Origin of the sequence: Streptomyces sp. V3I8 (genome assembly GCF_030817535.1) — a bacterium.
In the GTDB taxonomy this organism is placed as follows: Bacteria; Actinomycetota; Actinomycetes; order Streptomycetales; family Streptomycetaceae; genus Streptomyces.
This window is the reverse complement of record NZ_JAUSZL010000002.1, coordinates 2,111,645-2,342,330: the sequence shown is the minus strand read 5'-3', so window position 1 is coordinate 2,342,330 and position 230,686 is coordinate 2,111,645. Positions and strand designations below refer to the sequence as shown.

General features: G+C 72.1%; 194 protein-coding genes and 2 pseudogenes (2 of these 196 cut by a window edge). 98 read left to right on the top strand and 98 right to left on the bottom strand.

From position 1 onward, the window contains the following. Positions 1-23: the final stretch of a hypothetical protein gene (locus tag QFZ75_RS10280; protein ID WP_307535777.1), read on the top strand. It extends 148 nt beyond the left edge of the window; the window shows 23 of its 171 coding nt (coding positions 149-171); the start codon falls outside the window, past its left edge; its stop codon occupies positions 21-23. Between the two features lie 963 nt (positions 24-986). On the opposite strand, the gene QFZ75_RS10275 is transcribed toward QFZ75_RS10280, so the two are convergent. Then, positions 987-1,871 (bottom strand): aldo/keto reductase, encoded by an 885-nt coding sequence (locus QFZ75_RS10275; protein WP_307535775.1) that lies wholly within the window; start codon positions 1,869-1,871, stop codon positions 987-989. 339 nt (positions 1,872-2,210) lie between these two features. Here QFZ75_RS10275 and QFZ75_RS10270 point away from each other — a divergent pair, with 339 nt between their 5' ends. From QFZ75_RS10270 to QFZ75_RS10255, 4 genes are all read left to right on the top strand, one after another. Continuing rightward, entirely contained in the window at positions 2,211-3,128 is a 918-nt protein-coding gene (locus tag QFZ75_RS10270; RefSeq protein WP_307535773.1) for a helix-turn-helix transcriptional regulator, read from the top strand. A gap of 28 nt (positions 3,129-3,156) precedes the next feature. After that, positions 3,157-4,176 carry an aldo/keto reductase gene (locus QFZ75_RS10265; RefSeq protein ID WP_307535771.1) on the top strand — a complete coding sequence of 340 codons (1,020 nt, stop codon included), beginning with the start codon at positions 3,157-3,159 and terminating at the stop codon, positions 4,174-4,176. Positions 4,177-4,514: 338 nt separating this feature from the next. Further along, positions 4,515-4,742 (top strand): DUF2945 domain-containing protein, encoded by a 228-nt coding sequence (locus tag QFZ75_RS10260; RefSeq protein ID WP_307535768.1) that lies wholly within the window; start codon positions 4,515-4,517, stop codon positions 4,740-4,742. After that, positions 4,739-5,077 (top strand): DUF3140 domain-containing protein, encoded by a 339-nt coding sequence (locus tag QFZ75_RS10255; protein ID WP_307535767.1) that lies wholly within the window; start codon positions 4,739-4,741, stop codon positions 5,075-5,077. The genes QFZ75_RS10260 and QFZ75_RS10255 overlap by 4 nt, the downstream gene beginning before the upstream one ends. On the opposite strand, the gene QFZ75_RS10250 is transcribed toward QFZ75_RS10255, so the two are convergent. The 4 genes from QFZ75_RS10250 to QFZ75_RS10235 all read right to left on the bottom strand — a co-directional run bounded on the left by QFZ75_RS10250 (position 5,046) and on the right by QFZ75_RS10235 (position 10,068). Next, complete coding sequence (locus QFZ75_RS10250; protein WP_373465836.1) at positions 5,046-6,416, bottom strand: APC family permease; 1,371 nt, start codon at positions 6,414-6,416, stop codon at positions 5,046-5,048. The two genes, QFZ75_RS10255 and QFZ75_RS10250, sit on opposite strands and share 32 nt — an antisense overlap. Before the next feature lie 70 nt (positions 6,417-6,486). Continuing rightward, on the bottom strand, positions 6,487-6,972 hold the full coding sequence (locus QFZ75_RS10245; protein ID WP_307535765.1) for a hypothetical protein: 486 nt from the start codon (positions 6,970-6,972) through the stop codon (positions 6,487-6,489). Further along, the gene (locus QFZ75_RS10240) at positions 6,969-9,560 is read right to left on the bottom strand and encodes a molybdopterin oxidoreductase family protein (RefSeq protein WP_307535763.1); all 2,592 of its coding nucleotides are present in this window, start codon (positions 9,558-9,560) and stop codon (positions 6,969-6,971) included. Before QFZ75_RS10240 ends, QFZ75_RS10245 begins: the two co-directional genes overlap by 4 nt. Before the next feature lie 367 nt (positions 9,561-9,927). Then, on the bottom strand, positions 9,928-10,068 hold the full coding sequence (locus QFZ75_RS10235) for a hypothetical protein (protein ID WP_307535761.1): 141 nt from the start codon (positions 10,066-10,068) through the stop codon (positions 9,928-9,930). On the opposite strand from QFZ75_RS10235, the gene QFZ75_RS10230 reads away from it, so the two are divergent. The 6 genes from QFZ75_RS10230 (at position 10,067) to QFZ75_RS10205 (ending at position 16,723) form a co-directional block, all read left to right on the top strand. Beyond that, a complete protein-coding gene (locus QFZ75_RS10230; protein ID WP_307535759.1) occupies positions 10,067-11,194 on the top strand; it encodes a glycosyltransferase in 1,128 nt (375 codons plus the stop codon). The two genes, QFZ75_RS10235 and QFZ75_RS10230, sit on opposite strands and share 2 nt — an antisense overlap. A gap of 41 nt (positions 11,195-11,235) precedes the next feature. Further along, entirely contained in the window at positions 11,236-12,303 is a 1,068-nt protein-coding gene (locus QFZ75_RS10225) for a glycosyltransferase family 4 protein (protein ID WP_307535757.1), read from the top strand. Continuing rightward, positions 12,300-13,496: a glycosyltransferase gene (locus tag QFZ75_RS10220; protein WP_307535755.1), complete on the top strand. Its 1,197-nt coding sequence runs from the start codon at positions 12,300-12,302 to the stop codon at positions 13,494-13,496. Before QFZ75_RS10225 ends, QFZ75_RS10220 begins: the two co-directional genes overlap by 4 nt. Further along, entirely contained in the window at positions 13,496-14,386 is an 891-nt protein-coding gene (locus QFZ75_RS10215; protein WP_307535753.1) for a glycosyltransferase family 2 protein, read from the top strand. Before QFZ75_RS10220 ends, QFZ75_RS10215 begins: the two co-directional genes overlap by 1 nt. A gap of 27 nt (positions 14,387-14,413) precedes the next feature. Continuing rightward, complete coding sequence (locus tag QFZ75_RS10210; protein ID WP_307535752.1) at positions 14,414-15,604, top strand: spore photoproduct lyase family protein; 1,191 nt, start codon at positions 14,414-14,416, stop codon at positions 15,602-15,604. Between the two features lie 105 nt (positions 15,605-15,709). Next, positions 15,710-16,723 (top strand): DNA topoisomerase IB, encoded by a 1,014-nt coding sequence (locus tag QFZ75_RS10205; protein ID WP_307535750.1) that lies wholly within the window; start codon positions 15,710-15,712, stop codon positions 16,721-16,723. 96 nt (positions 16,724-16,819) lie between these two features. On the opposite strand, the gene katG is transcribed toward QFZ75_RS10205, so the two are convergent. Beyond that, on the bottom strand, positions 16,820-19,051 hold the full coding sequence (gene katG, locus QFZ75_RS10200) for a catalase/peroxidase HPI (protein ID WP_307535748.1): 2,232 nt from the start codon (positions 19,049-19,051) through the stop codon (positions 16,820-16,822). A 72-nt stretch (positions 19,052-19,123) separates the two neighbouring features. Further along, positions 19,124-19,579 carry a Fur family transcriptional regulator gene (locus tag QFZ75_RS10195; RefSeq protein WP_307535745.1) on the bottom strand — a complete coding sequence of 152 codons (456 nt, stop codon included), beginning with the start codon at positions 19,577-19,579 and terminating at the stop codon, positions 19,124-19,126. Positions 19,580-19,801: 222 nt separating this feature from the next. On the opposite strand from QFZ75_RS10195, the gene QFZ75_RS10190 reads away from it, so the two are divergent. The 7 genes from QFZ75_RS10190 (at position 19,802) to QFZ75_RS10160 (ending at position 28,000) form a co-directional block, all read left to right on the top strand. Then, complete coding sequence (locus tag QFZ75_RS10190; RefSeq protein ID WP_307535743.1) at positions 19,802-20,236, top strand: cell division protein SepF; 435 nt, start codon at positions 19,802-19,804, stop codon at positions 20,234-20,236. A gap of 152 nt (positions 20,237-20,388) precedes the next feature. Further along, complete coding sequence (locus QFZ75_RS10185; RefSeq protein WP_307535741.1) at positions 20,389-21,558, top strand: ATP-binding protein; 1,170 nt, start codon at positions 20,389-20,391, stop codon at positions 21,556-21,558. Beyond that, the gene (locus tag QFZ75_RS10180) at positions 21,555-21,908 is read left to right on the top strand and encodes a nucleotide pyrophosphohydrolase (RefSeq protein ID WP_307535739.1); all 354 of its coding nucleotides are present in this window, start codon (positions 21,555-21,557) and stop codon (positions 21,906-21,908) included. The genes QFZ75_RS10185 and QFZ75_RS10180 overlap by 4 nt, the downstream gene beginning before the upstream one ends. A 190-nt stretch (positions 21,909-22,098) precedes the next feature. Then, positions 22,099-22,554, top strand: a complete 456-nt coding sequence (locus QFZ75_RS10175) for a DUF6099 family protein (protein WP_307535738.1) — start codon at positions 22,099-22,101, stop codon at positions 22,552-22,554. A gap of 87 nt (positions 22,555-22,641) precedes the next feature. Then, complete coding sequence (locus tag QFZ75_RS10170; protein ID WP_307535736.1) at positions 22,642-23,562, top strand: LLM class F420-dependent oxidoreductase; 921 nt, start codon at positions 22,642-22,644, stop codon at positions 23,560-23,562. Positions 23,563-23,861: 299 nt separating this feature from the next. Next, complete coding sequence (locus QFZ75_RS10165) at positions 23,862-25,418, top strand: 3' terminal RNA ribose 2'-O-methyltransferase Hen1 (RefSeq protein WP_307535734.1); 1,557 nt, start codon at positions 23,862-23,864, stop codon at positions 25,416-25,418. Then, complete coding sequence (locus QFZ75_RS10160) at positions 25,415-28,000, top strand: polynucleotide kinase-phosphatase (RefSeq protein ID WP_307535733.1); 2,586 nt, start codon at positions 25,415-25,417, stop codon at positions 27,998-28,000. Before QFZ75_RS10165 ends, QFZ75_RS10160 begins: the two co-directional genes overlap by 4 nt. A gap of 17 nt (positions 28,001-28,017) precedes the next feature. Here QFZ75_RS10160 and QFZ75_RS10155 read toward each other — a convergent pair whose 3' ends face one another. Together QFZ75_RS10155 and QFZ75_RS10150 are read right to left on the bottom strand one after the other, a co-directional pair. Then, positions 28,018-28,926: a hypothetical protein gene (locus tag QFZ75_RS10155; protein ID WP_307535731.1), complete on the bottom strand. Its 909-nt coding sequence runs from the start codon at positions 28,924-28,926 to the stop codon at positions 28,018-28,020. Continuing rightward, the gene (locus QFZ75_RS10150; protein ID WP_307535729.1) at positions 28,923-29,960 is read right to left on the bottom strand and encodes an SPFH domain-containing protein; all 1,038 of its coding nucleotides are present in this window, start codon (positions 29,958-29,960) and stop codon (positions 28,923-28,925) included. The genes QFZ75_RS10155 and QFZ75_RS10150 overlap by 4 nt, the downstream gene beginning before the upstream one ends. 173 nt (positions 29,961-30,133) lie before the next feature. On the opposite strand from QFZ75_RS10150, the gene QFZ75_RS10145 reads away from it, so the two are divergent. Beyond that, positions 30,134-31,360 carry an arginine deiminase gene (locus tag QFZ75_RS10145; RefSeq protein ID WP_307535728.1) on the top strand — a complete coding sequence of 409 codons (1,227 nt, stop codon included), beginning with the start codon at positions 30,134-30,136 and terminating at the stop codon, positions 31,358-31,360. A 125-nt stretch (positions 31,361-31,485) separates the two neighbouring features. After that, a complete protein-coding gene (gene argF, locus QFZ75_RS10140; RefSeq protein WP_307535725.1) occupies positions 31,486-32,493 on the top strand; it encodes an ornithine carbamoyltransferase in 1,008 nt (335 codons plus the stop codon). A 66-nt stretch (positions 32,494-32,559) separates the two neighbouring features. Here argF and QFZ75_RS10135 read toward each other — a convergent pair whose 3' ends face one another. From QFZ75_RS10135 to QFZ75_RS10125, 3 genes and pseudogenes are all read right to left on the bottom strand, one after another. Beyond that, entirely contained in the window at positions 32,560-33,012 is a 453-nt protein-coding gene (locus QFZ75_RS10135; RefSeq protein WP_307535722.1) for an ATP-binding protein, read from the bottom strand. Between the two features lie 353 nt (positions 33,013-33,365). Further along, positions 33,366-33,931 (bottom strand): annotated as a pseudogene (locus QFZ75_RS10130) (hypothetical protein); the annotation flags it as partial. 55 nt (positions 33,932-33,986) lie between these two features. Next, complete coding sequence (locus QFZ75_RS10125) at positions 33,987-34,940, bottom strand: AraC family transcriptional regulator (protein ID WP_307535720.1); 954 nt, start codon at positions 34,938-34,940, stop codon at positions 33,987-33,989. Positions 34,941-35,062: 122 nt separating this feature from the next. Here QFZ75_RS10125 and QFZ75_RS10120 point away from each other — a divergent pair, with 122 nt between their 5' ends. Further along, entirely contained in the window at positions 35,063-35,815 is a 753-nt protein-coding gene (locus QFZ75_RS10120) for an SDR family NAD(P)-dependent oxidoreductase (RefSeq protein ID WP_307535718.1), read from the top strand. Between the two features lie 190 nt (positions 35,816-36,005). Here the strand turns inward: QFZ75_RS10120 and QFZ75_RS10115 are convergent, their stop codons facing one another. The 3 genes and pseudogenes from QFZ75_RS10115 to QFZ75_RS10110 all read right to left on the bottom strand — a co-directional run bounded on the left by QFZ75_RS10115 (position 36,006) and on the right by QFZ75_RS10110 (position 37,640). Continuing rightward, a complete protein-coding gene (locus QFZ75_RS10115; protein ID WP_307535716.1) occupies positions 36,006-36,278 on the bottom strand; it encodes a Tn3 family transposase in 273 nt (90 codons plus the stop codon). 58 nt (positions 36,279-36,336) lie between these two features. Further along, positions 36,337-36,456, bottom strand: a pseudogene (locus QFZ75_RS41100) (Tn3 family transposase); the annotation flags it as partial. 353 nt (positions 36,457-36,809) lie between these two features. Then, complete coding sequence (locus QFZ75_RS10110; RefSeq protein WP_307535714.1) at positions 36,810-37,640, bottom strand: PaaX family transcriptional regulator C-terminal domain-containing protein; 831 nt, start codon at positions 37,638-37,640, stop codon at positions 36,810-36,812. Between the two features lie 307 nt (positions 37,641-37,947). Between QFZ75_RS10110 and QFZ75_RS10105 the strand changes: the two genes are divergently transcribed. Then, positions 37,948-38,388: a DUF6299 family protein gene (locus QFZ75_RS10105; RefSeq protein WP_307535712.1), complete on the top strand. Its 441-nt coding sequence runs from the start codon at positions 37,948-37,950 to the stop codon at positions 38,386-38,388. A gap of 634 nt (positions 38,389-39,022) precedes the next feature. Here QFZ75_RS10105 and QFZ75_RS10100 read toward each other — a convergent pair. Next, a complete protein-coding gene (locus QFZ75_RS10100; RefSeq protein ID WP_307535710.1) occupies positions 39,023-39,262 on the bottom strand; it encodes a DUF5999 family protein in 240 nt (79 codons plus the stop codon). Between the two features lie 387 nt (positions 39,263-39,649). Here QFZ75_RS10100 and QFZ75_RS10095 point away from each other — a divergent pair, with 387 nt between their 5' ends. Next, the gene (locus tag QFZ75_RS10095; protein WP_307535709.1) at positions 39,650-42,436 is read left to right on the top strand and encodes a hypothetical protein; all 2,787 of its coding nucleotides are present in this window, start codon (positions 39,650-39,652) and stop codon (positions 42,434-42,436) included. 298 nt (positions 42,437-42,734) lie between these two features. Further along, positions 42,735-43,184, top strand: coding sequence for a hypothetical protein (locus QFZ75_RS10085; RefSeq protein WP_307535708.1), 450 nt, complete (start codon positions 42,735-42,737; stop codon positions 43,182-43,184). Between the two features lie 156 nt (positions 43,185-43,340). On the opposite strand, the gene QFZ75_RS10080 is transcribed toward QFZ75_RS10085, so the two are convergent. Further along, positions 43,341-44,294, bottom strand: a complete 954-nt coding sequence (locus QFZ75_RS10080; RefSeq protein WP_307535706.1) for an AraC family transcriptional regulator — start codon at positions 44,292-44,294, stop codon at positions 43,341-43,343. A gap of 108 nt (positions 44,295-44,402) precedes the next feature. Here QFZ75_RS10080 and QFZ75_RS10075 point away from each other — a divergent pair, with 108 nt between their 5' ends. Beyond that, positions 44,403-45,083, top strand: a complete 681-nt coding sequence (locus tag QFZ75_RS10075) for an NAD(P)H oxidoreductase (RefSeq protein WP_307535704.1) — start codon at positions 44,403-44,405, stop codon at positions 45,081-45,083. Positions 45,084-45,312: 229 nt separating this feature from the next. Here the strand turns inward: QFZ75_RS10075 and QFZ75_RS10070 are convergent, their stop codons facing one another. Both QFZ75_RS10070 and QFZ75_RS10065 read right to left on the bottom strand, forming a co-directional pair. Next, a complete protein-coding gene (locus tag QFZ75_RS10070; protein WP_307535702.1) occupies positions 45,313-46,842 on the bottom strand; it encodes a UDP-N-acetylglucosamine 1-carboxyvinyltransferase in 1,530 nt (509 codons plus the stop codon). A gap of 87 nt (positions 46,843-46,929) precedes the next feature. Continuing rightward, on the bottom strand, positions 46,930-47,127 hold the full coding sequence (locus QFZ75_RS10065; protein ID WP_307535700.1) for a DUF4236 domain-containing protein: 198 nt from the start codon (positions 47,125-47,127) through the stop codon (positions 46,930-46,932). A 175-nt stretch (positions 47,128-47,302) separates the two neighbouring features. On the opposite strand from QFZ75_RS10065, the gene QFZ75_RS10060 reads away from it, so the two are divergent. The 7 genes from QFZ75_RS10060 to QFZ75_RS10030 all read left to right on the top strand — a co-directional run bounded on the left by QFZ75_RS10060 (position 47,303) and on the right by QFZ75_RS10030 (position 56,934). Beyond that, positions 47,303-47,539, top strand: coding sequence for a hypothetical protein (locus QFZ75_RS10060; protein ID WP_307535697.1), 237 nt, complete (start codon positions 47,303-47,305; stop codon positions 47,537-47,539). Between the two features lie 183 nt (positions 47,540-47,722). Next, entirely contained in the window at positions 47,723-50,557 is a 2,835-nt protein-coding gene (locus QFZ75_RS10055; RefSeq protein ID WP_307535695.1) for an aconitate hydratase, read from the top strand. 144 nt (positions 50,558-50,701) lie between these two features. Further along, entirely contained in the window at positions 50,702-51,427 is a 726-nt protein-coding gene (locus tag QFZ75_RS10050; RefSeq protein WP_307535694.1) for a response regulator transcription factor, read from the top strand. After that, positions 51,424-53,040, top strand: a complete 1,617-nt coding sequence (locus QFZ75_RS10045; protein WP_307535693.1) for a cell wall metabolism sensor histidine kinase WalK — start codon at positions 51,424-51,426, stop codon at positions 53,038-53,040. Before QFZ75_RS10050 ends, QFZ75_RS10045 begins: the two co-directional genes overlap by 4 nt. 641 nt (positions 53,041-53,681) lie before the next feature. Beyond that, on the top strand, positions 53,682-55,040 hold the full coding sequence (locus QFZ75_RS10040) for a DUF3500 domain-containing protein (protein WP_307535692.1): 1,359 nt from the start codon (positions 53,682-53,684) through the stop codon (positions 55,038-55,040). 232 nt (positions 55,041-55,272) lie between these two features. Further along, positions 55,273-56,379: a lytic polysaccharide monooxygenase gene (locus tag QFZ75_RS10035; protein ID WP_307535690.1), complete on the top strand. Its 1,107-nt coding sequence runs from the start codon at positions 55,273-55,275 to the stop codon at positions 56,377-56,379. Between the two features lie 384 nt (positions 56,380-56,763). Beyond that, positions 56,764-56,934 carry a hypothetical protein gene (locus tag QFZ75_RS10030; RefSeq protein WP_307535688.1) on the top strand — a complete coding sequence of 57 codons (171 nt, stop codon included), beginning with the start codon at positions 56,764-56,766 and terminating at the stop codon, positions 56,932-56,934. Between the two features lie 54 nt (positions 56,935-56,988). On the opposite strand, the gene QFZ75_RS10025 is transcribed toward QFZ75_RS10030, so the two are convergent. Beyond that, the gene (locus QFZ75_RS10025; RefSeq protein WP_307544360.1) at positions 56,989-60,729 is read right to left on the bottom strand and encodes a GH92 family glycosyl hydrolase; all 3,741 of its coding nucleotides are present in this window, start codon (positions 60,727-60,729) and stop codon (positions 56,989-56,991) included. 696 nt (positions 60,730-61,425) lie between these two features. Here QFZ75_RS10025 and ngcE point away from each other — a divergent pair. From ngcE to QFZ75_RS09980, 9 genes are all read left to right on the top strand, one after another. Next, positions 61,426-62,874 (top strand): N-acetylglucosamine/diacetylchitobiose ABC transporter substrate-binding protein, encoded by a 1,449-nt coding sequence (ngcE, locus tag QFZ75_RS10020; RefSeq protein ID WP_307535686.1) that lies wholly within the window; start codon positions 61,426-61,428, stop codon positions 62,872-62,874. Between the two features lie 90 nt (positions 62,875-62,964). After that, positions 62,965-63,888: a carbohydrate ABC transporter permease gene (locus QFZ75_RS10015; protein ID WP_307535684.1), complete on the top strand. Its 924-nt coding sequence runs from the start codon at positions 62,965-62,967 to the stop codon at positions 63,886-63,888. Between the two features lie 37 nt (positions 63,889-63,925). Next, entirely contained in the window at positions 63,926-64,843 is a 918-nt protein-coding gene (locus tag QFZ75_RS10010) for a carbohydrate ABC transporter permease (RefSeq protein WP_307535682.1), read from the top strand. Positions 64,844-65,039: 196 nt separating this feature from the next. Beyond that, complete coding sequence (locus QFZ75_RS10005; protein WP_307535681.1) at positions 65,040-66,239, top strand: ROK family transcriptional regulator; 1,200 nt, start codon at positions 65,040-65,042, stop codon at positions 66,237-66,239. Between the two features lie 120 nt (positions 66,240-66,359). After that, positions 66,360-67,478, top strand: coding sequence for a sugar ABC transporter substrate-binding protein (locus QFZ75_RS10000; RefSeq protein ID WP_307535679.1), 1,119 nt, complete (start codon positions 66,360-66,362; stop codon positions 67,476-67,478). 210 nt (positions 67,479-67,688) lie between these two features. Further along, complete coding sequence (locus QFZ75_RS09995) at positions 67,689-68,477, top strand: ATP-binding cassette domain-containing protein (protein WP_307535677.1); 789 nt, start codon at positions 67,689-67,691, stop codon at positions 68,475-68,477. Further along, positions 68,474-69,766 (top strand): sugar ABC transporter permease, encoded by a 1,293-nt coding sequence (locus tag QFZ75_RS09990; RefSeq protein ID WP_307535675.1) that lies wholly within the window; start codon positions 68,474-68,476, stop codon positions 69,764-69,766. Before QFZ75_RS09995 ends, QFZ75_RS09990 begins: the two co-directional genes overlap by 4 nt. 301 nt (positions 69,767-70,067) lie before the next feature. Continuing rightward, positions 70,068-71,990 carry a 1-deoxy-D-xylulose-5-phosphate synthase gene (gene dxs, locus QFZ75_RS09985; RefSeq protein ID WP_307535674.1) on the top strand — a complete coding sequence of 641 codons (1,923 nt, stop codon included), beginning with the start codon at positions 70,068-70,070 and terminating at the stop codon, positions 71,988-71,990. Positions 71,991-72,145: 155 nt separating this feature from the next. After that, positions 72,146-73,645, top strand: coding sequence for an amino acid permease (locus QFZ75_RS09980; protein ID WP_307535673.1), 1,500 nt, complete (start codon positions 72,146-72,148; stop codon positions 73,643-73,645). 37 nt (positions 73,646-73,682) lie between these two features. On the opposite strand, the gene QFZ75_RS09975 is transcribed toward QFZ75_RS09980, so the two are convergent. Next, positions 73,683-74,057 (bottom strand): NTP pyrophosphohydrolase, encoded by a 375-nt coding sequence (locus QFZ75_RS09975; protein WP_307535671.1) that lies wholly within the window; start codon positions 74,055-74,057, stop codon positions 73,683-73,685. A 57-nt stretch (positions 74,058-74,114) separates the two neighbouring features. Here QFZ75_RS09975 and QFZ75_RS09970 point away from each other — a divergent pair, with 57 nt between their 5' ends. Further along, positions 74,115-75,146 (top strand): hypothetical protein, encoded by a 1,032-nt coding sequence (locus tag QFZ75_RS09970; RefSeq protein ID WP_307535669.1) that lies wholly within the window; start codon positions 74,115-74,117, stop codon positions 75,144-75,146. Between the two features lie 149 nt (positions 75,147-75,295). On the opposite strand, the gene QFZ75_RS09965 is transcribed toward QFZ75_RS09970, so the two are convergent. The 4 genes from QFZ75_RS09965 to QFZ75_RS09950 form a co-directional block, all read right to left on the bottom strand. Further along, positions 75,296-77,422, bottom strand: a complete 2,127-nt coding sequence (locus tag QFZ75_RS09965) for a 3-hydroxyacyl-CoA dehydrogenase NAD-binding domain-containing protein (RefSeq protein WP_307535667.1) — start codon at positions 77,420-77,422, stop codon at positions 75,296-75,298. After that, positions 77,419-78,645, bottom strand: coding sequence for an acetyl-CoA C-acyltransferase (locus tag QFZ75_RS09960; protein ID WP_307535665.1), 1,227 nt, complete (start codon positions 78,643-78,645; stop codon positions 77,419-77,421). The genes QFZ75_RS09965 and QFZ75_RS09960 overlap by 4 nt, the downstream gene beginning before the upstream one ends. Positions 78,646-78,996: 351 nt before the next feature. Further along, the gene (locus QFZ75_RS09955) at positions 78,997-80,025 is read right to left on the bottom strand and encodes a LacI family DNA-binding transcriptional regulator (RefSeq protein WP_307535663.1); all 1,029 of its coding nucleotides are present in this window, start codon (positions 80,023-80,025) and stop codon (positions 78,997-78,999) included. After that, positions 80,022-82,442, bottom strand: a complete 2,421-nt coding sequence (locus QFZ75_RS09950) for a glycoside hydrolase family 2 protein (protein ID WP_307535661.1) — start codon at positions 82,440-82,442, stop codon at positions 80,022-80,024. Before QFZ75_RS09950 ends, QFZ75_RS09955 begins: the two co-directional genes overlap by 4 nt. A 159-nt stretch (positions 82,443-82,601) precedes the next feature. Between QFZ75_RS09950 and QFZ75_RS09945 the strand changes: the two genes are divergently transcribed. From QFZ75_RS09945 to QFZ75_RS09935, 3 genes are read left to right on the top strand one after another with little or no spacing between them, the layout of a single operon-like run. After that, on the top strand, positions 82,602-83,918 hold the full coding sequence (locus QFZ75_RS09945) for an ABC transporter substrate-binding protein (protein WP_307535659.1): 1,317 nt from the start codon (positions 82,602-82,604) through the stop codon (positions 83,916-83,918). Beyond that, positions 83,918-84,871 carry a carbohydrate ABC transporter permease gene (locus QFZ75_RS09940; protein WP_307535657.1) on the top strand — a complete coding sequence of 318 codons (954 nt, stop codon included), beginning with the start codon at positions 83,918-83,920 and terminating at the stop codon, positions 84,869-84,871. The genes QFZ75_RS09945 and QFZ75_RS09940 overlap by 1 nt, the downstream gene beginning before the upstream one ends. Continuing rightward, complete coding sequence (locus QFZ75_RS09935) at positions 84,868-85,707, top strand: carbohydrate ABC transporter permease (protein ID WP_307535656.1); 840 nt, start codon at positions 84,868-84,870, stop codon at positions 85,705-85,707. The genes QFZ75_RS09940 and QFZ75_RS09935 overlap by 4 nt, the downstream gene beginning before the upstream one ends. Positions 85,708-85,818: 111 nt before the next feature. Here the strand turns inward: QFZ75_RS09935 and QFZ75_RS09930 are convergent, their stop codons facing one another. The 3 genes from QFZ75_RS09930 to QFZ75_RS09920 all read right to left on the bottom strand — a co-directional run bounded on the left by QFZ75_RS09930 (position 85,819) and on the right by QFZ75_RS09920 (position 89,074). Continuing rightward, positions 85,819-87,105 carry a ribonuclease D gene (locus QFZ75_RS09930; protein ID WP_307535654.1) on the bottom strand — a complete coding sequence of 429 codons (1,287 nt, stop codon included), beginning with the start codon at positions 87,103-87,105 and terminating at the stop codon, positions 85,819-85,821. 145 nt (positions 87,106-87,250) lie between these two features. Then, positions 87,251-87,913 (bottom strand): response regulator transcription factor, encoded by a 663-nt coding sequence (locus QFZ75_RS09925; RefSeq protein ID WP_055514175.1) that lies wholly within the window; start codon positions 87,911-87,913, stop codon positions 87,251-87,253. A 534-nt stretch (positions 87,914-88,447) separates the two neighbouring features. After that, positions 88,448-89,074: a DUF3000 domain-containing protein gene (locus tag QFZ75_RS09920; RefSeq protein ID WP_373465835.1), complete on the bottom strand. Its 627-nt coding sequence runs from the start codon at positions 89,072-89,074 to the stop codon at positions 88,448-88,450. 223 nt (positions 89,075-89,297) lie between these two features. Here QFZ75_RS09920 and hemE point away from each other — a divergent pair, with 223 nt between their 5' ends. Next, complete coding sequence (gene hemE / locus QFZ75_RS09915) at positions 89,298-90,365, top strand: uroporphyrinogen decarboxylase (protein WP_307535650.1); 1,068 nt, start codon at positions 89,298-89,300, stop codon at positions 90,363-90,365. Between the two features lie 80 nt (positions 90,366-90,445). Here hemE and QFZ75_RS09910 read toward each other — a convergent pair whose 3' ends face one another. After that, the gene (locus QFZ75_RS09910; RefSeq protein WP_307535648.1) at positions 90,446-91,255 is read right to left on the bottom strand and encodes a rhomboid family intramembrane serine protease; all 810 of its coding nucleotides are present in this window, start codon (positions 91,253-91,255) and stop codon (positions 90,446-90,448) included. A 103-nt stretch (positions 91,256-91,358) separates the two neighbouring features. Here QFZ75_RS09910 and QFZ75_RS09905 point away from each other — a divergent pair, with 103 nt between their 5' ends. Next, entirely contained in the window at positions 91,359-91,715 is a 357-nt protein-coding gene (locus tag QFZ75_RS09905) for a hypothetical protein (protein WP_307535647.1), read from the top strand. Positions 91,716-91,802: 87 nt separating this feature from the next. On the opposite strand, the gene QFZ75_RS09900 is transcribed toward QFZ75_RS09905, so the two are convergent. Further along, a complete protein-coding gene (locus QFZ75_RS09900) occupies positions 91,803-93,203 on the bottom strand; it encodes an FAD-dependent oxidoreductase (RefSeq protein ID WP_307535645.1) in 1,401 nt (466 codons plus the stop codon). 27 nt (positions 93,204-93,230) lie between these two features. Further along, positions 93,231-94,184, bottom strand: coding sequence for a DUF4349 domain-containing protein (locus tag QFZ75_RS09895; protein WP_307535643.1), 954 nt, complete (start codon positions 94,182-94,184; stop codon positions 93,231-93,233). A gap of 151 nt (positions 94,185-94,335) precedes the next feature. Here QFZ75_RS09895 and hemG point away from each other — a divergent pair, with 151 nt between their 5' ends. After that, complete coding sequence (gene hemG, locus QFZ75_RS09890; RefSeq protein ID WP_307535641.1) at positions 94,336-95,841, top strand: protoporphyrinogen oxidase; 1,506 nt, start codon at positions 94,336-94,338, stop codon at positions 95,839-95,841. Positions 95,842-95,845: 4 nt separating this feature from the next. Further along, on the top strand, positions 95,846-96,577 hold the full coding sequence (gene hemQ, locus QFZ75_RS09885; protein WP_307535639.1) for a hydrogen peroxide-dependent heme synthase: 732 nt from the start codon (positions 95,846-95,848) through the stop codon (positions 96,575-96,577). Positions 96,578-96,654: 77 nt separating this feature from the next. Here hemQ and QFZ75_RS09880 read toward each other — a convergent pair whose 3' ends face one another. The 14 genes from QFZ75_RS09880 to zapE all read right to left on the bottom strand — a co-directional run bounded on the left by QFZ75_RS09880 (position 96,655) and on the right by zapE (position 111,825). Continuing rightward, entirely contained in the window at positions 96,655-98,223 is a 1,569-nt protein-coding gene (locus tag QFZ75_RS09880; protein WP_307535638.1) for an alpha/beta hydrolase, read from the bottom strand. 151 nt (positions 98,224-98,374) lie between these two features. After that, on the bottom strand, positions 98,375-99,145 hold the full coding sequence (locus QFZ75_RS09875; protein ID WP_307535636.1) for a TIGR04222 domain-containing membrane protein: 771 nt from the start codon (positions 99,143-99,145) through the stop codon (positions 98,375-98,377). 122 nt (positions 99,146-99,267) lie between these two features. After that, positions 99,268-100,041: a DUF4142 domain-containing protein gene (locus tag QFZ75_RS09870; protein WP_307535634.1), complete on the bottom strand. Its 774-nt coding sequence runs from the start codon at positions 100,039-100,041 to the stop codon at positions 99,268-99,270. A gap of 116 nt (positions 100,042-100,157) precedes the next feature. Next, positions 100,158-101,492, bottom strand: coding sequence for a DUF692 domain-containing protein (locus QFZ75_RS09865; protein WP_307535632.1), 1,335 nt, complete (start codon positions 101,490-101,492; stop codon positions 100,158-100,160). 149 nt (positions 101,493-101,641) lie between these two features. Continuing rightward, entirely contained in the window at positions 101,642-102,436 is a 795-nt protein-coding gene (locus QFZ75_RS09860; RefSeq protein WP_307535630.1) for a DUF4142 domain-containing protein, read from the bottom strand. A 143-nt stretch (positions 102,437-102,579) separates the two neighbouring features. Continuing rightward, complete coding sequence (locus QFZ75_RS09855; RefSeq protein ID WP_307535628.1) at positions 102,580-103,335, bottom strand: peptidyl-tRNA hydrolase; 756 nt, start codon at positions 103,333-103,335, stop codon at positions 102,580-102,582. Between the two features lie 116 nt (positions 103,336-103,451). Further along, a complete protein-coding gene (locus QFZ75_RS09850) occupies positions 103,452-104,312 on the bottom strand; it encodes an aldo/keto reductase (RefSeq protein WP_307535626.1) in 861 nt (286 codons plus the stop codon). A 129-nt stretch (positions 104,313-104,441) separates the two neighbouring features. Continuing rightward, a complete protein-coding gene (locus QFZ75_RS09845; RefSeq protein WP_307535623.1) occupies positions 104,442-105,263 on the bottom strand; it encodes a polysaccharide deacetylase family protein in 822 nt (273 codons plus the stop codon). A 100-nt stretch (positions 105,264-105,363) separates the two neighbouring features. Then, entirely contained in the window at positions 105,364-106,284 is a 921-nt protein-coding gene (locus tag QFZ75_RS09840; RefSeq protein ID WP_373465834.1) for a PPK2 family polyphosphate kinase, read from the bottom strand. Between the two features lie 87 nt (positions 106,285-106,371). Next, positions 106,372-107,733, bottom strand: a complete 1,362-nt coding sequence (locus tag QFZ75_RS09835; protein WP_307535621.1) for a PhoX family protein — start codon at positions 107,731-107,733, stop codon at positions 106,372-106,374. Between the two features lie 190 nt (positions 107,734-107,923). Beyond that, positions 107,924-109,432 carry a SulP family inorganic anion transporter gene (locus tag QFZ75_RS09830; RefSeq protein WP_307535619.1) on the bottom strand — a complete coding sequence of 503 codons (1,509 nt, stop codon included), beginning with the start codon at positions 109,430-109,432 and terminating at the stop codon, positions 107,924-107,926. Beyond that, positions 109,429-110,019 (bottom strand): carbonic anhydrase, encoded by a 591-nt coding sequence (locus QFZ75_RS09825; RefSeq protein WP_307535617.1) that lies wholly within the window; start codon positions 110,017-110,019, stop codon positions 109,429-109,431. The genes QFZ75_RS09830 and QFZ75_RS09825 overlap by 4 nt, the downstream gene beginning before the upstream one ends. Positions 110,020-110,173: 154 nt before the next feature. After that, a complete protein-coding gene (locus tag QFZ75_RS09820; RefSeq protein WP_307535615.1) occupies positions 110,174-110,560 on the bottom strand; it encodes a hypothetical protein in 387 nt (128 codons plus the stop codon). Positions 110,561-110,724: 164 nt separating this feature from the next. Continuing rightward, on the bottom strand, positions 110,725-111,825 hold the full coding sequence (zapE, locus tag QFZ75_RS09815; protein WP_307535614.1) for a cell division protein ZapE: 1,101 nt from the start codon (positions 111,823-111,825) through the stop codon (positions 110,725-110,727). A gap of 37 nt (positions 111,826-111,862) precedes the next feature. Between zapE and QFZ75_RS09810 the strand changes: the two genes are divergently transcribed. The 5 genes from QFZ75_RS09810 (at position 111,863) to QFZ75_RS09790 (ending at position 116,344) form a co-directional block, all read left to right on the top strand. Next, on the top strand, positions 111,863-112,702 hold the full coding sequence (locus QFZ75_RS09810) for a pyrimidine reductase family protein (protein ID WP_307535612.1): 840 nt from the start codon (positions 111,863-111,865) through the stop codon (positions 112,700-112,702). 134 nt (positions 112,703-112,836) lie between these two features. After that, positions 112,837-113,310, top strand: a complete 474-nt coding sequence (locus tag QFZ75_RS09805; RefSeq protein ID WP_307535610.1) for an indole-3-glycerol phosphate synthase — start codon at positions 112,837-112,839, stop codon at positions 113,308-113,310. Positions 113,311-113,464: 154 nt separating this feature from the next. Beyond that, positions 113,465-114,853: a UDP-N-acetylmuramate--L-alanine ligase gene (gene murC / locus QFZ75_RS09800; RefSeq protein WP_307535608.1), complete on the top strand. Its 1,389-nt coding sequence runs from the start codon at positions 113,465-113,467 to the stop codon at positions 114,851-114,853. A gap of 28 nt (positions 114,854-114,881) precedes the next feature. Further along, positions 114,882-115,289: a peptide-methionine (R)-S-oxide reductase MsrB gene (msrB, locus tag QFZ75_RS09795; RefSeq protein ID WP_307535606.1), complete on the top strand. Its 408-nt coding sequence runs from the start codon at positions 114,882-114,884 to the stop codon at positions 115,287-115,289. A gap of 302 nt (positions 115,290-115,591) precedes the next feature. Beyond that, entirely contained in the window at positions 115,592-116,344 is a 753-nt protein-coding gene (locus QFZ75_RS09790; RefSeq protein WP_307544356.1) for an RNA polymerase sigma factor SigF, read from the top strand. 24 nt (positions 116,345-116,368) lie between these two features. On the opposite strand, the gene QFZ75_RS09785 is transcribed toward QFZ75_RS09790, so the two are convergent. Beyond that, positions 116,369-116,824, bottom strand: coding sequence for an ATP-binding protein (locus QFZ75_RS09785; RefSeq protein ID WP_307535604.1), 456 nt, complete (start codon positions 116,822-116,824; stop codon positions 116,369-116,371). Positions 116,825-117,093: 269 nt separating this feature from the next. Here QFZ75_RS09785 and QFZ75_RS09780 point away from each other — a divergent pair, with 269 nt between their 5' ends. Genes QFZ75_RS09780 through QFZ75_RS09755 form a run of 6 tightly spaced genes read left to right on the top strand, consistent with a single transcriptional unit; the run spans position 117,094 to position 122,858 of the window. After that, entirely contained in the window at positions 117,094-117,945 is an 852-nt protein-coding gene (locus QFZ75_RS09780; RefSeq protein WP_307535603.1) for an STAS domain-containing protein, read from the top strand. Then, a complete protein-coding gene (locus QFZ75_RS09775; protein ID WP_307535602.1) occupies positions 117,942-118,313 on the top strand; it encodes an STAS domain-containing protein in 372 nt (123 codons plus the stop codon). Before QFZ75_RS09780 ends, QFZ75_RS09775 begins: the two co-directional genes overlap by 4 nt. After that, entirely contained in the window at positions 118,310-118,732 is a 423-nt protein-coding gene (locus QFZ75_RS09770) for an ATP-binding protein (protein WP_307535600.1), read from the top strand. The genes QFZ75_RS09775 and QFZ75_RS09770 overlap by 4 nt, the downstream gene beginning before the upstream one ends. After that, positions 118,720-119,787, top strand: a complete 1,068-nt coding sequence (locus QFZ75_RS09765; RefSeq protein ID WP_307535597.1) for an ATP-binding SpoIIE family protein phosphatase — start codon at positions 118,720-118,722, stop codon at positions 119,785-119,787. Before QFZ75_RS09770 ends, QFZ75_RS09765 begins: the two co-directional genes overlap by 13 nt. A gap of 15 nt (positions 119,788-119,802) precedes the next feature. Then, the gene (locus tag QFZ75_RS09760; RefSeq protein ID WP_307535595.1) at positions 119,803-121,257 is read left to right on the top strand and encodes a HAMP domain-containing sensor histidine kinase; all 1,455 of its coding nucleotides are present in this window, start codon (positions 119,803-119,805) and stop codon (positions 121,255-121,257) included. Further along, the gene (locus tag QFZ75_RS09755) at positions 121,254-122,858 is read left to right on the top strand and encodes a fused response regulator/phosphatase (protein ID WP_307535594.1); all 1,605 of its coding nucleotides are present in this window, start codon (positions 121,254-121,256) and stop codon (positions 122,856-122,858) included. Before QFZ75_RS09760 ends, QFZ75_RS09755 begins: the two co-directional genes overlap by 4 nt. 27 nt (positions 122,859-122,885) lie before the next feature. Here the strand turns inward: QFZ75_RS09755 and QFZ75_RS09750 are convergent, their stop codons facing one another. Continuing rightward, the gene (locus tag QFZ75_RS09750) at positions 122,886-123,248 is read right to left on the bottom strand and encodes a DoxX family protein (protein WP_307535592.1); all 363 of its coding nucleotides are present in this window, start codon (positions 123,246-123,248) and stop codon (positions 122,886-122,888) included. Between the two features lie 80 nt (positions 123,249-123,328). Here QFZ75_RS09750 and QFZ75_RS09745 point away from each other — a divergent pair, with 80 nt between their 5' ends. Together QFZ75_RS09745 and QFZ75_RS09740 are read left to right on the top strand one after the other, a co-directional pair. Next, positions 123,329-124,216, top strand: coding sequence for a LysR substrate-binding domain-containing protein (locus QFZ75_RS09745; RefSeq protein WP_307535590.1), 888 nt, complete (start codon positions 123,329-123,331; stop codon positions 124,214-124,216). Positions 124,217-124,225: 9 nt separating this feature from the next. Next, on the top strand, positions 124,226-124,687 hold the full coding sequence (locus QFZ75_RS09740; protein WP_307535588.1) for an RpiB/LacA/LacB family sugar-phosphate isomerase: 462 nt from the start codon (positions 124,226-124,228) through the stop codon (positions 124,685-124,687). 25 nt (positions 124,688-124,712) lie between these two features. Here QFZ75_RS09740 and QFZ75_RS09735 read toward each other — a convergent pair whose 3' ends face one another. From QFZ75_RS09735 to QFZ75_RS09700, 8 genes are all read right to left on the bottom strand, one after another. Continuing rightward, entirely contained in the window at positions 124,713-125,336 is a 624-nt protein-coding gene (locus QFZ75_RS09735; RefSeq protein WP_307535586.1) for an ATP/GTP-binding protein, read from the bottom strand. After that, positions 125,323-125,679, bottom strand: a complete 357-nt coding sequence (locus QFZ75_RS09730) for a DUF742 domain-containing protein (RefSeq protein ID WP_307535584.1) — start codon at positions 125,677-125,679, stop codon at positions 125,323-125,325. Before QFZ75_RS09730 ends, QFZ75_RS09735 begins: the two co-directional genes overlap by 14 nt. A 1-nt stretch (position 125,680) precedes the next feature. Continuing rightward, positions 125,681-126,106 carry a roadblock/LC7 domain-containing protein gene (locus QFZ75_RS09725; protein WP_107021990.1) on the bottom strand — a complete coding sequence of 142 codons (426 nt, stop codon included), beginning with the start codon at positions 126,104-126,106 and terminating at the stop codon, positions 125,681-125,683. Positions 126,107-126,117: 11 nt separating this feature from the next. Continuing rightward, positions 126,118-128,535, bottom strand: a complete 2,418-nt coding sequence (locus QFZ75_RS09720; protein ID WP_307535581.1) for a nitrate- and nitrite sensing domain-containing protein — start codon at positions 128,533-128,535, stop codon at positions 126,118-126,120. Between the two features lie 215 nt (positions 128,536-128,750). Further along, positions 128,751-129,764: a substrate-binding domain-containing protein gene (locus QFZ75_RS09715; protein WP_307535578.1), complete on the bottom strand. Its 1,014-nt coding sequence runs from the start codon at positions 129,762-129,764 to the stop codon at positions 128,751-128,753. A 240-nt stretch (positions 129,765-130,004) separates the two neighbouring features. Beyond that, positions 130,005-130,823, bottom strand: coding sequence for an SAM-dependent methyltransferase (locus QFZ75_RS09710; protein ID WP_307535576.1), 819 nt, complete (start codon positions 130,821-130,823; stop codon positions 130,005-130,007). Positions 130,824-130,909: 86 nt separating this feature from the next. Continuing rightward, positions 130,910-131,122, bottom strand: a complete 213-nt coding sequence (locus QFZ75_RS09705) for a DUF397 domain-containing protein (protein WP_307544354.1) — start codon at positions 131,120-131,122, stop codon at positions 130,910-130,912. A gap of 25 nt (positions 131,123-131,147) precedes the next feature. Beyond that, positions 131,148-132,023 (bottom strand): helix-turn-helix transcriptional regulator, encoded by an 876-nt coding sequence (locus tag QFZ75_RS09700; RefSeq protein ID WP_307535574.1) that lies wholly within the window; start codon positions 132,021-132,023, stop codon positions 131,148-131,150. Positions 132,024-132,329: 306 nt separating this feature from the next. Between QFZ75_RS09700 and QFZ75_RS09695 the strand changes: the two genes are divergently transcribed. From QFZ75_RS09695 to QFZ75_RS09665, 7 genes are all read left to right on the top strand, one after another. Next, entirely contained in the window at positions 132,330-132,929 is a 600-nt protein-coding gene (locus QFZ75_RS09695) for an ATP-binding protein (protein WP_307535572.1), read from the top strand. Continuing rightward, positions 132,907-133,365 (top strand): hypothetical protein, encoded by a 459-nt coding sequence (locus tag QFZ75_RS09690; protein WP_307535570.1) that lies wholly within the window; start codon positions 132,907-132,909, stop codon positions 133,363-133,365. Before QFZ75_RS09695 ends, QFZ75_RS09690 begins: the two co-directional genes overlap by 23 nt. A 201-nt stretch (positions 133,366-133,566) precedes the next feature. Continuing rightward, positions 133,567-135,399 (top strand): ABC transporter ATP-binding protein, encoded by a 1,833-nt coding sequence (locus tag QFZ75_RS09685; RefSeq protein WP_307535567.1) that lies wholly within the window; start codon positions 133,567-133,569, stop codon positions 135,397-135,399. A gap of 295 nt (positions 135,400-135,694) precedes the next feature. After that, the gene (locus tag QFZ75_RS09680; protein ID WP_307535566.1) at positions 135,695-136,372 is read left to right on the top strand and encodes an AIM24 family protein; all 678 of its coding nucleotides are present in this window, start codon (positions 135,695-135,697) and stop codon (positions 136,370-136,372) included. Positions 136,373-136,623: 251 nt separating this feature from the next. Continuing rightward, the gene (gene cyc2, locus QFZ75_RS09675) at positions 136,624-138,813 is read left to right on the top strand and encodes a germacradienol/geosmin synthase Cyc2 (protein WP_307535565.1); all 2,190 of its coding nucleotides are present in this window, start codon (positions 136,624-136,626) and stop codon (positions 138,811-138,813) included. A gap of 220 nt (positions 138,814-139,033) precedes the next feature. Beyond that, positions 139,034-140,158: an aminopeptidase P family protein gene (locus tag QFZ75_RS09670; protein ID WP_307535563.1), complete on the top strand. Its 1,125-nt coding sequence runs from the start codon at positions 139,034-139,036 to the stop codon at positions 140,156-140,158. Between the two features lie 52 nt (positions 140,159-140,210). Further along, entirely contained in the window at positions 140,211-141,140 is a 930-nt protein-coding gene (locus QFZ75_RS09665) for a phosphotransferase family protein (RefSeq protein ID WP_307535561.1), read from the top strand. A gap of 128 nt (positions 141,141-141,268) precedes the next feature. Here the strand turns inward: QFZ75_RS09665 and treZ are convergent, their stop codons facing one another. Then, the gene (gene treZ / locus QFZ75_RS09660; protein ID WP_307535557.1) at positions 141,269-143,014 is read right to left on the bottom strand and encodes a malto-oligosyltrehalose trehalohydrolase; all 1,746 of its coding nucleotides are present in this window, start codon (positions 143,012-143,014) and stop codon (positions 141,269-141,271) included. A gap of 180 nt (positions 143,015-143,194) precedes the next feature. On the opposite strand from treZ, the gene QFZ75_RS09655 reads away from it, so the two are divergent. The 3 genes from QFZ75_RS09655 to QFZ75_RS09645 all read left to right on the top strand — a co-directional run bounded on the left by QFZ75_RS09655 (position 143,195) and on the right by QFZ75_RS09645 (position 145,806). After that, positions 143,195-143,752 carry a DUF1707 and FHA domain-containing protein gene (locus QFZ75_RS09655; protein ID WP_307535555.1) on the top strand — a complete coding sequence of 186 codons (558 nt, stop codon included), beginning with the start codon at positions 143,195-143,197 and terminating at the stop codon, positions 143,750-143,752. Between the two features lie 228 nt (positions 143,753-143,980). After that, complete coding sequence (locus QFZ75_RS09650) at positions 143,981-145,330, top strand: M14 family zinc carboxypeptidase (protein ID WP_307535553.1); 1,350 nt, start codon at positions 143,981-143,983, stop codon at positions 145,328-145,330. A gap of 41 nt (positions 145,331-145,371) precedes the next feature. After that, the gene (locus QFZ75_RS09645; RefSeq protein ID WP_373465833.1) at positions 145,372-145,806 is read left to right on the top strand and encodes an SSI family serine proteinase inhibitor; all 435 of its coding nucleotides are present in this window, start codon (positions 145,372-145,374) and stop codon (positions 145,804-145,806) included. Between the two features lie 51 nt (positions 145,807-145,857). On the opposite strand, the gene QFZ75_RS09640 is transcribed toward QFZ75_RS09645, so the two are convergent. The 3 genes from QFZ75_RS09640 to glgX all read right to left on the bottom strand — a co-directional run bounded on the left by QFZ75_RS09640 (position 145,858) and on the right by glgX (position 151,951). Beyond that, positions 145,858-147,108: a M14 family zinc carboxypeptidase gene (locus tag QFZ75_RS09640; protein ID WP_307544350.1), complete on the bottom strand. Its 1,251-nt coding sequence runs from the start codon at positions 147,106-147,108 to the stop codon at positions 145,858-145,860. Between the two features lie 183 nt (positions 147,109-147,291). Further along, the gene (treY, locus tag QFZ75_RS09635) at positions 147,292-149,676 is read right to left on the bottom strand and encodes a malto-oligosyltrehalose synthase (protein ID WP_307535552.1); all 2,385 of its coding nucleotides are present in this window, start codon (positions 149,674-149,676) and stop codon (positions 147,292-147,294) included. A gap of 166 nt (positions 149,677-149,842) precedes the next feature. Next, positions 149,843-151,951 carry a glycogen debranching protein GlgX gene (glgX, locus tag QFZ75_RS09630; RefSeq protein WP_307535549.1) on the bottom strand — a complete coding sequence of 703 codons (2,109 nt, stop codon included), beginning with the start codon at positions 151,949-151,951 and terminating at the stop codon, positions 149,843-149,845. A gap of 179 nt (positions 151,952-152,130) precedes the next feature. On the opposite strand from glgX, the gene QFZ75_RS09625 reads away from it, so the two are divergent. The 4 genes from QFZ75_RS09625 to QFZ75_RS09610 all read left to right on the top strand — a co-directional run bounded on the left by QFZ75_RS09625 (position 152,131) and on the right by QFZ75_RS09610 (position 156,543). Beyond that, the gene (locus tag QFZ75_RS09625) at positions 152,131-152,952 is read left to right on the top strand and encodes a Tat pathway signal sequence domain protein (RefSeq protein ID WP_307535547.1); all 822 of its coding nucleotides are present in this window, start codon (positions 152,131-152,133) and stop codon (positions 152,950-152,952) included. A 92-nt stretch (positions 152,953-153,044) separates the two neighbouring features. Next, a complete protein-coding gene (locus QFZ75_RS09620; RefSeq protein WP_307535545.1) occupies positions 153,045-154,364 on the top strand; it encodes a copper amine oxidase in 1,320 nt (439 codons plus the stop codon). A 102-nt stretch (positions 154,365-154,466) separates the two neighbouring features. After that, positions 154,467-155,699 carry an SAV2148 family HEPN domain-containing protein gene (locus tag QFZ75_RS09615; protein ID WP_307535543.1) on the top strand — a complete coding sequence of 411 codons (1,233 nt, stop codon included), beginning with the start codon at positions 154,467-154,469 and terminating at the stop codon, positions 155,697-155,699. A gap of 121 nt (positions 155,700-155,820) precedes the next feature. After that, positions 155,821-156,543 (top strand): 3'-5' exonuclease, encoded by a 723-nt coding sequence (locus tag QFZ75_RS09610; protein ID WP_307535541.1) that lies wholly within the window; start codon positions 155,821-155,823, stop codon positions 156,541-156,543. 69 nt (positions 156,544-156,612) lie between these two features. Here the strand turns inward: QFZ75_RS09610 and QFZ75_RS09605 are convergent, their stop codons facing one another. Further along, positions 156,613-157,119 carry a YbaK/EbsC family protein gene (locus QFZ75_RS09605; RefSeq protein WP_307535539.1) on the bottom strand — a complete coding sequence of 169 codons (507 nt, stop codon included), beginning with the start codon at positions 157,117-157,119 and terminating at the stop codon, positions 156,613-156,615. Continuing rightward, positions 157,080-158,093: a DMT family transporter gene (locus QFZ75_RS09600; protein ID WP_307535537.1), complete on the bottom strand. Its 1,014-nt coding sequence runs from the start codon at positions 158,091-158,093 to the stop codon at positions 157,080-157,082. The genes QFZ75_RS09605 and QFZ75_RS09600 overlap by 40 nt, the downstream gene beginning before the upstream one ends. 91 nt (positions 158,094-158,184) lie before the next feature. On the opposite strand from QFZ75_RS09600, the gene QFZ75_RS09595 reads away from it, so the two are divergent. Beyond that, complete coding sequence (locus QFZ75_RS09595) at positions 158,185-159,081, top strand: LysR family transcriptional regulator (RefSeq protein WP_307535535.1); 897 nt, start codon at positions 158,185-158,187, stop codon at positions 159,079-159,081. Between the two features lie 87 nt (positions 159,082-159,168). Here the strand turns inward: QFZ75_RS09595 and QFZ75_RS09590 are convergent, their stop codons facing one another. Continuing rightward, on the bottom strand, positions 159,169-160,029 hold the full coding sequence (locus QFZ75_RS09590) for a phosphotransferase enzyme family protein (RefSeq protein ID WP_307535534.1): 861 nt from the start codon (positions 160,027-160,029) through the stop codon (positions 159,169-159,171). Positions 160,030-160,268: 239 nt separating this feature from the next. Here QFZ75_RS09590 and QFZ75_RS09585 point away from each other — a divergent pair, with 239 nt between their 5' ends. The 5 genes from QFZ75_RS09585 to QFZ75_RS09565 all read left to right on the top strand — a co-directional run bounded on the left by QFZ75_RS09585 (position 160,269) and on the right by QFZ75_RS09565 (position 166,126). Further along, positions 160,269-161,204, top strand: a complete 936-nt coding sequence (locus QFZ75_RS09585) for a carbohydrate ABC transporter permease (RefSeq protein ID WP_307535532.1) — start codon at positions 160,269-160,271, stop codon at positions 161,202-161,204. Next, positions 161,201-162,034 carry a carbohydrate ABC transporter permease gene (locus tag QFZ75_RS09580; protein WP_307535530.1) on the top strand — a complete coding sequence of 278 codons (834 nt, stop codon included), beginning with the start codon at positions 161,201-161,203 and terminating at the stop codon, positions 162,032-162,034. Before QFZ75_RS09585 ends, QFZ75_RS09580 begins: the two co-directional genes overlap by 4 nt. 17 nt (positions 162,035-162,051) lie before the next feature. Beyond that, positions 162,052-163,371, top strand: a complete 1,320-nt coding sequence (locus QFZ75_RS09575; RefSeq protein ID WP_307535528.1) for an ABC transporter substrate-binding protein — start codon at positions 162,052-162,054, stop codon at positions 163,369-163,371. Positions 163,372-163,575: 204 nt separating this feature from the next. Then, positions 163,576-164,796, top strand: coding sequence for a macrolide-inactivating glycosyltransferase (mgt, locus tag QFZ75_RS09570; protein WP_307535527.1), 1,221 nt, complete (start codon positions 163,576-163,578; stop codon positions 164,794-164,796). A 286-nt stretch (positions 164,797-165,082) separates the two neighbouring features. Further along, positions 165,083-166,126 (top strand): CDP-alcohol phosphatidyltransferase family protein, encoded by a 1,044-nt coding sequence (locus QFZ75_RS09565; RefSeq protein ID WP_307535525.1) that lies wholly within the window; start codon positions 165,083-165,085, stop codon positions 166,124-166,126. Positions 166,127-166,250: 124 nt separating this feature from the next. On the opposite strand, the gene QFZ75_RS09560 is transcribed toward QFZ75_RS09565, so the two are convergent. Continuing rightward, a complete protein-coding gene (locus QFZ75_RS09560; protein WP_307535523.1) occupies positions 166,251-168,521 on the bottom strand; it encodes an MMPL family transporter in 2,271 nt (756 codons plus the stop codon). 317 nt (positions 168,522-168,838) lie between these two features. Between QFZ75_RS09560 and QFZ75_RS09555 the strand changes: the two genes are divergently transcribed. The 4 genes from QFZ75_RS09555 (at position 168,839) to QFZ75_RS09540 (ending at position 172,414) form a co-directional block, all read left to right on the top strand. Continuing rightward, entirely contained in the window at positions 168,839-169,399 is a 561-nt protein-coding gene (locus QFZ75_RS09555) for a DUF1697 domain-containing protein (protein WP_307535522.1), read from the top strand. Positions 169,400-169,448: 49 nt separating this feature from the next. Next, positions 169,449-170,495, top strand: a complete 1,047-nt coding sequence (locus QFZ75_RS09550) for a ketopantoate reductase family protein (protein ID WP_307535520.1) — start codon at positions 169,449-169,451, stop codon at positions 170,493-170,495. Positions 170,496-170,532: 37 nt separating this feature from the next. Next, positions 170,533-172,017, top strand: coding sequence for a hypothetical protein (locus QFZ75_RS09545; protein ID WP_307535518.1), 1,485 nt, complete (start codon positions 170,533-170,535; stop codon positions 172,015-172,017). 73 nt (positions 172,018-172,090) lie between these two features. After that, positions 172,091-172,414 carry a hypothetical protein gene (locus QFZ75_RS09540; RefSeq protein WP_307535515.1) on the top strand — a complete coding sequence of 108 codons (324 nt, stop codon included), beginning with the start codon at positions 172,091-172,093 and terminating at the stop codon, positions 172,412-172,414. Positions 172,415-172,477: 63 nt separating this feature from the next. On the opposite strand, the gene QFZ75_RS09535 is transcribed toward QFZ75_RS09540, so the two are convergent. The 27 genes from QFZ75_RS09535 to QFZ75_RS09410 form a co-directional block, all read right to left on the bottom strand. Beyond that, positions 172,478-173,821: a serine/threonine-protein kinase gene (locus QFZ75_RS09535; protein ID WP_307535512.1), complete on the bottom strand. Its 1,344-nt coding sequence runs from the start codon at positions 173,819-173,821 to the stop codon at positions 172,478-172,480. Further along, positions 173,822-174,715, bottom strand: coding sequence for a protein phosphatase 2C domain-containing protein (locus tag QFZ75_RS09530; protein WP_307535510.1), 894 nt, complete (start codon positions 174,713-174,715; stop codon positions 173,822-173,824). It abuts the gene before it with no gap. Further along, on the bottom strand, positions 174,712-175,374 hold the full coding sequence (locus tag QFZ75_RS09525; protein WP_307544348.1) for a tellurium resistance protein: 663 nt from the start codon (positions 175,372-175,374) through the stop codon (positions 174,712-174,714). Before QFZ75_RS09525 ends, QFZ75_RS09530 begins: the two co-directional genes overlap by 4 nt. 66 nt (positions 175,375-175,440) lie before the next feature. Continuing rightward, a complete protein-coding gene (locus tag QFZ75_RS09520) occupies positions 175,441-175,563 on the bottom strand; it encodes a hypothetical protein (RefSeq protein WP_307535509.1) in 123 nt (40 codons plus the stop codon). Then, positions 175,560-177,395 (bottom strand): hypothetical protein, encoded by a 1,836-nt coding sequence (locus QFZ75_RS09515; RefSeq protein ID WP_307535507.1) that lies wholly within the window; start codon positions 177,393-177,395, stop codon positions 175,560-175,562. The genes QFZ75_RS09520 and QFZ75_RS09515 overlap by 4 nt, the downstream gene beginning before the upstream one ends. Further along, entirely contained in the window at positions 177,392-180,217 is a 2,826-nt protein-coding gene (locus QFZ75_RS09510; protein WP_307535505.1) for a GTPase-associated protein 1-related protein, read from the bottom strand. Before QFZ75_RS09510 ends, QFZ75_RS09515 begins: the two co-directional genes overlap by 4 nt. Next, complete coding sequence (locus QFZ75_RS09505) at positions 180,214-181,461, bottom strand: hypothetical protein (RefSeq protein ID WP_307535503.1); 1,248 nt, start codon at positions 181,459-181,461, stop codon at positions 180,214-180,216. Before QFZ75_RS09505 ends, QFZ75_RS09510 begins: the two co-directional genes overlap by 4 nt. Positions 181,462-181,465: 4 nt before the next feature. Then, positions 181,466-183,739, bottom strand: a complete 2,274-nt coding sequence (locus tag QFZ75_RS09500) for a hypothetical protein (RefSeq protein WP_307535501.1) — start codon at positions 183,737-183,739, stop codon at positions 181,466-181,468. Between the two features lie 147 nt (positions 183,740-183,886). After that, positions 183,887-184,630, bottom strand: coding sequence for a sirohydrochlorin chelatase (locus tag QFZ75_RS09495; protein WP_307535500.1), 744 nt, complete (start codon positions 184,628-184,630; stop codon positions 183,887-183,889). A gap of 29 nt (positions 184,631-184,659) precedes the next feature. Further along, complete coding sequence (locus QFZ75_RS09490) at positions 184,660-185,565, bottom strand: ABC transporter permease (RefSeq protein WP_307535499.1); 906 nt, start codon at positions 185,563-185,565, stop codon at positions 184,660-184,662. Then, positions 185,552-186,340, bottom strand: a complete 789-nt coding sequence (locus tag QFZ75_RS09485) for an ABC transporter ATP-binding protein (protein WP_307535497.1) — start codon at positions 186,338-186,340, stop codon at positions 185,552-185,554. Before QFZ75_RS09485 ends, QFZ75_RS09490 begins: the two co-directional genes overlap by 14 nt. A 36-nt stretch (positions 186,341-186,376) precedes the next feature. After that, a complete protein-coding gene (locus tag QFZ75_RS09480; RefSeq protein WP_307535496.1) occupies positions 186,377-187,483 on the bottom strand; it encodes an aliphatic sulfonate ABC transporter substrate-binding protein in 1,107 nt (368 codons plus the stop codon). A 231-nt stretch (positions 187,484-187,714) separates the two neighbouring features. Continuing rightward, the gene (locus tag QFZ75_RS09475) at positions 187,715-189,079 is read right to left on the bottom strand and encodes a sulfate adenylyltransferase subunit 1 (RefSeq protein WP_307535494.1); all 1,365 of its coding nucleotides are present in this window, start codon (positions 189,077-189,079) and stop codon (positions 187,715-187,717) included. A gap of 2 nt (positions 189,080-189,081) precedes the next feature. After that, positions 189,082-190,023: a sulfate adenylyltransferase subunit CysD gene (cysD, locus tag QFZ75_RS09470; RefSeq protein ID WP_307535493.1), complete on the bottom strand. Its 942-nt coding sequence runs from the start codon at positions 190,021-190,023 to the stop codon at positions 189,082-189,084. Continuing rightward, on the bottom strand, positions 190,020-190,571 hold the full coding sequence (gene cysC / locus QFZ75_RS09465; RefSeq protein ID WP_307544346.1) for an adenylyl-sulfate kinase: 552 nt from the start codon (positions 190,569-190,571) through the stop codon (positions 190,020-190,022). Before cysC ends, cysD begins: the two co-directional genes overlap by 4 nt. A gap of 56 nt (positions 190,572-190,627) precedes the next feature. Further along, on the bottom strand, positions 190,628-191,359 hold the full coding sequence (locus QFZ75_RS09460; RefSeq protein ID WP_307535492.1) for a phosphoadenylyl-sulfate reductase: 732 nt from the start codon (positions 191,357-191,359) through the stop codon (positions 190,628-190,630). Continuing rightward, a complete protein-coding gene (locus tag QFZ75_RS09455) occupies positions 191,356-191,535 on the bottom strand; it encodes a hypothetical protein (RefSeq protein ID WP_307535490.1) in 180 nt (59 codons plus the stop codon). Before QFZ75_RS09455 ends, QFZ75_RS09460 begins: the two co-directional genes overlap by 4 nt. Further along, positions 191,532-193,229: a nitrite/sulfite reductase gene (locus QFZ75_RS09450; protein WP_307535489.1), complete on the bottom strand. Its 1,698-nt coding sequence runs from the start codon at positions 193,227-193,229 to the stop codon at positions 191,532-191,534. Before QFZ75_RS09450 ends, QFZ75_RS09455 begins: the two co-directional genes overlap by 4 nt. Before the next feature lie 156 nt (positions 193,230-193,385). After that, the gene (locus tag QFZ75_RS41095) at positions 193,386-193,469 is read right to left on the bottom strand and encodes a putative leader peptide (protein WP_310591794.1); all 84 of its coding nucleotides are present in this window, start codon (positions 193,467-193,469) and stop codon (positions 193,386-193,388) included. Positions 193,470-193,596: 127 nt separating this feature from the next. Beyond that, complete coding sequence (locus QFZ75_RS09445) at positions 193,597-194,166, bottom strand: GNAT family N-acetyltransferase (protein WP_307535488.1); 570 nt, start codon at positions 194,164-194,166, stop codon at positions 193,597-193,599. 81 nt (positions 194,167-194,247) lie between these two features. After that, positions 194,248-195,654: a hypothetical protein gene (locus QFZ75_RS09440; RefSeq protein ID WP_307535487.1), complete on the bottom strand. Its 1,407-nt coding sequence runs from the start codon at positions 195,652-195,654 to the stop codon at positions 194,248-194,250. Between the two features lie 217 nt (positions 195,655-195,871). Continuing rightward, the gene (locus tag QFZ75_RS09435) at positions 195,872-197,521 is read right to left on the bottom strand and encodes an acyl-CoA dehydrogenase family protein (RefSeq protein ID WP_307535486.1); all 1,650 of its coding nucleotides are present in this window, start codon (positions 197,519-197,521) and stop codon (positions 195,872-195,874) included. A gap of 79 nt (positions 197,522-197,600) precedes the next feature. After that, the gene (gene sbnA, locus QFZ75_RS09430) at positions 197,601-198,587 is read right to left on the bottom strand and encodes a 2,3-diaminopropionate biosynthesis protein SbnA (RefSeq protein WP_307535484.1); all 987 of its coding nucleotides are present in this window, start codon (positions 198,585-198,587) and stop codon (positions 197,601-197,603) included. Positions 198,588-198,658: 71 nt separating this feature from the next. After that, on the bottom strand, positions 198,659-199,753 hold the full coding sequence (gene sbnB / locus QFZ75_RS09425) for a 2,3-diaminopropionate biosynthesis protein SbnB (protein WP_307535482.1): 1,095 nt from the start codon (positions 199,751-199,753) through the stop codon (positions 198,659-198,661). Then, on the bottom strand, positions 199,750-200,754 hold the full coding sequence (locus tag QFZ75_RS09420; RefSeq protein WP_307544345.1) for a TauD/TfdA family dioxygenase: 1,005 nt from the start codon (positions 200,752-200,754) through the stop codon (positions 199,750-199,752). The genes sbnB and QFZ75_RS09420 overlap by 4 nt, the downstream gene beginning before the upstream one ends. Before the next feature lie 116 nt (positions 200,755-200,870). Continuing rightward, positions 200,871-203,228: an amino acid adenylation domain-containing protein gene (locus QFZ75_RS09415; protein WP_307535481.1), complete on the bottom strand. Its 2,358-nt coding sequence runs from the start codon at positions 203,226-203,228 to the stop codon at positions 200,871-200,873. A 71-nt stretch (positions 203,229-203,299) separates the two neighbouring features. Continuing rightward, on the bottom strand, positions 203,300-205,795 hold the full coding sequence (locus QFZ75_RS09410) for a Pls/PosA family non-ribosomal peptide synthetase (RefSeq protein WP_373465832.1): 2,496 nt from the start codon (positions 205,793-205,795) through the stop codon (positions 203,300-203,302). Between the two features lie 855 nt (positions 205,796-206,650). On the opposite strand from QFZ75_RS09410, the gene QFZ75_RS09405 reads away from it, so the two are divergent. Continuing rightward, on the top strand, positions 206,651-207,802 hold the full coding sequence (locus QFZ75_RS09405) for a YihY/virulence factor BrkB family protein (RefSeq protein ID WP_307535480.1): 1,152 nt from the start codon (positions 206,651-206,653) through the stop codon (positions 207,800-207,802). 36 nt (positions 207,803-207,838) lie between these two features. After that, positions 207,839-208,600 (top strand): helix-turn-helix domain-containing protein, encoded by a 762-nt coding sequence (locus QFZ75_RS09400; RefSeq protein ID WP_307535479.1) that lies wholly within the window; start codon positions 207,839-207,841, stop codon positions 208,598-208,600. 126 nt (positions 208,601-208,726) lie between these two features. Here the strand turns inward: QFZ75_RS09400 and QFZ75_RS09395 are convergent, their stop codons facing one another. Next, positions 208,727-209,137, bottom strand: a complete 411-nt coding sequence (locus QFZ75_RS09395; protein WP_307535478.1) for a VOC family protein — start codon at positions 209,135-209,137, stop codon at positions 208,727-208,729. 72 nt (positions 209,138-209,209) lie between these two features. On the opposite strand from QFZ75_RS09395, the gene QFZ75_RS09390 reads away from it, so the two are divergent. Together QFZ75_RS09390 and QFZ75_RS09385 are read left to right on the top strand one after the other, a co-directional pair. Then, on the top strand, positions 209,210-209,872 hold the full coding sequence (locus QFZ75_RS09390) for a hypothetical protein (RefSeq protein ID WP_307535477.1): 663 nt from the start codon (positions 209,210-209,212) through the stop codon (positions 209,870-209,872). A gap of 58 nt (positions 209,873-209,930) precedes the next feature. Beyond that, complete coding sequence (locus QFZ75_RS09385; protein ID WP_307535475.1) at positions 209,931-210,599, top strand: ThuA domain-containing protein; 669 nt, start codon at positions 209,931-209,933, stop codon at positions 210,597-210,599. A 270-nt stretch (positions 210,600-210,869) separates the two neighbouring features. Here the strand turns inward: QFZ75_RS09385 and QFZ75_RS09380 are convergent, their stop codons facing one another. The 4 genes from QFZ75_RS09380 to mmuM all read right to left on the bottom strand — a co-directional run bounded on the left by QFZ75_RS09380 (position 210,870) and on the right by mmuM (position 218,599). Beyond that, positions 210,870-211,898 carry a LacI family DNA-binding transcriptional regulator gene (locus tag QFZ75_RS09380; RefSeq protein ID WP_307535473.1) on the bottom strand — a complete coding sequence of 343 codons (1,029 nt, stop codon included), beginning with the start codon at positions 211,896-211,898 and terminating at the stop codon, positions 210,870-210,872. 353 nt (positions 211,899-212,251) lie between these two features. Further along, on the bottom strand, positions 212,252-214,081 hold the full coding sequence (locus QFZ75_RS09375; protein WP_307535472.1) for a ThuA domain-containing protein: 1,830 nt from the start codon (positions 214,079-214,081) through the stop codon (positions 212,252-212,254). A gap of 16 nt (positions 214,082-214,097) precedes the next feature. Then, positions 214,098-216,956: a PQQ-dependent sugar dehydrogenase gene (locus QFZ75_RS09370; RefSeq protein ID WP_373465831.1), complete on the bottom strand. Its 2,859-nt coding sequence runs from the start codon at positions 216,954-216,956 to the stop codon at positions 214,098-214,100. Between the two features lie 674 nt (positions 216,957-217,630). Further along, on the bottom strand, positions 217,631-218,599 hold the full coding sequence (gene mmuM, locus QFZ75_RS09365) for a homocysteine S-methyltransferase (RefSeq protein ID WP_307535471.1): 969 nt from the start codon (positions 218,597-218,599) through the stop codon (positions 217,631-217,633). A gap of 333 nt (positions 218,600-218,932) precedes the next feature. Between mmuM and QFZ75_RS09360 the strand changes: the two genes are divergently transcribed. From QFZ75_RS09360 to QFZ75_RS09340, 5 genes are all read left to right on the top strand, one after another. Further along, the gene (locus QFZ75_RS09360; RefSeq protein WP_307535469.1) at positions 218,933-220,345 is read left to right on the top strand and encodes an RICIN domain-containing protein; all 1,413 of its coding nucleotides are present in this window, start codon (positions 218,933-218,935) and stop codon (positions 220,343-220,345) included. A gap of 110 nt (positions 220,346-220,455) precedes the next feature. Beyond that, the gene (locus tag QFZ75_RS09355) at positions 220,456-221,565 is read left to right on the top strand and encodes a rhamnogalacturonan acetylesterase (RefSeq protein WP_307535468.1); all 1,110 of its coding nucleotides are present in this window, start codon (positions 220,456-220,458) and stop codon (positions 221,563-221,565) included. Positions 221,566-221,853: 288 nt separating this feature from the next. Next, positions 221,854-222,306 carry an NUDIX hydrolase gene (locus QFZ75_RS09350; RefSeq protein WP_307535466.1) on the top strand — a complete coding sequence of 151 codons (453 nt, stop codon included), beginning with the start codon at positions 221,854-221,856 and terminating at the stop codon, positions 222,304-222,306. Positions 222,307-222,410: 104 nt separating this feature from the next. Then, positions 222,411-223,235, top strand: coding sequence for an isocitrate lyase/phosphoenolpyruvate mutase family protein (locus QFZ75_RS09345; protein WP_307535464.1), 825 nt, complete (start codon positions 222,411-222,413; stop codon positions 223,233-223,235). Between the two features lie 115 nt (positions 223,236-223,350). Further along, positions 223,351-223,767 (top strand): NUDIX hydrolase, encoded by a 417-nt coding sequence (locus tag QFZ75_RS09340; RefSeq protein ID WP_307535462.1) that lies wholly within the window; start codon positions 223,351-223,353, stop codon positions 223,765-223,767. Here the strand turns inward: QFZ75_RS09340 and QFZ75_RS09335 are convergent. Beyond that, the gene (locus tag QFZ75_RS09335; RefSeq protein ID WP_307535460.1) at positions 223,754-224,521 is read right to left on the bottom strand and encodes a hypothetical protein; all 768 of its coding nucleotides are present in this window, start codon (positions 224,519-224,521) and stop codon (positions 223,754-223,756) included. The genes QFZ75_RS09340 and QFZ75_RS09335 overlap by 14 nt on opposite strands. 53 nt (positions 224,522-224,574) lie before the next feature. Beyond that, positions 224,575-225,981: a hypothetical protein gene (locus QFZ75_RS09330; protein ID WP_307535458.1), complete on the bottom strand. Its 1,407-nt coding sequence runs from the start codon at positions 225,979-225,981 to the stop codon at positions 224,575-224,577. A 447-nt stretch (positions 225,982-226,428) separates the two neighbouring features. Here QFZ75_RS09330 and wrbA point away from each other — a divergent pair, with 447 nt between their 5' ends. Further along, positions 226,429-227,031, top strand: coding sequence for an NAD(P)H:quinone oxidoreductase (gene wrbA, locus QFZ75_RS09325; RefSeq protein WP_307544339.1), 603 nt, complete (start codon positions 226,429-226,431; stop codon positions 227,029-227,031). A 53-nt stretch (positions 227,032-227,084) separates the two neighbouring features. Here the strand turns inward: wrbA and QFZ75_RS09320 are convergent, their stop codons facing one another. Continuing rightward, entirely contained in the window at positions 227,085-228,422 is a 1,338-nt protein-coding gene (locus tag QFZ75_RS09320) for a jacalin-like lectin (RefSeq protein WP_307535455.1), read from the bottom strand. Between the two features lie 216 nt (positions 228,423-228,638). On the opposite strand from QFZ75_RS09320, the gene QFZ75_RS09315 reads away from it, so the two are divergent. Together QFZ75_RS09315 and QFZ75_RS09310 are read left to right on the top strand one after the other, a co-directional pair. Continuing rightward, complete coding sequence (locus QFZ75_RS09315) at positions 228,639-230,393, top strand: PHP domain-containing protein (protein ID WP_307535453.1); 1,755 nt, start codon at positions 228,639-228,641, stop codon at positions 230,391-230,393. After that, on the top strand, positions 230,390-230,686 hold the 5' portion of the coding sequence (locus tag QFZ75_RS09310) for a hypothetical protein (protein ID WP_307535451.1). 210 nt of this gene lie beyond the right edge of the window; 297 of the gene's 507 nt are visible here — the first part of the coding sequence; the start codon lies at positions 230,390-230,392; the stop codon falls past the right edge of the window. The genes QFZ75_RS09315 and QFZ75_RS09310 overlap by 4 nt, the downstream gene beginning before the upstream one ends.

Here is a 230,686-nt window from a genome sequence, read left to right as displayed (position 1 = left end):
ACGACGTGCGCGACGAGTCCTGAGACCGTCGGCAAGCCGGCCCGCCGGCCGCAGACGGGAGCCGGGACGCGGGCGGGGCCCGCTGTCACGCCGTCCCCGCCCACCCGGTGCCTGCCCGACCGCAGTCCGAGGGGACGGGTCCGGTCGAAGCCGATTAGCCCACCTCGGAGATTCCGAAAATCTATGTTGGCGAGAGTAGACATTGCTCGGTGTCGTGGGTATGGTTCTTCTCGTAGCCAGAGAGACACCAGGGCCCGGCAGAGATGAACTGCCGGGAAGCGGTACGTAGTTGCAGTACGCAGGACGGTACGGCGGTGGAGTTCCGAAGCCAGTGCGGTTGCAGGACGGCGACGGGGCTGACGGCCGGACCGGGTGGCCCGCAGTGATCAGGGGCCGCCGTGAGCAGGACCGCAGTACCCGCACAGGTGGTTCGCGGGATCCAGCAGCGCGGTAACAGAGCAGCACCTCGGTAAAGGCGCCGGCTGCGGACGCACGTACCGGGAGGTTCGGCAGTGGGGTTCCAAGCCAAAGCAGGCGCACGACGGGCGACGGGGCTGGCTGCCGGAGAGTGACGCTTTCCCAGGTCACAGCAGTTCGCATCACCCGCAGGAAAAGCAGTTCGCAGTCCCCTTCGGAAGAAAAGTTGTTCAAGAGGGAAGAACGGAGGAAGCGAGCGCCATCGGGATCGCCCGGGCGGAGCTTTTTGGGCCCGGGTACCGCAGGACATCGATAGTGAGGTGGTCTCCGGTCCGGCAACCGCGATCCCCGCGTCCCCGACAGCGACTTGGTCGGGCGGGCGGAAACAGAAGGCCGGTGCAGTAATCAAGAACCGGCAGATGGTGTAGCAGTTCCTTCGGGGCCTTGGTGCCGTACGGCACCAAGGCCCCTCAACGTTGCAGGCCCCTCGACGCCGGACGCGTACCGCGCGAGTTCGGACGAGCCGTCTTGAGCGCAGACGAGCCGGTCTTGAGCGCAGGAGTGTCCGGTCAGGCCTCGGGGATGGCGCGGCCGAAGTCCGCGAGGGTGACCTTCTCGGGCTCGGGGCCGCCGCGTCGGCCGGTCTCCAGCGTGTCCAGGACGGTGAGTTCGTCGGCGGTGAGCTCGAAGTCGAAGACGTCGATGTTCTCGGCGATGCGGTGCCGTTTGGTGGACTTGGGAATGACCGAGCGGCCCTGCTGGAGGCCCCAGCGCAGCAGTACCTGGGCGGGGCTCTTGCCGTGGGCCTCGGCGATGCGGGTCACGGCCGGGTCCTGCAGGACGCTCTTGCGGTGCTCGCCGTAGCCCGGGTAGAAGGTGATGCCGCCGATGGGGGACCACGCCTGGTCGAGGATGCCGTGGGCGGCGTCGAAGTCGAGGACGGCGCGCTGCTGGAAGTAGGGGTGGATCTCCAGCTGGTTGACGGCGGGCACGACGGAGGTGGCGTCGAGCAGCGCGGTCAGGTGGTCGACCATGAAGTTGCTGACGCCGATCGCGCGGACCTTGCCGTCGGCCAGCAGCTTCTCCAGCGCGCGGTAGGCGGCGAGGGTCCTGTCGAAGTCGGACGGCAGGGCCTGGTGCAGGATCAGCAGGTCGATCCGGTCGACGCCGAGCTTGGCGGCGCTCTTGTCGAAGCCGTGCAGGGTCTCGTCGTAGCCGTAGTCGCTGATCCAGATCTTCGTCTCGACGAAGATGTCGTCGCGGGGCACTCCGGAGTCGCGGACGGCTTGGCCGACCTCGCGTTCGTTGCCGTATGCGGCGGCGGTGTCGATGTGGCGGTAGCCGAGGTCGAGCGCGTCCCTGACGGCGGTCATGGTCTCCTCGGGCGGGGTCTGGAAGACACCGAGTCCGAGAGCGGGCATTTCGACGCCGTTGTTGAGGGTGAGGGTCTGCATCGGACGGACCTTTCGTCATAGGAGGCCCGGAGGGCACGATGAGGTTGAGGCCGGAGGGCACGACGAGGCTGAGGACGGCCACGATCGCCGGCGGCAGCGCCGGCCATCCCAGGTTGCCTGTTCACCGTCGTGCCAGCACCTTGAGCACCTTGGACGGCTTGTGGCCTGGGCCCCTGCCGCAGGTGCGGTCCCCGGCCTCGTCCAGGAAACCGCGGACGGGCGCGCGGGTGGGAGGCACCGCTCTTCCCGGTCATGGCAGTACCTCGCAGATGCGCGCCGACGGACCTACGGTGAAGTGGCCGGCCCAGATCCACGCCGCCCGATCAGGAGGAGGCCCCCGTGTCCCCGGTCCCGCCGAAGCCCTCGCCCGGTGACAAGAAGAACCTGGCCGCCGAGGTGCGCGACTTCCTGAGCACCCGGCGGGCCCGCATCACCCCTGAACAGGCCGGACTGCCGGTCTACGGCGGGAACCGTCGCGTCGCGGGTCTGCGCCGCGAAGAGGTCGCCCTGCTGGCGGGCATGAGCGTGGACTACTACGTGCGCCTGGAGCGCGGCAATCTCAGCGGCGCCTCCGACTCCGTCCTCGAAGGCCTCGCCCACGCGCTGCAGCTCGACGAGGCCGAACGCACCCACCTCTACGACCTCGCCCGCGCGGCCACCCCGTCGGGACGGCGCCCCACGGTGACCACGTCCCGCGTACGGCCCACGATCCTGCGGCTGCTCGACTCCATGACCGGCGTGCCCGCCTACGTACGCAACGCCCGGTTCGACATCGTGGCCGCCAACGCACTGGGGCGGGCGCTGTACGCACCGGTCTTCGACTCGCCCCTGTTCGCGCAGCGCGGGCCGGTCAACAACGCCCGCTTCATGTTCCTGGACCCCGCCGGCCAGGACTTCTGGGCCGACTGGGACAAGGGGGCCGACGACGCGGTCGCCTTCCTGCGTGCCGAGACGGGCCGCGCTCCGTACGACAGGGCACTGACCGACCTGATCGGAGAACTGACGGCCAGGAGCGAGGACTTCGCCCGCCGGTGGGCGCGCCACGACGTGAAGTTCCACCGCTCCGGCACGAAGAGGCTCCACCATCCGCTGGTCGGCGATCTCGCCCTGCCCTACGAGGCGATGGACCTGCCCTCCGACCCCGGTCTCCGCCTCAACTTCTACACGCCCGAACCGGACTCGCCGGAGCGGGAGGCCCTCGGCCTGCTGGCCAGCTGGGCCGGCACGGGCACCGTCGTCCCCGCGGCGAACGACTGACCCCCCCCATGATCGAGGAGAACACTTCATGCAGTACCGACCGCTCGGCCGCACCGGCGTCCGCGTCAGCCCGCTCTGCCTGGGGGCGATGATGTTCGGTCCCTGGGGCAACGAGGACGAGGCCGACTCGATCCGTATCATCCACCGGGCCCTCGACGCGGGCATCAACTTCGTCGACACCGCCGACGTCTACTCCGGCGGCGTCTCGGAGGAGATCGTCGGCAAGGCGCTCAAGGACCGGCGCGAGGACGTCTTCCTCGCCACCAAGTTCTTCATGCCGATGGACCAGGACGACCCCAACCAGCGGGGAGGCTCACGCCGCTGGATCATCCGCGCGGTCGAGAACTCCCTGCGGCGCCTGGGCACCGACCACATCGACCTGTACCAGGTCCACCGCCCCAGCCCGGACACCGACGTCTCCGAGACCCTCGGCGCCCTCTCCGACCTCGTCCACCAGGGCAAGGTCCGCTACATCGGGTCCTCGTCCTACTCCGGCTCCCAGATCGCCGAGGCCCAGTGGGCCTCCCGCGAGCGGCGCCTGGAGCGGTTCGTGACCGAGCAGCCGCCGTACTCGATCCTGGTCCGCGGCATCGAGGAGGACGTCCTGCCCGCCGTGCGCCGCCACGGCATGGGCACCCTCACCTACAGCCCGCTCGCCGGCGGCTGGCTCTCGGGCCGCTACCGCAAGGACAGCTTCTCCGGCCCGGCCTCCGCGGCGCGCCCCGCGGCCCGTTTCGACACGTCCAGTCCCGCCAACCGGCGCAAGCTCGACGCCGTCGAACAGCTGGCGCTCCTGGCGGAGAAGGCAGGCCTCACCCTGATCGAACTGGCCGTCGCCTTCGTCATCAACCACCCCGGCGTCACCTCGGCGATCATCGGGCCGCGCACGAGGGAGCAGCTGGAGGCGTTCCTGCCCGCCGCCGACATCACGCTCCCGGCCGACGTGCTCGACGCCGTCGACGAGATCGTCGCTCCCGGAGTGACCGTCAACCCCGCCGACAACAGCTACGGCGACTTCGAACTCCGCGCCGACCGGCGGCGGCGCTGACGCGCTCCGGTCAGGCGTTTCGCCCGGCCGCCGCCGGGCCGGCGAATCCTGCCCACGCCCCGGGGGACACACGGACAGCCGGGCGGCCACGGTCTACGGCCCTCCGCCGACGCGGTGAGCGCGTGGGTACCGCGCAGCGACCCGCTCGGCAGCCGTCCGTCCCTCGTCCGTCCCTCGTTCGCCCCTCCGGCGCGGTACCGCACCCGGTGTCCTGGTCATGGTCCTGGTCGTGGTCCTGGCTCTGGACGTGCGTCCCGGTCCGAACGGCGCGACAGTGGAAAGCGTTGTCCGTCAGGGCGGCCGGGCAGGGCGCCCCGAGTGCAAGGAGCGTATGGAACGTGGCGAAGGACAAGGAGTTCAAGAAGGGGGACAAGGTCTCCTGGAGCAGTCATGGGCAGACCGTCCCCGGCAAGGTGAAGAAGAAGATCACGGGGGACACGGAGGCCGCCGGGCGCAGCGTCAAGGCATCGAAGGACGAGCCGCAGTACGAGGTCGAGAGCGACAAGTCCGGCGGCAACGCCGTCCACAAGCCCGGGGCGCTGCGCAAGAAGAGCGGCGGGTCATGAGCGGGAAGAGCGACACGGACCGCGAGGACACGATCAAGGAGTTCGGTGACGCCGTCAACATGACGCCGGGCAGCCTCAAGAAGTGGCTGGACACGGACGACTCGAAGAGCGTGGGTCAGTCCGACGGCGGCGAGAGCGTGGGGCACGAGTCCGGGCGCCGCATCGTCAAGCTGCTGGAGAAGAACAAGGGCGACCTGACCGACGACGACATCGCCCACATGCGGAAGGTCGTCGGCTACGTGCACCGCCACCTCAAGCAGAAGCCCTCCGGTGACGTCACGGACACCAAGTGGCGGTACTCCCTCATGAACTGGGGCCACGACCCGAAGAAGTGACCGGTTCGGTCCGGGGGGCGCGCCGTACCCGTGCCGCCGCCACCGCGCCCAGCACCGCGCCCACCGCGAGGACGACCAGCCCGCGCAGCCAGACGTCCCCCTCGATCCGCGTCGCGAGCAGGACGCAGGAGGCCGCTCCCAGGACCGGCACGACGGTCGGCGCCTTGAAGTGGTCCCGGGTGGTCTCCTCGCGGCGCAGCACCAGGACCGCGGTGTTGACGAGGAAGAAGACCACCAGGAGGAGCAGGACCAGCGTCGAGGCGAGGGTGGCCACGTCGCCGGTCAGCGCGAGCAGCAGCGAGAGGGCCGTGGTCGCGGCGATCGCGGCCCAGGGGGTGCGGCGGCCCGGCAGGACCTTGGTCAGGAAGCCCGGCAGGAGGCCGTCCCTCGCCATGCCGTAGGCCAGCCGCGACGACATGATGCCGGTGAGCAGCGCGCCGTTGGCGACCGCGACCAGGGCGATGGCGCTGAACAGCTCGGTGGGGACCCCGCCGGCCGCGCGCACGACCTCCAGGAGGGGGCCACTGGACTCGGCCAGCTTCTGCGTCGGCACGGCCGCCGCAGCCGCGGCGCCGACCAGGACGTACACCGCGCCGGCCGTGATCAGTGCTCCGAAGAGTGCCCTCGGATAGGTGCGCCGGGGGTCGCGGGTCTCCTCCGCCACGTTGACGGACGTCTCGAACCCGACGAACGAGTAGTAGGCCAGCACGGCCCCGCTGAGCACCGCCGACGCGGCCCCCTTCTCGGCCGTACCGAGATCCGTCAGGCGTCCCACGTCGCCGTCGCCGCGCAGCACGATCCAGGCACCGAGCCCGATGACCAGCAGCAGCCCGCTCACCTCGATGACCGTGGCGACCGTGTTGGCCCTGGTCGACTCGCTGATGCCCCGTGCGTTCAGCAACGCCAGCGCGGCCAGGAAGACGACCGTGACCAGCACCACGGGGAGCGTGACGAACTCCGACAGGTAGTCGCCGCCGAACCCGCGGGCCAGGGCCCCCACCGACACGACACCGGCCGCGAGCATGCAGAAACCGGCGAGGAACCCGGCGAAGGGCCCGTACGCCAGGGTGGCGTAGTGGGAGGCACCGCCCGCACGCGGGTACTTGGTGACCAGCTCGGCGTACGAGGCCGCCGTCAGCAGTGCCAGGCACAGTGCCACGAGCAGGGGGACCCACACGGCGCCGCCCGCGTCGGCCGCGACCTGGCCCACCAGGACGTACACACCCGCGCCGAGGACGTCGCCGAGGATGAAGAAGTAGAGCAGCGGGGTGGTCAGGACCTTCTTGAGCGCTGTGGGGGCGTCCGGCGACGTCCGGGGCTCGGCGGGGGGAGTGTGCACGAGATGCCGTATACCCGGGGAAGCGTCCGTCAGGCGGCCGGATCCCCCGGATGCCCAGATCGAGGGGGCGTCACAGACTGGCCAGCACCTGCGGTGACAAGTTCTTGATCATGGTGTTGGTCCAGCGCATCTGCCGGAGCGTCTGCGGATGGCAGGAGGCCGTGAGGGCGAGCAGGCCGGCGGTCCTGGTGGCCTGCGCGACCTGGGCGAGCATCTCCCAGTGCAGGGAGTTGTGCGTCGCGGCGAGGTGCAGGTCGCGCAGGTCGCGCAGGAGCAGCAGACCGGGTGGGCCGGATAGGCCGGGTGGATCGATTGGGCCGGTCGGGTCGGGCGGGCCGTCGGGTGGGCCGTCGGGTGGGTCGTCGAGGTCCAGGCCGTGGGCGGCGGACGCCTCGGCGAGGCGCCGGACGTGCTCGCGCGACCACGCGGCGATGTCGCGGGCGACATGGTGGACCTCGTGCTCGGCACGGTGCCGGTCCGCCACCGCGACCAGCTCCGTGGCCAGGTGCCGTTCACCGCGGTGCAGGGTGTGCAGGGCGAGCTGGACGCCGTTCACCGGTCGCCTCCCGAGGTGTGCCGTACGTCGGTACGTCGTACGTCGGTGTGCCGTACGCCGCCGTCCGGTGCGTCGGTGTCCCGTACGCCGGTGTCCCGTACGCCGGCGTCCGGTGCGTCGGTGTCCCATGCGCTGTCCCGGGCCTGCGCCGCGTGTGCGCCGGGCCCTCCGGCGGTGGGCCGGACACCCGTGCGGTCCGCCGGTGCGGACGCGGTCGTCGTCGGGGCCGGTGCCTGCTGTCCGCCGCCCCGCTCGACGAGGGTCACGGAGGCGGCCGCCGTCTTGAAGAGGGGCTGCTTGGAGGCCGGGTCCCAGTCGGTGACGGTCGTCTCGTTCGCCGCCCTGCCCGCGGCGCCGCCGTCCGGGCCCGAGCCGGCGGGCGTGTCCCAGTAGCCGTAGTGGAACGGCACGAACAGCAGACCCGGCCGGAGCTCCGTGACCCGCAGCCGGCCGCGGAGCGCGCCGCGCGGTGAGCGGACCTCGACCAGGTCACCCTCGGCCAGGTCCCGGGCAGCGGCGTCCGCCTCGCCGATCTCGACCCACACGTCCGGCGCCGCCGCGTTCAGCTGCGGTACGCGGCCGGTCTTGGTCCGGGTGTGGAAGTGGTACAGGGTGCGGCCCGTGGTCAGCCGGAAGGGGTACTCCCCGCTCGGCTCCTCGTGCGCCGGTACGTATCCGGCGGCCTTGATCATGGCCTTGCCGTCCGGATTCAGGGAGCGGTACTCCACCACGCCGTCCGACGCGCCCGTCACCAGGTCCTTGCCGTAGGTCTCGCACACGTCGGGGTGGGCCCAGTCGATGCCGTCGGTGTAGAGACGGTCGGTGCCGTCCGGCGCCGATTCGTTGACCGGCCACTGGATGCCGCCGACCCGGCGCAGCGCGTCGTAGGTGAGGCCGGTGTAGTCGCAGGGGCGGCCGGCGCTGCAGCGCTTCCACGCCTCGAACGCCGATTCCGGGTCGTGCCAGGTGATGAGCGGCCCGCCGTCCTTGTCGCGGAAGTCCATCCGCGCCGCGTAGTCCAGGAAGATGCGCAGGTCCGGGCGGGCCTCGCCCGGTGGATCCACGGCCCGGTCGCTCAGGTGCACGGTGCGGTCGGCGTTGGTGAACGTGCCGGTCTTCTCGCCCCAGGTGGCGGCAGGCAGCACCACATCGGCGTACCGTGCCGTCTCGGTCAGGAACAGGTCCTGTACGACCACGAAGAGCCGTTCCTGGCCGAGGATCGAGCGGATGCGTGCGAGCTCCGGCAGTGACACGGCCGGGTTCGTGCCGCTGATCCACAGCATCCGGATCGAGCCCTGCTCGGCGTACCGGAACATCTGCATCGCGTGGGTGGGCGGCGCGTAGTGCGGGATCGAGTCCGGCTCGACGTTCCAGACCGCGGCCAGGTCCGCCACGTGCGCGTCGTTCTGCCAGTTGCGGAAGCCCGGCAGGTCGCCGTCGGCGCCGCACTCGCGGGTGTTCTGCGCGGTGGGCTGCCCGTTCATCTGCAGCACGCCGGCGCCGGGGCGGCCCAGCATGCCCCTGATGAGGTGCAGGTTGTTGACCTGGACGGCGGCGGCCGTCGCCTGATGGGACTGGTAGACGCCCTGCAGCACCGTGGACAGCAGGCGGTCGGCGGACCCGAGGAGTTCGGCCGCCTCGCCGATCCGGGCGGCCGGGACGTCGCAGATGCCGCTCGCCCACTCGGGGGTGCAGTCCTCGACCCGGGCGGCGAGTTCCTCGTACCCGACCGTGTGCGCCCCGACGTACGCGTGGTCGACGCGGCCGGTCCGGATGATCTCGTGCAGCAGCGCGTTGAGCAGGGCGACGTTCGTGCCGGTACGGGGGGCGAGGTGCACGGCGGCCGCGCGGGCCACCCTGGTGGGGCGCGGGTCCACGCAGAGCAGCCGCGGGGGATCGGTGCCCGCCAGGCGGTCGAGGATCCGCATCCACTGCACGGGCTGGGTCTCGGCGATGTTGTGCCCGAAGAGGGCGATCACGTCGGCGTGGTCGATGTCGTCGTAGCTGCCGGGCTGCCCGTCGCAGCCGAAGGACTCCTTGAGGGCCTCGGCGGCGGTCGCCGTGCACAGCCGGGTGTTGCCGTCGAGGTGGTTGGTGCCGATGCCCGCCCGGGCCAGCACCGCGAGGGTGTAGTACTCCTCCAGGAACAGCTGGCCCGAGGTGTAGAAGCCGAGGGAGCCGGGACCGCGCTCGGCCAGCAGGTCCCGCGAGCGGGTGACGACGCGGCTCATCGCGGTGTCCCAGTCGCTCTCCACCAGGCGGCCGCCCTCGCGTACGAGGGGCCGGGTCAGGCGGTCGGGGGAGGCGTTGGCCTGCCAGCCGTACAGGTCCTTGGGGCCGAGCCGGCCGCGGTTGACGCGGTCGTCGGCCCGCCCCCGCATGCCGACCATGCGGCCGTCGACGACGGCGATGTCCATGGCGTCGCCGTCCGAGTGGAGGATCGACGCGGCCCGCACCCAGTCCTGCACCATGTCCGGCCGTACGCCGTCCGCGAGGAAGGTGTCCACCCGGGCGGGCCACCGCCCGTGCCGTCCGTACGGTACGCGGCCGCCCCACGGGTCGCCGATCCGGTCGACCGAGGAGTCCATCGTCGCCTCCTGTGGATGATTCGCTGACGATTACCCCCCGGCCGGGTCCCCATGTCGGCCGTCCTGGCGCTCTCCGGGATTGTTCCCGACCGCGACGCCGGTGACCGGATGCCGCTCCGGGGACGGCGGTCAGCGGTCCACCGGTCGGCCGGTCGGTCGGCCGTCGCGTTCACCCGGCCGGTCGTGCCCGGCATGCCGCCCACCTGCGGCCGGAGGATCGTGGGTCGCGGAGACGGGCCTCCGCCGTGCCCCACGCGGTACGACGCCCTGCCGGGACCTGAAGGGCCACCTGGACCCGGAGGGCCGTCGGGGCGGCCCCGGCGAGACGGAACGAGGAGACAGCTGTGTCCGAACCGGTCATCCCCCGTCACCCTGCGGAGCAGCCGTCGCGGACGCGCGGCGCCCGCACCGGCTCGACCGCGCGGCCGGACCCGGCGGAGCCCATGCCCGCCACACCCGCCACGCCCACCGCGCCCGCCACACCCACCGCGTCCACCACATCGGCCATGCCTGTCGCGTCCGCCGCGTCCACCGCATCGGCCACGCCCGCCACGTCGGCCGGCCGGTCCGGCGCGGCCTCCCGGATCATCCGGGTCGCCTCCGTTCCCGCCGGGCACGTCTACGTCCGGCACCTGTCCCCGCCCGGAGGCGACCGGGTGATCCGGCTGACCGACCCCCGGCCCTGCGGGGCGCCCGTCGGGTCCCGGCAGTGGTGGCCGCCCACCATGCTGGAGCCGGGGTGGGTCGACGAACACGCCGGGGTCTTCGACGTGTTCCATCTGCACTTCGGGTTCGACGCGCAGAGCCCCGCGGCGCTGCGCGCACTCGTCGAAGCCCTGCGCCGCAACGGCAAACCGCTCGTCTACACCGTCCACGACCTGGTCAACCCCCACCACCAGGACGAGAGCGAGCACCGGGCACAGCTCGACGTGCTGATCCCCGCGGCGGACCGGCTCGTCACCCTCACGCCGGGCGCCGCGGCCGAGATCGCCGCCCGCTGGGGACGTACGGCCCAGATCCTGCCGCACCCCCACGTGGTCGGAGCGGCCGGCCTGGTGCGGCCCCGGCCGGAACGGGACACGTTCACGGTCGGACTGCACGCAAAGAGCATCCGCCCCAACATGGACCCGCTGCCCGTGACCCGCGTCCTCGCCGACGCGCTGTCGGAACTGCCCGACGCGGTGCTGCGCGTCGACTGCCACCCGGAGATCGACGACCCGGCGAGCCACTGGTACGCGCCCGGCGTGCTCGACGAGCTGCGCGGGATGGACCGCAAGGAGCGGCTGGAGCTGCACGTCCACGACTACTTCGACGACGAGGCGCTCTACGACTACCTGATCGGCCTCGACGTGTCCGTGCTGCCGTACCGCTTCGGCACCCACTCCGGATGGCTGGAGGCCTGTTACGACCTGGGGACCACTGTCCTCGCCCCGACCTGCGGGTTCTACGCGCAGCAGCGGCCCTGCCTCTCCTACGGCCACGACCGGCGGGGGCTGGACGAGGCGTCGCTGCGGGACGCGGTGCGCACCGCGTACGAGGAACGGCCCGACCTGCGGGCCGACCCGGCGGACCGCCGGGCCGAACGCCTCATGCTCGCCCGGGCACACGAGGCGCTCTACGCGGACCTCCTGTGAAGGCTGCCTCGCCGCCCCCGCCCCCGCCCCCGCCGCGGTCCGTGTCCGCGCCCCTGCGGATCGCCCTGATCGCCTCCGCGCGGCACCCGATCCGGGATCCCTTCGCGGGCGGTCTCGAAGCGCAGACCTGGACGCTGTCCAAGGCGCTGCGCGCCCGCGGCCACGAGGTCACGATTTTCGCCGGGCCCGGCTCGGACCCGGCCCTCGGGGTCGTGCAGATGCCGTTCCGGCCGCCCCGGATCAGCGCGGCCGCCTGCCGGGACACGAGCATGGTGGCCGCGCACTGGCTGGCCGAGCACCACGCCTACCTCGAACTGATGCTGGACCTCGCCCGCGGGCCGGGGCGGTACGACATCGTGCACAACAACAGCCTGCACTACCTGCCGGTGGCGATGTCCGCCGCGCTCCCCGTCCCGGCCGTCACCACCCTGCACACCCCGCCCACCCCGTGGCTCGAATCGGCCATCCAGGCGGCGCCCCACTGCCCGATGCGGTTCAGCGCGGTCAGCGACCACACCGCCGCGGCCTGGCGGCACGTGGTGCCCGCCGCCACCGTGGTGCGCAACGGCATCGACACCGACCGCTGGCACCCGGGCCCCGGCGGGGAGGACCTGGTCTGGTCGGGCCGGATCGTGCCCGAGAAGGGCGCGCACCTGGCGATCGAGGCCGCCCGGCTGGCCGGCCGGGGACTGCGGATCGCGGGGCCCGTGGGGGACACGGAGTACTTCGAGGCATGCGTCCGCCCCCGCCTGGACAGGACGATCACCTACGAGGGACACCTTCCCCAGCCCGAACTGTGCGAGCTGGTCGGCTCCTCGGCGGCCGCCGTCGTCTCGCCCTGCTGGGACGAACCGTACGGACTGGTGATCGCCGAGGCGCTGGCCTGCGGCACACCGGTGTGCGGGTTCGCGCGCGGCGCGCTGCCGGAGATCGTGACGGACGGCTGCGCCCGGCTGGTGCCGCCCGGTGACTGCGCGGCACTGGCGGCGGCCGTCGAGCCGACGGTCGCCCTGTCCAGGACCGAGGCCCGGCGGCACGCGGAGTCCTTCTGCTCGGTGGAGGCCATGACCCGCAGCTACGAACGGTTCTACCAGTCGGTGTCGCCATGACCGACGCAACCGCCATGACCGACGGGGCCGCCATGACCGCCATGACCGACGGGACCGACGGGGCCGACGTGATCGGTTACTACGTGCACCACCAGGGCAGCGGTCACCTGAACCGGGCCCGGACCGTCGCCGCGCACTGCCCCCTGCCGGTGACCGGGCTGTCCAGCCTGCCCGCGCCCAACGACTGGCCCGGCCGGTGGGTGCGGCTGCCCAGGGACGACGACGGCGACCCGACGGCGTACGGCGACGTGACGGCGGGCGGCGGGCTGCACTGGGCGCCCACCGGGCACGCCGGGCTCCGCGGGCGCATGGCGCTGATCGCGCGGTGGATCGAGGCGGCCTCGCCCCGGCTGCTGGTGTCCGACGTCTCCGTCGAAGTGGCCCTGCTGGCCCGGCTGCTGGGCACGCCTGTCGTGGTGGCGGCGATGCGGGGCGAGCGGTCCGACCGCCCGCACGTCATGGCGTACGACCTGGCCGAGCTGTTGCTCGCGCCCTGGCCGGCCGCGCTGCCCGAGCCCGGGTGGCCGGAGCGCTGGTGGGCCAAGACGGTCCACACCGGTGCCTTCTCCCGCTTCGACGGCCGTACGCGGCCGTCCCCCGAACGTGTCGGCGGGTCGCGTCCCCGGCAGGTGCTGCTGCTGATGGGTTCGGGCGGGACCGACGTGTCCCCCGGTGAGGTGAAGGCCGCGCGGGCCGCCACGCCCGGCTGGCGGTGGACGACGCTCGGCGGCCCGGACGGCGGCCCGGACGGCGGCTGGTCGGCCGACCCGTGGCCCGCCCTGTGCGCGGCGGACGTCGTGGTGACCCACGCGGGCCAGAACGCCCTGGCGGAGTGCGCCGCCGCGCGCCGCCCGGCGGTGGTCGTCCCGCAGGAACGGCCCTTCGGCGAGCAGGCCGCCACGGGGCGCGCCCTGACGCGCGGCGGGCTCGCGGTCGTCGCCCCGCACTGGCCGGCGGCCGGGGACTGGCCCGCGCTGCTGGAACGGGCGCTCACGCTCGGCGGGGACCGCTGGGCGCTGTGGGCCCCGGGCGACGGCGCGTCCCGGGCGGCGGCCGCGCTGGCCGCGGCAGCCCTGACCGGGACCGCCCCGGCCGCAGCGGCTCCGGCCGCGACCACCCCGGCCGAGACCGCCCCGGCCACTGCGGCCGCAGCGGCTCCGACCGCCCCCGCTCCGCAGACCCGGTCCCTGTGATGCGTACCGCCGTCGTCACACCCGTGGCCGGGCGGCACCGGCATCTCGTGCTGCAGCAGGAGGGGCTCGCCGCCGGGACGTGCGTGCCGGAGCAGTACGTCGTCGTCGCCATGGGGGACACGGAACTGGGCGCCGTCCTCGCGGGCCGGGACCCCGCCGCGACGGTCGTCGACTGCCCGGTGCGCGACGGGCGCCTGCCCCTGGCCCGCGCCCGCAACCTCGGCGCCGCCCACGCCCTGGAGCGCGGCGCCGAACTGCTGGTGTTCCTGGACGTCGACTGCGTACCGGGCGAACGGCTGCTGGAGCGCTACGCGCGGGTCGCCCGTGACCCCGCCCACCACCGCTCCCTCCTCTGCGGCACCGTCGCCCACCTGCCGCCGCCCGGCCCGGCCGGCTACCGCCTCGCCGACCTCCCCGCGCTCGCCGAACCGCACCCCGCCCGGCCCGTCCCCGCGCCCCACGAGACCCTCGATGCCGCGGACCACACGCTGTTCTGGTCGCTGTCCTTCGCCCTGACCGCCGACACCTGGCACGCGGTGGGCGGCTTCTGCGAGGAGTACGAGGGGTACGGCGGCGAGGACACCGACTACGGGCAGCGGGCCCGCGCGGCCGGTGTCCGGCTCACCTGGGTGGGCGGTGCGCCGGCCTTCCACCAGTACCACCCGGTCACGAGCCCGCCGGTGGGGCACCTGGACGACATCCTGCGCAACGCCGGGATCTTCCACCGGCGCTGGGGATGGTGGCCGATGACCGGCTGGCTCGACGCGTTCGCCGAGCGCGGACTGGCCCACCTCGACCGCTCCACCGCCCGCTGGCAGCACGGCCCCGCCACCGGAACCGGCACCACCGCGGCCGACCGCCGGGACCGGGACCGAGGCCGTCGCAGCTGAGACACTTGACGTGGAAAGGAACAGCACGTGGATCAGCAGGTGGGAGAACCGGCCTCGGGGGAGCCCGAGCAGCAGACACTGTTCGACTGGGCGGACGCCGAGGCACCGGGCGCCGCGCCCGCGAAGACCGCCGACGGGACGTTCCGGGACAGCCCCCGGGCCCGCCGGATGCTCGACGTGCGGGAGGTGTACGCCGAGCCGGCCGCCCTCGACTCCCCGCGCGGGCAGCAGATCATGTCCCGGCTGCCGGGAGTGAAGGTGACCGAGGTCGAGGGCCACTGGGGCATCCCCTCCCTGCACGGCAACGACGGCAACATCGCCCGCTGGGCCCGGATCAAGACCGACACGCTCGTCCTCGGCGTCAAGCACAGCCTGTCGACGCGCCCCAACGGCAGGTCGGCCGACTGGATCGCCCCGGGCGCCTCCAACGGGTGCGCGATGGCCTGCGCGTACTGCTACGTCCCGCGCCGCAAGGGGTTCGCCAACCCCATCACCCTGTTCACCAACATCGAGGCGATCGTGGCCCACGTCCGGCGCCACGTACGCGCCCAGGGCCCCAAACCGGAACCCAACCAGTGCGACCCCGAGGCCTGGGTCTACGACATCGGCGAGAACGGCGACTGCTCCGTCGACGCGCTGGTCTGCGACAACACGGCCGACCTCATCGACGCGTTCAAGACCCTGCCGACGGCCAAGGCGTCCTTCGCGACCAAGTTCGTCAACCCCGACCTGCTCGCGCTCGACCCGCGGGGCCGTACCCGCGTGCGCTTCTCCGTCATGCCGGCCGACGACGCCCGGCTGCTGGACGTCCGCACCAGCCCGGTCCCCGAGCGGATCGCCGCGGCTGCCGACTTCCTCGACGCCGGGTACGAGGTCCACTTCAACCTCTCACCCGTGGTGCTGCGCCCGGGGTGGGAGCGGGACTGGGCCGACCTGCTCGCCCACCTCGACGACGTCCTGCCCGCCCGGGTGAAGGAACAGGCGGCGGCCGAGATCATCATGCTGACCCACAACCGGTCGCTCCACGAGGTCAACCTCGGCTGGCACCCCCGCGCCGAGGACCTGCTGTGGCAGCCGGACATCCAGGAGACCAAGCGCTCGCAGAACGGCGCGCTCAACGTCCGCTACGCCCTGGAGACCAAGCAGCGGGCCCTGGCACGCCTGCGGGACCTGCTGGAGCGGCACGCGCCGTGGCTGCGCATCCGGTACGCCTTCTGAACCCGGTACGCGTCCCGGGGCAAACCGCTTCTTTTGAGGCGGGTGGGAAGGGGAACCCACGTCCCTGAGGGGCCGCAGCCCCGCAGGCGGACGAGGAGGAGCGCGATGCGGTTCCGGACGAGTGACCTCACGAAGCCCGGCTACCGCCGGCGCCGGCACGGCCGCGGTTTCGGCTACCTCGACACCGAGGGCCGGCCCCTCCGCGACGAGCGGGCGCTGCGGCGCGTACGCGACCTCGTCATCCCGCCGGCCTGGCAGGACGTCTGGATCTCCCCGTACCCGAACGGTCACATCCAGGCGGTCGGCACGGACGAGGCCGGCCGGCGCCAGTACCTCTACCACCCCCGCTTCCGCGAGCAGCGGGAAGCCGCCAAGCACGAGCGCGTCCTGGAGGTGGGCGCCGTACTGCCCGACGTGAGACGCCAGGTGGCCAAGGGACTGGAGGACCGCGGCCTGACCCGGGAGAAAATCCTCTCGCTCTGCGTCCGCCTGCTCGACCTGGGCTTCTTCCGTGTCGGCGACGACCGCTACGCGAAGACGAACGACTCCTACGGCCTGACGACGGTACGGCGCCACCAGGTCACCTGCCGCCGGGGCGCCGTCGCCTTCGACTACGCGGCGAAGAGCGGGCGCCGCTACTGCCGCGAGATCGTCGACGAGCAGGCCCACGACATCGTCCGGGCCCTGCTGCGCCGCCGCGACGACGACGACCACCTCTTCGCCTACTACGAGGCGCGCCGCTGGCACCGGATCGACGCGACCGACCTGAACGAGCACCTGCGCGGCCTCGCGGGCCTCGACATCAGCAGCAAGGACTTCCGCACCTGGCACGCCACGGTGCTCGCCGCGGTCGCCCTGGCCGTGTCGGCCGACGTGGCGGACACCTCGCAGACCGCCCGCAAGCGTGCCGCCGCCCGGGCGGTCCGCGAGGTGGCCGGCTACCTCGGCAACACCCCGTCCGTCTGCCGGGCCTCGTACATCAACCCGCGCCTGTTCGAGCTCTTCGACGAGGGGAGGACGATCGCCCCCGCACTGGCCGCCCTCGGCTCGGTCCCCGAGTCGGGCGGCCTGGCGACCCAGCCGGTGGAGGAGGCGGTGCTGCGGCTGCTGAGCCGCTGAGCATCGTTCGGCGCCGTCCGCCGGACGGCCGAAGACGAGACCCGGGCCGGTCCAGGTGGACCGGCCCGGGCATCAGCCCTCACTGGGCTGCTGGGTTCAGACCAGGTCGAAGCGGTCCGCGTTCGAGACCTTCGTCCAGGCCGCGACGAAGTCCTTCACGAACTTCTCCTTCGCGTCGTCGCTCGCGTAGACCTCGGCGAGCGCACGCAGCTCGGAGTTCGAGCCGAAGACCAGGTCGGCGCGGGTGCCGGTCCACTTGACCTCGCCGGTGGCCGCGTCACGGCCCTCGAAGGAGGTCTGGTCCTCGGAGGTCGAGCTCCACGTCGTGCCCAGGTCCAGGAGGTTGACGAAGAAGTCGTTCGTCAGGGTGCCCGGGGTGTGGGTGAGGACGCCGTGCGCGGACTGGCCGTAATTGGCGCCCAGGACGCGCAGGCCGCCGACGAGGACGGTCAGCTCGGGGGCGCTCAGGCCCAGCAGGTTGGCCTTGTCCAGCAGCAGGAACTCGGCCGGCAGGCGGTTGCCCTTGCCGAGGTAGTTGCGGAAACCGTCGGCGGTCGGCTCGAGCGCGGCGAACGACTCCACGTCCGTCTGCTCCTGCGTCGCGTCCACGCGGCCCGGCGTGAACGGGACCTCGATGTCGACGCCGCCGTCCTTGGCCGCCTTCTCGACGCCCGCCGCACCGGCCAGCACGATCAGGTCGGCCAGCGAGACCCGCTTGCCGCCGCTCTGCGCGGAGTTGAAGGACTCCTGGATGCCCTCCAGGGTGCGCAGCACCGAGGCGAGGCGGTCGGGCTCGTTGACCTCCCAGCCGATCTGCGGCTGCAGGCGGATGCGCGCGCCGTTGGCGCCGCCGCGCTTGTCGCTGCCGCGGAAGGACGAGGCGGCCGCCCACGTGGTGGAGACGAGCTGCGGGACGGTGAGGTCCGAGGCGAGGATCTGGCTCTTGAGGGAGGCCACGTCCGCCGCGTCGACGAGCTCGTGCGTCACCGCCGGCAGCGGGTCCTGCCACAGCAGGGTCTCCTCCGGGACCTCCGGGCCGAGGTACTGCGACTTCGGGCCCAGGTCACGGTGGGTCAGCTTGTACCAGGCGCGGGCGAAGGCGTCCGCGAACTGGTCGGGGTTCTCGTAGAAGCGGCGCGAGATCTGCTCGTACGCCGGGTCGAACCGCAGCGCGAGGTCCGCCGTCAGCATCTTCGGGGCGTGGCTCTTCGACGAGTCGTGCGCGTCCGGGATCGTACCGGAGCCGGCGCCGTCCTTCGCGACCCACTGGTGGGCGCCCGCGGGGCTCTTCGTGAGCTCCCACTCGTACTCGAAGAGGTTCTTGAAGAAGCCGTTGCTCCACCGGGTCGGCGTGCTCGTCCAGGTGACCTCCAGGCCACTGGTGATGGTGTCGCCGCCCTTGCCGGTGCCGTAGCTGCTCTTCCAGCCGAGGCCCTGCTGCTCCAGGGAGGCGGCCTCGGGGTCGTCGCCGACGTTGTCCGCCGGGCCCGCGCCGTGCGTCTTGCCGAAGGTGTGACCGCCCGCGATCAGGGCGACCGTCTCCTCGTCGTTCATCGCCATCCGGCGGAACGTCTCACGGATGTCGCGGGCCGAGGCCAGCGGGTCCGGGTTGCCGTTGGGGCCCTCGGGGTTGACGTAGATGAGGCCCATCTGGACGGCGCCGAGCGGGTTCTCCAGCTCACGGTCGCCTGTGTAGCGCTGGTCGTCGAGCCAGGTGGTCTCGGGACCCCAGTAGACGTCCTCGTCGGGCTCCCACACGTCGGCGCGGCCGCCGGCGAAGCCGAAGGTCTCGAAGCCCATCGTCTCCAGGGCGACGTTGCCGGTGAGGATCATGAGGTCGGCCCACGACAGGCTCTGGCCGTACTTCTTCTTCACGGGCCACAGCAGCCGGCGGGCCTTGTCCAGGTTGGCGTTGTCCGGCCAGCTGTTCAGCGGGGCGAAGCGCTGCTGACCGGCACCGGCGCCGCCGCGGCCGTCGCTGATGCGGTACGTGCCGGCGCTGTGCCAGGCCATCCGGATCATGAGCGGGCCGTAGTGCCCGAAGTCGGCGGGCCACCAGTCCTGTGAAGTGGTCAGCACCTCGGCGATGTCCTGTTTGACCGCGGCGAGATCGAGACCCTGGAACGCCGCGGCGTAGTCGAAGTCCTCACCGAGAGGGTTCGCCACGACGGGGTTCTGCGCGAGGATCTTCAGGTTGAGGCGCTCGGGCCACCACTGACGGTTTCCGCCGCCCTGGGTCGGGTGCGGGGCGCGGCCGTGCGCGACCGGGCAGCCTCCCGCCTCCTCCGGCTTCGGGTCCGTGACGATCGCGTCATGGTTGTCGGTCATAAGAATCCTTCCGAACGGCATGGATCACATGCTCAGGAACTGCTGGTGGGACTTGGGAACTGCTGGTGGAACTCAGGAACTGCTGGCGGTGGAAGCGGTGGAAGCGGTGGAACAGGCGGGGCACAGGCCCCAGTAGATGACTTCGGCCTCGTCGACCGAGAAGCCGTGGTCGTCGGACGCGGTCAGACAGGGGGCGTGCCCGGTCGCGCAGTCGACGTCCGCCACGACACCGCACGACCGGCACACGAGGTGGTGGTGGTTGTCCCCGACGCGCCCCTCGAACAGGGCCGGGCTGCCGGGCGGTTCGATGCGGCGCACGAGCTTCACGGTGGTCAGCGCGTGGAGACCCTCGTACACGGCCTGGAGCGAGATGTGTCCCACGCGGGCCCGTACGCCGGAGGCGATCGCCTCGACTCCGAGGTGGGCGCCGTCACGGACGGTCTCGAGCAGGGCGACGCGAGCGGCCGTCACCCGCAGGCCCGCGCCGCGCAGCTCTTCGGCGGTGCTCGCGGGCCGGGATGCGGTCATGGGGTCAACCTACTGACATAAACACGAACAGTTCAAGTAAACGAACGGTGCAAGTTTTGATGCTCCGTGTCCGGGAACGGTTCGCCGCCCGGTGCCGGCCCCCAGGGAGCGTTACGCCTGTCACACAGGAGCGGTCGGCCCGGTGCGAGGGACGCCGGAACGCTACGGTCGGTCAGCTGCGGTCCGTGTCGCATTCGGCCGAACGGGTGACCATGCGCAACAATGGCGGGAGCAGGCAATCAGGACGATTCAGGGCGGGGGGAGCCGGTGAACAGCCACGACGTCACCGATGAACAGTGGGAGGGCCTCGCCCAGGTAGTTCCTCTGCGCGGCCGGGATGCCTGGCCGTCGTCGGTGGACCACCGCTCGATGCCGGACGCGGAGACCGAGACGCGACGCCGTTTCGTGGTGCTGCGCGTCAACATCTTCGCGGACGCCCGCGAGGTCGCCGAGACGCTGATGTCGGGCGTCCCGGTCCTCCTGGACCTCACCAGCGCCGAGACGGACGTCGCCAAGCGCGTACTGGACTTCAGTACGGGCGTGGTCTTCGGCCTCGCGAGCGGGATGCACCGGGTCGACCGGAACGTCTTCCTGCTCACGCCGCCGGGCACCGAGGTGGGGGGACTGATGAAGGGCGCCGGCATCCCGGGCGTATGAGCGCCCGGTGACGGTGGACGAGGGGGCCGCGGGGCGAACTCGCCCCCATCGTGTGAAGCGGTTCCCGCCGCCCGGATGACCGGGTCGCCCGATGGTGGGAAGGTCCGCGGACGAAACGGTTCGGCCTCACGGCGGAGCCCTACCGTCCGGGCATGAACGTGTCATATGGCACCACCCCCGCACGGACCGGGGCGCATACCGGCCGCCCGAGCGTCACCGAACTGCGGCTCTCGGCGTTCGCCGGGCACCGCGGTGCCGAATTCCTGCTCGGCCCCCTCACCCTCTTCGCCGGGCCCAGCGGCAGCGGCAAGTCCGGCGCCCTGCACGCGTACGAGGCACTGGCCCGGCTCGGCGGCGGCGCCGTACTGGCCGAGGTGTTCCCCGACCCGGACGCCTGTGTGCCGGAGAGGGCCCGGCCCGACGCCCAGCGACGGCGCGGCTTCCGCATCGGCTGCACGGCGCACGGTCCCGAGGGCGCCGTGCGGCTCGACGTGGCGGTGCAGGCCGAACCCGAACTGCGCATCGTGGGCGAGCGGTTGACCGTCGCCGGGCTCACCCTGCTGGAGACGGCGTTGCGGGACCCGGGCCGGCGTACCGTGCAGGCGGCCTGGCACACGGCCGGGCTGTCCCCGGTGACACGGGCGCCGCTGCCCGACGACCGGCTCGGCACCGCGCTGCTGCCCCTGCGTGTGGCGGGCCGGACGGACGGCCAGTGCCGGGTCATCGCCGCCGCCGAGCAGATGGTGGTCGCCCTGCGGTCGGTGTTCGTCTGCGATCCGCTGCCCGGCGCCATGCGCACCGCCGTGCCGCTCGGCGCGGGCCGGCTGCTGCGCGGCTGCGGCAACCTGGCCGAGGTCCTCCTGCGGACGCGCGCCGAGTGCGGGCGGCGGCACGGGCTGCTGGTCGACGCGGTGCGGGCGGGGTGCGCGGGCCCGGTCGCCGACGTGCTGGCGCAGGCCGGGCCCGCCGGCGGTTCCGCGGTGACGGTCAGGGCGCTGCTCGACCGGGGCGACGGGCTGCGGACGCCGCTCGGGCGGCTGGGGAACGGCGAGTTGAGGTACCTCGCGCTGGCCCTGGTGCTGCTGACCGGTCCCGGTGTGCTCGACGTCGACCCGGCCGGGGAGGTGCCCGCGGCCCTGCAGACGCTCACCGTGCTCGCCGACGGCTTCGACCGCGACCTGGACGCACGCCAGCGGGACGGGCTCGTACGGCTGGCGGCCCGCATGTGCGAGCGCGGGCACATCCGGCTGGTGGGGGCGGTGAGCGACGCGTCCTGGGCGGCGGGGATCGACGGAGCGACGGTGGTAGACCTGGGGCCGTGACCGAACTTGACGTGGCGACCCTGCAGCGGAGGCTGGCCGTGTTCGCCGCCGCCCGGAACTGGCAGCCCTACCACACGCCCAAGAACCTCGTCGCCGCGCTCAGCGTGGAGGCGTCCGAACTCGTGGAGATCTTCCAGTGGCTGACGCCCGAGAAGTCGGCGGGGGTGATGGACGACCCGGAGAGGGCCCCGCGCGTGCGGGACGAAGTCGCGGACGTGCTCGCGTACTTGCTCCAGCTGTGCGAGGTGCTCGGCGTCGATCCCCTCGCGGCGCTGGACGCGAAGATCGACCGGAACGAGACGAGGTTCCCGGTCCCGCCAACTCGACCAACTCCGCCAACTCGGGGGTGACGGCCGGGAAAAGGGACCAACAATTCCGATTGTTACTCTCAGTAGTTATCGATCTGTTCAAATTCGATTACGTGTCCGCAGATTTCAGACTTCCTCTGGCTTTTCGTCCCGACACACCTCACTCTGGGTAGTGGCAGGCGGAGTTCGGGCAGGCGTGCGGTCAGCGCGTCGGGACAGACGGGGACAGTGGATGGATGCGGTGCGGCTCATCGGTGCGAGCAGGTGTGCCCTGATGAGGAGCGGCGACGCCTCCGGGACCATGGCCGAGGCCTGGCAGGCCCATGCCCTCGCCCAGGCGATAGGCAGCAGGGTCGCGGTGTCCGGCCCGCCGGAGTTACGGGGCGAGGCGCTGGGGCTGACAGAGCTGGCGGGGCGGGGGTGCGGGATCCTCGGGGCTCCCGTGACCGAGGTGGGCAGCATGCGGGCGGCCCGGCTGACCGAGCTGGGTGACGCGCGGCGCGCGCTGTTCGAGCTCGGCGGGCTGCTCGCGGAGGTCGGTATCGCGCTCGTCGGCGTCGCCTGTGCGGCGGTGGACGAGGGGATGTACTGGCAGTGCATGGAGGCGATCGACGCGGCGGACGAGTCGCGGGACCGGGTGCTCGAGATGCTGCGAAGACTCGCCGTGCGGGACCAGGAGCCCGCGTAGGGCTTGCGCCGGCCCGCGGAGGAAAGGGGCGGACGACCGGCGCCACCGGTGCGGCCGCCGGCCGGCGGACCGTGCAGGATGGGAGGCATGGATCTTCGAATCTTCACCGAGCCCCAGCAAGGGGCCACCTACGACACCCTGCTCACCGTGGCGAAGGCGACCGAGGACCTCGGCTTCGACGCCTTCTTCCGTTCGGACCACTATCTCCGCATGGGCTCCGTGGACGGCCTCCCGGGCCCGACGGACGCCTGGATCACCCTCGCCGGACTCGCCCGCGAGACCAAGCGGATCCGGCTCGGCACGCTGATGACGGCCGGTACGTTCCGCCTGCCCGGCGTCCTGGCGATCCAGGTCGCGCAGGTCGACCAGATGTCCGGCGGCCGGGTCGAACTGGGCCTGGGCGCGGGCTGGTTCGAGGAGGAGCACAAGGCGTACGGCATCCCGTTCCCGAAGGAGAAGTTCGCCCGCCTGGAGGAGCAGCTGGCGATCGTCACCGGACTGTGGGCGACGAAGGCCGGCGAGACCTTCTCGTACGACGGCACGCACTACCAGCTCACCGACTCGCCCGCGCTGCCCAAGCCCGCGCAGGCCAAGGTGCCGGTGCTCATCGGTGGCCACGGCGCGTCCCGTACACCGCGGCTCGCGGGCACGTACGCCGACGAGTTCAACATGCCGTTCGCGTCGGTCGAGGACAGCGAGCGCCAGTTCGGCCGGGTGCGGGCCGCCGCGCAGGAGGCCGGCCGTAAGGGCGACGACCTCGTCTACTCCAACGCGCTCGTCGCCTGCGTGGGCAGGGACGACGCGGAGGTGGCCCGCCGGGCGGCGTCGATCGGCCGTGAGGTGGCGGAGCTGAAGGCCAACGGCCTGGCGGGCTCCCCGGCCGAGGTCGTCGACAGGATCGGCCGCTTCGCGGAGATCGGCTCCCGGCGGATCTACCTCCAGATCCTCGACCTCGACGACCTGGACCACCTGGACCTCATCTCCTCCCAGGTGCAGTCCCAGCTCTGAGCACCGGCGGCCCGGAGCGGCCCCCGAGGGCCGTCCATCGGCCCAGGGGGCCGCCGGCCGACCGTCCAGGACCGTTCAGGACCGGTTCAGGAACGGAAAAATGCCTGCGTACGGCAGGGGCGTCCGCTGTAGGTTGGGCGGGCGCGCCGGGCCGGGAGCAGTGCTCCCGGGGCGGGCACTCCCACCACACCGTTCCCCGTGTCCGAGGTGTCCGACGTGTGCGCGCACCCGGTGCGCGGCGTTCGACGGCATGTGGCACTCACGGCTCAGGCGGCACAGAAGACGTATCGAGGCCAGCAGTGTTCCTGACGATCAGCACGACCGGCGCCCCGGAGCGCCCCGCGACCGACCTCGGTCATCTGCTGCACAAGCATCCCGACAACGCGCAGGCGTTCCCGACCTCCTACGGCACGGCGCACGTCCTCTACCCCGAGGCGAGCGCGGAGCGCTGCACGGCGGCGCTGCTCCTGGAGGTCGACGCGGTGGCACTGGTCCGGCGGGGCAAGGGCAAGGGCCGTGGCGGAGCCCCGGACGCGGCCCTCGCGCAGTACGTCAACGACCGCCCGTACGCCGCCTCCTCCCTGCTCGCCGTGGCGCTGAGCAGCGTGTTCTCCAGCGCGATGAAGGGCACCTGCCGGGCGAAGCCGGAGCTGCCCGCCCGCCCGCTGCCCCTGCGCGTCGAGGTGCCCGCGCTGCCAGCCCGCGGTGGCGCCGACCTCGTGCGCGCGCTCTTCGCACCGCTCGGCTGGACGGTGCGTGCCGAACCGGTGGCGCTGGACAGCGCGTTCCCCGAGTGGGGCGACTCGCGGTACGTGAGCCTCGTACTGGAGGGGGAGCAGCGCCTCGCCGACGCGCTGCGGCACCTGTACGTCCTCCTGCCGGTGCTCGACGACGCCAAGCACTACTGGGTGTCCTCCGACGAGGTGGACAAGCTGCTGCGGGCCGGTGAGGGCTGGCTGCCGGACCACCCGGAGCAGGAGCTGATCACCAGCCGCTATCTGTCGCGCCGCTGGTCGCTGACCCGGCAGGCCATGGAGCGGCTGGAACTCGTACGGCTCGCCGAGACGGACGACAGCGCGGTCGAGGAGATCGACAACGCGGTCGAGGGAACTGAGGAAGCCGAGGAAGCCGAGGAGACCGAGAGCGCCGGGGGCGGGAGCGACGGCGTCCGCGACGGACAGGCGGACGGCGGGGACGAGCCGGTGTCGCTCGCCGTCCGGCGGCGGGACGCGATCATCGGCGTGCTGCGGGACACCGGAGCCGGGCGGGTCCTGGATCTCGGGTGCGGGCAGGGGCAGTTGGTGCAGGCACTGCTGAAGGACACGCGCTTCACCGAGATCGTCGGGGTCGACGTGTCGATGCGGGCGCTCACCATGGCCTCGCGGCGGCTCAGGCTGGACCGGATGGGGGAGCGGCAGGCGGGACGCGTCCAGCTCCTGCAGGGCTCGCTCGCGTACACCGACAAGCGGCTCAAGGGGTACGACGCGGCGGTGCTCAGCGAGGTCGTCGAGCACCTCGACCTGCCGCGGCTGCCCGCCCTGGAGTACGCCGTGTTCGGCTCCGCGCGTCCCAGGACCGTGATCGTGACGACGCCGAACGTCGAGTACAACGTCCGCTGGGAGACCCTTCCGGCCGGTCACACCCGGCACGGCGACCACCGCTTCGAGTGGACGCGCGCGGAGTTCATGACCTGGGCGGACACGGTGGCCGAACGGCACGGGTACGGGGTGGAGTTCCTCCCGGTCGGACCCGACGATCCCGAGGTGGGGCCGCCGACCCAGATGGCCGTCTTCACGGTCGGCACGGAGAACAGGAGCCGCACGAGCAGCGCCACGAAGGAGGAGAAGGCCGCATGACCAACACCAGTACCAGCACCAGCACCGACGACAAGGTTCGTTCCCTGCCCGTCACCGACCTCTCCCTCGTCGTGCTGATCGGCGCGTCCGGCTCGGGCAAGTCCACCTTCGCCCGCCGGCACTTCAAGCCGACCGAGGTGATCTCGTCGGACTTCTGCCGGGGCCTCGTCGCCGACGACGAGAACGACCAGAGTGCCAGCAAGGACGCCTTCGACGTCCTGCACCACATCGCGGGCAAGCGGCTCGCGGCGGGCCGGCGCACGGTCGTGGACGCGACCAACGTGCAGCAGGAGAGCCGCAAGCAGCTGGTCGAGCTGGCCAGGAAGCACGACGTGCTGCCCATCGCCATCGTGCTCGACGTGCCCGAGGAGGTGTGCGCCGAGCGCAACGCCTCGCGCACCGACCGCGCCGACATGCCGCGCCGGGTCATCCAGCGGCACATCCGCGAACTGCGCCGCTCACTGCGCCACCTGGAGCGCGAGGGCTTCCGGAAGGTGCACGTCCTGCGGGGTGCGGAGGAGGCCGCGGCCGCCGAGGTCCGCACCGAGAAGCGGTACAACGACCTGACCCACCTCACCGGTCCCTTCGACATCATCGGCGACATCCACGGCTGCGCCCTCGAACTGGACTCGCTGCTCGGCAAGCTGGGCTACGCGGACGGCGTGCACCCCGAGGGGCGTACGGCCGTGTTCGTCGGCGACCTCGTCGACCGCGGCCCGGACTCCCCGGGCGTTCTGCGCCGGGTAATGTCCATGGTCGGCTCGGGCAACGCGCTGTGCGTACCGGGCAACCACGAGAACAAGTTCAGCCGCTACCTCAAGGGCCGCACGGTCCAGCACACCCACGGCCTCGCCGAGACCATCGCGCAGATGGAGGGCGAGAGCGAGGAGTTCAAGCGGCAGGTGCGCGAGTTCGTGGACGGGCTCGTCAGCCACTACGTCCTCGACGGCGGCAGGCTCGTCGTCTGCCACGCCGGCCTGCCCGAGAAGTACCACGGCCGTACGTCGGGCCGGGTGCGCTCGCACGCGCTGTACGGCGAGACCACCGGCGAGACCGACGAGTTCGGGCTGCCGGTGCGCTACCCGTGGGCCGAGGACTACCGGGGCCGGGCGGCGGTCGTCTACGGCCACACCCCCGTGCCGGAGGCCACCTGGCTGAACAACACCATCTGCCTGGACACCGGAGCCGTGTTCGGCGGCAAGCTCACCGCGCTGCGCTATCCGGAGCGCGAACTCGTCGACGTACCGGCCGGACGGGTCTGGTACGAACCGGCCAGGCCGCTGGCCTCCGAGGCGCCCGGCGGCCACGAGGGACGGCCGCTCGACCTCGCCGACGTGCACGGCCGGCGGGTCGTCGAGACCCGGCACGCGGGGCGCGTCGCCGTGCGCGAGGAGAACGCGGCCGCGGCCCTGGAGGTCATGAGCCGCTTCGCCGTCGACCCGCGCCTGATGCCGTACCTGCCGCCGACCATGGCGCCCACCGCGACCTCGCGGGTGGACGGCTACCTGGAGCACCCCGCCGAGGCCTTCGGGCAGTACCGGGAGGACGGGGTCGCGCGGGTCGTGTGCGAGGAGAAGCACATGGGGTCGCGGGCGGTGGCGCTGGTGTGCCGGGACGAGGGGACGGCACGGGACCGGTTCGGAGCGGCCGGGGCCGTCGGCGCGCTGTACACCCGTACGGGGCGGCCCTTCTTCCCGGAGCCGGCGGACGGTTCCGCCGAGGGTGTCTCCCTCACCGGGCAGATCCTCGGACGGGTGCGGGACGCCGTCACGGAGGCGGGCCTGTGGGAGGAGCTGCGGACGGACTGGGTGCTGCTCGACGCCGAGCTGCTGCCCTGGTCGCTGAAGGCGTCCGGACTGCTGCGCTCGCAGTACGCCGCCGTGGGCGCCGCGGCCGGCGCGGTGTTCCCGGGTGCGGTGGCCGCGCTGGAGGGAGCGGCGGCGCGTGGTGTCGACGTGGCGGACCTGCTGGCCAGGCAGCGGGAGCGGGCCGTCGACGCGGCGGCCTTCACCGACGCGTACCGGCGGTACTGCTGGCCGACGTCCGGGCTGGAAGGCGTGCGGCTCGCCCCCTTCCAGATCCTCGCCACCCAGGGGCGCAGCCTCGCGGGGGTGCCGCACGACGAGCAGCTGGCCCTGATCGACCGGCTGGTGACGGCCGACCCGTCCGGACTGCTGGCGACCACCCGTCGCCTCCACGTCGACACGGGCGACCCGGACTCGGTGCGGGCCGGGATCGACTGGTGGCTGGAGATGACCGGGCGCGGGGGCGAGGGGATGGTGGTCAAGCCGCTGGAGGGGCTGGTGCGTTCCGCGCGGGGTCGGCTGGTCCAGCCCGGGATCAAGTGCCGGGGGCGGGAGTATCTGCGGATCATCTACGGACCGGAGTACACGCGGCCCGAGAACCTGGACCGCCTGCGGAGCCGCTCCCTGAACCACAAGCGGTCGCTGGCCCTGCGGGAGTACGCGCTGGGCCTGGAGGCCCTGGACCGGCTCGCGGACGGGGAGCCGCTGTGGCGGGTGCACGAGGCGGTGTTCGGGGTGCTGGCACTGGAGTCGGAACCGGTGGACCCACGGCTGTAGGACCGTTTCCGCCCCCCTCACCCCACCAACCGCAGCCTCCGCCCGCACACCCCCACCCGCACCACCTGCCCCCATGTGAGTTCCAGCGCGTCCCCCTCCATCCCGTCCCCGAACACGATCAGTCGTTCGGACTCGGCGGTGAGGGTGAGGCGGGCCGCGGCGGACAGCCGGCCGGCCACCTGGGACGTGCCGGTGGCCGGAGAGGGCCACGCCTCACGGACGAACCACACCAGACGGTCCTCCGTGGGGCCGGGGAGGGGCAGGGGGGCACCCCGCCCCTCCCACACCGACCGGATCCACCCGGTCGCCCCCGTCCCGGTCCCCACCAGCACCCCGGACGAGGCCTGGGCCTCGACGGCGCCTCCGCCGTCCCCATCGCCCTCCACCCCCAGCCGGTACCGAGCCGTCTGGTGTCCCGCCGCGCCCAGGTAGATCTCGTTCAGCGCGAGCAGCCGCTGCGTGTCGTCGGCCACCGCCTCGACCATGGTGAGTTCGTCGGCCCGTGTTCCGGCGGCGAGGGCGGCGCGCAGCAACTTGCCGGCGTCCGCGGGCCGGTGGCGTACCAGGACACCGGGATTGCGCCCCGGCTCCGAGTCGATGCCCACCACCGGCTGTCCGTCCAGGTACTTGGCCACGTTCGCGACCAGTCCGTCCTGGCCGACCACGACCACCACGTCCTCCGGCGCGAACAGGAACCGGTCCAGGTCGGCCCGTTCGACCCGGCTCTGACGCCAGGTCAGTGGAATCGCGGAGGTCACGTCCGACAGCGCGTGCCGGGTGCGGCGGTGGCGTTCGGCGACCTCCTCGATGTCCCGGCCGCGGGAGGAGAGGAAGAAGGCGGCCTGCCCGTGCGTGCCGTGGTGGGCCACCAGTTCCTCGTACTCCGTGGTGCGGTGCACGATCACGACCCGGGGGGCGAGGCTCATGTCCCGTCCCGGACACCCAGCTTGGCCAGCAGGCCGGTCAGTACGTCCGGCGAGACGGTCAGGCTGTCGATGCTGGGCAGGTTCTCCGCCAGCCGCGTCCCGGTCAGCGCGTGCAGGAGGGCCACGTCGACCTCGGCGTGCACCCCCAGCCAGGCGGCCTGGGCCTGCGCCCGCGCCTGACCCACCTCGCGCGCGGCCTCCGCCTCGGCCCGCGCGAGCCGCACGGACCGCTCGGCCTCCGCCGCGGCCAGCTTCACCGACCGGGCGGCCTCCGCGTCGGCGCGTACCGCGTCCGCCGCCGCGTGCTCCTCCGCCTCGCGGCGGGTGTTCGTACCGCGCTGGTCGACCAACTGCTCCTCGCGCCGGGCGAGTTCGATCTGGCTCGCCAGCTCGTTCTCGGCGATCGTCCGCTCCCGCTCGACGGCCACGGCCCGCCGCTCGTACGTGGCGCGGTCCGCCTCCTGCTGGATCTGCTCGCGGGCCGGCGTGCGCAGGGCCCGCTCCACCTCGGGCTCCGGGCGCAGGGCGACCACCCGTACGGCCACCACCTCGATGCCGGTCGCGGGCAGCCGCGGCTCCGCGGCGAGCCCCGCCGCGACCCTCTCCCGTACCGACGCCACACCGTCGACCAGCGCCGAGGCCAGCGTCGTACGGGCCAGCACGTCCAGTGCGTGCTGCTGGGCCGTCTCGGTCAGCAGGGTGCCCAGCTGCTCCAGCGGAGCGCCCCGCCACACCCCGGTGTCGGGATCGACGGAGAAGTCCAGGCGGGCCGCGGCGAGTGCCGGGTCGCTGACCCGGTAGGTGACGGTCGCCTGCACCGCCACGTCCTGGAAGTCGGACGTACGGGCGTGGAACGTCATCGCCAACTCGCGGTCGTCCACCGGTACCTCGGACAGGGCGGCGCTCAGCGCGCGGTACCAGAAGCTGAGTCCGGGACCGTCGTGCAGCAGCTCTCCGCCGCGGTGGTGCCTGATGTGCGCGGTCGGAGCGCCGCGCAGGTGGCGCCAGCCCAGGCGCCGGGTGATGTCGGCCATCGGATTCCTCGTTCCCCCTCGGTTTTTCGTCTCTTCGACGATAACGGGTCGTTCCGTTTATCGTCAAGAGGACGACAAGGGGCACGGGGGGAGGAGGTGGGAGGGGGGCGCGGGAAATCGAAGAAATGGCCGACCGGTGGGTCAACCGGGCCCCCGGTGGTCAGGATGGAGTCATGGGATTCCACGTCGACTCCGAGGCCGGGCGGCTGCGCCGCGTCATCCTGCACCGGCCGGACATCGAGCTCAAGAGGCTCACCCCCAGCAACAAGGACGCCCTGCTCTTCGACGACGTGCTCTGGGTGCGCCGGGCGCGCGCCGAGCACGACGGGTTCGCGGACGTGCTGCGCGACCGCGGAGTCACCGTCCACCTCTTCGGCGACCTGCTCACGGAGACCATGGCCATCGCGGAGGCCCGGTCGCTCGTACTGGACCGGGTCTTCGACGAGAAGGAGTACGGACCGCTCGCCACCGACCACCTGCGGGCCGCCTTCGAGGGTCTGCTGGCCGCCGAACTGGCCGAGGCGCTGGTCGGCGGGATGACCAAGCGGGAGTTCCTCGAGGCGCACCCCGAGCCGACGTCCGTGCGCTTCCACGTCATGGACCTCGACGACTTCCTGCTCGGACCGCTGCCCAACCACCTCTTCACCCGCGACACCTCCGCCTGGATCTACGACGGCGTCTCCATCAACGCCATGCGCTGGCCCGCCCGCAGGCGCGAGACCGTGCACTTCGAGGCGATCTACCGGCACCACCCGCTGTTCCGCGCGGAGACCTTCCACGTGTGGTCCGAGGGCCAGGCCGACTATCCGTCGACCATCGAGGGCGGCGACGTGCTGGTCATCGGCAACGGCGCCGTGCTCATCGGCATGAGCGAGCGCACGACCCCGCAGGCCGTGGAGATGCTCGCGCACAAGCTCTTCGCCACCGGCTCGGCGCAGACGATCGTGGCCCTCGACATGCCGAAGAGGCGGGCGCTCATGCACCTCGACACGGTGATGACGATGGTCGACGGCGACACCTTCACCCAGTACGCCGGCCTCGGCATGCTCCGCTCGTACACCATCGAGCCGGGTGTCGGCGACAAGGAGCTGAAGGTCACCGACCATCCGCCGGAGCACATGCACCGCGCGATCGCCGCGGCGCTCGGACTGGACCGGATCCGCGTGCTGACCGCCACCCAGGACGTCCATGCCGCCGAGCGGGAGCAGTGGGACGACGGCTGCAACGTCCTCGCGGTCGAGCCCGGTGTCGTCGTCGCGTACGAGCGGAACCAGACCACCAACACGCACCTGCGCAAGCAGGGCATCGAGGTCATCGAGATCCCTGGCAGCGAGCTGGGGCGGGGGAGGGGCGGCCCGCGCTGTATGAGCTGTCCGGTCCAGCGGGATCCCGTGGGGTAGCCGGTGCCGGTGCCGGTGCCGGTGGCGGCCACCAGGGGCGGAGGCGGGGACCGGGGCTGTATAGAAATGTGGGGCGTCGTATATAATTTCAAGAGTCCCTGTTTACGTAACCCTGGAGCGCCCCCATGGCGACAGTCCCGTACGCCCTCGCCGGCCGCCATTTCCTGAAGGAGCTGGACTTCTCGCGGGAGGAGTTCCGCGGCCTGCTCGGGCTCGCCGCCGAGCTGAAGGCGGCGAAGAAGGCCGGGACGGAGACCCAGCACCTGCGGGGCCGGAACATAGCGCTGATCTTCGAGAAGACGTCGACGCGCACGCGCTGCGCCTTCGAGGTCGCGGCGGCGGACCAGGGTGCGTCGACCACGTACCTGGACCCGTCCGGCTCGCAGATGGGGCACAAGGAGTCCGTGAAGGACACCGCGCGGGTGCTCGGCCGGATGTACCACGCGATCCAGTACCGGGGGGACAGCCAGGAGAGCGTCGAGGAACTGGCCGCCCACGCCGGCGTGCCCGTCTACAACGGCCTGACCGACGCCTGGCACCCGACCCAGATGCTGGCCGACGTGCTCACGATGACCGAGCACTCGGCCAAGCCGCTGGACGAGATCGCCTTCGCGTACCTCGGCGACGCCCGCTTCAACATGGGCAACTCGTACCTGGTCACCGGCGCGCTGCTCGGCATGGACGTACGGATCGTCGCGCCGAAGGCCTACTGGCCCGCCGAGGAGGTCGTGGCGCGGGCACGCGGGCTCGCCGAGGGCAGCGGGGCGCGGATCACGCTCACCGAGGACGTCGCCGAAGGTGTCCTGGGGGCCGATTTCGTCGGCACGGACGTGTGGGTGTCCATGGGGGAGCCCAAGGAGGTCTGGGACGAGCGGATCGTCGCACTGGGTCCGTACGCCGTGACGATGGACGTCCTGCGGGCCACCGGCAACGCGGACGTCAAGTTCCTGCACTGCCTGCCCGCCTTCCACGACCTGGGCACCAAGGTCGGCCGCGAGATACACGAGCGGCACGGCCTGGACTCCCTGGAGGTCACCGACGAGGTCTTCGAGTCGGCGCACTCGGTCGTCTTCGACGAGGCGGAGAACCGGCTGCACACGATCAAGGCGGTCCTGGTGTCGACGCTGGCCTGAGCGCCGTCACGCCACGTCGGGGACTGTCACGCCGCCTCGGCGGAGGTCATGCCGCTTCGAGGGCGGTCATGACGGCGTCCGCTGGTGCGGTACGGCCGGGAGCCGGAACCAGACCGCCTTGCCGGACTCCGTGGGGCGGTGGCCGCACGACGAGCTGAGGGTGCGGATCAGCAGCAGCCCGCGGCCGTGCTCCTGCCAGGGGTCGGGCTCGCACAGCGGGTCGGGGACGGTGAGGTCGCCCGGCGGGGCCGGATCGGGATCGTGCACCTCGACCTGGCACCCGGTGGGCAGCAGTTCCACGACGAGCTCTATGGGCGCGTCGCCCGTGGTGTGCTCCACGGCGTTGGCCACCAGTTCGGCGGTGAGCAGCTCCGCGGTGTCGCTGTCGGCGGCATGCTCGATCTCGGCGAGCGCGGTACGCACCAGGGCGCGGGCGACCGGCACGGCCGCGACGGTGTGCGGCAGGGCGATGCGCCAGGAGGCTGGGGCGTGGGGCTCGTGCAAGGCGGATCCGTTCATGGAGCAGAATGTCCTGCTTTCAACTTTAGAAAGGGTACGTCGCTGCCCGACAGAGGCGCTCGGCGGGCATTGTCCGGGACGTTCGGCCTGGTAGCAGGAAGGTTCGCAGTGCCTACCCGGAGGAACGGCCCGCTCCCTCGGACCGCTCCCGCCGTTACCGGGTCATCGACGATTCGTGACTCGGTGACCGGTTCCGTAACGCCGGCAGGGCGCTGGCGGGCACCGGCAGGCACCGGTAGGCACTGACAGGCACCGGTAGGCACTGACAGGCACTGACAGAGCGCCGGACAGCATGAGGCCGGGCACCCCGTCGCTCGGTGCCCGGCCTCATGCTGTCCAGCTCGTACCGGTGCTCAGCCGGGGGAGGCGGCCTCGCCCAGGTCGACCATGCCCGCCGTCAGCGTCGCCCCGTCCGCGGGGTCGATCAGGATGAACGCTCCCGTACGACGGCTGTACGCATAGTCGTCGAGCGCGAGCGGCTCGGCGGTGCGCAGGGTGATCCGGCCCAGGTCGTTCGCGCCGAGCGCGACGTCACCCCCTGCCGTTTTCGGCCCCGGCCGGCCGGAGGCGTCCCCTCCGGTGAGCTCCCGCACGATCGCCTTCACCGTGCGGGTCGTGTGCCTGACCAGGACACGGTCGCCGACGCGCAGCAGCCGGTCGGCCGGATGGCAGACGGCGGCCCGGACGTCCCGGACGTCCCGGACGAGCGCGGGCGCGTCAGGACCGCTGGTGATCATGTCGCCGCGCAAGACGTCGAGCCGGTCCGCGAGCCGCAGGGTCAGCGACTGCGCCGCGTACGCCTCCCGCACCTCCCGGCCGAGTACGTCGATGCCCTCGATACCGGACGACCGGCCGGGAGGTGGACGGTCACGCCGTCGCCCACGCGCAGCGAGCCGGAGGCCACCTGGCCCGGAGAACCTGATTTCGATCCCTGGCTGTGGGCTTCGAGAACGGGTACTCGTCGCGGTACGGGGTCAGTGGCCCTGATCCGGACGGCCGTTGACCGCGCAGGTTGATGTTTCGCGGAATTGTTTGGGTGAGGAACCGACCACGCGGCGGAATGCGGTGCTGAACGCGCTTTCGGATTTGTAGCCGATCGTGAACGCGAGTTCGGAGATCGTTCGTGTGCCGCGGCTCAGGGCGTCGCGGGCGAGGCTCATTCTCCACTGGATCAGATAGTCCAGCGGGGTGGTTCCAACCCGGCTCTTGAAGGATGAGGCGAACGCGGAACGTGACATGTGGCTGATACCGGCAAGCTCTTTGAGTGTCCAGGGGTGTGCCGCGTCGGTGTGCATGGCGCGAAGTGCGGCACCGATGCCGTCGTCGTTGAGCGCTCCCAGCCAGCCGGTGGGCTGATCGGCCTGTTCGGCGTGGGCGCGCAGCATGTGGACGAATAGGACCTGTGCGAGGTGGTTCAGGACGAGAGAGCTGCCGGCGGCGGCGGTCCTGGTCTCGGAGACCAGGAGCTCGCTGAGGTGTGCCAGGAGCTTGCCGCGGGGATCTGCGGCACGGACAAGCACGAGCAGCGGTAGGACTTGGGTCAGGGCTGGGGCGTTCGTGTCCTCGAACGAGAAGTACCCGCCGCAGAGGTATGTGTCTTCCTCGGCCTCCGGGCCGATGCGTACGACACCGTCCCTGGCGCTCCCCCACACCGGCTTCGCGGGGCGCGACGGTGCGGTGAGCGTGCTGGCCAGGACGTAGGGCGGGGGGTTGCCCAGCAGGTAGAAGTCGCCCTCTTCCAGCAGTACGGGCTTGTGCCCGTCAAGGGTCAGCCAGCACGTGCCGCGCGCGACGACGCCAAGCTTGACATCCGAGGGCTGGTCGAAGCGCAGCGCCCAGGGGCCCGCCGCATGGAGACCGGGGTCGATCACGGTGCGAGGGCGCAGAAGGCCGATGGCGTCGGTGATCGGATCGCCGGAGCCGAGCATGCGCTCCTCCCTTCTGGACGATACGTAAAGAAATAAGGACTATATGTGATGCACTGTACCGGCGCGTTCCTGAAGGATGGCTATCGAAGCAGGTCAACACAGAGGGCTATGGAGGCACTCGCATGGGACAGCTTGAGGGCAGGACGGCTGTGGTCACCGGCGGCAGCACCGGAATCGGTCTGGCCACCGCCGCACGTCTGGCGGACGAGGGCGCGCACGTGTTCATCACAGGCCGGCGCAAGACCGAGTTGGATGCCGCCATCGAGACCATCGGAACATCCAGGGCCACCGCGGTGGACGGCGACATCTCCGAGGCAGCCGACCTGGACCGGCTCTACGACGCGGTCCGCGCCCGGGGACAGGGACTGGACGTGCTCGTCGCGAACGCGGCGGTCGGTGCGTTTGGCACGCTGGAGCAGACCACCGAAGACCACTTCGACCAGACCTTCGGAGTCAACGTCCGGGGCACTCTGTTCACCGTGCAGAAGGCGCTCCCGCTGCTCAATGACGGCGCCTCGGTCATCCTGATCTCCTCCACAGCCGCCGACAACGGCATGGAGGCGTTCGGTGCGTACGCCGCGTCCAAGGCCGCCGTTCGGTCATTCGCGCGGACATGGTCCAACGAACTCAAGGGCCGGGGCATCAGGGTCAACGCGGTGTCGCCGGGCGGGGTCGAGACTCCCGGACTCGCCAATATTCTCGGTGGCGAGGAGACACTGTCCGCCGTCAAGGAGAACGTCGCCGCGACCGTGGCCAAGGGCCGCATAGGGCGTCCTGAGGAGGTCGCCGCCGCCGTGGCGTTCCTGGCTTCCGGACAGAGCAGCTACATCGTCGGCGCGAACATCTACGTCGACGGCGGGCAGAACCAGATCTGAGAACTTGATTTCGATCCTGAGTCGTTGACCCACCCCGGCATTCCTTGCTGAGACGGGAAGCGGTGGCTGACCGCATGTTCGCGCGAGCACCTGGCTGACCTGGTCGAACAGTGCAAACGGCGCCCGTTCGTGGACGCCGAGCTGGTGGCCTGGGTCACCGCCACCGCGTCGTTGGCGGGACTGGACAGCCTTATGCGTCCGCACCTTCCTCAGCCGGCTCCTCATCGCCCGCTGTACGAGGGCTGGACACCGTGACCGGGGTGAGCAGGGTGGCCCACTCCGTTTCGCCGAGGATGTCTTGGAGCATCAGGGTGTTCACGTAGACCAGGGCCGATTGCAGAATCCGCAGGCACAGCACGAACATCTCCTGCTCGTCGCGCCGGTTCGAGAAGATGGTCTTCTGGGCACGGCCGACCTCCAGCATCGCCGCGTAGGTGGGGTGGGAGGCGCTGCGGGTGGGCATCCGGCTCGCCGGCCACCGGCCGGTACAGCTTCACCTTGTTGATCCGTTTGATACGCGGCAGCAGGTCGAAGTTCAGCAATCGCGTGATGCCGAACCCGATTTCCGACTGGCCGTGCGAGTCCGTGTAGTTGGCCTCCACGTCCATCGTCGTTCCGTGCTGCATCGCGCCCTCGATCATCGCGGCGACCTCGGGGGCGGTGCAGTTGATCAGCTGGGAGTGGATGGCCAGCGACTTCTTTCCACGTGCCAGTAGATGAGCACCCCACGGCCGCCGTGCCGGTCCGTGGCGAGGTCCCCGGGACCCGGACATCGGTACACCGGGGTGGGCCGCTTCCCGGATCTCGTCCCGGCGCACCTGAAGGCCGGTGGTGGCGGAGAGCGCCCGGTTCAGATTCCCCATCAGACTCATGCGTCCCGACGCTAGGTAGTAAAGGATTATGAGAGGAGGGACTGAACAGCCTGAGCGTTCCCTTAGCGGCCGTGAACGGGGTGCAGCAGCGGCCGTGAAGAGGGCTCAGTTCACCCGGCGCCTCAGTTCGCGGGCACCGCCGGTACGCCCGCGAAGGCCGCTCCGGCGTTCCGCAGCCGCTCGTGCAGGGCACGGAAGACGGCCGCCGAACGCGAACCCGGCCAGTTCTGCGGCAGCAGTGCGGAAGGGAGCCCCGGATCGGCGTACGGGAGGTGGCGCCAGGAGTCCAGGGCGAGCAGGTAGTCGCGGTACGCCTCCTCGGCCGGCGTGTCGGTCCGCGCCTCCCAGCTGTGCAGCACGCGCACGTGACGGTCGAGGAACGCCTCGTGCTGCTTGGCGATCGCGGCGAGGTCCCACCAGCGTGCGACGGCCTCCGCGGTCGGCGCGTACCCGAGGTGCTCGGCGCGGAACAGCTCCACGTACGGGTCGAGGCCCAGCCGTTCCAGCGTGTGACGGGTCTCCTCGTGGAGGCGGGCCGGGGCGATCCACACCCCGGGGGCGGCCGTCCCGAAGCCGAGGCCGGCCAGGCGTGAACGCAGCACGTGCCGTTTCTGCCGCTCGGACTCCGGCACGGAGAACACGGCGAGCACCCAGGCGTCGTCCTCGGGCGGCGAGGCCGCGTAGACCCGGCGGTCGCCGTCGTCGAGGAGCTGGCGCGCGTCCGGCGACAGGACGTATCCGGCGGCGCCGGCCGCGGTACGGGCCGGCAGGAGCAGTCCGCGGCGTTTGAGCCTGGACACCGACGAACGCACGGCGGGTGCGTCCACACCGGCCGCGGCGAGGAGCCGGATCAGGTCCGCCACGGGAACGGGCCCGGGGGCGAAGCGGCCGTACGCGCCGTAGAAGGTGACGATGAGGGACCGGGGGGCGTGCTGCTCGGACACGTTGATCACTTTAGATCGTCACCGTCATGAGGGACCGCCTCCAGGGCCGGGGAATCCTCCCGTCGAGGAGAACCGGCCACCACGGTGATCAAGCGGGGCCGGCGGAATCTGCCGTGTATGCGCGTGTCCCTACGTCCGGCTACGTGTGCGGTTACGCGAACGGACCTGTACGAGGACTCCGTGCGGCCGTCGGCCCGCCACCGCAGGGGTGAGCTCACCACCAAAGGGGTGAGGTTCGCCGCCGAAGGGGCGAGGATGACGCGCGCGGTCGCGCCGGGCAGGTACGTGTAAAAGCCCCACTCCAGGAGGTACTCCGATGCGATTGCACCAGGTCATGGGCACAGCCGCCGCTGCGGCACTGCTGCTGCTCGCCGCTCCGTCCGCAGGCGCGCTGCCCCAGCAGGCCGGTCCCGCCGGGCTGTCGGAGACGGTGACGGTCGATTCGATCGGCCGTCTCGCCGCGGACGGCACCATCACACTGTCCGGCACCTACCGCTGCACGGGCGGCAGCGGCCCGGTCTTCGTCAGTTCCTCCCTGAGCCAGGGCGGGAGCGGCCTGCGCACGGGCATCGGCGGCACCACCGCGCTCTGTGACGGCGCGGAGCACCCCTGGGCGAACACCGGCCGTACGGATCCGGGCCGGTTCAAGGCCGGCGCGGCGAAGGTCGAGGCGACGGTGATGGAACTCCGCTCCGGCGGCCTGCTGCTGCCGCTGTTCCACGCGGCACACGAGCAGGACGTGACGCTCGTCGACTGACGCGGATCGGCGCGGATCGGCGCGGATCGGCGTGGCCTGACGCCGCTGGGCACACGCCACGCGGCCCCGGCCCCTCCCCGCCGCCGAGCCCTCTGCGGCCCGGCGGCGGGCCGGTCCCTGCTGGAAAAGAACTGATCTCAGCTGAGCCTGTTCTTCCACCCCGGTCGGTGAGACATCGCGTATCGCTGCAGGTGACGGACGGGGCACCTACGTTCTCCTGGCTCCGGTGCGGACCTCAAGAACCCGCAGAGCGGCGCTCTCCGGGGCGTGCGGCTGCTGGGAAAGGCGGCAACCACCGGTCGGCGCGGAGCACGGTGACGGCCTTCTGCACGATGTCGGCCAGCTGGTTGCCGGTTGCCGGTGGGCTGCGGGAAGAAGTACGCCTTCGACAGGGCGTTGCTGCCGTCGATCGTCCTGGAGGCGTCAGTAGTTCACGCGTCGACCGGGTGCGCGCCGCAGACGATTCCGCCGCACGGGTGGGCGCCGCCACAGCCGTGGGTGTCGCGGGAGGTGGGGACGGCGATGCTTGAAGAAGCTCCATGGCGTCGCGTGCCCGACTGCCGGCCTTGACGCGACCGGCGCACATCACGATGTATCAGTAGAATCCGGTGAAAATCGGTGCTACACGCCGATATCAGGCGGCGACAGCCAGCTGCTCGACCGGCTCGACCGGCTCGACCGGCACCCGATGAGGGCCGACGACCCGCCCGTCGGGCAGGAGAGCACCGGTGTCGTCGAAGACGATCGCGCCGTCGCACAGCAGGTACCAACCCTGCTCGGGGTGCGCTGCGACGATGTGCGCGTCGTCGCGGTCGGAGCGCTCCGACCGCTCGGAGCGGTTGGCGGACGGGCACGAAAGCTGGTGAGAACACATGGTGGGCCTCCACGTGCGCGAGAGTCGGACGGCGTTTTCGTCGTCCGTACGGATAGACCATGCGCTCACCGCGGACTCATCGGAACAGCCGGACGGGAAGCGTGACAACACGCGGACAACACACGGACGGCGTACGGACGAGCCCGGGACGGACGGGACCTGTGATTGCAGGAGGAGGTGCCCGGGGTGTTCGGGCCGCGCGACGACGTACCGGAGTGTCTCCGAGAGCCGGAGAGCGCTCGGCCGCACTGGCCTGATCGCGTCGCCCGCCCGCTGCCGGCGTCTCCTCACAGACAACCCACAGGCGCTCCTCTCCCGTCCTAGGTGACGCGAGAGGCGCCCGGGACCGACGGGAGGTCTGCGTACAGGGTGGCGAGGAGAGGATCATTGATCCGTACCCGGCGAATAGGTGTGACCGCCGTGGCGGTGCTGGCGGCCCTGGCGGGCCCGTCCGGACCGGCACAGGCCGAACAGCCGCACGAGTCCGGCCTGCTGAGCGCGAAGGACGACAGGGCGGACGACAACCCGCTTCCGCCGGGATGGCGGATCGACGGGGCGGGCGGGGCGCGTGAGCTGGTCTGGCGTGCGCCGGAGGCTGTGCCCATGGGGGACGCGCGGGTCGAGTTCCGCACCGGGGACCGGCTGCTCGGGATCCCGAAGCCGGCGAGGGACGGACGGACCTTCCGGCTCGCCCTCGGCGAGGCGCGGTCCGAGCAGCTGACGGACCTCCAGGTGACGGCCGCGGGGCGCCGGCTGGACGCGGCGGCCGACGACACGCGCAAACCCGGCTCGCACGTGGCACGGATGCCCCCGCAGGCGCCGGCGAACGGCGTCGACCCGGGCGGACCCGGCTCGTACCGCACGGTCACCGGACAGTACGAACTCGACCCGGTGCGCCTGCCCGGGTTCGACACCCCGGTGGAGATGACCGCCGAGGTGGTGGCGCCGAAGGGTGCCACCGGCAGCCGGCCGCTCGCGCTGTTCCTGCACGGCCGCCACAACACCTGCTACAAGCCGGGCTCCGAGGACGACGTGAGCGGCGACTGGCCCTGTACGGACGGCTACAAGCCGATCCCGAGCCACCTGGGCTACCTGCGCGACCAGCAACTGCTGGCCTCCCAGGGCTATGTGACGGTGTCGATCTCGGCGAACGGCATCAACGCCCAGGACGGGGAGGCCGAGGACGCCGGCGCGCAGGCACGTTCCTCGCTGGTACGGCAGCACCTCGCCCACTGGGCCGACTGGACCGCCCACCGCTCCGCCGCCCCGGCCGTCGTACGCGAGGCGCCGAAGGCGGACCTCTCCCGTGTCCTGCTCGTCGGACACTCGCGCGGTGGCGAGGGCGTCAACCGGGCCGCCATGGACAGCCTCTACCCGCCGCCGGCCGCCGAGGACGGCTACCGGGGCCCGGTGCGCTGGAAGGTGCGCGGGACGGTGCTGATCGGACCGACGATCTTCGGCCAGAATCCGGTCGCCGACGTGCCGTCCGTGACGCTGCTGCCGGGCTGCGACGGCGACGTGTGGGACCTGCAGGGCGAGAACTTCGTCGACGGGACGCGCGGGACCGGCCGGGGCACGGCGCTGCACAGCGCGGTCTACCTGGTCGGCGCCAACCACAACTACTTCAACAGCGAGTGGACCCCGGGCGAGGCCGTCGCACCGGCCAGGGACGACTTCAGGACCGATCCCGAGCAGCCGGACCCGGTGTGCGCGCCGGGCGCCGCGACCCGGCTGACCGCCGCCCAGCAGCACAAGGCGGGCGCCACGTACATCGCCGCCGCGGCCCGGCTCTTCCTCGCCGGGGACGACCGGGTGCGTCCGCTGCTCGACGGTTCCGGCCGGCGGGCCCCGTCCGCGGACCCGGCCCGGGCGCTGACCCACGCGGTCGGCGGCCGCCGCAGCGGCGGTTTCCTGCCGGACGGCGGGGCGAAGGTGACCGGCGCCGGCGCCCGGCTGTGTTCGGCGGTCGACCCCGACCCGGCCGTGGCCTGTCTGGACCCGGAGACCCCCGGATCGTCACCGCACTTCGCGTCGTGGGAGACGGAACGGGAGACCGGCCGCAGCGCGGTGGACCTGACGTGGTCCGCGCCGGGCACGGCCGCGCGTATCACCGCGGCCGAGCCGCTCTCCCTGCGCAGCTCCCGGAAGCTCGCGCTCCGGGTCTTCGTACCGCCGAACACGACCGGCACGAGGTTCGACGTGTCCGTCACCGACTCCTCCGGCCGTCGGGCGACGCTGGGTGCGGCCCAGGTGGACGGGCTCCCGGGCTCTTCGGACACCGCCTCCTACTGGGCTCAGGAACTGCGCGTCCCGCTGTCGGCCGCGACCCGGGCCGGCCTCGATCTCAGACATGTCGAGTCCCTTGAACTGACGCCCCGTTCGCGGTCCGGACGGGTCTGGCTGATGGACGCCTGGGGCTGGGCGCCGGGCACACCGGCGGTGCGGGCGGCCGCACTGCCGCGTGTCGACGTGGGCCGCACGACCGTCGAGGAGGGCGACTCCGGCACCCGCACCTACCGGATCCCGGTCGAGATCTCCGGCCACGGCAGCGGGCAGGTCCGCGTGTACGTCCTCGCCCCGGACAGCGGCCGGAGCGAGAACCGCCTGGTGACCGTACGGCCCGGCAGCGACGCGATCGACGTACCGGTCGAGGTGAAGGGCGACACGGTCTACGGCGGCGACGTGGACCATGCCATCGCCGTCAAGGCCGTCCGGGGCGCCGTCGTCGGCAAGCACCGGGGCGGGGTCACCGTCGAGAACGACGACCCCGAACCGGTGATCACCCTGTCGCCGGTCGCGGACCGGGTGACCGAGGGGGAGACGCTGACCTGGCGGCTGTCCCTGGACGCGCCCGCGGCGGTGGACATCTGGCAGCCGGTGCGGGTGCTCCCGGCCGCCGAGGGCGCCGAACTGTCCACCAAGGACGTGGACCCGCAGTGGCTCGAGGAGTGGTCCGGTGACGTGCCCGACCCCGAGCGGCCGCTGTCCGACGCGAACCTGTGGGTGTGGCTGAACATCCCGCCCGGGAGCACCGGTGTGGACTTCGCCGTGCCGACCGTGCGGGACCAGGTGGCCGAGCCCACGGAGTCGATGCGCCTCGCGCTGACCGACGACAACGCCAGGCCGCTGCCCGACAGGCCGGTGCTGACGGGGACGGTGCTCGACAAACCGTGAGCACGAGGTACGAGGGGGCGTGAGCGCCCTGCTGTGCTGCGGGGTCCGGGCGCGGGGTCCGGACCGTTCCGGACCCCGCGCTTCACGAGGTCACACGGATCTCGACCGTCCCGTCCGACTCCCGGCGCAGCAGGCCGCCGAAGAGCGTGAGCCGGCCGCAGATGCTGTACTTGCGGGCCAAGGGCTGCCGATGGCGGACGCTGGTCGCCGCGTCGACAGTCTCACCCAGCGTCCCCCCGGCGTCCCCCAGCGCCTTCCCAAGTGCCTTCCCCGGCACCGTACGCAGCGAGGAGTCGACATGCGCCGGGCCCTTCTCGCTTCGCTGCCGGCGCTGGCCCTGACCGGATGCTCGGTGTTCGGCCAGGACATGCCGTGCCGGCAGGCCGACGCGGACTCGCAGGTGTCCGCCGTGTGGCGGGCCGCCGACTTCGGCGGCCCGGACGAGGCGATGATCCGGCTGTGCGTGGACGACACCTGCGAGGAGCGGTCGTCGGGCGACCCCGACGACCCGTTCGTCCCGCTGACGGTCCGGCTCCCCGACGACGTAGGCGCGACCAGCGTGCCGGTGCGGCTCACGGTGACCTCCACGAAGAGCGGCGACACGGTCGTCGAGGACGGGACCCGGGCCGAGCTGACGGAGCAGCACCCCAACGGCACCTCCTGCCCGCCCACCGTGTGGACGGCGACGCTCCGCGCCCACCCCGAGAAGGGCCTCACCTCGCCGAAGGGAATGAAGCTCCAGCGCTGAGCGCTCCACGCGGGGCTCCCCGCGCCGAGCCCTGCGCGCCGAGCGCCCGCCCCGCCCTCGCAGCGCAGCTGTCCCGGAAGGGACCAGCGAATGCGGTGACCTGCCGCGATGAGTGGCTGATCACCATTGACCTGTGCGAATGATCTTCCAGCTGTTTCAGGTTCGCGGCGCCCCGGCTGCGGCGGCGCGGAACGTGCTGGGGCTCAGGCCTTTGTGCCGTTTGAACGCGGCGCTGAAGCCGAAGGCGTCGGCATAGCCGACGGACTTACCGATCCGGGCGATGCTGAGGTCGGTGTCGGCCAGAAGCGCCTCGGCCTCGTCCATGCGGCACTGTGTGAGGTAGGCGAGGGGCGGACGGCCCATCAGCTGGGTGAAGCGCTTGGCGAACAGCGCCCGTGAGACGCCGCTCCGCGTGGCCAGCGACGCCACCGTCCAGGCCCCGGCGGGCCGGTCGTGGAAGGCTTGCAGGGCGGGGGCGAGGACCGGGTCGGCAAGGCCCCGGTACCAACTGGGCGCGTCAGCGCCGGCCTGTTCGAACCAACTGCGCAAGGTGCACACCAGGGCCCAGTCGAGGAGCCGGTCCATCAGCGCCTGCGAACCGGCCGAGAGACGGGCGGCGTCGGCAGCGGCCGTCTCCAGCCATGCGCAGACCTCGACGTCCTCCTTGACCACCAGGACAGGCGGCAGGGCCCGCAGGAGCCGCTCGTGGCGGTGGCCCGAGGCGCGGTAGGCACCCACGATCAGCGCGGTCGCCTCCTTGGAGTCGGAGCCCCAACGGATACCGCCGAGTTCCTGGGCGGTGGGCTCGGTGCCCGTGGTGAAGCATGCGATCTCGTACGTGGCAGGGGAGCTGTGGACAGCGGTGGGATGGTCCGCGAGATGGAACGGCGCGGGACCGCGCACGATGGCCGTGTCGCCCAAGCCGACCGCTCGCTCGGTGCCGTCGGGCAGCAACAGGGTGCCCCCGCCGCGCAGCACGCTGATCATGGTGAGCGGTGCGTCGTCGGCGAAGCGAATCGTCCAGGGCGCCGTCAGCACGGCGTGGCTGACGACCGACCCCTCGGCCCGAATGCCGCTCAGGAGCGAACTCAAGGGATCCACGGAACGCATCGTAGACGATCTCCTATGTATCGGAGTGTTTCTCCCATGGATCATCTATGCCGCCGCGGCTGTACTGGACTCGTCGAGTCGAATCGCCGAGCCCAGCCGGGAGACACCGTGACGCAGCAGGACAGCCGTGCCGGAACAGCCCTCGTGGTCGTCGCACACCACCGCACCGATTCCCTCACCTCGCACACGGCCCGCCGTGTCGCCACCAGGCTCGAAACCGCCGGATACCGCATCGACCTGCTGGACCTGCACGCCGAGGGTTTCGACCCGCGGATGACCGGCTCGGACCAGCCGGACTGGGGCAACAGGGAAAAGGCCTACTCGGACGAAACGCAAGCACATATGCGGCGCATCCTCGACGCCGACCTCGTCGTCGCTGTCTTCCCGGTGTACTGGCAGAGCACGCCCGCCATCCTCAAGGGGTGGATCGACCGCGTGTGGAACTACGGGTTCGCCTACGGCCGCAGCAGGCCCCGCCTCGCCGGCAAGCGCATGCTGTGGCTGGGCCTGGCCGGCGCCACTGCCGACGACCCCGTCGTGGAGGGGATGCAAACCCTCCTGGAGACCAATCTGAGTGAGGGCATCGCCTACTACTGCGGCTTCTCCCATTCCACCGTCGGCCTGCTCACCGACGCGGAGGAGCGCCCGCAACGCGTCGACGCCGAAGGCAACCTCCTGGTCGGCGAAGCGGTCACGGGCGCTGAGCGAGAGGCCCAGTACGCCGATCTCGACCGGCGGGCACGGGAGTTCGTGGAGAAGTTCGTCGCCGGAGAACGTGTGGCCACCTGACCGCGGGAGAGACAGGCGTTCCCGCTCTTCGGGCCCGGCATCGACGACCGCTGAGGCTTCTCGGCGTGGCCCGAATCGGATGATGACGTCAATCGCCGCGGCCGTCCTCACCCTGACCCGGTGCCGCCGGTTCAAAGTCCCAAAAATGTCCCAGAGACTCCGTCACACCCCACCTCTCTCGCGTTCGTCCAGTTAAGGTGGGGTGTAGAGGTGCCTTTTCCGCAGGCTCTCAGATGTCCCGGAAGATCTCGATCTGCGCCCCCACCGAGTTCAGCCGCTCCGCCAGGTCCTCGTAGCCGCGGTTGATGACGTACACGTTGCGCAGGACCGACGTGCCCTCCGCCGCCATCATCGCCAGCAGGACGACCACCGCGGGGCGCAGGGCCGGCGGGCACATCATCTCCGCGGCCCGCCAGCGGGTGGGGCCCTCCACCAGGACGCGGTGCGGGTCGAGGAGCTGGAGGCGGCCGCCGAGGCGGTTCAGGTCCGTGAGGTAGATCGCGCGGTTGTCGTAGACCCAGTCGTGGATCAGCGTCTGGCCCTGCGCGGACGCCGCGATCGCCGCGAAGAACGGGACGTTGTCGATGTTCAGGCCTGGGAACGGCATCGGGTGGATCTTGTCGATCGGCGCCTCCAGCTTGGAGGGCCGGACCGTGAGGTCCACCAGGCGCGTGCGGCCGTTGTCGGCGACGTACTCCGGCGTGCGGTCGTGGTCGAGGCCCATCTCCTCCAGGACCGCCAGCTCGATCTCCAGGAACTCGATCGGCACCCGGCGCACGGTCAGCTCGGACTCGGTGACGACCGCGGCGGCCAGCAGGCTCATCGCCTCGACCGGGTCCTCGGACGGCGAGTAGTCCACGTCCACGTCGATGTTCGGCACGCCGTGCACGGTGAGGGTGGTGGTGCCGATGCCCTCCACCCGGACGCCGAGGGCCTCCAGGAAGAAGCAGAGGTCCTGGACCATGTAGTTGGAGGAGGCGTTGCGGATGACGGTCGTGCCGTCGTGGCGGGCGGCGGCCAGCAGCGCGTTCTCGGTCACCGTGTCGCCGCGCTCGGTCAGCACGATGGGGCGCCCCGGGGTCACCGTGTGGTCCACGCGGGCGTGGTACATGCCCTCGGTGGCCGCGATGTCCAGGCCGAACCGGCGCAGGGCGATCATGTGCGGCTCGATCGTGCGGGTGCCGAGGTCGCAGCCGCCCGCGTACGGCAGCTTGAAGCCGTCCATGCGGTGCAGCAGCGGGCCCAGGAACATGATGATCGAGCGGGTGCGGCGGGCCGCCGTCTCGTCGATGGACGCCATGTCCAGCTCGGCCGGCGGCACGATCTCCAGGTCCACGCCACCGTTGATCCACCGGGTGCGTACGCCGATGGAGCCCAGCACCTCCAGAAGGCGGTACACCTCCTCGATGCGCGCGACGCGGCGCAGCACCGTGCGGCCCCGGTTCAGGAGGGTCGCGCAGAGCAGCGCCACGCACGCGTTCTTGCTGGTCTTCACGTCGATCGAGCCGGACAGACGGCGTCCGCCGACCACACGCAGGTGCATCGGGCCCGCGTAGCCGAGCGAGACGATCTCACTGTCCAGTGCTTCACCGATTCGAGCGATCATCTCAAGGCTGATGTTTTGGTTGCCGCGCTCGATACGGTTCACCGCACTCTGGCTGGTGCCGAGTGCCTCGGCCAGCTGCGCCTGTGTCCAGCCCCGATGCTGACGGGCGTCACGGATGAGCTTGCCGATGCGTACGAGGTAGTCGTCTGCCATGACGGCAGGCTATCTCACATATGAGATGCCGCATCCTGGCGGGGCCATTGGGGTGAGTGTCGGGATGGGGGCCGGGGTGACGGCGCCTCAGTGGCGCTTGCTGCGCGTGGTGCGGCGCCAGCCGAAGGGGCCGGGCAGGTCCATCGAGGTGGTCCGGCGTCCCGTGCTGCTGTGCGTCTGCTTCGGGCCGTTGCGGCCGCCCGTGGTGATGGACCACGACTTCCGGTTGATGTTCAGCCGTACACCGGGCAGGATCCGGAAGCTCTTGCGGAATGTGAGCGGCATGGGTGGGTGCCTCCTTCGCGTCCGCTGTCGGATACCCCGGATGCCGGTCGGTACGCGGACGCCGGTGGCGAACGGCCCGGGGCCGGCCCCGAATTGACCCCGATTCGGCTCAGGGTCGGTCCCGGTTCGAGCCCGGGCCGGGATCCGCTCCGGTGTGGGAGGGGCGGGCGAACCGGTGCCGGTCCTCGCCGGCTGGGTGACCGCGTCCTCGTGCACGGCGACCGGGGTCGGCGCGTACGTCACCGTCACCGCCACCGCCACCGCCACCGCCACCGCCACCGTCCGGTCCGTGCTCCGCACCGTCCCGACCCGCCTGCCCCGCCCGCCGCGCCTGTCGCGCGACCCCGTGGTCCGGGGCGCCGGACCGGGCGCCGATCCGGTCCGGACGGGTGCGGGCACCCTCCGGGCATGACCGTCCGGCGGTCATGTACTAGAGTTATCTCGACATCGAGATATCTGCCGGGGCGTGCCGCAGCCGCCCGGACCGTTACGCGTTCGGTAAGGGTTACCTAACTTAGCCCGACCTTAGCGGATCGGCCAAGAGGGCGTGGCGGCAGGATGCGGTGGTACGCGTACATCAATGAAGGAGACTGTCGTGTCGGCGAACAGCTTCGACGCCCGTAGCACGCTCAGTGTGGGTGACGAGTCGTACGAGATCTTCCGGCTGGACAAGGTGGAAGGCTCGGCCCGCCTTCCGTACAGCCTCAAGATCCTGCTGGAGAACCTGCTCCGCACCGAGGACGGCGCGAACATCACCGCCGACCACATCCGTGCTGTCGGCGGATGGGACGCGCAGGCCCAGCCCAGCCAGGAGATCCAGTTCACGCCGGCCCGCGTGATCATGCAGGACTTCACGGGCGTGCCCTGTGTCGTGGACCTGGCCACCATGCGCGAGGCCGTCAAGGAGCTCGGCGGCGACGCGGACAAGATCAACCCGCTGGCCCCGGCCGAGCTGGTCATCGACCACTCCGTCATCGCGGACAAGTTCGGCACCGCCGAGGCCTTCGGCCAGAACGTCGAGCTGGAGTACGGCCGCAACAAGGAGCGCTACCAGTTCCTGCGCTGGGGCCAGACCGCGTTCGACGAGTTCAAGGTCGTCCCGCCGGGCACCGGCATCGTCCACCAGGTCAACATCGAGCACCTGGCCCGTACGGTCATGGTCCGGGGCGGACAGGCGTACCCCGACACCCTGGTCGGCACCGACTCCCACACCACCATGGTCAACGGCCTCGGTGTGCTCGGCTGGGGCGTCGGCGGCATCGAGGCCGAGGCCGCGATGCTCGGCCAGCCGGTCTCCATGCTGATCCCGCGTGTCGTCGGCTTCAAGCTGACCGGCGAGCTGCCGGCCGGCACCACCGCCACCGACCTCGTGCTCACGATCACCGAGATGCTCCGCAAGCACGGTGTCGTCGGCAAGTTCGTCGAGTTCTACGGCGAGGGCGTCGCCGCCACCTCCCTCGCGAACCGCGCGACCATCGGCAACATGTCGCCGGAGTTCGGTTCCACCGCTGCGATCTTCCCGATCGACGACGAGACCCTGAAGTACCTGCGCCTGACCGGCCGCGACGCGCAGCAGGTCGCGCTCGTCGAGGCGTACGCCAAGGAGCAGGGCCTCTGGCTCGACCCGGCCGCCGAGCCCGACTTCTCCGAGAAGCTCGAACTGGACCTCTCCACGGTCGTCCCCTCGATCGCCGGCCCGAAGCGCCCGCAGGACCGCATCGTCCTCGCGAACGCCGCCGAGCAGTTCAAGTCCGACGTCCTCAACTACGTCGAGGCCGGTGTCACCGGTGGCGACGACCGCAAGCCCGGCGTCCCCGCGCAGGAGAAGCCGCACGGCGTGGCCTCCCCGGTGGACGAGGCGAGCGCCGAGTCCTTCCCGGCCAGCGACGCCCCGGCCTACGGCCACGACGACAACGGCTCCGGCGCCCCGCAGCACTCCGCGGTCGTCGCCGGCGCGGGCCCGTCGAACCCGGTCACCGTGACCGCCCCCGACGGCTCGACGTACGAGATCGACCACGGCGCGGTGACGGTCGCGGCCATCACCTCCTGCACCAACACCTCGAACCCGTACGTCATGGTCGCCGCCGCGCTCGTCGCGAAGAAGGCCGTGGAGAAGGGCCTGACCCGCAAGCCGTGGGTCAAGACCACGCTCGCCCCGGGCTCCAAGGTCGTCACCGACTACTTCGACAAGGCGGGGCTCACCCCCTACCTCGACAAGGTCGGCTTCAACCTCGTCGGCTACGGCTGCACCACCTGCATCGGCAACTCCGGCCCGCTGCCGGAGGAGGTCTCCAAGGCGGTCAACGACAACGACCTCGCGGTCACCTCGGTCCTCTCCGGCAACCGCAACTTCGAGGGCCGGATCAACCCCGACGTCAAGATGAACTACCTGGCCTCCCCGCCGCTGGTCGTCGCGTACGCCCTCGCGGGGTCCATGAAGGTGGACATCACCAAGGACGCGCTCGGCACCGACCAGGACGGCAAGCCGGTCTTCCTCGAGGACATCTGGCCGACCGAGGCCGAGGTCAACGACGTCGTGGCGAACGCCATCGGCGAGGACATGTTCAACAAGTCCTACCAGGACGTCTTCGCGGGCGACGCCCAGTGGCAGGCGCTGTCGATCCCCACCGGCAACACCTTCGAGTGGGACCCGCAGTCCACCTACGTGCGCAAGCCCCCGTACTTCGAGGGCATGACGATGGAGACCACCCCGGTCTCCGACATCACCGGCGCGCGCGTACTGGCCAAGCTGGGCGACTCGGTCACCACCGACCACATCTCCCCGGCCGGCGCCATCAAGGCCGACACCCCGGCGGGCAAGTACCTCACCGAGCACGGTGTGGAGCGCCGTGACTTCAACAGCTACGGCTCGCGCCGCGGCAACCACGAGGTCATGATCCGCGGCACGTTCGCCAACATCCGCCTGCGCAACCAGATCGCGCCGGGCACCGAGGGCGGCTACACCCGCGACTTCACCCAGCCGGACGCGCCGGTGTCGTTCATCTACGACGCCTCGCGCAACTACATCGAGCAGGGCACCCCGCTGGTCGTCCTCGCGGGTAAGGAGTACGGCTCCGGCTCGTCCCGCGACTGGGCCGCCAAGGGCACCGCGCTCCTCGGCGTCAAGGCCGTCATCGCCGAGTCGTACGAGCGCATCCACCGCTCGAACCTCATCGGCATGGGCGTGCTGCCGCTCCAGTTCCCGGAGGGCGCCACGGCCGCCTCGCTCGGCCTGACCGGCGAGGAGACCTTCTCCTTCACCGGCGTCGAGGAGCTGAACGACGGCACCACCCCGCGCACGGTGAAGGTCACCACCGACACCGGCGTCGAGTTCGACGCGGTCGTCCGCATCGACACCCCCGGCGAGGCGGACTACTACCGCAACGGCGGCATCATGCAGTACGTACTGCGCAGCCTGATCCGCAAGTAGGCCGCACGGCAGTGCACTTGGGGGCCGCATCTCCGAACCGGGGATGCGGCCCCCGCTGTTCGTGGTGTGCCGTCCATTTCAGGACATGGGTCCCACCCAGGCGGAACACAGCGTTCTGCCAGGTGTGAGCGACATCATCCCCGTATGCCCGGCACCCGAAACGAGCGCGTGCGCGTCCTCATCGTCGACGACGAACCCGCCCTCACCGAACTGCTCTCCGCGGCCGTCACGGACGCCGGCTGGCGGCCCTACCCGGTGGCGGACGGCGCGTCCGCGCTGCGCGCCGCCCGCACCCGTGTGCCGCACGCCGTCGTCCTCGACGGGATGCTGCCCGACCTGGACGGCATCCAGGTCCTGCGCCGTCTGCGGCAGGAGAGCCCGAAGCTGCCCGTTCTCATGCTCACCGCGCGCGACGCGCTGGAACACCGCATCGACGGCCTCGCCTCCGGCGCCGACGACTACGTCACGAAACCCTTCTCCCTGGAGGAGGTCGTGCTGCGGCTGCGCGCACTGCTGCGCCGGTCGGGCACCGGGGGCGCGGGGGGCGCCGGGTCCGGCGGTTCGGTGCTGGCGCTCGGGGACCTGGTGCTGGTCACGGACACCCGCGAGGTGCACCGCGACGGTACGCACATCCCGCTCACCGCCAAGGAGTTCGACCTGCTCGGCCTGCTGCTGAGCCACCCGCGCCAGGTGCTGAGCAAGGCCCTGATCCTGGACCGCGTCTGGAGCGGCTGCTTCGACGGCGGCGGCAACCTCGTCGAGGTCTACATCTCCAGCCTCCGCCGCAAGCTCGACAGGGGGCGGACGCCGATGATCCACACCGTGCGGGGCGTCGGGTACGCCATCAGGCCACCGGGGGACGGCGGATGAGGCCCCGGCTGCCGGAGCGGCGCTCGCTGCGCACCCGCCTCCTGCTCTTCATCGGCGTCACCCTGCTCGTCGTCTGTACGGCGATGGCCCTCACCACCGTCCTCGCCCAGCGCGCCTATCTGCTGGGCCATCTGGACCAGCGCGTCACCGACGCCGCCGAACGCAGCCAGGGCGGGCTGCAGCGCCGCACGGGCGACGACACGGACCTCGGGTTCCTGAACGAGCGCGGGCAGGCCGTCGGCACGCTCGCCGCCCGCTTCGGCGCCGAGGGGGACGGGAGCGGGGGCGCCGCCGGGGACGGGGCCCGTCAGGTCATCGCGGCCCAGGTGGTCACCGACGACGGTACGCGGCGGACCCTCACCGCTGCCCAGCGCACCGCCCTGGACGGCCTCGCCACCGACGGCTCCCTGCACACCCGTACGATCCCCGGCCTCGGCACCTACCGGGTGACCGCCATCGCCGGCGACGGCGTCCCCGTCCTCACCGGGCTCCCGATGGACGACGTACAGGACATGATCGGCGGGCTCGTCCTGGTCGAGGCCGTGGCGGCGGGCGCGGGCCTGACCGCCGCGGGGATCGTCTGCGCCGTGGTGATACGCCGTCAGCTGCGGCCGCTCGACCGGGTGGCCGCCACCGCCGTCGAGGTCTCGCGCGTCCCGCTGGGCCGGGGCGCGGTCACCGGCCTCACCCGGGTACGGGAAGGCGACACGCACCCCGGGAGCGAGGCCGGCCAGGTCGGCGCCGCGCTCAACCGCATGATCGACCACGTCGAGTCGTCGCTCGCCGAGCGGCAGCGCGGTGAGGAGCGCGTGCGCCGCTTCCTCGCGGACGCCAGTCACGAACTGCGTACGCCGCTGGCGTCCATCGCGGGATACGCGGAACTGATGAACCGCGGCATCCAGCAGATCGAGCCCGCCCTGGCCTGGCGGCGGGTCTCCGCCGAGTCGGCGCGCATGACGGGTCTCGTGGAGGACCTGCTGCTGCTCGCCCGGCTCGACGAGGGGCGTCCGCTCCGGTCCGCCGAGGTCGACCTCGCGGCGCTGGTCGCCGAGGCGGTCTGGGACGCGCGGGCGGCGGGGAGCGGCCACGGCTGGCAGCTGGCGCTGCTCCTCGACGTCCCCGCGCTCGTCCTCGGCGACGAGGCCCGCCTGCACCAGGTGGTGGCCAACCTGCTGGCCAACGCGCGGGTGCACACACCGGCGGGCACGACCGTCGTCGCCTCGGTGGAGGCCACGGAGACGGGATGCGTGGTCCGCGTCCGCGACGACGGCCCCGGCATCCCGCCGCACCTGCTCCCCGCGGTCTTCGAGCGCTTCACGAGAGGCGACGTCTCGCGCTCCCGCAGCGGCCCCGCCGAGGGCGGTTCCGGTCTCGGACTCGCCATAGTCGCGGCTATCACGACGGCCCACGCGGGCCGCGTCGAGGTCGCGAGCGAGCCGGGCCGTACGGAGTTCACGCTGACGCTGCCGCGGGTGAATGTCCCGCCGGCCGTCCCGTCGGCCGCCCCGGCGGGCACGCCGCACGACGTGTCCGCCGGCGCGCCCGCGCACCTGGACCCGGACGCGCCCCGGACCGGCCTGGTCCTCGGCGCCCCGGCCGGAGACCCGACCTGAGCCACGAGGGCCGGGCGGGTCGCCCGGGCCCGTCCCGGGCGATCCGTCCCGGGCGACCCGCCCCGGCCGACCCGGTCCGTACGGTCCTGACCCGCGGGAGCCGACCCGGTCCGTACGGTCCTGACCCGCGGGAGCCGGACCGGTCCGTACGGTCCTGACCCGCAGGGGCCGACCTGGTCCGTGTGGTTCCGACCCGCGGGGGCCGACCTGGTCCGTCCGGTCCCGACCCGCAGGGGCCGACCCGGTCCGCCCGGCCTCGACCCGCAGGAGCCGGACCGGACCGTCCGGTCCCGACCCGCAGGAGCTGACCCAGACCTGAACCCTGGGAGCTGCTCGGGCCGACTCCTGACCCGAGGAGAGGCCAACCGAAACACGGCACCCTGCAACAGGCCTCGCGCACACCCACCTCCGCACGCGTACATCCATCCCCACGCGGGCGACCCACCTCCCGCGCAGGCACACCCGCCCCGCGTGCCCTCGGCCTCTGGCTTCCGGCCCCGGTTCCGGCCTCTGGCCCGGGCCCTCCGGTTCCGGCCTCCGGCCCGCCCCGGTTTCAGGTCGGGCTCAGGTTCGTGGTTCACAGTCGTCCCGCGTGGCCGTCCGCAAGGGATCGGCCCATGGCCATGAGGGAGCCAGCCGCGATGAGCGAGCTCGACACCGGCGAGTCCACGCCCCAGCCTCAGCCCCAGCCCCAGTCCCAGCCGCCGCAGACCGGCCGGCAGGCCCACGTCGGCCGGCGGAACTTCATGCGCAAGGTCTTCTTCGCGAGCGGCGCCACCGCCGTCGCGACGATGGGCGGGGCCGGCGCCTGGGCCGCGCTCGCCGCCGACGACACGGACACCGGCACCGGTGCCGACGGCGCCCCGGCGTCGGCCGAGCCGAGCGGCGCCCCCGGCGGCGGCACCGGAGGTCCCGGCAACCAGTCGATCACCGAGGACTTCTTCGGCCTGACCACCGACGGCAAGAAGATCGACGGCCTGTTCTCGATCCACTCCGAGGGCGTCGTGACCGCCCCGGTGATCACCGCGGCGAACGCCTTCCTCGCCGGGCTGAGCGCCACGCAGAAGTCGTCGACACAGTTCACCGCGCACTCCACCGAGTGGCGGCTGTGGAGCAACGTCGACGCGTACGAGCGCCAGGGCGTGTCCGTCGCCGACCTCTCCGACGAGCAGCAGGCACTCGGCAAGGCCCTGCTGAAGTCGGCGCTCAGCGCGGACGGCCTGGAGACCACCGAGAAGATCCGCCGGATCAACCAGGCCGCGGGGGAGGCGATCGGCAGGACGGACGCCTTCAACGAGGAGGCCTTCCACTACACGGTGCTCGGCACGCCGTCCGCCACCGAACCGTGGGGCTTCCAGTTCGACGGGCACCACCTGGTCGTCAACTACTTCGTGCTCGGCGACCAGGTCGTCATGAGCCCCTGCTTCTGGGGTTCGGAACCGACCGAGATCGAGATCGACGGCACGACCGTCTCCGTGTGCAAGGAGGAGGTGAAGGCGAGCCTCGCCTTCATCAACTCCCTCACCGACGCGCAGCGGACGGTCGCGATCGAGTCCACGGCCAAGTCGAACGAGTCGATGAAGGCGGGCGCCTTCTCGGACAACGCGGTGCAGGAGTACACCGGCATCCGCGGCAAGGCCCTCACCGGCGCCCAGAAGCTCAAGCTCCTCGGCATCGTCGAGGCCTTCACCGGCCGCGCGAAGGCGGATGCCGCCGAGGCGAGGCTGGCGGAGGTGCGGGCGCACCTGAACGACACCTACGTCACCTGGGCGGGCGGCACCGCGGACGACTCCGCCTTCTACGTCCGGGTGCACAGCCCGGTCGTCTGGGTCGAGGTCGACTGCCAGGCCCCGGGACCGCTCGCGGGCGCGTACGGCGCCACGCAGGGCAGCGGCGCCACCCAGATGCACGTCCACTCCGTCATCCGCACGCCGAACGGCAACGACTACGGGAAGGAACTCCTGCGACAGCACTACCTGACGTCCCCTCACCACCGGTGAGGGGGAGGCCGTTCGAGAGCCCCGTTGCCGAGAGGGCCGCACCCGTCCGGGTACGGCCCTCTCGCGGCAGCCGTTTACAGCCGTACCGGTCCGCGCTAGCTTCGAGAGCACGCGAGGTGGGAGCGCTCCCATTCCGGGTGGACCGGAACCCGCCCCGGGACCGTTCCCATCTCGCGCATCCCCTTAGGAGAGCACCCCACGGCTTGTGAACGAAGGGATGGACCGTTCTGTCATGAACCTGGCAATCACACCAGCCCCGCCGCCTCCGCCTCCCCGCCCTCCACGGAGGTCACCGCTCCCCGCCCGGGGCCGCGCCTTCCTCCTCATCCTGCTCGCCCTGGTCGTCACGTTCCCGGCGCTCGGCCTGGTCGTCTCGGCGGGCGGCGAGGCGCAGGCGCACGGCACTCCCATGAAGCCCGCCAGCCGTACGTTCCTGTGCTGGCAGGACGGGCTCACCGACACCGGTGAGATCAAGCCGGTCAATCCGGCCTGCAAGGCGGCGCAACAGGCCAGCGGCACCACGCCGTTCTACAACTGGTTCTCGGTGCTGCGCTCCGACGGAGCCGGCCGCACCCGGGGCTTCGTGCCCGACGGCGAACTGTGCAGCGGCGGCAACACCAACTTCACCGGCTTCAACACGCCGAGCGCCGACTGGCCGCTGACCCATCTGACCTCGGGCGCGACCGTCGACTTCTCCTACAACGCCTGGGCCGCGCACCCGGGTTGGTTCTACGTCTACCTCACCAAGGACGGCTACGACCCGACCGAGCCGCTCACCTGGAACGACATGGAGGAGCAGCCGTTCCTCAGCGTCGACCACCCGCCGCTCAACGGATCCCCGGGCACGGTCGAGGCCAACTACTCCTGGTCCGGCCGGCTCCCGGCGGGCAAGTCGGGACGCCACCTCGTCTACATGGTCTGGCAGCGCTCGGACAGCGCCGAGACCTTCTACTCCTGCTCCGACATCGTCTTCGACGGCGGCAACGGAGAGGTGACCGGCATCCACGACCCGGGCAACCCGACCGAGCCCCCGGCCGGCGCCTGCTCCGCCACCCGCCGCACGACCGGCAGCTGGTCGGGCGGCTACCAGTCCGAGGTGACCGTCACCAACAGCGGCGACGTGCCGATGCTCGGCTGGATGGTCGACTTCTCGCTGCCGGCCGGACAGTCCGTGGCCAGCCTCTGGAGCGGCAACGCCACGTACGGCGGTCAGGACGTGATGGTCCACAACGCCGACTGGAACGGGTCGCTGGACCCGGGTGAGAGCGCCTCGTTCGGGTACGTCGTCCAGGGCTCGGGGGGTGATACGGCGACCGCCCTCGCCTGTCGGCCGGGCTGAGCCGGTTCGAGGACGGTCCGAAGCCGGTTCGAGGACGGTCCGGAGCCTGTTCGAGCGCGGTCCGGAGCCCGTCCGGGAGCGGTCCGGAGCCGGCCCCGGGGCGTCCTCCGCCCGGGCTGCTCTGGGCGGACCCGGTGGCCGTAATCCACCGGGTCCGCGAGCCGGGCAGGCCGGGGGAGTGCCTGGCCGGAGGGGGTGAGGTTCATGTCGACCCAGGACGCGACAACGTTGTCCGGTGGTCTGAAACCGACTCTACCTCCCCAACGGAGGACGCAGCCAACGCAGTTGGAATCTTGAGCCACTTATGAGGTTCGTGGCGCCGTTCCGTTCGAATCACCACCGTCCGCGCCGCGCCTGATCGAGGACGTCTGCCTGGCGCTGGTGATGTCGCTGTCGCTGGGCGGGTCCGCGCCGGGCACGTCGGGCACCTTCGGCTTCACGCTCCGTCCCGGCGGACCGGGCGAGGACGGCGTGCGGGTGGCGGACACTCCCGGGACCGCCCGCCGCGACGCCGAGCCCGCCGACGACACGGCACCGGTTACCTTCCTGCCGTAACCGGTGCCGTGCGTGCCGTGCGTGTTCTTCTCCTGTGCCGCCGCGTGCCGGGCGTCAGCGCAGCAGTTCCACCTCCGCCAGCGTCGCCTCACCGTCGAGGACCAGGCGGTACTTCGCGTACGTGCCGGGTGCCGCGACCGAGAAGGCCCGGGTCTGCCTGTCCCAGGCGAAGGACTCCCCGGCGCGCTTGTCGAGGTCCTTCCAGGTGGTCCCGTCGGACGAGCCCTGCAGGACCCAGCCCTCGGGGGCCTTGGCGGCGTCGGCCGACGTCAGCGTGTACTGGACGGCCTTGACCGGGTCGGCGGTCGGCAGGTCCGCGGACGCGACCGTGGCGTCGGTCGCCGAGGTGTTGTCGAACAGCGCGCCGTCGCCCTTGATCGCGTCGGTCCGGGGCGTCGCCACCTTGTCGTCCTGCGTGATCGACACGGGCGCCGCGTTCTTCCCGGTGCCCCACGAGGACGGCTTCGACCCCATGTCGAAGTCGATCACCGCGCCGCGCGAGAGGAGCGAGTGGGGGAGCGAGGTCGACGTCCACTTCTTGCCGTTGACCTTCAGGCCCTGCACGTAGACGTTCTTCGCGCTGTTCTTCGGAGCCTTCACGACCAGCTTGCGGCCGTTCTCCAGGTGCACGGTCGCCTTGGTGAAGAGCGGGGAGCCGACGGCGTACTCGCCGCTGCCCATCACCAGCGGATAGAACCCGAGCGAGGAGAAGAGGAACCAGGCCGACTGCTCGCCGTTGTCCTCGTCGCCGTGGTAGCCCTGGCCGATCTCGCTGCCCGCGTAGAGGCGGGAGAGCACCTCACGCACGTTCTTCTGGGTCTTCCAGGGCTGGCCGGCCGCGTCGTACATGTAGTTCACGTGGTGGGCCACCTGGTTGGAGTGCCCGTACATGCCCATGCGTACGTCGCGGGCCTCGGTCATCTCGTGGATGACGCCCCCGTACGAGCCGACGAACTCGGGCCCGGCGGTCTCCGGGGTGCCGAAGTACGTGTCCAGCTTCTCGGCGAGTCCCGAGCGGCCGCCGTAGAGGTTGGCGAGGCCGCGCGAGTCCTGCGGGGCGGTGAACGCGTAGCCCCAGCCGTTGGTCTCCGTGTAGTCGTAGCCCCACACGCGCGGGTCGAACTTCTCGGAGTCCACCCGCCAGTCGCCCTTGGCGTCCTTGCCCTGGAAGAAGCCGGCCTTCGAGTCGAAGAGGTTGACGTACTCCTGGGCGCGGTTGAGGAAGTACGCGGACTCCTCCTTGTACTTCTTCTTGCCGGTCTTCCTGTAGAGCTCCTCGCCCATCTTGGAGATGCCGTAGTCGTTGAGGTAGCCCTCCAGCGCCCACGACAGGCCCTCGTGGGTGTCGGTGCTCGTGTAGCCGATGAAGGGCGAGGTGGCCATGCCCTTGCGGCCCACGCCGGAGGAGGGCGGCACCACGGTCGCGTTCTTCACGGCCGCGTCGTACGCCGACTTCGCGTCGAAGTCGACGCCCTTCACGTACGCGTCCGCGAACGCCACGTCGGAGGAGGTGCCGGTCATCAGGTCCGCGTAGCCGGGCGAGGACCAGCGCGAGGTCCAGCCGCCGTCCTTGTACTGCTGCACGAAGCCGTCGGCCATCTCACCGGCCTGGCTGGGCGTCAGCAGCGAGTAGGCGGGCCAGGTCGTCCGGTAGGTGTCCCAGAAGCCGTTGTTGACGTACACCTTGCCGTCGACGATCTTCGCGCCGGTGTGCGTCGGCGAGTCCGGGTTCGGCATCGGCGAGAACGGCGAGGCGTACTGGTACTTCCCGCCGACCTTCTCGAAGCCGGAGTTCGGGTACAGGTACAGCCGGTAGAGGCTGGAGTACAGCGTGGTCAGCTGGTCCGGGGTCGCGCCCTCGACCTCGACCTTGCCCAGGATCTTGTCCCAGGCCTGCTGGGCGCGCGACGTCACCTTGTCGAAGGACGTGCCGTCCGGGATCTCCTGGCGGAGGTTGTCCTTCGCCTGGTCGATGCTGATCAGGGACGTGGCGATGCGCAGGGTGACCGTGCGGTCGGCGCCGGGCCGGAACTTCAGGTAGCCCTTGACCCCCGAGGAGCTTCCCTCGGTGACGGGCGCGTCGAAGGTCCCGTACACGAAGAGCCGGGTGGCGCCCGTCGACAGGCCGGACTTGACGTCCGAGTAGCCGGTGAAGGTGCCGCTCTCCTTGTCGAGGGTGAGGCCCGCCTGGTCCGTGACGTTGTCGAACAGCACGTTCGCGTCGTCACCGGGGAAGGTGAACCGCAGGGACGCCGCGTGGTCCGTCGGCGCCATCTCCGTCTTCAGCCCGTTTTCGAACGTCACCCCGTAGTAGTACGGGCGCGCCGTCTCGTTCTCGTGCTTGAAGGGCAGCGCGCGGGCGGTGCGCCCGGTGTCCGGGGTGCCGGACGCGGCCGACGGCATCACCTGGAAGGTCTGCCGGTCGCCCATCCAGGGGCTCGGCTCGTGGCTCGCGCTGAACGCCTGGACGGTGGGCAGGTTGTCGGCGTTGTTGGAGCGCGCGTAGTCGTACAGCCAGCTCAGGGAACCGGCGTTCGTCACCGGCGTCCAGAAGTTGAAACCGTGCGGGACGGCCGTCGCGGGGAAGTTGTTGCCGCGCGAGAAGCCGCCGCTGGAGTTGGTGCCGCGGGTGGTCGACGCGTAGTCCGAGAGGTGTGCCTTGGGCTTCTCGGGCTTCTTCACGCTCAGGTTGACGTCGTCCAGCCAGCCGCGGAACTTCGCCGGCCCCTTCGCGGAGTCGTACGCGACCAGGATGCGGTCGACGGTCCGGCCGGCCGCGACCGAGCCGATCCGCGAGGTCACGTTGTTCCACTGGTTGACGTACAGCACCTTCGAGGCGCCCTGGCCCTGCGGCGTCAGCGCGAACCCGTGCTGGTCCTGGGCGCGCAGGTCGCTGAGGTAGGTGCCGTCCGTGAAGGCCAGGTCGACCGACACGTTCGTGGCGTCGTAGTCCCGGTCACCGTCCGCCATCGACGGGAAGATCCGGTACGCCAGCTCGGTGTCGCGGCCGACGGCCACGTTCACGTCGAAGACCTTGTTGTACGAGTAGGCGCGGCCGTCCGCCTTGTGCGTACCCGCGTACCGCAGGGCCTTCTTGCCGGTGAAGCCCGCGCCCGCCTTGGCCGTCGGGGAGCCGCTCGGACCGCGGTCCACGAGGGAGAGCATGTCCTTGGGCGTGGGGTCCTCCTCGTCGCCCGTCGAGAACTGGACGTCGGCGAGCTGCAGGGCGTCGGAAGCACCCTTGTTCTTGGTGATGTCGAGCCGGAAGTGCTGGTACTCGGCCGGTTCGCCGAGTTTGTACGACTTCGTCTGGAACCGCTCGGCGAAGGACTCGCCGGTCCGGGTGTCGAGGGTCTTCCAGTCCTTGCCGTCCGTGGAGCCCTGGAAGGTCCAGTCGACGGGGTCGCGCTCGTCGTGGTCGTTGGCCGACGTGAGCGCGTACGAGAGGAGCTTGACGGGGGCGTCCAGCTCGAACTCCGCCCAGCCGGTGGGCGCGAAGGTCAGCCACTTGGTGCTGGGCTCGACATCGGCGAGGTTCTCCTTCACCTCGCCGCCGCCGGTGTTCTCGGCGCTCGCGCGGACGTCCGTGACGTGGTCCGTCACATTGCCCGGGATGCCGGTGCTGTAACCGCCGTCGACCCCCGAGGCGCGCTTGGCGCCGCCGGGCGAGGTGTCGACCGTGTTGAGCCAGTCGGGTGCCGGTTCACCCGCCTCGAAGGAGGAACCGAATTCCCGGTCCGCGGCGGCCGCTTGGCCGGGACGGGCCACGGCGGCGCCCTGCGAGGCCACCACCAGTGCGAAGGCGGCCGCTCCGAGGACCGCCGTGGAACCCCACCCGCTCCGGGTTCCGAGCCGGGATCTGTGCGGAGACCCTTGCCGAGATCTGTGGTGCATGCGCCAGCACCCTCCCTGTCACGTGCGCCTGGACAACGTTGTCAACTTCACTGCGCAAGCTCCAGTAGGGCGTCAAGTGACAGGGGATGTCAAGGGTGTTGGATGTGGCGTACGGGGGTGACGCGGACAGCCGGAACAGCGGGCCCCGCCGGGGCCCGTCCGCCGGCTTCCTGTCCGGGCACTGATCGTTGCCTGATGAGCGCCTGTGGACAACCCTTCCGGGCAGCTCATATTTCCGCGAGGTCTCACTTCGGGAAAGAGTGTCGGCCAACTGTGCATTCGATCTTGCTCCGTTGGCGGGAAGTGGACTATACCTGTCGGCGTCCGCCCAGTCGTTCGACGTCGCGGACGGACAGAGGCCGGAGGCGAGGAGGCGCGGCGATCAGCGACATGCCGTGCATTTTTGCGCCTCCCGGTATTCCAGGCACGATCCAGCTCTACTGACGTCCCTCCGCGACTGCGCCGGGCAACCCGTCCGATGTGTTTTTCCTACCGGAGGGGCCGGGGCCCGTCCCCGGTGTAATGCAGTACCAACCGCGGTGCCGGGGAGGGTCCGGTTCACCGCCTGAGTCCTGAAACGAAGGCGAGGACTTGAGCATGGGATCCACTTCCGCCCACAACGACCGCGAGGGTGTCGGCCGCCGCGCCCTGATCAAGCGGTCCGCCGCGCTCGGTCTGATTTCCGTACCCACGATGAGTTTCCTGTCCGCGTGTGCCAGCGGCGACAGCGGCAGCGACGAAAAGGTCGACAAGGGCAAGAAGACCAAGGCGAATCCGCTCGCGGTCAACGAGAGCGCCCCGCTGGAGATCGTCATCTTCGACGGCGGTTTCGGCACGAAGTACGCCGAGGACGCCAAGGCGGTCTACGAGAAGAACTTCCCCAAGGCGAAGGTCAAGTTCTCCTCGACCCAGAAGATCCAGTCGGTCCTGCAGCCGCGCTTCAACCAGGGCACCCCGCCGGACCTGATCGACAACTCGGGCGCCGAGCAGATGGACATGGGCGTCCTCGCCAGCAAGAAGCAGCTCGCGGACCTCACCCCGCTGCTCGACGCCCCGTCCTTCGACGACCCGGCCAAGAAGGTCCGCGACACCCTGCGCCCCGGCATCGTCGAGATGGGCCAGCTCGACGGCGACCCGGTCTGGATCATGTACTACGCGTACACGATCTACGGCGTGTGGTACTCCCAGAAGGCGCTGGACTCCCTCGACGCCACGTACCCGGAGACCTGGGACGACATGCTCGCGGTCTGCGCGAAGGCGAAGAAGAAGGGCATCGCGGGCTGGACGTACGCGGGCAAGTACCCGTACTACCTCCCCTTCTCGCTCTACCCGATGATCGCCAAGGTCGGCGGCCGTGAGGTCCTCGACGCCATCGACAACCTGGAGCCGAACGCCTGGAAGCACCCCGCGGTCAAGACCTGTTTCGAGGCGTACTACGAGCTCTACAAGAAGGGCTACGTCCTCAAGGGCACCCCGGGCCTGGACCACATCCAGTCCCAGACGGCCTGGACCGAGGGCAAGGCGCTCTTCATCCCGAACGGCTCCTGGGTGGAGAACGAGGCGGCGAAGACCATGCCGAAGGACTTCGGCCTCGCGGTGTCCGCGCCCAGCGGCATCGACAGCTCGGACAAGATGCCCTTCGGCACCATCTGGGCCTCCGGCGGTGAGCCCTTCATCGTCCCCGCCAAGGCCAAGAACACCGACGGCGGTATGGAGCAGCTGCGCATCATGCTCAGCGAGGCCTCGTCGAAGAACTTCACCTCGTCCGTCAAGTCGCTGTCCGCGTTCAACGGCGGCACCGACGGCATCGAGCTCACGCCGGGTCTGAAGTCCGGCGTCGCGGCTCTGGACAAGGCCGGCGACAACGTGGTCAACCCGCGTCTGCAGGACTGGTACGTGGCGCTCCAGAAGGAGAGGATCGGCGTCGGCGGCCTCGGCGAGATGATGGCGGGCCGGCTCACGCCGGTCGAGGCCATCAAGAAGATCCAGGGATACGCCGACGAAGCGGCCAAGGACGACAACATCCAGCACTACAAGCACCAGTGAGCGCGGCCGGGGCCCGGGCGATGCCCGGGCCCCGGGTCTCGTTGTGCGGCATCGACGGCAGCCCCCGCGGGGAAGATCGGGTCGGTAGGAATGCAACACGGCAAATACCGTTTCATCGTGGGGTTCTTGACGGCCCCTCTGGCCATTTACAGCCTCTTCGTGATCTGGCCCTTCTTCCAGTCCATCTACTATTCGTTCACGGACTGGAGCGGTCTGAGCCCCGAGTTCAAGATGGTGGGCTTCAAGAACTACACGCGACTGCTCGACGACGACGTTTTCTGGAAGTCGTTGCAGCACAGCGTGCAGTTCGTCCTGCTGCTGCCGCTGGTGACGCTCACCCTGGCGCTGTTCTTCGCCTTCATGCTCAATGTCGGCGGGCGGCGCCGGAAGAATGCCGCGATCGCCGGTGTCCGCGGTTCCTCCTTCTACAAGGTGGTCTACTTCTTCCCGCAGGTGCTGTCGATCGCGATCGTCGCACTGCTGTTCCAGTTCGCGTACAACCCCAACAGCGGTGCGATCAATTCCGGTTTGCAGGCGGTCGGTCTGGACAGCGTCCAGCCCGACTGGCTCGGCGACCCCGACCTCGCCCTGTGGTGCGTCTTCGCGGTCCTCGTGTGGTGCACCGTCGGCTTCTTCGTGGTGCTCTTCTCCGCGGGAATGGCCTCCATTCCCAAGGACTACTACGAGGCGGCCCTGCTGGACGGCGCGAACCGCCTCACGACCTTCTTCAAGATCACCCTGCCGCTGCTCTGGGACACCGTGCAGTCCGGCTGGGCCTACATGGGCATCCTGGCGCTCGGCGCCGAGTCCTTCGCGGTCGTGCAGATCATGTCCGTGGGCCCCGGCGGTCCCGACTACTCGACGACCGTCCTGCCGCTGTACGTCTACCAGAAGGCGTTCCGGGACGGTCAGGCCGCCTACGCGACGACGATCGGTGTCGCCCTGCTCGTCGTGACGCTGCTGTTCGTGGCCGTCGTGATGAGGCTGGGCCGCCGCGAGCGGCTGGAGTACTGATGCAGAACGAGCTGACCGAGCCGCGCGGAGGCCACGAGTGAAGACGACCGACACGCCTCCCGCCGACACCGCGGGGGAGAGGGCGCCCGTCACCAAGGCGGCACCCGTGCCCGCGCCGCGGGAGAAAGCCACCGGCAGGACCCTCAACGTCTTCTCGCACGGCTTCCTGATCCTGTGGGCGCTCATGGTCACGCTGCCGCTGCTGTGGGCGGTGATGACCTCGTTCAAGACGGACAAGGACATCTTCAGTTCGCCGTGGGCACTGCCCGACAAGCTGCACTTCGACAACTGGTCGCGCGCCTGGACCTCGGCGAACATGAGCGACTACTTCCTCAACACGATCATCGTGGTGGGGTTCTCGCTCCTGGGCACCATGCTGCTGGGCTCCATGGCGGCGTACGTCCTCGCGCGCTTCGAGTTCCCCGGGAACCGCTTCATCTACTTCCTCTTCATCGGAGGGATGAGCTTCCCGGTCATCCTGGCGCTGGTCCCGCTGTTCTACGTCATGCAGAACCTCGCGCTGCTGAACACGCTGCCCGGGCTGATCCTGGTCTACATCGGCTACTCGCTGCCGTTCACCGTGTTCTTCATGACGTCCTTCTTCCGCACCCTGCCGACCTCGGTGGCCGAGGCGGCCTTCGTGGACGGCGCCTCGCACACCAGGACGTTCTTCCAGGTGATGCTGCCGATGGCCAAGCCCGGCCTGATCAGCATCACCATCTTCAACTTCCTGGGCCAGTGGAACCAGTACCTGCTGCCGACGGTGCTCAACACCGAGCCGGACAACAAGGTGCTCACCCAGGGCCTCGTCCAGCTCGCCGTCAGCCAGGGCTACAAGGGTGACTGGTCGGGGCTGTTCGCCGGTCTCGTGATGGCGATGCTGCCGGTGCTCGCCGCGTACATCGTCTTCCAGCGCCAGGTGGTCCAGGGGCTGACGGCGGGGGCGCTCAAGTAACGGTCCGGCCGCAGGTCCGGTTTGCGAGGGTGGCCCCGTAATGACCTACGGGGCCATTCCGGCGTGAGCGGGCGTGCCGACGCACCCCCTTTGCTCAACCTCTTGACGGGAGGCAGCCCAAACGGCTCAGCTTAGAGTTCACTAGTTGGACATAGACGGGGCCTCACCGAGGCGGCCCCGTACGCAGGAGGTCGTCGTGGAGACTCCGGGGTCGCAGTCGTCGCTGCACCGAGCCAATCTCGAACGGGTCGTACGCGCGGTGCGCCTGGCCGGGTCGCTCACGCAGGCGGAGATCGCGAGGACGACGGGGCTGTCCGCGGCCACGGTCTCCAACATCGTGCGGGAACTCAAGGACGGCGGGACGGTCACCGTCACGCCCACCTCGGCGGGCGGCCGCAGGGCCCGCAGCGTCAGCCTCAGCGGCGACGCCGGCATCGTCATCGGCGTGGACTTCGGCCATACGCACCTGCGCGTCGCGGTGGGCAACCTCGCGCACCAGGTGCTGGCCGAGGAGTCCGAGCCGCTCGACGTGGACGCCTCCGCCGCGCAGGGCTTCGACCGGGCGGAACAGCTGGTCAGCCGTCTGATCGAGGCCACCGGCGTGGACCGTACGAAGATCGCCGGGGTGGGCCTCGGCGTGCCCGGGCCCATCGACGTGGAGTCCGGCACGCTCGGTTCCACGGCGATCCTGCCGGGCTGGACCGGCACCAGGCCCGCGGAGGAGCTCCACGGGCGCCTGGGCGTCCCCGTGCACGTCGACAACGACGCCAACCTCGGGGCCCTCGGCGAACTCGTCTGGGGCAGCGGCAGGGGCGTCAGGGACCTCGCGTACATCAAGGTGGCCAGCGGTGTCGGCGCCGGACTCGTGATCGACAGCAAGATCTACCGCGGCCCGGGTGGCACAGCGGGAGAAATCGGGCATATTACTCTTGACGAGTCCGGTCCGGTCTGCCGCTGCGGCAACCGCGGCTGTCTGGAGACCTTCGCGGCGGCGCGCTATGTGCTGCCGCTCCTCCAGTCCAGCCACGGCACGGATCTGACCATGGAAGGTGTCGTACGGCTGGCGCGGGACGGAGACCCCGGCTGCCGTCGGGTGATCGCCGACGTCGGCCGACATATCGGTAGTGGAGTGGCGAATCTGTGCAATCTGCTCAATCCGAGTCGGGTGGTGCTCGGCGGTGATCTCGCCGAGGCCGGAGAGCTCGTACTGGGACCCATCAGGGAGTCCGTCGGCCGCTATGCGATCCCCAGCGCGGCGCGTCAACTATCCGTTCTGCCAGGGGCACTTGGCGGTCGGGCGGAGGTCCTCGGGGCACTCGCCCTCGCGCTCAGCGAGATGGGCGATTCGACCCTTTTGGACGGTTCGCTCACTGCCGTAACACCTGCCTTCACTTAGAGAACGGATGGCAGCGTTGCCATTCCGTTAAGGATTTACTTCTTGACGTCGCACTTGTGGCCGAGTTGACTTCCAGCCACCTCGGCCGCAACGTCGCGGCCTCGTCAGGGAGGTTTCTGAATGAACACGCGTATGCGTCGTGCGGCCTTTGCTGTTGCCGCGAGTGCGATGGCCGTCTCGCTGGCTGCCTGTGGCAGCGCCGATGAGTCCGGCGACAAGAGCGACTCCACCAAGTCCGCCGCCAAGGGCGACAACATCAAGGTCGGTCTGCTCCTCCCGGAGAACCAGACCGCGCGGTACGAGAAGTTCGACAAGCCCCTGATCGAGAAGAAGGTCAAGGAGCTCACGAACGACAAGGGCGAGGTCGTCTACGCCAACGCCAAGCAGGACGCCACCACGCAGTCCCAGCAGGTCGACACGATGATCACCAACAAGGTGGACGTGCTGATCGTGGACGCGGTGGACTCCAAGGCCATCGCCAACGGCGTGAAGAAGGCCAAGGACGCCGGCATCCCGGTCGTCGCGTACGACCGCCTCGCCGAGGGCCCGATCGACGCCTACACCTCCTTCGACAACGAAGAGGTCGGCCGCGTCCAGGGCAAGGCGCTCCTGGAGGCCCTGGGTGCCAAGGCCAAGCCCTCCGCGAAGATCGTCATGATGAACGGCGCGGTCACCGACCCGAACGCCGCCCTCTTCAAGAAGGGCGCGCTGTCCGAGCTCGAGGGCAAGGTCGACATCGCGAAGTCGTACGACACCAAGGAGTGGAAGCCGGAGAACGCCAACGCCAACATGGAAGGCGCCATCTCGGCGGTCGGCAAGACCAAGATCGTCGGCGTCTACTCCGCGAACGACGGCATGGCCGGCGGTATCATCACCGCCCTGAAGGCCGCGGGCGTCTCCCCGCTCCCGCCGGTCACCGGCCAGGACGCCGAGCTCGCGGGCGTGCAGCGCATCGTGTCGGGCGAGCAGTTCATGAGCGTCTACAAGCCCTACCCGCAGGAGGCGGACGTCGCCGCGGAGATGGCCGTCGCCCTCGCCAAGGGTGAGAAGCTCGACTCCATCGCCAAGGACTCGGTCGACAGCCCCACCACGAAGGCCGTCCCGTCGGTGCTGGTCCCGGTCATCTCGCTGACCAAGGCCAACATCAACGACACCGTGATCAAGGACGCCATCTACACGGTCGACGAGATCTGCACCGCCAAGTTCAAGGCCGCCTGTGACAAGGCCGGTCTGAAGTAGGCGCCGCCCGGTAATGGCGAGTCCCTTACCGCGTACGGGAGTCCGTGTCACCGAATTCCCGTGCAGGGCCCCGGGCCCACCAGGGACGGTCCTACCACAAGCCCCTCCGGCGCCCCGCAGTCACCAGCCCCGCAGCTAGGGCGGGGCGCCGGACGGAACACCCCCCAATTCTTTCTGCACAACCTCCCGCCGGGTCAGGCGGCGAAGGAGATGGTTAACGTGTCCGCTACGCCTGTTCTGGCGTTGCGCGGGGTCTCGAAGCGGTTCGGTGCCGTTCAGGCGCTCACCGACGTAGAGCTCGAGGTCCACGCCGGCGAGGTGGTCGCCCTCGTCGGCGACAACGGCGCCGGAAAGTCCACGCTGGTGAAAACGATCGCCGGCGTGCACCCCATCGATGAGGGCGTCATCGAATGGGACGGCAAGACCGTCCAGATCAACAAGCCGCACGACGCCCAGCACCTGGGCATCGCGACCGTCTACCAGGACCTCGCGCTGTGCGACAACATCGACGTCGTCGGCAACCTCTACCTGGGCCGTGAGCTGAAGAAGCGCGGCATCCTGGACGAGGTCGAGATGGAGCGCCGCTCGCGCGAACTGCTCCAGACGCTGTCGATCCGCATCCCCAGCGTGCGCATCCCGATCGCCTCGCTCTCCGGCGGTCAGCGCCAGACCGTGGCCATCGCCCGTTCCATGCTCGGCGAGCCCAAGCTGGTCATCCTCGACGAGCCCACCGCGGCCCTCGGCGTCGAGCAGACCGCCCAGGTCCTCGACCTGGTCGAGCGGCTGCGCGAGCGCGGCCACGCCGTCCTCCTCATCAGCCACAACATGGCCGACGTGAAGGCCGTCGCCGACAAGGTGGCCGTGCTCCGGCTCGGCCGCAACAACGGCGTCTTCGAGGTCAAGGCGACCTCGCAGGAAGAGATCATCTCCGCCATCACCGGTGCCACGGACAACGCCGTGACCCGTCGTGCGGCGCGCAACGGGGAGGCTCAGAAGTGAGCATCGACAAGACCTCCGCCACCTCGGACGAGCACGTCGTCGCGAACCCCGAGGCCGCCGCCGCGGCGGTGACCGTGGTCGACCCCCGGCTGCTCGTGCGCGAGCAGGGCCTGGCCGGCTACGTCGGCGAGTTCAAGCGGAAGATGAAGGGCGGTGACCTGGGATCCGTCCCGGTCGTCATCGGCCTGATCGTCATCTGCATCATCTTCCAGAGCCTGAACTCGGCCTTCCTCTCCGCCGAGAACCTCAACAACATCGCCGTCGCGATGGTCGCCACCGGCATGATGTCCGTCGGCATCATCTTCGTGCTGCTGCTCGGTGAGATCGACCTGTCGGTCGGCTCGGTCAGCGGTGTGGCGGGCGCCATCACCGCCGTACTGAGCGTCACCCACGGCGTGAACGAGTGGCTGGCCGTTCTCATCGCCCTCGTCAGCGGCGCGGCCATCGGAGCCCTCCACGGCTTCTTCTTCGCCAGGATCGGCGCCCCGGCGTTCGCGGTCACCCTGGCCGGCCTGCTGTTCTGGCTCGGCTTCATGCTCCAGATCCTGGGCGAGAACGGCACCATCAACATCGACGGTGACGGCGTGGTCGGCAAGCTGACCACGTACTACTTCTCGGACGTCGCCGCGGCCTACGGCCTCGCGCTCGTCGCCGTGGTGCTCTTCTTCGTCACCAGCTTCCTGGACAGCCGCCGCCGCGAGGCCGCGGGCATCCCGTCCCGGCCGCTGGGCGACCTGATCATGCGCACGGTCCTGCTCGCGATCGTCGCGTTCGCCGCCGCGATCATGTTCAACCAGTACAAGGGCCTGCCGCTGGCGCTGCTGCTCTTCGTCCTGGTCCTGGTCCTGAGCGACTTCGTCCTGCGCCGCACGAGCTACGGCCGCAAGATCTTCGCGCTCGGCGGCAGCGTCGAGGCGTCCCGCCGTGCCGGTATCAACGTCACCGCGGTCCGTGTCTCGGTCTTCGCGCTGGCGGGCTTCTTCGCGGCCGTCGGCGGTCTGTTCTGGGCCTCGAAGATCGCCGCGGCCAACCAGAGCGCCGGCGCCGGCGACCTCCTGATGAACGTCATCGCGGCCGCCGTCATCGGTGGCACCAGCCTCTTCGGTGGGCGCGGGCGTACCTGGAACGCGCTGCTCGGTGTCATGGTGATCACCTCGATCCAGTACGGGCTGGCGCTGGAGGGCATCGCCACGCCGGTCCAGTACATGATCACCGGTGGTGTGCTTCTCGCCACGGTCGTCATCGACTCGATCACGCGCAAGACGCAGAAGACCGCCGGGCGCGCATAACGCCTGCGTGGTCGCGCGGCTCGACCGTGGCCGCCCGTCGGCGGGTGGCTGCGGGGCCGTCGTGGCTGGTCGCGCGGTTCCCCGCGCCCCTCACGGGGGGCGCCCTGGTGCCCGGTGCCTTCATGGTGCCGGGCACTTTCGGGTCGGTTGGGGCGTTTGGGGGGAGTCGTGAGCGGCGAGATGTCTTACGTCCGATCGCGTGATGGACGACGCACGGCCCGGGCGTCGCCGTCGAAGACGGAACATTAGACTCGACAGGCCCGGGAAGCTCGATCGCTCTACCGCACGCAAGGAGGCACGGGTGCCGCTGCTGACCCGCATCAAGGGACCGCGCGATCTGGACCGGCTCAGCCTGGAGCAGCTGGACCAGCTCGCCGACGAGATCAGGACCTTCCTCGTCGACGCGGTGTCCAAGACCGGCGGCCACCTCGGCCCCAACCTCGGAGTCGTCGAACTCACCATCGCCCTGCACCGGGTCTTCGAGTCCCCCAAGGACCGGATCCTGTGGGACACCGGACACCAGTCCTACGTCCACAAGCTGCTCACGGGCCGCCAGGACTTCTCCCGGCTGAAGATGAAGGGCGGCCTCTCCGGCTACCCCTCGCAGGCCGAGTCCGAGCACGACGTCATCGAGAACTCGCACGCCTCCACGGTCCTCGGCTGGGCCGACGGCCTCGCGAAGGCCAACGAGGTGCTGCGCAGGGACGACCACCACGTCGTCGCGGTCATCGGCGACGGGGCGCTCACCGGCGGCATGGCCTGGGAGGCGCTGAACAACATCGCCGACGCCAAGGACCGCCCGCTCGTCATCGTCGTCAACGACAACGAGCGGTCGTACGCGCCGACCATCGGCGGCCTCGCCAACCACCTGGCGACCCTGCGCACCACCGACGGCTACGAGCGCTTCCTGGCCCGCGGCAAGGACTTCCTGGAGCGCACCCCCGTCGTCGGCAGGCCCCTGTACGAGACGCTGCACGGCGCCAAGAAGGGCCTCAAGGACTTCATCGCCCCGCAGGGCATGTTCGAGGACCTGGGCCTGAAGTACGTCGGGCCCATCGACGGGCACGACATGGAGGCACTGGAGTCCGCGCTGGCCCGCGCCAAGCGCTTCGGCGGCCCGGTCATCGTGCACTGCCTCACCGAGAAGGGCCGCGGCTACCAGCCCGCCCTGAGCGACGAGGCGGACCGCTTCCACGGCATCGGCCCCATCCACCCCGACACGGGCCTGCCGGTCAAGGCCTCGGGCGCCGACTGGACCTCCGTGTTCGGCGACGAGATGGTCGCGCTCGGCAAGGAGCGCGAGGACATCGTCGCGATCACGGCGGCGATGCTGCAGCCGGTCGGCCTGAAGAAGTTCGCGGACGCCTTCCCGCACCGCATCTACGACGTCGGCATCGCCGAGCAGCACGGCGCCGTCTCGGCCGCCGGCCTCGCCGCAGGCGGTCTGCACCCCGTCTTCGCGGTCTACGCCACCTTCCTCAACCGCGCCTTCGACCAGGTCCTGATGGACGTGGCCCTGCACAAGTGCGGCGTCACCTTCGTCCTCGACCGGGCCGGCGTCACCGGCACCGACGGCGCCTCGCACAACGGCATGTGGGACATGTCGATCCTCCAGGTGGTGCCGGGCCTGCGCCTGGCCGCGCCGCGCGACGCCGACCAGGTCCGCGCCCAGCTCCGTGAGGCCGTCGAGGTCGAGGACGCGCCGACCGTGGTCCGCTTCTCCAAGGGCGCCGTCGGCCCCGCCGTGCCCGCGGTGGGCCGCGTCGGAGGCATGGACGTCCTGCGGGAGCCGGGCACCGACACGCCGGACGTGCTCCTCGTCTCGGTCGGCGCCCTCGCGCCCATGTGCCTGGAGATCGCCGGTCTCCTCGACCGCCAGGGCATCTCCACCACCGTCGTCGACCCCCGCTGGGTCAAGCCCGTCGACGAGGCCATGGCCCCGCTCGCCGAGCGGCACCGCGTGGTCGTCACCGTCGAGGACAACTCCCGCGTCGGCGGCGTCGGTTCGGCCGTCGCCCAGGCCCTGCGCGACGCGGGCGTGGACGTACCCCTGCGTGACTTCGGCATCCCGCCGCGCTTCCTCGACCACGCCTCCCGCAAGGAGGTCATGACCGAGATCGGCCTGACCGCCCCGGACATCGCCCGGCAGGTCACCGGACTCGTCTCCAGGCTCGACGGCAGGTACGACCCGGCCCACGCCACGGCGGAGCCCGCCCGCGACTGACCCGGATCCGTACGGCGACACGCCTGAGTGGGCCGGTTCCAGCACCCTTTACGGTGGTGGAACCGGCCCATTCGCGTGAACACCCACGCGCCGGGGCACACGGACTCCACCCCCTCTCGATCATGTCGGGGACGACAAGCGTGGGAGGTAAGCCCGTGAGCAGCACCCTCTTCAGGACGAAGAAGATCGAGCAGTCCATCCAGGACACCGAGGAACCGGAGCACGCGCTCAAGAAATCCCTGTCCGCCCTGGACCTGACGGTCTTCGGCGTCGGTGTCATCATCGGCACCGGCATCTTCGTCCTCACCGGCACGGTCGCCAAGGACAACGCCGGCCCCGCCGTCGCCCTGGCCTTCGTCGTGGCCGGGGTCGTCTGCGCGCTCGCCGCGCTCTGCTACGCCGAGTTCGCGTCCACGGTCCCGGTGGCCGGCTCCGCGTACACCTTCTCGTACGCCTCCCTCGGGGAGCTGCCCGCCTGGATCATCGGCTGGGACCTCGTCCTGGAGTTCGCGCTCGGCACCGCGGTCGTCGCGGTCGGCTGGTCCGGCTACCTCGCCTCGCTGCTCGACAACGCCGGCTGGCACCTGCCCGCGGCGCTCAGCGGGCGGGAGGGGGCCGACGGCTTCGGCTTCGACATCCTCGCCGCCGCCCTCGTGCTGGTGCTCACCGCCGTCCTCGTGGTCGGGACGAAGCTCTCCGCGCGGGTCACCGCCGTCGTCGTCGCCGTCAAGGTGACGGTCGTCCTGGTCGTGATCATCGCGGGCGCCTTCTTCGTCAAGGGCGAGAACTACGACCCGTTCGTCCCGAAGGCCAAGCCCGTGGAGGCGGGCAGCGGCCTCGACTCACCGCTCGTCCAGCTGCTGTTCGGGTGGGCGCCCTCCAACTTCGGCGTGATGGGCATCTTCACCGCCGCCTCGGTCGTCTTCTTCGCCTTCATCGGCTTCGACGTCGTGGCCACGGCCGCCGAGGAGACCAGGAACCCGCAGCGGGACATGCCGCGCGGCATCCTGAGCTCGCTCCTCATCTGCACCACCCTGTACGTCGCGGTGTCCATCGTCGTGACCGGCATGCAGCACTACACCGAGCTGTCCGTGGACGCCCCGCTCGCCGATGCCTTCAAGGCCACCGGCCACCCGTGGTTCGCGGGCTTCATCAGCTTCGGCGCCGCCGTCGGCCTCACCACCGTCTGCATGATCCTGCTGCTCGGCCAGACCCGCGTCTTCTTCGCGATGAGCCGCGACGGACTGCTGCCGCGCTTCTTCTCGCACGTCCACCCGCGCTTCAGGACCCCGCACCGGCCGACCGTCCTGCTCGGCGTCATCATCGCGATCGTCGCCGGCTTCACCAGCCTGAGCGAGCTGGCCGAGCTGGTGAACATCGGCACGCTGTTCGCATTCGTCGTCGTCGCGGTCGGCGTGGTCATCCTGCGCCGCACCCGCCCCGACCTGCCCCGCTCCTTCCGCACTCCGCTGGTCCCGGTCCTGCCGGTCGTGTCCGTCCTCGCCTCGCTGTGGCTGATGCTGAACCTGCCCGCCGAGACCTGGCTGCGGTTCGGCATCTGGATGGCCCTCGGCTTCCTCGTGTACTTCCTGTACGGCCGCTCGCACAGCCGGCTGGGCCGTCAGGAAGCAGACGGGAAGCAGGTGCGCGGCTAGGTCTGCGGAACCGCCCTGGGCGTATCGCCCCGAGAGGTCAGGGCCGGACGGTACGCGGGCCCGTGACCTCGGCGCCCAGCTCCGTGACCCTGCGCCGCAGTTCCCGGTCCGCGGTGACCACCAGCCGTGCGCGCCGGGGGTGTTCGGCGACCAGTTCCACGATGCGGTCGTCACCGCTGCCGGGCGCCGCGTCGACCCGTACGCCGGGCACGGACGTCACCCCGCGGGCGCCGCCCTCGACCACCAGGACCAGTTCCACCGGTCCCGGGGCACCCGGGAGGCCGTCCTCGGCGTACGGGACGAGCCGGTCGCGTACGCGCTCGGCGGCGCCCCGGCGGTCGCGCCACCAGCCGTCGGGCACGGACCCCACCACATTGGCGGCATCGACGATCACCAGCGGGGCACTGTCCATACGGCCAGGGTCGCACGAAGGGCGGTCACCCGGGCCGATTAGAGTGGGGGAGTGTCAATGGTCCGCACACTCAACGGTGCCTGGCTCATACGCGGCCGGGACGGCAGACTCAGCGCCTACGCTCCGCTGCGGGACGCGGTGCGGTGCTGGGCCGAGCAGCGTCCCGGCGGCCCCTGGGCGCCGCCCCGCGCGGTCGGCGGGGACCAGCGCCTGAATCCGGTGCTCGCCGTGGGACAGGGCGCCGACTCCTACGCCCACCTGGTCTCCTGGCGTCCCACCGGTACCGACGAGGCCGGGCTCGTCCACTCCACCCACTTCCGCCCGCACCTCGCCGCGCTCGACTGGGAACGGCTCGGGCACCCCAACACGAAGGGCGCGCAGACCGGCGTACCGGCCGTCGCCGTGGACGCCGAGGGCCGCGCGCACGTCTTCGTACGCAACCGGGGCGGCGGGGTCAGCATGCGCGGCCAGAAGGAGCGCGGGGGCTGGGGCCCCTGGCGCGATCTCAAGGGCCGTGAGGTGACGGGCGAACTGGCCGCTGTGACGCGGGCGTCCGGACGCGTCGAGCTGTACGCGGCCTCGCCGGCCGGCGTCCTGCGCTGGACGCAGGAAGGTCCCGGCCACATCCCCGCCCTGGACGACGAGCCGCTGAAGGTGGCGGTCCGGCCGGACACGCTGCGGGCACTGACGACCTCCGACGAGCACGTGACGCTGTTCTACACGGACGAGAACGACCGGGTGTGCGCGTGGCGGGCCGGGGCGGAGCCGGTGGAGCTCATCGACCGTGCGGGGCCGGGGGCGGTGTCCGCGATCCGCTGCACGCTCGACGGGGTGGACTGCACGTTGCTCGCGCAGCGCTCCGCCGGCGGGCGGGTCGCCTTCGCCGCGTATCCCACCGAGCAGGAGTCGGCGGGGGCGTGGTGGGCCGAGTCCGGCCCCAGGCTCCCCGCGGACGCGCTGCTGTCGCTGGGCGAGGACCAGGAGGGGCGGGTGGTGGCGGCCACGCTCCAGCCGGCCACCGGGCAGCTCATGCTGACCCGCCGCAAGCCCGAGCCGGGGCTGGCCCTGGAGGCCTGGGCCCCGGTCTAGCCGCCCTTCCCCGCGTCCCTGGGGGCTGCGGGCCCCCAGACCCCCGCGATCGCGCTCACGCGCTCGTCCTCAAACGCCGGACGGGCTGGAAATCCAGCCCGTCCGGCGTCCGAGGACCGTGGTTCGGGGGCGGCAGCCCCGAGGGGGGACTACGCCGGGACCGACGCCACGCCCGGCGCCAGGAACGGCTTGCCGTTCACCCGCTGCGAGACGCCCTCACGGTCCAGGTACGGCGTGAGGCCACCGAGGTGGAAGGGCCAACCGGCCCCCGTGATCAGGCACAGGTCGATGTCCTGCGCCTCGGCCACCACGCCCTCGTCGAGCATCAGCCCGATCTCCTGCGCGACGGCGTCCAGGACGCGGGCGCGCACCTGCTCCTCGCTCAGCACGGCATCGCCCTGCTTGAGCAGCGCGGCGACCTCGGGGTCGAGCTCCGGCTTCCCGGAGTCGTACACGTAGAAGCCGCGCTTGCCGGCCGCGACGACCGCCGCGAGGTTCGGGGAGACCGTGAAGCGGTCGGGGAAGGCCCGGTTGAGCGTCTCGGAGACGTGCAGACCGATGGCCGGACCGACCAGCTCCAGCAGGACCAGCGGCGACATCGGCAGCCCCAGGGGCTCGACCGCCTTCTCGGCGACCTCGACCGGCGTGCCCTCGTCGATGACGTTCTGGATCTCGCCCATGAAGCGGGTGAGGATGCGGTTCACGACGAACGCCGGGGCGTCCTTCACCAGGACCGCGGTCTTCTTCAGCTTCTTGGCGACGGCGAAGGCCGTGGCCAGCGAGGCGTCGTCCGTCGCCTCGCCCCGCACGATCTCCAGGAGCGGGAGGATCGCGACCGGGTTGAAGAAGTGGAAGCCCACGACCCGCTCGGGGTGCTTGAGCTCGGACGCCATCTCGGTGACCGACAGCGAGGAGGTGTTGGTGGCGAGGATCGCGTGCGCCGGGGCGACCGCCTCGACCTCCGCGAACACCTGCTGCTTGACGCCGATCTCCTCGAACACGGCCTCGATGATGAAGTCGGCGTCGGAGAAGCCCTCGGCCTTGTCCAGCACACCGGAGACCAGGGCCTTGAGGCGGTTGGCCTTGTCCTGGTTGACGCGGCCCTTGCCGAGCAGCTTGTCGATCTCGGCGTGGACGTAGCCCACCCCCTTGTCGACACGCTCCTGGTCGATGTCGGTCAGCACGACCGGCACCTCCAGGCGGCGCAGGAACAGCAGGGCGAGCTGCGAGGCCATCAGGCCCGCGCCGACCACGCCGACCTTGGTGACCGGACGGGCCAGCGACTTGTCCGGCGCGCCCGCGGGACGCTTGCCGCGCTTCTGGACGAGGTTGAACGCGTAGATGCCGGCGCGCAGTTCACCGCCCATGATCAGGTCGGCGAGCGCCCGGTCCTCGGCGTCGTAGCCCTGCTGCAGGTCGCCGTTCTTCGCGGCGGCGATGATGTCCAGCGCGCGGTACGCGGCCGGGGCCGCCCCGTGCACCTTGCTGTCCGCGATGAACCGGCCCTTGGCGACGGCCTGGTCCCAGGCCTCGCCGCGGTCGATCGCCGGACGGTCGACGACGATCTCGCCCTTGAGGACGGACGCCGTCCAGATCAGCGACTGCTCCAGGAAGTCCGCGCCCTCGAACAGGGCGTCGGCGATGCCCAGTTCGTAGACCTGTGCGCCCTTGAGCTGCTTGTTCTGGTTGAGCGAGTTCTCGATGATCACCGAGACGGCCTTGTCCGCGCCGATCAGGTTCGGCAGCAGGGTGCAGCCGCCCCAGCCGGGCACCAGGCCGAGGAAGACCTCGGGCAGCGAGAAGGCGGGCAGGGACGCGGACACCGTACGGTAGGCGCAGTGCAGGCCCACCTCGACGCCGCCGCCCATGGCCGCGCCGTTGTAGTACGCGAAGGTCGGCACCGCGAGGGCGGACAGCCGCTTGAAGACCTCGTGGCCGCCCTTGCCGATGGCCAGCGCGTCCTTGTGCTCCTTGAGGAGCTCGACACCCTTGAGGTCCGCGCCGACGGCGAAGATGAACGGCTTGCCGGTGATGCCGACGCCGACGATCCCGCCCGCCGCCGCCTCCTTCTCGACCTGGTCGATCGCGAGGCTCAGGTTCGCCAGCGAGGCCGGGCCGAAGGTGGTCGGCTTGGTGTGGTCGAAGCCGTTGTCCAGCGTGATGAGCGCGAAGCGCCCCGCGCCGAAGGGCAGGTCGAGGTGGCGTACGTGCGCCGACGTCACGACCTCGTCGGGGAACAGCTCCGCCGCGCCCTTCAGGAGTTCAGTGGTGCTCACTTGTCGCCTCCGGCGTCCTTGTGGTGCGGGTTCTCCCAGATCACGGTGGCGCCCATGCCGAAGCCGACGCACATGGTGGTGAGGCCGTAACGGACCTCCGGCTGCTCCTCGAACTGGCGGGCCAGCTGGGTCATCAGCCGGACGCCGGAGGAGGCCAGCGGGTGGCCGTACGCGATGGCGCCGCCGTACTGGTTGACGCGCGCGTCGTCGTCGGCGATGCCGTAGTGCTCCAGGAACGCGAGGACCTGGACGGCGAAGGCCTCGTTGATCTCGAAGAGGTTGATGTCCCCGATCGACAGGCCCGCCTTGGCGAGGGCCTTCTCGGTCGCCGGGATCGGGCCGTAGCCCATCACCTCGGGCTCGACACCCGCGAAGGCGTACGAGACCAGGCGCATGCGCACCGGCAGGTCGTGCTCGCGGGCGAACTCCTCGGACGCGATGATCGAGGCGGTGGCGCCGTCGTTCAGGCCGGCCGCGTTGCCGGCGGTGACCCGGCCGTGCACCCGGAACGGGGTCTTGAGACCGGCCAGGTTCTCCAGGGTGGTGCCCGGGCGCATCGGCTCGTCGGCGGTGACCAGGCCCCAGCCCGTCTCACCGACCTCCGCGTTGGTGTTGCGCACCGAGATCGGCACCAGGTCCTGCTGGATCTTGCCGTTGGCGTACGCCTTGGCGGCCTTCTCCTGCGAGCGCACCGCGTACTCGTCGGCGCGCTGCTTGGTGATCGTGGGGTAGCGGTCGTGCAGGTTCTCCGCGGTCATGCCCATGAAGAGGGCCGACTCGTCGACCAGCTTGTCGCTGACGAAGCGCGGGTTCGGGTCCACGCCCTCGCCCATGGGGTGGCGGCCCATGTGCTCGACACCGCCCGCGATGACGGCGTCGTACGCGCCGAACGCCACCGAGCCGGCCGCGGTCGTCACGGCGGTGAGCGCGCCGGCGCACATACGGTCGATGGAGTAGCCCGGGACGGACTGCGGCAGCCCGGCCAGGATGCCGGCCGTGCGGCCCAGCGTCAGACCCTGGTCGCCGATCTGCGTGGTCGCGGCGATGGCGACCTCGTCGATCTTCTTCGGGTCGAGGCCGGGGTTGCGGCGCAGCAGCTCCCGGATCGCCTTGACGACCAGATCGTCGGCACGGGTCTCGTGGTAGATGCCCTTCGGGCCCGCCTTGCCGAACGGGGTGCGGACGCCGTCTACGAAGACGACGTCCCTGACGGTACGAGGCACGATGGCTCTCCTCCAGATGCGGGATGGCACTACTGCGCGGCACACACGCCCTGAGCGCGCGCTCACCTGCCATGCTACTTGCGGGTAACCGACCTGCCCAGTCCCATGGCGGGGAGCGGCGAAGGTCACACTCGCAGTGTCCCCGCCGAACGGCCCGCGTCCACACCCGCGGGCGCGTCGTGGCCGGGCGCGCGGTTCCCCGCGCCCCTGAAGGGCGCGTGGTGCGCGGGCCGTGGTCGACGTCTGCGCGTGCGTCGTGGCCGGTCGGCGCGGTTCCTCGCGCCCCTGAAAAGCACGGGGCGCGAGGAACCGCGCGAACAGGTCCCACGGGCCCGCACGCGGCGACGGGGCTCAGCGGGGCGGCGCCGTGGACCCCCGTGGGGTCAGTTCGGGGGTGGGTACGGGATGCGACCCGGGGTCCTCCCCGGTGATGACGCCGAACAGCGTCCGGGCGACCTCCGCCCCGAACCCGTGCACGTCATGGCTCATCGCCGACAGCGTCGGATGCGTCAGCCGGCACAGCTGCGAGTCGTCCCAGGCGAGCAGCGACACGTCCCCCGGCACCGAGAGCCCCATCTCGGCGGCGACCGCGAGCCCCGCCACCGCCATGATGTCGTTGTCGTACACGATCGCGGTCGGCCGGTCGGCGGCGGACGCGGAGAGCAGGGACCGCGTCGCCCGCGCCCCCGCGTCCCCGGAGAAGTCCGTCGCGACCTGCCACGCCCCGGCGAGCCGCAGCTCCCGTGCGGCGGTGTCGAACGCGGCGGTACGGATCGCCGTGTGCCCGAGCCCCGCCGCCCCGCCGACCCGGGCGACCCTCCGGTGCCCGAGCGCCACGAGGTAGCGCACGGCCTCGGTCACGGCGCCGGCGTCGTCCGTCCACACGGAGGTGAGTCCGCCGGTCAGCGACGGGTGCCCGACGGCCACCACGGGCATCCCGAGCCGTCGGACGGCGTCCACCCGCGGGTCGTCCGCCCGGAAGTCCACCATGATCGACCCGCTGACGTGCCTGCCCCGCCACCAGGCGTCCTGCAGTCCGACCTCCTCCTCCACCGACCGCAGCAGCCGCAGCAGCAGCGAGCACGCGTGCTCGGTCAGCACGCTCTCCACACCCGAGATGAACTCCATGTAGAACGGTTCGAGCCCGAGCAGCCTGGCCGGCCGGCAGATCGCGAGGCCCACCACGTCCACGCGGCGGCCGGCCAGCGAGCGTGCGGCGAGGTTCGGCGCCCAGCCCAGCTGGCGGGCCGCCTCGAAGATCCGGTCCCGGGTCGTCTCGGACAGCCCCGGTCGGTGGTTGAAGGCGAGCGACACGGCCCCCTTGGACACGCCGGCGCGAGCCGCGACGTCCTTGATCGTGACGCGGGACGGTGTCGTCATCGTGCGGGCTCCACGCAGTACAGGGCGGAGCGTACGGTCTCCGCGTCCGGGTCCCCCCGAGTCTCCCAGCCCCGCACCCCGATGGTGACGCGTTCGCCCGGGAGGAGCGTCACGAGCCCCCGGTCGGCCGTCGCGGAGGGCGCCAGCCGGTCGGCCTGCAGCAGCAGGTCCCGTACCAGCGTGTGGGCGGTGACCACGACGGTGACGGTGTCCCTCCCCGGCGCGACCGCGACGTCGAACCGGGGCCCGGGGTAGGGGATCTCCCGGTCGGCGACCGGGAAGTGCAGGCCGCGCAGCCCGTCCGCGTCCGCCACCAGGAACTCCTCGGGCCCCACCGGTGCCAGCCCCCGCGGTACGGGCAGGGCGGCGACCGCCCGCGCGCCCGCGGTCAGTTCCACGGCGGCCCGCGCCACCACCGCGCCCTCCACCGACATCCGGCGCAGCACCGTCCGGCACGCCCACGGCTCGGCCGACTGGTTGACGGCCGCCAGGACGAGGCCGCCGGACCGTGGCCGGAGGGTCAGCAACCGGTCCGCGTACAGCCGCTTCAGCTCGTGGTAGAGCGGTTTCTCACGGCCGTCCCCGTCGATGGCGGCCCAACTGGTCACCGGCCAGCAGTCGTTGAGCTGCCACACGATCGTGCCCGCGCACACGGGCCAGTGCGAGCGCCAGTGCTCGACACCGGCGGCCACGGCACGCGCCTGGTTGACCTGGGTGAGGTAGTGCCACCGGTCGAAGTCGGCTCCGGAGAAACCCTGTCCGGGCACGGCGAAGTGCCGGGCGAGTCCGCGTGCCAGCTTCCCGTTCCCGTCGTCGGCCTTCTGGTGGTGCAGCATGCCGGGGGAGTCGGGCGCGAGCTCCTCGCCGGGCAGGGCGCGCCGCAGGGTGGCGTACGCGGGCGGTGCCTGCCAGCCGAATTCGGCCACGAACCGGGGGACTTCGAGCCGGTAGTCCGCGTAGTCCCGCCGGTTCCACACCTCCCACGAGTGGTGGGTGCCGTGCGCCGGGTCGTTCGGGTGGTGGTCCCAGGAGCCGGACCAGGGGCTGCCCGCCGCGTACGGGCGGGTCGGGTCCGATTCCGCGACGATCCGCGGCAGCAGCCCGAGGTAGTAGCCCTCGCCCCACGAGTCCCCGGCCAGCGGCCGCTGCCAGTCCCAGTCCCGGAAACCCCACAGGTTCTCGTTGTTGCCGTTCCACAGCGCGAGCGAGGGGTGCGGCATCAGGCGTACGACGTTCTCGCGCGCCTCGGCCTCCACCTCGCCGCGCAGGGGCTGTTCCTCCGGGTAGGCGGCGCAGGAGAAGGGGAAGTCCTGCCAGACCAGCAGGCCCAGCTCGTCGCAGGCGTCGTAGAAGTCCTCGCTCTCGTAGATGCCGCCGCCCCAGACGCGTACGAGGTCCACGCCCGCGCCGGCCGCCTGGGCCAGCCGGGCGCGGTACCGCCCCCGGGTGATCCGGGAGGGCAGGACGTCGTCCGGGATCCAGTTGACGCCCCGGGCGAAGAGCCGCTCGCCGTTGACGACGAAGGTGAAGCCGGAGCCGTGCTCGTCCTCCCGGCGGTCCAGCCCGACGGTCCTGAAGCCGATGCGCCGCCGCCAGACGTCCAGCGGCCCGCTCCCGTCGGCCAGGGTCAACTCGACCTCGTACAGAGGCTGTTCCCCGTATCCGCGCGGCCACCACAGGTTGGCGTCCGGCACGTCCACGCGTATCACCGCACGTGTACCGACGACCTCCGCGACGGCCCGCGCGCCCGTGTCCACGTCGCCGACCCGGGCGCTCAGGGTGAGCCCGCCCGCCGCCCGCGACCGCTCCACCTCGACGTGCAGTTCGACGTGTCCCACGCCCTGTCCGACCGTCACGAGCGGACGCACCCGGGCCGTCCGCGCCGTCGTCCAGTGCTCCAGGCGGACCGGCCGCCAGATGCCGGCGGTCACCAGTGTCGGACCCCAGTCCCAGCCGAACGAGCAGGCCATCTTGCGCAGGTACTGGAACGGCCCGGGGTAGACGTTCGGCCGTTCCCCGACCTGCCCGCGCACCGCCTCGGCCTCGTCGTACGCGGACCGGAAGCGGACCGAGAGCCGGCCGCTCAGCCCCGTCACGTCGAAGCGGTACGAGCGGTGCATGTTCCTCGTGGAGCCCAGGAGCCGTCCGTCGAGCCGGACCTCGGCGACGGTGTCGAGGCCGTCGAAGACGAGGTCGGTCCGCTCGTGCCCGCCCGGCGCCGGGGCGAGCGTCGTCTCGTAGGTCCAGTCGCGCCGCCCGACCCACGCCACCTCGGTCTCGTGCCGCCCGAGGAAGGGGTCCGGGATGATCCCCGCCGCCAGCAGGTCCGTGTGCACGCAGCCCGGCACCGTGGCCGCCAGCGCGTCCCCCTCGTGCCGCAGGACCCATCCGTCGTGGACCGGCGTGACATCCAGCATGCGGACTCCTAAAGCGGTATAGGTACATGCCGACCATGCGTGTTCACTACTCAGTAATCCTTGGCGAAATAAGGACTTTACCGGTTTAGTAACGACTGCCAGAGTGCGGAACCAGCCATCCCACCCGTGCTCGTCCGTCCCCGAACGGAGCTGGTGCAGATGAACCGCCGCACGAAGACCGCCGGAAGCCTCCTCGCCGCCGTACTGCTGGCCGCGGGCTGTACCGGGAGCGGAGGCACGTCGAAGGGTGAGGACGCCGAGGCGGCCGCCGACCCGGGCAAGGTGTCCGGGTCGATCACGGTCCTCACCCACCGGACCGACCTCGTCCAGGACGGCACGATGAAGAAGTACGCCGCCGCGTTCCACAGGACCTACCCGAAGGTGAAGGTCGAGTTCGACGCCCTCACGGACTACGAGGGCGAGGTCAAGATCAGGATGAACACCGAGAACTACGGCGACGTGCTGATGATCCCCTCCGTGATCAAGAAGAACGACTACCCGAAGTTCTTCGCGTCCCTCGGCACGCGGACGGAGCGCGCGAAGAAGTACCTGTTCACCGACTTCACCACGGTCGGCGGCAAGGTCTACGGGCAGAGCCCGATGGGCGCGCTGCCCGGCTTCCTCTACAACAAACGGGTCTGGAAGGAGGCCGGGATCACCGACTGGCCCACCACACCCGCCGAGTTCCTCGACGGGCTCAAGGCCGTCAGGTCCCGGACCGACGCGATCCCGTACTACACCAACTTCAAGGACATGTGGCCGCTGACGCACTGGACGTACGTCGACGGCGCGGTCGGCTGCGACCCGCGGGCGACCTCGCGGCTCGCCACGGGCGACCCGTGGGCGAAGGGCGAGGACCTGCGCGTGGGTGACACGCTGCTGTACGACATCGTGCACGGCGGGCTGGCCGAGAAGGACCCGACGACCACCAACTGGGAGGGGTCCAAGCCCAAGCTGGCCAAGGGGGGCATCGCCACGATGTGGCTGGGCTCCTGGGCGATCACGCAGTTCCGGGCGGCGGCGGAGCAGGCCGGCGCGAACCCCGACGACATCGGCTTCATGCCCTTCCCGGCGCAGCGGAACGGGAAGCACTGCGCGACGATGTCGCCCGACTACAACCAGGCCGTGAACGTCAACTCGGACCACAAGGAGGCGGCCCGCGCCTGGATCGACTGGTTCACCGACAGGTCCGGTTACGCGGCCGACAACCTGACCCTCTCCCCGGTCAAGGGCGCCCCGCTGCCCGAGGTCCTGCGGCCGTACGAGGACGCGGGCGTGAAGCTCATCGAGCTGGACGACGCCAAGGGCGCGGTCGTCAAGGAGATCGACAACGAGTCGGAGATCGGTCTCTACAAGCCCGACTACCGCCAGGACCTCGTCGACCTCGCCCGCGGCGCCAGGAAGGGCAGCCTGGACGACTTCCTCGGCGACCTGGGCGAGCGCTGGGAAGAGGCACGGAAGGCCACGGGGTCCTGATGCCGGACACCACCGGCAGGGCGCGGCCCCCGCGGGCCGCGCCCGCCGCCCGCACGGCACACGCCCGCGACCGGGCCCCGCGCCGGCTGCGTCTGCGGCGGGGCCTCACCCCGTGGCTGTTCCTGGCCGCCCCGCTGGTCCTGCTGATCACGTTCACGTACGCGCCGGTCGCCAACATGGTCGCGTACAGCTTCACCGACTGGGACGGCGTCAGCCCCGAGCTGAACTACACGGGCGCCGAGAACTACGTCGAACTCCTCACCCGGCCCGAGCTGTTCGAGGTCTTCTTCGTCAGCGGCTACTACCTGGCCGCCTCGGCGGTCCAGATCGTCGTGGCGCTCTACTTCGCCACGGTCCTGAGCTTCGACGTGCGCTTCCGGAACTTCTTCAAGGGCGTGCTGTTCTTCCCGTACCTGATCAACGGGGTCGCGATCGGTTTCGTCTTCCTCTACTTCTTCCAGGACGGCGGCACGCTCGACTCGGTGCTGAGCCTCTTCGGCGTCCACCCGGACCGCGCCTGGCTCGGCACCCCGGTGTCCGCGAACGTGTCCCTGGCCGGAGTCTCCGTCTGGCGCTACCTGGGCCTGAACTTCGTCCTGTTCCTCGGCGCGATCCAGTCCATCCCGGGGGAGCTGTACGAGGCCGCAGAGCTGGACGGGGCGAATCGCCGGCACCAGTTCCGGTACATCATCGCGCCCGGCATCAGGCCCGTACTCAGCCTGACCGTCATCCTCTCCGTCTCCGGCTCGCTGTCCGCCTTCGAGGTGCCGTTCATCATGACCGGGGGCGCGACCGGCACGGAGACCTTCGTGATCCAGACGGTGAAGCTGGCCTTCCAGTTCGACAAGACGGGGCTCGCCTCGGCGGCCGCGGTCGTCCTGCTCCTGATCGTCCTGGCGGTGACCTGGGTGCAGCGACGTCTCGTCCCCGACGACAAGGTGGACCTCGTATGACCCGCGTCTCGCGTGCCCGGGCCGCCCGGGCCCTCACCTACCTGTCGCTGGTCGTCGCGAGCGTGGTCGTGCTGCTCCCGCTCCTCGTCGTCCTGCTGACCTCCCTCAAGTCCGGCAAGGAGATGGCGAACGACAGCGGGGCGCTGCAACTTCCCGACAACCCGCTGAACTTCGACAACTACGTGACGGCGTTCCAGGACGGCCGGATGCTCTCGGCGTTCGGGAACACGGCGTTCATCCTGCTCTTCTCCGTCACGGGCACGGTGATCATCGGGTCGATGGCGGCGTACGCGATCGACCGCTACACCTTCCGGTTCAGGAAGCCGGTCGTCGCGCTCTTCCTCGTCGCCGCGCTCGTCCCCGGGGTGACCACCCAGGTGGCGACCTTCCAGATCATCGACAGCTTCGGCATGTTCGACAGCCGCTGGGCGCCGATCGTGCTCTACACGGGCACGGACATCGTCTCGATCTACATCTTCCTGCAGTTCGTCCGGTCGATCCCGGTCTCGCTCGACGAGGCCGCCCGGCTCGACGGCGCGAGCGCCTTCACGATCTACCGGAAGATCATCCTGCCGCTGCTGAGGCCCGCGATCGCGACGGTGGTCATCGTGAAGGGGATCACCGTCTACAACGACTTCTACATCCCGTTCCTCTACATGCCGTCCGAGGATCTTGGCGTGATCTCGACGTCCCTGTTCCGCTTCAAGGGCCCCTTCGGAGCGCACTGGGAGAACATCTCGGCGGGAGCGGTCCTGGTCATCCTGCCGACCCTGCTCGCCTTCCTGTTCCTGCAGCGCTACATCTACAACGGCTTCACGAAGGGCGCGACGAAGTAGCCCCGTCAGGGGCGCGGGGAGCCGCGCGGCCGGCCACGACGGGCAGTCGGCCGCGACGGATCCGTACCCGCCACGGCGACCGGGCGACCGGTCGGCCCAGAAGGGCCGGACTCACTCCTTGGTCCTGGCCCCGGCGGCCAGCGCGGCGACAAGCACGGGTGTGACCTGCTCGACCTGCCAGGCCCGGGCCCCGTACCCGGCAAGGGCGGCCGCGACGGACGCCGCGTCCGGAACGGCTGGCGGCTCCCAGCACACCCGCCGCACCGTGTCCGGGGTGATCAGGTTCTCCTGCGGCATGTTGAGCGTCTGCGCCAGGGCGGAGACGGCGGTCCGCGCCGCGGACAGCCGTGCCGCGGCGGCCGGGTCCTTCTCGGCCCAGGCGCGCGGCGGCGGCGGCCCGGTCATCGGCTGGCCCGGCTGCGGCAGCTCGGCGTCCGGCAGGGCCTTCGCCCGCTCCACGGCCGCCTGCCACTGCTCCAGCTGACGCCGGCCCATCCGGTGCCCGAAGCCGTTCAGCGCGGCGAGCGCGTGCACATTCGCCGGGACGGCCAGCGCGGCCTCGATGATCGCGCCGTCGCCGAGGATCTTGCCCGGCGAGATGTCCCGGCGCTGCGCGGCCCGGTCCCGGGCCTCCCACAGCTCCCGTACGACCGCCATCTGCCGCCGGCGGCGCACCTTGTGCATGCCGGAGGTACGGCGCCACGGGTCCTTGCGGGGCTCCGCCGGGGGCGCCGAGGCGATCGCGTCGAACTCCTGGCGGGCCCAGTCCAGCTTGCCCTGCCGGTCGAGTTCCTTCTCCAGCGCGTCCCGCAGGTCGACGAGCAGCTCCACGTCGAGCGCGGCGTAGCGCAGCCACGGCTCGGGCAGCGGGCGGGTCGACCAGTCGACCGCCGAGTGCCCCTTCTCCAGTACGAAGCCCAGGACGCCCTCGACCATCGCGCCGAGGCCGACCCGCGGGAACCCGGCGAGCCGGCCGGCCAGCTCGGTGTCGAACAGGCGGCTGGGAACCATGCCTATCTCCCGCAGGCACGGCAGGTCCTGGGTCGCCGCGTGCAGCACCCACTCCACACCGGAGAGGGCCTCGCCGAGGCCCGACAGGTCGGGGCAGGCGACGGGATCGACGAGCGCGGTGCCCGCGCCCTCGCGGCGCAGCTGCACGAGATACGCGCGCTGGCCGTAGCGGTAGCCGGACGCCCGCTCGGCGTCCACGGCGACGGGGCCGGTGCCGGCGGCGAACGCCGCGATCACCTCGGCGAGCGACTCCTCGTCGGTGATCACCGGCGGAATTCCGTCACGGGGCTCCAGCAGAGGGATCGGCGCCGGTTCGACGTCGTCCGGAGGAGCGCCTCCGGTGGTTCGCAGTGAACTGTCTGCTGCGGTCTCTTGGGCGTCGGTCACCTGTCAAGGGTATCCGTGTATGCACGACACCCGTCGACGGAACGTTCCGTCGACGGGTGTCAGGGGGGCGTAAACCAGTCAGGTCGGTGAATCCTGGACCGGTGGGCCGTCCCGGTTCATGCGGAGGGGGCCGCCGCGCCGTGGATCAGTGGATGATTCCCGTGCGCAGGGCCACCGCCACCATGCCGGCGCGGTCACCCGTGCCGAGCTTGCGGGCGATACGGGCGAGGTGGCTCTTGACGGTCAGCGCGGACAGGCCCATCGAGACGCCGATGGCCTTGTTCGACTGGCCCTCCGCCACCAGCCGGAGCACCTCGACCTCGCGGCCGGACAGCTCGCGGTAGCCACCCGGGTGGCTCGGGGAACCCGGGGGGCGGCGGTGCATACGGGCGGCCGCCGAGCCGATGGGGGCGACGCCGGGCCGGGTGGGGAGCCCCACGTTCGTACGGGTGCCGGTGACGACATAGCCCTTGACGCCGCCCGCGAGGGCGTTGCGCACGGCGCCGATGTCGTCGGCGGCCGACAGGGCCAGGCCGTTCGGCCAGCCCGCCGCTCTGGTTTCGGACAGGAGGGTGAGGCCGGAGCCGTCGGGGAGATGGACGTCCGCGACACAGATGTCGCGGGGGTTGCCGATGCGGGGACGAGCCTCCGCGACGGACGAAGCCTCGATCACGTCGCGAACACCGAGCGCCCACAGGTGGCGGGTGACGGTGGACCGCACACGGGGGTCGGCCACGACCACCATCGCGGTCGGCTTGTTCGGGCGGTAGGCGACCAGGCTTGCGGGCTGCTCGAGGAGAACGGACACCAGGCCTCCTGGGGTGCGGGACGGGGGGGACCGGCTGTGGAGGTGAAGCCGGGACGAACCGTGCTTTCAAGGTCACAGAGGTCTTCGGCACCAAACCCGTCCGCCTTTAGAGAATGATCACGATTTGGTGAGTAATGATGCGGGCAATTCGGACGCACGAGCGATCATCCGAAGATCGAAACGAGTCCGGTCCGCTTCGATACGAGGCTGAAAGTGGTCGTATCGATAAAAGGGCAAACGTGTTTTCGTGCAGGCCGCGGCCGGTTCGGGGGCGCGCGGGGAGCACATCGGAGCACGTTCGGCGCGTTCGCGCGGCACGTCGGCTCCTGTTGGCGCCCCGGAAGGGTGGTGGGCGGCCGAGGGTTGACCGCGAGCGGGTGGAAGGGGCCGGCACCCCCTGCGCGGCACCCCGCCGCGCGGCACATGACGGAGCTGCACATGACCGAGCGGCGCATGACTGAAGCCGCACCTCTCATGAGGTACGGCTTCAGGTGGGCCCCCGCCGGGGCCGCGGGGCGGTGCCTGGCGGGGCGCTCAGCGGCTCTGGGGCCCCCGTCGTTGCGGCAGGGTGACGATCGAGGCGTCACCGGGGGCCGCCGGCGGGAGCCCGGCGATCTGGGCGAGGAGGTCGCACCAGGACGCCAGGTGGGCGGCGGTGTCGGGGACGCCGCCCAGGCCTTCGCGCGGGGTCCAGGAGGCGCGGATCTCGATCTGGGACGCCGGGGGCCGCTCGGACAGGCCGCCGAAGTAGTGGGAGCCGGCCCGGGTGACCGTGCCGCTGGGCTGCCCGCAGGACAGGCCGCGGGACTGGAGCGCGCCCATCAGCCAGGACCAGCACACCTCGGGCAGCAGCGGGTCGGCGGCCATCTCCGGTTCCAGCTCCGCGCGCACCAGCGTCACCAGGCGGAACGACCCCTGCCAGGCGTCGTGCCCGGCCGGATCGTGCAGCAGGATGAGGCGGCCGTCCGCCAGGTCCTCGTCACCGTCGACGACGGCGGCCTCCAGCGCGTACGCGAACGGCGCCAGCCGCCGCGGCGCCTTCGTCGGATCGATCTCGATCTGCGGCCTCAGCCGCGCGGCCCTCAGCGCGTCGACGGCGGCCCGAAACGGCAGCGGTGCCGACTCCGTCGCATCCCCTTCCCCCTCCTTCGGATCGTCCATTCCGCCAGCGCCGTCCGACAGTCGTCCCTGAGCCGCAGCCATGCGGGGAAGATTAAGGGGAACGGGGCCTCCGTGCAGGGACAGACACCCGTGCGCCGGACCACTGTCCGGATCCCGTTGCCGAAAAGCGCCCCCGAAAGCGGCGGTTCGCGGAGGTACCGGGCGGGACGCCGCCGTGCCGGACCGGCCCGAGGCGTCCGCGGACCGTGCGAGACTTTTCGTCGTGAGCGTCATTGACCGCCCCCAGGGCCAGCAGCCGACCGCGACCTACGACTCCGCCTTCCTCAAGGCGTGCAGGCGTGAACCCGTACCGCACACACCCGTGTGGTTCATGCGGCAGGCCGGGCGCTCACTGCCGGAGTACCTGAAGGTGCGCGAGGGCGTCCCCATGCTGGAGTCCTGCATGCGGCCCGACCTGGTCACCGAGATCACCCTCCAGCCGGTCCGCCGGCACCACGTGGACGCGGCGATCTACTTCAGCGACATCGTCGTCCCGCTGAAGGCCATCGGCGTCGACCTGGACATCAGGCCCGGCGTGGGCCCCGTCGTCGGGAAGCCGATCCGCACCCGCGCCGACCTGGACCAGCTGCGCGAGCTGACGCCCGACGACGTGTGGTACGTCACCGAGGCCATCGGGATGCTCACCCGTGAGCTCGGCCCGACGCCCCTCATCGGATTCGCGGGCGCCCCCTTCACCCTCGCGAGCTACCTCGTGGAGGGCGGCCCCTCCCGCAACCACGAGCACACCAAGTCGCTCATGTACGGCGACCCGCAGCTCTGGGCCGATCTGCTCGACCGGCTCGCCGGCATCACGGCCGCGTTCCTGAAGGTGCAGATCGAGGCGGGCGCCTCCGCCGTCCAGCTCTTCGACTCCTGGGTCGGCGCCCTCGCCCCCGCCGACTACCGGCGCTCCGTGATGCCCGCCTCCGCGAAGGTGTTCCGGGCCGTCGAGGAGTACGGCGTCCCGCGCATCCACTTCGGCGTCGGTACGGGGGAGCTGCTCGGGCTCATGGGCGAGGCGGGCGCGGACGTCGTCGGCGTCGACTGGCGGGTGCCGCTGGACGAGGCGGCACGGCGGGTCGGCCCCGGCCGGGCCCTCCAGGGCAACCTCGACCCCGCCGTGCTGTTCGCCCCGACCGGGGTGGTGGAGGAGAAGGCGCAGGAGGTCCTCGACGCCGCCTCGGGTCTTGAGGGGCATGTGTTCAACCTCGGGCACGGGGTGCTGCCGTCGATGGACCCGGACGCGCTGACCCGGCTCGTGGAGTACGTGCACGTTCGGTCCGAGCGCTGAGGGTCCACCGGGCCGTTCCCCGTCCGCGGGCCGGTGGGGGCTTGGCGCGCGGTTCCCCGCGCCCCTGACGGGGCGCGGGCCTACCAGCGGTGGCCGGCCCTCCTGCCCCACAGGAGGCCCTTCGGTTCCGGTGCGGGCGGGGTGCCGCGGCGCAGGGGCCAGGCGAGGAGCATGCCCGCGAGGAAGCCGACCACGTGGGCCACGTACGCGACCGTGCCGGCCTCGGAGATGCCGGTGCCGGACGAGTACACCGCCTGCAGGCCGAACCAGAAGCCCAGCACGATCCAGGCGGGCAGCCGCAGCGGCAGGAAGATCAGGAACGGCACCAGGACCCAGACCCGGGCCCTCGGATAAAGGACCAGGTACGCCCCCAGCACCCCGGCGATCGCGCCCGACGCGCCGATCAGCGGGTCGCCCGAGTCGGCGTTGACCAGCGCGAAGCCGTACGCCGCCGCATAGCCGCAGACCCCGTAGAACAGCAGGTAGCGGATGTGGCCGAGGCGGTCCTCGATGTTGTTGCCGAAGATCAGCAGGAAGAGCATGTTGCCCAGCAGGTGCACCCAGCCGCCGTGCACGAACATCGCCGTCAGGACCGACAGCTGCGGCGACTTGTCGTAGCCGGGCGGACCGACCACGCAGCCGGGGCCGCCGGCGCCGGCACCCACGGCCCCGGTCGGGACGCTCGTCGGGAGCTGCCCGTGGATCAGCTCCCGCGGCACCGCCGCCCAGTGGTCCAGGAACGCCTGCAGGTGGCACAGCTGGGACAGGCCGCTCCCGCCGGTGAGTGCGCCCGGGGTGACCAGGAAGACCGCGACGTTGGCGGCGATCAGCGCGTACGTCACGTACGGGGTACGGCGTGCGGGGTTCACGTCGTGCACGGGTATGACCACGGGGGGATCCTGCCCCCGTTCGGGGCGTCTGAACGGGGGCGCGGCCGTATGCGTATGTTCCGGCAACCGCCCTTGGTCCCAGCAGACACGTGAGGAACAGGTCATGAACGACCGAGCCGCTCAGCCGTTGATCGCCACGCCGGACGGCGAGGCGGAACTCGCCGTGGTACTGCGGCTGTCCTGGGAGGACGTCGCCGCGCTCGGCCAGGAGGCGGGGCGGCTGGCCGCCAGCATGCAGCGGCCCGTGACGCTGGACGAGGCGGCGAGCCACCGGCTGCGGGGGCGGCAGGCGGGGTCGCACGCGCGCCAGGCCGCCGCCTCGGCCATGCCGGCCGCGGCGGCCGCGCCCACCGCTGTCGGCGGGGGTCAGGTCTCCGCCGTCTCCTCGTTGCCGCGGACGCCGGGGGAGCAGGCCCGGCAGGCCATAGAGAAGATCAACGGGAACGCCCAGGGGGCCTGAGCATCTCCTTCCGGGTGACCGCCGATGGGGGCCGAGCGCGTAGTTCCCCGCGCCCCCGTAAGGGCGCTCCCGTGACGGGGCGCGCCCTTACGGGGTGCTCTTCCGTACCGCCGACACCGCCTGGCGGGCCGCCACCAGGATGGGGTCCCAGACCGGGGAGAACGGCGGGGCGTAGCCGAGGTCCAGGGACGTCATGCGTTCCACCGTCATGCCCGCGGTGAGGGCGACGGCGGCGATGTCCACGCGTTTGCCCGCGCCCTCGCCGCCGACGATCTGGACGCCGAGGAGGCGGCCGGTGCGGAGCTCGGCGAGCATCTTCACCGTCATGGGATCGGCGTCCGGGTAGTAGCCCGCACGGCTCGTCGCCTCGATGGTGACCGACTCGAACCGCAGGCCCGCCCGGTGCGCGTCCTTCTCCCGCAGGCCGGTGCGGGCGATCTCCAGGTCGCAGACCTTGCTCACCGCCGTGCCGACGACACCCGGGAACGTGGCGTAGCCGCCGGCCACGTTCGAGCCGATGACCTGGCCGTGCTTGTTGGCGTGGGTGCCCAGCGCGATGTGGCGTTCGCTCCCCGAGACCAGGTCGAGGACCTCGACGCAGTCGCCGCCCGCCCAGATGTTCTCGTGGCCGCGCACCCGCATGGCCAGGTCCGTCAGCAGCCCCTGGTGGGCGCCGAGCGGCAGCCCCGCCGCCTCGGCGAGCGTCGTCTCCGGCCGGACCCCGATGCCGAGGACCACCACGTCCGCCGGGTACTCGGCGTCCTCGGTGACGACCGCCCGGACCCGTCCGTCCTCCCGGGTGAGGATCTTGGTGACCTCGGCGTCGTTCACCATCGTGATGCCCAGGCCCTCCATGGCGGTGTGCACCAGGCGGCCCATGTCCGGGTCGAGCGTGGCCATCGGCTCCCTGCCGCGGTTGACGACCGTCACCTCGTACCCGCGGTTGATCATCGCCTCGGCCATCTCCACGCCGATGTAGCCCGCGCCGATGACGACCGCGCGGCGGCCCTCCGTACGGCCGAGCGCGTCGATGAGGGCCTGGCCGTCGTCGAGGGTCTGCACCCCGTGCACCCCGGGGGCGTCGATGCCGGGCAGCGGCGGCCGCACCGGGCGGGCGCCCGTCGCGATCACGAGCTTGTCGTACGACGTCCACTCCTCGGCCCCGGACTCCAGGTCGCGCGAGCGCACCCGGCCGCCCTCCACGTCGAGTTCCGTGACCTCCGTCCGCATCCGCAGGTCGATCCCGCGTGCGCGGTGCTCCTCGGGCGAACGCGCGATCAGCTGGTCCCGGTGCTCCACGTCGCCGCCCACCCAGTACGGGATGCCGCACGCGGAGAAGGAGCTGAAGTGTCCCCGCTCGAAGGCGATGATCTCCAGTTCCTCGGGACCCTTCAGCCGGCGCGCCCGGGACGCGGCGGACATGCCCGCCGCGTCCCCTCCGACGACCACCAGACGCTCTTTCGTACGGTTCTCCCGGCTCATGCTCATGCGAACACGCTACGGGCGCCCGGCATTTCAGTCCCGCTCGGGCTCACCCGGGGCGGCCGCGCCGCGCGGTGTCCGGCCACGCAGGAAACGTACCCAGAGGAACAGCAGCAGCGCCGCGCCCACCAGGAACGGCAGCACCGCGCCCACGGCCAGGGCGATCCAGCGGAACATGGTGACGAACGCGTCCCAGCCGCCGCCGAGCGCGTCCGCGAAGCCGGGCTCGTCGTCCTCGGCGGTCTGCTTCACCGGTGTCTCCGACAGGGACAGCGTGATCGTGGCCAGGCTCGTCCGGTCCTTCAGGGAGGCCTGCCGGGCCAGCAGCGACTCCAGGTCGGCCTGCCGGGTGCTCAACTCGCCCTCCAGCGTGACCACGTCGCTCAGTTTGGAGGCCCGGTCCATCAGCTCGCGGATGCGCGCCACGCTGGCCCGCTGCGACGTGATCCGGCTCTTCACGTCGACGACCTGCTCCGTGACGTCCTCCGCCTTCGCCTTGCGGTCGACGAGCTTGCCCGAGCCCTCCAGTTCCTGGAGCACCTCCTCGTACGCGGCGGCCGGGATCCGCAGGACGACGCGGGAACGCTCGTGTCCCCCGGAGTCACGGTCCGTGGTCTCGTCGCCGACCACGCCGCCCGCGTTCTCCACCACGGTGCGGGTCTCGGCGAGGGACGTGGGCACGTCCTTGACCTGCACGGTCAGGGAGGCGGTGTGGATGATGTGGGTGGCCGGTTCCGCGGGCGCGGCGGCCCGCCCGTCCCCGGAGCGCTTCGCGCCGCCCGCGTCGAGGCCGGCCGCGCCGGCGGGCGCCTCCTCGGCGTTCTCCGGAACCGCGGCCTTGTCGCCGGCGGAGCTCGCGTCGCCGGCACCGCCCGCGGAACATCCCGTGACGGCGAGCGTGCCCGCGAGCAGCAGCGCCGCGAGGAACTGGACGGAACGTGCGGATCGAAGGCGGTACCCGGTCGTGTCGCTGCCGCGCGTCTGCATGTCGGCTTACCCCCGAAGGTGTCGTGATGACTGACGTTCCTTCGACGCCCGGGCCGCCCGGGACGTTGGCGTGTTCCGGTCCCGAAGCGGTCACGGTCCGGACTCGCCGGGGTAGCGCAGGAGCGCGGGCGGGGTCTGGGAGAGTGGAGGGATGCACGCAGACACACGTACGGGCACGGATACGGGAGCGGGTACGGGCGCGGGGCACGTGGTCGTCGTCGGGGGCGGCGTCGCCGGTCTGGCCGCCGCCCACCGGCTGCTGAACGGCGGCGCGCGCGTGACCGTCCTGGAGGCTTCGGAGCGGCTCGGCGGCAAGCTCCTGCCGGGCACGGTCGCGGGCGCCCGGGTCGACCTGGGCGCCGAGTCGATGCTCGCGCGGCGGCCCGAGGCGGTGGCGCTCGCCCACGAGGTGGGCCTCGCCGACCGGCTCCGGCCGCCGACGGCGGCGGGCGCCTCGATCTGGACGCGCGGCACGCTCAGGCCCATGCCCAGGGGACACGTCATGGGGGTCCCGGCGGACGCGGCCACCCTGCGCGGAGTCCTCTCCGACGAGGGCCTGCGCCGCATCGAACGCGACCGTGACCTGCCGCGCACCGAGATCGGCGACGACGTGGCGGTGGGCGGGTACGTCGCGGAGCGCCTCGGCCGCGAGGTCGTCGACCGGCTCGTCGAGCCCCTGCTCGGCGGCGTCTACGCGGGCGACGCGTACCGCATCTCGATGCGCTCGGCCGTCCCGCAGCTCTTCGAGGCGGCCCGTACGCACGCCTCGCTGACGGAGGCGGTCCGCGGGATCCAGGAGAAGGCGGCGAAGAACCTGCGGGCGGGCCCGGTCTTCATGGGCATCGAGGGCGGCGTCGGCCGGCTGCCGCTCGCCGTCGCCGGGTCGGTGCGCGCGCGGGGCGGCGAGATCGTCACGGGCGCACCGGTGACGGAGCTGCGACGGGAGGCCGGCGATCCGGCCGGCGCCGGTGCGCGCGGACGCTGGCGGGTCGTCGCCGGCGGCCGGGTGCTGCGCGCCGACGCCGTCGTCGTGGCGGTGCCCGCCGGCGCCGCGGCCGCGCTGCTCGGTGCCGAGGCCCCCGCCGCGGCGGCCGAGCTGGCGGCCGTCGAGTACGCGTCCATGGCGTTGATCACCCTCGCCTACCGCCGCGCGGAGGCCGTGCTTCCCGGAGGGAGCGGGTTCCTGGTGCCGCCCGTCGACGGGCGCACGATCAAGGCCTCGACGTTCTCGTCCCAGAAGTGGGGCTGGATCGCGGCGGAGAACCCGGACGTGGTGGTCCTGCGGACGTCGGTGGGCCGGTACGGCGAGACGGAGGTCCTCGGCCGCGAGGACGCCGACCTCGTCGACGTGTCGCGCCGCGACCTGCGTGAGGCCACCGGCCTCACCGCGGAGCCCCTGGAGACCCGGGTGACGCGCTGGGACGACGGCCTGCCCCAGTACCCGGTCGGGCACCACGCGCGCGTGGCCCGCATCCGCGAACACGTCGGCAGGCTGCCGGGTCTCGCGGTGTGCGGGGCGGCGTACGACGGGGTGGGGATCCCGGCCTGCGTCGCGAGTGCGAACGCCGCCGTGGACGCGCTGCGGGGCGACGCGCGGCTGCTGGACGCGCTGAGCGCGAACCCGGTGCAGAGTCTGCACGGGGGAGCGGGAGAATAGCCCCATGAGTGACGACGCTCCCACCACCGGCCAGGCCAGGACCCCGAACGCCGGCAAGAAGGCCAAGGACCTCAACGAGGTCATCCGCTACACCCTCTGGTCCGTGTTCAAGCTGCGCGACGTGCTTCCCGAGGACCGCGCCGGCTACGCGGACGAGGTCCAGGAGCTCTTCGACCAGCTCGCCGCCAAGGACGTCACGGTCCGCGGCACCTACGACGTGTCGGGCCTGCGTGCCGACGCCGACCTCATGGTCTGGTGGCACGCCGAGACCGCCGACCAGCTCCAGGAGGCGTACAACCTCTTCCGCCGTACGAAGCTGGGCCGCGCGCTGGAGCCGGTCTGGTCGAACATGGCGCTGCACCGGCCGGCGGAGTTCAACCGGTCGCACGTCCCGGCGTTCCTCGCGGACGAGACAGCGCGGGACTACATCAGCGTGTACCCCTTCGTGCGGTCCTACGACTGGTACCTGCTCCCCGACGAGGACCGGCGCCGGATGCTCGCCGACCACGGGAAGATGGCGCGCGGATACCCGGACGTGCGGGCCAACACGGTCGCCTCGTTCTCGCTCGGCGACTACGAGTGGATCCTCGCCTTCGAGGCCGACGAGCTGTACCGCATCGTCGACCTCATGCGGCACCTGCGTGCCTCGGAGGCGCGGATGCACGTGCGCGAGGAGGTCCCGTTCTACACGGGCCGCCGCAAGTCCGTCGCCGAACTGGTCGCCGGCCTCGCCTGAGCGCCCGTCAGGGGCGCCTCGCGGGGTGCACCCTCGCAGAGGCCGTACGTCGGCCGCGCCCCTGAAGGGCCGCGCCCCTAGCGGGGCGGGGCCGGCTTCGGTTCCTTGTGGGGGGCGCAGGTCGATTCGGGGGCCGGGACGCGGCCCTGGAGCAGGTACGCGTCCAGGTGGGCGTTCACGCACGCGTTGGGGCCGCCGCCGATGCCGTGCGCGCCCGCCGCCCGTTCGGTGACCAGGGCGGAGCCCGAGAGCCGCCGGTGCGTCTCCAGCGCGCCGGCGTACGGCGTCGCCGCGTCGCGTTCGGCGGCCAGGATGAGGACGGGCGGCAGCTCGCCAGGGAACGTGCGGACGTCGATCGGGCGACGGCGCGGCAGCGGCCAGTACGCGCACGGCAGGTTCATCCAGGCGTTGGACCAGGTCTCGAAGGGCGCCACGCGCGCGAGGCGGGTGTTGTCGCGGTCCCAGGTGTGCCAGGACCGCGGCCAGGGCGCGTCGTTGCACTCGACGGCCGTGTACACGGCCCTGCCGTTCTCCTGCTCCTTCGCCGCGTCCGGGTGCGGGCCCGCCTGCCGCACCAGCGGCTTCGGGTCGCCCTTCAGGTACGCGGAGAGCGCCGCCGCGCGCTGCGGCCAGTAGTCGTCGTAATACCCGGTGTCCAGGAACGCGCCCTGCAGCTGCCCCGGCCCGACCACACCGCCCGCGGGCTCGGCCGCGAGCCGTGCCTTCGCCCGCTCGTAACTGCGCTGCACCTCCTCCCGCGTGCGGCCCAGCCCGTACACCTTGTCGTGCCTCGCCGTCCAGGCGCGGAAGTCGGCCCAGCGGCGCTCGAAGGCGACCGACTGGTCGAGGTTGTTGCGGTACCAGACCTTCGCCGGGTCCGGGTTCACGACCGAGTCCAGGACCATCCGGCGCACGTGGGAGGGGAACAGCTCCGCGTACAGCGCCCCGAAGTACGTACCGTAGGACGCTCCCATGAAGGTCAGCCTCCGCTCGCCCAGGGCGGCCCGCAGGACGTCCAGGTCCCGGGCGTTGTTGACCGAGGAGAAGTGCCTGACGGCCCGGCCCGAACGCTCGACGCACCCCCGCGCGTACGCCTTCGCCCGTGCGATGCGCTCCTTCTTGTACGCCTCCGACGGGTGGGCCGGCGCGGGCGAGGGTCCCCGGCGCAGGGTCGCCGGGTCCTGGCAGGACAGCGGCGCCGAACGGCCCACCCCGCGCGGGGCGTACCCGACGAGGTCGTACGCCGACGCGATGCGCTTCCACTCCGGGACCATGCCGATCAGCGGGAAGTACATGCCGGACGCGCCGGGGCCGCCCGGGTTGAACACGAGGGAGCCCTGCCGCGGCACGGACCGCCCGCCGTCCTTCCCGGTCGCCCGCACCCGGCTGACGGTCAGCTCGATCTGCCGGCCGCCGGGGCGCGCGTAGTCGAGCGGAACCGTCACCGTGCCGCACTGCAGGGTGGCCGGTCCGTCCTGGTCCTCGGAGCACGTCCCGAAGCGGATGCCGTCGGCGGCGGCGCGTTCGGCGGCGACCGCCGTGCCGTACCGTTCGGCCCGGCCGGGCGGCGCGCCGGCGGCGGGCGCGGCGACGACGGCGGTCAGGACCAGGGACCCGACTGCTGCACAGAGCACGGCGGCTCGCATCGTGTTCCCTCTCCCCTCGGTGCACGGTTCGGTGCACGGCCGGCAGCGACAGAAGGGATGGTTCGTCCGGTGCCGGGCGAAGTAAAGGACCGGCTCGCCGATACCGGCCCAATGACCCCGATGCGCGCCCGGCACGCGCCGGGGCGCCCCCCTACAGGTACGGCTCGCGGTGTCCGAAGGCCGCCCGCAGATCCGGCTCACCGACCGCGCGGACGCCGCGCACGGCGACCGTCGTCAGGTACGTACGGTCGTCGCTGTCGGTGTCCGCCCGGCGGGCCAGGGCGCCGAGCAGGCGCTGCCCGGCCGGGGACGCCCAGCGGGTGCAGGGGTCGGCCTCGATCCGGGCGATGACGAGACAGCTCAGCGTGAGGACGAGGGGCAGCGCGAACCAGATGGCCACCAGCGCCCGCTCGCGCGGGTCCTGCAAGGGCGTCAGCAGCGCCACGGCGGCCAGCACCGGCACGGCCACCGCCGCCGACCGCACCTGGCGCACGGCGCCCGCCACGGTGGTGCGCGCGCCGTCCGGCACGGCGAGACCCGCCGCGACGAGCCGGTCGGCAAGGGCGCGTACGGACTCGGCGGCGGCCGCGCTCGTACGCACCGGCGCTATCCGGGACTGGCCGTCCGGGCCGATCGCGCCCAGTACCGAGCGCTCCATCTCGTCCCGGCCGCATGGGTCCACGACGGTCGCCCAGCCCGTGTGCGCGAGCAGCAGCCGGCGCTGGCGGGCCATCGACACGAGTGTCAGCTCGGCGACCCGCGCGGGGCCGCCGGACAGGAACGCGGCCTCGTAGAGCGTCAGGCCGCGGTCGCCGGGCGCGTACGTGTCGTCCGCGGCGGCGCGGACCGAGGCCAGGCACAGGCGCGTGCAGGCGGTGCCGGCCACGGCCCAGGCCAGGAGAAGGAGGAGGACCCAGAACATGCGGTTTTTCTATGCGACGCGGCCCGGTGGCGCCACGGTTTGTTCATATTTTGGACGAAGCATCGCCCTTGTGTGACGTTCCGCGTCGGCGGCCCTTTCGATTGCCGGTCCCTGTCCGGCCGTCACCGTCGGTCCTGCGCCGGCGGACCGGTCGCGGCAGGCGGCAGCGAGTAGCTCGGCACGGGCGACGGCGTCGCCGGGACGGGCGGTCTGGGGGAGGCCCTCGGGCCGGGCGGCGCGGGGGAGCCGGTGAGCGGGGGCGCGCTCGCGGAGGCCGCGTCCCGGGCCAGCGCGTCGAAGTCGACGAGCCCGGTGGCCTCCAGGACCGTGATGTGGTCCAGCACCGTGGTGTTCGCGTCGTCGGCGAGGCCGCGGACGAGCGAGTTGCGGGTGTTCGCGCGGATCTGGGCGACCAGGCCGAACACCTTGCCGTGTGCGGCGCGCAGGATGTTCGCGAACCGCCTGTCGTACTCCCCGCCCCGGGCCGCGCTCAGCGCGGTGAGCCAGCCGCGCTGCTGCTCGCTGGGCTGGTTGGGCAGTTCGAGGCCGAGCTGAGCGGCCACGTCGCGTACCCGCGCGTCCAGGAACGTGTGGCCCTCGACGAGGTGCTCGCCGGCCGTTCGCACGGATCGCGTCGTGCCGCGCTCCTCGGCCTGCTGGCCGGCGGGCAGTTCCCACAGGCCCGCGAGCCTGACCTTCGTGACGAACTCGCGGTCCGGCGCGGACAGCGGACCGAACCGCGTCGACACGGTGGTCGCGTTCAGCGTGTTCACGCCCGTGCCCGACCGGTCCGCGTACGACCAGATCGGGAAGGCCATCGCGACGAGGGTCGCCGCCAGGGCCGCGACGATGAGCCCGGTGCCGCCGAACGGTCCGCGGCCGTTGATGGATCGCATGGTGCCTCCTGTTGCGGCACCGCACGTCAGTGCGTTCGTGGTGGGACCGGCATAGTACTTCGAGGATCGCGGTGAGCGGGATCACAGGTGGGGGAGCCGCCGCGCCTCGCGCGTGCTCAGCGCCGGAGCAGGACCCGTCGCGTGGCGCGGGCCAGCCGGGCCGCCGGGCGCCGCGACAGCGGGGCGGGGCCCGAGCGCTCCAGCCACCAGTCGCTCAGCCGCTGCCGCACGCCGGCGTCCTCGACGCGCGCGTCGAACAGCAGGTGCGCGGCGAAGTCCAGCGCGTCCCGCCGGTAGCCGTCGGTCATGGGGTGGCCGTGCGCGTACGCCAGGAAGGCCCGGCGGTAGGACCCGGCGAGGATCTCCGGCAGCTCCGGGGCGACCTTGGCCACCACGTCGGCCCGCTTGCCCGCGAGCGCCCGGGCCTGCACGGCCAGCCGGGTCCGGTCGAACCCCTCGGGCACGGGGGTCCCGCCGACGAGCGCGGACAACAGTGCGGCCTGGGCGAGCGCGAGCCGCTGCCGTGCGGGCCCGGTGGCCGCCGGCCTCTCGCCGGGGACCCGGTCGCCGTCGGCCTTCGGCAGCGGGGTGCTGCCGGTCCCCGCGGGCGCGCCGGTGCTCTTCCGCGCAGGTGCGTCCACCGTCGCGCGGATCGCCGCGAGTTCGCGTTCCAGTTCGGCCGGCTCGGGGAAGTTCTCGTCGCGCTCCAGGAGCACGCCCGGCGGACGGACACGGGAGGCCAGTTCGGCGAGGACGTCCAGGACCGCCTGCGGCACGGCGTGCGCGTGACTGTCGTGCCAGACCCCGTCGCGCTCGAAACCGCCGGCGACGTGGACGTAGGCGATGGCCTCGACGGGCAGTTCGGCGAGCGCCTTCGCCGGGTCCTCGCCCCGGTTGACGTGGTTGGTGTGGAGGTTGGCCACGTCGATGAGCAGGCGTACGCCGGTGCGGTCGACCAGGTCGTACAGGAACTGGCCCTCGGTCATCTCCTCGCCGGGCCAGGAGATCAGGGCCGCGATGTTCTCCACCGCGAGCGGCACCGGCAGCGCGTCCTGGGCGATACGGATGTTCTCGCACAGCACGTCGAGAGCGTCCCGGGTGCGGGGCACGGGCAGCAGGTGCCCGGCCTCCAGCGGCGGCGAGGCGGTCAGCGCCCCGCCCGCCCGGACGAACGCGATGTGCTCGGTGACCAGCGGGGAGCCGAGGGCCTCGGCCCGGGCGGCCAGGTCGGCGAGCCGGCCCTCGGCGGGGCGGTCGGCGCCGCCGAGTCCGAGGGACACCCCGTGCGGCACCACCGTGACACCGCGCTCACGCAGGCGCAGCAGGGACGCGGGGAGGTGCCCCGGGCAGACGTTCTCGGCGACGGCCTCGACCCAGTCGATGCCGGGCATGCGCTCCACGGCCTCGGCGATCTCCGGCCGCCACCCGATTCCCGTACCCAGCTGCTCCATCGTTCTCCCCCTCCACCACGGCTGCACCAGGACCTGTGTGTCGTCTCCTTCGACGGACGTGCGTTCCGGCGTGACCGGGTGATGGCCCCGCGGAGCGGGGCCGAACCCGTCGGCGGGGACTTTCAGAGCAACATTTGAGGTTCCCGGGTCTACTGCGAGGACGCCGAGGCGTCCGGGTCCTCGGGGTCGGGCCGGTTCGTGTTGACCGTGCCGGGCTCGCCGGGGGAGGGCCGCGACGTGGTGTCGATGTCACCGGTCGCCGCGGCGGGCGGCGCCGAGCCGGGGGTCACACCGGGGACGGGCGGCGGCGGACCGCTCGGGCTGGCCGTGGCACCGGCCACCGAGTCGTTGGCGATCGCCTCGAAGTCGACGGCGCCGGTCTTCTCCAGCACCGTGATGTGGTCGAGCACGGTCTGGTTGGCGTCCGAGGCGAGCTGGCGCACCAGGGTGTTGCGCGTCTGGTTCCGTACCGCCCCGATCGCCGGGAAGATCTTGCCGTGGGCGGAGCGCAGGAGGTTCGCCCACACCTTCGGGTAGTCCGCGCCGCTCGCGTCGGTCATCTGCTGCAGCCAGCCCTGCTGCTGCGCGTTCGGCTGGTTCGGCAGTTCGACGCCGAGCTCCCGCGCGACGACCCGCACCCGCTTGTCGAGGTCGGTGTGGCCGACGATCAGGTGGTCGGCGGCCTCCTTCATCGCGGGACTGGGATTGCGTTCGAGGGCCTGCTGCCCGGCGGGCAGTTCCCACAGTCCCGCCAGCCGCACCCGGACGATCAGGTCGCGGTCGGTGGCGGTCAGCGGTCCCCACTTCGTGGGTACGGTCCCGGCGGCGAGGTTCGCCGGTCCCGTGCCGGCGCGGTCGGTGTACGACCACACGGGGAACGCGAGCGCGCCGAGTGTTCCGACGAGTGCCACGATGACGAGGGCCGTACCGTTGATACGCCGCACAGGTGCCTCCGGATTTTTACCAACTGGTCGTTGGGAATCTGTACTTGGCCAGCGACAGAAGATACGTACGGGGCGGCGGGACCGTTCAACGGTTCATGTCTGCTCCGTCACAGTGCTCACAGCGCTCACAGCGCTGACAGCGCTCATACGGGTCCCCGCCGGTCGGGGCGCAGTGCCGGGTGGTCGGCCACCACCGTGCACGAACCCGGGGCGATCTCCGTGAAGCCCGCGTCGCGCACCAGCGGGAGGCCGCTCGTGAGGAGCCGCTCCCACCGCGGGGGCCCGGCGGTGCGGACGGCGAGGGGGAAGCCCGCCTCGCGCCAGGCGGTGCGGTCCTCCTCCGTCAGTCCCCACCAGGCGAGCTGGGCGCCGTGGCCGGCCTGGGCCATCGCCTTGCCGGCCGACATGTCCAGATCGGGGCTGAGCCAGAGCACGGGCACGGCCTCGTCGGGGTCCGCCGGCGGTTTCGGGTCGTCGAGGTCCGTGCCGGAGACCTGGAGGCGGGCCAGGTCCTTGGGCCATCCGTCCAGCGGGACCGGCGGGAAGACGCGGACCTCGGCCGACCTGCCGGTGACGGTGATGCCGGGCAGGGCCTCCGCGCGACGCCACTCGGCGCCGCGGGCCCGCCGGACGACCTTGCGGATACGGGCGTCCTGCCAGTCGTGGACCGCCTGCGCCCACTCGCCCTCGCCGAGCGAGCGCTCGTCGCCGAGGAGGACGAGGACGGCGCGGGCGGCGGTTTCCAGGGCGTCCGTGCGGGCCGGTGGTTCGTTCCGTTCGATACGCACGACCAGGGGCAGTACGAACTGCGGGGCCTCGTCGCGGGTGGTCGGCTCGGGTCTGAAGGGGCTGTCCTGGGTTCCGCTGTCCGACGCGGCCGTCGTTTCGTCGCTGCTCACGCCCCCAGTCTGCCAGCGGGGCGCTCCGCGGGTTGGGCCGGTACGGGGGCGCGGGCCGGTAGGGAGGCGCGGGCCGGTGAGGGCCGGTCGCGCCGTTCCCCGCGCCCCCGAAGGGGCTAGGCCGCGTCGAGGCGGGTCAGTTCCTCCGCGGAGAGCTTCAGTTCCGCGGCGGCGGCCGAGTCGCGGATCGTCTCCGGGCGGGAGGAGCCCGGGATCGGGATCGTCACCGGCGCCTTCGCGAGGATCCAGGCCAGGCACACCTGCTGCGGGCTCACCCCGTGCTCGTCCGCCACCTCGGCGAACACGGCGTAGCGCGAGCCCAGCTCCCCGGCCTTCGAGATGCCGCCCAGCGGGCTCCACGGCAGGAACGCGATGCCCAGCTCCGCGCACAGTTCCAGCTCCGGTTCGCTGGAGCGGAAGGCGGGCGAGAACTGGTTCTGCACGCTCACCAGCCGGCCGCCGAGGATCTCGTTGGCCTCCCGGATCTGCCCGGGGTTCGCGTTGGAGATGCCCGCGTGGCGGATCTTGCCCGCGTCCAGCAGGTCACGGATCGCGCCGACCGACTCCGCGTACGGCACCTTCGGGTCCGGCCGGTGGAACTGGTAGAGCCCGATGGCCTCGACGCCGAGCCGCCGGAGCGAGGCGTCGCACGCTTTCCTCAGGTACTCCGGGGAGCCGTCGAGCGTCCAGGAGCCGTCGCCCGGACGCAGGTGACCGCCCTTCGTCGCGATCAGCACGTCCGACGTGTCACCGCCGTACCCGGCCACCGCGCGGGCGATCAGGGACTCGTTGTGACCGACCTCGTTCGCGTCCCGGTGGTAGGCGTCCGCGGTGTCGAAGAGCGTGACACCCGCGTCCAGCGCCGCGTGGACGGCCGCCACCGAACGTTCTTCGTCCGGGCGTCCCTCGATGGACATGGGCATCCCGCCCAGACCGATCGCTCCGACCCGGACGTCACCGATGGTGCGTGTCTGCATGGAGGTTCCTCCTGAAGGACTGCTCGTTCGGTATGTTCCAGCCTCCACCGCGGGGTTTTGGCCGTCCAACAAGAAGAATCGATCGCTTTGAGCGCCGGTGGTGCTGAATGCTGAATGGAGGGGTGCGGATCAGATCAGCTCCGACACCTTCACGAACCGGTACCCGCGCTCGCGGAGTTCGGGGACGAGGGTGCGCAGGGCCTCCTCGGTCGCCGGGGCCGCGCTGCGCGTGCAGTGCATGACGACCACGGAACCGGGCCGCACCCCGTCCAGCACCTGCCGCGCCACGGCCCCCGCGTCCGTCGCGAAGGCGTCCCCGCTCACCACGTCCCACTGCACGGCCGTCACACCGGTGGCACCCAGCGCCTTCAGCGCCCGGTGGTCGTAGCATCCGCCCGGGAAGCGGAAGTACGGCATCGGGTGCGCGATCCCCGCCCTGCGGAACGCGGCGAACGCCCGCTCCACGTCCGCCCGCATCCGTGCCGCGGGGACGGTCGGCAGTCCGTAGCAGTCCTCGGTGAAGGCGTGATGGCTGTAGGAGTGGTTGGCGACCTCGAAGAGGGGGTCCCGGCCGATGGCACGCGCCTGCCGGGGGTACTCCTCGGCCCACCGCCCCGTCATGAACACGGTCGCCGGCACCTCCAGCCGCCGCAGCGTCGCGATCAGCCGCGGATTGTCGAACCGCTCACCGGCGGCCGCCCGGGGTCCCTGATCGGCGGTCATGTCGGCGTCGAAGGTCAGCGCGACGGTCCTGTCGCGTGCCCGGGCCGCCCGCATGAAGACGGGGGTCAGCCCGCCCGGCCCCGGCGCGAGGGTCGGCGCCCGCGACGGCGAGCCGACGACGGGCGCGGGAACCGTGACGACTCGGGACGCCTCGGGAGCGCCGCAGGCCACGAGCCCCGAGGCGCCCAGCGCGCAGACCGCGGCGGCTCTCCACAGGAAGGTGTTCACGCCGGTGACATTAACCGTATGAGTAGGAAAAACGTCTCATATCGTCACCGGTGGTGTCGGGCGCCGGACGTCATGGCCCGGGTCCGCGGCCCGTCGCCGCTCAGCCCTGCGCCTGCAGCCGTGCCCGGCACTCCTCCACGTCGAAGTCCGGCCGCGGGTACCGGGGATCCATGCTCTTCAGATGTTCCAGCAGGAGGCGGCTGATCGCCCAGTTGCGGTACCACTTGCGGTCCGCGGGGATCAGGTACCAGGGGGCGGCGTCCGTGGCGCAGCGTTCGAAGACGGTCTCGTACGCCTCCTGGTAGGCGGGCCACAGGGCGCGTTCGTCGATGTCCGCGGGGCTGAACTTCCAGTGCTTGCGCGGATCGGCGAGGCGGCGCAGGAGCCGGCGGCGCTGCTCCTCGTACGAGAGGTGCAGGAAGCACTTCACGAGCGTCACACCGTCGTCGGCGAGGGACTGCTCGAACGCGTTGATCCGGCCGTAGCGGGACTCGATCTCCTCGCGCGGGGCGAGTGCGCGGACGCGTCCGATCAGGACGTCCTCGTAGTGCGAGCGGTCGAAGATGCCCAGCTCGCCGTGGTGCGGGAGCCGCTTCTCGACCCGCCGGAGGAAGTCGTGCTCCAGCTCCTCGCGGGTCGGCGCACCGAACGGCCGGACACGGCAGCCGACGGGGTTGAAGAGGCCGACGACGTGCTTGACCGTGCCGCCCTTGCCGCTGGTGTCCATGCCCTGCAGGACCAGCAGGACCCGGCGGCGGTCACCGGCGGTGCCGGCCGCCCACAGCCGTTCCTGGAGGTCGGCCAGGGGCCTGGCCATCCGTGCGACGGCCTCGCGGCCGTCGGTCTTGTTCCGCGGGTCCGTGGCGTCACCGGAGGACGCCGACGTGTCGTACGAGGAGAGGGAGATCCGTTCGCCGACGGGGAGGCGCAGCAGGTCGCGCATGACGGTGTCCTCGGCCACGGCCTCGGCCCGGGTTCCGGCTTCGGCCCCGTGCCCGCCGCCGCTGTCCTGCTCGGCCATCGTGTCCCTCCGGGGTGGTTCGCTCGGTGGTGTGTCGTGGACGGCCGGGGAGGGGCGCTCGCCGAGCGCCCCTCCCCGGTGCGGGCGCTACCTCCGCCAGGGGCCCGTCACCGCGAACGTCGTCCCCGGGGTGTAACAGTTCACGTACATCGTTTTGCCGTCGGGCGAGAAGGTGACACCCGCGAACTCGCCCCACTCCGGCTCGTCCGCGGTGCCGATGTTCTGGCGGCCCCGGGCCATCGGGTACACCTCGCCGCGCCGTGTCACGCCGAACACGTGCTGGGCCCCGTTGCCGTCCTCGCACACCATCAGGCCGCCGCTGGGGGCGAGGCAGATGTTGTCGGGGGACTCGCCGGGCAGCTGCACGTCCGTGTCGGGACCAAAGACGATCACCAGGGTGAGCCTGCGGGCGGCGGGGTCGTACCGCCAGATCTGGCCGTAGTGGTCGGCCGCCGAGCCCTCGGCGCTGTGCGCGAAGGAGGAGACGAAGTACACGCACGAGCCGCCCCAGTAGCAGCCCTCCAGCTTCTGCGCGTGGGTGATGCCCTTGCGGCCGAAGTCCTGGTCCCGGATGGGGGTCCCGGTCGCCAGCGGGTCCGGTACGTCGACCCACTCGATGTGGTCGAAGGTCGCGCCCGTCTCCTGGATCGAGGAGAGGTCCGGGACCCCCGGCACCCGCATCGCCTGCAGCCTGCCGCCCGCGCGCAGCGAACCGCGCCCGCCCTCCGGCTTCTTGGGCAGGAAGCGGTAGAAGAGGCCGAAGGGCTTGAGGAAGGCGTCCTCGGTCTCGTAGACGACACCGCGCTTCGGGTCGACGGCGATCGCCTCGTGCTGGAAGCGGCCCATCGCGGTCAGGGGCACCGCTCCGGTGCGGAGCGGGTCCACCGGATCGACCTCGAAGATGAAGCCGTGGTCCTTGGTGTACCCGTTCGTGCCGGCCCGGTCCTCGGTCTCCTCGCAGGTCAGCCAGGTGCCCCAAGGCGTGGGCCCGCCCGCGCAGTTGACGGCGGTACCGGCGATCGCGACCCGCTCGCCGACCACGTTCCCGCGCCGGTCGAGGGTCAGCGCCGTACAGCCGCCCTTGCCCGTCGGGTCGTAGGTGAGGCCGTCGACCGTCGGGACCGGGATCTTCGCGGTGACGCGGTTCTCGTGGTTGCGCACCAGGTGGACACGGCCGTCTCTGCCGGCGAAGGCGGCCATGCCGTCGTGGTTGCTGGGCACCTGGCCCTCACCGGAGCGCAGCTCGTCGCCCTCACGGGACAGCACCCGGTAACGGAAACCTTTCGGCAGGTCCAGCAGACCGTCCGGGTCGGGCAGCAGCGGCCCGTATCCGGAGTGGCCCAGCGCGGCGGCCGTACCGGTGAAGAGCTCCGACACGGCTCCGGTGAAGGCGATGCCCACTCCCAGGGCTCCGGAGCGGGCGAGCACTTCGCGTCGTGTTGCGGACATGGGACAACCTTCCTGTTGGCGGACAGGAGCATGTGACCCGCCTGTGTGTATCACGCGGTCCCGGCCACGTGAACCACGCGCGTAGCGTGGCGTTCCCGCGGACAGCCGGATGCCCCGGACACACCGAACGGCCCGTTCCGCGACTCCTGTCGGGTCGTGGAACGGGCCGCGGGGCGTTTGCGCGGGGTCGCTACGGCGAGGTGACCCTCACCGGCTCCGTCCCCTTCGCGCTGTGCCGCTGCGCCCAGTTCTCCAGCGCCGTGCGGCACGCGTGGTCGAGGTGGTGCAGGTCCGACAGGTCCACCGTCACCGGGCGGTCCTTCGGCAGCGCCTCCAGGTCGTCGAGTATCTTCGGCAGCCGCAGGAAGGTGGCGTTGCCCGACAGGTACGCCTGCACCGGCCCCGCCCCCTTGTCTATGACCTCCAGCTTGATGTGCGAGGCCTCCCAGGCCGTCTTGGCGACGGCGAGCGCGAGCCCGATCAGCACACCCTCGAACATGTTCACCGCGACGATCGACACGGCGGTGACCACCAGGATCACCGCCTCGCCCCGGTTGCCGCGCCACAGCGCCGCGATCGAGCGCAGCGGGATCAGCTTCCAGCCCGCGTGCACCAGGACGCCCGCCAGCGCCGGCAGCGGGATGTACGCGAGCGCGGCCGGCAGCAGCGCCGCGAACAGCAGCAGCCACACCCCGTGCAGCACCCGGGACGCCTTCGTCCGGGCGCCCGCGGACACGTTCGCCGAGCTGCGCACGATCACGGCGGTCATCGGCAGCGCGCCGAGCAGTCCGCAGACCGTGTTGCCCGCGCCCTGCGCCATCAGTTCCTTGTCGTACTCGGTGCGCGGCCCGTCGTGCAGCCGGTCCACGGCGGCGGCGCTGAACAGCGACTCCGCCGACGCGATCAGCACGAAGGCCAGGACCGTGCCGAGCACGCCCACGCTCGCCAGCCCGCCGACGGCCTCGAGCCCCGGCAACCGGATCGAGTCGAGCAGCCCGCGCACCTCGACCGTCGCCACCGGCAGGTCGAACGCCAGGGCCGCCAGCGTGGCCAGCGCCACCGCGGCGAGCGTCCCCGGCACCGTACGGACCTTCGCCGGCAGGTGCTTCCACAGCACGAGCACGGCGACGGTGGCGGCGCCGAGCCCGACCGAGGCCAGTGCCGTGGTGGATCCGGCGGAGTCGGCGACGAGCCCCGGCAGCCCGGCGAGCTTGTCCAGGCCCGACGCGGGGGCCTTCGCGCCGGCCACCGAGTAGAGCTGGCCCGCGATGAGGACCAGGCCGATCCCCGCCAGCATGCCCTCGACGACGGCCACCGAGATGGCCCGGAAGTAGCGCCCCAGCCTCAGGGCACCCATGGCGAGCTGGATCAGGCCCGTGACGAGCACGATGACGCCGAGCACGGCCAGTCCGTAGGCGCGCACCGCCTCGAAGACCAGCACGGTCAGACCCGCGGCCGGGCCGGAGACCTGGAGGCTGCTGCCGGGGAGCAGGCCGGTGACCAGACCGCCCACGATGCCGGTGATCAGGCCGAGCTCGGCGGGTACGCCCGACGCCACGGCGACCCCCACGCACAGCGGCAGGGCCACCAGGAAGACGACGAGCGAGGCGGTGAAGTCCTGCCGCAGGTACGGGAATCGCGGACGCCGGCCCGGGTCCGCCCCGCCGGTGGCCGCCGCCGTGTCCGTCGCGGCGCTCACAGTGCCTCGAAGGAGTCGGAGCGGACGTCGTGCGCGAGCACCGAACCGGTGTGCACCTCGTAGAACCAGCCGTGCAGGCCCAGCCGTCCGTCCGCCAGCCGCCGTTCCACGCACGGGTACGAGCGCAGGCGCAGCAGCTGGGTCAGGACGTGGTTCTGCACGGCCTCGGTGACGGTGGGGTCCTCGACGGCGCCGGCGGGCCGCGGGGTCGAGTGCGCGAGCCAGTCGCGTACGGCGGGCACGGCGGTCAGGTCGTCGCCGCGGACCAGCGCGCCGACGGCCCCGCAGTGGGAGTGGCCGCAGACGACGATGTCGCGGACGCCGAGCACCTCGACCGCGTACTCGACGGTGGCGGCCTCGCTGGTGGGCTGGGCGGAGGTGTGCGGGGGGACGATGTTGCCCGCGGTGCGCAGTTCGAAGAGTTCACCGGGCCGGGCTCCGGTGATCAGGGCCGGGACGACCCGCGAGTCGGAGCAGGTGATGAACAGGACCTGCGGGGACTGGCCTTCGGCGAGGCGGGCGAACTCCTCCGGGCGGTCCGCGGACCGCTCGCGGAAGGAGCGTGCGTGATCGATGAGGGGCTGCATGTGTCGATTCCTCCTGGCGCGCGTGAGGGCGCGTCGGTTGACAAGACGGAAGCGCATGCGGGTACGGCGACGAGACCCCACGTCTACGCGCTCGGCGGACGTGGCGTGGTGAGGGACGGGTCAGGTCGGAGTCGCTTCGTGCCCGGTGGCCGTCTCAGCAGCGGAAGACCTGGAGCGCCGCCGTGGAACGGTCGGCCGAGGATCTCGTCGTACGGTGGTGCGCCGCGGGCGCCGCGGTGTGCGCGGGGTCCTCGTGACCGGCCACGGCGTCCTTGAGGAGCACGGGACGCGTGGAGGCCGGCGGGACGTGGTCCGCGACGCGGATCCGGTCGCGGCTGCGCAACGGGCCGGTCGGGCCGTGTGTGTGCGCCGTCTCGGCGCAGGTGGCGAACTCGGCTCCCGGGTCGGGGCCGAGGAGCCGGTCCGTGTGCGCGGATGCGAACGTGGATGCGAATGCCGTGGTGGGGGCGGAGAGCTGCAGGGCCAGCAGGACGGCGACGAGAACGGCGAACAGCGTCCGGGCCGTCGTACCACGTCGCATGGGCCCCCCTCCCGTCCGCCTCCAGATCGAGCATTCCCTTGTTGACGCGAACGTTAACGCGGGAAGTTGTTTGCAGGGTTAACTTAACGTTTCACCCTGAAGAGATCCTGAAGAGGGCCGAAGAGTGCCGGTGGCAGGCCGGAAACCGCCGGGGCCGGGGCGGTTCAGCCGGATACGAGCGGTCCGGCGTCCCGCGCCAGCGCGGTGAGCCGGGAGATCGCGCGGAAGTACTTCTTGCGGTAGCCGCCGTTCAGCATCTCCTCGCTGAACAGCCCGTCGAAGGGCATTCCCGAGGCGACCACCGGCACCTCGCGGTCGTAGAGCCGGTCGGCGAGGACCACCAGCCGCAGCGCGGTGGACTGGTCCGGCACCGGTTGCACGTCCGTCAGGCAGACCGCCTCGACGCCGTCCGTCAGCGCGCCGTACCGGCTCGGATGCACCCGGGCCAGATGGCCGAGCAGCTGCGGGAAGTCGTCGAGCGAGGCGCCCGGCGTCGCGTACGCGGCCTTCGTCACCTGCTCGTCCGAGTACGGGGCCGGTGCCTCGGGCAGCCCGCGGTGGCGGTAGTCCTCGCCGTCGATGCGCAGCGACCTGAAGTGCGCCGACAGGCCCTGTATCTCGCGCAGGAAGTCGACCGAGGCGAACCGGCCCTCACCGAGCTTGCCCGGCAGCGTGTTGGAGGTCGCGGCGAGCGCGACCCCCGACTCGACCAGCCGGCCGAGCAGGCTGGACACCAGGACCGTGTCGCCGGGGTCGTCGAGCTCGAACTCGTCGATGCACAGCAGCCGGTGTCCGCCCAGAGTCCGCACGGTCTGCTGGAATCCGAGCGCGCCGACCAGGTTCGTCAGTTCCACGAACGTGCCGAAGGCCTTGAGCGAGGGCTCCGCCGGGGTCGCGTGCCACAGGGAGGCGAGCAGGTGCGTCTTGCCGACGCCGTACCCCCCGTCGAGGTACACACCGCGCGGGCCGGCCGGGACCTTCGCGGGCCTCCTGCCGAGGCCGAGGAAGCCGCGCCTGCCGGCGGTGCCGGGCGGGGGCCCGCCGAGACCGGCCGCGAACCCGGCGAGGACGCGTACCGCGTCGGTCTGGCTGGGCCGGTCCGGATCCGGGATGTACGTGTCGAAGCGGACCGAGTCGAAGCGCGGCGGCGGCACCATCTCGGCGACCAGCCGGTCCGCGGGGACGTGCGGCTCGCGGGCGCACAGGGACGAGGGGGCCGCCTCGGGTATCGCGCCGGATCCGGAGGCCGTGGTGGAGGCTGACACGGTTCCCCACTCTACGTCGCGTGCCAGACTGCATCACATGCGACGCCTGTTCCCCGTGACCGACCAGACAGCAGCCCCGGCCCCGGACGGGACGTCCGGCTCGGACACGGGCACGGGTGCGCGGGCAGATGCGACGGACCGGCAGTGGGGGCTCGACGAACTGGCCGAGGCGTACGCCTACCCGTCGCACATCCCGGGCTCCCCGGGCGCCGGGGAGCCCTGGCTGCGGGCCAACATGGTCTCCACGCTCGACGGCGCCGCCCAGCACGACGGGCGGTCGCAGCCCCTGTCCTGCGCCGCCGACATGCGGATCTTCGGCACGCTGCGGGGGCTCGCGGACGTGGTGCTGGTCGGTGCGGAAACGGTACGCCAGGAGGGTTACCGCCCCGCGCGGGCCCGCGAGGACTTCGCCGCGCGGCGGCGGGCGGCGGGGCAGGGGCCGGCCCCCGCCGTCGCCGTGGTGAGCGCCGGCCTCGGCCTGGACTTCTCGCTGCCGCTCTTCACCTCGCCGCTGGTTCCCACGCTCGTGCTCACCGGGGCCGCGGCGGCGCCCGAGCGGATCGCCGCCGCCGAGAAGGCCGGTGCGCGGGTCGTGATCGCGGGCGAGGGCACGGGGGTGGACCCCGCGCGGGCCGTCGGCGCCCTGGCCGCACTGGGCATGCGCCGGATCCTCACCGAGGGCGGGCCCCGGCTGCTCGGCCAGCTGGTCGCGGCGGGGGTCCTCGACGAGCTCTGTCTGACGGTGTCCCCGATGCTCACCGCGGGCAGCGCCCAGCGCATCGCCGGCGGTCCCGCGGTCGAGGTGCCGAGCCGCTTCGAACTGACGTCCCTGCTGGAGGAGGCCGGGTTCCTGTTCGGTCGCTACCGTCGGACCTGACCGAAGAGGTGGAATATTCTGTTCCGTTTATTGTTCGCCGGGCACACTGAATGTCGCAGTCCCCGTACGGTCACGGGGCAGGATGGTTTCCGCAGGGGTCTACGAGCGGCCCTCGGACGAGAAGGGCGTTTGTCGTGTTCACGAGCGTACTGATGATCGAGAAGGCGCTGACGTCCGCGGACGTGGAGTTCGTCACCACCTTGCACGGCGACGAGGAGGTCGCCTTCCACGTGCTGCTCCAGCCCCGCGGCGACCAGGCGGACCGGCTGCTGCGGGCCATCGACGACGTGGCACTCGGCGAACTGGACGAGGCGGCGCGCGAGAACGAGACGCCCGAGGGGGCGGAGGCGGCCGGACAGGGGCGGCAGGCCCTCGACGTGTCGCTGACGGCGCTGCGGGCCGGCGGGAACCCGGCGCAGGGGCGGCTGATCGAGGACCATCCGCTGGACGCGCTGAAGGCCCTCGTCGACGAGAGCGGGGCCGACGAGGTCATCGTGCTGACCGATCCGCACTACGTGGAGGAGTTCTTCCACCGGGACTGGGCCTCGCGGGCGCGGCACAAGGTGGGGGTGCCGGTGCTGAAGCTGTTCTCGCACAGCAAGGCGTGAGTTCGGCCGCGCCGCCGGGCCGGGTCCCGGCCGCGGGTGCGTGGGGGCTGTCCGCGCGGTTCCCCGCGCCCCTGACGGGGCGGGGCCGTCCCGGGCGGCACACCCCATAAGCTGGGCGGGCTCACCGTCGTACCCGAGTCCTGGAGAAACACGTATGGCACCCGGCCTTCCCACCGCCATGGATCGACCGCACTTCATCGGCATCGGCGGCGCCGGGATGTCGGGGATCGCGAAGATCCTCGCGCAGCGCGGGGCCGCGGTGGCCGGCAGCGACGCGAAGGAGTCCGCGACCGCCGAGGCGCTGCGCGCGCTGGGTGCCACCGTCCACATCGGGCACGCCGCAGATCATCTGGCGCCCGACGCCTCGTGCGTGGTCGTCTCCTCGGCGATCCGCGCGGACAACCCGGAGCTGGTCCGCGCCGCCGAGCTGGGCATCCCGGTCGTCCACCGCTCGGACGCCCTCGCCCGCCTGATGGACGGCCTGCGGCCGATCGCGGTCGCCGGCACGCACGGCAAGACCACCACCACGTCGATGCTGGCGGTCTCCCTGTCGACACTGGGTCTGGACCCCTCGTACGCGATCGGCGGCGACCTCGACGCCCCCGGGTCCAACGCCCTGCACGGCGAGGGCGAGATCTTCGTCGCCGAGGCCGACGAATCGGACCGCAGCTTCCACAGGTACGCCCCCGACGTGGCGATCGTGCTGAACGTGGAGCTGGACCACCACGCCAACTACGCCTCCATGGACGAGATCTACGCGTCCTTCGAGACGTTCGCCGGGAAGATCGTGCCCGGCGGCACCCTGGTGGTCAACGCGGACCAGGACGGCGCGCGCGAGCTGACGCGGCGGCTGCCGGAGGGCATCCGGGTGATCACGTACGGCGAGCGCGCCGACGCCGACGTACGCGTGCTGTCCGTAGTCCCGCAGGGACTGAGGAGCGAGGTGACCGTCGAGCTGGACGGCGCCACGCTCACCTTCACGGTCTCGGTGCCCGGCCGGCACTACGCGCACAACGCGGTCGCGGCGCTGGTGGCGGGCGTCGCCCTGGGCGTCCCGGCGGACGAACTGGCCGCCGCCCTCGCCTCGTACACGGGAGTGAAGCGGCGTCTGCAGCTCAAGGGCGAGGAGGCGGGCGTGCAGGTCGTGGACTCGTACGCGCACCACCCGACGGAGATGACGGCGGACCTGGAGGCCATGCGGGCGGCCGTCGGCGACGGCCGCATCCTGGTCGTCTTCCAGCCCCACCTCTTCTCCCGCACCCAGGAACTCGGCAAGGAGATGGGACAGGCGCTGTCCCTGGCGGACGCCTCGCTGGTCCTGGACATCTACCCGGCCCGCGAGGACCCGGTCCCGGGCGTGACGAGCGAGCTGATCATCGAGGCGGCGCAGGCGGCCGGCGCCCGGGTGACGCCGGTGCACGACAAGGCGGCGGTGCCCGCCCTGGTGGCGGGAATGACGAGGCCCGGTGATCTGGTTCTCACCATGGGCGCGGGAGACGTGACGGACCTCGGACCCGGGATCCTGACCCGCCTGTCGAAGTAGCACCACCTGTAGTGAGGGGCTGAGCAACATGTCGTACGACATCGAGAAGCCGGACGAGCAGTGGCGTGCGGAGCTGAGCCCGGCCGAGTACGCCGTCCTGCGCCAGGCCGGCACCGAGCCGGCGTTCCGCGGCGAGTACACCGACACGAAGACGAAGGGCGTGTACGCCTGCCGGGCCTGCGGCGCCGAACTCTTCACCTCCACGGAGAAGTTCGAGTCGCACTGCGGCTGGCCGTCCTTCTACGACCCGAAGGACTCCGACGCGGTCGAGCTGATCGAGGACCGCTCGCACGGGATGACGCGCACCGAGGTGCGGTGTTCGCGCTGCGGCTCGCACCTGGGCCACGTCTTCGAGGGTGAGGGGTACGCCACCCCGACCGACCAGCGGTACTGCATCAACTCCATCTCGCTGACGCTGACCCCGGCCGAGGACTGATCCGGAGCCGGAACGGCACGGGCGGCGCCGCTTCCGCGGCGCCGTCCATGGCGTCCCACCGCGTTCCCCGGAACGTCCTTCGACGCTCCGTGAAGAAATCCGGTCCGGGCGCACATGCATCCCGCAACAGGGGGCAGGTGAATCTGGACCTGTTGTTTCCACCGTTCTCTCTCTTTAAGGCGGCACCCGTGATCTCCTCCGTGAACGCACCTGAAGCATCCGCTTCCAGCGCGCCGGAGGTCTGCGGTGGGCTGCCCTGGATCGAGGACGGCGGCAAGGTCGCGCCCCGGGACGCGCGGGAGATGTCGCGGCTGTTCCTGGACCGGCTGCAGGAACTCGAAGAGGGCACGCCGGAGTACCAGTACGCCCGCAACACCCTGATCGAGATGAACCTGTCCCTGGTGAACTTCGCGGCCCGCCGGTTCCGCAACCGCGGCAGCGGCGACATGGAGGACATCATCCAGGTCGGCACCATCGGCCTGATCAAGGCCATCGACCGCTTCGACCTGTCCCGCGAGGTCGAGTTCACCTCGTTCGCGATCCCCTACATCGTCGGCGAGATCAAGCGCTTCTTCCGTGACACCACCTGGGCCGTGCACGTCCCGCGCCGGCTGCAGGAACTGCGCGTCACCCTCGCGAAGAGCAAGGAGACCCTGGCCGCCTCGCTCAACCGGCCGCCCACGGTCAAGGAACTCGCCGCGCACCTGAACCTGACCGAGGACGAGGTCATCGAGGGCCTGGTGGCCGCCAACGGCTACGTCGCCGGCTCCATCGACACCCCCGGCGCCGACGACGACTCCAGCGACGGCGGCCCCAAGTACGCCGACACCCTGGGCGAGAGCGACCCGGCCATGGACCTCTTCGAGGACCTGCACACCCTCGCGCCGCTGCTGCAGCAGCTGGACGAGCGGGAGCGCACCATCATCGAGATGCGCTTCGGCCAGGAGATGACCCAGGCGGAGATCGGCCGCGAGCTGAACCTCTCCCAGATGCACATCTCCCGCCTGCTCACCCGCACCCTCAACCGCCTGCGCGCCGGCCTCCTCACCGCCTGAGGAGCCGGCCGGCGGCGGGGACCGTCACTCCTGGTCCGGTCCGTCGGCCAGGGCGATGGAGGCGGTGACGCGCTTGCCGTCCGGTTCGAGGTCGACCCGGAAGGCGTGGGCGACGGCCATGACGATCTCCAGACCGTGCTGGCCCACCCTCAGCGGGTCGACGGAGCGGGCGGCCGGACGGGCACGGACGCCGTCGCGCACGCTCACCGTGACCAGCGCGTCCGCGATGCGCAGTTCCATCAGTACGGGGCCGGGGGCGTACTTGTGCGCGTTGGTGACGAGCTCGCTCGCCACCAACTGGGTGAGATCCATGGCGCGGGCGGAGACGGACACCCCGTGGTCCGTCCGGGCCCGGGTGAGGAAGCCGGCCGCGAAGTGACGGGCCCGCGCGATCGAGCCGCCGTCGCCGGTCAGGGGGACGGCCGCGGTCAGGGCGGGGACGTCCGACGTCCCGGCGCCGTCTCCGTGCGCTGACTCCACCGCTCACCCGCCTTCGGTCCCGTCGTCCGCGCCGTCCGGGTCCCCGGCGTCCACCGGGGACCCGGACGGACCCGTATGGAGGACATGGTGACAGAAGTGCGCCCGCGCGCGACCCGGCCGCCGCCCGGGGACGCGCCCGGCGCCCGCGGCGGTCGCACACCGCCCCCGGTTCACCGTCACGCAAGGTCACGGCTGCCCGGCGGAACCTGTGCCGTAGGCTTTCCGGGTCAGCTATGACACGTAAATAGGAACACTGAAGGAGCGCCTGAATGGCGAAGCGAGACGACGCTGTGGACCTGGTCGGGCTCTTGTCGGTAGAGGGTCAGGACCTGGCCGCGGCGTGGGTCCGGGAGGTCGCGGGGTCCCTGGGCGGACGGGTCGGCACCGCCGAACTCGACCGCGAGCTCCGGGAGCTGTACGAAGCCCTGCTGGACGCGCTGCGCCAGGGTGCCACCGACATCCACGCGGACCAGATGTCCGAGGTCCGCGCACTGCTGACGGAGCTGTCGAGGAACAGGGCACGCCAGGGGTTCTCGCCCAGCGAGACGGCGATCAGCGTCTTCGCGCTGAAGCGGGTCCTGGAGCCCGTCCTGCAGAACGGCTCCGCCGACGAGATCCGCGGCTACCTGGAGCTCGCCCGCGTCCTGGACGGTCTGGGCCTCTTCACGATCGAGAGCTACTCGCAGACGCGCGACGAGATCATCACCGCGCAGGCGGAGCAGCTCCTGGAGCTCTCCACGCCCGTGGTGCGGCTGTGGGACGGCGTCATCGCCGTGCCGCTGGTCGGCACGCTGGACTCGGCGCGTACCCAGGTCGTCATGGAGAAGCTCCTGCAGGCCCTCGTGGACACCGGCTCGGAACAGGCGATCATCGACATCACGGGCGTTCCCGCGGTGGACACCCAGGTCGCCCAGCACCTGCTCAAGACCATCGTCGCGGCCCGGCTGATGGGCGCCGAGTGCACCGTGTCCGGCATCAGCCCGCAGATCGCGCAGACCATCGTCGCGCTGGGCATCGAGTTCGACGACATCGTGACGAAGGCCAGCCTCGCCGACGCCCTCAAGCTGGCGCTGCGCAGGGCCGGCGTGGACCTCGTCGCCCACGAGGGTGCCAAGCGATGAGCGAGCGCATTCCGATCCTGCGGATCGGCGACACCCTGCTGGTGTCCGTCCAGTTCGATCTGGAGGACCAGATGGTGCTGAACCTCCAGGAGGACCTGGCCGAACAGATCGTCGCCAAGTCGGCCCGGGGCGTCATCATCGACATCAGCGCCCTGGAGATCGTCGACTCCTTCGTGGGACGCATGCTGGCGACGGTCGCCGCCATCTCGCGCGTGCTCGACGCCAGGACGGTGGTGGTGGGCATGCGTCCCGCCGTGGCCATCACCCTGGTCGAGCTGGGGCTGTCCCTCGGCGGCGTCGACACCGCCCTGGACCTGGAGAAGGGGCTGGCGAAACTGCGTCACCCCACCAGTTCGGCCTTGCGGTGACGGCGCCCTGGACGGCGGGGGAAAAACCTCAGGTCCATCCCATAGCGCGCAGCGGCGACCTCGTGCACATCCGGCAGGCCATCAGGGCACTGTCCCAGCGGTGCCGGCTGTCACTGGTCGACCAGACGAAAATGATCACCGCCGCGAGTGAGCTCGCACGCAACACCCTGATCTACGGCGGCGGCGGAACGGTCACCTCCGGCCTGGTCGGCGCGGGCAACAAGCGGGGCGTGGCCGCCGTCTTCGAGGACTCAGGTCCCGGTATCGCCGATGTCGAACAGGCGATGACGGACGGCTGGACCTCGGGCGGCGGGCTCGGGCTGGGCCTCAGCGGCGCCCGGCGCCTCGTCGACGACTTCCAGCTGGTCACCGCGCCGGGCGAGGGCACGACCGTGACCATCGTCAAGTGGGTGCGGTGAACACCGCGGCCCTTCTGTCCGGCGAGGACGTGGCGTGGTTCCGGGACGGCGCCTCGCTCGCGGTGACCGCCCGGGGCGCGGCCACCACCCTGGCCAGGCGCCTCGGGCTCAGCAGCCACCGGTCCGCCGAGATCGCCCTCGCCGTCACCGAGGCCGCCACGAACGTGCAGCGGCACGCCGACGACGGAGCCCTGCTGCTGCGCGTGGTGCGGTCCGGGGACCAGGCCGGCGTGGAGTTCCTCACCGTCGACTCGGGGCCCGGGATGACGAACGTCCCGGCCGCCCTGACCGACGGCACGTCCAGCGCCGGCACGCTGGGGATAGGCCTGGGCGCGGTCTCCCGGCTGGCGGACCACTTCGACCTGCACTCCGTGCCCGGGCACGGAACGGTCATGGCCGCGCGGTTCTGGCCGCGCACCGCGGACGGCAGGGCCGTCGTCGCTTCCGCCGAACCGTCCCCGGCCGGCGGCGTGACCAGGCCCATCAGCGGGGAGACCGTGTGCGGGGACGCCTGGGCCGTACGGCCGGTCGAAGGCGGCGGCGACGGACACCGCCCGGTGCTCCTGGTCATGCTGTGCGACGGGCTGGGCCACGGGCCCCTCGCCGCGCGCGCGAGCCAGGCGGCGGTCAAGGCGTTCCACGCCACCGGCGACCTCGGTCCGGAGGGCGCGCTCACCGCTGTTCACCGCGCCCTGCAGGGAACGCGCGGCGGCGCGGTCGCCGTGGCGCGGATCGAGCCCGCCGCGGGACGCCTGCTGTACTGCGGCATCGGCAACGTCAGCGGCTTCCTCCTCGGCGACCACGGACGCCGGGCCCTGCTGTCGGCCCCCGGGATCGTCGGCGCGCAGATGCGCCGGCTGCGGACGTTCGAGGAACCGCTGCCGCCGCACGGCGCCCTGGTGATGCACTCCGACGGGCTGACCGAGCGCTGGGACCACACCTCCCTGCCGGGTCTGCTGAACCACTCGGCACCGGTCGTGGCGGGGCATCTGTTGCGCGAAGCGGGAGTACGGCGGGACGATGCCGGCGTCGTCGTGGTCAAGGGCGCATGGTGAGCGGTGGAGAACGGGATGATCGTGGCGACTGAACCGGGCCCTCGCGGTGGCGCGTCCCACGACGACACCTCTTCCGCCAAGGGGCCCGCGGACCTGGTGACGCCCTTCGTCCTGTCCTCGTCCCAGGACGTGTTCGGCCTGCGGCGGACCGCGCAGCAGGTGGCGTCCGCGATGTCGCTGGAGCAGCAGGACCAGGTCCGGCTGGCGACCGCGCTGAGCGAGATCGGACGGGACCGGCTCGGCAGCCGCGGCCTCGAGGTCTTCTTCGGCCTGGTCCCGCCGGGCAGGCCGGCCGCCCTGCTCGTCACGTTCGCCTGGACCGGCGGACCGCCCCCGGCGAAGGAGACGCTCGACCTGGCCGCGAAGCTCGTCCGGATCGACCACGAGGCCGGTGCGGCGGGCGGCCGCATCGTCGTCGTCCAGCCGCTGCCCGTGGAGGCCGGAAGCACGGCCGAGCAGCGGGCCCGGCTCATGGAGGTCCTCAGGACCGGTTCCCGCTCGACCGAGGCCGACGACCTGCGCGCCCAGACCCGCGACCTGATCGCCACCCTCGAGGAGACCCGCGCCCAGCGGGAGGAACTGCGCCGCCTCAACGAGGAGCTGGAGGAGACCAACCGGGGCGTGCTCGCGCTGTACTCCGAGCTGACCCAGGAGCTGGAGGCGACCAACAGCGGAGTCCTGGCACTGCACTCGGAGCTGGAGGACAAACGTCAGCAGCTGCAGGAGGCCAGCGAGGCCAAGACCCGCTTCTGGACGAACATCAGCCACGAACTGCGCACCCCGGTCAACTCCGTGGTCGCGCTCTCCAGCCTGCTGCTGGGGCCCGGTTCGGCCGCCCTCACCGACGAGCAGCGCGAACAGGTCGAGTTCATCGCCTCCTCCGGCAACACGCTGCTGTCGCTGGTGAACGACCTGCTGGACGTCGCGAAGGCCGAGGCCGGCCACCTCGACATCCAGCCGGAACCGGTGGACCTGCGGCTGCTCGTCGCGCACCTCAGCGGCATCCTGCTGAGCGTCCACGGCCACGACCCGGTCACCCTGGTCATGCCGCGGTCCGAGCGGCAGCCGTCCCTGGTCACCGACGAGACGCTGTTGGTGCGCATCCTGCGCAACCTCCTCTCCAACGCCCTCAAGTTCACCGAGCGCGGCGAGGTGCGCCTGGACATCGAGGCCGACCCCGAGCCCTCGGCCCCTGCCGTGCTGTTCACCGTCACGGACACCGGGATCGGCATCCCGCCCGAGGAGCTGGGCCGGGTCTTCGAGGTGTTCTACCAGGTCCGCGGCCCGCACCAGAACGGCAGGCCCGGCACCGGCCTGGGTCTGCCGTACGCCCGTACGCTGGCCGAACTGCTCGGCGGTTCCCTGACCCTCACCAGCACCGTGGGGGTCGGCACCCGGGCCGAGGTCCGCCTGCCGGACCTCGGTCACGAGTACACGAAGGAACCGCGGAACCGAAAGGGCGGATCGTGACCGACAGCGTGCAGGAGCATCTGCCCGCGACCGTACTGGTCGTCGACGACAACGAGACGAACCGTTACGTCCTGACCAGCTGGCTGCAGCGCGCGGGGCACACCGTCGTCAGCGTCGGCACGGGCGAGCAGGGCCTCGCCCACGTGAGTTCCGGACCGGGCCCGATGCCGGACATCGCGATCATCGACGTCCTGCTCCCCGACATGAGCGGCTTCGAGGTCAGCGAGCGCCTCAAGGACAGCCCGCGCACGGCGCACATGCCGATCATCCAGATCTCCGCCGCCGCCATCAGCCCGGCCGACCACGCGGAAGGGCTGCGGCGGGGCGCCGACGCCTACCTCGACCAGCCCATCGACCCGGGCGAGCTCCTCGCCACCGTCACCGCCACCCTGCGCTACGCGCGGGCCCGGCAGCGCGCCGAGCGGCTCGCCCGGCGCCTCATGGAGCTGAACCGGGCGACGATGAACGTCTACAGCGCGGTGGGCTTCCACTCCTTCGCGGCGGCCGCCACCGGCGGCGCGGCCGCGCTCCTGGACGGCCCGGCCAGCGCGGTGTTCCTCTCGCCCCAGACGCAGGCCGTGCACAGCATGACCGACGACCCGCGGACCCCCGTACGCATCCACCCCGCGCACCCGGGCCTCCTCAAGCGGCTGGCGGCCCACGGCCTGAACCAGGACACCGGGGTCACGACCGTCCGGATCCCGCACGGGCAGTGGCGGGCCCTGCTGCCCGGCGACCACCTTCCCGGTGACGTCGCCCTCGCGGTGGCCCGCACCAAGCGCGGCCGTCCCCCCGTCTGCCTGGCCGTCCCCGCCGCCGCGCTGCAGAGCGCCGACGACGAGCAGCTCCTGCAGCAGCTGGCCAACGCCAGCGCCCTGGCGCTCGAAGCCCTGCGGACCTACAACGAGGAACACGCCCTGGGCCTCGCCCTGCAGCGCTCCTTCCTGCCCAAGGAGCTGCCGGCCGTCCCCGGCATCCAGCTGGCCTTCCGCTACCTCCCCGCCTCCGAGCACGCCGAGATCGGCGGCGACTTCTACGAAGCGGTGGAGACGGTGAACGGCCTGCTCCTCGCCATCGGGGACGTGGTGGGGCACTCGGTGGCGGCCGCGACCGTCATGGGCGAGGTGCGCCACGCACTGCGGGCCTACGCCATCGAGGGCCACCCCCCGCACCACGTCCTGGACCGGCTGGAGACGCTCCTGGGCCAGTCCCAGCCCGGCGTCACCGTCACACTCTGCCTCGTGCTGGTCGAGCCGGACGAACGCCGCCTGCACATCGCCAACGCCGGGCACATCCCGCCGCTGGTGATCGACCCGAAGGACGGGCCGCGGTTCCACGACCCGCACGGCCCGCTGGTGGGCCTCGGGCTGTCGCACCCGCCGCCCACCGTCGTCGAGGCCCCGCCCGGCACCCGCCTGCTCATGGTCACGGACGGCCTCGTCGAGATACGGGCCACCCACCTGGACGCCACCCTCGCCGAGTTCCGCCGGACGGTGGCCGACGGACCGGAGGACCTCGAGGAGATGTGCGACCTGCTGCTCGAACGCTTCGGGCAGAACAAGGACGACGACATCGCCCTGATCACGGCCCTGTTCTCGTAGCGCCCGCCAGGGACCCGGGCCGGCGCGTCACAGCCAGGCCGTGGCCAGCAGGGCGGTGACGGCGGCGGCGGCGACGAGCGAGGCGTTGAGGGCGATCCGGCGGTCCCCCATGCGCAGGTGCACCCTGATCGCGCCGATCTGTAGGACCCCGAACCCGACGGCCGCCGCGAGGGCCAGCCAGGGCGCCACGCCGGTCAGCGGCGGCAGGACCAGCCCGAGCGCGCCGAGCACCTCGACCGCCCCGAGGGCCCGGACGGCCGGCAGCGGCATGCTGTCCACCCACGCCATCATCGGGCGCAGCTGTTCCCTGCTCCGGAACACCTTCACCCCGCCCCCGTAGAGGTAGAGGAGGGCGAGCAGGCCGGCGACGATCCAGTACGCGACGTTCATGACCCCATTCAGGATCACCGCGAAGCCGCTGTCCAAGACCCGTTCCGCGGCCTCGATACCGTACGGGTATCGTGGCGCCCATGGAGCTGCGTACGCTGCGGTACTTCGTGGCGGTCGCCGAGGAACTCCACTTCGGCCGCGCCGCCACCCGCCTGCACATGAGCCAGCCACCGCTGAGCCGGGCGATCAGGCAGCTGGAGACGGAACTCGGCGGCGCGCTGTTCGACCGCTCGTCCGCCGGGGTCGCCCTCACCCCCGCCGGCGCCGTCCTGCTCGACGAGGCGCGCGCCCTGCTCGACCGGGCCGAGCTGGCCCGCACCCGCGTGGCCGGGGCGGCCGGCACGGCGACCCTCACCGTCGGCATCCTCGGGGACAGCACCGACCCGCGCGCCACCCGGCTGGCCGCCGCCTACCGCGGGCGGCACCCGCACGTCGAGGTCCGCGTCCGCGAGACCGACCTGACCGACCCGACCTGCGGGCTGCGCGCCGGACCGGTCGACATCGCCCTGACCCGGGGCCCGTTCGACGGAACCGGCCTGACCGTACGCGAACTGCGCGCCGACCCGGTGGGGGCGCTGCTGCGCGCGGGCGACCCGCTGGCCCGCCGCGACAGCCTGGTACTCGCCGACCTGGCCGACCGGCGCTGGTTCCGGTTCCCGGCCGGCACCGATCCGCGCTGGCAGGCGTACTGGCAGGGCGGGGAACCTCGCGAGGGGCCCGTGGTGCGTGCCGTCCAGGAGTGCCGGCAGGCCGTGCTCTGGAACGGCACGGTCGGCATGACGCTCCTGGACCACGAGCCGGGGGAGGGGCTCACCGTGGTGCCGCTGCTCGACATGGAACCGAGCCGGGTGGTCGTCGCGTGGAACCGGGGCGACACGAACCCCCTGGTCCACTCCTTCGTGCAGGCGGCGACCGCCGTCTACCGCGACCGGCCGGTACGCGGGACGGGCCCGCGGACCCTCCAGTAGGCTCCGGCCATGCGGATCTCCGTCTCCTCCGACATGGACGAACCCGTGGCCCGCGCGCTGCTCGGCGAACTGCGCGAGCGCGGCCACGAGGTGCTGGCCCACGGCGCGTTGCGGCCCGGCGCCGACGCGCGGTGGGCGGTGTGCTCGGAGGCCGCGGCCCGCGACGTCGCCGCCGGACGGGCGGACCTGGCGGTCGTCTGCTGCTGGACCGGCACGGGCGCGTCGATCGCCGCGAACAAGGTGCCGGGCGTACGCGCCGCGCTGTGCACCGACGCGTACACGGCCCGGGGCGCCCGCCGCTGGAACGACGCCAACGTGCTGGCCCTGGGGCTGCGGCTGACGTCCGGGCCGCTGCTGAAGGAGATCCTCGACGCCTGGTTCGCGGCCGGGCCGAGCACCGACGCCGACGACCGCGAGAACGTGTCCCACGTGGCCCGGCTCGACCGCGGGCGCGGCACGACGGCTCCGTAGCGGCTCGAGGCCGGCGCGGACGGGCTCAGGCCGGGCCGATCGGGTAACCCGGGCGGCCGGTTCCGTTGCTCTGCGCCGACGTCGCTATCAACTGGTCGATGAGCGCGATCAGGACGTCCCGGCACGAGTCCCGGTCCCGGGCGTCGCACAGGAGCACATGGGCGTTCTCCGGCAGCGCCAGGGCCTCCCGGATCTCCTCGGGCGCGTACGGGTGCTCGCCGTGGAAACCGTTGACGCCCACGACGAACGGGATGCCGCGCCGCTCGAAGAAGTCGATGGCGGCGAAGCTCGACTCCGGCCTGCGGACGTCGACCAGGACCACGGCGCCGAGGGCGCCGATCGCCAGGTCGTTCCACATGAACCAGAACCGCTGCTGTCCGGGCGTGCCGAAGAGGTACAGCACGAGTTCCTGGCTGAGCGTGATGCGTCCGAAGTCCAGGGCCACCGTGGTGGCGTGCTTCTCCGGGATGCCGCCCAGGTCGTCGACGCCCAGGCCGGCCGAGGTGAGCGGTTCCTCCGTGCGCAGCGGCACGATCTCGCTGACCGAGCCGACCATGGTGGTCTTGCCCACGCCGAACCCTCCGGCGATCAGGATCTTGACCGTGTCGGGTGCCGAGGTCCCCCGGATGACGGGGTCAGAGCCGGCCAAGACCGTCCCTCACTTTCTGCAGCAGGTCCAAGTCCGAGGTACGGGAGATCTCGCGGGGCGCCCGGGCGGTGATCCGGCCCGCCTCCAGCAGGTCGCTGAGCATGATGCAGACCACGCTCACCGGCAGGTCGAGCTGGGCCGCGAGCTCCGCCACCACGACCGGCTTCACGCACAGCCGCAGGATCCGCGCCTGCTCCGGCTGCGGCCGCTCGGCCCGGGCGGGCGGCGGGTCCACCGTGGTGACCGACGTGATCAGGGTGAAGTCGGCGCGGCTGGGCCGGGTACGGCCGCCGGTCAGCGTGAACGGCCGTACCAGACGGCCCGCCGAGTCGCCTCCGTTCACCTCACTCGCCGGAGTCGGTGGCGACGCCGGCCCGCGGTGCCGCGCTGAGGTGCTCGCCGATCTTCTTCACCAGCATGTTCATCTGGTACGCGACGACGCCGACGTCCGCACCCCGGTTGGTGAGCACGGCCAGGTGCGCGCCCGGTCCTGCCGTGGTGAGGATCAGGTAGCTGTTGGCCATCTCGATGAGCGCCTGGCGCACGGGTCCGCCGCGGAAGTCCATGCTGACGCCCTTGCTGAGGCTCATCAGCCCCGACGCGGTCGCCGCCAGCCGCTCGGCGTCGTCCCGCAGGAACCCCGTGGACCTGCTGACGACCAGTCCGTCCTCGGAGAGCACGACGGCTTGGTTCACCTCGGCCACCCGGTCCACCAGTCCGGTGAGCAGCTGGTCGAGCTGGCTGTGTGTGGCGGGGATGGGGCGTGTCATTTCTCTGTCCTTCATGAGCGGTCTGCGGGCGGAGTCGAGGTGACGGATGCGCCGTCCGGCGCGGCTTCTTCCCCTTGGTCGTACGTCGGATCCGCGTCGTTGTCACGCGCCTGGAGCGTTCCGCGCTGGAACCCGGCCAGGGAGGAGGCCGCGCGTTCCGCCGTGAAGTCGTCCAGGGGACTGCCGGCCTCGTCGGCCGTGTCGGCCGCGGAGTCCTCGCGCAACTCGGCGGCCAGGCTGGTCTGCGGCACCCGGCGCGGCAGCGGGGTCATGGCGCCGCGCCCCCCGCCGGCGCCCGCGCCGGGACGTGCGGCGAGCGGGGCGGTGCGGGCCGCGGGCACCTCGGCGGTCCGCACCCGGGCGACGGGCTGCGCCTCCCGGGAGCGCTCGTGCGTGGCCCCGTCCGGCTCGGCGTCCTGTGGGGCCGTGCCCCGCGCGGCGGCGCGGGCCGGCTCGACGGCGGCCGCAACCCGCGGCTCCGCGGCGCGCTCCGCGTCCCCGGTGGCGGACTCGCGCACCACGATCTCGTACGGGACCAGCACGATCGCCGTCGTGCCCCCGTACGGCGAGGGACGCAGGGTGACGGTGATGCCGTGCCGGTTGGCGAGCCGGGCGATCACGAACATGCCGAGCCGCAGGTCGTCGGCGAGGGCCACCACGTCGAACTGCGGGGGCACCGCCAACTGGGCGTTGAACGACGCGTAGTCGTCCTCGGACATGCCCAGACCGCGGTCCTCGATCTCCACCGCCAGGCCCTTGGCGACCAGACCGGCCCGTACGCCGACGGCGCTGGGCGCGGGGGAGTAGGTGGTCGCGTTGTCGATGAGCTCGGCCAGCAGGTGGATGACGTCGGCCACCGCGGGCGGCGCGAGGAAGACCTCCTCGTCGGTCTGCACCTCCACCCGCTGGTACTCGGCGACCTCGCCGACCGCGCTGCGCAGGATGTCGATCAGGGCGACCGGCTCGGTCCAGCTGCGGCCCGGCCGCTCGCCGCTGATGATGACCAGGTTCTCCTCGTAGCGGCGCAGCTGGCTCGCCGTGGAGTCGAGCTCGTACAGGCCCTTGAGGATGTTCGGGTCCTGGTGCTCGCGTTCCAGCGCGTCGAGCTTGGTGAGCTGGAGGTTGACCAGGTTCTGGCTCTGCCGGGCGATGCCGAGGATGACCTTCTGGAAGCCGCGCCGGGTGTCGGCGAGTTCCACGGCGGTGTTCACCGCCGTGCGCTGGGCGGTGTTGAACGCCTGGGCCACCTGCCCCAGTTCGTCCCGGCCGTAGTCCAGCTCGGGCGTCGCGGACTCGACGTCGACCGTCTCGCCGCGGTCGAGCCGCGCCACCACGTCGGGCAGCCGCTCCTCCGCCAGACTCAGCGTGGCGATCCGCAGCCCGCGCAGCCGGCGGGACAGCGAGCCGGTGATGCGCCACGACATGACGACGCAGACCAGCAGGGCGACGAGCCCGGCGGCGCTCAGCGCGGCCGCCTTGACGAGCAGGGCCTCGGCCTGGTCGTCGCTGCGCTGCAGCAGCGCCGTCGTCTCCTGGTGGATCAGGGCCGTGTACTGCTGCCTGAGCTTGTCGTACGCCGTGGTCCAGCGCTGCCGGGCGTCCGGCAGGGAGATCTTCTTCCCGTCCCCGGACCGGGCCGCCAGCACCTGGTTCTCGACGGTCTCCAGGGTCTTCCACTCCGGGCCCTGCAGGATCCGCTCGGTCTTGGTCTTCACCGAGCCGCGCAGCGACGGGATGAGCTGGTCCTCGACGAGGAAGCGCCGGGCGTTGACCAGCTGGGTGAAGTGGCTCCACGACTGCTCGTCCAGTGCGCGCGCGGGCCACACCAGGTGGAGCTGGGCGTCCTCCTGGGAGACCAGCTCCGCGGAGTGTTCGAGGGCGACGAGCGGTCCCGCCTGCGAGGTCAGTTCACCGTCGTCGACCTGGGAGATCTCCTGGAAGGCGTGGATCTGGTCGTCGATGATCGAGGTGTACTGGTCCAGCGCCTGCTCGGGGGTGATGTCGGTGGGGTCGTCCACCTGCCCCCGGTAGTACTCGAGGCTCCCCACCGACGCGATGACCGAGTACATCCGGTCGCGGATCCGGGTCGGTGCCTCCCGGATCCGGTCGGACTGGCCGACCAGCGTCGCGATCGCCTGGTCGGTACGCTCCCGCTGCTCGTCCAGCGCGGCACGGGAGCCGCGGGGCGAGGCCAGCAGCACGGCCGACAGGCTGCGTTCCCGCTGCAGCGCGAGCGCCGCGTCGGTGCCCATGGCCCCGGTCGACCGGCTGAGGCCGGTCTGGTCCCGCAGCCGCAGTCCCTCGGAGAACATCTGGATCGTCGTCACACCCCACATGGCGGTGAGGGTGACGCTGGGGACCAGGGCCAGGAGGATCAGCGAGAGACGTATGGAGCCGAGACGGCGGCGGGCGCCTGTCCGTGGAGACATCGTCGTCCTAGAGCGTTCAGCGGTGAGCAGGGGGCGCGGAGGAGCTGAGTGATCGGCGGGACGGGGGGAACAGTACGGTAAGTGACCGCGTGTCTGTTACACACAGCGGTGCGCAGGATGCTATCCGTACAAGTGACCGTACGCACCGTGAGTACCCCAAACCTTGTCACCGCCGTTATAAGACGACCGCCGTCCGGGCAGTTCCGTGAGGTGGTTCAGCGGGTCCCGCCGGCCGCGTACTTGGCCACCGAGGCGACGTTCTCCTTGGTGACGAACGCCGGTCCGGTGAGTACGGGCTTCTCCCCGCCGCCGCTGACGTTGCCGTTGGTCCCGTACAGCCAGAACGCGTCCACGGCCAGGTATCCCTGCAGGTAGGGCTGCTGGTCGACGGCGAACTGCACGTCCCCGCCCTGGACCGCCTTGACGATGTCGTCGTTGAGGTCGAACGTGGCGATCTCGGCCTTGCTGCCCGCGTCCTTCACCGACTTGACGGCCTCCAGGGCGAACTGGGCGCCGTTCATCACGACTTCGTCGATGGTCGGGTCCTGGCGCAGCGCGGCGGCGACGGAGTCGGTCAGGGCCTCCGAGTCGGTGCCGTCGACGTAGAGCAGGTCGGTTTGGCCGCCGAAGGTCTTCTTCACCCCGGCGCAGCGGGCCTCCACCGCCACGTTGCCCCGCTCGTGGATGACGCACAGGGCGTGCTTGGAGCGCAGCGCGTCCAGCTTGTCGCCGACGGCGCGGCCTGCGACGCTCTCGTCCTGGCCGAAGTACTGCAGCAGGCCGCTCTGTTTCCAGGCGTCGATGCCGGAGTTGAGGCCGACCACCGGGATGCCCGCCGCCCTGGCCGCGGCGACGGCGCCCTTCATCGCCTCCGGCTTGGCCAGGGTCACCGCGATGCCGTCGACCTTGTCGGCGACCGCTTCCCGCACCAGCTTCGCCTGGCCCGCGGCGTCGGGGTCACTCTTGTACGACAGATCGATGCCGTCCTTGCCGGCCGCCGCCTCGGCACCCTTGCGCACCCGCTCCCAGAACGCGTCGTCGGGCGCGCTGTGGGTGATCAGAGCGACCTTGATCCCGGCGCCGCCCGCCTTGGCGGCCGTGGTGGCGTCCGAGCCCGCGTCGTCGGAGCTCGTGCAGCCGGACGCGAGCAGGGACACGGCGGCGCAGGCGGCCAGGGCCGTGACGCGCGCGGATCTGCCGGGAACGGAGCTGGGGGGTGTGGGGTTCATGGGGAAACGGCACCTCGCTGTGCGGCCGACAAGCGGATGGAAGCGTGGAGTCGCATGACGGCCGGCGGGACGAGTGTGCCGACTGCCCGACTCTTCGTTGGCCGGAGCCAACCGTGTGTCACACCCGGTCGTCAAGTGAGTGCCCGCATGGCCGGAGTTGTACGCTTTTGATTTGAGGCGGCCCTGAGGTACGCGAGGCGCCCCCGGCGGGGCGCCCCGGCACCGGCGGAGCCGCAACCGTTACCCCTTGCGGGCGATCGCCCCGTACATGGCGATGTCCTCGTCCCGGACACCCTCCTCGCCCGTACCGTCCGGGTGCCACTTGTGCACCTGCACGATGCCGGGCTCGACGAGTTCGAGTCCCTCGAAGAACTCCTCCGCCTCACCCCTCGTCCGCAACCGCATCGGCATCCCGCGGGCCGCGTACTCGCGGGCGACCCGCCCCACCTCCTCGGGCGCGAACTCGGCGGTGCCGATGGTCATCGCCAGGTAGCTGCCCGAGGGCAGGGGGTCCAGGAGACGCCGGACGATGCCCACCGCGTCGTCCTCGTCCAGCACGAAGTGGACGATGGCGATGACGGTCAGCGCGACCGGCCGGTCCAGGTCCAGGGTCTCCCGGAACTCTGCGGAGCCGAGCACGGCCTCCGGCGACTGGAAGTCGGCCTCGATGTACGCCGTCCTGCCCTCGGGCGTGCTGGCGAGCAGTCCCTGGGACAGGGTGAGGACGATGGGGTCGTTGTCCACGTAGACCACCCGGGACCCGGGGGCCACCGACTGCGCGATCTCGTGGAGGTTGGGCGAGGTGGGGATGCCCGTCCCGATGTCCAGGAACTGGCGTATCCCCGCGCTCTCGGCGAGCCAGCGCACCGCGCGGTTCATCCAGTCGCGGTTGGCACGCATGTGCACGGGCATGGCGGGCCACTCCCGCACCATGGCGTCGCCCGCCTCCTTGTCGGCGGGGTAGTAGTCCTTGCCTCCGAGGATGTAGTCGTAGATGCGTGCCGAGTGCGCGCTCTCGGTGTCGATCCGGTCGGCAGGCCATCCGTCGTTGTCGGGCAACGCCGTTCTCCCATCATGTCGTCGGTCCACGGTGAACGCTCCCGCATCGGCAGGAGTTTCGGAACAGCGCGTCGGAGAACGGCGCGTCAGAGCAGGAAGTCGGCCCGGCCGGCCTTCACGCCCGCCAGGAAGCTCGTCATCTCGTGGGGGGTGAAGACCAGCGCGGGGCCGTCGGGGTCGGTGGACTGGCGCAGCGCGACCCGGCCGTCGCCGAGCTTCTTCGCCTCGACGCAGGCGCCGCCCGCGTCGTCGCTCCACGGCTTGTACCAGCCGCGGGTACCGAGATCGCGGGACGGCATGCCGTTGCGTATGGGGTGGTGCACGTCAGAGCTCCTTGCGGATCGCACCGAGGAGGGCCTCGGTCTTTCTGGCGGGCGCCGACTGGGCGCCCAGCCGGTCCAGGGCCTCGCGGTAGACCACGACGTCGTCGGCCTTGTCCAGGTACACAGCGCCCACCAGGCCGCTGAGATAGACGATGTCGGGCAGTTCGCGGGCCCGGAACCGGAAGAGGTGGAACGCGCCGGCCCGCATGGCCGGGTGCGGGCCGTTCCTGAACGGCATGATCTGCACGGTGACGTGCGGTAGCGAGTTGACCTCGATCAGATGGTCGATCTGGGCGCGCATCACCGCGGGACCGCCGACCGGCCAGCGCAGCACCGTCTCGTCCATCACGATCCACACGCGCGGCGGCGAGGGCCGGGAGAGCAGCTCCTGGCGCCGCATCCGCAGCGCCACCCTGCGGTCCGTCGCCTCCCGCGAGGCGTGCGGGTTGCCGGCGCCCAGCAGGGCGCGCGCGTACTCCTCGGTCTGCAGCAGTCCGTGCACGAACTGCGACTCGTAGGCGCGGATCTGCAGCGCCGCCTGCTCCAGGCTCAGATACGCGGCGAACCAGTCGGGCAGGACGTCACGGTACGTGTGCCACCAGCCGCGCTTGTTCGCCTCGCGGACCGACTTCAGGAAGGTGTCGATCTCCTGCTGGTCGGTGACGCCGTAGATCTGGAGCAGCTTCTCCGCGTCGGGGAGCCGCAGCCGGGCCACCTTGGCGGCCTCCATGCGGCGGATGGTGGAGTGGCTGACCCCGAGCGCCTCACCCGCCTGCTCGAACGTCAGTCCGGCGCGGGTGCGCAGTTCCTCCAGCTGTCTGCCGAGGATCATGCGCAGGACGGAGGGCGCCCCGCCCCAGTCTGTTTCCGCGGTCACGCCTTACCCCCTCGCAGCGGGCTTCGAGGTCGCAGTCTGTCACGATCACCCGTTCGACAGGCGAAGCATGCACGTGGCGAATTGCAATTTTCAACTTGCTGGTTGCGAGGTGATGTTGGCAGGTGCCACAGTAGGGCGTACCGTCCGGCGCGGTGAACGGCGTGACGAAGCGGCCCAGTTGGGGGAGAACGGGCTGCGGAGCGTCACTGTGCGCAACGAGGTGCTCTGCCTCGCGGCCCGGCCGATCCGTGCGGTACCGGCACCGGCCTGACCCCCGGTGCGAAGGCAGACGAAAGGCGAACGGCGATGGCTCCGCCCTCTCTCCCCAAGCCATGGGGCCGACTGCCCGCTGACGAGCCCCCGCAGCACAGATCAGGTGCGTTCGGCGTCCCCCCGATACCCGCCTCGGTGGGTCTGGCCCGCCGTAACGTGCGCGAGCTGCTCAGTGCCTGGGGCACCGACCCCGAAGCGTGTGACAACGCTGTCCTGGTGACCTCCGAGCTCGTCACCAACGCGCTCACCCACACGGCGAGCAAGTGGGTCGTGTGCCGCCTGCGCACCGACGGACACCGGCTCCACCTGGAGGTCGAGGACCAGAACCGCGGTCTGGCGATCCCCGCGCAGCGCACCGCCGGGCCCGACGACCAGGGCGGTCGCGGGCTCCTGCTGGTCGGCACGCTCAGCAGCGACTGGGGTGTGCGGGACACCGCGCACGGCTCCGGGCGTGTCGTCTGGGCCGTCCTGCCGGCGCGGCCCGTCCTGTCGCCTGCTCCGTCCGCGGTCCCGGCTCCGGCGGAGCCGCGGGACCTCGCCTCCACCGGGCTCACGCCCGCCGCCCGTCTGACCCGGCCCACCCCCCACTCGGCCGAAGGATCCCTGCCTCATGGAACTGCAGCACGTCCCTGACCCGTGGTCGCGCGACCACGCGACATCCCCCTCCGAGCGCCCGATGCGCCTGGTGATACCCGCGGAACTGCGCACCGGCCTGGGGTGCGACGTGGTGGGCACGTCCAGAGAGCACGGCGAACGCATCCTGGACTGTCTGCCCCGCGTCGGCTGTGTCTTCGCCGACGACTCCGCGGACGGCGAGCGCTGGTGGTGGATCGTCCCGGCCGGCTCCCACATCGGCGTCAGCTGGCCGCCCTCCGTCACCTACACCGCCGGCGCCCACCGCGCCGATCCGTCCTGGACCCGGATCCGCCGCGGCTTCCTCTCCGACCGGCCCCGGCTGATCCACAACCCCACGGGCGACTCGCCGTACACCCCGCCGATCCCCCTGTACTTCCTGGCGTGCCGCCTCGCGGGCAGCGTCCCGCGCTGGTCCCTGGCCGGAGGGGCCTGACCGCGCCCGCCCCGCGGGGGAACCCCTTCGACGCCGTCGGTCGCATCGGCGATACTTCGACGACCCCTGCCACTCCGGGACGCGAACCGGCCGGCGGACCGGACCCGGACCGGACCGGACCCGGACCGGACCGGACCCGGACCGGACCGGAGCGGAACCGACCGGAGCGGGAGGGAAGCCGATCGTCCGAGGGGGAGCCCCGTGCCGCAGTCCCAGCCGCCCGAACCGACAGCCACCCCGTCCTGGCGGCTGCTCCTCGCGTACGTACGCCCGTACCGCTGGACGCTGCTGCTCGGAGCCGTGCTGTCGCTGCTGACCGGCGCCGCGGGGCTCGCGCTGCCGCTGGTGGCCAGGTCGCTGATCGACGACCTGGGGCACGACCGGGCGATCACCGGCGCGCTGCTGGCCATGTCGGGGCTCGTCGTCGCCAACGCCGCGATCGGCGCGCTCGGTTCGTACGTGCTGCGGTACACCGCGGAGTCCGTCGTCCTGGGGGCGCGGCGCGCACTGGTCTCGCACCTGCTGAGGCTGCGGATAGCCGCCGTCGACCGCAGCGAGCCGGGCGACCTGATGGCCCGCATCACCTCGGACACCACTTTGCTGCGTGAGGTCACCACCGACTCGCTGGTGGGTTTCGGGACGGGCGGGCTCACCCTGGTGGCCACGCTCGCGTTGATGGGGTTCGTCGATCCGGTGCTGACCGCCGTCACCCTGGGCGTGGTCCTGGTGGCGGGCACGCTGATCGGTGTGATCGTGCCGCGCATCAACCGGGCCAGCCGCCAGGCGCAGGACGCGGTCGGGGCGATGGGCGCCTCGCTGGAGCGGACCCTCGGCGCGCTGCGGACCATCAAGGCGTCCGGCGCCGAGCACCGCGAGGAGCGGGCCGTGCACGCGGCGGCGGAGGAGTCGTGGCGGCAGAGCGTCCGGGCCGCCAAGTGGTCGGCGCTGGCCGGGAACACGGCCGGCCTGTCGATGCAGATCGCGTTCATCACCGTCCTCGCGGTGGGCGGCGCGCGCGTGGCGACGGGCGCTGTCGACATCGGCACCCTCGTCGCCTTCCTGCTGTACGTCTTCTACTTGATGTCGCCCATCCAGCAGGTCGTCGGGGCGGTCGCGCAGTACCAGACCGGCTCGGCCGCCCTGGCCCGTATCGAGGAGGCGCGCCGGCTGCCCGCCGAACCGGCCGCCGAGCCCGCGCCCCTGCCGGGACCCGGCGCCGAACCGGCCTCGCTCGTGTTCGAGGACGTCCGCTTCCGGTACGCCGAGGACCTGCCGTACATCCACCACGGCGTGACGTTCGCCGTGCCCCCGCGCGGCATGACCGCCTTCGTGGGTCCCTCGGGCGCGGGCAAGACCACCGTGTTCTCGCTCATCGAGCGGTTCTACGACCCCGACACGGGAACCATCGCGCTGGACGGCCGCGACCTCACCGACTGGGACGTGTCCGCGCTCCGGTCGGCCATCGGGTACGTGGAGCAGGACGCGCCGGTCCTCTCCGGCAGCCTGCGCGACAACCTCCTGCTCGGCAACCCCGACGCCGACGAGGACGAACTGCTTCGCGCCTTGCGGACCACCCGGCTCGACTCCCTCGTCGACCGGCTGCCCAAGGGCGTGGACACGCTCGTGGGCCACCGCGGCACCAAGCTCTCCGGTGGCGAACGGCAGCGCGTCGCCATCGCCCGCGCCCTCCTGCGGCGGCCCCGGCTGCTGCTCCTCGACGAGGCCACCAGCCAGCTCGACGCGGTCAACGAGGCCGCGCTGCGCGACACGGTCGCCGAGGTCGCCCGCACCACCACGGTCCTGGTCGTCGCCCACCGGCTGTCGACCGTGACGACGGCGGACCGCATCGTCGTCATGGACGCCGGGCGGGTACGGGCCGTGGGCACCCACCGCGAACTCGTCGCGGGCGACCCGCTGTACGCCGAACTGGCCGCCACGCAGTTCCTCGCGGCCGGCGAGACGATGGAGGAGATCGAGGAGCTGGAGAAGGCCGGGACAGCCGGGGACACCGAGGACGCCGGGGTGCCGTCGTAGGGTTCCGGACCCAGGGTTTCGGACCTAGGGTCCCGGGCCCCGGATCGAGGGTTTTCCCCGTATCCGGAGGACGGCGGCGCCCCTTATCGTCGAGCCACGAGCGAACCGCGGGTAACACCGCGACGACACCTCGCCACCCCCCACAGGGTGGGGCCGAAAGGCCCCGCGGGGGCGGCCGACGCGAGCGGGCGTCGGCCGCCCCCGCCTTTCTCGTCGCGCGACCGGATGCCTCCGACGCCGTTCCCCTGCCGTCGCGGGATGGTGCGAAGGGCGTCCCGCGCGACAGGATGCCGGTATGAAGGGTGATCTTTTCTCCAGCGAGTACATGGTGCAGCCGGCCGCCACGGCGGGCATGAGCGTGCAGAACTCCAAATCGATCAGGTATGCCGTCAACGGCGAGATGCTCGCCCGGCAGGGCGCGATGATCGCCTACCGCGGCAACCTGCAGTTCGAGCGCAAGGGCCAGGGCGTCGGCGGCATGCTCAAGCGGGCCGTCACCGGCGAGGGCCTGCCGCTCATGGCGGTGCGCGGGCAGGGGGAGGCCTGGTTCGCGCACGAGGCGCAGAACTGCTTCATCATCGACATCGACCCTGGCGACGTCTTCACCGTCAACGGCCGCAACGTCCTGTGCTTCGACGCCTCGTTGCAGTACGAGATCAAGACGGTGAAGGGCGCCGGGATCACCGGCGGCGGACTGTTCAACAGCGTCTTCACCGGGCAGGGCAGGCTCGGTCTCGTCTGCGAGGGCAATCCGCTGGTCATCCCGGTCTCACCGCAGTGGCCGGTGTACGTCGACACGGACGCGGTCGTCGGCTGGACGGCCAACCTGCAGACCTCGCTGCACCGTTCGCAGTCCATCGGCTCGATGATCCGCGGCGGCTCGGGCGAGGCGGTGCAACTGATGCTGCAGGGAGAGGGGTACGTCGTCGTGCGGCCCAGCGAGGCCACCCCGCAGAAGGCCCAGCAGCACTGACCCGGACCCACGGTCCCGTGACCCGGTCCCGTGACCCGGTCCCGTGACCCCGTGACCCCGTGACCCCGTGGTCGCGGGGTCACGGCCGCCGTTCGTCACCCGTCACCTGTCGGCCCCGGGCCCGGGCCCGCGGGCCCGAAACGGGCGCCCCTTTCCCCGAGCTGTCCTCACCTACTCGTCCGTTCACGCGATGGTGCGATCATGTCCCGCCCCGCGGATGCGGAAGGACACTCCCGGGTAGGGCCCGCCCCATGACGCAGCCGTTCGAACTTCCGCACTTCTACCTGCCGTACCCCGCGCGGCTGAACCCGCATGTCGAGGAGGCCCGCACCCACACCACCGAGTGGGCCCGCGGCATGGGCATGTTGGAGGGCTCCGGCATCTGGGAGCAGTCCGACCTGGACGCGCACGACTACGGACTGCTGTGCGCGTACACGCATCCCGAGTGCGACGGCCCCGCCCTCTCCCTCATCACCGACTGGTACGTGTGGGTCTTCTTCTTCGACGACCACTTCCTGGAGACCTTCAAGCGCAGCCAGGACCGCGCGGGCGGCAAGGCCTACCTGGACCGCCTCCCGCTCTTCATGCCGCTGGACCTCGCGACCCCCGTGCCCGAGCCGCACAACCCGGTCGAGGCCGGCCTCGCCGACCTGTGGGCGCGCACGGTCCCCTCGATGTCCCTGGACTGGCGCAGGCGCTTCGCCGAATCCACCGAGCACCTGCTGAACGAGTCGATGTGGGAGCTGTCCAACATCAACGAGGGACGGATCGCGAACCCCGTCGAGTACATCGAGATGCGCCGCAAGGTCGGCGGCGCCCCCTGGTCGGCGGGGCTCGTGGAGTACGCGACCGCGGAGGTCCCCGACAAGGTCGCCCGCTCCCGGCCGCTGCGCGTGCTGATGGAGACCTTCTCCGACGCGGTCCACCTGCGCAACGACCTCTTCTCGTACCAGCGGGAGGTCGAGGAGGAGGGCGAGCTGAGCAACGGGGTGCTCGTCCTGGAGACGTTCTTCGGCTGCACGACCCAGCAGGCCGCCGACACCGTCAACGACATCCTCTCCTCGCGCCTGTACCAGTTCGACCACACGGCGCTCACCGAGGTCCCCGCGCTGGCCCTGGAGAAGGGCCTCACGCCGGACGAGGTGCGGGCCGTCGCCGCGTACACACGGGGGCTGCAGGACTGGCAGTCGGGCGGCCACGAGTGGCACCTGCGGTCGAGCCGGTACATGAACGAGGGAGCGCTGAAGTCCTCGCCGCTGAACGGTCCCACCGGTCCGGGCACCTCCGCCGCCGACGTCGGCGCGCTGCTCGCCGCGGCCGGCGCCGAGCGGCTGCGCGCCTACACGCACGTGCCGTTCCAGAAGGTCGGCCCCTCCCTGCTCCCGGACTTCCACATGCCGTTCCAGGTCCGGCTGAACGCCGGCCTCGACGGGGCCCGGCGGCGCATCACCCCGTGGGCGCACAGCATGGGCATCCTGCAGGAGGGCGTCTGGGACGAGGACAAGCTCGCCGCCTACGACCTGCCGCTGTGCTCGGCGGGCCTCGACCCGGACGGCACCCCGGAGGCCCTGGACCTCAGCGCGCACTGGCTCGCCTGGGGGACGTACGGCGACGACTACTACCCGATGGTGTTCGGGCACCGCAGGGACCTGGCCGCCGCGAAGGCGTGCACCGCGCGGCTGTCCGCCTGCATGCCCGTCGAAGGGGAGGAGATCCCGCCCCCGGCCAACGCGATGGAGCGCGGCCTCGCCGATCTCTGGCGGCGCACGACGGCCACCATGTCGACGCAGGCGCGCCGCACCATGCGGGCCTCGGTGGAGGTCATGACCGAGAGCTGGGTGTGGGAGCTGTCCAACCAGCTGCAGAACCGCATCCCCGACCCCGTCGACTACCTGGAGATGCGCCGCGCCACCTTCGGCTCCGACCTCACCATGAGCCTGTGCCGCCTGGGCCACGGCCCCGCCGTGCCGCCCGAGGTCTACCGCAGCGGCCCGGTCCGCGCGCTGGAGAACGCGGCGATCGACTACGGGATGCTCGTCAACGACGTCTTCTCGTACCAGAAGGAGATCGAGTACGAGGGCGAGGTGCACAACGCGATCCTCGTCGTGCAGAACTTCTTCGGCTGCGACTACCCGAAGGCGCTCGGCATCGTGCACGACCTCATGACCCGGCGCATGGAGCAGTTCCAGCACGTCGCCGCCCATGAACTCCCGATCCTGTACGAGGACTTCGGGCTCTCCGCCGAGGCGCGGCAGGTCATGGAGGGCTATGTCGTCGAACTGCAGAACTGGCTGGCCGGCATCCTGAAGTGGCACTACGACTGCCGCCGTTACGGAGCCGCCGACCTGGCCCGGCGCGCCCACGGCTTCGTACCGGGACAGCCGCCGGAACTCCCGTTCGGCGATGTCTGGCGGCGGACCTCCCTGGCCGGGGCCCGCTGAGCCCGACGGGGAAACGGTGGGAAGGGCCGGAAGGGGCGGGCGGTATCACCCGTTCGGGGATCGCCCGGCTCCGGTCCTCCGGGAGGGCGGCGGGCGCCCGGGGCCGCGCACCGCGGCGCCGGCGTCCCGCCCGCGAGAAAGCAGCGGCAACCGGCTCGCGTCGGCCCCGCTGTACGGGCAGGATGCTGCCCGTAGCCCCTTGTGACCCCTGGAGGACCGGATGACCGGCACGCCCGTGCCCTTCACTGCCGACGACTACGAGGCACGGATGGAGCGCGCCGCGCGGGCCGCCGCCGAGGCCGGACTCGCCGGAGTGCTGGTCGCGCCCGGGCCCGACCTCGTCTGGCTCACCGGCTACGCACCGCCCGCGGCCACCGAACGGCTCACCCTCCTGGTCCTCACGCCCGGCCAGGACCCCGTGCTCGTCGTGCCCACCCTGGAGGCCCCGGACGCCGAGAGGGCCGCGGGCGCGTCCGCGCTGACGCTGCGCGACTGGACCGACGGCAAGGACCCGTACGCCGTCACGGCCCCGCTCCTCGACGGCCGCGGCCGGTTCGGCGTCGGCGACAACACCTGGGCGCTGCACCTGCTGGGCCTGCAGAAGGCACTGCCCGGCACCTCGTACGTCTCCCTCACCGAGGCGCTCCCGATGCTGCGGGCCGTCAAGGACGCCGCCGAACTGGAGCGGCTGGCGGCGGCGGGCGCGGCCGCCGACGCCACGTACGGGGAGATCCTGAAGGTCGCCTTCGCGGGCCGCCGCGAGTCGGACGTCGCCGCCGACCTGGCCGGTCTGCTGCGGCAGTTCGGGCACGAGCAGGTGGACTTCACGGTCGTCGGGTCGGGACCCAACGGCGCGAATCCGCACCACGAGGCGGGGGACCGCGTCATCGGGCACGGTGACACGGTCGTCCTCGACTTCGGCGGGCTCAAGCACGGCTACGGCTCCGACACCTCCCGCACCGTCCACGTGGGCGAGCCGGGCGCCGAGGAGCAGCGGGTCCACGACATCGTCCGCGCCGCCCAGCAGGCCGCCTTCGAGGCCGTGCGGCCCGGCGCCGCCTGCCAGGACGTCGACCGGGCCGCCCGCGCGTACATCACCGAGGCCGGGTACGGCGACCGGTTCATCCACCGCACCGGGCACGGCATCGGCGTCACCACCCACGAACCGCCGTACATGATCGAGGGCGAGGAACAGCCCCTCGTGCCGGGCATGTGCTTCTCCGTGGAGCCCGGTATCTATCTGCCGGGCCGCTTCGGGGTACGCATCGAGGACATCGTGACGGTCACCGGGGACGGCGGACACCGTCTCAACGACACCCCCAGGGAGATGGCCGTCGTGGAGTGAGCACCTCTCAGCAGATCCCGCACCCCGGACCCCGACGGCGGACGGCGCGACCATGACCCAGGCAGTGACACCCACCGCGGACACCGTACGACGGCTCGTCCGCTCCCTGCTCCCGGACGGCGGCGGGTCCAGGATCACGCCCGTCACCGGGGACGGCGAGCACTCCACCTGGTTCGTCGGCGCACGCCATGTGCTGCGGCTCGCCCCGGACCACGAGGCGGCCCGGCGCCAGCGGCGCGAACTGCGGCTGCGCGACCTGGTGCGTCCCCACATCGGGGTCGCCGTCCCCGTGAGCATCGCGCACGGCGAATGGGCGAGCGGACTGACGTACACGCTCGACACGCTGATCGGCGGCGGGTCGGGCGGGGCCGGGGGGACCGGCGGACCGCAGGACGTCTCCGCCGTCGGCGAGGCCGACCTGGCGGGACTGCTCGCCGGCCTGCGCGAGGTGCCGGCGCGCCAGGCCGAGGCGCTCGGTGTGCCCCGCGCCGCGCCCCGGTCCCTGGAGACGCTCCGGGCCGCCGCCGAACGTGCCGCCGCCCAGCTGGCGAAGGCCGACGAGTTCGACCCCGCCCGGCTCCACCAGCTCACCGCGCCCGCCGCCGCCCAGCTCGCGCCGCAGCCCGGCGCGGCCTTCCTCGTCCACCACGGCCTGGCGGACGACCACCTGGTGGTCAGCGCCGACGGACGGGTCCGCGGTGTCCTCGGCTGGACCGACGCGGTGGCCGGCGACCCCACCGAGGACATCGCGGGCCTCGCCCTGGCCGTCGGCGCCCCCGCGGCCGTCCGCGCGGCCACCCTCGCCGGCTACGGCGCCCGCCCCTGCCTGCGCGGCCTGTGGCTCGCCCGCTGCGACGTCCTGGTCCGCCTCGCCGACCGCCTCCGTCACCACGACGAGGGGCGGCTGCCGCCGCTGCGCGCCCAGCTGCTGCGCTCCTGGGAGCCGATTCTGCTGGAACGGGTCACGGACGAGACCTGGTGACGACCTGCGGCCCGGTGAGGGCCGTTCGCGCAGTTCCCCGCGCCCCTGAGAAGGGGCGCGGGGAACTGCGCGAACGGCCACGACGCGCCCGCAGGCCGTCACCGGGCCCCGGCGGAGCCCCCCCCCGGTCACCCTTGCAACAGCACCACGCACGACTCGCCCGGCAGGCCCAGCAACCCGTCCTCCCCCGGGGCCTCCACCGGCTCCCACGCGGCCAGCACCCGCGACCGCCGGGCCCCCAGGGGGATCGCGGCGCGCTCCTTGCCGAGGTTCACGGCCACCCGCACGTCACCGCGGCGGAAGGCCAGCCAGCGGGCGTTCTCGTCGTACGCGACCTTGACGTCCGCGAGGTCGGGGTCCGTGAGGTCGGGCTGGGCGTGCCGCAGTGCGACGAGTTCGCGGTACCAGGCCAGCACGCGCGCGTGGACCCCGTCCGCCGGCTCCGACCAGTCGAGGCAGGACCGGTCGCGGGTGGCGGGGTCCTGCGGGTCGGGGATGTCCTCCTCGGCCCACCCGTGCGCCCCGAACTCCCGCCGCCTGCCCTGCCGGACGGCCTCCGCGAGCTGCGGATCGGTGTGGTCCGTGAAGAACTGCCAGGGCGTGCCCGCCGCCCACTCCTCGCCCATGAACAGCATCGGTGTGAACGGCCCGGTCAGCGTCAGCGCGGCCGCGCAGGCCAGCAGGCCGGGGGAGAGGGAGGCCGAGAGCCGGTCGCCCAGGGCCCGGTTGCCGATCTGGTCGTGGGTCTGCGAGTAGCCGAGCAGGCGGTGTCCGGCGACCCGGGCGACGTCCAGCGGGCGGCCGTGCCGGCGGCCCCGGAAGGTCGAGTACGTGCCGTCGTGGAAGTAGCCCGCCGTCAGCGTCTTCGCGATCGCCGCGAGCGGGGAGCGGCCGAAGTCCGCGTAGTAGCCCTGCTTCTCGCCGGTCAGCGCGGTGTGCAGGGCATGGTGGAAGTCGTCGTTCCACTGCGCGTGCAGCCCCAGCCCGTTCTCCTTGCGGGGCGTGATCAGCCGCGGGTCGGCCAGGTCCGACTCGGCGACGAGGAACAGCGGCCTGCCCAGCTCCCCGGAGAGCCCGTCCACGGCGGCCGACAGCTCCTCCAGGAAGTGGCACGCGCGCGTGTCGTACAGCGCGTGCACCGCGTCCAGGCGCAGCCCGTCCAGCCGGTAGTCGCGCAGCCAGGAGAGCGCGCTGCCGAGGAGGAACGCGCGCACCTCGTCCGAACCGGGCGCGTCCAGGTTCACGGCCGAGCCCCACGGGGTGTGGTGGGTGTCCGTGAAGTAGGGCCCGAAGGCGGGCAGGTAGTTCCCGGACGGCCCCAGGTGGTTGTGCACGACGTCCAGGACGACGCCGAGCCCCAGCTCGTGCGCCCGGTCGACGAACCGCTTCAGGGCCTCGGGGTCGCCGTACGGCTCGTGCACGGCCCACAGCGACACCCCCTCGTACCCCCAGCCGTGCCGCCCCGGGAACGGGCACAGGGGCATCAACTCGACGTGGGTGATCCCCAGTTCGGCCAGGTGCTCCAGCCGTCCGGCCGCCGCGTCCAGCGTGCCCTCGCGGGTGTACGTGCCCACGTGCAGCTCGTACAGCACGGCGCCCGGCAGCCCGCGCCCCGCCCAGTCGGTCCGCCAGGCGTACCGCCCGTGGTCGACGACCGCGCTCAGGCCGTCCGGCCCGTCGGGCTGCCGGCGGGAGCGCGGGTCCGGCAGGACCGGGCCGTCGTCCACCGCGAACCCGTACCGCGTGCCGTCGACCGCCTCCGCCTCCCCCGTCCACCACCCCGCTCGCCCGGGGTCGGGCTCCATTGCGCGCGTGCTGTCCGCGCAATGGAGCGTCATGCGGTCGGCCTGTGGTGCCCACACCTCGAACTGCACGGACGGTTCTCCTTCGCCTGCTCACCGTGACCTCGCCGGTCCCATGGTGCGTCAAACGAGATCAATCCACCTTCGGATCCCCTCGATCGGACGACGGAAACGGCCTGATCCGCAGTGGGTGCCTGTCAGAAGTGCCGTGTTTTCTGGACACTCCGGCCGTGCTGCCAGACAATCGGCTCCGTGACGTCGTCCTTTGAGTTCCACACCTATCCCGCTCCCGTACGGCTGTCGGACGCCGAGCGTGACAGGACGCTGAAGGCGCTTCGGGAGGGTGCCGCCTCGGGGATGCTCTCGCACGACACGTTCGTCCTGCGCATGGAGCTCGCGTTCGCCGCCCGCACACCGGACGAGCTGGCCGCGCTCACCGCCGACCTGCGCACCGAGGGCCGCTTGTCCCGGCTGCTGTTCGGCACGGTCGAGGCGGCCTCCGGGTTCACCGTACGGCTGCGCCGGGCCTGGCAGGCCGAGCGGCTCCCCAAGCTGCTGCTGCCCCGGCCCGACAGCCCGTACCCGCTGCGGATAGGCCGCGACCCGGCCAGCGGTCTGCGGCTCAGCCACGAGACGGTGTCCCGGGTGCACGCCGAACTCACCCGCCAGAGCGGCCTGTGGGTGCTGCGCGACCTCGGTTCGACCAACGGCACCTCCGTGAACGGGCGCCGGGTGATCGGCGCCGCCGTCGTCCAGGTCGGCGACCAGGTCGGCTTCGGCCGGATGACGTTCCGCCTCGCCGCGGACTGACCCACGGCGCACCGGCCCCCGTGCCGTGGCCGCCCGGCCGCCCCCGTCGCGCGGCGGCGTGCATATTTCCACGTCCGCCGGTGTTGACGTACCTCCGCCGCCGTGACTCACTGTGCGTACACCATGCACACCAAGTGAATCGGCGGTCGTCGTCGCGGAGGTAAGACCCTGCCACCACTCCTCCGCTACCCCTCCGTCGACGAACTCGCCGTCCGGGCGGCCGCGCTCGTGGACCGCCGCCCGCGGGACGCCCGGCTGCGCCGGGTGGGCACGTCCCGGGCCGGGCTCCCGATGCGGCTGCTGTCCGTCGGACACGGCAGCCGGCAGGTCCTCGTCGTCGCCGGCCCGCACGCCAACGAGCCGGTGGGCGGCGCCACCGTCCTGCGGCTCGCCGAACGGGTGCTGGCCGACCCGCGGCTGTGCGACGGCGCCGACGTCACCTGGAACCTCCTGCTGTGCCTGGACCCCGACGGTTCCCGCCGCAACGAGGGCTGGCTGCCGGGCCCGTACACACTCGGCCACCACTTCCGGAACTTCTTCCGCCCCGGCTTCCGGGAACAGCCGGAGTGGCTGCCCGACGGCGCCGAGCGGGCCGCCCTGCCGGAGACCCGCGCCCTGCTCGCCCTCCAGGACGAACTGCGGCCCTTCTTCCAGTGCTCCCTGCACGGCGTCGACGTGGGCGGCGGCTTCGTCGAGCTGACCCGCGACCTGCCCGGTATGGCGCCCCGCCTCGCGCACATCGCGGCGCGCCTGGACATCCCGCTCGAACTCGGCCCGTACGACACGCTGTACTGGCCCACGCTCGGACCGGCGGTCTTCCGGATACCGCCGCCCCCGCCCCCGTCCCCGTCCTCGTCCGCCGGCCGCGGCGGCGGTCTGACCGCGGCCATCACGGAGGCGGCGGTCGGGTCCACCTGGTTCCACCCGCACCCGTACGGCACGGTGACCGCGGTCGTGGAGGCCCCCATGTGGGGCGTGGCGGCCGTACAGGACCCGGCGGCGCCCACCGGCACCGACGACGTGCTGCGGGAGGCCGCCGGGACCCTGCGCCGCGACACGGCCCTCCTGGAGGAGCTGCTGGCCCGCATCCGCCCGCACCTGGGCGCGGTCCGGGACGCGGACCGCCTCCTCGCGCCCGTCGACGACCATGTGCTGGTCTGCCCAGGCCTCGCCGACTCCTGGGACCCCGACACCGCTCCGGCCGCCGGCGCCGACGGGAGGGCCCGGCCGCTGCCGCCGCTGACCGCGGCCCGGCTCACCGCGCTGCGCATCTCCGCCCGCCGGATCGCGCTGCGCACGGCGGGGCTGCTGCACCAGCTGGTGACCGCCACCGGACAGGACCCGGACGGCGCGGGGGCGGAACTCGACCGGCTCATCGACCTGTGGTGCGCGGACTACCACGACGGCCTCGGGGCCCGCTTCATCCCGGTCGCACGGCAGGCCGAGTACCAGGCCCGCGTGGTGCTCGCCGCGTTCGACCTGGCCCGGCACCGGAGCCCCGCCCCGGGGCCCGCGCCCGGTGCCGGTACGCGTCCGTCCGCCAGGCCCGTGACGAGGACCGAGGTGCCGTTCGAGTGAGCCGGGTGGGCCCGGGGTCCCCGCGTGCCGATGCACAGGCAATGAAGGCAACGACGAACCACCGGAAAGTCACCGCGGCGCTACGGGCCTGTCTGCCGGCGGTCTGCGCACTCCTCATGGCGGGACCGGTGCCGGCCCGGGCGGCGGCGCTCCCGGACTCCCCCGCGGGCGACTGGCTCTACGTGACGCTCACCCGCGGCGACGCGCGTTCCGGCGACACCAGGGGCGCGCTGCTGCTCTGCGATCCGCCCCAGGGCCATCCGCAGGCGGCCCGCGCCTGCGGGGAACTGCGTGCCGCGCGCGGCGAGGTCGGCCGGATCCCGCTCCGGGACGCCTTCTGCCCGATGGTCCACGCACCGGTCACCGCCTCCGCACGCGGTGCGTGGGGCGGCCGGCCGGTCACGTACGAGGAGACGTTCGCCAACTCCTGCGTGCTGGCGGCACGGACGGGGGCGGTGTTCGCGCTGCCCCGGTGACGGCCGAGGTCCGAAAGGGCGCGAGGGGCGCGAGGGGCGCGGTGGCGGGTCCTACGCGGCCCCGCCCCGGGCGTGCCGTGCCGCTGTCACCACGGTGCGGCTCTGGTGCTCGACCTGGTGCTCCAGCGGCACCCAGCGGGCCCGGAAGCGTTCCGCGAAGGCGTCGCTCCAGGACACGACCAGGTGCTCCAGGCGGGGCGCGGCCGGGTCGCCGGCCTCCCGCAGCACCCGCAGGAGCATCGCCGCGGCCCGCAGCGGGAGCCGGCGGCCGAACGCGTCCACGCTGCCCACGTACGCCATCGTGGCGTCCGGGGGCGGCGGCCGGTCCCAGTCGCCGGCCAGTCCGGGGACCAGCTCCAGCGCCCACCGGGTGGCGCGCAGCAGCGGCCCGGGCGGTCCGGGCAGCCGCGGCAGCGCCTCGGCGAGGACCTCCTCGACCTGCCGCGCGTCCCGGCGGAGCCGGCGGGCCAGCCGGCCCATCGCCGCCGCCGGCGCGGGATGCGGCGCGGGGTCGTCCACCAGGTCGCTCGCCCACATCGGCACCTCGACGACCGCGGTCAGGCCGCCGTACCGGTGGGCGTGGTACCAGGTGCTCAGCCGGGCGTCGTCCGGCATGCTCGGGTACGCCGGCCGCGTGCCGGTCCCCGGCATCACGTGCACGCCGGGTCCGGAGGCGGGCCAGCCCGCGGCGTCCGAGGCACCCGTCTCGACCGGGATGTTCAGTTCCGCCGCCGACTTCGCGAACGGCTCGGCGAGTCCGGGCACGTCCCTGGTGAGCTGCACCCAGCTGCCGCCCAGGTCGGTGGCGTGCAGGCTCACCTGGAGGTAGGGGCGCAGCTCGTCGATGACCCGCAGGAGGGCGAGGGTCTCGGGCGGCAGCCGGTCGGGCGGCAGCACGGCGGGCGACCACTCGGGCTGCTCGGGCCCGGCGGGGCGGAAGAAGCCGAGGTGGTAGTCGAGCAGGGTGCGCGGCGCCGGCGTCACGTGGAGGCCGGCGCCGTCCGGGTCCGCGCAGAGCAGGAAGTGCCAGGAGGTGCCGTCCCGCAGCGGCCGCTCGCGCAGCACCCGCCGGGCCAGCGCCAGCAGGGTCGCGCCGCCGGTGGGCTCGTTGGCGTGGGCGCCCGCCACGACCAGCACCGCCCGTCCGCCGTGGCCCACGGACAGCAGGTGCAGGGGCCGGCCGGCGCGCGAGACGCCGACCTGCCGCAGAGAGCACAGCCCGGGCCGGTGGGCCGTCAGGGCCCGGGCGCAGCGGACGAGTTCGGTGACATTGGGGTAGCGCAGCTCCGGCAGGAGACTCACCCCCGACTTGTTCCGCTTGTCCGGCCCGGCGTCACCTCCGCAGTACTCCATGGCGCGGATGGCCTGTCAAGGACGCGTGGGGGCGCCCCGGGGGAGCGCCCGGCAGCACGTGCCGCAGGTCGGGGCGGCGGCGCACCCCGGCGGCGCGGGCGCGGGCCGGGCCCGGCGCCCCGGCGGCGCCGGTCAGCCGCGCGGCGCGGCGTCGTCCCCCACCCGCTCCAGCAGCGCCACCGGCAACCGTCCGAAAACTTCCTCCGCGCGCGCGTGCCCGGTGAACTCCCGTCCGGGCGTGAGCAGATCGGCCCACCGCCCCGCGGGCAGCGGCAGCTCCGTGCCGCGCCAGCCGCCCTCCTCCTCCAGACGCACCGGCAGCCGCGTGACGGCCGTGAGCACCTCACCGGAGCGCGTGAAGGCGAGACAGTGCGCCGCCCCCGGGCCCCGGGCGGCCAGCGGCTCGTACGTGGCGGCCCCGCCGAAGACCTCGGGGCGCCGCCGTCGCAGCCGCAGGGCCGCCGTCGTCAGCGCGGCCTTCTCGGCGGACAGGGCGTCCGGGTCCTTCGGCGGGAAGGGCGCGGGCCGCCGGTTGTCCGGGTCCACCAGAGCCCGGTACTCGGACTCCGTGCCCTGGTAGAGGTCCGGCACGCCCGGCATCGTCAGGTGCACCAGCGCGGCGCCGAGGACGTTCGCCCGCACGTACGGCTCCAGCGACCGCCTGAACGCGGCGACCCGCTGTCCCGGTGCCCCGCACGGCCCCGCCTTCAGGAACGCGGCCACCGCTTCCTCGTACGCGGCATCCTGCTCGGTCCACGACGTGGCGAGGCCCGCCTCCCTGACGTGCTTCAGGAGCGCGTCCCGGAGCCGTTCCCCGGCCGCGGGGCCGAGTCCGACGGCGGTCTGCCAGGCCGCCCAGGCCAGCTGCGGGTCCGGCGCGCCCACGCCCTCGGCGGCCGTCAGCCCGGTCACGTCGGCGAGGAGGTCCGCCCACCGCTCGGGCACCTGGGTGAGCACGGAGATCGCGGCCCGTACGTCGGCGCTGCGCTTCGTGTCGTGCGTGGACAGCACGGTGCCGGTGGCGGGCCAGTCGCGCTGCACGCGCGCGCAGTACGCGTGGAAGTCCCGCGGGCACACCGCGGGCGCCCCCGGTTCGCCGCCCACCTCGGTCGCCGACAGCAGCGGTACGTACCGGTAGAACGCCGTGTCCTCCACGGACTTGGCCCGCAGCGCGGAGGCGAGCTGGGCGAACCGGGCCCGGAAGGCCGCGTACCCGGGACCCTCCCCGAGGCGCCCCAGCACCAGGTCCCGTACGAGGTCGACGGCCCGCGCCTCCTCGGGGACCGTGAAGGCCCGCCTCGCCTCCCGGGCGGCCTCCTCGGTGACGACCGACGCGGCGTCCTGGGAGGTGTAGGGCCGGTAGACCTCCAGGCGTACGAGGAGTTCGCACAGCGCGGTGCGCAGGGCCCAGGGGGCGCAGTCGCGCAGCACCGGATCGGCCGACGTGCGGCACAGCCGGTCCGCCTCGCGGGTGAGCCGGTCGACCTCGGCGGCCAGCTCGTGGTGGACCACCTTGTACGCGGCCCGCCGCACGGTCGCCTCCCAGTCGCCCCCGCGGTCGGCCTGGGGGGCCGCGAACCGCAGGTACTGACCGAGGAGCTCCCCGGAGCCCGCCGGGTCCGTGAGGACACCGTCCACGTGCCGCAGCGCGTCGTAGCCGGTGGTGCCGGCGACCGGCCAGGCGGCCGGCAGCGGCTCGCCGTCCGCGAGGATCTTCTCGACCACGGTCCAGCGTCCGCCGGTCGCCCCGTTCAGCCGGCGCAGATACGCGTCCGGGTCGGCCAGGCCGTCCGGGTGGTCGATGCGCAGCCCGTCGACGACCCCCTCGTCCAGCAGCTGGAGGATCTTGGCGTGGGTCGCGTCGAAGACCTCCGGGTCCTCGACGCGCACCCCGATGAGCTCCGAGATGCTGAAGAACCGGCGGTAGTTGAGCTCGGTGCGGGCCAGGCGCCACCACGCCAGGCGGTACCACTGGGCGTCCAGCAGCTCGGGCAGCGGCAGCCCCTCGGTGCCGGCCCGCAGCGGGAACGCGTGGTCGTGGTAGCGCAGGACGCCCCCGTCGACCACGAGGGAGTCCGCCTCGGCGCCCATCGGCCCTCCGAGCACGGGCAGCAGGACGCGGCCGCCCTGGGCCTCCCAGTCGATGTCGAACCAGCGCGCGTACGGGGAGTCGGGGCCCTCGCGCAGCACCTCCCACAGGGGGCGGTTGTGGCGGGGGGACATGGCCATGTGGTTCGGCACGATGTCCACGACGAGGCCGAGGCCGTGCTCGCGGGCGGTGGCGGAGAGCCTCCGCAGGCCCTGTTCGCCGCCGAGCTCCTCCCGTACGCGCGCCGGGTCCACGACGTCGTAGCCGTGTCCCGAGCCGGGGACGGCCTCCAGGACGGGGGACAGGTGCAGGTGGGAGATCCCGAGCCCGGCCAGGTACGGGACCGCCTGCTCGGCCGCGCCGAAGGGGAACTCGGGCTGGAGCTGGAGACGGTAGGTGGCGGTGGGGCCGGGGTGCGCAGGTGTCATGGGAACTTACGTACCCGGCCGGGGGCGTTTCGTGCCGGTGGCGCTCCGTGGGGGTGCGCCGTTTTCGGCCGCGGGTCCGGTGAGGGCTCGTCGCGCGGTTGCCCGCGCCCCTGGAAAGGGGCGCGGGCAACCGCGCGATCTCCTGCCCGCAGTCGACCGCGTACGGTCACGCAGGCCGCTGCAGCACCACCATGCTCCTGTCGACCATGGTCAGGCTTTCGCCCGCGTTCACCTTCTCCCCGGCCCCGGCGGGAACCCCGCCGGGCCGCCCCGTGTCCACGATCACCTGCCACTGCCGCCCGTGGCCCACCGGGACCACGAAGTCCAGCGTCTTCGGCGAGGCGTTGAACAGCAGCAGGAACGAGTCGTCGGTGATCCGCTCCCCGCGGGGGCCCGGCTCCGAGATGGCGTTGCCGTTGAGGAACACCGACAGCGCCCGTGACTGCGTGGAACCCCAGTCCTCGTCGGTCATCTCCTTGCCGGCGGGGGTGAACCAGGCGATGTCCGACAGGTCGTCGTGGGTGCCCTCCACGGGCCGCCCGTGGAAGAACCGGCGCCGCCGGAACACCGGGTGCTCACGGCGCAGCCACACCATCGCGCGCGTGAACTCCAGCAGCTCGCTGCCGTCCTCCGGCCACGGCACCCAGGCCAGCTCGGTGTCCTGGCAGTACGCGTTGTTGTTGCCGCCCTGCGTACGCGCGAACTCGTCGCCGTGACTGAGCATCGGCACGCCCTGCGAGAGCAGCAGGGTCGCGGTGAAGTTGCGGTGCTGGCGGGCCCGCAGCTCCAGGACCTCCGGGTCGTCGGTCTCGCCCTCGGCCCCGCAGTTCCACGACCGGTTGTGGCTCTCGCCGTCGCGGTTGTCCTCGCCGTTCGCGTCGTTGTGCTTCTCGTTGTACGACACCAGGTCGTGCATCGTGAAGCCGTCGTGGCAGGTGACGAAGTTGATCGAGGCCAGCGGGCGCCGCCCGTCGTCCTGGTAGAGGTCCGAGGACCCCGTCAGCCGGGACGCGAACTCCGCGAGCGTCTGCGGTTCGCCGCGCCACATGTCCCGGACCGTGTCGCGGTACTTGCCGTTCCACTCGGTCCACAGCGGCGGGAAATTGCCCACCTGGTAGCCGCCCTCGCCGACGTCCCAGGGCTCGGCGATCAGCTTCACCTGGGAGACCACCGGGTCCTGCTGGACCAGGTCGAAGAACGACGACAGCCGGTCCACCTCGTGGAACTGCCGGGCCAGGGTCGCCGCCAGGTCGAAGCGGAACCCGTCGACGTGCATCTCGGTGACCCAGTACCGCAGCGAGTCCATGATCAGCTGGAGCACGTGCGGGGAGCGCATGAGCAGGGAGTTCCCCGTGCCCGTGGTGTCCATGTAGTAGGTGGGGTCGTCCGTCAGCCGGTAGTACGAGGCGTTGTCGAGCCCCTTGAAGGACAGCGTCGGGCCCAGGTGGTTGCCCTCGGCGGTGTGGTTGTAGACCACGTCGAGGATGACCTCGATACCCGCCTCGTGCAGCGCCCGGACGGCCGACTTGAACTCCAGGACCTGCTGTCCGCGGTCGCCCCAGGAGGCGTACGCGTTGTGCGGGGCGAAGAAGCCGATCGTGTTGTAGCCCCAGTAGTTGTTGAGGCCCATGTCGACCAGACGGTGGTCGTTCACGAACTGGTGGACCGGCATCAGTTCGAGCGCCGTCACGCCCAGCTCGGTCAGGTGTTCGATGACGGCCGGATGGGCGAGCGCCGCGTACGTGCCGCGCAGCTCGTCCGGCAGCCCGGGGTGCAGCATCGTGAGGCCCTTCACATGGGCCTCGTAGAGCACGGTGTGGTGGTACTCGGTGCGCGGGAGGCGGTCGTCGCCCCAGTCGAAGTACGGGTTGACCACCACGGAGCTCATCGTGTGCGGCGCGGAGTCCAGGTCGTTGCGCTCGTCGGGCGCCCCGAAGTGGTAGCCGTACACCTCCTCGCCCCATTCGATGCTGCCGCTTATGGCCTTCGCGTAGGGGTCGAGCAGCAGCTTCGCGGAGTTGCAGCGCTGCCCCCGCTCCGGTTCGTAGGGACCGTGCACGCGGAACCCGTACCGCTGGCCCGGCATGATGCCGGGCAGGTACGCGTGCCGCACGAACGCGTCGGTTTCGCGCAGCTCTATCGCGGTCTCGGAGCCGTCGTCGTGCAGAAGACACAGCTCGATCCGGTCCGCGGCTTCGGAGAAGACCGCGAAATTCGTGCCGGCGCCGTCGTACGTGGCACCGAGTGGGTACGCCTGTCCAGGCCAGACCTGCATGGATGCAACTCTTCCAGTTGTGCGACGCCGCGGAGGGCGACTCCTGCCCGAGTGTCCCCGAAACTCATGGAACCACCTATGACTTACCTCCCTCTTACCTCTCGACCAGTGCATACGCGGTATGCCGAACCAGTGGGACTCGAGCGACCCCTGGACATACAGGGGAAGTAGGGGGAAATGTGCGCACAATAGTGCACCGCCATCTGGGCAAAGTGGTGGCGGGCGCGGCGATAGCGGTCGCGGGGACGGCAGTGATGGTCGGAATCACCCTGCCGGGCTCGGCGGGGGCCGACGACTCCGGCGGCCAGGGGGGCGGACAGAGCGCCCAGCAGGCGGGGCAGGCGGGCACGGCCGGGGAGCAGGCGCAGGGCGCCGTGCAGCCGGGCGTGGTCGAGCGGGCTCCGGCCGAGGGCGACAAGGGCAAGGGGCGCGACCCGCTCACCGACGACGAGACCGAGCGTGTCGCGGATCTCGCCCTGGACCGGCAGCTCCTGCGCAGCAGCGAGAACGTCGAGGGCGACCGGGGGCCGCAGCGCATCACCGTCGACCTCGCCGAACCCGAGCTGAACGAACTGGACGACCCGGGCGCGCCGCGCCGCGCGGAGGTGTCGTTCTACGACTACAAGGACGACGCGCTCGTCACGAGGACCGTCAACCTCGACACCGGGAAGGTCGAGGCGACCGACACGCAGCACGGCGTCCAGCCGCCGCTCAGCCGTGCCGAGACCGTCGAGGCCGCGCAGCTCCTGATCGCCGACCCGCTCGGCGCCGGTCTGAAGGCCGACTACAAGGACGCGACCGGCAGGAAACTGACCACCGCCGGCCAGCTGATGCTCAACAGCATGGTCTTCCGCGCGAACCCCGGCGCGCCGGCCGCGCTCGCCGACTGCGGCGAGCACCGCTGCCTGCGCCTCTTCGTGAAGGTGAAGAACGGGCCCTGGATCGACAGCCGTGACCTGGTGGTCGACCTCAGTGCCCGCAAGGTCGCCAAGATCGGCTGAGTGCTCCCGGTCCACCGGTCCTCCCTCCTTCGACCTCACCGCACCACTTCACCTTTCCCACTTTCCTGCACATGCAAGGGAGTCAATTTTTCATGCGCGAGAACAGAGTCAGCCGTGCCCGCAGGCGGACGGCGGTGGGCCTCTCGGTGGCCGCCCTGACCGTCGGCGCCGCGACGGCCGCGGGACCGGCCGTCGCCGAGAGCAAGGCCGCGCCCGCCGCGGCCGCCGACTGCAGCGCGGCGTACAAGATCGAGCAGAAGCTCGCCACCGGCACCACCTGGACGATGTGCTGGCACTACGAGAGCGAGGCCGGGCTCGTCCTGGAGAACGTCTCGTACCAGCCCAAGGGCGAAGCCGCCCCCATCCGCGTCCTGACGAGCGCGAAGCTCGCCCAGATCCACGTCCCCTACGACGACGGATCGGTCGAGTACGACGACCTCACGGGCGCCGGCTTCGGCCAGGGCCTGATGGAGATGGCTCCCGGCGAGTGTCCCGGCGGCACCATCAAGACCGTCAAGGTCCCGGACGCCTGGGACCCGGAGCACCCCACCGTCAAGGGGCTGTGCACCACCACCCGCTCCCGCGGCCACGCCTACCGCATGCAGGGCGACACGGCGGGCAAGGTCTTCCAGCAGCAGGGCAAGGACCTTCTCGTCTACACGGTCAACCAGGTCGGCTGGTACGAGTACATCACCGAGTGGCGCTTCCAGGACGACGGCGCCATCAGCATGAACGTCGGCGCCACCGGCAGCCTCTCGCCCGGCGACTACGACGCCGGTGACGGCCGCGGCTGGCCGCTCGGCGAGGGCGCCACGTCGTACGCCACCAGCCACAGCCACAACGTCTTCTGGCGGCTCAACTTCGGTCTCGACGGCAACTCCAAGAACAAGGTCGAGCAGTACGACTCCGTGGTCAGCCCGCCGGCCCAGGGCGGCGAGGCCCCGCGCAACAAGACCACCCGCACCAAGGTCACCAAGGAACTCGCCGGTGACGCCAAGAACATGCGCTGGTGGCGCGTCGTCAGCACGACCGGCAAGAACAAGGACCAGCACGCCCGTTCGTACGAGTTCGTCCCGGGCGCCACGTCCAAGTACCCCGGCCGCAGCTTCACCAAGCACGACGTCTACTTCACCCAGTACAAGAAGTGTGAGCAGTTCGCCAGCAACAACCTGCGCAACTGCGGTACCGGAGCCGGCAAGTCCGTCGACAAGTGGGTCGACGGACAGGCCCTCACCCACCCCGTGGGCTGGGTGAACATCGGTTTCCACCACGTCGCCCGCGACGAGGACCAGCAGCCCATGCCGGTCCACTGGCAGGGCTTCTCGCTCGCCCCGCGCGATGTCACCGCTATGAATCCGCTCACTCCGCCGGAGCTGGCCGACCAGAACGGGCGCCCGCAAAACGGTAGTTGAGAAACGACCTGTCCATCCGGCTGCACCGCCCGCCGCTCCCGGAGTACCCTTCCTTGATCGTTGGCCGGGGGAGTGCTCGGGGGAGCGGAAGGCGGTGTGCGGGTGGGGTCCGGAGGGCTGGAGCTGCCCCCTGGTGACGGCGGTCACGAGGGGGGCTCCGCAGACGCCCCGCCCGGAGCGGTGTCCCTCGCCCGTCCGATGGAGATCGGGGCGGAGCTGGACTGGGACGCCGACGCCTGGAGCGAGGTGCGTACGCGCGCCCAGCGGGCCGGACGCGCCTACATCTGGCTGAACCTGGTCGAGCAGCGGCTGCGCGCGGTCGTGGCCGCTGTTCTGCGCCCCATCTACGAACCCGTGCACGGCGAGGACGACTGGGTGGTCGCCGCCGCCGGACCCGCCGGCCAGGAATGGGTGCAGCGCGCCGTCGCGGTCCGCGAAGTCAGCCGCCGCAAGGGCTATCTGCTCGACCCGGCCGACGACAACGTGCTGAGCTTCCTGACGCTGCCGCAGCTGCGCGAGCTGATGGTGCAGCACTGGCCGTGCTTCGAGCCGTACTTCGACGAGCGCCGGGACGTCGAACTCGCCCTGGACGAACTGGAAGTGACCCGCAACGTCGTCTCGCGGAACAGGGCCCTGTCCGAGGCCGTCCTGGCCCAGGCCGAGCGCGCCTCCGCGAAACTCCTGGAGATCCTGGGCGCCGGCAGCGACGTGCCGTCCGGGCGCCGGCTGCCCGTCGACGCCGTGGAGAACCTGGTCGGCGACCGGTACGCGGACGTGGTGGCGGTGCACTCCGACCGGGTGCGGCTGCTGCGGCGGTTCCCCGCCGAGGACCTCTTCGGCGGCGCCCGCCGCCTCGACGTCATCGGCATCGGCCTGAACCTCCTCGTGCAGAACTTCTCGGGGCGGCGGCTGGTGCGCCTGGCCGAGTCCGGCTGCCGGGTGCGGCTGCTCTTCCTGAACCCCGCGTCCAGCGCGGTGAAGCGGCGCGAGCGCGAACTGGGCATCAAGCGGGGCGAGCTGAGCCGCTCCGTCGAGATGAACATCATGCACATGCGCCGGGTCAGGGCCCGGTTGCGCGACCCCGGCGCCTTCGAGATCCAGGTCCACGACGAGACGCCCCGCTTCACGGCGTACCTCGTCGACGGGGACGGGGCGGACGGCGTGGCGGTCGTGCAGTCGTACCTGCGGCGCACCCGCGGCATGGAGGCGCCCGTGTTCGTGCTGCGCGGCGGGGGGCGGGTGCTCAAGCCGGACGAGGAAGGCGAGGACGGCCTCTTCGGGACGTACCGTGAGGAGTTCGAGGCGGCCTGGGCGGATTCGCGGCCTGTGTCCTGACAGGTCCCGGTTCCCCGGGACGGCCCGGCGGCCGGCAAGCGGAACGCGGTCCTCGGATTGTCAGTGGCCCATGTCATGGTGGGAATCACCGGGGGAACGCACCACGAGGAAGGGAGCCGGCATGGGTTGGCACGGGGAGCTGCTGATCGGCTTCGACCTGGAGACGACCGGGACCGATCCGCGCGAGGCGCGCATCGTCACCGGGGCGGTGATAGAGGTCCGCGACGGGGAGCCGGTCCGGCACCGGGAGTGGCTGGCCGACCCGGGGGTCGAGATCCCCGCGGACGCGGTCGCGGTGCACGGGATCAGCAACGAGAGAGCGGCGGCCGAGGGCAGGCCCGCCGACGAGGTCACCGACGAGATCGCCGCGGCGCTCGTCTCGTACTGGCGCACGGGCGTCCCGGTCGTGGCGTACAACGCGGCCTTCGACCTGACCCTGCTCACCGCCGAACTGCGGCGGTACGGGCTGCCGTCACTGCGCGAGCGGCTCGGCGGGCCCGACCCCGCGCCGGTCATCGACCCGTACACGATCGACCGCTCCGTGGACCGCTACCGCCGCGGCAAGCGGAACCTCGAAGCGGTCTGCGTGGAGTACGGGGTCGGGCTCGACGCCGCCCACGACGCCTCGGCGGACGCGCTGGCCGCGGCCCGGCTGGCCACCGCGATAGCCGTCCGCCACCCCGAGGTGGCCGCGCTCGGTCCGGCGGAGCTGCACCGCCGCCAGATCGAGTGGTACGCGCGGTGGGCGGCCGACTTCCAGAGCTTCCTGCGCCGCAAGGGGGACGCGGAGGCCGTCGTCGACGGAACCTGGCCGGTACGGGACCTGGCGGACGAGCGGGTCTGAGACCGGGGCGCCCCCACCTCCACCGCTGCCTCCGTCTCCGGCTGCCTCCGTCTGCGCCCCGCTTCCGCGTCAGCCGGCGGCGGGGCCTGCGATGCGCTCGATGCGCGGCCGGGCCAGCTCCGCGTAGTCGGCGCCGGACATGACCAGGGAGCGGTCCAGGCGGGCCGCGTTGAAGTAGAGGCGCGGCCGGGCCACGACGGCCGGGTCGGCGACGACCTCCAGATCCGCGTCGAAGCTGAAGGGGAGGACCGTGCCCGGGACCGAGCGGGCCAGCCGCTCGGCGGTCTCCGCGTCGCTGAAACCGACATAGCGGGCCGTGTAGAGGGTCTTGACCGCGCCCAGGTCCACACGGCGGTCCCCGGGGACGACCGCGAGGACGTTGCGGGTCGTCCTCCTGTCCACCTTGACGCGCAGGACGATGCACTTGGCGGCCTCGGACACGGGGTGGCCGCGCAGGGCGCAGACGGCCTCGGTCACTCCCTCCGGTTCGTGGTCGAGCAGTTCGTAGGGGACGGAGGCGGTGTCGAGGAGGGCGATCAGACGGGCGTAGGTGTCGTGGGCGGTGGGGGCGGACATGCGGTGGCCTCCTGGGGGTCGGTCTTCGGCTGCGGGCGGGTGAGGGCGGGTGGCGCAGCTCCCCGCGCCCCCGAAGGCGCGCTTCGCGCGGCCTTCGTGGCGCGGTGGGCGCGTTCTGTCGACTGGCCCCAGTACGTTCCTGTGACCATCAGGGCCGCGCCCAGCGCCGTGAGCGGGGTGAAGTGGTCGCCCGCCAGGGCGATCCCCACGGCCGCGGCCCAGATCGGCTCGGTGCCCAGGAGGAGGCTGGCCCGGCTGGCCGAGGTGCGCTGGACCGCCCAGGTCTGCGCGAGGAACGCGAACACGCTGCAGAACAGGGCGAGATAGAGCAGCTGGGCCCAGCCCGCCGCGCCGACGTGGACCAGGGTGGACAGGTCGCCGGACGCGGGCACCAGGAAGAGCGCCGTGCCGACGAGGATCTGCACGGTGGTCAGCCGCAGCGGCCGGATCGCGCGGCCCGCCGTGAGCCGGCCGACCAGCGCGACGTGCCCCGCCCGGATCACCGCGGCGCCGAGCATCAGCAGGTCACCGAGGCGGGGCTCGTGGAAGCCGTCGCCCGACATGAGGAGGCCGACGGCCAGCAGGCACACGCCGGCCGCCGCGTAGAAGGCCGGCGGGAGACCCCCGCCGCGGCCGGTGCGGTCCAGGAGCGGGGTGATCACGATGGTCAGGCTGATGATGAGACCCGCGTTGGCGGCGCTCGTGTGCGCGACGCCGTACGTCTCCACCACCAGGACGGCCGCCTGCGTCACTCCGAGCGGCAGGCCGATCCGGATCTCGTCGCGGGTCCACGGGCCGGACCCGCGGCCGGCGGCGACCAGCCCGAGACAGGCGAGCGCGGACAGGGCGTACCGCGCGAACAGCACCACCAGGACGGGCAGCACGGCGGTCGCCGTCTGGGCGGAGAGGTAGCTGGAGCCCCAGACGAGGGCGACGAGGAGGAGTACCGCATCGGTACGGCGGGCATCGGGCACGCGCTCACCCTGCCCTGCCGCCTCCCTGAAGCAAAGGGCCAACTTCTTAAATGATCCTTTAGCATCACTACATCGGCAGGAAGGCCGGGGCATGGACGAACGACAGCTCAGGATCCTGCGTGAGCTGGGCGAACTCGGCAGCGTGACAGCGGTCGCCGAGGCGCTGCTGGTCACGCCCTCGGCGATCTCCCAGCAGCTGCGGCTGCTGCAGCGCGCGATCCCCGTGCCGCTCACCGAGCGCCAGGGGCGGCGGCTGGTCCTCACCGACGCGGGGCAGGCCCTGGCCGGCGCGGCCATCGAGGTGGAGACGGCGCTGGAGCGCGCCCGGCACACCGTGGAGGAGTTCGTCGACCGGCCGGACGGCGAGGTGTCGGTGGCCGCCTTCCACAGCGCGGCGTCGGCGTTCTTCCCCCTGCTGCTGCGGGCCCTCGCCGCACCCGGCGGGCCCCGGCTGTCCCTCGCCGACGCGGACGTCACCCAGGACGACTTCCCGCCGCTGACCCGGGAGTACGACCTCGTGCTCGCCCACCGTCTCGAACACACCCCGGGCTGGCCGCACACCGTCACCGCCACGACACTGCTGCGCGAACCGCTCGACGTGGCCATGCCCGCCGACCACCCCCTCGCGGTGAAGCGGCGGCTGACCCCGCGCGATGTGGCCGACCAGACCTGGATCACGGCCCACGACGGCTTCCCGGTCGTGGCCACCATCGACGCCATCGCCACGGCGGCGGGCCGCCCGCTGCGCCTCGCCCACCGCATCAACGAGTTCGCGGTGGTCGCCGAGGCCGTCGCGGCCGGCGGCGGGCTCGCCCTGATGCCCCGCTGGACGATGCGCCCGCACCCCGCCCTGGTCCTCAGACCGCTCAGCGGCGTCCGCGCCCGCCGCCACATCGACGCCCTCCACCGCCCCGAGCGCACGGCACGCAAGGCGGTACGCACGGTCCTGGCCGAGCTGCACCGGGCAGCGGGGACGATCCGCGGCTGACGGTGCCCCGAAGGGGCGCGGGGAACCGCGCGACCGGCCACGACGCTCCCGCGGACAACGCACCGGCCGCGCAGCGGAACGCTCAGGTCAGAACGGATACCACCGCACCGTCTCGTCGCCGTCCCGCAAGGACGCCACCCGCCGCCGGAACTCCGCCAGCGCCTTCGGACTGCTCGGCGCGTGCTGCGCGACCCACGCACAGCTCGCCGTCTCACGCGCCCCGCGCAGCACCGTGCACCCCTCCCACTCGCGCACGTCCCAGCCGTACGTCCCGGTGAACGTGTCGTACGCCTCGGCGGACAGCCCGTACCGGTCGCGGGACAGGGCGAGCACGACCAGGTCGTGCTCGCGCAGGTCGGCGGAGAACGTCTCCAGGTCGACCAGGACCGGTCCGTCGGGACCGACGTGCACGTTGCGGGGCAGGGCGTCGCCGTGGATGGGGCCAGGCGGCAGTGCCGGCGTGAGCGCGGCGGACGCCTCGGCGAAGCCGTCCCGCCGGCCGCGCAGGTACGCCGCGTCCGCCGGGTCGATCACGTCGCCCGCGAGCCGCAGCCACCGTTCCACCCCGCCCAGCAGTTCCCGGCGCGGCAGCGCGAAGCCGGGCGCGGGCAGGGCGTGCACCACCCGCAGCAGGCCGGCCAGATCGGCCGGCCCGGCCGGGCGCACGGGGTCGGGCAGCCGGTGCCACAGTGTCACCGGGTGTCCGGCCACGGACCGGGCCTCGGGATCGGCGGCCCGCACCGCCGGGACGCCCGCCTCCGCGAGCCAGAGCGCGACGGCCAGTTCACGCCGCGCACGGTCGAGGAGCTCGCTGTCGCGACCCACCTTGACCACCAGGTCACCGGTGGCGAACACGGCGTTCTCGCCCAGGGCGAGCAGCACCGCGTCCCGGCCGTCCCGGCCCAGATCCGCCTCGGCGAGCACGTTCCGCGCCTGTGTCTCGTCCATCACTCGCCTCCCGTGGAGCACCCGGCTCCCGCCGTCACCGCGTACCGCGTCGCACGCCATTCTGCCCCTCGCCGCGGACACCGGGATCACGCCGTACGTCGCCGGGTGCCGCGTTCGCACTGGTAGGAGCCGCCGGCAGGGCGTGCGTGCTGTCTTGACGCGGTGCCGGGGGATCACGACGATGACGGGGGCCACCGGGACGGCCGGACCGGCGTGGACCGCTCGAAGGAGCCGAATCCGTGACATGGGCGACCGCGGGGAAGCGGCCAGGGAAACCCGCGCCGGGACCCGGCGGACCGGGGCGCCCCGTCGACCACGGCGCCTGGTTCCTGGTGCTGCCCGCGCTCATCCCGATCCTGGTGCTGAGCGTCGGGCCGCTCCTCTACGGCATCGCCCTGGCGTTCACCGACGCGCAGTCGGGCCGGACGGAGCCCACGCAGTGGATCGGCACCCTCAACTTCCAGGACCTGCTGCACGACACCCTGTTCTGGGACTCGTTCCGGATCGGCCTGCTGTGGGCGGTGGGGGTGACCGTCCCGCAGTTCCTGCTCGCGCTGGGGCTCGCCCTGCTGCTCAACGAGGAGCTGCGGCTGCGCTGGCTGGCACGGGCCCTCGCGATCATTCCGTGGGCGATGCCCGAGGTGGTCGTCGGCATCATGTGGCGGCTCGTCTACAACCCGGACGCGGGCATCCTCAACGAGACGATCCGCGACCTGGGCCTGGGCGACGGGCGGGACTGGCTGTCGGGCCTCGCGACCGCGCTGCCCGCGGTGATCGTCGTCGGGATCTGGGCGGGCATGCCCCAGACGACGGTCGCCCTGCTCGCCGGACTGCAGAACACCCCGCGCGAACTGCACGAGGCGGCCGCCATGGACGGCGCCGGGGCCTGGCGGCGCTTCCGCACGGTCACCTGGCCCGCCCTGAAACCGGTCGCGCTCGCCATCACGGCGCTCAACTTCATCTGGAACTTCAACTCGTTCGCCCTGGTCTACGTGCTGACCAGTGGCGGCCCGGGCGGCCGGACCCGGCTGCCGATGCTGTTCGCCTACGAAGAGGCCTTCCGCTACGGGCAGTTCGGCTACGCGGCGGCGATGGGATGCGTGATGGTCGCGGTGATCTCGGTGATCCTCGCCCTGCAACTGGTCGGCCGGCTGCGCGGGGAGGGGCAGACGTGAGGACGAGCGGAAGGACCCGCGCCGGCCAGTACGCCGCGCTCTTCGCGTACCTGGTCTTCCTCGCCTTCCCGTTCCTGTGGCTGGTCTCCACCGCCTTCAAGCCGCCGCGCGAGCTGGGCAGCCTGCACCCGGCCTGGCTGCCCCAGGACCCGACCCTCGACAACTTCCGCCAGGCCTTCGACGAACAGCCGCTGCTGCGGGCCGCGGCGAACTCCCTGGTCGCGGCGCTCGGGGCGGCGGTGATCGCCGTACTGATCGCCACCCCGATGGCGTACGTCATGGCCCGGCACCGCACCCGGCTCGCGAAGGCGGCGACCGGCTGGGTCGTGGTCAGCCAGGCGTTCCCGTTCGTGCTGGTGATCATCCCGCTGTTCCTCGTCCTGAAGAACCTGCGGCTGATCGACTCCGTGGGCGGGCTGGTCATGGTCTACGTGGTGTGGGCCCTGCCGTTCGCGCTGTGGATGCTCGTGGGGTACGTGCGGGCGGTGCCGGCCGAGCTGGAGGAGGCCGCGGCGGTGGACGGCGCGGGCCGGGTGCGCACGCTCGTCTCGATCACCGCGCCGCTCCTCGCGCCCGGCATCGTGGCCACGGGCCTGTTCGCGTTCATCAGCGCCTGGAACGAGTTCTTCTTCGCGCTGGTGCTCCTCAAGAGCCCGGAGAAACAGACCCTGCCCGTCGTCCTCACCCATTTCCTCGGCGCGGAGGGCGTGGCGGACCTCGGCCCGCTCGCCGCCGCCGCGTTCCTGGCGACCGTTCCGTCACTGGTGGTCTTCGCGCTCATCCAGAAACGGCTCACGGGCGGGATGTTCGCGGGCGCGGTGAAGAACTGATGCGGAGGCGGACGCGGATGCGCGCACGATGGCCGGCCGTGGTGGCCGTGGGACTGCTGCTCGTCGCGGGCTCCGGCTGTTCCGACGGCGGGAACGGCTCGCAGGACGGGCGGATCACGCTCCGGTTCCAGTCCCTGGCCTGGCAGAAGGAGTCCGTCGACGTCAACAGGGAACTGGTGCGGGAGTGGAACGCCGCGCATCCGGACATCGAGGTCGAGTACGTGCAGGGCTCCTGGGACAGCGTCCACGACCAGCTGCTCACCTCCTTCGAGGGCGGTGAGGCGCCGGACATCATCCACGACGCCTCGGACGACCTGGCGGACTTCGCGTACGGCGGGTATCTCGCGGATCTGAGCGGTCTGCTGTCCGACCGGCTCACGTCCGACATCCCGGAGCGCAGCTGGGAGACGACGACCTTCGGGGACGGGGTCTACGGCGTGCCGTTCCTCCAGGAACCGCGCGTCCTGATCGCCAACGCCGAGTGGCTGGAGAGGTCGGGGGTACGGATCCCGACCCCCGAGAAGCCGTGGAGCTGGAGCGAGTTCCGGACCGTCACCGACGAACTGGGCGGCGGCGGGGACGGGAAGGGGGACGGGGACGGGGACGGGAAGTACGGGGTGGCCTGGCCGCTCAAGGAGCCCGTGTCGGCCACGCTCAACCTGTCCCTGTCGGCCGGCGGGCGGCTGTTCCACCGCGGGGACGACGGAAAGGTGCGGATCCGGTTCGACGAGGGGGACGCGGTGGTGCCGCGCACCATCCACGACCAGGTCGACACCGACGGCAGCGCGCCGCGTTCGACGCTCGGCAGCGGGGGGTCCGACACGCTTCCGGGGTTCTTCGGCGGGAAGTACGCGATGGTTCCGCTCGGGTTCTCCTACCGGCAGCAGATCGTGCAGCAGGCGCCGAAGGGGTTCGAATGGCGGGTGCTGCCCGCTCCCGCGGGGGCGGACGGGCTCGTTCAGGGGGTGAGCCCGCAGACGCTGTCCGTCGCCGCGGACAGTCCGCACCAGGAGGAGGCCGCGGCCTTCATCGACTTCCTGCTGCGGCCGCGGAACATGGTGCGGCTCGCCCTGGGGGACTGGATGCTGCCGACCGGGACGGCGGCGTTGCGGGCGCCGGCGCTGCGGGGCGAGGCCGACGGGTGGGCGACCGGGGTCGCGTTGGCGGGGCGGCTGCGGTCGGCTCCGGCGCAGTCCGTGCGGGGGTATCCGGAGTGGAAGGACAAGGTGGCCACGCCCGCGCTCCAGGAGTACTACAGCGGGGCGATCGGGCTGGGGGAACTGCGGCGGCGCCTGGTGACGGACGGCAACCTGGTCCTGAACCGCTACCAGCGGTGACGGTTCGCCCGCGGCGGGCCCGCGGGGCCGGGTCGTTCGTCGGGTGCGGGCCGGCGGGGGCCGATCGCGCAGTTCCCCGCGCCCCTGAAAGCAGGCGGCTTCCCGCGCCCGCACCCGCACCCGCGCCTGCACCCGCACCCCACGAACGACCCGGCCCCGGATAATCGGTTGTACGAGACGTCTCGTCTCGCCTAAGGTCCCCGCATGACCACCCCACGCCTCACCCCCACCCCCGCCCACATCGCCATGTTCTCCATCGCCGCCCACGGGCACGTGAACCCGAGCCTGGAGGTGATCCGGGAGCTCGTCGCCCGGGGGCACCGGGTCACGTACGCGATCCCGCCCGCCTTCGCCGGCAAGGTCGCCGAGACGGGCGCCGAGCCGAAGCTGTGGAAGTCGACGCTGCCGGCACCCGACGACGACCCCGCGGCCTGGGGAACCACGCTCCTGGACAACGTGGAGCCCTTCCTGGCGGACGCCGTCCAGGCGCTCCCGCAGCTCGTCGCGGCGTACGAGGGCGACGAGCCGGACCTCGTACTGCACGACATCACCTCGTACCCGGCCCGCGTCCTCGCCCACCGCTGGGGCGTCCCGGCCGTCTCGCTCTCGCCGAACCTCGTCGCCTGGGAGGGGTACGAGGAGGAGGTCGCCGCACCCATGTGGGCGGAGCCGAAGCGGACCGAGCGGGGCCGCGCGTACTACGCCCGCTTCCAGGCCTGGCTGGACGAGAACGGGGTCGGTCTGGACCCCGACTCGTTCGGCGGCCGCCCCGACCGCTCCCTGGTCCTGATCCCGAAGGCGCTCCAGCCGAACGCCGACCGGGTCGACGAGTCCGTGTACACGTTCGTCGGCGCCTGCCAGGGCGACCGCACCGCCCAGGGCGCATGGCGGCGGCCCGACGGCGCCGAACGCGTCGTCCTCGTGTCGCTGGGCTCCAGCTTCACCAAGCAGCCCGCCTTCTACCGTGCGTGCGTGAAGGCGTTCGGCGACCTGCCCGGCTGGCACCTCGTGCTGCAGATCGGCAAGCACGTCGACCCGGCCGAACTCGGCGAGCTCCCGGCGAACGTGGAGGTCCACGACTGGGTCCCGCAGCTCGCGATCCTCAAGCAGGCCGACGCCTTCGTCACGCACGCCGGAGCCGGCGGCAGCCAGGAGGGCATGGCGACCGCCACGCCCATGGTCTGCGTACCCCAGGCCGTCGACCAGTTCGGCAACGCGGACGTGCTCCGGTCGCTCGGCGTCGCCCGGTACCTGCCGATGGAGGAGGCGACCGCCGACGCCCTGCGCGAGGCCGTCCTCGCGATCGCCGACGACCCGGAGGCCGCGCGGAACCTCAAGAGGATCCAGGCGGAGATGGCGGCCGAAGGCGGCACCTCGCGCGCCGCGGACCTCATCGAGGCGGAAATTCCCCGAGGGCGCCGATGAGCCTTCGAGGGGCTGACCGGGACCTGATCCGGTGACCGTCAGCGAACCCGGAAATCCCCCGGGTCACGGTTGCGCGGAATTGGTGAAGCCATGGCGCACTTTGGATAACGGGAAGGTCATTCGATAACGACCGGATAACGCAGGGTCCATCCTGTCAGGTCAGGGACCAGGTTATTGAGTACGACGGCCGACCTCCGCAGAAGGTTGCGCTGGCCTCTTCTTGTTCTTTCTCCGAACACCTTTCTAGCGTGAGGTGAACTCGAAACGAACATTGGGAAGTTGACCTATGCGCCGTGACATACCGCCCCTCGCAGAGGTGCGCCGCATCACCGAGAAGAAGCGGGACGCCTGGTGGACCGTGCTTCTCGTCGACCCGGTCGCCACCCCGCTGGTGCGGCTCACCGCGAAGTACACGCGGATCACACCGAACCAGATCACCTGGGGCGCGTTCCTCCTCGGCCTGGTCTCGGCGGCGTTCTTCGCGTTCGGTGACTGGCGGTGGCTGGTCGCCGGCGCGTTCGTCTATCACCTGAGTTTCATCCTGGACTGCATGGACGGGAAGGTGGCCCGTCTCACCGGCCAGGGGTCCGTCTTCGGCGCCTGGCTGGACTTCGTCTTCGACCGCATCCGGGTGGCGGTGTGCGGAGTCGCGCTGATGGCCGGGCAGTACGACCGCACCGGCGAGACGATCTACATCTGGCTGGCCGCGGCCGTCGTCTTCCTCGACACGCTGCGCTACATCAACGGCCTGGAGATCTTCAAGATCCGCCACACCATGCGCAAGCAGATCAAGTCGCGGGTGCGGGAGGCCCGGCGCGCGGAGAACTCCGCGGAACTCGCCTTCATGGAGGACCTGCTCCGCAACAACCCCGAGGCGGACATCGAACAGGACATCCGCCAGGCGGCGACGGCCGCACCGGCAGCGGCGGCCGTGGCGGCGGCGACCGAGGAGACGACGGCGGCGGAAGCGGGAACGACGGCAGGAGCGGCAACGGAGGCGGAGACCGAGGCACAGACGCAGGCGAGGACGCCAGCCCGGGTGATCGACCTCCACCAGGAGTTCCGGCACCGCTTCCCGGTCTATCTCCGCGCCCGCTCCTTCTTCCTGCGCCACCGCATCCGTACCCACCTGGTGAGCGGTATCGAGTTCCAGATGGGTGTCTTCATCCTCGGCCCGCTGTTCGACTCGGTCATCGAGGCGACCGTCGTCTCCGGAGCTCTGCTCCTCGTCTTCGAACTCGCCATCATCTACAAACTGCTGCTCTCCACCCGCGACTTCACGCGCACGATCGACTCCTTCGACCGTGAGGAGGTCGCCACCGCGGCCTGACCGACGGGGGACTGCCGGGGGCCGACGGGGGAGGCCGACGGGGGAACCGGCGGGGAACGGCCGTGGGACCGGAGCGGGTGCTCCGGCCCCACGGCCGTTCTGCCGTTCCGTGCGGAACGGCCGGTCAGACGCTCACCTTCTCCCCCGCGACCGCCGGCGGCGACGGCGGCTCCTCGAACGACTCGTCGTGGCTGAGGTCCGGCAGGCGGTTCAGCCACTTCGGGAAGTACCAGTTGCGTTCGCCGAGCAGGGCCATGACCGCCGGGAGCAGCACACCGCGGATGATCGTCGCGTCGATCAGGACCGCCGCGGCGAGGCCCACGCCCATCTGCTTCATGGACTGCATGGACAGCGTGCCGAAGATCGCGAAGACGGCGACCATGATGACGGCGGCGCTGGTGATGACACCGGCCGTGGTGACCACCCCGTGCTGGATGGCGTCCCGCGTCGTCAGCCCCCGCAGCCGCGCCTCACGGATCCGCGAGACCACGAACACGTGGTAGTCCATCGAGAGCCCGAAGAGGATCACGAAGAGGAACAGCGGCAGCCAGGTGATGATCGCGCCGACCCCCTCGGCGCCCACCAGCGACGCGCCCCAGCCGTGCTGGAAGACGGCGACCAGGATGCCGTACGCCGCACCGACCGACAGCAGGTTGAGGACGATCGAGGTGATCGCGATCGTCAGCGAGCGGAACGACAGCAGCATCAGCAGGAAGGCGAAGACCACGACGAAGACGAAGACCGGGGCCACCGCGCTGCCGAGTTGGTCGTTGAAGTCCTTCGACCCCGCGACCTGGCCGGAGACCGGCGCCTGTACTCCGTCGACCTTGCCGAGCGTCGCGGGACGGACCTCGTCGCGGATGATCGTCAGGCTCTTCTCGGCCTTGTCGAGGTCGGAGCCGCCCACCAACGGCACGTACACGAAGGCGATGTTCTGCGCGTCGTGCACCTTGACGTCGACCGGACCGCGCGAGGCACCCGAACTGACCGCCCGCTCGCGGAAGTCGGCGATGGCGGACTTCACCTCGGCGGAGTTGATGTCGTCGGCCTTGACGACCACCTCGGCCGGGTCGGAACCGCCGGGGAAGGCATCGTTCACCCGCTGGTACGTCGCCACGATCGGCAGCGAGTCGCCGAACTCCTGGTCCAGCGTGAGGTTCTGGGTCTTCATGCCGAGCGCGGGGGCCGCGATGGCGAGCAGTACGCCTCCCGCGACGGCCAGCGAGACCGCCGGCCTGGCCAGCACCACGCGCAGGACGCTCGTCCAGAAGCGGCTGCCGCCCTCGGACCCGTTGCCGGAGCCCTGCTTGTTCCTGCGGCGCTTGTCCGGGTGCAGGAACGGGATGCGGCCCTTCTCGACCCGCGTGCCGAGCAGCGAGAGCACCGCCGGCAGCACGGTCACCGAACCGACCATGGCGACCGCCACGACCATCAGCGAGGCGAGGCCCATGGCCTTGAAGGTGGCGATGCCGGTGAACAGCATGCCCGCCATCGCGACGCACACCGTGACGCCGGAGACGATGATGGCCCGGCCGCTGGTCGCCGCGGCGATGCGCAGCGCGGTCTCGGGGTCCCGGCCCGCCGCGCGTTCCTCGCGCTCGCGCCGCAGGTAGAACAGGCAGTAGTCGACGCCGACCGCGAGCCCGACGAGCAGCATCACGGAACTGGACGTGTCGTCCATCGGCTGGACATGGCTGACGATCATCATCAGGCCCATCGTGGCCATGATCGCGGTGATCGCCAGCAGTACCGGCACCAGGGCCGCCACCAGCGCGCCGAACGCGACGAGCAGGATGCCGAGGGCCACCGGCACGGCGGAGAACTCGGCCTGCTGGAAGTCGTCGCCGAACGCGTCGTCGAACGTCTTGTTCATGCTGGCGCCGCCGATCTCCTCGATCCGCAGCGCCTCATGGTCCTTCTGGACCTTCTCGACGGCCTTCAGCACGGGCTCCACCCGCTCGCCCGCCGTGTCCGCGTCGCCGCGCATGTCGAACTGCACCAGCGCGCTGCGGCCGTCCTTCGAGATCGTCCTCGTCTCGTAGGGCGAGGTCACGTCGGTCACCCTGCCGGTGCCCTCGACCGCCTCGATCACGGCCGCGACGGCGGCGCGGAACTCGGTGTCGGTCGCCTTCAGGCCCGCGTCCCGGCCCTGGAGGAGCACGGTCTCCCCGGCCGGCTCGTCGACCCCCGCCCGCTCCGAGATGGCCGCGGCCTGTCCCGTCTCGCCCCCGAGCTGTTCGCTGTCCTTGAGCTCGACCGTGCCCGCCGCCGAGCCGAGCCCCATCGCCAGAACGACGAACAGCACCCAGATCCCGACGGCTGCCCAGCGGTGCCGGGCGCTCCAGCCGCCGGCCCGGGCCGCTATGCCCCGTACCCGCGTGTCTCCGTTCCCCATGACGGGCTTTCCCCCTTGTTCCGGGTGCCGGCCTCACGCCGACACCTCCTGTCAAGAACGTATGGCGTGGATAAAGGGGTCTCCTCGTGCGTTCTGCTGAAGTCCGGCCCCGCGGCCTCCTCCCCCCGGACCCCACGGCCTCCGCACTGAGGAGGATGGCCGCCCCCTACATGTAAAACGGCTCCTCGGGGGTCGCGGACAGGCCGACCGGTCGGTAACCTGCGTTGCCGGGGCGGCCCACGGCCGCGGCCGTCGTGCCCACCCCCACGGGGCACGACGGCCGCTCTCGGGGTGGCCGGACGAGCGAGGGGACGACGGTGGGGACCACGGGCACGACCAGGTACGCGGCGCTGCTGCGCGGAATCAACGTGGGCGGCAGCAGGAAAGTGCCGATGGCCGAGCTGCGCACCCTGCTCCAGGATCTCGGGTACGCCGACGTGGGCACGTACCTGCAGAGCGGGAACGCCGTCTTCTCCAGCGGCCACGGCGACGCGGACTCGCTCGCCGCGCAGGTGTCGGCGGCCCTCGCCGAGCACTTCGGGTTCCCGGTCGACGTGCTCGTGCGCGACCACGCGTACCTGCGGGCCGTCCTCGACGCCTGCCCGTTCCCGGCCGCCGAACTGGAGGCCAGGCAGCTGCACGCGACGTACTTCTCGGCGCCCGTCGCACCCGACCGCTTCGGGTCGCTCGACCAGCAGGCCTTCCGGCCCGAGGAGTTCCGCCTGGGCGACCGCGTCCTCTACCTGTACGCGCCCGACGGGCTCGGCCGCTCCGAACTGGCGCAGGCCCTGTCGCGGCCCCGGCTGACGAAGGGCGTCGTCGCCACCACGCGCAACTGGAACACCGTCGTCAAACTCGTCGAGCTGACCGGCGGCTGACCGGCGGCCGGCCGCCGGGCGTCCGCGCGCCTGTGGCAGGCTCGGACCCATGCGCTACATCATCATCGGAGCAGGGGCCGTGGGCGGGGCGGTCGGCGGCCGGCTCGCCGAGTCGGGGCACGACGTGGTGCTGGTCGCGCGCGGCGCCCAGTACGAGGCGCTGCGCGAGCGCGGACTGCGGCTCGTGACGCCCGAGGGGCCGCGCACCCACCGGCTGCCCACCGTCGACGGTCCCGGCGCCCTCGGCGAACTGCGCGCGGACGACGTCCTCGTGCTCGCCGTCAAGACGCAGGACAGCGTGGCGGCGCTGGACGCGTGGGCACCCGCACCCGTCGCGGGCGGCGGTACGGCGGCCGCAAGGCTGCCGTTGTTCTGCGCCCAGAACGGCGTGGAGAGCCAGCGGCTCGCACTGCGCCGTTTCCGGCGGGTGTACGGCGTGTGCGTGTGGCTGCCCGCCACCTTCGTCGAGCCGGGTGAGGTGTCGGCGGCCGGCACGCCCCTCACCGGCATCCTGCACCTGGGCCGCTTCCCGCACGGCACGGACGACACCGCGCGGGCCGTCGCCGCCGACCTGGCCACCTCCCGCTTCGAGGCGCCGGTGGTGGCCGACGTGACGCGCTGGCAGTACGCCAAACTGCTCGCCAACCTCGCCAACGCCGTCGAGGCGGTCAGCGGCGTGACCGGCGGCGAGGAGTCCGCCGCGCTCAACCGCCGGGTACGCGCGGAGGGCGAGGCCGTGCTCACCGCCGCCGGCATCCCGTACGCCTCGGCCGCGGAGCAGAAGGAGGCCCGCGCCGACAAGATGCGCCTCGTGCCCCTCGACGGCGGCCCGGAGCGGGGCGGCGGCTCGTCCTGGCAGTCGCTCGACCGGGGCACCGGCACCATCGAGGCCGACTACCTCAACGGGGAGATCGCCCTCCTCGGCCGGTTGCACGGCGTACCGACCCCGCTCAACGAACTCCTGCAGCGCCTCGCCGGCGACTTCGCGCGCGAACGGCGGGCGGCCGGCTCGATGCCGGTGACCGAGCTGGTCCGGCTGGCCGGCGACGCCGCCGCATCCGCCAACTCCGGGACAGACGGCCCCCCGTGTCCATAGGGTGATGGGGCGATTACGGGGTGGGGGGGGGACCGGGATGGCCGCAAGACAGTTGCCGGCGTTGCCGCAGATGCGCAAGGACGCGGTCACACGACGGCTGTGCGCGTCCGTACATCTCGACACGGACTTCGCCCACGAGGCCGACCACCGGCTCACCGGGGACGGCCTGAACGCCATGGGCCCGCCCCTCGGCGTCAACCTCGTCGCGCTCGCCCGGCACGCGCGCGTGGCCGTCCGCAGCCGTGCCGCGCTCGACCGCCGGCTCGCCCGGCTCCTCCTCGCGGGCTGGGCCGCCCTGCTCTTCGGCGTGGGCGCCCTCGTCAAGGGGTACGGATCACTCGCGGCGACCGCCGTGTACGGACCCCTCGCGGTCCTGGCCGCCGCCTGGTGGCTGGTCCACCGCCACGAGGCACGGGCCTGGGCCGCGGCCCAGGGCGTCTACCGCACCCTGACCAGGGCCGAGGACCTCGCCCCGGCCGTCGAACCGGAGGCCGAGGACCGGCTGCGCGAGCTCAGGAAGGCCAACGTCGTCCCGTACACCGACTCCGCGGAGCGCACCAACCCGTTCGTCGGCAGCGGCGACAAGATCAAGGAGACGCTCTGGCAGCCGATCGACGTCAGCAGGCCCGCGGACTCGCCCACCGGCGGCAAACTCACCGTCCGCCCCTTCGACGCCGTCGACCTGCACACCTACGTCGCCCGTGAGATGGAGGGCGTCTCGGGCCTCGAAGGGCTGCGCGCCAGGAACCGCCTCTACGTGATCGGCAGCAACGTCCTCCACCTGCCCGATCTGCTGCCCGACCGCGCCGGCCGCCCCCGCGCCCAGATTCCCCGGCAGCTCGTCCAGGCCGGTCTGCAGAACCCCGGCGCCGGCATGCGCACGTACCTCTGCCTCGAACGCGTCGGCGAGGGCGGCCGGACCATCGTCTCCATGTACCTGCGGGCGCGCCTGCACCGGCCCAGCCTCACCTGGGAGGTCGCCGCGTACGCGATCCCGCCGCTGCACGGCCGCTTCCACCGGGTGGACGCCCTGCCCGTGGCCCGCGCGGAACGCTGGTGGAACCTTCTCACGTACGCCACCACGCACGTCTGGCCCGAACTCAGCGGCGCCGTCCGGCGCCTGCGGACCCGGCGCCGCCACCGGCGCGAGGCGGACCGTGCCCTGGCGAGGACCCGCCGCGAGATCAGGGAACACCACGCCGTGTACGACTACGGGGCGTCCGACAGCCTGCGCGAGAGGTACGGCGACTGGTCGCAGGCCGGCTACTCGGAGAAGACCGACGCGCAGGACTTCCTGTTCCGCCTCCAGCAGGGCGTGCTGGTCGCGACCGAGCGCTTCCTCCAGGACCACAACGTCGACACCGGCTCGTTCGACAAGGCACAGCAGATCATCAGCACCCAGACGTACAACATCTCCGGGGACATCAACGGCCCCAGCAACATCGGCAACCAGGGCCAGATCACCATGGCGGGCGGCCAGCAGCAGGGTCAGGGCGGCGGCCAGCAGGGGACGGGGCCGTGACCCCCGCCGCCCGGCGCACTCCGCCCGCCCGGTCCGCGCGTACGGCGACCAGCACCTCGACCAGGAGCCAGACATGAGCACCTTCAACATCCACGGCAACGTCAACGGCCCCGCCAACCTCGGCGACCACGGCCGCATCGAGATCAACCAGGGGGCGGACGCGGCCCAGTCGCTGCGCCTGGCCGCCGAACTCGTCGAGCGCCTGCGCACCGAGAACCCGCCGCTCGTCGCCCAGGCCGAGGTCGTACGCGGCGAACTGGCCCGCGCCGGGCAGGACGGCGCCGCACCCGACCGCGGACGCGTCCGCTCCGCCCTGGAGACGATCTCCGTGGGCGTCGCGGCAGGCAGCGGCGGACTGGCACTGGCGCAGGAGCTGAGCCGGGTCCTCGGCCTGTGAACCCGGCCCGCCCGTGAACCCCGGGTCACAGGCGGCCCGGGGTTTACGGACGGCCCGGGGCGGTCACTTGGCCCGTACGACCGCCCTGACCCCGCCGCCCAGCTCCAGCTCCAGCCCCGAGCGCAGCGGCACCGTCTGATCGGGGCCGACCTGCTGGGACGTGCCGTCCGAGCGGGTGCCCGTCCAGGTGTCCCGGGTGCGGTTCGCGATACCGAAACGGCCCGGCTTCGCGGGGTGTTCCACCAGCTCGGCCACGAGGGTCGCGTCCGAGTAGTCGTGCCGGGCGGGCTCGGCCAGCAGATGGTGGGCGTGCACGCGGGCCGCGCGCGGCAGCCGGACGTGGCGTTCGGTGCGCGGCGGGGGAGTGGTCACCGTCAGGCGCGGCGGCAGCACCAGCCGGGAGCCGCAGCCCCAGCACGGGCGGGGCGCCGGGTGCCGGTGCTCGTCCGGCTCCGTCATGTTCTGCCGCCCGCAGGACGCGCACTCCACCACCGAGTCCCGTACGGCGCGCAGCGCGTCGCGCCACTGCGACTCCCGTACCCGGACCGCCGGATCGTGCAGTCCGGCCGTGAAGCTGCGCCGGAACAGTTCCTGCAGCGTGCCCGCGGCGGCGTCCCAGGTGGCCAGCACCGTCGCGTGTTCCATCGGGTCCGGCTCGTTGGAGTCGTCCGCCGGGTCGAAGACGAACAGCGGGCTCTTCCCGTACAGCTTCCGCTCGGCCGCCTCGTCCAGGCAGTGGATCGTCAGCTCCGCCTTCCCCTTCAGCGGATGGTGGTTCATCAGGAACATGAACAGCAGGACGGCCAGCGAGTGCAGGTCGGACTGGGTACCGGGACGGGCCCCGGGATCGGCGCGCACCAGCTCGGGCGCCATGAACTCCATCGTCCCGGAGATGCCGCTCACGTCGCCCTCCACCACCGCGTTGTCGTTGTCGCAGACGAGGATGTCGCCGGTGTCCGGGTCGAAGAAGACGTTGCCCCAGGAGATGTCCCGGTAGGCGATGCCGCGCGAGTGGAGCGCCTGGTACGCCTCCACGGTGTAGAGGCAGGCCGTCAGCAACGCGCGCGTACTGGTGCGCAGCCGGCGGCGGAACAGGTCGGGCAGTCCCTTGAACCGCTCGGGCCGCAGCCCCATCAGGTACCCGAACGACCCGCGGTGCCACGGCATGTACGTCTCGGGCCACAGGAAGCGGTCGTCGTCGAAATCGCGGTCCACCAGCTCCCGCACGATCCCGTCCTGCCCGGGGGTCGCGCAGGTCGGGTAGTACCACTTGAGGGCCTTCTCACCGGCGGACGTCCGCACCCGGTAGACCTCGCCCTGGCCGCCCGCCCCCAACATGCCGACGACCTGGACCTCCTCACCGGTGTCCGCGGTCAGGCGGGTTCCGCTGTCGAGCATGCCGGTCATCTACTTCTCCGTCTTCCGTTCGGTCCTGGTGTCTGTCGCGGTGTCCGCCGCGTACGGGTGCAGGAGGGCCGCCGCCAGCGTGGTGTCGTCGCCCGAGTGGCGGGAGGCGTGCCGCAGCCAGTCCGGCAGCGCGGTCCGCACGCCTTCGACGCCCTCGGTCGCGAGCCGTCCGTCCAGGTCCCCGACGAACTCCGTGAAGCCGTCGCCCCGGGCGAAGCTCTTCGACAGACCGTCCGTGGACAGCACCACCAGACGCGGCACCCGCGCCTCCTCGAACACGGGCGCCCAGTGCGTGCGCACCGCGCGCCACGCCTGCGGCCCGCACAGCGACTCGGTCTCGTCGCCCAGGTCGGCCAGGTCGTCCTCGGCCGGGGCCAGCGGGCGGCCCACCGAGCCGTCGTGGCCCACCACCGCCAGGTCGCCGTCGCCGATCTGCCAGGCCGTCAGGAGCCCCGGCAGCACGACCGCGCCGATCAGGGTGGTCCCGTACAGCTTCAGCTTCTCGTCGGGGCCGGGTTCGGGCAGCCCCAGGTCGGCCACCGGGCGGTGCCGCGACCAGTGCCCGAGGGCCTCCTCGCGCCAGGCCTGGACGAGGGCGCGCGGGAAGTCGTTGCGGGCGTGGTTCATCAGCCGGGTGAGCCGGCCCGGCTCCCGGCAGCCGCCGGCCGCCCGGCCGAACTCCGCCGCGAGCACGACGAACCGGTCCACGGCGAACCGTGCACCGAGCGCGCTGCGCGGGTACGCGGCCGAACCGTGGCCGTCCGCCACCGCGAGGACGAGGGGGTCGGCGCCGGAACCGCTGCCGGTGCACGCGTACCAGTCCTGGTTCTGCCGTTTGCCGAACCCCTGGATGCTTTCGGCGAGGATGTCCCAGCGCCGTGCGAGCGCCGTCACCACACGTCGTCGTCATCGTCGTCGTCGAGGACCGGCGGCGCGAACGGCTGCTTCGCCAGCGGGTCCGCGGAGCCGGCGACCGGCTGCGAGGCCGCCTTGACCGCCGCCGTGGAGGCCCACCGGATCGCCGCCGCGAGCTGCTTGGGGCTGTTGGCGTCCAGCGGCTGGAGCTCCGGGTTGGCGAGGAACTCCTGCAGCACGGAGCGGTCCGCGTCGTGGCCGACGGCGATCGCGACCCGGACCGCCTTGCGCCCCCAGGGCGTCGCGTCGATCGCCTTGAGGCCCGCCTTCCAGTCGTCGGTCGGCACACCGTCCGAGACCAGCGCGAGGACCGGCTTCAGGGCCCGCTGCGGCATCGGCGGGCTCTGCAGCTCGCGCGAGACCAGGCTCAGCGCCTCGCCCAGGTTGGTCATCCCGTCCACCTCGACGTCCTGCCAGGTGAAGTCGTCGACGGGGACGGGCGTCTGGTGGTGCCACGTGGCCGTCGTGGAGAACGTGACCGTACGCAGCAGCAGTTGGGCCGCCGGGTTGTCGTGGGCCACCGCGCGCATCTCCGGGACGGCCTCCCGGATCGCGTAGTTGAGCCGGGCGATCTTCTCGCCCTGCATCGAGTACGAGCAGTCGAGCAGCCAGATGAAGTGGACCGGACGGCTCGCCATGGGCCCGCCGGGAATGTCACTCACTGCGTGTCCTTCCTTGGTGTGTCGGTCGGTTCCCGACCTGGGTCAGTGCGTCGCGTACAGGACGACGGCCGCGACGAGGGACGCGCCCGTCAGGACCAGGGAGCCGATGAACAGACCGAGGGCCGTGCGACGCCCCCGCCCGATCTGTCGCGTCACGGTACTCATGCGGTGTCGGACCTCTCCTCGTCGTCGGACGTGTCCGGGCTGCCGGAGCCACCCGGGCCGCCGGAACCGACCGGGGCGACCGGGGCGACCGCGCTGTCCGCCGTGCCGGTTCCGGGACCGCCGGTCCGGGGGCCGCCGACGCGGGGACCGCCGATCCGGAGTCCGCCCACCCGGGGACCGCCGATCCGGGACTTCCCGGTCCGCGACTTCCCGGTCCGGGGGCCGCCGGACGGGCGGTCACCGGACCCGCCGGTCCCGCCGGCGCCGCGGGCCGGGTCGGGGCCGATCAGGGCGCCCGTGCGCAGGCCCGAGCCGGCCAGCAGCCACAGCACGGGCTCGGCGGCCCGGCGCTGCTCGCTCTCCAGCGGGCCCGTACCGGTGGCCGCGTGCGCGCTGACCGCCCAGTAGCGGTCGGCCCTGAAGTCGTGGCCGAGGGCGCGGACGAGCCTGCCGAGGCCGATCTCCGTCAGCCAGGTGTCGATCCGGGCACCCGCCACCGGCAGCGAGTCGAGCCGGTCGAGGACGTCCCGCTTGGTGACGACCGTGGCCACGGACAGTTTGCCGCGCCGCCCGGTGAGCGCCGACAGCTCGCCCGCCAGCCGCTGGTACGTCTCCCACGGACCCTGCGGCGAGGGCCGTGCGGCGGTGGCCCGCTCGGCGTCGGCGCCGCTCAGTCCCGTCCGTACCGTCGGCTCGGCGAGTACGTCCGCGACCAGGACGACCCCGTCGGTGTGCGCGAGGTAGTGCTGGGCGCGCACCCGCTCGGCGTCCGCGAGGGACTCGCCCATCGGGTCGTAGAGGTAGAGCAGCCGGCGGCGCCGCTTCAGCGTGACCAGCAGCATGAAGGCGCGGGGCTGCCCGCCCGTCGTGGCATGGGCCCAGGTGGCCTGTGCCAGCTGCCGGCCGAGGGAGACCGCGGCCTGCCGGTCGTCCTTCGACGCGTACTCGACGCGCAGGCCGCTCCGCTGCGACCAGGCCTGCAGCCCCTCGACCATGGCGGCCATCAGCATCGTCTTGCCCGACGAGGTGCCGCCGATCAGCGGCGCGTGCACGACCCGGGTGGTGCCCACCGCGTTCGGCAGCACCTGGTCGCAGTGCGGGCACAGGGCGGTGAGACGGCTGCGTTTGACGAGGCGGGCCGCCCCGAGCCGCTGCCCGCAGGAGCACGTGTGCCACAGCGCGCCGTACCGGCCGGGGCGCAGCCGGGCGTGCGGTGCCCGGCACCCGGGGCAGCGGTGCACCGCGAGGGGCACCGGCCGGTAGCAGCCCGGGTACGGGCACTTGACGCGGATGTGCCGGACCGTCACCCAGCCGCGGTCCGCGCCGCGCAGCACCAGCGCGGTGCCGGCGGCGCCCAGCCACACGAGTGCGAGCAGCAGGGCGAAGACCACCAGCGCCAGGGAGAGGAGCACGGTGGCGAGCGAGGCGCCGGCGAGCGCGCCGAGGAAGGTGCCGGGCGCGAGGAGCCACATCACCGTCCGCACGAACGAGTTGCGCTCGACGCGCCCCGTGGAGCGGACCCCCCGGAACAGGTTCGCGGTCGTGCGGCGCATCCATCGGTGGGTGAACTGGGCCCAGACGATCTGGATGCCGAAGTTGCCCGCCGTGGTCGCGTCCACCCACATCTGCCGCCACCAGTAGGCGAGTTCGGCCGGTTCGCCGGCACCGGCGCCCGGCACGCGGCTGTCGGTGCGGCCCTCGTGCCACGGACCCAGGGCACGGCACACCGCCGTCACGCCCTGGGCGAGGAGCTGCCACAGGGCGTTGCAGAGACAGACGACGCCCGCGACCAGCGCCACGAAGCCGAGGACGCACTGCACGAGGAGGTTCACCGGCGTTCCCCGCCGTCGTACGGGGGTGCCACGTCCCCGTACCGCGAGGACGGATCGTCGTGCCTGCCACTGCCACTGCCACTGCCCGTGCCACTGCCCGTGCCACTGTCCGCGCCGCCGTCCGTGCCGTCGCCCCTGCCACGTCCGCGACCGGTGAACCGGCCCGCGAGGCGGCCGAGCGCGCCGGGCCGGTTCCAGGACCGGAAGGCGTCGAGCTTGCCGCGGCCGGCCCGGGCGAGGTCCGCCTCGACCTGCGTCAGGTTCTCGGCGGGCAGCGCCCGCACGATCGGCCGCAGCACCTTGGCCAGCAGCACGGCACACGTCTCGTCCCACGCCGGGTGCGTACCCGCGTGCGAACTCCAGTCGCAGAAACACTCGGCGACGTAGTGCGGGACGGTGCGCAGCCGGTCGCCCACCGGGGCGGACCGGGCCGCCCGCTCGTACGCCGCGAGCAGGGCGGGGTCGCCGGAGAGGGCCAGCGCGTACAGCTCACCGGGCGGCACCGCGCCGGACAGCAGGCGGCGCGCCAGGGCACGGTGCACCCGTTCGAGGACCGGCGCGGGCAGGGAGCGGGCGTTCACGGTGAGCGCCGCCGCGCGCCGTACCCAGTCCAGCCCCTCGCCCTCGGTGCCGAGCAGGCCCGCGAACTCCAGCAGCAGGAGCGCGGCGCGCCGCTCCGGTTCCAGTTCCGTGGTGAAGCAGCGCAGCAGGTCGGCGGCGAGCACCGGGACGTCGCGGTCGTCGGCCGGTGCCGCGAGGGCGGCGTCGATCAGCAGGTCCCGGGTGCCGGCGGCGCGGTGCAGGTCGGAGCCGAGCTGGTTGAGCAGCAGGCTCGCCTCCTGCCCCGTGGGCAGTTCACCGGGCCACACCAGGCCGAGCGCGGTCCGCAGGACGGCCGGCTCGGCGTGCGCCGAGACCCCCGCGGTACGCACCACGCCGTGGAACGCCGTGAGCCGGTCGCCCACCCCCGTGGGCAGCGCGTTCGACGCGCACATCCGCAGGTGCGGGAACCCCGGGTGGCCCCGTACGGGCAGGTCCGCGACGGCCAGCATCCGCGCGGCGGCCACCGGCCGGGCGGCGGCGACGGCGTCGAGCGCGCCGAAGAGGGCGATCCGGAGGGTGGGGTGCTCGGCGACGGCGTCACGCAGCGCGGCGAGATCCTGCCGGTCGACGGGCCCACCGCCACCCTGCCCACCGTCGTCACCGTGCCCGCTGCCGGCCCCGTTCCCGGTGCCGGTGCCTGCCGCCGTGGGGTCCGAGCGGGTGCTCCACCAGGGGGTCGCGCCGTCGCGGCCGGCGGTCGCGGCCGGGGCGGTCCGGCTCGCCCATCCCCCGTCCGTACGCGGGCCCGTGTACGCGCCCGTACGTGCGTCCGGGCCCGCCGCGGAGACGGGTACCCGGGCCTCCGGGAGGTCCATCAGGGACCGGGCCAGCCGTGCCGCGAGTTCCGGGAGGAGGTCGGTGCAGTCGACGTCCAGCAGGTCGGCGACCCGCAGCAGGCCGAGCGGTCGCCCGGCCGGGGGCCGCGCCGGGTCGGCGACGCCCGCGCGGACCGCGTGCCCCAGCTCCTTGCCGAGCCGCATCCGCACCTGGGGCGTGAACGAGGCGCCGTGGACGACGGGGACGGGCCCGTCGCCGCGCACCGCCGCGTCCAGCACCCGCGCGGCGAGCGGCGCGGTGACGGCGGCGGGCACCTGCCCGTCGAGGCGTGCGAACAGCGCGCCCAGCCCGTCGGCGAAACCGTCCGCAGACGCCGCGTCGGACGCCGTCCCGGCTTCCGCGCCGGACGGCACGGCTTCCGTGCCGGATGCCGTGCCGTCCGGCGGCCGTACCTCGCACAGCGCGGTGACGAACCGCGCCAGTTCCTCCTCGGGCAGGCTGCCCGCACGGTCGCGGACCCAGTGCGTGGCGGCCGCGAGGGCCGCCGCGGGCAGCGCGATCCCGGCGGTGAGCGCCGCCGCGGCCAGCGAACCGAGGTCGGGCCCGTGATGCCGGAACAGGTCGGGCCGGCCCGCCCGCCACACCAGGGCGCACACCTGCGCCCACGGGTCCGGGTCCCCCGCGTCGGCCGGCGCGGGGGGCCGGGTGCAGTCGTGGACCCGGTGCCGGTGGCCGTACGCCACGGTCTCGGACGACGGCAGCGCGCCGACGACCTGCTGCCTGGCCTGCGCCGGCCGTCGCGTGTACGTCGTGAAGGTCAGCCGGTGCGCCTGCTCGCGCGGCAGCGCCGCGCAGGCCAGCGCGATCCACTGGGCCACGGCCGCGCTGTCCCGCTCCACCAGCACGACCTGCCCGGCCCCCGGGTCCTTTGCGACCGCCCGGACGTCGGCGAGGACCGCCGCGAGCCGGTCGGCGCGGGACGCCGCGAAGGCGACCAGCGTGTCGTGCTGCATGAGCCCCGACGGCTCCAGGCGGTCGATCGGTTCGGGCCTCCCGCCGTCAGGTGTGGTGCGGGTCCAACGCCGCGACTCCCAGGCCGTGATGGGCAGCGCGCCGTCCGGCAGCCGGGCCCCGGCGGGCAGGAGGCAGGCGTGTGCGTGGAAGTTGCCCCAGCGCCCGCTGTAGTCGATGCCCGTGTACACGGACCGGCTCAGCAGCCGCCCGCCGTCGGAGAGTTCGCTGAAGCTGAACGCCGTGGGGAAGTCCGCCAGTTCACCGGCGTCGGGCCGGGCGGGCCGGTCGCGCGGCGGCTCGTACCCGATGAGCTGCTCCGCCTCCCTGAGCACGCCCTGCGGTACGCCGTCGCTCACCGCCGTGAACCGGAAGCCGGAGCCGTCGGGTCCGGGCGGCGCCGAGGTGTAGTGGAGCTGGGAGAGCGTCACCTGGACTGTCCCTTCGCCGCGTTCGTCACCGGCAGCAGACCGCGACGGGCCAGCAGCCACAGCAGTGGATCCTCCACGCGCAACGGCTGCGGCCCGGACTTCGGCACGTCCGCCGGGGCGTCGGCGGGCGGCGGCGCGCCCAGGGCCGAGAGGCCGAACAGCGAGACCTGCGCGAAGTCCCGCTCCAGTTGCCGGTACAGCGCTCCCGCGTCCCAGTCCGCCAGCAGGGACCGCAGTTCCTCGTGCACGGCGAGCCGGTCGTCCTCGTCGAGGGTCCCGCCGTCGTGGGTGGCGCTGTCGAGCAGGGGTGAGTGCGGGTCGAGCAGCGGCCGCAGCATGTCCGTCTTCGTCACGGCCACCGCCATGGGCGTACTCACCCGGCCGCGTGAGCCGCCCCTGCCGTGCGCCCGCAGCTGGGTGGCGAGGTCCGCCGCGATCTGCTGCGGCGGCGTCTCCACGGCGGGCAGCGGCGGCCCCTCGCCCAGCGGCAGCCGGTCCCGCACGGAGCCCAGCTGCAGCGGGTCGACCAGCAGGATGATGCCGTCGGCCGCGCCGAGGTAGCGGGTGTAGCGGTCCACGGCCTCGGCGCCCGCCAGGTCCTCGCCCGCCGCGTCGAAGAACACGAGGGTCGTGTGCCGGCTGCCCGCACCGAACCGCCGGCGCCGGGGCAGGCTCAGCCGGTACAGGAGCGGGTCGTTGAAGCCCAGCGCGGCCGGGCGGGTCGCGTCCGGCAGCCGCAGCCGCTCGTACAGGTCCTGCGCCATCTCCTTGTCGCGCTGCTGGGTGCCCTGGCCCATCGCGGCGAGCGAGGCGTCGAAGGCCTGGCCGACGCGCCGGTTCAACTCGTTGACCAGCACGGCGACATAGGTGCTCTTGCCGGACGCCTTCGCGCCGACCAGGGCGATGATGCGGCTGTCCTGCTCGCAGTAGTCGCTGGGCAGATCGCTGTGGCAGGACCCGCACACCCGTACCGTCGTGGTCACGCCGCAGCCCGGACAGAGGGCGGGCCCGGCGTTCGTGGCGGGTCGCAGCCTGGACGCGGCCGAACGCGGCCGGGTGAAGACCGGGCCGCGCATCCGGGCCGACGGCGGGATGCCCGGTCCCATGAACTCCGCCCATGTGTCGTCGCGTTCGGGGCCGCACGGCTGCGAGCCGCGCACCCCGCCCGCGATCATCAGACAGCGGTACGGCAGCCCGGCCGCCGAGGAGCGGGCGAAGCAGTAGGGGCAGATGACGGTCGTCATGGATTCAGCGCACCACCAGGGTCGCGGGGGACGGTTCTTCGAGCCGTACGGAGGCGGCGTCGGCCCCGAGCAGGAAACCGCGCAGGGTGTACGGGGCCGGGCAGGGGGCCGGGGCCAGTTCGTGCTCGACGGTGCGGCGCGCCAGCAGTTCGTCACCGGCGATCCTGAGGACGGTCGTGCCGTCGGCGGGCCCGCGCGGCCGGAGGGTACCGCTGCGCGCGACGCACACGAACTCGGGCAGCCGCAGCGGAGGTTCCCCGTCCGCCGGGACCTCCCCGTCGGGCGAGGACAGGGTGACGCGGAGCAGGGGGCTGCCCCGCCGCAGCACCCGGCGCGGTGCGGGCACCAGCCGGTACGCGACGGATGCGTCCGGCGGCAGCACGGTCTCGGCGCCCGCCGGCAGCGCGGCCACCGCCCCCGAGGTGCGCGGCGCGGGTACGGCCCTGATGCGGACGCCGCCCCGGCCGACCGGCAGCCGCAAGCCCTGGCGCCGGTACTGGTGCGCGGCGACGGCCCGTTCGCCGGTGCGCCCGCCGCGCTCGCTCCAGCTGACGGTCAGCTGCCCGGTGCCCTCGGGCCAGTCGAGGACCACCTGGACCTGGCCGTCCGCCTGCCGCCGCGCGGTCAGGCCGGTCACGGCGGCGGGTGCCTCGACGGTGACGGCCGGGCCCGCCACGGCCCGTTCCCCCAGCACGGCGACGGCGGCCACCTCGGCGTGGGTGCCGGGCGGCGGACACAGCAGGCCCTCGTCGCCCTCCTGCCGGGGCCAGGGCAGCGGCCCGGGTACGTCGCAGACCGCCAACTCGGTTCCGGGCAAAGGAACTTCACCGGGCCAGCACACCAGCCGCACCTCGGTGCCGTCCGACCCCGCGGCTCCCGCCGCCCCTGCCGCCCCCGACCAGGCGAACCGGATCGCGCCGCCCTCGGCGGTGGCCGTGAGCGTCGTCACGGGGTCGGGCCAGCGGTGCACCGTACGGGTCGCCACGACGCCGCGGGAGGCGACGACCCGGCCCTCGGGCGTGCGGTAGTGGCAGACGACCCGGAAGCGGTGCCGGCCGGGCGGCAGTCCGGCGGCGGTGAACCGGACGGTCCCGCAGGGGAGCGGCGCGGCGCGGCCGTCGGGCCCGGTGCGCTCGACGGTCACCTCGGTGGCGCCGGGCGGCGGCCGCCAGGTGCCCTCGACCCGCTCCCGCCCGTCGGTCAGCACCAGTTCACGCACCTCCGGGGTGACGGGCAGTTCCCGTGCCACGAGCGGGACGCCGTCCACGCGGCCCTCACGCAGCGGCAGGACCACGTACCGCACCACGCTGCCGAGCGGCGCGGCGCGGTCCTCCGCGGTGCCGCGGGCGCCGTCCGCGCCGGTGTCGATCTCGTGCACCTCGGTGCCGCCGCGTGCGGCCCGCCGCAGTCGCAGGATCCGCCAGGCCACCTCGGGATCGGCCGCGTCCCACGTCAACGCCACCGAATCCGGGCGCAGTTCACGGCCCAGCGGCTCGTCGCCGGATTCCTCGCCGGGGCGGGGCCGGTGGATGCGGACGAGGCCGAACAGGGCCCGGCGGTCGTCCGCCGCGAGGCGCAGGGCCCGCAGGTACTCCTGCGTCGCGGCCTCGCGGTCGCCCGCCCGCTCGGCGGCGCGGGCCGCGTCCAGCGCGGCGTCGGCGTTCCGCAGCCGGCGGGCCAGCGTGGTCCGGAGGGTGGTGAGCGACGGGTCGCGTCCGTAGGGCGGCAGCCGCTCCAGGAGCCGGTGCGCGCGGCGCAGCCGGTGTTCGGCCCAGGCGTCGGCCAGCGACTCGGCGGCGGTCCGCTGCCCGCTGTCCAGAGCGGGACGCGCGCGGGCCGCCGCCACGAGCCCGGCGGCCTCGTCGGCGTGGATCCCCAAGGTCTCCGCGGTGGCGGGGTGGTGGCCGCTCGGATGGTCCTGGAGCAGTTCGATCAGCTGGTAGAGCAGGACCCCGCGCAGGGCCTGCGGGTCGCGGCGGTGCAGTGCGGCCAGTTCGGCCGCGAGGTCGCCCGCGGGTCCGGCCGCCCGGCCGGGGCCGGTGCGCAGGCCGCTCAGCACGGTGGCGTCGACCCGGCGTCGTCCGCGGGGGCCGGCCGGCACGAACAGGCCGTCCAGGACCCGTAATCCGGCCGGTGCGAGCAGCTCTCCGAGGTGGCGCAGGCCTGCGGCACGCTGGGCCGCGACCAGACGGGGGTAGCCGGGTACGAGAGGGGCCAGCGGGAGGGCCGCCAGCGCGTGGGGCAGCCCGAGGTGATGCCCGAACTCGCGACCTGCCACCTGCACCGTCCCCCGGCTCGTACCTGCGACGGACATCCCATCAGATTTGGCAGGCGGGAGGTAGTGACTTACGTTTCTTCACCCCCGGGCCGGCGTCTGAGGACGAGCGCGCCGGCGCGATACGGAGGTCCGGGGGCGGAAGAAGGCTCAGGCGCCCAGCGCGGCCAGCGCCGGGCGGCGCGCCTCGTCGTACCGCGTCAGCAGCAGCCGGCACACCTCCGGCGCCGCCCCCAGCACGTCCGCGAGCACCTCCGCGCGAGCGACGCCGGCACCCCGCGCGATCCGGTCCGGCAGGAACCCCGGCGCGAGGACGTACGGCGCGACAGCCACCCGCGCGCACCCCAGCGCGCGCAGCGCCTCCACCGCCTCCTCCGTCCGGGGGAGCGACGCGGAGGCGAACGCGGGCCGCACGGCGCACCAGCCGGCCCGCCGCCACTCCCGCGCGATTCCCGCGATCACCGCGATCGCCTCCGGGTCCGTGGACCCCGCCGAGGCCAGTACGACCCCGGTCGAGGACTTGTCGCCGGGGGACAGCCCCGCCTCGTACAGGCGCCGTTCGAGCGCGGACGTCAGCAGCGGCGACGGGCCGAGCACCTCGGCCTGCCGGATCCGCAGCCGGGCGGGTGCCTGGCCCAGCACCGCCGGGATGTCCGACTTGGCATGGAAGGCCCGGGTGAGGAGCAGGGGCAGGGCCACCACGTCCCGTACGCCCTCCGCGGCGAGGGACTCCAGCACACCGGAGACCGAGGGGACGTTGAAGTCCAGGAAGCCGGTCTCCACGCGCAGCCCGGGCCGCCGCGCCCGCACCCGGCGTACCAGGGCGTGCACGGTCGCGGCATGACGCGGGTCGCGGCTGCCGTGGGCGATGACGAGGAGTACCGGTTCCGGCATGGAGGTCAGCTCTCCGCTCGGCTCTCCGGTCAGCTCTTCACGAGGAGACCGCGGCTGCGCAGGACCCACCGCTCCAGCGGACTGAAGATCAGCAGGTCGATGGCGATGCCGACGATCAGGATGAGGAGGATGGCGAGGAACACCATGGGCATGCTGTTGGCCGTACGGCCGTTCTCGAGGAGCTGGCCCAGGCCGATGCCCAGGTCGGGCGAGGACGCGATGATCTCGGCGGCCATCAGGGAGCGCCACGAGAACGCCCAGCCCTGCTTCAGCCCCGCCAGGTAGCCGGGCAGCGCGGCCGGGACCACGATGTGCCAGGTGCCGCGCAGGCCCGTCGCGCCCAGGGTGCGGCCCGCCCGCAGGAACAGCGGCGGCACCTGGTCGACACCGGAGACGAGCCCGTTGGCGATCGAGGGGACCGCGCCGAGCAGGATGACGGCGTACATCATCGAGTCGTTGAGCCCGAGCCACAGGACGGCCGGCGGCACCCACGCCACCGACGGCAGCGACTGGAGTCCGGACAGGATCGGGCCGATCGCCGCGCGGACGAACTTCACCCGCGCGACGAGGAGCCCCAGCGGCGTGCCGATGACGAGCGCCATCAGGAAGCCCAGCAGACCGCGGGAGACGCTGGTCCAGATGTATTCGAGGAGCGTGCCCTCCAGCCAGGCCTCCTGGACCTCGTCCCAGACCGCGGACGGCGCCGGCAGCTTGTAGCTGTCGGTGACCTCCGCCCACACCAGGACCTGCCAGACCACCAGCACCAGGGCCACGGCCACGATCGGGGGGAAGATCTTCTCCACGAAGGTCTTCCGGAACGAGGTGCGCCCGGTCTGGACCGTCTCCAGCGCGTCGAGGCCCGCCTCGAGTCCGGCGAGATCCCCGGCGCCCGTGGCTCCCGTGTCCTTGACGGCGCTCGCCTCAGTGCTGGCCATGACGGCGGATCTCCCCACGCAGTTGTTCGGTGATCTCGACGGACAGCTCCGCCACCTCGGTGTCCTCGATGCGGCGCGGCTGCGGGATGCCGACCGTCCACTCCCGCGCGATGCGCCCCGGACGCGAGGACAGCAGCACCACGCGCTCGGCGAGCCGCACCGCCTCGCGCACGTTGTGCGTCACGAACAGCACCGACACGCGCGTCTCGCGCCAGATACGGGTCAGCTCGTCGTGCAGCACGTCCCGCGTGATGGCGTCGAGGGCCGCGAACGGCTCGTCCATCAGCAGCAGCCGGCTGTCCTGGGCGAGCGCGCGGGCCAGGGCGACGCGCTGCCGCATACCGCCCGACAGCTCGTGCACCCGCTTGCCGTACGCGCCCTTCAGCCGGACGAGCTCCAGGAGCTCCTCCGCCCTGCCACGGCGCTCCGCCTTGGGCAGACCCCGCAGCCGCAGGGCCAGTTCGATGTTCTTGCCCGCGGTCAGCCACGGGAAAAGGGCGTGCTCCTGGAACATCAGGGCCGGCCGGCCGTCGGTGCTGATACCGCCCGCGGACGGCTTGTCGAGCCCGGCGACCAGGTTCAGCAGCGTCGACTTGCCGCACCCGGAGGCTCCCAGGAGGGTGACGAACTCGCCGGGGGCGACATCGAGCGTGATGTCGTCCAGGACGAGCTGCTGCCCGGCGGGGCCGGTGAAGGACTTCGAGACATGCTCGATGCGGGCGGCGTACTCCACCGGCGTACCGGTGTCGGCGGTCTTGGCGAGGGCGGTTGCCATGGTCGTCACCTCCTGGGAACTCATGGGTGTACGGGGCTACTTGACGCCGAGCCCGGCGTCGTCGACCGGGTCCGCGCCCTCGGCCTTCAGGACCTTGTTCAGCGGGGCGAGGTCGTAGATGCCGTCGAGCAGCGGCTTCTCCAGCAGACCGGCCTTCACCGCGTGCTCGGCCTCGCTGTTGAGGGTCGAGGCCAGCGGGTCGTCGGTGAACTGGATCGACTTCCACGCCGGGTCGATGACCTCGGCGGGCAGCTCCTTGCCGGACAGCTCCTTGAGCTTGGTGTTGGCGGCGGCCTTCGCCTCGTCCGGGTTGGCGTTGATCCACTTGTTGGTCTTCACCGAGCCGCGCAGCACGGCCTCGACGACGTCCGGGTGCGCCTTCAGGAACTTCTGCGACACGATGATGTTCGTGATCACGAACTTCTTGTCCGGCCACAGGTCGGCCTCGTCGAGCAGCACCTTCGCACCCTCGGCGACCAGCTTGGACGCGGTCGGCTCCGGCACCCACGCGCCGTCGATGGAGCCCGACTTGTAGGCGTCCGGCGTGATCTTGTTGTCCGTACGGACCACGGAGACGTCGCCCTTGCCGCTCTGGGCGTTCACCTTCCAGCCCTGCTCGGCGATCCAGTTGAGGAACGCCACGTCCTGCGTGTTGCCCAGCTGGGGGGTGGCGATCTTCTTGCCCTTGACGTCCTTCAGGGACTTGACCTTCTTGGGGTTCACCACCAGCTTCACCCCGCCGGACGCCGAACCGCCGATGATCCGCAGGCCCTTGCCGTCGGTCGTGCTGTAGCCGTTGATGGCGGGGGAGGGGCCGATCCAGCCGATGTCGATCGACCCGGAGTTGAGCGCCTCGATCTCGGAGGGACCCGCGTTGAACTGGGAGTACGAGGCCTTCGTGCCCCCGAGCTCCTTCTGCAGCAGCCCTTCCTGGTCACCCACGAGCGCGGTGGCGTGCGTCAGGTTCGGGAAGTAGCCGATCCGCACGGTGTCGGCGGAGAGCTTCTTGCCCTCGGCGGCGACCTTCGAGGTGCCCTCGTCCTCGGAGTCGGAACCGTAGCCGCAGGCGGCGAGGGTGAGGAGGGGAAGAGCAGCGGCGGCGGCGATGCCGCGGCGAAGCAGTGTGGAGCCCTTGGCAGGCACGGGAGGGATTCCTCTCGTCGGCCCGGCGGTCACGGTTCTTCAGGTCGTGGCCGGGAGGTCGGCAGGTCTTCGTCGTATCCGCGACGGCGGGCGGGGGGACAGGGCGCGCAGGCGGTGCGCGTACGTCAGCACGCACATCGCGCGACCCCGCCCTGCCCGGCGCCGAGGGCGCCGCTGCCGACGCGGCCGCCCTCCTTCGCGAACGTGGAGTAGAAGTCGGTGGGGGCCATGTCAGAAGTCCCACCCGTCGTCGTCCGCCTCGGCCTTGACCGGCTCCGGCGAGGCGAAGGACTCGCCGACCATGCCCGCGGTGAGCGTGGTGCCGTCGGCGGGGTCGATGAGGATGAACGAGCCGGTGCGCCGGGAGTCGGCGTACGCGTCCACCGGCAGCGGCTCGGCGGTACGGATCTTGACGCGGCCGATGTCGTTGGCGACCAGGTGGCCCGGGTGCGGGTGCAGGGACAGGTCGTCGAGGGTCAGCCGCGACGGGATGTCCTTGACGACCGCCTTGACCGTGCGGGTGCCGTGCTTGAGCAGCACCCGGTGGCCGATGGTCAGCGGCGCGTCCGCGACGTGGCAGACCGTCGCCTCGATGTCCTGCGTCGTCGCGGGCGCGTCCTGGGTCGGCACGATCAGGTCGCCGCGCGAGATGTCGATGTCGTCCTCCAGGAGGACCGTCACCGACTGCGTCGTCCAGGCCAGGTCGACCGGCTCGCCCAGCAGGTCGATCGAGGCGATTCGCGAGGTGCGCCCCGAGGGCAGCACGGTGACCTGCTCGCCGACCCGGAACGCGCCGGCCGCGATCTGGCCGGCGTACCCGCGGTAGTCCGGGTGCTCGGCGGTCTGCGGACGGATCACGTACTGCACGGGCAGCCGCGCGTGGCAGGTCGCGAGGTCGTGGCTGACCGGGAGGGTCTCCAGGTGCTCCAGGAAGGTGGGCCCGCCGTACCAGTCCATGTTCGCGGAGGGGTCCACCACGTTGTCCCCGGCGAGCGCGGAGATGGGGATCGCGGTGATCTCGGGAACGCCCAGTTCGGACGCGTACGCCGTGAACTCCTCGGCGATCGCGGCGAACACCGGTTCCTGGTAGTCGACGAGGTCCATCTTGTTCACGGCGAGGACGACGTGGGGGACGCGCAGGAGGGCGGCGATGGCGGCGTGGCGGCGGGTCTGTTCGACGACTCCGTTGCGGGCGTCGACCAGGACCACCGTCAGCTCGGCGGTGGAGGCGCCGGTGACCATGTTGCGGGTGTACTGCACATGCCCCGGGGTGTCGGCGAGGATGAAGCGTCGTTTCGCTGTGGCGAAGTAGCGGTAGGCGACGTCGATGGTGATGCCCTGTTCGCGTTCGGCGCGCAGGCCGTCGGTGAGCAGGGCGAGGTCGGGGGTGTCCTGGCCGCGGTTGCGGGAGGCGTGTTCGACGGCTTCGAGCTGGTCGGTGAGGACCGACTTGGAGTCGTGGAGCAGGCGTCCCACGAGGGTGGACTTGCCGTCGTCGACGGAACCGGCGGTCGCGAAGCGCAGCAGTGTCGTTGCGGACAGCTGCTCGGCCGACAGGGGCTCGGTGCGCTGGGTGGGTTCGGTGCTGCTGGTCATGGTTAGAAGTACCCCTCGCGCTTGCGGTCTTCCATCGCGGCCTCGGACATCTTGTCGTCGGCGCGGGTGGCGCCGCGTTCGGTGAGGCGGGAGGCGGCGATCTCGGTGATCACGGCTTCCAGGGTGGTGGCGTGGGAGTCGACCGCGCCGGTGCAGGACATGTCCCCGACCGTGCGGTAGCGCACGAGGCGGGTCTGCACCGTCTCGCCGTCCTTGGGGCCGCCCCATTCACCGGCGGTGAGCCACATGCCGGCGCGCTGGAAGACGTCCCGTTCGTGCGCGAAGTAGATCTGGGGCAGCTCGATGCCCTCGCGGGCGATGTACTGCCACACGTCGAGTTCGGTCCAGTTGGACAGCGGGAAGACGCGGACGTGTTCGCCGGGGGCGTGGCGGCCGTTGTAGAGGTTCCACAGTTCGGGGCGCTGGCGGCGGGGGTCCCACTGGGAGAACTCGTCGCGCAGGGAGAACACGCGCTCCTTGGCGCGGGCCTTCTCCTCGTCCCGGCGTCCGCCGCCGAAGACGGCGTCGAAGCGTTCGGCCTGGATCTTCTCGGTCAGGGGCAGGGTCTGCAGGGGGTTGCGGACGCCGTCGGGGCGCTCCTTGAGCACACCGCGGTCGATGTAGTCCTGCACGGAGGCCACGTGCAGGCGCAGGCCGTGCTTCTCGACCGTGCGGTCGCGGTACTCCAGGACCTCCGGGAAATTGTGTCCGGTGTCCACGTGCAGGAGGGAGAAGGGCACCGCGGCGGGCGCGAACGCCTTCAGCGCCAGATGCAGCATGACGATGGAGTCCTTGCCGCCGGAGAACAGAACCACCGGCCGCTCGAACTCGCCTGCCACCTCACGGAAGATGTGCACCGCCTCGGACTCCAGAGCGTCCAGGTGGCTCAGGGCGTACGGGCTGCCGGTCCCCTCCTCGGAGACGTCGGCGACGGTCGTCGTCATGCGAGACCCCTCTCGGCGAGCAGCGCGTACAGCGCCGCCGCGGACTCCTGCACGGACTGGGTGTGCGACTCGATGCGCAGGTCCGGCGACTCGGGCTCCTCGTACGGGTCGTCGACGCCGGTCAGCCCGGAGATCTCCCCCGCGGCCTGCTTGGCGTACAGCCCCTTCACGTCCCGCTCGCTGCACACCTCGACCGGCGTGGCGACATGCACCTCCAGGTACGCGGCACCGCTCGCCCCGTGGCGCTTGCGCACCGCCTCGCGGCTGTCGGCGTACGGGGCGATGACGGGGACGAGCGTCTTGACGCCGTTGCGGGACAGCAGGTCGGCGAGGAAGCCGATGCGCTGGACGTTCGTGTGCCGGTCCTCGCGGCTGAAGCCGAGGCCCGCCGTCAGGAACGTACGGATCTCGTCGCCGTCGAGCACCTCGACGCGGTGGCCCTCCTCGCGCAGCCGTCCGGCCAGCTCGTACGCGATGGTGGTCTTGCCGGCGCTCGGCAGACCCGTGAGCCAGATGGTGGCTCCGGTCACTTGGTTCTCCTGGTTCATCGGGATCGTCGAGCCGGTCACGGCCGTCGCGGTCGTCAGGGGCGTCGCGGTCATGGTCAGCCGTGCAGTCCGCACTCGGTCTTCGCGCTGCCCGACCAGCGGCCGGCGCGCGCGTCCTCGCCCTCCAGCACGCGGCGGGTGCAGGGGGCGCAACCGACGGACGGGTAGCCGTCCATGAGCAGCGGGTTGGTGAGGACGCCGTGCTCACTCACGTACGCGTCCACGTCGTCCTGCGTCCAGCGGGCGATCGGCGAGATCTTGACCTTGCGGCGCTTGGCGTCCCAGCCGACGACCGGGGTGTTCGCGCGGGTCGGGGACTCGTCGCGGCGCAGGCCCGTGGCCCAGGCGCGGTACCCGGTCAGTCCCTGCTCCAGCGGCGCGACCTTCCGCAGGGCGCAGCACAGGTCGGGGTTGCGGTCGTGCAGCTTCGGCCCGTGCTCGGCGTCCTGCTCGGCCACGGTCTGCCGCGGGGTGAGCGTGATGACGTTGACGTCCATCACGGCCTCGACGGCGTCCCGGGTGCCGATGGTCTCGGGGAAGTGGTAGCCGGTGTCGAGGAACACGACGTCCACGCCGGGGAAGGCGCGGGACGCGAGGTGGGCGACCACCGCGTCCTCCATCGAGGAGGTCACGCAGAACTGCCCGCCGAAGGTGTCGGCGGCCCACCGGAGGATCTCCAGGGCGGGGGCGTCCTCGAGGTCGCGGCCCGCCTGCTCGGCGAGCTTCCTGAGCCGTGCGTCGGTATCGGTGTCGGTACCAGTATCGGTATCGGTCCGAACGGTCGTCATATCTCGTCCCCTCCACCGTCGTTGCGCTGGACCCCCCGGGCCAGCAGCCCGAGGAACTTCAGCTGGAAGGCTCGATTGCATGCCGCGCATTCCCACGCGCCGTGCCCCTGCTCCCCGGGACGCAGGTCCTCGTCACCGCAGTAGGGGCAGTAGAAGGGCGCCGCACGCTCGCTCATGTCAGGGACTCCTCGGAGGCGCGGGTCGCCCAGGCCGCGAAGCGCTCGCCGTCCTCGCGCTCCTGCTCGAAACGGGTCAGGACCCGCTCGATGTAGTCGGGCAGCTCCTCCGAGGTGACCTTCAGGCCGCGGACCTTGCGGCCGAACTTGGCCTCCAGTCCGAGCGCGCCGCCCAGGTGCACCTGGTAGCCCTCGACCTGGTCGCCCTTGTCGTCGAGCATCAGCTGGCCCTTGAGACCGATGTCCGCGACCTGGATGCGGGCGCAGGCGTTCGGGCAGCCGTTGATGTTGATGGTGATCGGCTCGTCGAACGCGGGGATGCGGCGCTCCAGCTCGTCGATCAGCGCGGCACCGCGCGCCTTGGTCTCGACGATGGCGAGCTTGCAGTACTCGATGCCGGTGCAGGCCATCGTGCCGCGCCGGAACGGGGAGGGCCGGGCGGTCAGGTCCAGCGCCTCCAGCGCCTCGACCAGTGACTGGACCTGCGGCTCCTCGACGTCGAGCACGATCATCTTCTGCTCGACGGTGGTACGGACCCGGCCCGAGCCGTGCGCCTCGGCGAGTTCGGCGATCTTCGTGAGGGTGGCGCCGTCCACCCGGCCCACCCGCGGGGCGAACCCGACGTAGAAGCGGCCGTCCTGCTGCCGGTGCACACCGACGTGGTCGCGCCAGCGCTGCACGGGCTGGGCGGGCGCCGGTCCGTCGACGAGCTCGCGCTTCAGGTATTCGTCCTGAAGGATCCGGCGGAACTTCTCCGGGCCCCAGTCGGCGACCAGGAACTTGAGGCGGGCCCGCGTGCGCAGCCGCCGGTAGCCGTAGTCGCGGAAGATGCCGATCACGCCCGCCCAGACCTCGGGCACCTCGTCCAGCGGCACCCAGGCGCCGAGCCGGACGCCGATCTTCGGGTTGGTGGACAGTCCGCCGCCGACCCACAGGTCGAAGCCGGGGCCGTGCTCGGGGTGCTCGACGCCGACGAAGGCCACGTCGTTGATCTCATGGGCCACGTCGAGGAGCGGCGAACCGGAGATCGCCGTCTTGAACTTGCGGGGCAGGTTGGAGAACTCCTTGCTGCCGATGTACTTGCGCTGGATCTCGTCGATGGCCGTGGTGCCGTCGATGATCTCGTCCTCGGCGATGCCGGCGACGGGCGAGCCGAGGATGACGCGGGGCGTGTCACCGCAGGCCTCGGTCGTGGACAGCCCGACGGCTTCCAGCCGGTTCCAGATCTCCGGGACGTCCTCGATGCGGATCCAGTGGTACTGGACGTTCTGCCGGTCGGTGAGGTCGGCGGTGCCGCGCGCGAACTCCTGCGAGATCTCGCCGATGACGCGCAGCTGCCGGGTGGTGAGGCGTCCGCCGTCGATCCGCACCCGCAGCATGAAGTACTTGTCGTCCAGCTCCTCCGGCTCCAGGACCGCGGTCTTGCCGCCGTCGATCCCGGGCTTGCGCTGGGTGTACAGCCCCCACCAGCGCATCCGGCCGCGCAGGTCGTTGGGGTCGATCGAGTCGAAGCCCCGCTTGGAGTAGATCGTCTCGATGCGTGTCCGCACGTTGAGACCGTCGTCGTCCTTCTTGAACTGCTCGTTGCCGTTGAGCGGGGTGAAGTGTCCGACGGCCCACTGACCCTCGCCGCGGTGACGGCTCACCTTGCGGCGCGGCGCGGCGGCAGCGGGATTCTGTGGGGTGTCGGCCATGGTTCTACGTCCTTCGGGACCGGCGGATGCGGCTCTGACCTGCGCGTACGAGCACGTACGGGCGCATGCGGGCATACGTGCGCGTCGTTGCTCACGTCGTGGCAGGGGGATGTCGGCGGTGCTGGGCGCGGGGTCACGAACCCCTGGCGCGATGGATCAGCGGGCCGGACAGATGGCACTGGACATGCGGCCGAGGTCGACGTGGCGCCGACTCACCAAGGCAATTCCAGTTCCAGACATGACGGAAGCGTGTCACGGCGATCTGGACACAGTCCAGCTTCATCCATGATGTGGACACCCTTGTCCCGACTCGTGAGACAAGGGTGCTGTCGGTCACAGGACGTGGCGCGGGCGGTGTCCTGGCAGGTCAGCCGACCTGTGCCCCGGGCCAGGGCCCGGGTGCGGCCACCTCCGGCTCCTCCTCGACCTTGGTGTCGAAGAGCCTGAAGCCGCGGCGCAGGTAGTTGTCCATCGCGTGCTCCCCGTCCTTGCTGCACGTATGCAACCAGACGCGCTCGGTCGGCACCCGGCCGGGCCAGCGGTGGGCGAGGTCCCAGGCCCGCGCGACCCCGTACGACAGGAGGTGCCCGCCGATGCGCCGACCGCGGAAGGCCGGGATCAGCCCGAAGTAGACGATCTCCACGACACCGCCGTCCCGCGCCCCCAGCTGCACGTACCCGGCGGGGGTCCCGCGGTCGTACGCCACCCAGGTCTCGGTGCCGGGGCGGTCCAGCTCCTCCCGCCACTGCGCGTACGTCCAGCCGAGCCGGTCCGTCCAGCGGATGTCGCCGCCGACGGAGGCGTACAGGAAGCGGCTGAACTCGGGGGAGGGCACCTCGGCCCGGACGATCCGGACGTCGCCGTCCGGGGCGGCGGCGGGCAGCAGGTCGGCCGGGGAGGTCTGCTCCAGGGACCAGGTGGTCACAGCGATGCTCATGCGCCTCAGCGAACCACGCGGGCGGCCCCCGCTCCACGCCGGGGCCGCCCGCGCGTGAAGGTCACCGCGTCGCCGGGACGGTCACTGCACCGCGTCGTCGACCGCCGACAGCGGGACCGCGTACAGCACCCGCTCCGGAATGGCCGGTGGCTCCCACTCGTTGTCCTCGTTCGCCGCCCACTCGGTGAGCGTCCACAGCTCGCCGGTCTCCTGCCAGTACGACAGCGACTCGGTGTGCTGCCCCCAGCAGGCGTACGACGTGCCGCCGGACCCGCACTGCGCGGCCTTCGCGGCGCTCTCGTCCTGCCGCCAGAGCGTGCCGTGCCGATCACGGGTGCCCGGGGCGTAGGCGGTGTACCAGTCGGCCTCGTCCGCCCCGCCCGGTGTGTGCGACAGGACCCCCTGGAGCCCGACGGCGTCGGTCTCGTAGGCCTCGTCGGCGTCCACGATGCCGTTTGCGTCGCTGCCGAGCAGGCCCGTGCGCTCGCTCGCGGTGCTGTAGGAGTAGCGCCAGACGCGGGCCGGTTCGGTGCCGCCCGAGCTGAACCACTCGTTGGCGACCAGGCTGTCCGGGGCCGAGGTGCGGTCCAGGGAGATCGAGGCGAAACAGGGGCGGGCATTGTTGTCGCCCGCGCTGCACGCCCCGCCGGTGAGGTTGTACGAGCCCATGGCCGGCAGTACGTACTGGTAGCCGCGCGCCGACCAGCCGCCGTCCACCTTGCCGATCCCGGAGCTGTTCACGTCGGCCCGCAGGATGCGGTTCATGTCGAAGACGAACAGGGCGTTGTCGTGGTCGGCGCCGTTCTTCGCGGTGACGATCAGCTTGTCCTGGTACCAGACCATGCCGCCGATGTGCGAGCGGACGGCTCCGAAGTCCTTGCCGCCCGAGAGCGGCGCGACCAGCAGGACCCAGCGGTACTTCAGGTTCTTCGGGTCGTTCGCGTCGATGAAGGCGACCCTGGCCAGGCCCTTGTCGGCCGCCGGCTCGCCCGCCCTGTGGTCGTTGTGGGTCCAGCCGGCCAGGATGACCCGGTCGGAGCCCCACTTGCCGTCGTCGTCGGCGTCGCCCGAGGTGGTCACGGACTGCGGCAGCCACTTCTGCGTGGTGGCGTCCCCGCTGTCCCAGCAGTACGCGCGGGTGGCGGTCGGCTCGACGGGCAGAGCGGCCGCCTCGGTGGCGGCGCAGTCGGCCTTGTTGCGCATCGGGTGGTTGGCGCTCCTCAGGACGTCGTCGACGCCGAGGGCCCCGCCCATGCCGCTCTGCAGGGTGTCCAGTGTCGACTCGGCGACCAGGTTCTCGTGCAGCTGGAGCTTGTTCGTCTCGGCGGACGAGGTGAGGGGCTTCAGGGGGCCGGGGTTGTCGCTGCCCGCGGCCTGCGAGGTGGTGATGATGGTGGCGGCGGCGGTGAGGGCCAGGGCGGTTCCGGACAGGACGCCCCGCAGGACACGCCCCTTGTTCCGGCGGCGGTGTCTGCCTCGGTACGTCATGCGTCCTCCCGTCGGCGGCCAACTGCCTCCCTCGATCCGACGGTTGGGCCGGAGGAGACGGATGTGGGGGGCCGTGAGAGGGATGGTACGGCAGAGGGGGGCGAGCCAGGCCGAATACCCCGTAATAGGTGGGGATGACCTTCAGGCGCCCACCGCGGCCGGGGCGGGGCGCGCACCGGGCGGCGGGACGGATCAGGGGGCCGGGCCCCGGGACGGGTCAGGAGACGGGGCGGGCGCGCTCCACCACCGCGGCCAGGTCGAGGGTGTGCGGCAGCGTTCCCAGCGACGATCCCCAGTCCCCGCCCAGGCGCGAGGCGCAGAACGCGTCGGCGACCTCCGGCGGCGCGAAGCGCACCAGCAGCGAGCCCTGCAGCACCACGGCGATCCGCTCGACCAGCCGCCGGGCCCGCCCCTCGACGCCGCCCAGGTCGGCGAGTTCGGTCAGCAGGTTCTTGATCGCCCCGTCCAGGCGGTGGTCGGCGCCGCGCGCCAGCCCGACCTCCCGGAGGTACGCGTTCAGCGCGGCCGGCTCCCGCTGCAGGGCCCGCAGCACGTCGAGGGCCTGGACGTTGCCCGCGCCCTCCCAGATGGAGTTGAGCGGCGACTCGCGCAGCAGCCGCGGCATGCCGGACTCCTCCACGTACCCGTTGCCGCCCAGGCACTCCAGGGCCTCCGCCACGACCGGGGTGCACCGCTTGGTCACCCAGTACTTGGCCGCGGGCACCGCGAGCCGCAGGAAGGCCCGCTCCTGCTCGCCGCCGTCGTCGTACGCGGCGGCCAGGCGCAGCGCGAGGGCCGTCGCCGCCTCGGACTCCAGGGCCAGGTCCGCCAGCACGTTGCGCATCAGCGGCTTGTCGATCAGCCGGCCGCCGAACGCCTCGCGGTACTCGCAGTGGTGCACGGCCTGCGCGACGGCCTGCCGCATCAGCCCCGCCGAGCCGAGCACGCAGTCCAGCCGGGTCGCCGCGACCATCCCGATGATGGTGCGCACCCCGCGCCCCTCCTCGCCGACCCGGCGCGCCCAGGTCCCGTCGAACTCGACCTCGGCGGAGGCGTTCGACCGGTTGCCCAGCTTGTCCTTGAGCCGCTGGATCCGGAACACGTTGCGGGTGCCGTCCGCCAGCACGCGCGGCACCAGGAAGCAGGTGGGACCGCCCGCCCCGCCGGCCTGACCCGTCTGCGCCAGCACCAGGAAGCCGTCCGACATCGGCGCCGAGCAGAACCACTTGTGCCCCGTCAGCTCGTACGTCCCGTCCTCGGCGAGCGCCCGCGCGACCGTCGTGTTCGCGCGGACGTCGCTGCCGCCCTGCTTCTCCGTCATGCCCATCCCGAACAGCGCGCCCGCCTTCAGGGCGGCCGGCCGCAGGTCCTGGTCGTAGACCGTGGAGGTCAGCCGCGGCTCCCACTCGGCCGCCAGCGCCGGGTCGGCGCGCAGCGCGGGCACCGCCGCATGCGTCATCGACAGCGGGCAGCCGTTGCCCGACTCGACCTGGCTCCACACCAGGAAACCGGCCGCGCGCCGCACATGACCGCCGGGCCGCGCCCAGGCGGCCGTCAGCCCGGCCGAGACGCCCTTGCCGAGCAGCCGGTGCCAGGACGGATGGAACTCGACCTCGTCGACGCGCTCGCCGTAGCGGTCGTGGGTGAGGAGCTTCGGCGGGTTCTCGTTGGCCAGCGCGCCCCACTTCTGGACCTGGGCGGACCCGGAGGTGCGCCCGAGGGCCGACAGTTCGGCGCGCGCGCCGTCGAGCAGCGCGGGATCGAGGTGCCGGTCGACGGCCTCCACGAGAGCCCGGTCGGCGGTGAAGAGGTCGTACGCGACCAGCGGCGGAGCCTGGTTGGTCACGGTGTGGGTGCTGGCTGCCATGACGCGAACCTACCCGTGGTGCGGCGATCGTCACCAAACTCCCGCCGCACCCCCCGTGTGCCCGTACGCCGCCGCCCCCTCAGGCCGGGCGCGAGAGCGCGGCCAGGTCGCCGGAGCCGAGCGTGTCCTCACCGCGCGGCTCCACCGACCAGTCCGGGCTGTGGACGGTGTCCAGGTAGCGCTCGCCCAGGTCGGGGGCGATCGCCACCGAGGTGAGGTCGCGCCGCCCGTGCAGGTCCAGCCAGGTGGTCGCCCCGCTCACCACCGTGCCGGTGGAACCGCCGAAGAGGAATCCCCGGGCGGCCAGCCGGCGGCAGACGCGGACGGTGTCCGCCTCCTCCACGTGCACCACGTCGTCGACGTACGACGCGTCGAGCAGGGGCGGACGTACGCCCATGCCGAGGCCGGGGATCAGCCGGGGGCGCGCGGGCCCGCCGAAGGTCACCGAGCCGACGCTGTCCACCGCGACGATCCGCACCCGGCGCCGCCACTGCCAGAACCAGCGCGCGCAGCCCATCAGCGTGCCGGTCGTGCCGGCCCCCACGAACAGCACGTCCAGGTCCGGGAAGCGGCGGGCGATGGCCGGCGCCGTGGTGCGGTAGTGCGCCCGCCAGTTGCTCTCGTTGACGTACTGGTTGAGCCAGACGTACCGGTCGTCCGAGGCGCACAGCGCCCGCACGTACGCGATCCGGGCGCCCAGGAAGCCGCCGTGCAGCGCGGGTTCGTCCACGACGTGGACCACGCTGCCCAGGGCCTCCATCATCCGCCGGGTCGCCGGATTGCAGCGCGCGTCGGTCACGCACCGGAACCCGTAGCCGCGGCTCGCGGCGATCACGCTCAGCGCCACGCCCAGGTTCCCGGACGACGACTCGACCAGGACGGACCCCGGTCGCAGGGCGCCGCTGCGCTCGGCGGCGTCCACCATCTCGGTGGCCGCCTTCATCTTGATCGACCCCGCGAAGTTGAACCCCTCGCACTTCAGGAAGAGCGGCAGCCGCATCGCCGCCCGCAGGTCGACGTAGAGCTCGTTCTCGTTGAATTCCGACGGATCGGAAATGACAGGCATGAGTCCCCCTCGTTCATGCGGCCCGCGTGCGGCGCCGTGCCCCACGTCCCGTGGGGCACGGCGCCCGCCGGTCAGCCGTGCCGGCGCAGCTCGTGGAAGAACCCGTCCACGACGTGCGGCTCGCCCCTGCGGGCCACCTCGTCGTGGACGAACTTGCCGACCGCGAGGTCCAGGACCCCGAGGCCGAAGGGCGAGAACACCACCGTCCGGTCGGCCGGTACGGTCACCCGCCCGGACAGCACGTCGTCCAGCGTGCCGTCGATGAAGTCCCGGCCACCGGTCAGGCGTTCGGCCAGGTGCGGGGAGGTCTCCGCCTTCAGGCAGTGCTCGACGTCGTCCACGAAGTTGGCCGAGGCGAGCAGGATCTCGGGCGCCAGATCGCGCAGCGACACGTGCAGCACCAGGGGCGCGTGGTCGAACCAGCCGACGTCGTGGACGTGCGGCTCGCCCGCGACGGTGGCGAAGACCAGCAGGTCGCTGGAGCGGATCAGCGACTCGGCGCCGCCGTGCACGGTGATGTTCCCCTTGGCGCCGGACCGTTCCAGGTAGCCGCGGAACCCCGCCGCGCTGTCCGCGGACAGGTCGTACACCCCGGTCTCCTCGAACGACCAGCCGGTGGCGGCCAGATGGGTGTGGATGTAGCGGGCGATCAGTCCCGTGCCGACGAACCCGACCCGGACCGGCCGGGTGCGGCCGCGGCTGAGCCGGTCGGCCGCGAGGGCCGCGGAGGACGCCGTCCGGGTGGCGCTGATGATCGAGCTCTCCAGGCAGGCGAACGGGTAGCCCGTGTCGTGGTCGTTGAGGATCAGCACGGCCGAGGCGCGCGGCAGCCCGGACGTGGTGTTCCCGGGAAAACTGGAGATCCACTTCATGCCGTCCACCCGTACGTCCCCGCCGACCGACGCGGTCAGCGCGATGATCCGGGACGACGGGCGGTCCGGGAAGCGCAGGAAGAACGACGGCGGATTCACCGAGTCGCCCGCCCCGTGCAGCCGGTACACCGCCTCGACGAGGTCCCCTATCTCGGTCTCCCGCCCCTCCAGCGCCTGTTGCACCTGCGCCCCCGATACGACGGAGAACGCGGGAGCGGTGAGCGCCCCCGGTTCCGGTCCTGTCGCCGGTCCTGTTCCCGGTGCGGTCCGTGCCGTGCCGTCCGCGCTGCTCATGCGGTCCTCGTTCCGGTCGTCGGTGTGCGGTCGGTCAGCCGTACCGGGTCGGCCAGTGCGGCGAGCACCTCGCGCGGGCCCTCGAAGGGCTCCCTGCCGTGCGCGGTGCGGATGTTGTCGACGAGCAGCAGGTCGCCGGAGCGCCACGGCTCGCGCGCGGTGTGGGCCTCGTACACGGCGTTGATCTCCCGGACGACGTCCTCGCCGATCGGGTCGCCGTTGCCGTGGCGGGTGTTGAAGGGCAGGCCGTCGGGGCCGTAGACGTCCACCAGGTACTCCCGCACCTCGGGGTCCATCGTCCATTCGTTGAGGAAGGCGATCTGGTTGAACCAGCAGGGCTGTCCGGTGACGGGGTGGCGGACCACCGCGGCACGGCGCTGCCGGGTGTGCAGGGAGCCGTCGTCCTGCCAGGCGGTCTCGATCGCGTGGGAGCGGCAGTAGCCCTCGACGGCGGCACGGTCCTCGGTGCCGAAGGACTCGGCGAGGGTCGCCCCGATCTCGTCGTTGTACGTCCGGGTGAGCAGCCAGCCCTCCCGCGCGAACCGTTCGGTGAGCGCCCCGGGCAGCGCGTTCAGCACGTCGACGGCGTCGGCGACCGCGGTGGCGCCGCCCCCGTCCGGCGCGTCGAGGCACGCGAACAGCATCAGGCCGGGGAGGTCGAGCGCGTAACTCAGCTCGTGGTGCATGCACATCTGCTGGTTGGGCGGCCACTTGGACGAGGAGTACACGCCGTCCGCGTACGTCCGCCGGGGCGCGAAGGACTCCCGGTCGGGCATCAGGGAGTCGGACAGCAGCCGGAACACGTCCGCGGTGGTGTCCGGGTCGCCCAGACCCAGCCCGCGGACCAGGACGCTGCCGTGCCCGGCGACCACGGCGCGCAGCGCGTCGCGGTGCGCGCCCGCCCAGGCCCTCGCGTCGTGCACCGCGCCGGCGCGCAGCACGGGCGGGCTGCCGGGGCGCAGGTCCAGGTCGGGCAGCAGTGTCCGGGACGAGGACGTCATCGGGTGGTTCCCTTCGGTCGTGCGCCGGTCGTCCGGCACGCGGATGTGCGGGTGCTCCCGCGGGTGGTCCTCGGTGCGTTCCGCGGCCGGGGTCCGGCCCCGGCGGCCGGCCCACTTCACGAGGCCTCCCGGCGCGCGCCGTCGAGCAGCTGCGCCAGGTCCGCGAGGACCGGGCGGCGCGTGACGTCCTTGAGGGTGATCGCCCGGTCCAGGGCGACCGCGAGCTTCACCGCCGCGAGCGAGGTGCCGCCGCGGTCGAAGAAGTGGTCGAGGCGGCCGATCCGGTCCGCCGGGACGCCCAGCACCTCGGCCCAGGCCGCCGCGAGGCGCCGCTCGCCCGGCGTGCCCGGCGCGTGCGTGCCGTCCCGCCCGCCCGCACCGCCGCCCGTACCACCGGCGGCGTCGAGCTCCCCGGCGAGCGCGGTGAGGGTCCTGCGGTCGGTCTTGCCGTTGGCGGTCAGCGGCAGGCCCTCGCGCCAGTGCACGGCCGACGGCACCATGTACGCGGGCAGCGAGGCGGCCAGCCGCTCCCGCACCGCCCCGGAGCCGACGGGGCCGGGACCGGCGCAGAACGCCACCAGCCGGGTGCCGCCCACGACGACCACGGCACCGTCCCGGACCCCGGCCACCCGCAGCAGGGCGTTCTCGATCTCGCCGATCTCGATGCGGAAGCCGCGGATCTTGACCTGGCCGTCCCGGCGGCCCAGGAACTCCAGTTTCCCGTCGGGCAGCCACCGGCCGCGGTCCCCGCTGCGGTACAGCCGCTCGCCCGGCCGGTACGGGTCCGTGGTGAACGCCGCCTCCGTGCGCTCGGGGTCGTTGACGTACCCGCGGCCGACGCAGACCCCGGAGAAGACGATCTCACCGGGCGCGCCGAGCGGTACGGGCGACAGGTGCTCGTCGACCACGTACACGCGCACGTTGGTGACCGGCCGGCCGAGCGGGACCCGGTCCCGGTCCGGGACCCGGGACATGACCTCGTGGTTGGTGTCGTCGGAGGTCTCGGTCAGCCCGTACGCGTTGGCCAGCCGGATCCCGGGCTCGGCCGCGAACCAGCGCTGGACGAGTTCCTTCTTGACGGCCTCCCCGGTGACCGACACGCAGTGCAGGTCCGGCAGCGCGCGCGGCCGCTGCTCCAGCTCGGCCAGCACGGCCTCGAGGTAGGACGGCACGACCTGGAGCACGTTGACCCCGCCCGCCGCGACCGTGTCGACGAACCGCGGGACGTCCAGGATCACCTCCTGGGGGACCAGCAGGGTGCGGCCGCCGACCAGGAGCGCGCAGACCAGCTGCCACAGCGAGATGTCGAAGCACTGGGGCGCCGTCTGCGCGACGACCTGCCCCTCGCCGACGCCCAGGTCGTCGATCTTGGCGAGGACGTGGTTGACGAATCCGGCGTGCTCGCACATCGCGCCCTTGGGCTCACCCGTGGAGCCGGAGGTGAAGTAGATGTACGCGAGCCGGTCCGCGCCGACGGGCACACCGAGGTCGCCGTCGGCGTGCTCCTCCGCGTAGGCGGTGTCGACGTGCAGGGTGCGGGCGCCCGTGTCGGCCCGGTCCAGCGTGCCGGTGCTGCCGCGCTCGGTCAGGACCAGTTCACAGTCCGCGCGCCGCAGCGTCGCCTCGATGCGTCCGGCGGGGAAGTGCGGCTCGACAGGCAGGTAGACGCCGCCCGCCTTGAGGACGGCGAGAACGGCGGCCAGCCAGTCCAGGTCGCGCTCCATGACGACCGCGACGACCCCTTCGGGACGCAGCCCGCGGGCGAGCAGCGCCCGGCCGAGCCGGTTGGCCCGCGCGTTGAGTTCGCGGTACGTCCACTCCTCGTCGCCGCGCACGGCGGCGACCGCGTCGGGATGCGCCGCCACCCGCTCCTCGAAGAGCTCGTGGACGCGGCGGTCCGGCAGCTCGCGGCGCGGTCCGGCCAGCCCGTCGAGCTGGAACCGGAGTTCGCCGTCGCCGGGCAGGCCCGGCCGGTCGTGCCCGGCGTCCGGGTCGGCGGTGAGCCGGGCGAGCGCGGTCAGGTGGTAGCCGGCGATCCGGGCGGCGGCCCCGGCGTCCAGGACGTCGGTGCGGTAGCGCAGGCGCAGGGCACGGTCCTCGAACCGCACCCGCAGCGCGGTGTCCTCGCGGACGTCGCCGCCGTGCGGATCGAGTACGGCCTCGAAGGAGACCGGCCCGCCGCCCGCCTCCCGCACCACCGGTGTCCTGGCGGCCTCCCGTACCGCCAGGTCCGCCTGTGCGAGCAGGTCGCGCCACGGGCCGGCGCCGACGGTCAGCCGACTGCGCAGCGGCGCCGCGCCCTTCGCCGGGACGTAGCCGGTGACGACCTCGCGCTCACCGGACAGTGCGGCGAGGACCTTGGCGTGCGCGGCCAGGAGCGCGGACGGCTCCGTCCTCAGGCCGTCGGGCAACGGGACCTCGTACTCCGCCGTGCCCGGGACCGGGTCGGGCGCCCACCTCGGGATGGTGTCCATTTCTTGTTCCCCCTGTGTTTCGTAAGAGTCGTAGAGCCGTAGAGTCGTAGAGCTGCGGTGCCGCGGTGCCGTCAGGTGCGCCGCAGCGCGACCGCCGGGTTCCCGCCCCAGTGCGCCCCCGGCGGTACCTCCTCGCCCTTCATCAGGAAGGAGTCGGCGGCCAGTACGGCGCCGTCCCCCACCGACGTGCCGTAGTGGACGAGCGAGCCGGTGCCGAGCGTGACGCCGGCCCCGATCTCGATGTGGTCGGACTTGAAGGTGCCGTCCTCCTGCGAGTGCGCCTGCACCTTGCTGTGCGCGCCGAGCGTGCAGTCGTCCCCGACGGCGGTGAGCGTGCGCTCGGTGATGTAGGCGCCGTCGTCGAAGACCCGGCGGCCGATGCGGACCCCGAGGAGGCGCCAGAGCAGGTTCTTGAACGGGGTGCCGTTGAACACGGCGATGTGCCGGTCGGGAAGCTTCCAGAGCCGTTCCTGCCGCCAGAAGAGCGGGTCGTAGATCGAGTGCAGCCGCGGCTCCAGCGGACGGAACCGCAGGATCAGCCGCTCCACCAGCACGTAGTAGACGGTGGTGAAGACGAGCCCGGCGACCAGGGACGCCCCGATCAGCAGGCCGCCGACGGCGCTGTGCTCCCCGTACAGGTCGAGGGCGGCGAAGCCGAGGACCGTCAGCACGAACCAGTCGAACCACCGGATGAACAGGAACAGGCCCATCGTGCGCAGGTTGTGGCGGTTCTTCGCGGCGAGGCGGCGGTGCAGTTCGTCGCCCTCCCGCAGGTGGTCGAAGCGCGTGTCGCGCTCCACGGTCCGCGGGATCTCGAAGGGCGGTGAGCCCAGCAGACCGACCCCTTCGCGGACCTCCCCGTCGAGCGGCACCATGACCTTCGTCGCGAGCAGGACGTTCTCGCCCGTGCGGCCGCCCACCGGGTAGGCGATGTGGTTGCCCAGGAAGCTGTTGGCACCGATCGTCGTGCGCGAGACCCGGAACGACGTGCCCGAGAACTCGGCATTCATGATCGAGAGGCCGTCGGCGACCATCGTGCCGCTGCCGACGGAGGCCAGGAACGGCGTCTCGTGCGCCACCGCCGTGCCGAAGTTGGAGCCGGTCTGCTCGACGTGCGAGAGGTCGTACCCGAGCGCCCGCAGGTAGTGGACGACGTACGAGCTGTCCCCGCACAGCCACATGAAGAACTTGAGGTTGGTCAGCCGCGCGATCGTGCGCTGCACCGAGTAGTGGAAGCCGTAGAGCGGATAGACCCGGTCCGGCTCCAGGAACCGGTCGAGCAACCGCGGGACGACGGTCACGACGGCGAAGCCGGCCAGGACGAAGCCGGCGAAGAGCGCCAGCGACAGCCCGAAGGCCTCGGCGTAGAACCGCCCCGACGTGATGTGCAGCGTCTCCCGGTCCAGCAGCACGTCCAGCGACGGCGCCACCGTGAGCAGCATGTACGCGCCCCCGACGAGCAGCGGCACGGAGACCAGGAGCGTCTGGAGCACGGTGGCCAGGCCGTAGCCCACCCGGCGTGCGGTGCCGCAGTCCGCCGGGGCGACCCGGACGTGGTCCACGTCCGTGCGCCGGGCCGGCGAGCCGTGCCAGTGCTGCCCGGCCGGCACCGAGGCGCCGCCGTACAGCGCGGACGCGTGGCCGAGCTGGGTCCCGTCCCCCATGGTGGTGCCGATGTCGAGGACGGTGTTCTCGCCCACGAACACGTCCCGGCCCAGGGTGACGCGGCCGGTACGGATGCGCCCCGCGTGCGCCTGGTAGCAGAGGAAGTGCGAGTCCTTGCGGATCACCGTGTTCGCGCCGACGGTGAACAGGTCGGTGCAGACCGGGACCGCGGGGGAGAGGATCGTGACGTTCCTGCCGATCCGCGCCCCCAGGGCCCGCAGGTAGAGCACGTAGAGCGGATTGCCGACGAACAGGATCATCGGGTTCGCGTGCAGCAGCACCTTGACGGTCCAGAAGCGCAGGTAGGCCATGCTCCAGACCGGGAACTCGGTCTCCTTCCAGCGGCCGACCAGCACCCACTTGGCGGCCACCGGCACCGTGCACAGGCCGACGAAGACGCCGCCCCCGAAAAGCACCGACCGCAGGTAGACGTCCAGGAGGCCGTCGCCGGCCGAGACCCAGTCGTACCCCTGTGCGGTGACGAGCCCGGAGAGCAGGCAGTACAGCGCGAACGTCAGGAACTGGAGCGCCCCGCACAGCACGTACCGCGCGTCGCTGCCCCGCGCGGGCGGCTCGGCCGGGGCCGGCGGCGGCTCGGGCGCCTCCACCGGGACCTCGGCGAGCGCCGCCGCCAGGCCGCGGATCGTCGGGTGCCCGTACACGTCGCGCATCGACACGGCCGGCAGGTCGGGATGCTTCCTGACCCGGGCGCAGAAATGTGCCATGACCAGGGAATTGGCGCCGAGGTCGTCGAAGAAGTGACTGTCGAGGGGGACCCGCTCGGCGCGTACGACACCGGCGAGCACCTCCGCGAGGACATGTTCGGTCCCGTCCACCGGGTCGCGGGTGGCCGACGGCGGCGCCGGGGCGACGGCCGTGACCTCACCGGGATTTCCCACCACGTGATCTCCTTGCTGGCGATTGCTGACACTTGCGGACCGTTCGGAGTTTTTGTGACTCGGAGGGGAATACGAAGGATTCCCGCCCGCAGTTTCAATGCGCGCCCGAATTGGTGACGAACGGTGTGTGGGTGAACGAAATGATTCCTGTGTGACTCCGGCACGGAAAGGGGCGGGAATCTCGGGAATCACGGGAGCGATGGGATGCCCGGGAGCGACGGGCATCATGCGAATTACGGGAATCGCGGGAATCGCGGGAATCGCGGGAAGCGGAGAGCGGACAGGGCTGTATCGTTCGTGAAGTGACCGGAGTGAGTGGAGTGGCCGCGTGAAACGGTGCGGAGCAGCACGGCATGATCCGCGTGGCTCCCACGCGGATCACGGGTAACGCGGCTGTGCGGGGCTCCGTTCCGGGCCCGCTGAGTCCCCCGTGTCGTGGTGCGACCGGGCCGCCCCCACGTGCCCGGTTTGAATGCAATCCGAATTGTTTCGGCGGGCCGGTGAACGGGTCAAGGGCGTTTCTGCCTATGGCGCTTTCTCGCCGTTCGACGCTTCGACGGCCGGCCCCCCGGACGATCTCGCCCGCGCCCACGACCGGGGAACTCGCCCATGCGCAGCGCATATATCGTTGCCCCTTCCGCTTCTGGAGGGTCAACTATTTGGCCGCGGGTTCATGACAAGAAGCAGGTTCGATTTCCCTTTACGATCGCCATGGAATTGCCGCCGGTTTTCCACCGCGTGACGGAACCGGGGGAGCGCCGTTCCGCGGGCGGGAGGCGCGCCCCGCCCGTGCCGGGTCCGCCAGGAAGGTGGCACCGGGGGATGAGTGCGACCTCGTCCGGCGGATACCTTTAGGACGTGCAGCCAGCAAGTGAACCCCCTCAGAGGCCGTCCGGTCGCCTCCACCGGGCGCGTGCCCTCTACCGGAACGTCTCCAAGCGCAGGACCGCCTGGCTGCTGCTCAAGGACACCGTGAACTCGTGCGTCGAGTACCGCATCCTCGGACTCGCGGCGGAGGCGGCGTTCTTCACGCTGCTGTCCGTGCCGCCGCTGCTGCTGAGCATGATCGGCCTGCTCGGCTACGTCGACGACTGGACCGGCGCCGACACCATCGCCAGCGTGGAGAACAACCTCCTGGAGGCCTCCCGCACGGTCCTGACCGACAAGGGCGTCACCCAGATCGCCCAGCCGCTCCTGCACGACGTGATGGAGGGCGGCCGCCCCGACGTCATCTCCCTGGGCTTCCTGTTCGCCCTGTGGTCCGGCTCGCGCGCGGTGAACGTCTTCATCGACACCATCACCGTCATGTACGGCCTCGACGGGGTGCGCGGCATCGTCAGGACCCGGCTGATGGCCTTCCTGCTCTTCCTCGTCGCCCTGATGATCGGCTCGGTCGCCCTGCCGCTGATGGTCGCGGGCCCGGACGCCGTGGTGGACTTCCTGCCGTGGTCGACGACCGTGGTCCAGGTCCTCTACTGGCCCGTCGTCATCGTCCTGTCCGTCGTCTTCCTGACGACGCTGTACCACGTGTCAGTACCGGTGCGCTCGCCGTGGATCGAGGACGTGCCCGGCGCCCTCGTCGCCCTCACCATGTGGGTGCTGGGCAGCTTCCTGCTGCGCATCTACCTGACGAACACCGTCGAGGGCCCCACCATCTACGGCTCCCTCGCCGCGCCCGTCGCCGTCCTCCTGTGGATCGGTGTCTCCGCCTTCGCCGTGCTGGTGGGCGCCGCCGTCAACGCCGCCATCGACCGCGTCTGGCCGGCCGCCGCCACCGCCGCCGCCCGCGCCGTCAACGAGCGGCTGCGCGCCGAGCAGGCCGCCGACCTGGTGGCCCGCGCGGCCGCGGCCCGGGCCGCACAGCTCGACGACCCGGACGACCCGGACATGCCCTCGGAGTTCCCGGAGCGCTGGTCCCGCTTCCTGCCCCCGGAGGACGTGACCTCCCGCCTGCGGACCCACGCCAGGACGACCCCCAGACCCGGGGACGGGACACCCCCGCCGCAGTGACGCGACGGGGCCCTGGGGCGGCGTAACCTCCTGACCGTGGCCGAGCCGTACGCCGAGACGTCGCCGGCGGCGTACCGGGAACGGGCGTCGCGGCTCACCGGCGCGGTCGTGTGGACCCGTACCGCCGTGCCCGGTGACGCCTCCCCGGTGCTGCCCGACGGGTGCATGGACCTGCTGTGGACCGAGGGCCGGCTGTTCGTCGCGGGCCCCGACACCCACGCCTACGTGAGCGACGGCTCCGACGGCCCCGACAGCTCCGACGACCGCGGTGGCCCCGGCCGCGGCCCGGTGCGGTACGCGGGGGTCCGGTTCTTCCCCGGCACCGCGCCCTCCTACCTGGGCGTGCCGGCCCATGAACTGCGCGACCGGCGCGTCGACCTCGCCGACCTGTGGGGCGGGGGCGCGGCGCGGCGGCTGACCGAGCGGGTGGACGCGGCGGGGGACCCGGCCGCCGCGCTCGAGGCGGTGGCCGTGCGGCGGGCCGCCGACGCCGAACCGCCCGATCCGCGCCTCGGAGCCGTCGTCGCGGCTCTCGCGGCGGGGCGCGCGGTCGCCCCGACGGCCGAGGAAGTGGGCTGGAGCGCGCGGCAGCTGCACCGGCGCGCGCTGGAGGCGTTCGGGTACGGGCCCAAGACCCTCGCGCGGGTGCTGCGGCTGCAGCGCGCGCTGTCGCTGGCGAGAGACGGACTGCCCGCGGCCGAGGTCGCCGCGGTCACGGGATACGCGGACCAGGCCCATCTGGCGCGGGAGGTACGGGAGCTGGCGGGGGCACCTCTGGGGTCACTGCTCCGCCGCTGAGCCGGCCGCCGTGCCGGGCGCGCGGGACGTGGAGGTCGTGGGGGCCGTGAGGGGCGCGAGGGCGCGGGGGCGCGGGGAGCTGCGCGGGCGGCCCACCCCCATGCGCGCCCCCGCGCGGCGCCGGCGCTACACGGTGTCGAGATGGGCGAAGAGGTCGACGCCGTTCCCGTCGGGGTCGTGGACCACCGCGTACCGCATCCCCCAGGGCGCGTCGAACGGCTTGAGCTCCCCCGCGTGCCCCGCGGCCAGCAGACCGTCGTACGTGGCGTCCACCGCCGCGGGGCTGTCGCACAGGAAGGCCAGTCCGATACGGCCCCCGCCCGCCGGCGGCCGCCAGTCCGGGTGGAACGAACGGATGGTGTCCTCCGTGTCGAGCGCGAGACGCAGACCACCGGGCAGCTGTGCCTCGACGTGCGGCGCGCTCTCGGCCCCCTCGGGGAACTCGAGGCCGAGCCGGCGGTAGAAGGCGAGCGAGGCGGCCAGGTCGGAGACGACGAGACCGATGAGATCGAAGCGTGGAGCCGTTCGTGAGGTCATGGGACCACCGTAGGGACACCGGTGGGCACGGGTCTTGAAGGAATCGGACGCCCGTGCGGCAGGATGACGGCCATGACCCGTGCCGTGCGCGCCCTGCCGCTGTTGCTGCTCCCGTTCCTCCTCGTCGCCTGCGGCACGCAGGAGGCGAGGACGGGAACGGGAGCGGCAACGGGGACCGGCTCGGGGACGGGCAGCGCGGCCGACCCCGCCGAACTGGCGTCGCGCGCCGAGGCGTTGGGGGTGGCGCCGGAGCTGGTCTACGTCACGCGGGCACCCGGGTTCGCCGTGGCCGGGCAGTCGGTGGGCGTGTTCGGGGACGACGGCTTCCACGCGGCTTACTTCAACCGGAAGACCCGTGCCCAGGTGGAGATGTTCGTGGACCGGGGCACGCTGACCGCGAAGAACTGCCCCGCGGCGCAGCTCGGGCAGGGCGGCCCGACGCAGCCGGCCACCTGCGAACGCGACGGGAACCTCTGGTACCGCGAAGCGGCCGGCAGCCACGAGTACGCCGTGCCGCGCGACGGCCACGTCATCCGGCTCGTCGGTGACGCGGACCGGCTGGACCGTGCCGTCCTGCGGGCGGCGGCGGAGGCGGTCCACCGTCCCGACGCGGAGGAACTGACCGCGCTCCTGCCCCCGGCACCCGAGGGCTCGGCGACCGAGCCGGTCGAACGGGGCGACCTGCCACCGGTGGGCGACGGGGCGCCGGACAACGAGGTGGGCGCGTCCGGCTGAGCGCCGGCCCGAGGACCGTTCAGGAGGGCCGCGCGACAGGCGCCGTAGAGTCGGCTCCATGGCAGCACAGCACGCCGGACCCCGGCTCGTCGTCTACACCCGCACCACGGACTACCGCCACGAGTCGATCCCGGCCGGCATCGCCGCCGTACGGTCCCTCGGCGCCGCGCACGGTTTCACGGTCCACGCGACGGAGGACCCCGGCTTCTTCGACGCCCCCGTGGGCCCGTACGCGGCCGTCGTCTTCCTCTCCACCAGCGGCGACGTCCTGACGCCGGCGGGCCGGGAGCACCTCGCCGCGTACGTGGAGGCGGGCGGCGGCTTCGTCGGGGTGCACGCGGCGGCCTGCACGGAGTACGACTGGCCCTACTACGGCGAACTGCTGGGCGCCCGCTTCGCCCGCCACCCCGAGTACCAGAAGGGCCGGGTGGTCGTGGAGGACCACGACCACCCGGCCACCCGGCACCTGCCCGGCACCTGGAACCTCACGGACGAGTGGTACGACTTCCGCGCCGGCCCGCGGAATTCGGTACGCGTCCTGCTCTCTGCCGACGAAACCTCCTACGAGGGAGGCGGAATGGGCCAGGACCATCCCCTGGCCTGGTGCCACGAACAGGGCAGGGGCCGATCCTTCTACACAGCCCTGGGCCACGCGGACGAGGCCTACGACAACCCCGACTTCCGCACCCACCTACTGGGCGGAATCACCTGGGCATCCCGCCTCTGACCCCGAACTTCCAGAAACACGGCGTCTCTGAGGAGCGCGGCGAACGGCACAGTCCTTTGCCTTTCAAGGGCGCGGGGAACGGCGCAGTCCTTTGCCCTTCAGGGGCGCGGGGAACGGCGCAGTCTTCTGTCTTTCAGGGGCGCGGCGAACGGCACGGTCCTTTGTCTTTCAGGGGCGCGGGGAACGGCGCAGTCTTTTAGGGGCGCGGGGAACTGCGCGACCAGCCACGACGCACCCGCACCCGACGACCCCCGCTCCCAAGCCCTCCGCTCAACGCACCGCCGTACTCGCCCGCACAACCAACGACGTCGACAACTCCGTCCGGGTCCCCTCGGGCCGCTCCCCACCCATCATCCGCACCAGCAGACGCAGCGCAACCGCCGCCATCTCCGACAACGGCTGCCGCACGGTCGTCAGCGCAGGCGAGACCCAGTGCGCCTCGGGCAGATCGTCGAAGCCGACCACACTGACATCGCCCGGCACGGACAATCCCCGCTCGCCAAGCGCCCGGTACGCCCCGAGCGCCATCCGGTCCGAGCACACGAAAACGGCCGTGGGCGGCTCCGGCAGGTCCAGCAGCTCATGCATCCGGCGACGCGCGGAACCCTCGTCGAAGCTGCCGTACCGCAGGTACTCGGCCCGATGCCGCACCCCCGCCGCCGCGAGCGCCGACCGGTACCCGGCGACACGCGCGTTGCTGCACATCCGGCGCCGGTAGCCCGCGATGACGGCGACGCGTTCGTGGCCGAGCGAGAGCAGGTGCTCGGTGGCGGTCACCCCGCCGTGCCAGTTGGCCGCGCCGACCGACACGACCCCCGGCGGCGGCTCCAGCACCGGGTCGATCAGCACGAACGGGATCCGGTGCTGCTCCAGCCAGGCGTACTGGGGCGCGGTCAGCTCGGCGAGGTTGAGCAGCACCCCGGAGGAGCCGCGCGCGGAGAGCTTGTCCAGCCAGCCGCGTTCCGGGCGGCCGCCCCGGGTGCGGGTCAGCCCCGCCGTCACCACCACCTCCAGACCCGCGTCGTGCGCGGCCTCCTCCACACCGTGCAGGACGGCACCCGACCAGGAACTGTCGAGCGGGTCCACGACGAGATCGACCAGGCCCGGCGACTTCAGCCCGTCGAACCGGGGTCTGCGTACGTACCCCAGCCGGTCGAGCGCCTCCGTGACCCGCCGGCGGGTCTCAGGCGCCACGTCCTCCCGGCCGTTGACCACCTTCGAGGCCGTCGGCACCGACACCCCCGCCTCGCGTGCGACGACCGCGAGGGTCGGCCCCGCCACGCTCCCGGTACGCACCATGGAGCCCACCTCTCCGGCCCCGTCCCGAGGGCCCGCGAAAGTTTCGGGTAGAAAGCGCTTCCTATGCCGCTCCTACAGTAAGGCCGCCCGAACTCGCCGTGGAAGAGCGGGTACTCGGTGGAATTCCCCGGAGCCGAAACTCTCGAAATGCCGAATGTGCAGGTAGTGGCCGGTTCCGGACCGGCGGCAGGCCGGACGCGGTGCGGCTCGCGCCCGCCCGCCCACACGGTCCCCCGCACCCCGAAAAAGAAAGACCGCGCCCTCCGGGGGGCGCGGGGAACTGCGTGGTCGGCCCACGACGGGGCGCGGGGGCCCTCCTCGGAGGGCCCCCGCTTCAGCACTTCAACCGGAGGTCACGGCAGGGTCCATTTCTGGTTGGCGGCGGTGTGGCAGGTCCACAGGTGGACGGCGGTGCCGTCGTTCCATGTGCCGCCGGAGGCGTCCAGGCATTTGCCGGACTGGGGGTTGCGGACGGTGCCGTCGGCCTGGGGTGTCCAGGTCTGGGCGCCGGAGCCGTTGCAGGTCCAGAGCTGGATCTTGGTGCCGTCGGCGTTCGCTCCGCCGGACACGTCCAGGCACTTGCCGAGCGCCCGCAGCGTGCTGTCGCCGGGGACGGTCCACTTCTGCGCGCCGGACCCGTTGCAGGTCCAGATCTGCACCTTCGTCCCGTCGGCGGTCTGGGCGTTGTCGATGTCCAGGCACTTGCCGTTCACGCCCTTCACCTCACCCGAACGCGGCCCCGGCTCCTGGCCGCCACCCCGCTTGACCCGGATGTTGCGGAACGACACGTCGTCCCCGTCCCCGTGGTTCTGCAGCCCGACATGCCCCTGCCGCAGACTCCGTACGGGATCGGTGTTGGTGAAGTCGTTGATCTTCCGCCCGTTGAGGAAGATCTCCAACCGCTCCCCGGTGACCCGGAGTTCGTACGTGTTCCACTCACCCGGCGGATTCAGCGCGGCGTCCCGCGCGGCGACGTCCGCCGACTTGAAGCCGTACACGGCCCCCGTGGTGCGATCGACGGCGTCGGTCGCGTCGATCTGGATCTCGTAGCCGTTGTCCACCGCGGACCACGGGTCGTCGGAGGCCGGGAAGCCGATGAAGACACCGGAGTTGTCGTCCCCGGCCATCCGCCAGTCGAGCTTGAGCGAGTAGTCGCCGGTGAACTCCTGGCCGGAGTACCAGAACAGCCCCATCCCGCCCACGGAGGTGAGCGTGCCGTCCGCGAGGCCGAACTGCCCCGGCCCGGCCTGCTTCCAGCCGCTGGTCGACGAACCGTCGAACAGGGGCGTGTAGCCGGTCTCCGGTCGGCAGTCGGCGTCGGTCATCCCGGCCGCCCAGCGGATACCGCCGAGCAGGTGCCGCCGGAAGGCGGGGTCGGCGTACGACTCGTCGGTGTGCCCGCCGCCGGTGTAGAAGGCCCGGCCGCCCTGGTAGTCCTTGCACCAGGCGATCGGGTGGTCGCCGGACATGTTCCCGCCCGTGTAGCTGGACTCGTCGAGCGAGGCCAGGACATGGGCGGTGGTGCGCGGGTTGGTGCGGTAGTTGTACCACTCGTCGGTGCGCTGCCAGGCGGAACCGAGGTGCGCGGTGGCGTCGTGCGCCCGGTCCTCGACCTTCACGGTGGCGGACTGGATGGCCGGGTGCGAGTGGAACAGCGCGCCGGCCAGCCCCTCGTAGAAGGGCCAGTCGTACTCGGTGTCGGCGGCGGCGTGGACGCCGACGTAGCCGCCACCGCCCTTGACGTACCCCTCGAAGGCGGTCTGCTGGGCGGCGTTCAGCACGTCGCCCGTCGTCGACAGGAAGACGACGCTCTTGTACTGGGCGAGGTTGCCGGTGGTGAAGGTCCCGGCGTCCTCGGTCGCGTCCACGGTGAAGTTGTTCGCGGTGCCGAGGCCGCGCAGGGCGGCGATGCCCTCGTCGATCGAGTCGTGGCGGAAGCCCGCTGTCTTGGAGAAGACGAGGACCTTGTACGCGGGGTCGGCCGCGGCGCGTGCCGTCGCACCGGCGGATCCGGTGTCGGCGGATCCCCCGGTACGGGCGGAACCGGCGCCGACCGGAGCGGCGCCGACCGAACCGGTGCCGACGGACTGGCCCACCGCGCCGGGCAGCGCCGTGGCCTGTGGTGACAGGCAGAGCGCGGCACCGGTGAACAGGCCGAGGACTGCTTTCAGATAGGTACGCATGTCGGTCTCCTCCCTCCTACGGCAGGGTCCATTTCTGGTTGGCGGCGGTGTGGCAGGTCCACAGGTGGACGGTGGTGCCGTCGTTCCATGTGCCGCCGGAGGCGTCCAGGCATTTGCCGGACTGGGGGTTGCGGACGGTGCCGTCGGCCTGGGGTGTCCAGGTCTGGGCGCCGGAGCCGTTGCAGGTCCAGAGCTGGATCTTGGTGCCGTCGGCGTTCGCTCCGCCGGACACGTCCAGGCACTTGCCGAGCGCCCGCAGCGTGCTGTCGCCGGGGACGGTCCACTTCTGCGCGGCGGAGTTGTTGCAGGTCCAGATCTGCACCTTCGTCCCGTCGGCGGTCTGGGCGTTGTCGATGTCCAGGCACTTGCCGTTCACGCCCTTCACCTCACCCGAGCGGGTGGTGTCGCCCGAGGTGGTGAAGGAGAACTCGTCCAGGTCGAAGAGCGCGCCGCTGCCGCCCTTGAAGACCAGGTGGAGGGAGGTGGAGCCGCCGGGCTGGTTGCTCAGGCCGGCCGTCACGTCCTGGAAGGTCTCCCATCCGCCGGTCACGGGCACGGTCGCCGTGCCGAGCAGGGTGCCGGTGGCGGACCCGGCGCGGACCTCGATCGTGCCGCCGGCGCCCGCCGAGGAGACCCGGGCGGTGAACCGGGTCGCGTTGCCGAGGGCGTACGGCCGGAAGGAGATCCAGTCGCCGTTCTCGATGTTGCCGACGGTCTTCCCGCCGTGCGCGGGGGCGTGGGAGACGACGTCGACGCCGGACGAGGCGCCGTAGTGCTCGCCCTGCCGTTGACCGGGCTGGACGACGTGCTGGTCGTGCGCGGTCAGCGCGGGCTGTCCGGCGGCGCCCTTGTCGGTGTACTCGGCGTCGATCACGCCGAAGATGTTGGCGTTGGGGTCGTGCTCGCCGTCCGCGAGGGTCTGGAGCGTGCCGGTGCACCCGGTGGTCGAGGTCTGCGGATGGCCGTGGCTGTCGTGACCGACGATGAAGGTGACCTTCACCTTGGTGCAGTCGATCGTGCCGTCCTCGGGATCGGTCACCGTGACCTTGAAGGGAATCGCGTCCCCGAAGTCGTGGATGCTTCCGTCGAGCGGCAGGTCCAGCCGCACCGTGGGCGCGGTGTTGCCCACCGTGATCTGCACGGAGGCCGTCGCGGACTTTCCGGTGGTGTCCGTGACCTTCACCGTGGCCGTGTACTGGCCGTTGCTCGTGTAGGTGTGCGAGGGGTTGGCGGCGGTGGAGGTGCCGCCGTCGCCGAAGGTCCAGGCGTAGCCGAGGGCGCCGCCGTCCGGGTCGGTGCTGCCGGCCGAGGAGAACGACACGGCCAGCGGTGCCCCGCCCGAGGTGACGTTCGCCTTCGCCTGCGCCGTCGGGGCGAGCCCGTCCGTGACGTGCTCGATGCGGTACAGCGCCGAGTTCTCGTCGCCGCTGAAGTAGCCGGTGCCGTAGTCGAGGACGTACAGGGCGCCGTCGGGGCCGAAGGCCATGTCCATCACCTGGGTGCCGGTCCAGGGGAAGGAGTTGATGGACTGCACGGTGCCGTCGCCGCCGGCCTCGATGCGCTTGATCCAGCGGCGTCCGAACTCCCCGGCGAAGAAGTCGCCGTCGAACGCCTGCGGGAACTTCACCTCGGAGGTGGAGCCGGCGTCGTAACGGTAGACGGGGCCGCCCATCGGGGACTCCGAGCCGTTGCCGAACTCCGGTACGGACGCGCCGTCGTAGGGGATCCAGGCGGGCTGGACCGCGGGCAGGTCGGTCAGGCCGGTGTTGCGCGGTGAATTGTTGGTGGGCGCCGCGCAGTTGAAGGCGGAGCCGGAGGCGCCGGTGGCGAAGTTGTAGTCGATGTAGGCGTCGTTCCTGCCGGTGCAGTAGGGCCAGCCGTAGTTGCCGGCCTTGGTGATCCGGTTGAACTCCACCTGGCCGCCCGGGCCGCGGGTGGGGCTGGCGGTACCGGCGTCGGGGCCGTAGTCGCCGAGGTAGACGATGCCGGTGGGCTTGTCGACGCTCATCCGGAAGGGGTTGCGGAAGCCCATCGCGTAGATCTCGGGGCGGGTTCTCGCGGTGCCGGGCGCGAAGAGGTTGCCGCTCGGGATCGCGTACGACCCGTCGGCGTTGACCTTGATCCGCAGGACCTTGCCGCGCAGGTCGTTGGTGTTGCCCGCGGAACGCTGGGCGTCGAAGGCGGGGTTGCGGGTGGCACGCTCGTCGATCGGGGTGTAGCTGTCCGAGGCGAACGGGTTGGTGTCGTCGCCGGTGGACAGGTACAGGTTCCCGGCCGCGTCGAAGTCGATGTCGCCGCCCACGTGGCAGCACAGGCCACGGGAGGCGGGCACGTCGAGGATCTTCTTCTCGGTGGCGAGGTCCAGGGTGCCGTCGGTCTTCAGGACGAACCGGGAGAGCCGGTTGACCCCGTCGAAGGGGGTGAAGTCGGCGGCGGTGCCGTCCGCCGGGGCGTCACCGGCCGGGGTGCTGAGCTTGGGCGCGTAGTAGAGGTAGACGAACCGGTTGGAGCTGAAACCGGGATCCACGGCGACGCCCTGCAGCCCCTCCTCGTCGTGGCTGTAGACGTCCAGTCTCCCCGCGACGGAGGTGGTCCCCGCGGCGTTCGTCAGCCGGACCGTGCCGTCCCGGGCGGTGTGCAGGACCGAGCGGTCCGGCAGCACGGCCAGGGTCATCGGTTCGCCGGTCTCGGCCACGCCCTTCGCGAGCGTGACCTGCTGGTACTCGACGGCGGCGGCCTTCGGCCCGTCGGCAGGCCCCGCCTGGCGGGCGGTGTCGGCGGCGGCCGGGGACAGGGGCAGCAGACAGCCGACGGCGCAGGCCAGGGCGGTCAGTAGGTAGTGGACACGTCTGTGTCCGAGCGGGTTCTTGCGCACAGAGCTCTCCCGAAGTGGGGTGGGATGAGGACAGTCCTCAGCGGACTGCCAAGCGGTGCACAGGCGCGCGCCGTCGCGCCGTTCAGCCCGGTCGCAGCAGCGCTGTGACCGGTTCATTTCAAGGAAGTTAGCGACCTTTGTAGAACTCCGTAACCCGCCGGGCACAACTTCCCGATACTTTTTCCCCAGCGAGGACAAAGTGACGTGCGGACATGGCCGGAGGCGAGCCCCCGAAGGACCGCGCCCCGCTGAAGACTGCCTGGCGGGGGCGGGAGCGTCTTTCAGGGGCGCGAGGAACTGCGCGCTCGCCCACGACGCACCGGCAGATGTCGTGCGACCTCGGCGCCCCGGGTCTTCAGGGGCGCGAGGAACTGCGTGCTCGCCCACGACGCACCCGCAGGTGTCGTGTGACCTCGGCGCCCCGGGTCTTCAGGGGCGCGGGGAACTGCGTGCTCGCCCACGACGCACCCGCAGATGCCGTGTGACCTCGGCGTCCCGGGTCCTCAGGGGCGCGGGGAACTGCGCGCTCGCCCACGACGCACCGGCAGATGCCGTGCGACCTCGGCGCCCCGGGTCCTTAGGGGCGCGGGGAACTGCGCGATCAGCCACGACGCACCCGCAGGTCACCATGACGCGGAACCCCCCCCCGCTCCTCCAGGCTCCACCCCCGGCGACTACGCGGAGCGCACCGCCGTGGCGATCGCCGCGATCGCCGCAGGCCCCACCCGGCAGCACCCCCCGACCGCCCGCGCCCCCGCCCGCTCCCAGCCGGCCACCGCCCCGGCGGCGAACGTCGGGCTCCCCACCCAGCGACGGGCTCCGGCGTCCCACCGCTCCCCGCTGTTCGGATAGACGACCACCGGCTTGCCGGCGACCCGCGCGGCGACCTCCACCGCCGCCTCCACCTCCTCCGGCGCGCAGCAGTTCACCCCCACCGCCACCACCTCGTCGACACCGGCGGCCACCGAGAACGCCTCCTCCAGCGACTGCCCGGCCCGCGTCAGCCCCCCGGCGACGCTGTACGACAGCCACGCCGGCACCCCGAGCCCCCGCACGACCCGTACCAGCGCCCGCGCCTCGTCGACGTCCGGCACGGTCTCCAGCGCGAGCACATCGGGCCCGGCCGCGGCCAGCACCTCCATCCGCCGCCGGTGGAACCGCTCCAGCCCGTCCACGCTCACCCCGTACCGCCCCCGGTACTCGGACCCGTCCGCGAGCATCGCCCCGTACGGCCCCACGGACGCCGCCACCCACAACGGCCGCCGCACCCCCCGCGCCCCGGCCTGATGGGCGGCATCCCGCGCGAGCGAGACGCTCAACCCCAGCAGCTCATCTGCCCGTTCCTCCGGAACACCCCGCCGCGCGAACCCCTCGAAGGTCGCCTGGTAGCTGGCGGTGATCGCCACGTCCGCGCCGGCCTCGAAGTAGGCGAGGTGCGCCGCGGCGATCGCCTCCGGCCGCTCCACGAGCAGCCGCGCGGACCACAGTTCGTCGCTCAGATCGTGCCCGGCCGACCTCAGCTGGTTGGACATGCCGCCGTCGAGGACGACCGTCCCGGCGGCGACGGCATCAGCGAAGGAACGGGAGCCGTCGCCGACGGAACGGGAGCTGTCGCCAAGGGAACGGGAACTGTCGCTGGTCATGCACCGACGCTAGCCCGCACCCCGCGGCGGCGCGCAACCCGGCCGTCACCCCTACGGGTCGCGTGGCCCGCCGTCCTGCCACGACGTGGCGCGACGCGGTACGGCGCCGTACGCCGGTCCACTTCGGGACGCACGCCCGCCCTTGCTTCGCACCGGTTCTCCCGCGACCCGTTGACCTCCCCGTAACACACCCTTACCTTTTCGGCGTTCGGCATGACAGATGTTGTGCGAAATGTCGAACGTTTCTGTTGGCTTTTGTGTCTCCATCAGCGCCCCCAGCAGTGCCCCCACCCTCGACGGCCCCCCCGACGCCCCCGAAGGAGCGTGTCCGAGATGAGACGCCTGTACGCGGTACTCCTCGCCCTCTGCCTGGCCCTGGCCGGCGCACTCGCCACCGCGGGCCCGGCCCAGGCCGCCCCCCAGACCATCGCGAACGGCACGCAGTTCACCGACACCGGCGGCAGCCCGGTGCACGCCCACGGCGGCGGCGTCGTCAAGGTCGGCTCGTACTACTACTGGTTCGGCGAGAACCGGAACACCGACAACACCTTCCGGTACGTGGACGCGTACCGCTCGACGGACCTGAAGAACTGGGAGTTCCGCAACCACGTCCTGACCGAGGCGAGCAGTCTGGAACTGGCGACCGCGAACATAGAGCGGCCGAAGGTCATGTACAACGCGTCCACCGGCAAGTTCGTGATGTGGATGCACAAGGAGAACGGAGTCGACTACGGCGAGGCCCGCGCCGCGGTCGCCGTGTCGGACACGGTCGACGGCGCCTACACCTGGCAGGGCAGTTTCCGGCCCCTGGGCACCCACATGTCCCGGGACATCACGGTGTTCGTCGACACGGACGGCGCCGGCTACATGGTCTCGGCGGCCCGCGAGAACTACGACCTGCAGATCTACCGGCTGACGGCCGACTACACGGGCATCGCGAGCCTGGTCGCGGACCCGTGGCACGGCGGCCACCGGGAGGCCCCCGCCCTGTTCAAGCGGGGCGGCGTCTACTTCATGCTGACCTCGGGGGCGACCGGCTGGAACGCCAACCAGCAGCAGTACGCCACGGCGACCTCGATCGCGGGCCCCTGGACGGCGATGACGAACGTCGGCGACGCGACGACGTACAACTCGCAGACCGCCTTCGTCCTGCCCGTGCAGGGGAGTTCGGGCACTTCCTACCTCTACCTGGGCGACCGGTGGGGCAACTCCTTCGGCGGCACGGTCAACGACTCGCGCTACGTCTGGCTGCCGCTGACCTTCCCGAGCTCGACCACGATGTCCATGTCCTGGTCACCGGAGGTCACCGTCGACACGGCCGCCGGGACCGTCACCGGGACGAGTGCCACGTACAACTCGCTGATCGCCCGCCACTCCTCGAAGTGCGCCGACGTCACCAGCCAGTCGCTGTGGGCGGGCGCCCAGATCAAGCAGTACGCCTGCAACGGCGGCGCCAACCAGAAGTACTGGTTCAAGTCGGTCGGCAGCGGCTACTACCAGCTCGCGGTGCGGGGCAGTTCCCTGTGCGTGCAGGAGAACGCGAGCACCGTCACGCAGGAGAACTGCAGCGCGTCGTCGACCGCCCAGCAGTGGTCGCTCACCACCACCGGTTCCTACGTGAACGTCAAGTCCCGCGCGACCGGCGAGTGCCTGGACGTGAACGGCGCGTCCACGGCGGACTCCGCCGCGCTGATCACGTACACCTGCAACGGGGCGACGAACCAGCAGTGGACCAGGGGAACCTGAACCTTTCCCGGTCGGCCCTCTAGAAAGCGCTTGCCATCAACGGTACGGTCCAGCGGTCCGGGCGTGCCGGCCTGCCGCCTCGACGACTTGCCGGACCTGTTGGAGGAGCCGTGTCGCGACGCGCGACGATCACCCTGCTGGCATTGCTGACCGTCGCCTCGGCCCTGTCGGTCGCCCCGGCCGAGGCGAGGGGCCACGACTCGGGTCCGGGCCCGGGAGCGGGCTCGGGTTCGGGTTCGGACCTGGGCCCGGACCTGGGCCCGGCTCCGGTGCGTGGCCCGGAGGACTGCACCGGGACGGCCTGCCACTTCGACGTCCCGCCCGGCACGTACGACGTGCGGGTGCGGCTCGGCGGCGAGGCCGCGGCGAGCACCGCCGTCAGCGGCGAGACACGGCGCACGCTGCTCGCGGAGACGCCGACGGAAGCGGGCGCATCGGTGACCCGCAGCTTCACGGTGAACGTCCGCACGCCCGAGGGCGAGCCCACCGGTCCCGACGGCACGCCCGGGCTCGACCTGGTGATCGGCGGCTCGGCCCCCGCGCCGGCCGACATCCGGGTCACCCCGGCGGGCCGCCACACCCGGCAGATCTTCCTGGTGGGCGACTCCACGGTCTGCGACCAGCCCGGGGACCCCTACTCGGGGTGGGGTCAGCAGCTCCCGCAGTACCTGCGCAAGGGCGTCTCCGTCGCCAACTACGCGGATTCGGGGGAGAGCACGGTCAGCTACCTCGCCGATCCACGGCTCTTCGCGACCGTCCGGCCGCTCATCCGCAGGGGCGACCTGGTCCTCGTCCAGCTCGCCCACAACGACAAGCAGACGGACGAGGCGACGTACCGCGCGAACCTGGAGGCGCTCGTCGCGGGCGTCCGGGACAGGGGCGGGCGTCCGGTCCTGGTCACCCCGATCGTCCGCCGCTGGTTCAACACCGACGGCACCCTGAACAACGGCACGGCCCTCCTGGTGAACGGCCTCGGCGTGGACCACCCCGCCGTCGTCCGCGCGGTCGCCGCGGCCCACCAGGTTCCGCTCATCAACCTGACGGCCCGCACGAAGGCCCTGGTGGAGTCGCTGGGAGTGGAGGGCTCCAAGGCCCTGTACCTCTACGACGAGAAGCGCGACAACACCCACACGTCGACGCGGGGCGCGACGGCGTACGCACAACTGGTCGCGGACGAACTCCGCGGACAGTCCCTGCTCCCGGCTCACCTGCTGAGGTGACGGACCCGCCCGGGATTCCGTGCCCGGGACCACGGCCGGGTCCGAGGCGGGGAAGGAGCGGGGTGCCGGAGGAGGGCCGGGCATGCCCCGGCCGATTGGGGGATACGGTCCGTGGCGCGTGCCGCCCGCGGCGCGCGGTCACCTGTGACACCAGGAGCGGGAGCCCGGCACCGGACCGCGCCGCCTCGGGCGGGGCGCCCGGACGGTAGCGTTTCGCACGGTGGCGCCCGTCCTGCCTCCCCACGGGTGACGCCCCTGCTTCCGCTTCTCCTATCCCTTCGAGGTCCGGTGCGACGACTGCTCACCCGCCTGTGGCGGCTTCTGCGCCCCCTTCAGAACCGCGTCATGTGGCTCCTGAACGCCAAGTTCGTGGTCGGTGTGACCGGTGTCGTGCGGGACGACGAGGGACGGGTCCTGCTGCTCCGGCACCGGATGTGGCCTCCTGGCCGTCAGTGGGGACTGCCGAGCGGTTTCGCGCACAGGGGTGAGGACTTCCGGGCGACCGTCGTGCGCGAGGTCAGGGAAGAGACGGGCCTCGACGTGGAGGCGGGCGCCCTGGTGATGCTGAACAGCGGCCTCCGTACCCGTCTGGAAGTGGCCTACGAGGCACGCCTGGTGAGCGGAGAGCTGCGCCTCGACCCCTCCGAGATCCTGGAGGCCCGCTGGTGCCGGCCGGACGACCTCCCCGAGGACGTCCAGCCGGTGTGCCATCCGCTGGTGCGGGGCGAGACGGTGCCCTGACAGCGGCAGCGGCAGCGGCAGCGACAGCGGTACGGACGAACCCGCGGAGAGCGACGGCGGACGGTTCGGCGGCCACCGAACCGTCCCCCCACTACCGTCGCCCCATGAGCCCGCACCCCTCCACCTCCTTCGCCGCCCTCCACCGAGCGGACGGAGCCCCCCTCCTCCTCCCCAACGCCTGGGACCACGCCTCGGCGACGGCCCTGGCGGCGCAGGGCTTCGCGGCGGTCGGTACGACCAGCCTGGGAGTGGCCGCGGCCGCCGGCCTCCCCGACGGCCACGCGGCGACGAGGAACGCGTCACTGACGCTCGCCCGCCTGCTCGGCGGCGGCCCGTTCCTCCTCTCGGTCGACGCCGAGAACGGTTTCAGCGACGACCCGGAAGAGGTCGCCGAGGCGGCCCGCGAACTCGCCGCGGCCGGCGCCGCCGGAATCAACCTGGAGGACGGCCGCCCGGACGGCACCCTGGCCCCCGCCGAACTCCACGCGGCGAAGATCACCGCGGTGAAGGAAGCCGTACCGGACCTGTTCGTGAACGCCCGCACGGACACCCACTGGCTGCGGGACGGCGAAGGCGACGGCAACGGTGACGGCGGCGGTGACGGCGGCGGCCGGGCACGCGAGACGATCCGCCGCCTGGACGCCTACCGGCAGGCGGGCGCGGACGGTGTGTTCGTCCCCGGCCTGAGCGACCCGCCCTGCATCACCGCCCTGCTGAAGACCCTCGACGTGCCCCTCAACATCCTCTACACCCTGGCAGGACCGACCGTCCCGGCCCTCGCCGACCTCGGCGTCAGCCGCATCAGCCTCGGTTCACTCCTCTACCGGCGCGCCCTGGGCGCGGCCCTGGAGACGGCGGCCCTGATCCGCGCAGGCGAGCCCGTGGAGGGGGCGACGCCCACGTACGACGACGTGCAGGCCCTGCGGTGAACGGAGGGGAGCGGTCCGCCCGGAAGCGCCCCACCCGTGCGGGCATGCTGGTAGCGTTGACATTTTCGTGGGTACAAGAATCTGTGGACTCCGATCGGCGAGGGACCCAGGAATCATGGACATCCCCGGTACCAAGCGACTGGCCGCGGCCGTCGTGATGCGCAAGGGCCTCGTCCTGCTGGTGCGCCGCAGTGAGACCGAGCGCTTCCTGCCCCGGGTGTGGGGCGTGCCCTGCGGAAAGCTGGAGCCCGGCGAAAGCGCCGAGGACGGCGTGCTGCGGGAGCTCAAGGAGGAGACCGGGCTGCTCGGTGAGGTGGTCCGCAAGGTCGGCGAATCCTCCTTCATGAGCGAGTACCGCGGCCAGGAGACCAAGAACTTCCAGGAGAACTTCCTGGTCAACCCGCTCTCCCGGCACATCACCCTCCCCGAGCCGGACCAGACCCACCGCTGGCTGAGCCCGGACGAACTGCACACGGTGGACATCGACGAGTACAACCTGGACATCGTGCGCCAGGCCCTCACGAACTTCTGAGCAGCTCCGCGAGCGCGTCGAGCTCGCTCAGGTAGTCCTCCGTCTCCAGCGGCACCTTCGGTACGGCCCCCGGGTGGGGTCCCGCCGCCGTGAACACGTCGGTGTGCCGGCGCCGCCCGTTCCCTGTCTCCAGGAAGAGCGTCACGGTCGGCTCCGCCGTGTCGCACCACGCCCGGTGCAGGGTGTGCGCGGGCAGGGCGTAGGTGCTGCCCGCCGCGTACTCCGCGACCTGCGTGAGGTGCAGCCGGGCCGGACCCGTCGGTTCCAGCAGCCAGTCCGCCGAACCGCCCGCCAGGGATTCCCGATAGCGCTCCGCCCCGATCCCGTCGCTGCCGCTGCCGCTGCCGCTGCCGCTGCCGCTGCCGCTGTCGCTGCCGCGGGGCGCGTACAGCTCCATCGCCAGCCGCCCCCGTACGACGGAGGAGGCGAGCGGGGAACGATGGTTGTGGATGTCCTCCTTGCCGATCGCCCTCCGCCCGGGATGCCAGAGGTGGGCACGCAGCATGTGGTGGGGGCCGCCGTCGATGAGCAGGAGCTTGTCGAAGCCCAGGACATGGCGGTACGACAGCCGGGCACAGCCGTGCGGATCCCCCTCGCCGGAGGCCAGTTCGGCGATCAGCTCCAACAGGCGCTCCGGAGAGCCCAGTTCCGCCACGACCGCCCGGGCCGCCGCGAGCTGTACGTGCTCGGGCGGTTCGCCGTCCGGCATCTCGGCAAGCAACCGCCGTGCCGCCAGGACCTGTCGGCCACCCATGCACGTTCCTCCCGGTTCACCGGTTCACCGGCTCGTCGATTCAGTTCGTCGGTTCAGCCGTTCGGTTGCCGCGTCGACGGCTGGTACATCCATACGGCATGCGACCGCAGCGCGGAAAGACCTTGGTAGGTCATCCACATGGGCCGCCGCAGCTCGCTGTTGTCGTCGCGCACCCACGTCCATATGCCCTCCGTCTGGCCGGCCCAGACGGAGCTCGCCGCGCCGTTCAGCAACTCGCGCCACTCCTCCTCGACGCCGTCCTCGCGGGCGATCTCGCGGGCGCCGGGGGTGAGCAGGGCGCGGACGATCCAGGAGGCCGTGAAGTGCCGTACGTTCAGCACCTCGTGGCGGGACGGGTCGTCGGTGCGCGGCCTGCGTACCTCCTCGCGGAGGTTGGACAGGTCCAGGCAGGTGTCGTGCGGGGCGTCCGGGCAGGCCAGCAGCCAGCGCACGCCGTCCTCGCGGGCCGCGCGCACGTTGCCGCTCTCGCTGCCCAGGACGCGGGCCACGCGGTCCAGCGCGACCACCGCCTGGGCCGTGTGCAGGGGGGACGGCGGGCCGTGCGGGGACGTGAGCCGGTAGCCCCAGCAGCGGCGGTGCCGGCGTCGCGGGTCGGTGACCGCACCCTCGACGAGGTGGTCGCGCAGCAGCGGCAGCGCGGCCGAGTCGGGCGCCGCACGCAGCAGACCGCGCAGCACGGTCGTCACGACGTGTGTCAACTCCTGCCCCGTACGGTCGAGTTCCGGCGTGAACCGTGCCTCGCAGATCGCCACCTCCTCGGCGAGCCGTTCCCGGGACGCCCCCGCCCGGGCCAGTGCGCCCAGTACGTGCGCGGTGACCTCCGGGCGGGCCTCGGAGCCCTGCGAGCGCGCCGACCAGCCGCCGTCCGGCAGACGCAGTCGCCACAGCGTGTCCACCAGGTCGCCCGCGCCGATCCGCCCTTCGGGCATGCCCAGGTCGAGCATGATGTGCAGCCCGTACGCGGTACCGACGGAGGTGGGCCGGCCGGGACCGCTCTCACCGAGGGAGTGCGGCCAGCCGGTGAGGCGCCCGCGTACGGGGTCGTCGACCACGCAGATCTGTTCGGCGAGGGTGCGGTAGGCGGTGGAGAACAAGTCGGGGAGCGGGCCGGTCCCGGCCGGCCCCGCGCTGCCCGGGACCGGTAACTGCCCGGGTCTCGTCGCTGAGTTGAGCTCACTCCGGGCCCGGAGCAGCGCGGCGGACAGCCAGACCGCGAGGGCTGTGCCGAGCCCGTTCACCAGGGCGATGGCGTAACGGGCGGACTGACCGCCGAGGTTGTCCGGAAGGAGGCCGAACACCGACTGGAACACCGCGTAGCCGGCGGCCGCCGCGCCGAATCCGCCCAGCCAGCGCACGAGGCGTGCCGGGCGTGGTCCGTGCGGTACGTGCGGCTCCGGGTCGGGCCTGGACGGGCCGTGCCGTAACTGATGTTGGGACATGGCCCGCTCCCTCCCCCCCCTGGGCGGCACGTGGCACCTGCGAAGCTTCCAGTCTAAGTGGTTCGCGGGACGTGTGGGGCGGGGAGCGGAGGGGCTGTTTCCGCCGGAAGGCCGCACGGAAAGCCGCACGGAAAGCCGCACGGAAATCCGTAGACGGTGATGCCGGTGATGCCGGTGATCCGGATGTCGCCGAGGCGCCGGCGGCGGGCGTTGCTCGTGCGGGTCCGCGGTCCGAATTCGCTGAGGGCGCGCCGATCATCACACTCTCCGGCGTAAAGCACGGTTGTCCGGCGTAAAGCACGGTCGTGAAACACGGTAATGACGACGCCCGCGATAATCTCGTCCCATTGGTCTCCGCGCGACGCACAGGGGCGACATAGCGTGTCGCAGCACGAAATCAAACTGCCGACAATAGTCTGAGGTGTGCCTACCTAGAGGGAGTTCATGATGAGTGTGCGCGTCGCTGTGATCTATTACAGCGCCACCGGGAATGTCCACCAATTGGCCCAGGCGGTTGCGGACGGCGCTGTGAGCCGTAATGCGGAGGTCCGGTTGCGGCGGGTTCACGAGCTGGCCCCGGACACCGCCATCGACGCCAATCCGGCCTGGCGCGCGCATGTGGACGCCACCAAGGACCAGGTGCCCGAAGCGACTCTGGAAGATCTGGAGTGGGCGACCGCGTACGCCTTCGGCACACCGACCCGGTTCGGCGCGGTGACCTCGCAGCTGAAGCAGTTCATCGACCTCACCGGTGGCCTGTGGCAGGCCGGCGTGTTCAACAGCAAGCCGGCGACCAGCTTCACCTCCGCCATGAACCGTCACGGCGGCCAGGAATCCACCCTCCTGTCGCTGAACAACGTCTTCTACCACTGGGGCTGTGTCATCGTTCCCCCCGGTTACTCCGATCCCCTGCTCTACGCGGCCGGCGGCAACCCCTACGGCACCAGCTGGCCGAGCGGCGGCGGCGAGGGACCGGACGAGGCCACCCTGGAAGCGGCCCGCTACCAGGGCCGTCACCTCGCCGACATCGCGGAACGCCTCAGGGGCTGACCGCGCACCGCACCCGCCGCGCGGCGGCCGTTCGGCACTCCTGACGGCGGGGGTCAGCCGATCGGGGCGTACAGCACTCCCAGCTTGTCGATCTCCGTGCCCGCCCGGCCCGTGAAGCCGGTGATCTGCCAGCCCGCCGGGGCCGTGTACGTCACCGTGTCCGTCGTGGGCGAACCGGTCGACAGCGTGCGGGACCCGTCGGTCGTGAAGGCCGCCGAGAAGATCCGGGTCCGGCCGTCCTTCCGGCCCTGCGTGAGCTTCACCGAGGTCAGGTGTTCGCCGGTCGCGAGGGTGAGGGAGGCGGCCGTACCGCCCGTACCGCCGTGGGTCAGGGACGTACCGCCGTCCAGTGTGAGCGACAGCCCGTCCAGGCGGGAGCCGCCGCGGAGGGTGAGCGAGCGGGGCGACGGCGTCGCCGGGAGGTCGTCCGCGTCGTTGAACGCCGTGCCGTGCGGGCCGCCGAGGAAGTCGCTCGCCCGGAGCTTCGCGGGAAGGGTCCAGGAGAAGCCGACGGTGTGCGGGAAGTGGTCCGAGAGGTTTCCGCCGGCCGCGTCCAGGAACTTCGCCCACTCGTCGGCGTACCGGGTCGCCGAGAGGTTCACCAGCCCGCTGCTCCGGTGGAGGACCTTGTCGACGACCTCGCAGGTGTCGGGCGGCGCGGTGGTGGGGCAGACCAGCGCGTCGCTGCCCTGCGCGGGCGCGCTGCCGCCGCGCACCAGTTGGACCCACGCGTCGGTCAGTCCGTTCTCGCTCGCGAGGGTGCGGATGTTGTCGCCCGCGCGTGTGTACCGCGTGTTGGTGTCGCCCATGACGATCACCGCGTTGCCGGCCGAGTTCGCCCGGACGAAGTCCGAGAGCTGCTCGATGTTGGCGCGGCGGGCCGCGAGGGCGTCGGCCGTGTCGTCGGCGTTCGTGTGCACGTTGTAGAGGTCGACGAAGACGCCCTCCGCGAGCCGCACCCGCGCGAGCGAAAACCCTTTCGGCGTAAGGCAGTTGGTGCCCGTGCAGTCGTTCCACCGCACCCGCTCGAAGTCCTCGAAGGGGTGGTCGGAGAGGGTGTTCAGACCGTCACCGAAGGGCACGCCGCCGCTGGTCGCCGTGCGGTACGGGTGGTTGTCGCCCGCGTACAGCGCCGCGTGGTGGTTGAAGTCCTCCTGGACGTTCACGATGTCGTACGCGCCGAGCCGCGGGGAGATCAGCGGGGTGTTCACCGAAGGATTGCCGGAACTCAGCCCGTCGGGGAGGCCCGCGACGTTGTACGTGAGGACGTCGAAGGTGCCGGAGGAAGGGGCGGCGGCGGGGACGGCGGCGGTGGCCGTGGTCGCCGCGGTCGTGGTGGGTCCGGTGGCCGCCAGCGCGCCGGCCAGCAGGGTGGCTGCGAGTCTTCTCATGGTGGGGTGCCTCCGGGCAACAGAGAAAACAGGGGAGAGCGGAGAGTCAACTAGTGTGCTTTACAAGGCCAGTTGGGGGAAGCGCAACGGCCGGGGTGAGCCGCCGTGCCGGAGTCGTCCGGAGATCACCTCGGTGTCGTCCGGTGTTCATGTTTCGCATCGAGTCTCCATAGCGCGCGACCGCACCGGCGGCGGCGCCGGACACAGGAGGCCGACATGGGGCACGGACACAGTCACGGGCATGGGCAGCACAGCCATGGAGACCACCATCACGGTCATGACCACGGCCACGGCCACGGCCACGAGAGCGCTCCTCTCCCCGCCGCCTTCGACACCTCCGTACCCGACGAGGCGCTGAGCCCCGACCAGCGGTCGCGCCGTTCCATGCTCCGCCGCGCCGGTCTGCTCGGCGCCGGTCTGGCCACCGCGGGCGTGCTCGGCGGCGCGGCGAGCGGGACCGCCGCCGCGCAGACGCCGGCCGGCGCGCGGACACCGGGCGGCGGTGGCCGCAAGGGCAAGGGCTTCCTCTGGCTCGCCGGTGACCACCACATCCACACGCAGTACAGCAGCGACGGCAAGTACCGCGTCGTCGACCAGGTCCGCCAGGGCGTCAAGCACGGCATGGACTGGCTGGTCATCACGGACCACGGCAGTGTGGCGCACGCCAGGATCGGCGTCGACAAGGTCAACCCGGACATCAAGGCCGCCCGTAAGGCGCACGAGGACACCCTCGTCTTCCAGGGCCTCGAATGGAACATCCCGGGCGCCGAGCACGGCACGGTCTTCGTACACCCCGGCAAGAACGAGGTCTCCGTCCTCAAGCAGTTCGAGACCGACTACGACGGCAGCGTCAACAACGCCTCCGGCTCCTCGCCCGCCAACGAGGCGCTCGCCGTCGCCGGCCTCGCCTTCCTCGGTGACCAGGTGAAGCGGCGCAAGGTGCAGGACGCGCTCATGCTCGCCAACCACCCGGCGCGGCGCGGTGTCGACTCGCCGCACGAGATCCGCGCCTGGCGCGACGCGACGCCCGCGAGCCACCAGATAGCCGTCGGTTTCGAGGGCGCCCCCGGGCACCAGGCGGCCGGGCTTCCCGCACCCCTCGGCATGGGCCGGGCCCGCGGCATCTACGACAACAACCCCGGTGTCGACTCCTTCGCCGGCTACCCGCTGGAGAGTTACCGCACCTGGGGCGGCTTCGACTGGATGACCGCCACCGTCGGCGGCCTCTGGGACAGCCTGCTCGCCGAGGGCAAGGCCTGGTGGATCAGCGCCAACTCCGACTCGCACCAGGTCTACGCGGACACCGCCGCACGCGGCGGCGGCGACTTCAACGCCGACGGCCGCTACCAGGACCCGGTCTACAGCGGCAAGATCGACATCACGCAGGGCGACTACTGGCCCGGCCAGTACAGCAGGACCCACGTCGGCGCCGAGGACTTCTCGTACGCCGCCGTGATGGACGGCATCCGCGCCGGCCGCGTCTGGGTCGACCACGGTCAGCTCATCAGCGGCCTCGACGTCCGCGTCTCCGGCGGCAGCCGCTGGGCCACGCTCGGCGGCGCCCTGCACGTCAAGAAGGGCACGAACGTCACACTGACCGTGGACATCGCCCTCGCCCAGGACACCAACTGGGCGGGCTTCGTCCCGAAGCTGGCCCGCGTGGACGTCATCCAGGGCGACGTCACCGGCCCGGTCGCGGACAAGGACACCTTCACCGCGCCGACCGCCAAGGTCGTCAGGTCGTACGAGATCGACAAGACCAGCGGCACGGTCCGGGTCACCTACTCCCTCGGCCGCGTCGACCGCCCGCTGTACCTGCGCCTGCGCGGCTCGGACGGCAACCGGTCCGCCGTCGGCGCGCGCGGTGCGGCCGTCGACCCGGCCGGTCCCGCCATCGACGTCGTCGGTGACGCGGACCCGTGGAAGGACCTGTGGTTCTACTCCAACCCGGTCTGGGTCCTGCCCGCGTGACTCGGCCGCCTTACGTCAGCACGGTCGACACCGGCGTACGTGAGCTGCGCGCCGCCGACCACCTGCTGCTGGAGCTGGCAGCCGAACTCGCCCTGCCCGAGGGCGCGTTCGGCTGCACGCACCTGGTGCGCGGGGATCGGCCGCGGGTCGTGCTGTCCTTCGCGACGACGTCCGAGGACACCGCGCCGCGCCTTGCGGCCAAGGGGTACGGGGTGACGGCCGGCGCGCCCGACGGGGTGGGCCGGGCCGTCGTCTACCCGGGCTCGCCCGAGCTGACCGGCACCCTGACGATC

Bases quoted from the DNA above. Each gene is read 5' to 3' on its own strand.
- QFZ75_RS10275 (WP_307535775.1), bottom strand. From the start codon at position 1,871: ATGCAGACCCTCACCCTCAACAACGGCGTCGAAATGCCCGCTCTCGGA.
- QFZ75_RS10265 (WP_307535771.1), top strand. From the start codon at position 3,157: ATGCAGTACCGACCGCTCGGCCGCACCGGCGTCCGCGTCAGCCCGCTC.
- QFZ75_RS10255 (WP_307535767.1), top strand. From the start codon at position 4,739: ATGAGCGGGAAGAGCGACACGGACCGCGAGGACACGATCAAGGAGTTC.
- QFZ75_RS10240 (WP_307535763.1), bottom strand. From the start codon at position 9,560: ATGGACTCCTCGGTCGACCGGATCGGCGACCCGTGGGGCGGCCGCGTA.
- QFZ75_RS10230 (WP_307535759.1), top strand. From the start codon at position 10,067: ATGCCTGTCGCGTCCGCCGCGTCCACCGCATCGGCCACGCCCGCCACG.
- QFZ75_RS10235 (WP_307535761.1), bottom strand. From the start codon at position 10,068: ATGGCCGATGTGGTGGACGCGGTGGGTGTGGCGGGCGCGGTGGGCGTG.
- QFZ75_RS10220 (WP_307535755.1), top strand. From the start codon at position 12,300: ATGACCGACGCAACCGCCATGACCGACGGGGCCGCCATGACCGCCATG.
- QFZ75_RS10215 (WP_307535753.1), top strand. From the start codon at position 13,496: ATGCGTACCGCCGTCGTCACACCCGTGGCCGGGCGGCACCGGCATCTC.
- QFZ75_RS10205 (WP_307535750.1), top strand. From the start codon at position 15,710: ATGCGGTTCCGGACGAGTGACCTCACGAAGCCCGGCTACCGCCGGCGC.
- katG (WP_307535748.1), bottom strand. From the start codon at position 19,051: ATGACCGACAACCATGACGCGATCGTCACGGACCCGAAGCCGGAGGAG.
- QFZ75_RS10195 (WP_307535745.1), bottom strand. From the start codon at position 19,579: ATGACCGCATCCCGGCCCGCGAGCACCGCCGAAGAGCTGCGCGGCGCG.
- QFZ75_RS10190 (WP_307535743.1), top strand. From the start codon at position 19,802: ATGGCGGGAGCAGGCAATCAGGACGATTCAGGGCGGGGGGAGCCGGTG.
- QFZ75_RS10185 (WP_307535741.1), top strand. From the start codon at position 20,389: ATGAACGTGTCATATGGCACCACCCCCGCACGGACCGGGGCGCATACC.
- QFZ75_RS10175 (WP_307535738.1), top strand. From the start codon at position 22,099: ATGGATGCGGTGCGGCTCATCGGTGCGAGCAGGTGTGCCCTGATGAGG.
- QFZ75_RS10170 (WP_307535736.1), top strand. From the start codon at position 22,642: ATGGATCTTCGAATCTTCACCGAGCCCCAGCAAGGGGCCACCTACGAC.
- QFZ75_RS10160 (WP_307535733.1), top strand. From the start codon at position 25,415: ATGACCAACACCAGTACCAGCACCAGCACCGACGACAAGGTTCGTTCC.
- QFZ75_RS10155 (WP_307535731.1), bottom strand. From the start codon at position 28,926: ATGAGCCTCGCCCCCCGGGTCGTGATCGTGCACCGCACCACGGAGTAC.
- QFZ75_RS10150 (WP_307535729.1), bottom strand. From the start codon at position 29,960: ATGGCCGACATCACCCGGCGCCTGGGCTGGCGCCACCTGCGCGGCGCT.
- QFZ75_RS10145 (WP_307535728.1), top strand. From the start codon at position 30,134: ATGGGATTCCACGTCGACTCCGAGGCCGGGCGGCTGCGCCGCGTCATC.
- argF (WP_307535725.1), top strand. From the start codon at position 31,486: ATGGCGACAGTCCCGTACGCCCTCGCCGGCCGCCATTTCCTGAAGGAG.
- QFZ75_RS10135 (WP_307535722.1), bottom strand. From the start codon at position 33,012: ATGAACGGATCCGCCTTGCACGAGCCCCACGCCCCAGCCTCCTGGCGC.
- QFZ75_RS10125 (WP_307535720.1), bottom strand. From the start codon at position 34,940: ATGCTCGGCTCCGGCGATCCGATCACCGACGCCATCGGCCTTCTGCGC.
- QFZ75_RS10120 (WP_307535718.1), top strand. From the start codon at position 35,063: ATGGGACAGCTTGAGGGCAGGACGGCTGTGGTCACCGGCGGCAGCACC.
- QFZ75_RS10115 (WP_307535716.1), bottom strand. From the start codon at position 36,278: ATGCCCACCCGCAGCGCCTCCCACCCCACCTACGCGGCGATGCTGGAG.
- QFZ75_RS10105 (WP_307535712.1), top strand. From the start codon at position 37,948: ATGCGATTGCACCAGGTCATGGGCACAGCCGCCGCTGCGGCACTGCTG.
- QFZ75_RS10100 (WP_307535710.1), bottom strand. From the start codon at position 39,262: ATGTGTTCTCACCAGCTTTCGTGCCCGTCCGCCAACCGCTCCGAGCGG.
- QFZ75_RS10085 (WP_307535708.1), top strand. From the start codon at position 42,735: ATGCGCCGGGCCCTTCTCGCTTCGCTGCCGGCGCTGGCCCTGACCGGA.
- QFZ75_RS10080 (WP_307535706.1), bottom strand. From the start codon at position 44,294: ATGCGTTCCGTGGATCCCTTGAGTTCGCTCCTGAGCGGCATTCGGGCC.
- QFZ75_RS10070 (WP_307535702.1), bottom strand. From the start codon at position 46,842: ATGGCAGACGACTACCTCGTACGCATCGGCAAGCTCATCCGTGACGCC.
- QFZ75_RS10065 (WP_307535700.1), bottom strand. From the start codon at position 47,127: ATGCCGCTCACATTCCGCAAGAGCTTCCGGATCCTGCCCGGTGTACGG.
- QFZ75_RS10050 (WP_307535694.1), top strand. From the start codon at position 50,702: ATGCCCGGCACCCGAAACGAGCGCGTGCGCGTCCTCATCGTCGACGAC.
- QFZ75_RS10045 (WP_307535693.1), top strand. From the start codon at position 51,424: ATGAGGCCCCGGCTGCCGGAGCGGCGCTCGCTGCGCACCCGCCTCCTG.
- QFZ75_RS10040 (WP_307535692.1), top strand. From the start codon at position 53,682: ATGAGCGAGCTCGACACCGGCGAGTCCACGCCCCAGCCTCAGCCCCAG.
- QFZ75_RS10035 (WP_307535690.1), top strand. From the start codon at position 55,273: ATGAACCTGGCAATCACACCAGCCCCGCCGCCTCCGCCTCCCCGCCCT.
- QFZ75_RS10030 (WP_307535688.1), top strand. From the start codon at position 56,764: ATGTCGCTGTCGCTGGGCGGGTCCGCGCCGGGCACGTCGGGCACCTTC.
- ngcE (WP_307535686.1), top strand. From the start codon at position 61,426: ATGGGATCCACTTCCGCCCACAACGACCGCGAGGGTGTCGGCCGCCGC.
- QFZ75_RS10015 (WP_307535684.1), top strand. From the start codon at position 62,965: ATGCAACACGGCAAATACCGTTTCATCGTGGGGTTCTTGACGGCCCCT.
- QFZ75_RS10000 (WP_307535679.1), top strand. From the start codon at position 66,360: ATGAACACGCGTATGCGTCGTGCGGCCTTTGCTGTTGCCGCGAGTGCG.
- QFZ75_RS09995 (WP_307535677.1), top strand. From the start codon at position 67,689: ATGGTTAACGTGTCCGCTACGCCTGTTCTGGCGTTGCGCGGGGTCTCG.
- QFZ75_RS09975 (WP_307535671.1), bottom strand. From the start codon at position 74,057: ATGGACAGTGCCCCGCTGGTGATCGTCGATGCCGCCAATGTGGTGGGG.
- QFZ75_RS09970 (WP_307535669.1), top strand. From the start codon at position 74,115: ATGGTCCGCACACTCAACGGTGCCTGGCTCATACGCGGCCGGGACGGC.
- QFZ75_RS09955 (WP_307535663.1), bottom strand. From the start codon at position 80,025: ATGACGACACCGTCCCGCGTCACGATCAAGGACGTCGCGGCTCGCGCC.
- QFZ75_RS09950 (WP_307535661.1), bottom strand. From the start codon at position 82,442: ATGCTGGATGTCACGCCGGTCCACGACGGATGGGTCCTGCGGCACGAG.
- QFZ75_RS09945 (WP_307535659.1), top strand. From the start codon at position 82,602: ATGAACCGCCGCACGAAGACCGCCGGAAGCCTCCTCGCCGCCGTACTG.
- QFZ75_RS09940 (WP_307535657.1), top strand. From the start codon at position 83,918: ATGCCGGACACCACCGGCAGGGCGCGGCCCCCGCGGGCCGCGCCCGCC.
- QFZ75_RS09935 (WP_307535656.1), top strand. From the start codon at position 84,868: ATGACCCGCGTCTCGCGTGCCCGGGCCGCCCGGGCCCTCACCTACCTG.
- QFZ75_RS09920 (WP_373465835.1), bottom strand. From the start codon at position 89,074: ATGGACGATCCGAAGGAGGGGGAAGGGGATGCGACGGAGTCGGCACCG.
- QFZ75_RS09905 (WP_307535647.1), top strand. From the start codon at position 91,359: ATGAACGACCGAGCCGCTCAGCCGTTGATCGCCACGCCGGACGGCGAG.
- QFZ75_RS09900 (WP_307535645.1), bottom strand. From the start codon at position 93,203: ATGAGCATGAGCCGGGAGAACCGTACGAAAGAGCGTCTGGTGGTCGTC.
- QFZ75_RS09895 (WP_307535643.1), bottom strand. From the start codon at position 94,184: ATGCAGACGCGCGGCAGCGACACGACCGGGTACCGCCTTCGATCCGCA.
- hemG (WP_307535641.1), top strand. From the start codon at position 94,336: ATGCACGCAGACACACGTACGGGCACGGATACGGGAGCGGGTACGGGC.
- hemQ (WP_307535639.1), top strand. From the start codon at position 95,846: ATGAGTGACGACGCTCCCACCACCGGCCAGGCCAGGACCCCGAACGCC.
- QFZ75_RS09880 (WP_307535638.1), bottom strand. From the start codon at position 98,223: ATGCGAGCCGCCGTGCTCTGTGCAGCAGTCGGGTCCCTGGTCCTGACC.
- QFZ75_RS09875 (WP_307535636.1), bottom strand. From the start codon at position 99,145: ATGTTCTGGGTCCTCCTCCTTCTCCTGGCCTGGGCCGTGGCCGGCACC.
- QFZ75_RS09870 (WP_307535634.1), bottom strand. From the start codon at position 100,041: ATGCGATCCATCAACGGCCGCGGACCGTTCGGCGGCACCGGGCTCATC.
- QFZ75_RS09865 (WP_307535632.1), bottom strand. From the start codon at position 101,492: ATGGAGCAGCTGGGTACGGGAATCGGGTGGCGGCCGGAGATCGCCGAG.
- QFZ75_RS09850 (WP_307535626.1), bottom strand. From the start codon at position 104,312: ATGCAGACACGCACCATCGGTGACGTCCGGGTCGGAGCGATCGGTCTG.
- QFZ75_RS09840 (WP_373465834.1), bottom strand. From the start codon at position 106,284: ATGGCCGAGCAGGACAGCGGCGGCGGGCACGGGGCCGAAGCCGGAACC.
- QFZ75_RS09835 (WP_307535621.1), bottom strand. From the start codon at position 107,733: ATGTCCGCAACACGACGCGAAGTGCTCGCCCGCTCCGGAGCCCTGGGA.
- QFZ75_RS09825 (WP_307535617.1), bottom strand. From the start codon at position 110,019: ATGCAGCCCCTCATCGATCACGCACGCTCCTTCCGCGAGCGGTCCGCG.
- QFZ75_RS09820 (WP_307535615.1), bottom strand. From the start codon at position 110,560: ATGCGACGTGGTACGACGGCCCGGACGCTGTTCGCCGTTCTCGTCGCC.
- QFZ75_RS09810 (WP_307535612.1), top strand. From the start codon at position 111,863: ATGCGACGCCTGTTCCCCGTGACCGACCAGACAGCAGCCCCGGCCCCG.
- murC (WP_307535608.1), top strand. From the start codon at position 113,465: ATGGCACCCGGCCTTCCCACCGCCATGGATCGACCGCACTTCATCGGC.
- msrB (WP_307535606.1), top strand. From the start codon at position 114,882: ATGTCGTACGACATCGAGAAGCCGGACGAGCAGTGGCGTGCGGAGCTG.
- QFZ75_RS09790 (WP_307544356.1), top strand. From the start codon at position 115,592: ATGTCGCGGCTGTTCCTGGACCGGCTGCAGGAACTCGAAGAGGGCACG.
- QFZ75_RS09780 (WP_307535603.1), top strand. From the start codon at position 117,094: ATGGCGAAGCGAGACGACGCTGTGGACCTGGTCGGGCTCTTGTCGGTA.
- QFZ75_RS09775 (WP_307535602.1), top strand. From the start codon at position 117,942: ATGAGCGAGCGCATTCCGATCCTGCGGATCGGCGACACCCTGCTGGTG.
- QFZ75_RS09760 (WP_307535595.1), top strand. From the start codon at position 119,803: ATGATCGTGGCGACTGAACCGGGCCCTCGCGGTGGCGCGTCCCACGAC.
- QFZ75_RS09750 (WP_307535592.1), bottom strand. From the start codon at position 123,248: ATGAACGTCGCGTACTGGATCGTCGCCGGCCTGCTCGCCCTCCTCTAC.
- QFZ75_RS09745 (WP_307535590.1), top strand. From the start codon at position 123,329: ATGGAGCTGCGTACGCTGCGGTACTTCGTGGCGGTCGCCGAGGAACTC.
- QFZ75_RS09740 (WP_307535588.1), top strand. From the start codon at position 124,226: ATGCGGATCTCCGTCTCCTCCGACATGGACGAACCCGTGGCCCGCGCG.
- QFZ75_RS09725 (WP_107021990.1), bottom strand. From the start codon at position 126,106: ATGACACGCCCCATCCCCGCCACACACAGCCAGCTCGACCAGCTGCTC.
- QFZ75_RS09720 (WP_307535581.1), bottom strand. From the start codon at position 128,535: ATGTCTCCACGGACAGGCGCCCGCCGCCGTCTCGGCTCCATACGTCTC.
- QFZ75_RS09715 (WP_307535578.1), bottom strand. From the start codon at position 129,764: ATGAACCCCACACCCCCCAGCTCCGTTCCCGGCAGATCCGCGCGCGTC.
- QFZ75_RS09705 (WP_307544354.1), bottom strand. From the start codon at position 131,122: ATGCCGTCCCGCGATCTCGGTACCCGCGGCTGGTACAAGCCGTGGAGC.
- QFZ75_RS09695 (WP_307535572.1), top strand. From the start codon at position 132,330: ATGGCTCCGCCCTCTCTCCCCAAGCCATGGGGCCGACTGCCCGCTGAC.
- QFZ75_RS09690 (WP_307535570.1), top strand. From the start codon at position 132,907: ATGGAACTGCAGCACGTCCCTGACCCGTGGTCGCGCGACCACGCGACA.
- QFZ75_RS09680 (WP_307535566.1), top strand. From the start codon at position 135,695: ATGAAGGGTGATCTTTTCTCCAGCGAGTACATGGTGCAGCCGGCCGCC.
- cyc2 (WP_307535565.1), top strand. From the start codon at position 136,624: ATGACGCAGCCGTTCGAACTTCCGCACTTCTACCTGCCGTACCCCGCG.
- QFZ75_RS09670 (WP_307535563.1), top strand. From the start codon at position 139,034: ATGACCGGCACGCCCGTGCCCTTCACTGCCGACGACTACGAGGCACGG.
- QFZ75_RS09665 (WP_307535561.1), top strand. From the start codon at position 140,211: ATGACCCAGGCAGTGACACCCACCGCGGACACCGTACGACGGCTCGTC.
- QFZ75_RS09645 (WP_373465833.1), top strand. From the start codon at position 145,372: ATGAAGGCAACGACGAACCACCGGAAAGTCACCGCGGCGCTACGGGCC.
- treY (WP_307535552.1), bottom strand. From the start codon at position 149,676: ATGACACCTGCGCACCCCGGCCCCACCGCCACCTACCGTCTCCAGCTC.
- glgX (WP_307535549.1), bottom strand. From the start codon at position 151,951: ATGCAGGTCTGGCCTGGACAGGCGTACCCACTCGGTGCCACGTACGAC.
- QFZ75_RS09620 (WP_307535545.1), top strand. From the start codon at position 153,045: ATGCGCGAGAACAGAGTCAGCCGTGCCCGCAGGCGGACGGCGGTGGGC.
- QFZ75_RS09610 (WP_307535541.1), top strand. From the start codon at position 155,821: ATGGGTTGGCACGGGGAGCTGCTGATCGGCTTCGACCTGGAGACGACC.
- QFZ75_RS09605 (WP_307535539.1), bottom strand. From the start codon at position 157,119: ATGTCCGCCCCCACCGCCCACGACACCTACGCCCGTCTGATCGCCCTC.
- QFZ75_RS09595 (WP_307535535.1), top strand. From the start codon at position 158,185: ATGGACGAACGACAGCTCAGGATCCTGCGTGAGCTGGGCGAACTCGGC.
- QFZ75_RS09590 (WP_307535534.1), bottom strand. From the start codon at position 160,029: ATGGACGAGACACAGGCGCGGAACGTGCTCGCCGAGGCGGATCTGGGC.
- QFZ75_RS09575 (WP_307535528.1), top strand. From the start codon at position 162,052: ATGCGCGCACGATGGCCGGCCGTGGTGGCCGTGGGACTGCTGCTCGTC.
- mgt (WP_307535527.1), top strand. From the start codon at position 163,576: ATGACCACCCCACGCCTCACCCCCACCCCCGCCCACATCGCCATGTTC.
- QFZ75_RS09565 (WP_307535525.1), top strand. From the start codon at position 165,083: ATGCGCCGTGACATACCGCCCCTCGCAGAGGTGCGCCGCATCACCGAG.
- QFZ75_RS09560 (WP_307535523.1), bottom strand. From the start codon at position 168,521: ATGGGGAACGGAGACACGCGGGTACGGGGCATAGCGGCCCGGGCCGGC.
- QFZ75_RS09550 (WP_307535520.1), top strand. From the start codon at position 169,449: ATGCGCTACATCATCATCGGAGCAGGGGCCGTGGGCGGGGCGGTCGGC.
- QFZ75_RS09545 (WP_307535518.1), top strand. From the start codon at position 170,533: ATGGCCGCAAGACAGTTGCCGGCGTTGCCGCAGATGCGCAAGGACGCG.
- QFZ75_RS09540 (WP_307535515.1), top strand. From the start codon at position 172,091: ATGAGCACCTTCAACATCCACGGCAACGTCAACGGCCCCGCCAACCTC.
- QFZ75_RS09535 (WP_307535512.1), bottom strand. From the start codon at position 173,821: ATGACCGGCATGCTCGACAGCGGAACCCGCCTGACCGCGGACACCGGT.
- QFZ75_RS09525 (WP_307544348.1), bottom strand. From the start codon at position 175,374: ATGGCGAGCCGTCCGGTCCACTTCATCTGGCTGCTCGACTGCTCGTAC.
- QFZ75_RS09520 (WP_307535509.1), bottom strand. From the start codon at position 175,563: ATGAGTACCGTGACGCGACAGATCGGGCGGGGGCGTCGCACGGCCCTC.
- QFZ75_RS09505 (WP_307535503.1), bottom strand. From the start codon at position 181,461: ATGACGACCGTCATCTGCCCCTACTGCTTCGCCCGCTCCTCGGCGGCC.
- QFZ75_RS09495 (WP_307535500.1), bottom strand. From the start codon at position 184,630: ATGCCGGAACCGGTACTCCTCGTCATCGCCCACGGCAGCCGCGACCCG.
- QFZ75_RS09490 (WP_307535499.1), bottom strand. From the start codon at position 185,565: ATGGCCAGCACTGAGGCGAGCGCCGTCAAGGACACGGGAGCCACGGGC.
- QFZ75_RS09485 (WP_307535497.1), bottom strand. From the start codon at position 186,340: ATGGCAACCGCCCTCGCCAAGACCGCCGACACCGGTACGCCGGTGGAG.
- QFZ75_RS09475 (WP_307535494.1), bottom strand. From the start codon at position 189,079: ATGACCAGCAGCACCGAACCCACCCAGCGCACCGAGCCCCTGTCGGCC.
- cysD (WP_307535493.1), bottom strand. From the start codon at position 190,023: ATGACGACGACCGTCGCCGACGTCTCCGAGGAGGGGACCGGCAGCCCG.
- cysC (WP_307544346.1), bottom strand. From the start codon at position 190,571: ATGAACCAGGAGAACCAAGTGACCGGAGCCACCATCTGGCTCACGGGT.
- QFZ75_RS09460 (WP_307535492.1), bottom strand. From the start codon at position 191,359: ATGACGACCGTTCGGACCGATACCGATACTGGTACCGACACCGATACC.
- QFZ75_RS09455 (WP_307535490.1), bottom strand. From the start codon at position 191,535: ATGAGCGAGCGTGCGGCGCCCTTCTACTGCCCCTACTGCGGTGACGAG.
- QFZ75_RS09450 (WP_307535489.1), bottom strand. From the start codon at position 193,229: ATGGCCGACACCCCACAGAATCCCGCTGCCGCCGCGCCGCGCCGCAAG.
- QFZ75_RS41095 (WP_310591794.1), bottom strand. From the start codon at position 193,469: ATGTCTGGAACTGGAATTGCCTTGGTGAGTCGGCGCCACGTCGACCTC.
- QFZ75_RS09445 (WP_307535488.1), bottom strand. From the start codon at position 194,166: ATGAGCATCGCTGTGACCACCTGGTCCCTGGAGCAGACCTCCCCGGCC.
- QFZ75_RS09440 (WP_307535487.1), bottom strand. From the start codon at position 195,654: ATGACGTACCGAGGCAGACACCGCCGCCGGAACAAGGGGCGTGTCCTG.
- QFZ75_RS09435 (WP_307535486.1), bottom strand. From the start codon at position 197,521: ATGGCAGCCAGCACCCACACCGTGACCAACCAGGCTCCGCCGCTGGTC.
- sbnA (WP_307535484.1), bottom strand. From the start codon at position 198,587: ATGCCTGTCATTTCCGATCCGTCGGAATTCAACGAGAACGAGCTCTAC.
- sbnB (WP_307535482.1), bottom strand. From the start codon at position 199,753: ATGAGCAGCGCGGACGGCACGGCACGGACCGCACCGGGAACAGGACCG.
- QFZ75_RS09420 (WP_307544345.1), bottom strand. From the start codon at position 200,754: ATGACGTCCTCGTCCCGGACACTGCTGCCCGACCTGGACCTGCGCCCC.
- QFZ75_RS09415 (WP_307535481.1), bottom strand. From the start codon at position 203,228: ATGGACACCATCCCGAGGTGGGCGCCCGACCCGGTCCCGGGCACGGCG.
- QFZ75_RS09395 (WP_307535478.1), bottom strand. From the start codon at position 209,137: ATGACCTCACGAACGGCTCCACGCTTCGATCTCATCGGTCTCGTCGTC.
- QFZ75_RS09390 (WP_307535477.1), top strand. From the start codon at position 209,210: ATGACCCGTGCCGTGCGCGCCCTGCCGCTGTTGCTGCTCCCGTTCCTC.
- QFZ75_RS09385 (WP_307535475.1), top strand. From the start codon at position 209,931: ATGGCAGCACAGCACGCCGGACCCCGGCTCGTCGTCTACACCCGCACC.
- QFZ75_RS09380 (WP_307535473.1), bottom strand. From the start codon at position 211,898: ATGGTGCGTACCGGGAGCGTGGCGGGGCCGACCCTCGCGGTCGTCGCA.
- QFZ75_RS09375 (WP_307535472.1), bottom strand. From the start codon at position 214,081: ATGCGTACCTATCTGAAAGCAGTCCTCGGCCTGTTCACCGGTGCCGCG.
- mmuM (WP_307535471.1), bottom strand. From the start codon at position 218,599: ATGACCAGCGACAGTTCCCGTTCCCTTGGCGACAGCTCCCGTTCCGTC.
- QFZ75_RS09360 (WP_307535469.1), top strand. From the start codon at position 218,933: ATGAGACGCCTGTACGCGGTACTCCTCGCCCTCTGCCTGGCCCTGGCC.
- QFZ75_RS09345 (WP_307535464.1), top strand. From the start codon at position 222,411: ATGAGCCCGCACCCCTCCACCTCCTTCGCCGCCCTCCACCGAGCGGAC.
- QFZ75_RS09340 (WP_307535462.1), top strand. From the start codon at position 223,351: ATGGACATCCCCGGTACCAAGCGACTGGCCGCGGCCGTCGTGATGCGC.
- QFZ75_RS09335 (WP_307535460.1), bottom strand. From the start codon at position 224,521: ATGGGTGGCCGACAGGTCCTGGCGGCACGGCGGTTGCTTGCCGAGATG.
- QFZ75_RS09330 (WP_307535458.1), bottom strand. From the start codon at position 225,981: ATGTCCCAACATCAGTTACGGCACGGCCCGTCCAGGCCCGACCCGGAG.
- wrbA (WP_307544339.1), top strand. From the start codon at position 226,429: ATGAGTGTGCGCGTCGCTGTGATCTATTACAGCGCCACCGGGAATGTC.
- QFZ75_RS09320 (WP_307535455.1), bottom strand. From the start codon at position 228,422: ATGAGAAGACTCGCAGCCACCCTGCTGGCCGGCGCGCTGGCGGCCACC.
- QFZ75_RS09315 (WP_307535453.1), top strand. From the start codon at position 228,639: ATGGGGCACGGACACAGTCACGGGCATGGGCAGCACAGCCATGGAGAC.